We start from the raw sequence: 230686 nt of genomic DNA on the forward strand, positions 1-230686 counted from the left end.
CTGACCAGGTCGGAATGGTCCACCTTCATGCGGGGGCAGATGTGCGGCGTCATGCAGCGCCGGTGCTTGCAGGCGCCGGCTTTGAGCTGCTTGTCGCAGGCGGGCGCGCGGAAGTCCGCGGTGGGGCCGCCCACGTCGTGGATGTAGCCCTTGAAGTCGGGGTCGGCGATCATGTCGCGGGCCTCAGCCAGGATGGATTCGTGGCTGCGGGCCGACACGATGCGCCCCTGGTGGAAGGTGAGCGCGCAGAAGGAGCATTCGCCGAAGCAGCCGCGGTTGCTGGCCAGGGAGAACTTGACCTCGGCCAGGGCGGGCACGCCGCCGGCGTCGTCGTAGGACGGGTGCCATGCGCGGGCGTAGGGCAGGGCGTACACTTCGTCCATCTCGGCGGTGGTCAGCGGCAGCGTGGGCGGGTTCTGCACCGCGAACTGGTGGTTTGGATAGGGCTCCACCAGGCGCCGGCCGCGGATGGGGTCGGCGTTTTCGTACTGCACTTTGAAGCTGCGGGCGTAGTTGAGCTTGTCGGCTTGCAGGTCGTCCCAGCTGGGCAGAAGCTCGTAGTCGTACACTTCGTCCAGCGAGTCGGTGCGGAAGACCGTGCCGTCGATGAACGTGATGTCCCGCACGGACAGGCCCGAGGCCAGCGCGTCGGCGATTTCGACGATGGAGCGTTCGCCCATGCCGTAGGAGATGATGTCGGCGCCGGAGTCCATGAGGATGGACCGCTTCATCTTGTCGGACCAGTAGTCGTAATGGGCCAGGCGGCGCAGGCTGGCCTCGACGCCGCCCAGGATGATGGGCGTGGTCTTGTAGGTCTGGCGGATGAGGTTCGAGTAGACCACCACGGCGTGGTTCGGGCGGTGGCCGAATTCGCCGCCGGGGGTGAAGGCATCGTTGTGGCGCTTCTTTTTGGCGACGGTGTAGTGGTTGACCATGGAGTCCATATTGCCTGATGAAACCATGAATCCGAGGCGCGGTTCGCCGAATACGGAAACGGAGGCTGGGTCGCGCCAATCGGGCTGGGCGATGATGCCCACCTTGTAGCCGGCGTGCTCGAGGACGCGCGTGATGATGGCCATGCCGAAGGAGGGGTGGTCCACGTAGGCGTCGCCGCACACGTACACGAAGTCGACCTGGTCCCAGCCGCGGGCGCGTGCGGCTTCCATGGTCATGGGCAGGAATTCGGACTCGTCGCGGGTGTGGGGAACGGGCTGCGGCTTGGCGGGCTGCTTCGGGCACTGGGCGGCTGCGGCCTGCGGCTTGCGGGCGCGGTTGCCGGAGCCGGCTCGGTTGCGGTTGCGTTGGGAAGCGCGGTTGCCGGAGCGGTCCCTGTCACGCTGGGTGGCGCGGTTCCCGGTGCGGTCCCGGTCGCGCTGGGTGCGGTCGCGGCCTCGGTCGTGGTCGCCGGAGCGGTGGCTTTCGTCCTGCGAATCGCGAAGATCTCCGGAGCGGGGCCGCTGTCCCGAGCGCGAGCTGCGCCTTCCATCCCGCTGGGACGGGTTTGCGTGCTCGTGTTGGCTATGTCGTTTCCCGTTGTGTTTCATGATGAGACTACCATACCCCAAAACCTGCCCGAGGTTGAACCAGAAGCGGCAGTCCCCATGTACTCACCTGCAGCGCGGCGGTGGGAAAGTGGGCCGTTGCCCCATCAAGGAGCCGGCCCCCGTTGTTCCATCGGCTCGGTCCGATCGACGTGCGCGCAACCTTATCGCATCCCGCTCCTCGGTCCGAAATCCTCGTTTTACGCCAAGAAAACCAACTAGTGTATGACTTCGCGAAGCTACGGGTCGCGCGTGTCATATCAGCACGCGTTTGACCTGGGGCTTTGTGTGGTCATATATTTCGAGGAGCAAAGCGGGGCCACACGGTCGTACACTAGTTGATTTTTTTTTGGCGCAGAAGCTGGTTTTGGGTTGGAGGAGTGGGCTGAAAGGGCGGGGAAGCGTCCCTACTGACACATCGAGGGACAAGGAGCGGTTCCCTTTGCCCCAATTACATAAAGAACGATAACGATGTGTCAATCGGAAGCGTCCCTGCTGACACATGTCAATCGGAAGCGTCCCTACTGCCACAGCGGGACAAAGGGAGTGTCCCCCTTGTCCCAAGTTACCACAGGCAGGAGTCGATGAGGTCTTTGCGGCGGAGGGTGTCGATCCACGCTGAGGGGATGCCGTCGAGGCCGTAGAGGATGCCGGCCAGGCCACCCGCCACGCATGCGGTGGTGTCGGTGTCGCTGCCCAGGTTGACGGCCTCCAGCACGCAGTCCTCATACGTGGATGTGTTCAGCAGGCACCACAGCGAAGCCTCCAGCGTGTGCAGCACGTATCCGCTGGACTTGATGTCGGCGCGGCCCAGTTCGGCGATGCGCGGGATGCGATCGAAGGGCTCGCCGAAGACGGCGTTGGCGTCCACGGCCTCGGCGGCAGACATGCCGCGGGCCAGGTCGCGCGCGATATGCACGTACATGATGCATGCCAGCTTGGACTGCTCATGTGCGTGGGTGATGGCGGACACCTTCCCGATCTGCGAATCCGCGGCATCGGCAAACGCCAGCGGCAGGATGCGCATGAGCGACCCGTTGCCGTTGTCTCGCTCGCCGTCCATGCCGCGGCCGCGCCGCAGCGCGTTGGACACGGTGATGCCGCAGTCGAAGACCACGCCGTCGGGGGTGTAGCACGCGTCGTTTCGCCACAGGTTGAAGCGCTGGCGAATGTCCTTCACGTCGATGGCGCCCTGGTTCGCGCGGATGCTGTCGGCGCAGGCGATCATCATGGACGTGTCGTCCGACCAGGTGCCGGGCTCTTGGTCATGGGTTCCGTGGCCGACCATGTCGGTGCAGGTGAACGTGTCGCGCGTCATGAATTCGTACGGCACGCCCAGCGCGTCTCCGATGGCCGCTCCGTATACGCCTGCCTTCAGCTGTTCGTTCATATCGCGTCCTTTCCCCGTGTGCGATTTCGGCCTAATATACCGCATTTTCCGAATGGTTGTCGGGCTTTGCACCTAGTGCCGTATTTTCTACCGTTTGGCAGTTCCGTATTGGCACGGGCAACCAGATAGGCGATTATGGCGCCATCGGTTTTGAGGTACGCAAGGAGGACCTGATGTTCGACTACGACGGCTATGGTTACGGGGATGACGATTTCGAAGGCGGCCGTCCTTCCAAGAAACGTAAGACGTCCATTTACGACGACGACAAATACGGTTTCGACAGCTACGACGACGATGACGACGATTGGGACGAGGACGAAGAGGACGACATCGACGAAGATGACGACGATGACGACGTTTTCGCCTGGGATGACAGCGAGCGCGACTGGAACGAAGACGACGATGACGACGATGACGACGATGACGACTGGGACGAAGACGACGAGGACGAGGAAACGCCCGAGCTAGACGAGTCGTTCGACGATCAGTGGTAAGCGGTTCATCCAACCGATTCTGATATGCATTTGAAACGTGCCGGCAGGGAACATCCCCGTCGGCACGTTTTGGTATACTCGTTCGGTCACACTACGAATGAAACGAGAGCCCATGGAAGACCTTAAAATCGCGCTGCTGATCGACGGCGACAACGTGTCCGCCAACTACATCGGCAGCATCTTAGACGAGCTTACCGAAACCGGCACCACCACCATCAAGCGCATCTACGGCGACTGGACCAGGCCCGAGATGCGTTCCTGGCGCGACCAGCTGCTGGGTCGCTCGGTGCAGCCCGTGCAACAGTTCTCCAACGTGTCCGGCAAAAACGCCACCGACTCGGCGCTGATCATCGACGCCATGGACATCCTGTACGGCCGCGACGTGGACGCCTTCTGCATCGTGTCCAGCGACTCCGACTTCACACGCCTGGCCAGCCGGCTGACCGAATCCGGCAAGGTGGTCATCGGCATGGGGGAGGAGAAGACCCCGGACGCCTTCCGCAACGCCTGCACCAAGTTCGTCAACCTTGAGAACCTGAGCAGCGCCTCCAACGGCGACGACGAGTCGTCGGGGCACGGCACGGCGTCGGCCACGCTCAAGGGCGTGGAGCACGTGATCGCCAAGGTGATCCGCGACAACGAGAACCGCGGCCGCGTGACGCAGCTGAGCGAGGTGGGCAACCGCCTGTCCAAGAAGTACCCCGACTTCGACGTGCGGTCCTTCGGGTACTCGTACCTGTCCCGCATGATCGAGGACATGCCGCGCTTCGTGCTGACCCGCACCGACACCAAGGTGACGGTGTCCATTTCGCAGGACCAGGCCACGCAGGTCACCGAGCAGGTCAAAGCGTTCATCCTGACCACGGTGGGCGAGCACAAGAACAAGCGCATGGGCGTCAGCGAGCTGTCCAACAAGGTGTACGAGGCGTTCCCTGGCTTCAAGCTGAAGGATTCGGGCTACTCGCAGATTTCCAAGCTTGTGGCCAGCATCGACGGCATGTCCGTCGAGTCCGGCCGCAACAACAAGAAGTACGCCGTGGTCCTGACCGACGAATAACCTCGGCTGTGAGTCAGTAGGTGGTCCTGACCGACGAATAGCCTCGGCTGTGAGTCAGTAGGGACGTTTCCTACTGACACATTTTTGAGTCAGTAGGGACACATCTCTCATCACATCGAGCCGACATGCCTGATGCGGCCGCGGTCCGTAGGTGCATTGCTGTGCCAGAAGGGCAGACTTGAGAAAGGTTGCCGTTGCCATTGCGCGGGTGCGGTCGTGGCGAAAGTCAGGCGCCGAGCGTCGGATGCGCCGCCCAATCAATGGGCGCGAATCATCTCGGCGTAATAGACGCCGTGTCGTTCCTCCATCCAGGTGAAGAAAGCCTCGGGCGTCATGGCGGGAATCGACGAGCGCTCGAAATCGGCAAGGTTGCGGGTCACGAGCACATTCGCGCCGATGCTGACGGCGGCCTGATGGACCAGGGAATCTTCGAAGTCGTCCCACTGCGAGTCGAGCGCCAGGTCCACCTCGCGCTGGCCGACCGAAACCACGTTGACGAACTTCCGCAGATGCAGCAGGGCGGCTCGGGCCTGCTCGGCGTAGCGTCGGTTGCCGCGGTTGCTTGTGGCGTAATGCAAATCGGCTATCTGGGAGGAGCTCACCCACAGCTCGTAGTCATTCATCTTCGAGAAGATGAGCAGCCAGCGCGCGGAGTCGAAGTCGTTGCGCTTCAGCATGAAATCCAGAATGACGTTCGTATCCACAAGTATGCGAATCATAGGACGTCCTCCTGGTTGAACAGGTGAATTTCGGTGTTCTGAAGGTTGTGCTTCGCGGCGATGCGCTCTCCGCGGTTCACTTTGGCGTCGCGGCATCGGAGCGCTGCCTGGCACCGGTGCGCTAGGGGTATGTGCACTCGAGGTGCTCGTGGTCGGCAGTGACCACGCTGATGGTCTCGGGAAGCTCCACGTAGGAAAACACAATGCAGACCTGGGGATACGTGATCATTTGGGCGGTGACGTCGCCTACTGCCGGCTCGATCTCCGTCACGGCGACGGTGTAGTCGGCCCCGATGGCCCGGACATCGTCGACCGCTATCTCGTATCCGCTGGAAGGGCACTCGCCCGAGCACACGAAAAGGAACACCTGCCCGCCAGTCTCGTCGATCACGTATTGGAACCCGCGCTCACCTGCTGCGGAAGGGTCGGGAAGCTCGGGGAACTCGGAGGGGTCCACCTTCTGCCAGTCGACGACCTCCACATAGGAGCCGGCGCCGTCAAGTTCGAACTCCTCGTCGTCGCCCGTTTCGTTCGCAGCGAATCTGTCATCGCTTTCGGTCGCAGCAGATTCGGACTCGGGGGAAGGCGCGTCCGCCCTCGTGCACCCAGACAGGGCCGCAGCCGTGCACGCGAACGCCAACAGCGCGGCAATCAGGCAAAACCTCGAGCTCATACGTGCGTGCTGCATGTTGTCCTCCCGTCTTTCGGCTACGGGTATTGTATGGCGGGCGCGCCCCGCAGGCAACGGCGCGCGCGAACCGGTCCGTAAAGGGCCTGAACAGGCGATTGCGCGCCCGATGGCGGACAAACACTATCCAAACGCGTTGCGGCACGCCATAATGGAACCGCACAGGCAACGGCGCGCGTCGGATACGCCGCCGAAGGCATCTGCTGCGGCCCTGTGGCAAACCGAAAGGAGCCCATCATGCTTCACGAAGTCAAGTTCCCGTCTTTCAACAACCGTGACGAAGTGACCGGCTGGATCTATGTGCCGGCCTGCGAGCCCGAAGGCGTGGTGCAGCTGGTGCACGGCTTCGGCGAGCACTCGCGCCGCTACTTCCATATGATCGTGGCGCTTATGGACGCGGGCTTCATCGTCGCGGCCAACGACCATGTGGGCCACGGAGCCACGGCCATCGCCAACGACACCTGGGGCGACTGGGGCGACGCAGGTCCGCACACCATGATGGAGGACGAGAAGCGCTTCAAGGATGTGGTCTGCAAAAAGTATCCTGACCTGCCGTATTTCATGTTCGGGCACTCCATGGGCTCCATGATCGCGCGCGATTTCTCGACCAAGTACGGCGACGAGCTGATGGGCGTCATCTACTGCGGCACCACGGGCGTGTTCGCGAATACCCGCGCCGTGCGCGAGAAAGTGGACGCGGCCGTCGCCGCAGGCAAGGCCCACGAGGCCGACCCGGCGTTCGTCGGCGAGCTGTTCGGCTGGATGTTCAGTCGCTGCGACGAAGGCGTCAAGCTGGGCAACGAGTGGATCTGCCACGACCCCTACGTGCAGAAGGACCACGCCGAAGACCCCTTCGACGCGTTCACACACCCGTGCCACAACATCTCGGTTCGCGACTTTATCGACATGATGCTGTGCATCGAGGGTAAGGAATGGGCCGAGAAGGTGCCGACCGACCTGCCCATCCTGCTGATCGCCGGCGACCAGGATCCCGTGGGCAATTTCGGCGAGGGCGTCTATACCTGCGCGAATTGGCTTATCGACACGGGCCACGACGTCATCACGCAGCTGTATCCGGGCTTCCGCCACGAGATCCACAACTACGACGAGATCAAGTTCGACGTGGAAACCACCCTGGTCGAGTGGCTGACCATGCAGCTGTAGCAACGGCGCGACAGATTTGTAATCGGCGGCGGCTCCATCACGGGGCCGCCGTCTGTTCGCGGGACGAAGGGGACGGAGCCTTTTGTTCCGCCCTGCGTCAAAGGACATCGGGGACGAACGAGGACAAGAGGCTCCGTCCCGTGCCCCGCCGCGTGAGAACGTCAACGAACGGACAAAAGGCTCCGTCCCCGTTGTCCCGTACCAAGAAGGGGCCGACATTGTCGGCCCCCTGCGCATTATCCAGTTCGCAAACTAGCGATACACATAGCCACCCTTGGTCTGGTACTTCGGCGGAATGACCGGTACCTGCAGATAGGAATCGTACTGGCCGCCAGTGTAGACAACGGTTTCGCCCACGTTGTCGGTTTCCCAGCTGAACGGCTCGAACCAACCTTCGCGGATGTAGCGGCCGGCGAAACGCAGACGAAGCTGCTGACCGGCATGCCAAATGCGGGAATGAGGATAGAACTCGACGTCGATCGGAACAATCTCGCCCGGTGCAAGCTTGAGCTCGCGACGATGCGCCATGACCGGCTGGAAATCGCTAGACAGGTCCTCGTCCAGCTCACGATGGGATACGCGGATCTTTCCCCAGGCGCCGGGATGCGGCTCGCCGAGCACGTTCGTGGGAATCCACTCGCCTTCCTCATCCAACTTGAGCACCGTCAGGAAAATGTCGGCGTCGTCGTGATCGGGCGCAGCCACCCAGGCATGCAGCTTCATATAGCCGGTCAACTCGACGTCCTCGGTGAACGTGATGTCGAAACAGGTTTCGCCGGTGTTGCCGTCATAAGAAGCAGAGGCTTCGACCGCAATCGGTTCGTCGTTCAAGCTGCCGTTACTGGCGTCCAGGTACAGCTTCTTGTACTCGGTGCGTTTGATGGGGAACGACGTCTCGGGACGATTGACCTGGAAGTCATAATCATAGGCATCTATAACCTCGATGCGGACCTTCGGAGTCATCTCCCAACCGTTGTGGATGTCCTTCATGTAGCGGTCGTAGAAACGTTTGAGGTCCTCAAGGTTCCACCAGGAATAGGTGTCAGGCCACTCGAAGTCGCGATGCACGCGTAACCACTTCTTGGGAGAGCGAATCTTACGGAAGGCATTCAGAGAACCGCGCAGATGCAGGTGGCTCCAGCCTGCGGTGCAATAGACGGGAACCTTGATTTTCTCGACCTGCGGAATCTTGGACTCCCAATATGCATCGATCAGCGGATGCTCCTTGATCATCTGGACGTAGTCCTCGATGTATCCCGGGCCGCGGGCGTCGCTCATGACGAAGTTGTTGAAGCCAGGAGCCGGAATGCCTCCCTCGCAGATGAACTCACGGTACAGATCGGACGTGCCTTCCCATGCGCCCAGGCAGGTCAGATGCGGCGGCTGCTCGGCGCCGATCCACCACTGGCACATGCACAGACCGGAGTTGCCGAAGATGGTGACGCGGCCGTTGGACCAGGGCTGCTCGGCGACCCATTCGATGGTATCGTAGCCATCGCGGCCGTCCTGCTCGCCCCAGATGACCAGATTGCCCTCTGAGTTGCCAGCGCCGCGGGTGTCGACGTTCAGCACAGCGTAACCCTGATTGCACCAATACTCCGGGTCAGGGCCTTCAAACTTAGTCATCTTGGAAGCCGTTCCAGGAGGTACGCCGAAAATCTGCCAGTTCTTGGGCGAATCGCCGGGACGCTTGCCATAGAAGCACCAGGAGATAATGCACGGCAGGTCGTTAAGCTGATCTTTCGGACGGATGAGGTCGGCATACAGGGTAATGCCATCGCGCATCTTGATGGGAACGTCCTGATCGACCAACAGACCGTCCTCGATGTAACTACGCTGGTTGAGCTCAGGATAGAATCCCAAGCCGTCAAGAGTGAGTTTCATCGGGTCCACGGGCTCGGGGCTAGGACGATAGATGACGTTCACGGTGCCGCCGTTATAGAAGGTCTCGGGAATCTCGATTTTACCGTCATCGCGTTTGATAATCTCAGGCTCCATGTTTGAACATCCTTTCTGTGTTGAAGTGAGCGGTTCGTTCTTGATCAGTCCTCGATTAAATCCACGACATACGCGATCATGTCGGAGATCTTTTTTTGCCGCCTGAAAGGCATGAAGTCCACTTGGTATTCGAACTCATCTTCCAGCGCGTTGATGATGTGAATGAGGTTCACTGATTTCGCGCCAAGATCAGCGATTACCTCTGTGTCATCAGTCAGGGTGTCACGGTCGACGCCTAGGGTTTTCGACGTGGCGTCGTAGATGACCTCGCGGACTTCATCGGCAAGCTTCGCCATGGCTCCTCCTTCCTACGTCGGCGCGGCAGGGCCGCTTCTTGCGTTGTTTGCTAATACCAAAGTACGAGCATCCCAGCTCAAAGGCGAGTTTCAAGATATTTGATACGTCCGAATTCGTGACAGAATCCGAAAACTTGTGACATGCGTTCAACAGGGCTGAAACCTTGTCGCATAGGCGTGACAATATGCTCCATGTGTCACAAGGTCGCATATCGCCGCGTAGATTTTCGCGCGCGAATTTACTAAAATCCGAGGCACATGGCCAACATACCTGTCAGATGGAGCTGAGATGATCAACGCGATTCCTGGCAACGACTTTGACCTGTCTACCATTCGAAAGCTTCTTATCATCCGGGCTGTAGAGCAACTCATGGACGAGGTATCCTTCGACGACCTGACGGTCAAAATGATCTGCGAAAAAGTCGAGATTTCCCGACAGACGTTCTATCGGCATTTTCAAGACAAATACGATATGGCCCCTTGGTATTGGAACCTCATCGCCAACGAATATCTCGCGAAAACCGGATGCGGGCTGAGCTGGTACGAAGGCAACTACTATATGCTCTGCACCTTCAAGGAGCACCAGAACTTCTTCACGTATTTCTATCGTACCGATTCCCATGAATACGGCATTTTCCGTAAGCACAGCTTTCGCCAGAGGTCGAGCTTCCTGAAAGAAACCATCGTGGGCGTGCTGGGGAAAGACGCCCTCACGCCTGACCTCGAGTTTCAAATCGAGTTTTTCGCTGACGCCGAGTCTCGTGAAGTAGAGCGCTGGACCATGCGCGGCATGGACACGCCGCCCGAGCGTATGGCCGAGCTTTTTGAGAAGTGCGTACCTCCTGAGCTGCACGAAGCAATTGAACGCGCCGAGAAAATCGTAATCGCCCAAAACCATTAGCCCGCATGCGGACACTTTCCCAAGCGTGACCCTCGCATGTGACACGTCCTCAATTCTGTCAGTTTCTTGTGAGCGCGTGAGTGCGTATCGTTGTGAAAGAGCCGCAATTCTCACGCGGCTGGCAACAGTACACGTAGCGGAGGTGCCCCATGACTGCATCGTTGATGGACCAGCTTAAAGCTCGCGCATGCGAAAGCCCGAAAACCGTTGTGTTCCCAGAAGGGGAATCGCCTCGCATCATCGAGGCCGCCGCACAGGCTGCCGCAGAGGGTTTCGCGTTCCCCGTTCTGGTTGGAAACCCTCAGGTCATCGGCGATATCGCTGCTCATCGCGGCCTTAGCCTCGACGGCGTAGCAATACGGCCCCTTCCAGACGAGACGGAAGCAGAGGCGCTTGCCGCCGCTTATCTCGAGGCGGGCGGAATGTTGTCGAGAAAGGGCATCCTTCGCCGCATGAAAAGCCCGATGTACTTCGGAGCGTTGCTTGTAGCAAGCGGACAGGGTGACGCCATGGTCGCAGGCCTGGAACACTCAACCGCAGAAGTTGTCTTGGCAAGTTCGACAATCATCGGATTCGCCGAGGGCATTTCGACGCCTTCGAGCATTTGCCTTATGGAATGCCCTGGCTTTGCCGGCCCCGAGGGCGAGCTGCTCATTTTCGCCGATCCCGGCGTTTGCGAGAAACCCGACGTGTCGGCATTGGCCGACATCGCGATCAGCAGCGCCCGCACCGCGAAGGCTCTCTTGAATTGGGAGCCGCGCGTGGCATTCCTGTCGTTCTCGACAAAGGGTAGCGTGGAGTCTGAAATCATCGACTTGCAGCTGAAAGCCCTAGAAGAGGTTCGCAGGCGCGAACCGGATTTGAAGGTCGATGGCGAGCTTCAGTTCGACGCTGCAATCGTACCTGACGTGGCGCGCAAAAAGGTTCCCGAAGGCTCGGATGTCGCAGGCGCCGCAAACGTCCTGGTGTTCCCGGATCTGAATGCGGGCAACATCTGCTACAAGGCAGCCCAGCGCCTGACTGGTGGAAACGCATATGGCCCGTTCCTCCAGGGTTTCGCGAAGACGGTGTCGGACCTTTCGCGCGGGTCGAGCGTGGACGACATTCTCGGCGTGACCGTCATGGCGGTGCTGAACAGCCAGTCATAAACCCGAATCGGAAACCAGAGCACGATGTCCGTTCGTTGACACTGCGCGGACAATATCCTCCGCCCCTATGTCCACCTGTTACTCCAGATGCGTAGACTGTATCTCCTATACCGTCAACGAACGGACAAAAGGCTCCGTCCCCAATGTCCCGCGGGGTTCGGGACGGGTGTCGCACAACTGGATGGTAAACTGAAACCGTGCATGCTTCTTACGGTGCGCAACTGCTTTGCCATGTTCGAAACGGGCTCGGTCCCGCTGCGTCGTAAGGAGGCGGAACGCATGAAGAAACGCATCGCCCTGTTCCTGCTCACAGTCTCGGCCGCGCTGCTGACCTGCATGTTCGGATGCGGTCCCTCGTGGCAGGAGGAGTTAGGCTGGCCCACGTACGGCCAGCTCGAGTCGGTTGCCGTGCAGGAATACGCGAACGGCGAGGCGGTGAGCCGCGAAATCTCCTACGACTTGTCGGATTGGGATTCCTACGAGTCGGATGAATACTTCTACGGCGCGTGGGGCGGCGTGAACCCGGAGTTCGAGCCGGCGGAAGACAATGCTCCCAGCCCCGATTCCACCCAGGCGATACGGTGTCGCATCACGACCGTCGAAGGCTCCGACCTGGAGTTCTACATCTACAACGCGGGATTGGGCGCGTCGTACATCCAAATGGCCGACGGCAGCGTGTGGCGCTGCAGGAGCGAGTACCCCGAGGAGCTCTTCGAGCACGCGTACAGCAGGTACCAGCACGCTTCGTTCGACCAGGCGTTCAAGGCGCAGGTGGAAACCGGGAGTTTCGAGATGCTGCCTGAGTACAACGGAACGGGCAAGGCCGTGGTGATAGAAGACGAGAGGCCGGTTGCAGACGATCCGGACGATCCGTCGATGGTCCGCGTCAAGCCCGAAGATGTCTACTGGGAAGGCTGGGACGGCACCGGCTCGCTGCAGCTGCCGCACTACCAGGGCTACTGGAAGGAAGAGGACTACGGCGCCCTGCGCGCCGAAGATGTGCGTTTTGTGGTGGTGTACGCGACGGTGGACTCCCAGATCGACGGGCATTGGGTGGACGAAGCCGGCAACCACGTGAGCAACTCGTACTCCTACACCTATGAAGGCACGGTGTACGACCTGGCCACGGACGAGACGGCCACGTTCGGCGACCGGGGCGACGCCAGCATATTCGACCAGGTGAGGGAATTCATCGACGAAGCGAACGCCCAGGGCTAGGTCCTTAGACGCGGCATTTTTACGAGCTATGGTGCCGCAACGCAGAGGCGGACGCGCTGGGCTGGCACCGCAAGGTGACGGTTCCCGAACGCTTGACGCAGGGCCGGATGCGCTTGCACAGAGACAGGAGAGGTCATGAAGAAGATAGTACGCACGAGGGTCGCATCGGCCGCGCTGGCCGCGCTGGCCGCATTGATGCTTATGGCGGCCGTCGGCTGCAGTTCGGGTGGGGAGGCGCCGGCCGACGTCGACGAATCGGCGGATGCAACGGCGGAAGCACCCGCGGAGGCAACGGCGGAACAGGCCTTCGGGGGCGCCGAGCCGCTGCCCGTGGCTGCCGACGGGCAGATCGTGAGCGACGACGAGCGGATCTGCTTCTATTACGACCATGAGCTTTACGGGTACTCCGGCGGCGAGTCGGGCGTGTACTGCACGGATCCGGACATGACCGCCGCGACGCTGGTGTTCGAAGACATGGGGTGCTATCCCCTGTGCCTGGACGGGGACGCGCTGTATTGCCGGGGCAGCCGCGGTCTGGTGCGCGTCGACCTTTCCAGCCATGCCATCGAAGCGGTGGACGGTATGGACGGCAGGGTGCGCGCGGTTGCGCCCTTCGCATCGGATGGGGAAGGGTCCGGCACGTTCGTGAACGTGGCAGGCGAAGACGTCATGCAGATAAGCCAGGTGGACGATGCAGGCGCGTGGACGTCGGAGACGGTCGAAGGCGTGGACGAAGAGGTCCTTTACGCCGTCCCGGCAGACGGCGTGGTGTATTTCGTCCAATCCGACGAGGGGTACGGCCTGTGCTCGTACGACCCGCAGGACGGCAGTTTCGTCCGCATCGCCTCGATATACGCTGAAAAGTCCTTCGACGTCGTGGGTCCGGACGTGTATTACGTGGTGGACCGCACGCCCGACGACTCCGACGATCCCGACGCCCGGGTGCTTGAGCTCATGTGCTCCGATGCGGAAGGCAACGAAAGCCCGACCGGTGTGAAGGGCGACATCAGCCACGTGGTGGACGCCTACGGGCAATACGTGCTCTACACCGAATGGCGTGAAGAGGCGAACGCGGACGGCGAGCCGGTCTACTACGGCGAGGCCTGGTGCTACGACACGGAAACGGGCGCGACCTTCAGGATCGACCGCCCCGAGTTCGACGGCATGGACATCACGGTGCAGGGCGCCGCGTCCGGCTACCTGTATTTCGTGGGGACCACCTACGACGAGATCACGGGGGATGCAGAGGTGCGCGCGTACTTCTGCAGGCTTGACGGCTCGGGCGAGGTCATAAGCGCCGAGGACCTGACGGCGGCCGCCGAGGAGACGGACGAGGCGACCGCGTGGAGGGAAGCGGAAGACCAGGCTATGGAGGAGGCTTCCGAGAAGGCGTATCAGGAAAGCCTCGAGAACGAACCGTACGGTCCGGGCACGAGCAAACTGTATCTGGAGGCTGACGACGAAAAGTCCGCCTGCTACCGTCTGGTGCGCATGGACGGCACCGTCGAGTTCCAGGTGCTGCTAGCCCCTGGCGAGGAAACCGTCCAGGAGTTCCCCTGCGGCCGCTACACGCTCAAGATCGCCGAGGGCGAGACCTGGATCTCCGACGAGGAGGCGTTCGGCCCTGACGGCGAGTACGACACCACCAACCTGTTCACCTTTGAGGCAGGCGAAGCCTACGGGTTGGGTACAGGCACCCAAGGAAACGTCTACAACGACGACCAGAGCGGGTTCCTAGGTTAACCGACCGGCGGGACGATGGGGACGGAGCCTTTTGTCCGTTCGTTGACGCTTGGCGGGACGATGGGCTGGGACTTTGGGGACACTGATAATTGACTTGGCCGGGTTGGCGTGCGCCACCCGGCTGGGCGATAATGGCGCCGGGCCCGCCCCAGTGACCCCATCGGGGACCGTCCGCGCGAGCGTGACCTCGCTCCGATCAGTCCTGGAGGGCCCGGCGCCGGAGGCCATTCCCATGACCTCATAGGAGCTTGGCGTTCCCGCCTTCGCACCCAAGACAAGCGAAGTGTACCACACGCCCCGTCAGTGTCCCGTCTGGGACGGCCCTCCGTCGCCGACAGCAAGGAGAAGACGACGAAGGAGGGGCTGTGGACTACACGGCAGGGGCGCCGGCGTTCGCCGGCGTCGACACCCACAAGGAAACGAACATGCTGGCCCTCAAGGACGGGCTCGGCCGCACGGTCGGAATCTGGGAGTTCCCGGCGGACCCCGCCGGCTACGACGCCCTCGCGGACGCGATCGGCGACGCCTCGGTGCCGGTCGGCGTCGAGGGCGCCAGGTCCTACGGCGCGGGCCTCGCGCAGAGGCTCGCCGAGCTCGGCAGGCCGGGGCCTACCTGGCGAACGGGTCCTCGTACTCCTTGACGCTCAGCCTGTCAAGCGCCTGGTCGGCGGCCTCCTGGTCCCGTATGTACTTCGCGATCGTCTCCTCGTTCAGCCCGACGGTCGACACGTAGTAGCCCTCCGACCAGAACTTCCTGTTGCCGAACTTGTACTTGAGGTTCGCGTGCCGCTCGAACATCACGAGCGAGCTCTTCCCCTTCAGGTACCCCATAAAGCTCGAAACGCTCATCTTGGGCGGGATGCTGACCAGCATGTGCACGTGGTCGGGCATCAGGTGCCCCTCGATGATCTCGACGCCCTTGTAGGAGCACAGCGTGCGCAGTATCTCCCCGACGTCCTTCCGGTATTGGTTGTAGGTGATTCTTCGCCTATACTTGGGCGTGAACACGATGTGGTACTTGCACATCCACTTCGTGTGCGACAGGCTGTTGTGCTGGTGCGCCATGCCTCGCTTTTCTCCCGATTCCGATAACGACCTGGACAGCCGTCATTGTACGGGAGGGGCGGGGCGTGCGCGCAGCGCCAAGGGTCCTCCACCCGCATAGCGGGTGGTTTTCCGGCTCTCGCGCTTCGCGCAGAGGCCAGGGTTGTGGACCCCTTAACGAGGCAGGCCCTGGCCGCGTGCGCAGCCAGGGCCCTTTGGGGAAGTGGGAAACGTGTACGGTTTATTCAGGCAGAATGTAGTACACCGACGGGTTCGTGCCGTTCTCGGGCAGGTACTGCTGCGCACCGTTTTCCGCAATCAGCTTCGACACATCGCTGTTCGGGTCGGAGATGTCGCCGAAGTAGCGGACGCGCGCCGGGCACGCCTGCACGCAGAACGGGAGCTTGCCCTCGTCCACGCGGCCCGAGCACAGATTGCATTTGCCCATGACCATGAGGTCTTCGTTCAATGCCGGCGCGCCGTACGGACAGGTGTTGGCGCACGTGCTGCATCCGATGCAGATGTTCTGGTCCACGGAAACAACGCCGGTCTCCTCGTCTTTGTGCATGGCGCCCGTGGGGCAGTTCAGCACGCACGCCGGGCTCTCGCAGTGGTTGCACAGCAGCGGGCGGAAATGCATGGCCACCTTGCCGTCAACCTCGGCGGCCATGTACAGAGGCCCGCCGTAATAGTTCTCCACATGTGCCCACAGGCCCTCGCCCGGCACTTCGTTCGAGGTTTTGCAGCTGATAACGCAGGTCTGGCACCCGGTGCAGCTGCGAAGGTCGATGACCATGCCGTATTGTGTAGCGCTCATCGCAATACCCCCTATGCCTTCTCGACTTCAGCGCGAACGTCGTAGAACGCGGCGTTCGTCATGCTGAGGACTTCTTCGACAGCGTTCTTCTCGTAGTGCGTCAGGAACTGGTAGTGGCCTTCCGCAAAGTCCTTGGGCTCCCAGCCCTGAGGAATGGCAACCGTGCCCTTGACGATGCCGGGCGTCACGAACGCCTTCAGCGTGCACGATCCGCGGTCGTTGAACAGACGCACCATGTCGTCATGCGCGATGCCGCGGGCCCCCGCGTCCTCGGGGTTCATGTACAGATGCGGCTCGGACTCCAGAAGGTTCAGCAGCTCGGACCCGGAATGCTGGGTGTGAACCTGACGGCGGTCGTGGTACTGGATGAAGTTCAGCGGGTATTTGTCCGCGTACTTGTTCTCGGGATTGTCGTCGCCGCGCAGGTACGTGGGAACCTTGGCGCCGTAGGGAACCAGAACCTCGGTGTAGAACTCAAGGCGGCCGGTGGGCGTGGCGAAGACCTTGTCGCCCAAGGGATACGTCGCCTTGCCGAAGACGCCGTCCTTGCGGGCCACCACACCGGCTTCGATCATGTCGTCGACGGTGTAGCCCTCAAGGGCAGGCGAACCGCTGTCGATCTGCAGGCGCACCCATTCCTCGTCCGTCTTGTCCCAAGCGTCCTCGCAGCCGACGCGCTTGGAAAGCATCGTCATGATCTCGGTGTCGGACATGGCCTCGCCGATGCGGTCGATGACGGGCTTGTTGACGCGCAGGTAGGCGCCCTGGGTCGAAAGGTCCCAGGTTTCCAGCCAGGTGGCAACGGGAAGGACCACATCGGAGTACTGAGCCGTCCAGGTCATGAAGGGGTCGGCCGTCACAATGAAGTCGATGGCCGGGAAGACCTCGTCGATAACCTTGTGGGCGTCGGGGCTCTGGTTGATGTAGTTGGACGTAGCAATGTACAGGAAGTCAATCGGAACCGGGTTGTGGGTAATGGCCGCGTCGTACATCTCGGAGCTCTTAAAAACGCGTGCGGCCTTGAAGCCCTCGGGGTCCACGCTGTAAGGCGAAAGGATGGCACCCACATAGGCTCCGAAGGACTCGCCGTCGCCGACGGTGAACCATTCCGCATCGTTGGTCAGCGCGGCGCCGGCACCCGTGAAGTCCACGGTCGTGCCGTCGATCGGGTTACCGCCGTTGTTGCGCGACGCGCCGCCGCCCGCCCGCCCGGTGTAGCCGCACAGTCCGGCCAGGGTCGCGGCCGCACGGCAGATCTCGTAGCCGTAGTAGTAGCGGGAAGAGCCGGTGCAGGTCTGGATGGCGGCAGGCTTCGCGTTCGCGTACTCGATGGCAAGCGACTCGATGCGCTCGGCGGGAACGCCGGTGATCTCGGAGGCGCGCTCGGGGGTCCAGTTCTGAACCTCGGCGACCAGGTCGTCCATCGTGGGATGGCAGGCAACGCCGTCCACAACGAAGCTGCCGGTCAGCGCAAGCGTGCTCTCGGGGCCGGAGGTGTTGTCGTCCTCGCCGAAGGAAGGCTCGGCAACCACCGCGGCGTTCTTGGCGGTATCCCAGGCCAGATAGGCGCCGTCGGCGTTGTGGATGTAGCTTCCGTCTTCGTCGGACACCAGCAGCGGTGCGCACGAATAGTTCGCAAGCCAGGTCTTGTCGTGCAGGTCGTTGGCGATGATGACGTTCATCATGGCAAGGATCATCGCGGTGTCGGTGCCGGGGTTGATCGGAATCCACTCGTCGGCGATGGAAGCCGTGGAGCTGACGCGAGGATCGACCACGATGAACTTGGCGCCGGCTTCCTTCGCACGTGCGGCGAAACGGATGGACGGGGCAATGTTGTCGGCCATGTTGCAGCCGAAGAACAGCATCATGTTGGAGTTCATGTAGTCAAGGGCGTCGTGACCGGGGTCGGGGTTGCCCGTGACCATGGTGTAGCCGATTGAGGTGGCGTGGTCGCCCATGATGCCCTCCATCGACCAGGTGGTCGTGCCCAGGCAGTGCGCCATGCGGGCGGGCGCGAACCAGCTCAGGGTGTTCATGTTGCCGGTGAAAATATAGAAGCTGGCAGCCTTGGGGTCCTTCGCAAGGACAGCGTTCAGCTTGTCGCCGACCAGGTCGAGGGCCTCGTCCCAAGAAATGCGCTCCCATTCGCCGGCGCCGCGCTCGGTGCCCTCCTTGCGCTTCATGGGGTACATGACGCGCGCGTTTTCGTCGGTTGCGTGACGCGACCAGGACATGCAGCGCTGGCACGCATGGTTGCGTGCAGGGTCCTCGGGCAGCTCGCCGGGCTCGATGTACACAATCTGGCCGTCGCGCTTGTAACCCTGGATGGTGCAGTAGCAGCAGTTGTAGCCACTGGTGACGACGAACTTTTCTAGCTCTTCCTTCTGGGCGGCGGCCACGGAATCCTTAGGCCCCGTCCCGTCACCGGGCTCGACCTCTTCGCCCTCGGACTCGTTAGGCTTTTCGTCGGAAGCGCAGCCGGCCAGCGCTGCCGACAGCGCGGTTACGCCCGCAGCCGCAGCAAACGTGCGGCGGCTCATCGTGGGTGCGTCGTCCGTCGCGGCCGCGTTCTCAGACATTTTGAGACGTTCGTCCATGCTCGACATGGTTCCCCCTTCTCTCTCCTCGTTCATCTTGCGCATCGCCTACGCTGTGTGCCCTGTTGCACGCAGTCAATCCCCCGACCATGCGCCGGGCGCATCGCGCCCCATGCACCCCATAGTAAAGAGAAGGTTTTAGGATTTGATTAAGGAACGCATTTCTTTTTATTACCAATTATTAACGACGGCCCGGCTTCAGACAGACGCCCCGCGCGCCCCAGCCCCGCTATACGATGCGATATCCAACGCCCCACTCGGTAATGATGTGCACAGGCCTGGACGGGTCGGCCTCGATCTTCTCGCGCAGCTTGCGAATGAAGACGGCCACCACGCCCGAGCTGCCAACGTACCCGTACCCCCATACGGAGTCCAGAATCTGCTGCCGCGTGAAAACGACGTTCGGACGGCGCGCCATCAGCAGCAATATGTCGTACTCTTTCGTCGTCAGGTCCAAACGCCGGTTGCCCACGGTAACCTGTCGCGTGTCCACGTCGATCGACAGATCCCCCAGCGTGATGACGGACCCGCCGCCGCCCGCCTGCGGCTCGGCCTCCGCTTCCTGGGGCGACCTGTTCCGAAGGCAGGAATTGGCGCGCATCACCAGCTCGGCCGGCTCGAACGGCTTTGTGATGTAGTCGTCGGCCCCCAGCTTGAAGCCCAGGCCTTTGTCCACCAGGTCGTCCTTCGCAGACAGAATGATAATGGGAAGGGAGATGTCTTTATCCCTGATGGCGGAACAAACCTCGAAGCCGTTGTAGCCTTCCATCATCACATCGAGAATGACCAGGTCAAGATGCTGGCGGTTGAACACCTCCAAGGCTTCGACGCCGTTTTTCGCCTGCACGACGTCGTGACCCTCCCTTTTCATGTAGATGGCTACCGCATCGCGGATGCTCGCATCGTCGTCAACGACAAGTATGGTCTTCGGCATTCGAACCCCCTGCCGATTCGTCCTGGCTTTCCAACTGCTGCCTCTGCGCCCCCGTTATTCGAAACCGAAATCCGGTTCTTCGAACGGGATGCAGACCGTGAATTCACTTCCCTGGCCGAGCGCGCTTTCCAGCAGTATACTCCCGCCATGCAGCTCCGCATATTCTTTTGCCAACGCCAAGCCCAAGCCGCTCCCGCTGACCGGCTTGGACACCGAGCTTCCCGCCTGTTTGAACTTCTCGAACACGACCTGCTTATCGGCTTCCGATATCCCAATGCCGTTGTCGGACACCACAAAGCGCATTTCGCCAGCCTCTTCGTCCAGGCTTGCGCTTACCGAAACCTCTCCGCCGAAGCCGGTGTATTTGATGGCGTTCGATCCTAGGTTCTCCAGAATGTGAAGGAGCTTGTTCGCATCGGCCATGAACAGCGGCGTGTTTCCGTAGGACACTTGCAGGTCGATGCTCTTGTCCTGCGCCAACGGCGTCAAGGTCTTTTCCACCTCGACCATGATGTCGGCGGCGTCCACAACGGTCTTTTCGAGCTTCACAGCACCCGCTTCCATTCTCGCGGATTCCAAAATGCTGTCCACCAGCTTCGAGAGCGACTGCGCGTTTGTCCGAATTGCCTTGACGGCGTTCCTCCTGGCTTCGTCATCCAAGTCGCCCTCCTCCTCGAGCATGTCGATGTAGGCCCGAATGACAGTGGTCGGGGTACGCAGCTCGTGGCTCATCATCGTGAAGAAATGCGACTTGTACAGGTCGTTTTCCGTCAGGCGCCGATTCATTTCCTCCAGCTTGGCGGCCTGTTCCGCAAGGGTCTCGTTCGCATCGGCCAGCTGCTCGGTGCGCGTTGCCACCATCTCTTCCAGATGCTTGTGCAGCGCGTCGAGCTCTGAAGCCATGTTGTTGAACTGCCCGCTTAAGACGTTGATTTCGCCGCAAGCGTTGATGGCTTCGACATCGATGTGGGTGCTCATGTCGCCCGAACCCAGCTTTTGCACCGCCCCTTCAACCTTGCGCAAAGGATGGATTACGTATCTCCTGGTCACGAGGGTAATAGTAAGGAAACACGCCGCAAGGACGCCGGTCGACAGCAGCACGCGATGGATAATTTGCGCTTTCAAATCCTCCTTATGGCTGTCCACGGGAATGGAGATGCTGGCAATGCCCACCAGGTCGCCTTTCTGCATGCCTTCCTTCGGGTAGCCGGTCACGTCGATTTCCCCCGCAGGGTCGCCATGGCAGCCGACGCATTCCGAGCCCATGACCAGCGGAACGGCGTAGCGATAGTATTCGGCGTCGCTGAGCAGGAAGTTTGTTTGACAGTACTCCTTAGCGCGGCTGTTGGAGCGGAAATAGTCGATTGCGTCGGATTCGAAGTCGTCGGCCAGATTGGCCTTGTTGCGGGGATGGTCGGACGCGTATCGTATGACGTAATCGGTGCGATTGGTGAACAGTGCGCCGATCGAGGTGCCTGCAATGGAGCAGTGCAGGCCTTTGAAGGTAAACGACCCGTCGCCGTCGGTGTTGATCCTGTCTTGGTTGACGGAAACGAAATCCCATGCGGCCTGCATTTCCTGGGAAAGGATGTATGCCTGCTCATGAAGGATTTCTTCGCTCTGCTTGCTCTGGAGCCACACTTCCGCCGCGGCGCTGACCACAAGAAGCAGCGTGATCACAATGAACGTGGGCAGTGCGATAAGAATCTCGAGCCTGGACTTCATGCGCCACCTCGACTTTGCAATTGGTTCATCCTCCTCAGATGGCATAGATTATTCCACTCTTTCAAAGCCGTCGCAAGAAACCGATGAAACAGCGAGCCGGACCCCCTGTGCTGCACATACACCTCCGAAAACAAAAATCCGACCAGAAGGGACTGCCCTTCTGGTCGGATTTGTTGGAGCGGCCGCTACTTGCTCTTGGCCTCGGTGCCGCGCATCGGCGGGAGCTTGGAGTACTGCCAGGCGTTGTGGATGCACAGCGCGGTCATGGCGGCGCCCATCACGTAGTACGCCGGGTAGTGCGTGAACTGGGTGAAGCCCAGGTACCAAGACAGGCCGGGGACCCACATCAGGCTGATCTGTATGATCAGGATGACGTACAGCCTCATGGTGGCGCCGTCGCGGGTGCCTTCCTCGACGCCGCGGGCGCGGAACTCGCGCCAGCACCACAGCGGGAACACGTAGTTGGTCAGCGGCCAGATGACCCACACGGCAGCGTTGGTGATGCCGCCGATCATGTCCATGGTGTACATGTTCAGGCACGCGGAAGCCACGATCATGCCGTACGCCCACATGCGGGCCTGCTTCTCGGTCACGTCGCCCTTGGCCAGGTTACGGAAATGACGGTTGCGCTCCTCCTGGTTCACGATGACGGCGTGGATACACTTGGTCTCCATGAACACCCAGATGGGAAGGCCGATGCCGAACACCACGAAGATCCAGAAGAAGTGGTAGGTGAACGCCAGATACCAGCTGGTGATGGTGCCGATGGTGTCGATGGTAATCATCCAGCAATGCAGCAGCAGCGGGTACGGGTCGGTGCCCTGCTTCTTAATGATGCTCATAGCCTCGGTGTACATCAGGTAGCCAAACGTCATGCAGGGCATCCATGCGATGATGTTGGGAATGCACTCGACGTTGAACTGCATCGCATTGATGATCTGCGTGGGCATGTCGGCCACGTACTGCATGTGCGGCATCAGGTTGGTTCCGCTGATATCCATAGTGGGCTCCTTTCCTGCGATTTCCTTGCTCGATTTCCAACCACGTGCACACTATAGGTACCTGGCGCAATTGCAGGTAGATTCGGGAGTACTAGTACTTGTGTAATGTCGGATTAGTACTTTTGGGAATGCGGGCGATTTGCGAGGCAGTTTGCAGGAAGGCACGTACATGGCCGAACCGATGCTGAATTCGGGCGAGGATGTCGCCCGGTTTTTGGAGGAGCACGAGCGGGAAATCGTCGTGGCGTTGCGCGAGGGGTTTCGGGCGGAATACCCGGAATCGGAGTCGAACGTCATGGACGACGACACCATGGACCGCTGGTCGGCCGTCGAAATCGCCGAGTTTTGCAGCGTGCTGCGCGGAGCCGAGCCCAAAGCGCGCCGGCACAACGTGTACGAGGGCGACACGGGGCAGAACGTGGACGAGCTTATTCAACCCATCACCACGTTCGTCGAAGGCAGGCTGTTCATCGCGCGGACGATCGCGCGCGTCATCTGGCAGAACTTCAACGCGCCCGTGCAGCCGGGAAATCACGCATTGGACTTGCTCGACGCCGCGATGCTGCGCATCTACGACAAGCTGGACGTGAACACCCGCGTGGAGCTGACCAGCCGCGTCATGCGCGACCAGCTGGCCTAACCCCGCACGGTGGACCAAAAGGGTCTGTCCCCTTTGGTCCACCGTGCGTTGACCTGCCGTTTTACAGAATCATAATTCATAGGGGGACTGTCCCCTTTGAATGCGTTACCCCAACCAGGCTCCGTTGGAGGCGAAGCGGTAGGTCTTGCCGCCGATCGTCTGCGTGCCTGTGGCCATCTTGCCGTTGCTGAAGAAGTAGTACCACGTGCCCGAGATCTTCGCCCAGCCGGTGACCATGGCGCCCGAGCTGTTCAGGTAGTACCACGAGCCGCCGCTCTTCAGCCAGCCCTTCTGCATGGCGCCCGACGAGTCGAAATAGTAATACTTGCCGGAAATCTTCGCCCAGCCGGTGACCATAGCACCGCTGTCCGTGAACCAATACCACTTCCCGCCGATGGCCTGCCAGCCAGTCTGCATGACGCCCGAGCCGTTGAAGTAGTACCACGTGCCCGAAATCTTCTGCCAGCCTTTCACCATGCCGCCGCCCATGGCGGTGTAGTACCACTTGCCGCCGTCTTTCACCCAACCGATCTTCATAGCGCCGTTCGACTCGAAGTAATACCAGGTACCGTCGATCTTCTTCCAGCCGGTGACCATGAACGCATCGTCGCCGAAGTAGTACGTCTTGTTCTTGTCGGTGAAGAAGCTGCTGGTTATATACGCGCCGCCGCCCATGTAGAACCGCCATTTCGTGCCGACCTTGATCCAGCCCCAATTCTCGTAAGGAATCTCGTACACATACACGGAATCGCTTCCGTAGCCGGTGATTTCCTGCGAGTAGCCGTCCACCAGGTAATCCTTCTCGTTGACGCTGTTGCTGGTCCACACCGCGTTCGCCTTGATGGTCACCTTCGGCGTGTTCGAGAACATGAACGGCACGGTCGTATGCTGGTCGTGCAGGCCGTGCGTCACGCCGCCATCGTTTCTGTAACACTCGATGCTGACCGCCTTGTCGCTGGAGATCATCAGGCCTTTGTCATTGCCGTACGTCTGGATGCCGTAGCAGCCCGCGGCCGTTTCCGCCGAAACAAAAATGTCGAGCGACGCATGGTCCTTTACCTCGATGTTGGAATTCGCGCTCGAAATGCCGGTAACGTATGGGCTTGAGCTGCTGATGCTCGACACGTTCACGTAGACAACCGCATTGCCGGAAATGCAGATGCCGCGATTGACGAATATACCGTCGACCGCTCCGACAGACGTACTGCCTTCTTCCCTGGTAACGGTCAGCGTTCCCCCGCCGGCGCTGGTGATGATCAGGTCGCTTCCACTGCCCGATATGTCGATGCCTGCGTCATTGCCGGCGTTTATGCAGGTGACGACGTTGTCGCCCTTCAGGTCGATGGTCAGCGTTTCCGCCTCGAAGCTCTCCGGGTGCTGCACGTAGATGCCGCCGCCGTTGTAGTTGTTCAACGTGAGCACGCCCGTGCTCGGGTTGTACGACGCGCCTGCGGGATGCCCTTCGGAGTAGCGCATGCCGTCCAAGAAAATCCGATCCGGATCGGGATAGTGGCTGTCAGCGAATGCCGGCTGGGGCAACGCGACCAGCAAGCACCCCATGCAAAACGCAAGCAGAACCGATGTCAGAAAAGCCCGATGTATAGCTGTCTTCATAGAGGCTCCCTCCGTCGACGCTCCAGTTACCTGCATTATGGCATACAGAAAGCGTCCGCGCATGGTCGATATGGACCATTTTGCGGCTTTCGACGAGTCGCGAGCCTTTTGTGCGGATTCCGCCCGGCTGCGGGTTCCTGTGCAAGTTTCACCTGGTCATGAGCCTTCGCGCAAATCGTACCCGACCACGATTCTCTGACGCGAGTTTTGCCTAGTCGCGAGCGCCCGTGCGAGCCCCAACCGAGCGCGGGCCCCGCGCGCCTTTTTCTGGCCATGAGCCCCTTACGTGGATTCTGACGATAGTGAGCCTTTCTCGCATGGTTTTGCCTGACTGTGAGCCCTTATCGCATGGATTAGACGGATTGTGAGCCGCATTCAAAGCCAGCCGCTCCTTCTGAATAACGTTACTTCATCAATTCTTATCGTCATTCATCTAGCTCGCCAACCCAGCGGACTCACAATCAGGAAAAACGCTGCAAAAAGGACTCATAATCGCATGAAATGCTGCACGAAAGACTCAATATCCACCGAAACCGTGCGACCGTCCCCACGTTGACCGGGGGGGTGGCGGAAACGCGCGCGTCTCCTCCCCGCGGCGCCCGCGCGCCCCCATCCCGAATGCCCCCCTCAAAATCATGGCCACCCGCCTAGCGGGTGGTTTTCTGGCTCTCGCGCTTCGCGCAGAGGCCAGGGTTGTGGACCCTTATAGAAAGCCCCGCACATGTGCGGGGCAAACTGTCCAAGGGCAGCACACGGGACGCGTTTTCTGGCACCTCCAAGGCTCCGTCCCCGTTGTCCCCCGTTGTCCCGCAGAGGAATGGTAGAATTGCCGCAAGCAAATATCGGTCGCTCAAAGGGGGAATCATGAGCAAAACCCTGTTGATCAACGGCAGCCCGCGCGAGCATGGCTGCACCGCCATCGCGCTTGAGGAAGTGGCCGGTGCCCTTGCCGCCGACGGCGTCGAAACCGAAACCCTGTGGCTGGGCACCAAACCCATGCAGGACTGCATCGCCTGCGGAAAGTGCTCCGAAACCGGCACGTGCGTCTTCAAGGACATCGTTTCCGAAACGGCCGCCCGCTTCGACGAGTTCGACGGCCTGGTGGTGGGCTCGCCCGTGTACTACAGCGGCCCCACCGGCAGGCTCCAGTCGTTCATGGACCGGTTCTTCTACAGCACGCCGGCAAGCAAGCTCGAGGGCAAGCTGGCGGCCTGCGTGGTGTCGTGCCGCCGCGGCGGCGCAACGGCGTCGTTCGAGCGCCTGAACCAGTTCTTCCTGATCTCGAACATGATGGTGGTGGGCAGCCAGTATTGGAACCTGATCCACGGTCCTCGGGCCGACCAGGTGGAACAGGATCTCGAAGGCCTGCAGACCATGCGCACGCTGGGTCACAACATGGCGTGGATGCTGAAGATGCAGGAGGCCGGCAAGGCCGCAGGCATCCAGGCGCCCGAGCGCGAGGCCAAGCTGTTCACGAACTTCAACCGGTAGCGAAGGCGGGGTCGGGCGTTACGGCGTCCGGCCCCGAACACAAGGAGCGGACATGGCATTTCAGACCGAAGGCTACATCGACTTCGCGGGCTTTAAGACGTACTACCGGATCTTCGGCGAGCAGAAAAGCAACGGCAAGCTTCCGCTGGTCATGCTGCACGGCGGGCCGGGCTTCTGCCACAACTATCTGCTGACCTACGCGTACATGGCCGACCGCTACGACCGCCAGATCATCTTCTACGACCAGCTGGGCTGCGGCAGGTCCGCCATCCCGCACCAGGAGGACGACTTCTACTCCACGGATCTGTGGCTGGAGGAATTCTACGTGGTGCGCGAGGCGCTGGGGCTGGACGAATGCCACACCTTCGGCAGCTCCTGGGGCGGCATGCTGGAAATGCTCATCGCCACCCATGACGACGAAGGCATACACTCCATGGTCATCAACTCGTCGCCGGTACGCATCCAAACCTGGCTCGACGAGGCGAAACGCCTGATCAACTACCTGCCCGAGCACATGCAGCGCGCCATCCAGACGGCCGAGGCCACGGGCGACTACGACACGCCCGAGGCCCAGGAGGCCATCGCCGAGTACTACAAGCGCCACGTGGTGGGAACCTATCCGCCGTTTCCGGAGTTCCACGCGCAAAGCGAAGCGGGCATGGGGGAGTGCTACCTGGTCATGCAGGGTCCCAGCGAGTTCGTGTGCCCGGGCAAGCTCCGCGACTGGGACATGCGCGAGGCGTGCAGGCGCATCAAGGTGCCGTGCCTGGCCATGTCGGGAACGGACGACGAAGGCACGCCGCTCACCATCAAAGAGGGCGTGGACTGCATCCCCGGCTGCGAATGGGTGCTCATCCCCAACGCGGTGCACGAGGCGCACCTGCTGCATCCCGACCTGTGTATGCGCACGGTGGAGGAGTTCATCAGCCGCCACGAGTAAGGAGGGAAGACACCGCCGCCGTCGCGCGCAACCGAAAGCAAAGAACCCCGGCGATACATGTCGTCGGGGTTCTTTCGTAAGGATGGGTCGCGCGACTCAAAGCGTCTGGACCCGGAGCACGTGACGCATCCCGCACCCTTGTGCACTGCGCGTTCACGCGCTTGCGAAGCATTCATGGAGGGTTTGTGGAAGGCCTACAATGCCTGTAACGTTTCACGGCCTCGCGCGTTATTGGGGCGAAGGAGGAACTGACAAGCGTGGACTTCGAAGGCATATATAGGCGGTACTTCAAGGACGTGTACCACTTCACCTGCGGTTTGGCGGGCGATGCGGACGTGGCCGAAGAAGTGACGCAGGAAACGTTCGCGAAGGCGCTGCGAACCATCGATTCGTTCGACGGCTCGAAGGACATCCGGGCATGGCTGTTCACCATCGCGCGCAACACGTTCTACTCGTATTGCCGCAAAAACGGCCTGATGACGGGCACAGAGCCTCCCGACATGCCCGACACGCGCGCCCCCGACGTGGTCATAAGCCTGACAAACTCCGACGACGCGCTGCACATCCATCGATTCCTCCATCAAATGCGCGAGCCGTACAAGGAAGTGTTCAACCTGCGGGTGTTCGGCGAGCTGTCGTTCGAACAGATTGCCCGAATCTTCGGCAAAAGCCCAGGTTGGGCACGTGTGACGTATTATCGCGCGAAGCAGATGATTGTCGAGTACCTTGAATCAGGAGGTCAGCAATGAGCAAGAAGAAGAGCGAGGCGCCCGACGCGGCGGAGCGTGTGCAGGAATCGGCGGAACGGGCTGCCGAGCAGGGCGAGGCCGCCATGGAAGAAACCGACGATGGTCGGGCCGCTGCGGTGGATGAAGACCCTGTTGAAGACGACGCTGCGGGCCTTACCGATGAGGCCGAGGGCCAGGTCGGCGAACGTGCGCAGGGCGTGGGGCCAGACGGCGCAGATGTACACCAGGCAGCCGAGGTTTCGAAGCAGGCTCTAGACGGATTCGATGGCGGCGTCGGCGTGCCGGCCGAACCGCCGAAGCCGGGTTCCGCCGAAGCGGCTGACAGCGTCTGCGGGGTGGCTGCGGCGGAAGCGTCTGCAACGGGCCAGGTGGTGACCTGCGGCGTCATCCGCGACCTGCTGCCGCTGTACGTGGACGATGTGGTGGGAGCCGAAACGCGGGCCATGGTAGATGCGCACCTGCAATCCTGTGCTGGCTGCCAGGGCTATCTGGACGGCATGAACAGCGTGGTCCAGATTCCTGTGGCGCCGAAGCAGGGTTTGGAGGACGCGAAGGTATTGCGCGGGCTGAAGCGGTTCATCCGCAACAAACGCCTGCTTACAGGCTTAGGGACGGCCGTGGCGGTGCTCGTGGCATGCTGCTTGGCCGTGGGGCTCATGAACTCGTACGAGTGGGACGTTCCCTACAGCGAGGACATCAACGTGTACCAGAACGGGGATGGTTACGTTAATCTGCAGTATACAGGTGCCGGTCATGTGATGTTTGACAGCTACTGGGACGAAACCGGCGTCATGAACGTCTCGTGCCGGCAGTCGTTCTGGGACCGCTATGTGGAGCCGATTTACGATAACGGCATGGACGAGTTTGCGCTGTCCGATTCGTCCGACATTATCGAGGTCCGCTACTACGACACGCCGGAAGGGATGTATGACGCGGACGCGGCATGCGAAGTGGTTTGGGAAGCGGACGAACAGGCCAAACGCGAATTCTACGAGCGCCAGCGCAACAATGAGCAGGCTTCGGAGGACCTGGAAGAGCTGTATCGTCAGCAGCAGGAGATCGTGGAGCAGATTTGGGTTCTTGAGGCCGAGCAGGAAGGCTATACCCGCTAGATCGGCTAGCGACCAACCCGAACAACAAAGCCGCCGGAACCGTTTGTCCGGCGGCTTTTCCATGGTTGCGCAAGGCGACTTTTCTGCAATCCGCCTCGAAACAAAACGAAAACGCAGTATGATTTGTATAACTAGTTATACCGCAAAGGAGGATGCCATGGAGATGCCTGAGGGCAAGGGGGCTTGGACGGCGACGGTCGGTGCCAAGGGGCAGATCGTCATTCCCAAAGAGGCGCGCGACATGTTCGGCATCAAGCCTGGTGACACGCTTATCATTCTGGGAGACGTCGAGCGCGGCCTCGCCATTCCGCCCAAGGAGCAGTTCGACGGATGGATCAAAGCGGTGTTCGAAGGGGACAGGCGATGAGGGCGCTCTGGTTCTGCATCCCCGCTCATGGCCACACCAATCCCACCATGGAGGTCGTGCGCGAGCTCACAAGGCGCGGCCACGAGGTTCGCTATTACTCGTTCGAGGAGTTCCGGGCAAAGATCGAAGGTGCGGGCGCCCAGTTCGTCGCCTGCGACTCCTTCCTGCCGCCCATTGACGAGAAAGCCGAGAAGCGACTCCGCAGGGTGTCCACCACCGAGATGAGCGTGCAGTCGTTCCGCACGGTCGCGAACCTCGATCCGGTCGTTTCCGAAGACGTCGCGACCTGGCGTCCCGACGTGGTGGTGACCGACTCGGCGTGCTTCTGGGGCAAGCTGGCAGCGGTCAAGCACGGCCTGCCTTGGGTGTGTTCCACCACGACGTTCGCGTTCAACGAGTACTCATCCAAGTACATGAGCTACAGCGCCTCAGAGATGGCAGACATGGTCTTGGGCCTACCACGCCTGAACCGCGAGATCCGCAGGCTCCGGCCCCTGGGCTACGAGGTGAAAAGCGCGCTCGACATCGTGCGCAACAAGCCCGGGGACAACACCATCGTCTACACCTCGCGGAAGTTCCAGCCATGCTCCGAGACGTTCGACGAGGAGCATTACCGCTTTGTGGGACCGTCGGTGCGCGATGTGGCTCCTAAGGAAAAGAGCGGCAGGCCGCTGGTGTATGCCTCGCTCGGTACGGTGATAAACGACCGTCCGGGCTTCTACCGCACGCTGATAAACGCGCTGCGCGATGCCGATGCGGATCTCATCATCTCGTGCGGCAAGGCGTTTGACCCCGCGCAGCTGGGCGAACTGCCCAGCAATGTGCGCGTCGAGCAGTACGTGGACCAGATGGAGGTGCTCTCGCGGACGAGCCTGTTCGTCACCCATTGCGGCATGAACAGCGCGTCGGAGGGCATGTGGATGGGCGTGCCCGAGCTGCTCTTTCCGCTGACCGGTGAGCAACGCGCCGTGGCGAGACGTGTCACGGAGGTCGGTGCAGGTGCGATGCTCGAGGAACGAATGGCGAAAGACGCCGCGACGCTGCGCGAGGCGATAGTCGGCGCCCTGGAGGACGGGCGGCTGAGAGAGGGCTCCACGCGAATGCGCGATGACTTGCGCTCTTGCGCGGGCCCGGCTGGCGCCGCGGACTTCATCGAGCAGGTGGCACGTCGTCCCGTGGGGGTTTAGGACTATGCGACATGTCATGGAGCGCGGCCGGATCCTCTTGCCTTTGACATTATGATGTTATACAATGCATATGCAATGTAATTACAAAGGAGGTCAGACCATGGCAAAGACCGCAACAATCAACATGCGCGTGAACCCAGAGGTCAAGTCCAGCGCCGAAACGATCTTCGCAAGCCTGGGAATGACCCTCACCGAGGCCATCAACGTCTTCTTGCATAAGTCTGTCATGGAGGGCGGGCTCCCCTTCGACGTGCGTCAGCCCCGTTATAACGCTGAGACGGAAGCTGCCATGCAAGAGGCGCGCGATATCATGAACGGCAAGGCCGAGACGGACACCTTCGATTCTGCAGCAGCCATGTTTGCGGCGCTCGACAAATAGGGGCGCCATGTCCTTGAAGCTCGTTCCCACATCGCAGTTCAAGAAGGATTATAAGAGGGCGAAGAAGCGTGGGTTGGACATGCGCAAGCTCCAGGCTGTGCTTGACAAGCTTTGTGCCGAGGAGCCGCTCGACGAACGCCATCGCGACCATGCGCTATCGGGCAACTACATTGGATTTCGTGAATGCCATGTTAGCCCCGATTGGCTGCTGATATACGCGATTGACAAGGGCCGTCTGATACTTACCGCATCGCGAACAGGGACGCACTCGGATTTGTTCGACGAGTAGACGGCATCCGATACGCGGGAAGCCGATTTGCGTGCAATCGCATGTTAAGTCATGGGTCAAAACGGCGGGGCGTCGTCTGTAAAGGCATCCAAGACAAACGGCAAGGTTTGGAAGTTGCGGCTGCTTTTGGCGCAGCCCGATAATGAGCCAGTGGAAAGCGCGCGAACACGCATCGAAGGGGCGCCTCGCGACCCCCTTTGGCGTCTCGCGCCGTTGTTGGCCACCTGACATGCAAAGAACCCCGGCGAGAAGGGACGCCGGGGTTCTTTCGTAAAACTGGGGTCAGGCCCGAAAGCCTTTAAACCCAGATCATGTTCGCAGCGTCAGCTGGCTTGAAGATGGCCAGGATGCCCTCGATGAAGCCGATGATGGCCGGAACACCCGTCCAGCAGAATACCAGGTACAGGATGCCCATCTTGGTCTTGCCGCAATAGAACTTGTGGACGCCGAAGTCGCCCAGGAAAATAGCCAGGACAATGTAGACGAACTTGTTGGCCATGTGGTCGCGTGCCATGTGAACCCCCCTCGAACGTGTCGCGCGCAATGCGTTTTACACGGTGCATGATACTCCAACGGATGCGCGCACGTGGTCGTGTTTCGGGACAAGCGATGCACTGTCACGCCGCTGTCATCTTGACGGAACCTTGTTGCAATCGTCCTTCATGTTGAGATCTTCCTGAGAAAGGTCCATTTCGCATCCTGAATGATCCTAAAAGCTCTATCCTGGGTCTGTACTACTAGTTCAATTAGGAGCGTTATGAAGACGATTAAAGTTGCAGCTGCGATCATTCAAAACAATGGGAAGATTCTCGCAACGCAGCGGAACTACGGAGACTTTGCAGGCGGTTGGGAATTCCCTGGTGGAAAGCTTGAAGACGGCGAAACGTCTTTGGATGCTTGTAGGCGCGAAATCCTTGAAGAGCTCGAAGTGGAGCTTTGCGATGAGGAATTTCTTACGAAGGTCGAATACGACTATCCGACGTTTCATCTAGACATGGATTGCTACCTCTGTAAAATCGCACGCGGCGAGATCGTCTTGCACGACCATAGCCATTTGGCATGGGTTGGGAAAGACGACATCGATTCTGTGGAATGGCTTCCTGCGGATGCCGGCTTGGTCCCTATGCTTAAGGCAAAGCTTGCCTGATTGTTTTAATTGACGATGTAGTCATATTCGACGCGTCGTACCTGTTCATCCATTTTGAATTCAACGGCGAGGATCGGAAGGTCTTCGCCCTTGTTTCCTTTGATTGTGGTCGGAGCAATCTTTTCAGGTTTGATTGTGCCCATGTAGTAATGGTCTTGCCCTTCGCCATCTTCTTTTTTCACAAATAGATGAATCCTGGTTTTCTCAGGGTCGTACTCCTGAAGCATTTTGCCCTCTTTGGAGTCGAGGCCCACTCTGCTCCTGGTCATCCAATGAAAAACGTCCCTTGTTTCAAAATGGTCGGAGTATTTCGTCGACTCCGAAATGTCATCAGCCTTCTCGTAGGTGACAAAGACCAGCCAGTCGTCGTATTTGAACGTGTATCCGAATATGGTTCCGTGCTCATCGTGTTCCCAGCAGGCGAGGCGGCATGCATCTTTTCGTGAATACCTTTGATACAGCGTGAAAGGCCGATCGTTGAAAGGCTTGTGATAATCTCTCTCGTGGATGCGAAAAGCGGCAAGGATTACGTCGATCGTTTCCTCAACGAAGGCCTCGTTGCTGAGTGCTTTTTCAAGCTCCGGCGATCTGGAAATCACGCTGTTGCTGACGGAGCAAAACGGGGCGTATTTCTTTGTGGCGCTGTCGCCGAAGAAGCTCAAGTCCAGCACTCGCGTCGCCGAAAGGGCCTGCATTTTTGCGGATTCGAATGTGAGTTCGCAATCGGTTCCGGAGGATTTTGAATTATCAGCGATTTTACGTGCGAGCTCGTTAATGGTGATGCTCCTGTTTTGCAAGAGCTCATCAATCAAGATCAGCTCGGCTTCGCGTTTTCCATCTGCGATCTCCCTGCAAAGGAGCTCCATGAGTTTTTCCTCGTCAATCGAGAAAACCTCGTTGTACTCCTTCTCGTATCTAACAAGGAACTGGTGGTATGTGCGAACGGTGTCATTCTCAAAAATGATAGATGGATCGATTGACCCGTGATCTAAGAAGTCTTGCAGCGTAGGGATAGATCCGATCTTTGCGCGCAGCTCCTTATACGCATCTCGAATCATTGATAGCTTGGATAGATTGGTTCGGTTGATGTTGTCGATGATCCGTTCGGTGGAGATTCGGTCGAAAGAGACCGTGGACGATCCGGGTATCTCGCAAGATCCGTTGGATATGAGCTTGCGAAGTTTTTCTTTGCTGCCGCTCCGCTCTCCGAACAGTGCGATCGGGATCAGATAGTTCTTCTGGTAGTTTCCGATGAAATCGATGACCACGACGTACTCTTTGCCTTCAGAAGTGCGAAGCCCACGTCCTAGCTGTTGTACGAAAACGATTGCCGATTGAGTGGGCCTTAGCATGACAACTTGATTGACGGCAGGGATGTCGATGCCTTCATTGAATATGTCCACTGTGAAAATATAGTCCAATGCGTTTTCGTCGTCTTCGTCCTGCTCGAGTCTTTCGATTGCGTCGTCGCGCAAGGCCTCGCTGGTGGAGCCCGAGAGCGCAACGGTTTTATAGCCAAGGTTGTTGAATTTCTGGGAGAGCTCTTCAGCTTCTTCAATGCGCGAGCAAAAGACCAGGCCATGAACGCGTTCGCCGGAGTAACCGTACTTATTGATGGCGTTAAGGACATGTCTCACTCGTTCGTCGCTTACAAGCCTATTGAAACTCGCGTCTTCTTCCAGCAATTCGCCATCAATGCAGACTTCTGCAACTCCGAAATAATGGAAGGGAACCAAGAGGTTGTATTCGAGTGCGTCATTTAGCCGAATCTCATAGGCGATATTGTGGTCAAACAGTTCGTAGATGTCGAAGTCATCCGTTCGTTCCGGCGTTGCTGACATGCCAAGGATGAACTCAGCTTCGAAATAATCCATGAACCGAAGATATGAATTGGCGCCAGCACGGTGAACCTCATCAACGATGATGTAGTCGAATTCATCTTTTGCGAACTTCTCGAGATTCTCCCGCTTTGCGAGTGTTTGCACCGTAGCAAATATGCAACGCGCATCAGTTGTCTTCTCGCTTCCGGAGAACATTCCGAATGAGTACTCCTTGCTGGATAGAACGTTTTGGAAGCTTTCCATCGATTTGCGGGCGATTTTATTCCGGTGAACAACATATAGAACCTTCTTGGGAGAGAAGGCTTTCACGTCGAACGCTGATAGGTAGGTCTTGCCGGTTCCTGTTGCCGAAATCAGCAACGCACGGTTTTTACCCTCGTCGCGGAGTTGGGCAAGGCCGGCAAGCGCTTCTGTCTGCATGACATTTGGTCTGATCATTTTTTCCTGGGGTGTGTAATAGAACGATCTGACCGCTTGCTTCCGATATTTGTCGTAGTGTTCCGCGTATTCTGCCAGCCAATCATCGGTTAGGACTGACGTAGCTTCGTGGTTCCAGAGACGGTTGAACTCAAGCTGGTAATCTTTTGCAAGTTTCCCGTTTTCGGCGCTCGTGACCGAAAGGTTCCACTCCTGATTAGATGTAAGTGCCGTATCGGTAAGGTTAGAGCTGCCGACAATGAGCTTTTTAAGCTCGCCATGTTTGAATAGATAGCCTTTTGCGTGGAAGCTCCCGTTGTAGACGCGAGTTTCGATATTCTCGTAATTCAGCAAACGCCTGAAAGCATCAGGTTCGTTGAATGTTAGATACGTACCTGTTAAGACCCGGCCTCTAACACCGCGTTCTTCCAATTCGTCAAGTACGTTCGCTAATAAGATGAGTCCACTGGTGCGTATGAAAGCGACAGAGATTTCAAACTCGTCGCATGCACTGAGTTCGCTGAGAACGTGGCTCAGCATCTTCTCGCCAGCCTTGTGGTCGTTGATTACCAACGCAAGCTGAAGGTCTTGACGCGAATCGTGCCTATGGTTGAAGAGGGACGTTTCGACCGACTCATGCAAATCGTTTATGATGGCTGCCGTATTGTGCATAGATGCTCCGTTTCAGACTCGTCTTGATTCAGGTTAAAGCTCAAGGGGACATCAAGCAAGATCGTTCTTCATGATTCTCGAAAACGAGTTTGTGCGCCATCGGATTAAAGGAGATTTGCAGACCTATCCAGGCCATCGAACTGGGTTTTTAAACCCCTAAATAGCAGGGTAAAACAGGATGGAGCGCCAACGAACGTTGGGTTATTGTCGCTTACATTCGAAAAGACTGTCCTAAAAATGACTTAGTGTCCATAAAGAAGGACACGCGTGAATTATATAAAGCCTACAATCCATGGCAAGCCGGCAACGTAAGGAATCTAGTGAAACGAGGCAGCTATGGACAACATCCCCAATCCTCAGCCGATTATGCCCCCGAGCGGGCAGACGTATTACGACCCCAATCAAGAATTCAATTACAACACGCCGCCGCAGAAAGAGAAGTTCTATCGCAAGACCTGGTTTGTGGTTCTGCTCATGATTCTGTTTCCTCCTATCGGCATTGTTCTGGCCTGGGTTTTTAAGAAGCCTACAAATCAGGTAGTGCGCATTGTTCTCACGGTATTGGCCGTGCTGATTATGATTGGCGCAGTTGCGGGTGGCGGATCCAGTGAGACAACCGAAAGCAGCACGTCGACTTCGGACCAGCCTGCGGCAACCGAATCGGCTGCCCAGGAGAACAAGGCCGAAGTTGAGGCGCCGGAGCCGGAGCCCGAGCCGGTGGTTGAAGAGCCGACGCTCGAATCAATTACCGCGCTATACCTTGGCGACACCGAAGAAGGTGCTACTGTTACGGCAGAAGACGTCACCGTGACCGGCACGTATTCTGACGGAACGGAAGAAGAGGTGACTGATTTCACGCTGGATGACGAACCTACGCTCGAAGCCGGCCAGGTGGTCACGGTTGTGGTAACCGCAGAAGATTGCACGTACGAGATGAGCGTTGCCTGCACAACACCGCTTAAAGAGGACTATGTGGCTACGTGCGAAAGCGTCGATTACGATTCTCTTGCCCGTAACGAGTCCGATTGGGTTGGGGTGAACGTAACCGTTACCGGTAAGGTCATACAAGTAATGGAGGACTCTTCGGGGAACCTCTACCGCATCGACATAACCGACGAGGGCAACGGATTCTGGGATGATACCGTGCTCGTGGCCATTGACGCCGAGAAGCTAGAAGACCGTATTCTCGAAGACGACGTCGTGACCGTGTATGGCACATCGACGGGCCTCTACACATACGAGACGGTAATGGGATCAACGATGACGGTGCCTTCGATCATGGCGGAATTCATCGATTTCGAATACCACATCGACTAAGCATTGCAACCGAATGGGGCCTGCAAGTGAATTGCGGGCCCCAGTAGGCCAGCCCAGGCCCATGCGTCCCGCGCGCAGTTCCGCACGACGCGAAATGTCCAGTGGACATTTCGCCAAAGCAGGACTGTTTGAGCACGGGGCGCATGGGCCTGGGCGGGACGACGGGACAAGGGGAGAGCTTAACCGGTTGCGTAAGATTTGTTGAGTGTCCCAAGAGTGAGCCACATGACATATTCTGTAAACCTACTATTGCATCAACGCGATAACTCTTACGGAAGGGGCTTAACCATGATTGATTTCAACAACAGCGCATTCTTTAAGATGTCTCGCATCGACCCTAAGAAGATCGTCGGCGACGTGCAGCCGCTGATGGTGCAGAACGAGCAGATCGTCGGCGCCTACAAGGCCATGCGCGACTACGTGGTGTTCACCAACATGCGCGTCATCGCCGTCAACATCCAGGGCGTCACCGGCAAGAAGAAGGACCTCACGTCGCTGCCGTATTCGAAGATCTCGGCGTTCTCCGTTGAGACCTCCGGCACCTTCGACATGGACAGCGAGCTGGAAATGTACTTCAGCGGTCTGGGCAAGGTGAAGTTCGAATTCACGGGTTCGAGCGACATCGTGCAGATCGGTCAGATCATCAGCGCGTACAGCCTGCGATAGGGAAGAGGACGCCGTCCATTCTTATTGCGCAATGCGCGGGCAGGCGCAGGAGCATACTGAACCTGTCGACGCGGGTTCCTGTACCTCCGCCCGCAGAGATAACCTCCACATCATGAGGGAGCGACGTGGCTGTCGCTCCCTCGAGCTTTTTCGGGCGGGGTTTTCGCGCTGCGCAGGTCGCTTCGGTCCGTCGGGAAAGGTGCCGATGCGGGGTTTGCTGGCCGTTGTCAAACCATGATTTGGTATTCGTGCGTCGTGCGTGCGATGGGGGATGGGCGAAGGCGTCGGCCAATACTTAGCTCCGTTTTGCAGCTGCAGAAGGCGGCTACTGGCGCGAGCCCATCTGGCGCGACCACTCCAGCAGGTCGCGGCGAACCTGGCGCACGCGCTTGCTGGGCACAGGCAGCTTGTCACCTGTGGTCAGATACAGAATCTCGCGCTCGAGGCGCCGGACGTAGGCGGGGTTGACCGCGTAGCTGCGATGCACCTTCAGCACCACGTTGTCGAGCTGCTTCACCACGTCGCCGAACGAGCTGCGCAGACGTATGGAGCCCATGCGGCAATGCACGTTGGTGTACTGGTGGTCCGCTTCCACAAACACGATTTCGTCGGGGGTGAGCCAGTGCGTTGTGCCCTGCGCGTCGCTGGCCTGCAGGGGTAGCTGCGAGCGGCGGCGTTCGCCTGCTACGTCGGGGCGAAGGTCCGTTTCCCCAGAGGGGATTGTGCCTGACTGGACGCTTTCCAGATGCAGCGAAGCGTCTTCACGAACGCGCCAGCAGATCGTGTGGAAGGCGTCCGGACCTTCGGTCGTTGCGTCCGGATCGAAAGGGGAGCAGCTCACCTGCACGGTGTCCGCTTCGGTTTTCGTCACGCGGCATGCGAGGGCGTCGATTGCCGCAGGTGCATCGGGATGCAGGACGTGCAGCAGTTCGCGGCTGGCTTGGACGGCCTGCTCGGCTGGGTTCGCCGTTGGTTGCGACGGCTGTTTTGCATGCGTGTGCCAAACGAGCGGCATCCGCTTCCTCCCAATACGTTCCTGCGCCTGACAAATACCCTAATGTTGGTTGACCATTATAGTAAAACGTCAGCCAAGCAAATACCATGTTTCAATGACCAACGAAAAATATAGAGTTAGATATAGATACATGTATACAATTTGACTAAGAACATTTTTGGCACGCATATAACAAATCGTGATTTGACACTTTGAAAATGGTGACGTGAGCCTGAAAAACCGCATCCGCCGATGCCCTGCGAAATAGCCGCGCGCGGGGCTTGGCTCCGCTACTGCAGCGTCTGCGTTTGGGGATGGGATCCATCAATCCGAAAAGGTGTTTTCGATGGCGAAAAGCTGTCCGAAAACCAGTACAGGTAAAGCATAAAACGGGGCGCTTGTGGCAATACTCGCGGATCGAATTGCAACTTGGATTAAATGAGCCGTGCCGCACCCTGGATGCTCGCCGTATTCAGTCTCGAAAGCAGGACGTTCGGTCACAGTTGAACCTAGGTTGAAATCGCTATAGCTATCATTCAAGACTAGGTTTCTAGGCAACTTGGGCATACGTGTGCCTTGCGCACGGCCGAACGTTGGAAGGGGCCGAAAGAAGGTAATGGCCGGACGGGACGGGATCCGTCTGGTGAAGGAAGTCTTGAAGGGGACGTAACCGTAGGAGAGTGGTAGGCTCATGTTGGAAAAGTCATTCGTCCACATAAGTCGAGACACGCGGCAGTTGGCAAGCAAAGCGCTTGCTATCTTGCTGACCATCTCGCTTAGCATGATGACATGGAATGCAGCGTCTATTAGCACGGCGTTCGCAGGTGAGAATGACGAAAGTCTCACCGTGACGGACGACACGTTGCTCGTCGATGGCGACGACACGCAATCCGATGGGGAGGAGGTAACCACCACACCGGAGAGCGAACCTCCAGCTGAGTCTGAGTCCGCGGCAGATCCCGAGTCCGCGGCCGAAGAGCCGGAAGCATCTGAGCCCGAAGCTCCCGCGGTTGACGAAGATGCTGAAGCTGACAGCGAGGCCGCCCAGCCTGAAGCTGCCGCCGACGAAGAGGCCGAGGAAACCGCCGGAACACTTAATGATAGTTATGACGGCGTTGCGGTCACGGTCAGCGATCCCAACGGGACGCTGCCAGCAGACACCGAGCTTGTGCTTGGTCCGAGCAGCGTGACCAAGGAAGACGCGCAAGCTGCTTTCGAGGATGAGATCGTCGACTTCAAGGCAGTCGACATTTCGTTCGTTGATAAGGACGGCAAGCCCGTTAAGCCCGCAGAAAACGTGAAGGTTACGCTGTCCGGTGCAACCGTCGCCAGTGGCCAGACCCTGCACGTGCTGCATGGTACTGAACCCATCAGCGCCACGATCGACGGCGGCAGCGCCACGTTCGAAACCAAAGACTTCTCTCCCTACGCACTTGTTGTGACTTCCCCCGTTAACGATAAGGCAAAGCTGGCCGCCACCCGCGACGCGAAGGCCGGCGAAGATGAAGCGACTGAAGAAGGCGGCGAAGAGGCTGCACCCGAGACTTGGACGGTGACGTTCTACGACAGGAACGCCAACGTGGTTAATGCCATCGAGGTCGTGAAGGGCGAGGCGATCGGCGACCTGCCCGATGTTCCTTACTACGAAGACAACACTGGCGTGTGGTACGTTGGCTCTTATGACAATTACGGCACCCCCACATATGGAGAAGGTCCGATCAGCTCCACTTACATTCCTACTGAGAATACGTCTATTATTCCCAAGTACGAGCTGATTAACTACACTGTCACCTTCTATACGGATGAAACCAAATCCAAAGTCGTAGATACCAGGACGGTCAACGCCGACTCTAATTACGGCGTGAATGACATGCCTACTGTCCCCACAAAGACCGGCTACAGCAGTAAGTGGGTCTACAGCGGTGGCGACTTCGACAACACCGTAGCTGTTTCTGGTGACACCGACGTCTGGGCTGACTACACCCAGAACACCTTCACCGTCACCTATATGGTCGAGAGTGAGCCCTATCAGACCGATACCTATTACTACGGTGACGTCATCACCTCCGAAGACCTTCCTTCGGATCCCGCAATCGAAGGCAAGCAGTTCATTGGCTGGCGCCTCAACGATGCTGAGTTTACCGGCGGCGAGGTCAAGTCCAATTTGACGGTGACTGCTGAGTTTGAGAGTGAATACAAGGTGTCCTTCACTGTTGAAGACACCGGCGAGGTTCTTTCCCAGTACTACCGCAACGACGGCGAAGCTATCGGTACTATGCCGCAGAATCCGTTCGTTGCTGGCAAAGTATTCGAGAAGTGGGTTGATTCGGAGACTGGCGAAGAGGTTACTGCAGCCACCGTCGTCAACGGCGATATGACCGTTGTCGCGCAGTTCCGTACCATTGACATCTATAACATCAAGGCTGAGTACTACTACCTGAACGACCGTGGTGAAGAGGTCATCTTCAACACCGACCTTATTCAGACCGACAAGCTTCCGTATACCATCACGGCTCCGGCATCTACACAGACTGACAGCACCGAGGTTTCAGGTGGCCCGGTTTACTATGCGACCAACCAGGTCGTTGAAGTCGCTGCAGATGACTTTGACGGCGATACCGCCACTGTGCGCATCGAGTATGTCGAGCACACCGCCGAGTACGACTTCGTGTACATGCTCAAGAACCTTGATGGCAACGGCTATACCGAGATTGATAGGACCGAGGACGTCAAGGGCGTTCTTCACTCTACGGTGACCCCGACTGTCAAGAGCTACGATTATGCGGCATTCGAGAGTGCCGAAACCGCGGAGATTACCCAGGCCACTGGCCAGGAAGTGCATGTCTACTACACCCGCAAGAACTTCCCGGTGTCTTACGACTCTACTGGCGGTAGCTACGTTGCTGGCGCGACTGTTCCATATGGCACCGAGTACACCGTCTCTTCGGCTGATCCCACTCGCGACGGCTACACCTTCGAAGGCTGGTACTTGGACGAAGCCTGCACTAAGGCTGCGGGTTCTACGGTAACCGTGAACGGCGAGACCACGCTCTATGCCAACTGGGAGGGCGACGAGGTCGATTACACAATCGTGTACATGTTCGAAAAGTACAACGACACGGGTACCCAGTCCTCTTACGTGTATGACAACTCAAGGACGGGCACCGGAACTGTTGGTACAACGGTTCAGGCGTCTTCTGCTCCGTCTGTTACTCGTACTGGTTGGGAGGTCGACACTACAAAGAATGCCTCTTCCAGCGTGGTCATCGCTGCTGACGGCAGCTCGGTCTTGTACGTGTACTACAAGCTGACCGAGTACACGATGACGTTTGACAGGAACCACCAGAGCAGGGTGAGCGACTACATCATCAGGCCCAATGGCACGACGACCACCAACACCTACAGCTTTAATGTGAAGCTCGGCCAGGACATCTCGAGCCTCTGGCCCTCTGCCGGGAGCAACTATTACTCGTTCATGGGCTGGCAGAAGAACGGCCAGGGCACGAGGTACGTCACCAAGCAGCTCATCATGAACACGGACCTGCTGCCGTCGAGTGGCAAAACGCAGAACTGGAAGGCAAGTTGGGGAAACGCGTATACGTTCACCGTCAACTACTACCTCCAGAACGCGGACGATGACGGCTACACCCGCTCCGAGACGTACAGCCAGACCTACAACGCGGACTCCTACGGCATCACGCCTAAGGTCATCAGCGGCTACACCTTCGACCACGGCAACAACGAAGACTATACATTCACGTACAACCTCTACTACAACCGCAACACGTACACCATCGACTACTACTACGGCTCCACCAGACTCGACACCATCAGCAACGTGAAGTTCGACGCCAACATCAACAAGGCGCCCTACATTTGGACCCCCACGGCAGAGCAGTGCGGCGTGGACTCCGACTACACCTTCGCTGGCTGGTACGCCGACTCTGGTCTCACCACGCCGTACAACTTCTCGACCATGCCCGCGTCCAACCTGGTGCTTTATGCCAAGTGGACTCCGCCCACCTTCGACGTCACGTTTGTTGATGGCGAGGACGCCTCAACGGTCTACAGCACTGTCGAGGACGTTGCAAAGTACAGCATGGTTTCCGCTCCCTCCGAGACTCCGTCCAAGGACGGCTATGTCTTCGACGGTTGGTATACGACCGCAGATGGTAGTGAGCTCTTCCAGTGGACGACGCAAATCACCGAAAACACGACCATCTATGCGCACTGGACGCCAAAGACGCTGTCCTACACCGTCAAGTATGTGGATCAGGCTGGAAACGACGTTGCCTCTCCGAAGACCATCACCAACCCGACCTTTACTGTTGGTCAGGAGATTACTGAGCAGGCGGTTGCCGTTGCAGGTTTCCGCCCGCAGGACAACAGCATGACTCTGAGCCTTTCGGGCAACGACACTGACAACGTCATCACCTTCGTATACATTCCGAAGTCGGAGACGACCAGCTATAAGGTTCGTTACGTCATCGCTGACGGTGAGACTGGCGCCGGTACTGCAGTTGCAGCCGAGAAGAACCTTACGGGTGTCCCGGGTGACACCACGTCTGTCATCGAGCTGGCTGCAGCGGTCGACTATGACGCGCTGTATGAGGCAGTACCCGAGCTGAACGGCGTGGAGTTCTTCCCCGACGCGGTCGAGAAGGAGCTCGTTCTGGCCGCTGACGAGGCTCAGAACGTTCTTACGTTCTACTACTCCAGCTTCAAGAACGTTAAGGTCACCGTCAACTACGTTGACATGAACGGCGACCCGATTCCTGGCATGGATTCGCACACCGAGGTTCTGAAGGTCGGCAAGACCTTCACGCTCGCCCGCACGCCCATTGCTGGCTGGGAGCTCTATGCCGCCGTTGAGGGAAGCGGCACTACTGGCACTGCTGCCGGCAGCAGCTACAAGATCACTGACGAAGTTGCTGCTGGCGACGGCCTGACCTTCACGCTGGTCTACCAGAAGAAGGCCACCATCACCGTGAACAGCCAGAGCAGGACATACAACGGTGAGGTGCTGACGCTTCCTGCAGCCCTGAACGACCAGGTGACCGTCGAGGGTCTGCTCGACAGCGACACGCTGACCGCCCTTGAGTACACGTACACTAACGCCGACGCCGAGAACGGTCGTCGCAACGCCGGCACCGCCACGGTGACGCCGAAGAACGCCACCATCATTGGCAAGGGTGCAACCAACTCGAACTACTACAAGGTTCGCTACATCAGCGGCACCCTCGAGGTGACCAAGATCAACGTTACCGTCCGTATCGAGCCTGACCGCTGGACTGGCGCGAAGTACAACGGCACTGAGTACAAGGCTGGTTTCACTAACAGCAACAAGCGTGTCGAAGACTATATCCTCATAAGCGACGACGGCTATGCGAACGCGCATCGTAATGATATCTGGAACACTATCAAGGGTCTCGAGGGCGTTAACGAGGGCGGCGCTGGCCTCGGCTATTACGGCATCGCCAAGACTGACGCTGGCGACTACACCTACAATATTGGATTCACCGACGCCATGCTGCCTGAGGACAACAACTACAGCGTGAACCTGTTTGTCCGCTCGGGCCGCCTGCAGATCCTGCCTGCCGAGCTGACGGTTACCACGGGTTCTGCTGAGAAGGCCTACGACGGAACTGCGCTAACCAAAGACGAGGCGAGTCTTCGCGGCCTGGTTGCTGCTGACGAGGGCAAGGCTACCGTCGCCGCTACAGGCACCATCACCGATCCTGGTTCTGCGCCCAACAGCTACACCATCACGTGGGGCGATGTTAATCCTAGCAACTACACCATTAAGGAAAACCTCGGTACCCTTACGGTTACGGAGGCAACCCTGAACGTCACTGTTGCCGACAAGACCGTCACCTACAACGGCGAGGAGCAGAATGGCTATGCCCAGACCGATTCCTCGGAGTATACGGTTACCGGTCTTGCAAATGGCCATACTTTGAACATCGAATACACGCCCGCCAAGGGTACGGATGCGGGCACGTATGAGAACGGGTCGTTTGCGGAGACGTTTACCGTCACTGATGCTGATGACAAGGATGTCACTGAGTACTACACGCTCGGCATTCTGACGCCTGGCAAGCTGACGATTGAGAAGCTGCCTGTTGTCGTTACTATCGTGGGCGAGCACGAAACCAGCGTTTACGATGGCATTACGCACGGTGTTTCCGGATTTACTGCCGAGGCCGATAATTCGCTTTCCCTACAGTCAACCAACGTAGGCGTGACCGCGCTTGCGCGAGCTGCGGAAAGTGGCGTCGGCCATGAACAAATGGCGGAGCACCCTTTCCACTTTGGGCCATTTCTCCTCGGCCCGCTTGACCCTGAACAGGTACGCGTACCAGTTCAGATATGACTGCAGGTTCTTGACGTCCATGCCGACGTAGCCGTGCAGGTAGCGCCTGATCCAGGAGCACAGGTTGTTCACCATCGCCATCTTCTCGAGGTACTCCGGGTCCTTCGTGTCGGCCTTGTAGGGCCGGTCGACGCCCTTCACGGCCTTCACCAGCGACTTGTGGGACTTCTCCATGTCGTGGAAGATCTCGGAGCCCTCGGCGATGCTGGCCTGCAGCGCGTCCTTGATGCGCCTGGCCGAGGGCTTGCCGTGGCCGCAGCGCACGGCGACCACGTTCTTGTGGACGTCGATCGCGACCGCTATGCAGACCTTGTCCTTGCTCAGGCCCCTCTTCGGCCTCCAGCCCGGGCCTCCCTTCAGGTCGGAGTCCGTGACGTACATCTCGTCTATCCAGACCTTGTCCCGCAGGACGATGCGGTCCTGGTAGCCGTCTATCGTGCTCATGACCCGGTGGCGCCACTCCCAGGCCGTCTGGTGCGACATCCCGCAGAGCTCCGCCGCAGCGTCGAGCTGCACGTTGTAGCACATGAGGCGGATGAAGAGGACCCATGCGGACAGGGGCTTCTTCGAGGATTCGAATATCGTGCCGGCCAACGACGTGTACTTGCGACCGCAGTCGCGGCATTCCCAGAACCTGCGGCCGGCACCCGTGCGGCCTCGGCCGACGGTCTCGCCGGAACCGCATCTCGGGCACGGGGGCCGGGGCCTCCACTCGTCGGCAGCCTCGTCGTAATCTCCGACGCCGACGGACTCGCGGCACCTTCTCGTCTCGACGGCCTCTTGCAAGAGCGCGAAATCGCCCTCATCGAGGGCGTTGACCCGCTTCGCGAACGGGTTCGTACGGGTGGACATGGCGGTATCCCATCCGCCCAGGCGCCCATCCGATCGGGATCGTCGCCAAACAATGGACCGGATGGGCACCTGGGCTGATCATTGTTTGGCTCCGCCATTATAGCCTTTTGCACAGCACGGCGGCCGACTGCTCGGGAGTGCCTAGCATGCCTACGTTGGTTGACTGTAGGATTCGCTTTATATAGTTGAGGGTGATGGTCGTTATTTCGACACACGGGACACTCAGTCCATGGCAAGCCAAAAGGATGTTGGAACCAACACCATGGGCTTGACTGACGAAAACTTCGTCAACAACAACAATAACTTCAACGTTACCTTTGTAGTCACTGACGGCTATATAACCATCACTCCGGCCCCCGTCACCATCACTACCGGTTCCGCCAGCAAGGCTTACGACGGCACGCCTCTTACCAGTTCTGAGGCGAGCATCGCTGGTCTGGCTAGGAACGAGACGGTGACCCTAACGACGACCGGCTCCCAGACGCCGGTTGGGTATTCCAGCAACACCTATAGCATTACGTGGGACAACGCCAAGGCTACCAACTACATCGTCACCGAGAATCTCGGCACGCTGACCGTGACCAAGAGCGACGTAAAGGTTGTTCTCACGGCCCCGAGCGATTCCAAGACCTACGACGGCACCGCGTTGACCTGCGACGGCACCGGCGAGAAGAAGGTCACGGCCACCGGCCTGCCCGAGGGCTTCACGGTTGAGGCAACCGCGACCGGCTCCCAGATCAATGCCGGCGAATCTGCTAACGTCGTGAACGATGGCTATGTCATCAAGGACGCTCAGGGTGAAGATGTTACCGACAACTTCACCAACGTGGAGAGGGTCGACGGCAAGCTGACCGTCAACAAGGCCCCCGTGACCATCACGACAGGCTCCGACTCCAAGGCCTACGACGGCACCGCCCTGACCAAGGACGAGGCGTCGATCAATGGTCTTGTGAACGACGAGACTGCGACTGTCACCGCTACGGGTACCATCACCGAGGTTGGCAGCACGTCCAACACGTACAGCATCGACTGGGGCACCACGAACAAGGACAATTACACCGTAACCGAAAGCCTTGGTACGCTGACGATTACCGAGAACTCCGATGAAGTGACCTTGACCGCAGCGAGCGACACCAAGGTTTACGACGGTGCCGCTTTGGCTAACGCGACCGTCACCGCCTCCGGTCTGCCCGAGGGCTTCACTTGCGAGGCCACTGCTTCTGGCAGCCAGACTGTTGCTGGCAGCAGCTCCAATGTTGTGAACGACGGTTACGTCATCAAGAACGCAGCGGGCGAGGACAAGACTGCTAACTTCACCAACGTGAAGAAGGTCAACGGTACCCTGACCGTTACCGAGAAGGGTCTCACCATCACGGCCGGCTCTGACACCAAGGTGTACGACGGCACCGCGCTGACCAAGGACAGCTACACCAGCACCGACCTTGCGACCGGCGACAGCATCTCGTCCGTCACCGTGACCGGCTCGCAGACCGTGGTCGGCAGCTCCGACAACGTCCCGAGCGCGGCCAAGATCGTCAACGCGAACGACGAGGACGTGACCGCGTCCTACAACATCACGTACGCCAACGGCACCCTCGAGGTCACCAAGAAGACAGTCACCATCACGGCCGACTCCGACACCAAGGTGTACGACGGCACGGCCCTGACGAAGGACTCTTACACCTATACTGCCCTGGCCTCCGGAGACAGCATCTCGTCCGTCACCGTGACCGGCAGCCAGACCGAGGTGGGCAGCTCCGAAAACGTCCCGAGCGCCGCGAAGATCGTCAACTCTGCGGGCGACGACGTGACCGCCAGCTACGAGGTCACCTACGCAAACGGCACCCTCGAGGTCACCAAGAAGACAGTCACCATCACGGCCGACAGCGACAGCAAGACCTACGACGGCACGGCCCTGACCAAGAACAGCTACACCAACACGGACTTGGCGGTCGGCGACGTCATCGACTCTGTCACCGTCACCGGCTCTCAGACAGTTGTCGGCACGAGCAATAACGTGCCTTCTGCCGCTGTCATCAAGAACGCGGCCGGTGCAGACGTGACCGCATCCTACGAGATTACCTACGTGAACGGCTCGCTCGAGGTTACGGCTAAGACCCTTACGATCACGGCCGTCAGCGACACGAAGGTGTACGACGGCACGGCCCTGACCAAGGACTCCTACACCAACACGGCGCTGGCCGAGGGCGACTCCATCGAGTCCGTCACCGTCACCGGCTCCCAGACCGATGTCGGTACCTCCGACAACGTCCCGAGCGCGGCCAAGATCGTCAACGCGAACGACGAGGACGTGACCGCGTCCTACAACATCACCTACGCCAACGGCACGCTCGAGGTGACGAAGAAGGCCGTCACCATCACGGCCGGCTCCGACACCAAGGTCTACGACGGCACGGCCCTGAACAAGGACAGCTACACCAGCACCGATCTCGCGTCCGGCGACTCCATCGAGTCCGTCACGGTGACCGGCTCTCAGACGGTTGTCGGCACGAACGACAACGTGCCCTCCGCTGCGAAGATCGTCAACGCGGGCGGTAAGGATGTCACTTCCTGCTACGAGATTACCTACGTCAACGGCACCCTCGAGGTCACGAAGAAGGCCGTCACCATCACGGCCGACTCCGACACCAAGGTCTACGACGGCAAGGCTCTGACGAAGAACTCCTACACCAACACGGACCTGGCGGCGGGCGACTCCATCGAGTCCGTCACCGTCATCGGCTCCCAGACGGTCGTCGGCTCGAGCGCAAACGTCCCGAGCGCCGCGAAGATCGTCAACGCCGCGGGCGAGGATGTCACTTCCAGCTACGATATCACCTACGCCAACGGCACGCTGATCGTAACCAAGAATGTCGGCGTCACCATTACGGCTGACTCCGCCACAAAGGTCTACGACGGCACCGAGCTGACCAAGAACTCCTATCAGGTCGCTGGTCTTGCAGAGGGAGACTCGGTCGAGTCCGTCACCATCACCGGCTCGCAGACTGTGGCCGGCTCGAGTGACAACGTCCCGAGCGCCGCGAAGATCGTCAACGCCGCGGGCGAGGACGTCACCGAGTCCTACGAGATCATCTACGCCAACGGCACCCTCGAGGTCACCAAGAAGGCCGTCACCATCACGGCCGACTCCGCAACGAAGGCGTACGACGGCACGGCCCTGACCAAGGACTCCTACACCAACACGGCGCTGGCCGAGGGCGACTCCATCGAGTCCGTCACCGTGACCGGCTCCCAGACGACCGTCGGCAAGTCCGACAACGTCCCGAGCGCCGCGAAGATCGTCAACGCCAATGGCAAGGATGTCACCGCAAACTACACTATCGAGTATGCCAACGGCACCCTCGAGGTCACCAAGAAGGCCGTCACCATCACGGCAGGCAGCGACACGAAGGTCTACGACGGCACGGCCCTGACCAAGGACTCCTACACCAACACGGCGCTGGCCGAGGGCGACTCTATCGAGTCCGTCACCGTCACCGGATCTCAGACCGTCGTCGGCAAGTCCGACAACGTCGCATCCGCTGCAGTCATCAAGAACGCGGCGGGCGAGGACGTCACCGCGTCCTACGAGATCACCTACGCCAACGGCACCCTCGAGGTCACCAAGAAGGCCGTCACCGTTACCATTACCGGTAACACCGACAGCAAGGTCTACAACGGTGCTGAGCAGAGCGTCGAGGGCTACGAGGTTGAGATTTCGGACAAGCTCTACACCGAGAAAGACTTCTCCTTCTCCGGCACTGCTGTTGCCAAGGGCACGAACGTTAACGAGTACCCGATGGGCCTGGCTGAGAGCCAGTTCACCAACAACAACGACAACTTCGATGTCACGTTCGTGGTCACCGATGGCAAGCTGAGCATCACGCCCGTCACCGAAAAGGTCACGGTGACTATCATCGGTCACAATGCGACCAACCCGTATGACGGCACCGAGCACAGCGTGTCTGGCTACGATGTAACCATCGACAACACGCTCTACACCGAGGCTGACTTCTCCAAGCCCGCCCAGGCCGATGTCAAGGCCGCTCGCACCAACGTGGTCGAGGGTGAGGACGCCGACGGCCAGACCGACATGGGTCTGACGAAGAACGACTTCGCCAACACCTCGACGAACTTCACCAACGTCGAGTTCGTCGTGACCGACGGTTACCAGAAGATCACCCCGATCGACGTGACTGTCACCATCGTTGGCCACAACAACTCAACGACCTATGACGGCACGGCGCACACTGTGACTGGTTACGACGTTACCAGCATTTCTAGCGACCTCTACACCGAGGCAGACTTCACCTTCTCCGGACAGGCCACTGCGTCTCGTACCGAAGAGGGCACCACGAACATGGGCCTGACCGCTGAGCAGTTCGCGAACGCCAACACGAACTTCGGCACCGTCACCTTCAACGTGACCGACGGCTACCAGACCATCGTTCCGGTCGACGAGGTTGTCGTGACCATTACCGGCCACAACAACACTGCGGATTACGACGGCGCTGAACACAGCGTCTCCGGCTACGACGTGGAAATCAGCAACCCGCTGTACAAGGAAACCGACTTCACGTTCTCCGGCACCGCAACCGCGGCTCGCACCAACGTGGTCGAAGGCACCGACGCCGACGGCACCACCAATATGGGTCTGGCCGCTGACCAGTTCACGAATACCAACAAGAACTTCTCCAAGGTTACCTTCGTCGTGACCGACGGCTTCCAGACCATCATCCCGATTGATGTTGCCGTGACCATTACGGGCAACAAGGATTCGAAGGTCTACAACGGCTCTGAGCAGCAGGTCGAGGGCTACACGGTATCCATTGAAAACCCGCTCTACAAGGAAACCGACTTCACCTTCACAGGCGAGGCGGTCGCCAAGGGCACCGATGTGAACACCTATCCGATGGGCCTGGCCACTGACCAGTTCAAGAACAACAACACGAACTTCAAGACTGTCACCTTCAACGTGACCGACGGCTCGCTTGAGATCACTAAGCGCCCTGTGACGCTGACCTCCGCGACCGACACCAAGGTTTATGACGGCACCGCGCTCACCAAGAACGCCCAGACTGATGTGACCGTGGGTGGCGACGGCTTCGCCGAAGGCGAGGGCGCCACGTACAACATCACGGGCACCCAGACTGAGGTCGGCACCAGCAAGAATGCCTTCACCTACACGCTGAACGACGGCACGAAGGCCGCCAACTACGACATCACGACTGTCGAGGGCGACCTGACCGTGACCGCGCTCACCGACAAGGTGACCGTGACCATCACCGAGAACTCCGGCTCCGAGAAGTACGACGGCGCCGAGAAGACGGTCACTGGCTACACGGTGTCCATCGACAACAATCTGTACAAGGAAAGCGACTTCACGTTCTCCGGTAACGCCACCGTCAAGGGCACCGATGCCGGCAGCTACCCGATGGAGCTCAAGGCGAGCGACTTCACCAACATCAGCAAGAACTTCTCCAACGTCGAGTTCGTCATCGTCGACGGCACGCTCGAAATCTCGAAGCGCACCGTCACCCTGACTTCCGGCAATGCTGAAAAGGTCTACGATGGCACCCCGCTGACCAATAGCGAGGTCACCGTGGGCGGCGACGGCTTCGCGACAGGCGAGGGCGCGACCTACGACGTGACCGGTTCCAGGACTACAATCGGCTCTAGCAAGAACGCCTTCACCTACACGCTGAGCGGCAACACCAAGGCCGGCAACTATGACATCTCTACGGTTGAAGGCACGCTCACGGTGAAGAAGGTCGAGAACGAGATCGTCATCACCGCCGACTCTAACAGCAAGGTCTACGACGGCACAGCGCTGACCGACAACGGCTACACCTACACCCAGGGCATCCTGGCCGAGGGCGACGTGCTCACGGCCGTGGTCGAGGGCGCCATCACCGATGCGGGCACCGCCGACAACGTGGTGACCAGCTACAAGGTCATGCGCGGCGAGACCGACGTCACCGAGAACTACACCTTCGGCGAGAGCGTGAAGGGCACCCTCACGGTAACCAAGCGTCCCGTGACGCTGACCTCCGCGACCGCTTCCAAGACTTACGACGGCACTCCTCTGACCAACAACGAAGTGACCGTGGGCGGCGAAGGCTTCGCGGACGGCGAGGGCGCAACCTACACCGTGACCGGCACGATTACCGATCCGGGCACCGTGGCGAATTCCTTCACTTACACCCTGAAGGACGGCACGAAGGCCGACAACTACGACATCACGAAGACCGAGGGCACCCTGACGGTGAACAAGGTCTCCAAGGAGATCGTCATCACGGCTGAGTCCGACTCCAAGGTCTACGACGGCAAGCCGCTGACCAACGACGGCATCACCTACACCGAGGGCGTTCTGGCCGACGGCGACGTGCTCACGGCCGTGGTCGAAGGCACCATCACCGATGCGGGCACTGCGGCCAACAAAGTCACGAGCTACAAGGTCATGCGCGGCGAGACCGACGTTACCGCAAACTACACGTTCGGCGAGAGCGTTGACGGCACCCTTGAGGTTACCAAGCGCGACATTACCGTGTCCGTTGAGGACAAGACCGTCGAGTACAACGGCTACGAGCAGCAAGGCGAGACTAAGTACGCCTTCACGAATGTCGTTGACGGCCAGACGGCGACGATTGGCTACACCCCGTCCAAGGGCACGCTGGTCGGCACCTACGACAACGGCGCCTACGCTGACGATCTAAAGGTCGTCGACGCGGACGGCACCGACGTGACTGCGAACTACAACCTGACCACGAAGACCGCTGGCAAGCTGACCATTACCGACCGTACCGACAAGTATGAGATCGAGATCGTGGCCAACTCCAACACCGGCAACACTTACGACGGCACGGAGAAGTCCGCCAAGGGCTTCGAGACCCTGACCTTCACGGTCGACGGCAATACCTACACCGTCGAGGGCCTGACCACCTCCGATCCCGTCAGCACCGACGTCGTCACCGTGGCCAATGCCATCAGCGGCACCGCCGTGGTGAAGGACGCCGCGGGCAACGACGTGACCGACCAGTTCACGGTCAAGACCACCGACGGCAAGCTCGAGATCGCCAAGCGCACCGTGACCATGACCTCTGCTGACGATCAGAAGCAGTACGACGGCACCCCGCTGACCAACGACGAGGTCACCGTCTCCGGTGACGGCTTCGTCTCAGGCGAGGGCGCCACGTACAATGTCACCGGCAGCCAGACAGTGGTCGGCTCCAGCGTCAACGCGTTCGAGTACGCCCTGAACGCGAACACGAAGGCCGGCAACTACGACATCACCAAGGTTGAGGGCACCCTCAAGGTGACCGACCGCACCGACAAGTACCAGATCGAGGTTGTGGCGAACTCCGCCAAGGCCACCTACGACGGCAAGCAGCACACTGCCGCCGGCTTCGAGACGCTCGAGTTCACCGTCAACGGCAACACCTACACCGTCTCCGGCCTGACCACGTCCGACCCGACGCAGGCCAACGCGGGCATCTACAACAACGCCATCTCCGGCACCGCCGTGGTGAAGGACGCCGCGGGCAACGACGTGACCGCCCAGTTCGACGTCACGACCAAGGACGGCACCCTGGAAATCGCCAAGCGCGAGGTTACGTTGACCTCCGAGACCGCGACCCAGGTGTATAACGGCACGGCGCTCGAGCGCCCGAACGTCACCATCGGAGACGAGGTCCTGGCTGCTGAGGCTACCGCCGAGGCCACCGGCACCATCACCGAGGTGGGCGAGGTCACGAACGATATCGTCCTCACCCCGGGCGACGGCTACGTTGCCGACAACTACACCATTACGTATGAGCCTGGTACGTTGACGGTCACTCCGGTTACCGATAAGGTCACCGTGACCATCACCGAGCACTCCGGCGAGTACAAGTACGACGGCACCGAGAAGACCGCGACCGGCTACGACGTCGACATCGACAACGAGCTGTACACCGAGGCCGACTTCGAGTTCAGCGGCGACGCGACCGTCAAGGGAACCGACGCCGATACGTACGACATGGAGCTCACCGCTGACGACTTCGAGAACATCTCGAAGAACTTCAGCAACGTCGAGTTCGTCATCGTCGACGGCACGCTGAAGATCACCCCGCGTACCGTGGTCATGACCTCCGCCGATGCCACCAAGGCGTACGACGGCACGGCCCTGACCAACAACAACGTCACCGTTACGGGCGACGGCTTCGTGGGCAACGAAGGCGCAACCTACAACGTGACCGGCTCGCAGACCACGATCGGTCAGTCCGATAACACCTTCACGTACACCCTGAACGAGGGCACGAAGGCCGGCAACTACACGATTACGACTACGCCTGGCACGCTGACCGTGACCGCGTCCGAGAAGGCTGTTGTGATCGAGTCCTCCACCAAGAGCTGGACCTATGACGGCCAGAACCACACCGACGAGGTCTACACCGTGACCTACGACGGCGCCGCGGTCGAGGCCGACGAGTCCGGCAAGGTGTTCACGCTGCCCACCGGCGACACGCTGACCATCACCGCCACCGCCGAGGGTGTGAAGGACTACAGCGCCGACTACAGCAAGAACAACACGTACACCTACGAACTGACCAACGCCGGCAGCTACAACAGCGTCACGGCCAACGTCGGCACGCTCTCCATCGAGAAGGCCAACGTGACCCTGACCTCCGAGTCCGGAGAGAAGGCCTACGACGGCACGCCGCTGACTAAGCCCGAGGTCGAGGTAATCGGCAACGGCGCCGAGGTCTTCCAGACCGAGGTGAGCGACATCAAGGCCACCGGCTCCGTGACCACGGTTGCCGAGGGCGAGGTCACGAACGCCATCGTCTACACCGAAGGCGAAGCGTTCAAGGCCGACAACTACACCATCACCAAGGACGAGGGCACGCTGAAGATCACCGAGAGCGAAGCAGCGCTGGTGATCGGCTCCTCCGACAAGACCTGGACCTATGACGGCGCCACGCACACCGACGAGGTCTACGCCGTGACCTACGACGGCACCGAGGTCGAGGCCGACGAGTCCGGCAAGGTGTTCACGCTGCCCACCGGCGACAAGGTGACTATCACCGCAACCGCCGAGGGTGTTAAGAGCGTCGCCGACACGGCCGAAGGCAACAACACCTTCACCTACCTGGTTGACAACGCCGACAGCTACGGCGATGTGACCGCTGAACCCGGCACGCTGAGCATCGACAGGCGCTCCGTCACGCTGACGTCCGCGACCGACTCCAAGGTCTACGACGGCACGGCCCTGACCAATGAAGAAATCACCGTCGGCGGCGAAGGCTTCGTCGAGGGCGAAGGTGCCACGTACTACGTCACCGGCACGCAGACGCTGGTCGGCAAGTCCGAGAACGTGTTCGACTACACGTTGAACGACGGCACCAAGGCCGACAACTACACCATCGATACCGTGAACGGCACCCTGACCGTCACTGACGGCACCAACCCCGGCGAGGATCCCGTTGACGACGACCTGGTCGTGACCAAGAGCCACGAGGCTGGCGAGTTCGGCCTGGGCGACACGGTGACGTTCGACATCTCCGCTACCAACATCTACGAGGATGCCCGCACCATTACGCTGACCGAGATCGACGGCGTGACGCTTGCGCAGTCCGTCTTCGAGAACGTGGCTGGCGGCGAGACGGTTGAAACCACCGCGACCTACACCATCACCGAGGCCGACATCCTGAAGGGCACGTTCACGAACACCGTGACGGCTCAGGTGGGCGACATCACCAAGACCGCTACCGACACGGTGACGGCCGAAGAGATCGCCGATCCCGATCCGAGCCTGAACGTCAAGAAGGAGACGACGTCCACGCCCGCCAATGGCGAGACCTACGCTCTGAACGAGACCATTACCTACAAGATTACGGTCACCAATAACGGTAACCTGACGATCACCGATGTGAAGGTTTCCGACGAGCTGACCGAGGACGAATGGACCGTCGAGAGCCTGGCTCCTGGCGCATCCGAGACGTTCGATGCCGAGTACACCGTGACCGAGGCCGACATCCTGGCCGGCTCCGTCAAGAACGAGGCCACGGCCGACGGCACCAACCCGTCCGACGACCCGACCGACCCCGGCGAGCCCGGCACCACCGACGACCCGACCGACGAGCCGGATCCGAGCCTGAGCGTGGTTAAGACGACCACCTCCGAACCCGCCAACGGCGAGTCCTACGCGCTCGGTGAGACCATCTCCTACGAGATCACCGTCACCAACGACGGCAACCTGACCGTCTCCGACATCACCGTCACCGACACGGTGGCGGGCTACGAGGCCGAGGACATCACGTCCAGCCTGGACAAGACCGAGCTTGCGCCCGGCGAGAAGGCAACCGCCACGTTCACGCACGTCGTGACCGAGCAGGACATCCTGGCCGGCTCCGTCAAGAACGAGGCCACGGCCGACGGCACCAACCCGTCCGACGACCCGACCGACCCCGGCGAGCCCGGCACCACCGAGGACCCGACCGAGGATCCCGAGCCCAGCCTGAGCGTCGAGAAGAAGACCACGAGCGAGGCGCCTGAGGGCGGCTACGCTCTGGGCGACACGATCTCCTACGAGATCACCGTCACCAACGACGGCAACCTGACCGTCTCCGACATCACCGTCACCGATACGGTGGCGGGCTACGAGGCCGAGGACATCACCGCCAACCTCGACAAGACCGAGCTCAAGCCCGGCGAGACCGCCAAGGCCACGTTCACGCACGTCGTGACCGAGCAGGACATCCTGGCCGGCTCCGTCAAGAACGAGGCCACGGCCGACGGCACCAACCCGTCCGACGACCCGACCGACCCCGGCGAGCCCGGCACCACCGACGACCCGGTTGAGGACCTGGACACCACGCTGACGGTCAACAAGAAGATCTCCAGCCAGCCTGCCGACGGCAAGGCCTACAAGCTGGGCGAGACCATCGAGTACACGATCGACGTCACCAACGACGGCAACGTGGCCTACGAGAACGTCAACGTCGAGGACGCCGACACCGGCTTCGCCACCACCATCGACAAGCTGGCTGTGGGCGAGACCAAGACCTTCACCACCACCCACGTGGTGGATGAGGCCGACATCCTGGCCGGCTCCTACACCAACACGGTGACGGCCAAGGCCGACCCGATTGACGACCCGAAGGACCCCGAGAACCCGAAGACCCCCGAGGGTGAGGACTCCACGACCACCGGCGACGAGGACGACCCTGACGGCCCGAACCCGCCGATCGAGGACAAGAACCCGAGCCTGAGCTCCGAGAAGTCCTCCACCGGCACCATGACCGGTAAGGACGCCCAGGGCAACGCGGCCTACGCCGAGGGCGACGAGCTGACCTATACGATCACCGTCACCAACGACGGCAACCTGACCGCCTCCGGCATCACGGTCGTCGACGAGAAGCTCGGCTACACCGAGGACAGCCCGTTCGTCTACGAGGGCACCATCGCTCCTGGCGAGACCGTCGACGTCCTGACCCAGAACTACACCGTGACCGCTGAAGACGTGGCCGCCGGCTCCGTGTTCAACGAGGCCACCGTCACCGCCACCACCGAGGGCGGCGACCCCGAACCGGTCAACCCGACCGATGAGCAGCCTGTCGAGGTCATCTTCACGATCATCTACGACCCGAACGGCGGCAACTTCGACGGCAGCACCGACAACGTGATCGTCCATGCCAAGTACGGCGAGGTCATCACCATCATCGAGGCGCCTGTCCGCGAGGGCTACGTGTTCGACTACTGGTTCGGTTCCGAGTACCAGCCCGGCGACGCCTATACCGTGACCGGTGACCACACCTTCACGGCCCAGTGGGTGGCCGAAGAGAAGCCGGCGCCGAAGCCCGAGCCCAAGCCTGAGCCCAAGCCCGAGCCGAAGAAGCTGCCCCAGACCGGCGACAGCGTCCCGGTCGAGCCGCTCGGCCTGCTGGCACTGTCCAGCCTGGCTGTGCTCGTCGCAGCCGGCGCCAAGCGTCGTCGCATGATGGAGGAGTAACGCCATCAGCCTGACGACGAGGGAGGTCAGCCTCCCGTAGGCACCGCCACCGCCCCGCATTTCAACCGATTTGCGGGGCGGTTTTTCGGAGCCGATGCGTGCGGGGGAGTCCCGACCCGGGAGCTTTCCGCACCGGCGAGGGAAGTTCCGCGTTGGGAGCTTTCCGCACCGGCGAGGGGAGTCCTGACCTTGGACGCTTTCCGCACCCGCGGAGGCAGTCCCGACCCGAGCGCTTTCTGCAACCTGGAGCGAATCCCAGCGACGGGCGTTTCAGTACCGCGAACGAATCCCGGCCCAGGGTGCCAGCCGCACCGCGGATTCCGAACGCTCGGCTGTCAAGTTTTTGTCGATTGCGGCCACGCTGCCGCAGAATGACGTATCGTTGACGCAAACTCAAATATGCGTAACGAACGCGAAGGAGTACAACATGAAGAAGATTGCAGTGTTCATGACCGTTGCGGCGCTCGCCTTCACGCTGGCGGGCTGCTCGTCCAACGATGCCGAATCGGCCGACCAGGCCGCAACCGACGCCGAAGCCACCGAAACCGCCGAAGAGCCCACCGAGACCGTCGTCCAGGGCGAAATCGCCTGGAGCGAGGCGGAAGACCAGGCCGCGGCCAGCGAAAGCGCCGGCTTCTCCGGCGATTTCGTCGTGCCCGACCCGCTGCCCATCGGCGACTACGAGTGGTCTGCGCCCAACTTCACGGCCATGGACGGCGTCGCCCAGGCCGACTACGACGGAGGCGGCATTGCGGTTTCCATCCGCAAGGGCGAGGGCGTGGCGCTCGAGGACCTTTCCGCTGACCTGAACGAGTACCAGTTCGACTGGACCCAGGACGTCGACGGCGTCGAGGTGGCCTGCCACGGGTATGAGGAGGGCATCGCCAACTTCCTGGAGTGGGAGACCGAGGACTGCTCCTACAACGTATGGTGCGTGAGCACCGCCGAGGGCAACCTGGGCATGAATGAGGACGAGGTGGCCGCCATGGTGGCCGGCATCGAGTAGCCAGGTCCGCGGTCAGGCATACGAATCCGCAAAACCACGAGGGGCGCCCAGGCGCCCCTCTTTGTATTTGTGTGCGTTGCGATGGTTCCTGCAAATATAAAAACCTCTCGGAGGTAGGAAACGCGCGTTTTTTGCATCGCCACCCTCGTGCGGGCCTTATGTTTCGTGGTTGTAACCACATTAAGACCCCGAATCATGGTCCCGGACGTCCAAGAGTCGGGTGTTGGACCCTTCTTCCAGGTCCAAAGATGCAAAAAACGCGCGTATCCTACCCCCGGGGCCTTTCAAATGCTGAAGCGGCGACATTCCTGCCGCCAGAGAACGCTGTCTGCAGACAGGTTTCCATATAAAGAAGGGGAGCGACGCGCCTGCCGCTCCCTTGCCTGTACAGAGGTTGATTCGTTTGCGCTACGTCCAACGCAGCGTTCCGTCGGGGTGGAACATCAGCGAGGGGTCACCGCCGTAGCTCGGGTTTTTGATCAGCTCGAAGTCGTGGTCGAGGCCGAATACGAAGTCCGCAGCCGTAATGCCGTTCCTGCAGGCCGGCCGCCCGATGGCGGGGTTGTCCGGCCCAACCAGGTCGCCTGCGGTCTTCAGCGATTCGACCTCGGGAATGCCCAAGGGGTCCAGGACCAGCGAAGCCTCCCTTTCGTCAAGACCAAAAATAGTGACGGTTTTCATCCTGTCGGCACGGATCTGCTTCATGGGGTCGGAGGTCACGAACCCGAACTCGCAAAAGCCATCGTTGGCGAAGGTCTCGCCGTAATCCTCCAGCAGCTTGTCGCATTGACGGAAGTTCATGTTGGTGATGAAATACGTTGCCGTGTGCGCAGGCGTGGGCTTTCCGCAGGAATCGTTGATATCGGTATCGTACAGAAGCGGCACCACGATGAAGAAATGAAGCGGGGCGGTTTGGCAGACGAGGTATGCGAATCGGGACATGGCTTCCGTGAGGGATCCTACAGGAATGTTGGCCACAGTCCACCCGTCACTTTCGAACGAGTAACCTTCTTGGATAGTTTCCAGGCCCCGTAGTTCCAGCCCTGACGCATACTCCATAAGACCACACCCCCTTTGTGTGCGCTCGGCCGCATTCAATATAAGTTGCTACATCCGAAAAAGCAATGCTTCCTACCGATTGCCATAAATTCAAGCGAAATTCTGCAGGTGGAACTTGTATTTCGGCAAGCGGTAATGTGAACTATAAGGCACATCCGAATGCCGGATCGCGCGGCCCTGTCTCCCAATGCGATGGGGCGCGAAACGTGCGCTCGCTCGGTCTGTGTGCCGCCTAACACGGCAAGGTGCAGCGCGGGCGCCAGGCGGGTTCGCAAGCCGTGCGCCACCCGCTGCGATGGGTATGGTCCACCGCCGCCAAAAGCCGACGCGATGGGGGTGCGGAACTTGCGCTCGACCGGTCCGAGTGCCGTGCGACTCCCGCTGCAGTGGGGTACAATGCCTTCCGACGAAAGAAAGGTGGATTCATGCTCGCGATAACCGTTGACGCCGCCAAGGCCGCGGATTTCCTGACAGCACGCATCAATATGCTGCAGCTGCCCTTCGACACCGACCTCAAGGGGTATGTGCTGGTGTGCGCGTCGGGTGCCTCGCAGGACGAAGGCACCATTCCCGGCAAGGCGCTCTGCTATGCCGAGCTCACCGGCTGCGACCCGTACGGAGACGGCTTCCTGTGGAAGTTTCGCAGCCTGTATTGGATCGAGCCCTTCGACGCCGCCGACGCTGCCGCGCCTTTCGAAGTGGACGACGACTTGATCCGCATCATCCCCGGGTTCATCGAGCCCATCGACGCATTCAACGAGTTCTACCGCCCTGCGTTTGTAGGCGACGATACCCATTGGCAGCGCCTGCTTGATGTGTTCGCGGTGGAGGACGAAGACGAGGACCCTGGATTCTGGTAGGAGACATCATGACGAAGCTGATCGATTATCTGGCCGAGCCCGAAACCGCTGTGGTGTTCGACATCGACGGCGTGCTGTGCGTGTACGAGTTCGGCGATCTGAGCCATTCCGCCTGTCCCGACGACGACTGGGAATCCTACGTCGTGAACCAAAGGCCCTACGACTCCGCGCTGCCCGTGCCCGTGCTGCAGAGGTTCATCCAGGAGAAGGGACCCGACCGCGTATTTGCCTGCTCGGTGGCCGAAGATTATGAGGCTTCCGGCAAGCTTGCGTTCGTGACCAGGCATTACGGCATTCCCGCCGACCATGTGCGCCTGGTGTCCTCCAAACCCGAGAAGCGGGCGTTTCTGGAAGAGCTCCGCGACGGCCTGGGCCTGCCCGAGCAGCGCGTGGCGCTGGTTGAGGATACGGTCAAGACGCTCGATGCCTTAAGCGACGGCTCCGCATTCACCACGGTGCACGTGACGTCGTTTTTCGCATAGGGTCGCATCCGGCTGGTGGAGCGGGCCCGCATGCTCGAGGGGAGCACCCGGCCGGTGGGCGAGCGCCGCGGGCTCGGGGCCACACGCCCGTCGGGGCAGGCCCGCTCGGCCGAGGGCCGCACTCGGCCTGTGGGGAAGTCACGCGAACTCGGGGCCACGCGCCCGTCGGGGCAGGCCGAACCCGACGCCAACCGATTCCGTATTCCCGTCCGCTTCGCCGCTGGGCGATACGCCCGGCAACGTGGCGTTGGGTTTCTTCACAGGGCCGTCATATTATCGAAAAACGATAAAAACTTATTGCAAAACGAAAAACTTAAGGCTATCATTCCTTCCAACGGACGAACTGTATCGTGTCCGTTCCGCACGAAGGAGCAGGTTATGAACCACATCGAACTGGGAACACAGCTCAAGGCGCTGGACATCATCCTGGGCATTTGCTGCGTCGTCATGGCCTTCGTGGTCATGCCGGTCAAGGGCCAGCAGCTGGCGGCACTCCATCCCGATTTGGCGTACCTGTTCGTCCCGTGCCTCATCGGGGGATGGATCGGCCTGGCGGCGCCACTCGCCATGACCGTCATCGCGTTCCCCATGTTCCGCAACATCGCAAACGGCGACTCCTTCACCGACGAGAACGCGCGCATCCTGAAGAAGATCAGCTATCTGGCAGGGTTCGACGTGCTGCTTCTGCTGGTGGCCATCGTGGTGTTCGTGTTCGTCGGGGCGTTGTACCTGGGTGCGTTCATGGCGCTGGTGACCGGCATCGTCGTTATGGGCTCGGTGGCCATCGTGGCGGCGGCACTTTCGCACCTCACGCTTAAGGCGGCCCAGCTCCAAGCCGAAAACGATCTGACGGTGTAGGTGGCGTATGCGCATCGTCGTGAATCTGGATGTGATGCTTGCCAAGCGCAAGATGTCGTTGACCCAGCTCAGCGACCAGGTTGGCATTACCATCGCAAACCTGTCGAACCTCAAGACCGGCAAGGCCAAGGCAATCCGGTTCTCCACGCTCGCAGCGCTGTGCGAGGTGCTGGACTGCCAGCCCGGCGATCTTTTGGAGTACGTAGAAGAGAAGGACTGATCCCCATGTCAAATCAGAGTTTCAACGGGGTGCCCGACGGGTACCCTCAGCAGAGCGCACCTTCGAATCCCCAGACAGGCGGGGGAGCGCCCGTTCCGCCCGTCGGCTGGAACGCGTCGGCGCCTGCACCCGCGGGTTCGCCCGCACCCGGCTCCGCGCCGCAACCCGCCGCGCCCGCGCCCGCGCCGGCAGCCGCGCCTCAAGCTGCGACAGGTTCCCAATCCGCAACCGCTGCCGCGCCGCAGTACGCGCCCGCGCCTCAGGCCCAGCCTGTGACTCAGCCAGCGCCGCAGTACGCAACCGCACCGGGCTCCGCGCCGCAGCCGCAGCCCCAAGCCGCGTTCGGCGGGGGCCCGAACCCGGCATTGCCGCTCAAGCCCCCGTACGAGTTCACCCAGCACGATACCCTCGTGGCGATACTCGGCCTGGTCCAGGCCATCTTCTGGGTGCAGGTGTTCGACTTCGACGACTTCCCCTGGTACTACTACTGGGGCACGCCGACCACGCCCGGCATCGGCATTGCCGTGCTGACCTGCGCGTCGCTGGTGCTGGCATGCATCGCCCTGGGCAAGAGGGCGCGCTACGACCGATGGTCCCTGTCGCTTATGGGCGCCACCGCAGTCGTGTCCGTCCTGCCTGCGCTTACGGCCAACGGCCAGCTCAGGTTCTTCAGCTGCCTGGTGCTTCTGGGGCTTTACCCCATGGCCATGCTGGCTCTTTCCGGCATGTGGAACGGCGCCTTCCTGCGCATGCATACGCTGCTGACCAGCTGGGGTTTCACCATACGGAGCATGTTCTACCGCGCAACTTGGCCCATGAAGGCCGTCTTCCGCAAGGGCGGCACCGTTGACTCCGCGGGGCAGACCGCCTCGGACAAGCGCCTGTCCGAGGGCGTGCTTGTCGGCGTGCTGATCTCTTGCGGCCTGCTGGTGGTCGTGCTGCCGCTGCTGGCTTCCGCCGACGCTGTGTTCGGCCACATCTTCGGCCGCATTGGCGAGTGGCTTGCGCGCCTCGACATCTGGGACATCGTGGGGCATCTGGTCTACCTCATGCTGGCCGCAGCTCCTCTGGCGGCGCTTCTGTGGAACCTCACCCACGACGACGGCTACTTGGCCGGCCGTCAGTTCGACCCGCCGCTGCCGCGCGGCACTGTGCCTCCCGCCACCGTGCTGACCGTACTCGTCATCATGGACACGGTGTATCTCCTGTTCGCAGGCGTGCAGGTTGTCTACCTGTTCGGCGGCGTGGAATCTCCCGTGCTTGCCGACGGCTACGCGGCCTACGCTCGGCAGGGCTTCTTCCAGCTTATTCTGGTCGTGTGCATCAACGTGGTCATGACCTATGTGGGCATGCGCATCGTGGACAAGGAGCGCGGCCTGGTAACGGCCATGCGCGCCTTCGCGGTTCTGCTTCAGGTGCTCACGCTGGTGGTACTGGTGTCGTCGCTGTGGCGCATGACCATGTACGTGCAGGCCTACGGCTTCTCTATGGAGCGCGCGCTCACCTATGTGGGTATGGCTTGGGTGGCGGTGGTCATCGTGGCCCTGACCGTGCGCCTGTTCTACCGCGAGTTCAAGGTGTTCGCCGTGGCGTTCGTGGCAGGCCTTGCCCTGTGGATCGGCTTCTCGGTGTCGATGCCCGCGACGCAGATCGCGAACTACAACGTGGACCATTACCTGGCGGGCGACATCGCCGATCCGGATGTGGACTACCTCAGCAACCTGTCCTACGAGTCCAAACCCGCCATCGAGCGCCTGTATGCGGCCACGTCCCAAGCGTCGATCGGCTCGGACGCCTACTATATACATCAGCAGTGCGAGTCTGTGCTGGCGGACTCCGGCGAGCCTTTGGAAATCAGTTACAGCTACAGGGACACGCTGTTCCATAAAGAGGGGGAGGGCTACATCGCCTGGCAGTACCAGTGCCTCCCGTACTGGGTAATCGACTAGCTGGCGTTTTGCCTGGTGCAGCGCTTGCACGGCGTATCCGGCGCCTGTTCGGGACGGGGCTCTTGCGGGCCCCGTCCTTTTTGTGACCTGGGGTTTCTCCCGAAAGCGCAGGCCGGCCGATGCTGCGCTTGCTCGAGCGGGCTGAAGCCCGCGCCTCGCAGACGCAGGCGCGGCGTCCGCGTTCGGCCTGGTGCTGAAACCCGCGTTTGCAGACGCACACGTGGCTCCTGCAAGCGGCACGCGGCCGAAGCCTGAGCTCGCAGGCGCGCACGTGGCTCCTGCAAGCGGCACGTTTCCGTCCGTTACCACTTTCCAGACATGGATGAGGTAGGATAAGCGAGTTTTCTATATCCCGCGACCCGAAACGATGCCCCGAAGCGCCGTCCGAGCGCTGAAGCAAGGGGTTGGAGCGCTCAAAACCCGCTTTTTGACGTGCAAACCAGCCCCTCGCGTATAGAAAACTCGCTTATCCTACCTCAAGCGGGTCTCTGAAGTGGTAAAGGCCGTCTGGACCGATGGGTTGCGCCGCGACCGCCGCCTTTCAATGCATTGCAATGAAGGATGTGCGTGCCGATGCACCTCCATGTACGCCCAGCCAGGTAAGACGCCCGTGCCTTCGTGCACGTCCAGCCAGGCATGACGCCCGCGCCTCCGCATACCCCCAACCAGTCATAACGCCCGTGCCTGCGCATCCCCCCTTGTGACTTCGTTGTATTTTGGTGTTTGCAGAATTGCAATCTCGCATAACAAGAAAAACCCGTACAATATGGATTTATGCAAAGCCTGAAAGAACAACGTGCACAAACCCATGACCGCAAGATGCTGATCTATGCGGTCATCGGTTTCGGCTGCATGATCGCCTACAGCCGCATGCTTGGCGAAGGGTTCGAAGGTTACATGCAAATCGGCTCCACCACGCCGCAAGACACGTTCTATCTGCTGCGTTCTTTCGCTCGTCTGTTCACCATCGCGGTCATCGCCATCGGCGGATACCGCAACACCCTGCGCATCAACGGCATCGCCGTCGTCGCAGCGGGCGTGCTCATGACGTTCTCGACGGCCATCTTCACCTTCTCGGGCAACGGCTCGCTGGGCGCCCTTGTGGCCCTGATGGCCGGCGCGTCCAACGGCATTCTGCTGTACGCGTGGATGCTGCTTCTGTCCAGCTACGACATGAAGCGCATCATGGAGGTGACGCTTTCCGGCCTGGTGCTGGCGGGCGCCATCCTCATGGGCGGTCCCTATCTGCCCACGGCGCCGCAGATGGCCGTGGTCATCCTTTCGGCCTTGCTGTCGTCGTTCAGCATGCTGGCGGTGGATCCCGATTTCGAATCGTGCATCCCCGACGGCAGGCTCACCCGCGCCGACCTGCGCCAGATCCCGTGGTTCACCCTCATCATGATCATCGTGTGCGGCTCCATCGGCACGGTGCTGTACGGCATGTCCCTCGAGTTCTTCTGGTCCTTCAGCGACGGCGCCAACTACATCGTGTTCGGCATTTCCATCCTGTTGACCATCGGCGCGTCGTGCCTGATCATGCTGCGCACCAAGCTCTGGGCCGACCGCGTGTGGCTGCCTACGTTCGTGCTGCTCATGTGCTCGCTGTGCAGCTGCTTCCTCGTGGCCGAGAGCGTCATGCCCCTGTGCATGGGCTTCCTTCTGGCCTCCATGTTCTGCTACCACTTCCTGCATTGGATGATTTTCCCGGCCATCTTCCACGAGATCAAAGTGCCGCGCCACATGATCGTCGGCGTTGTGCTGGTGCTCACCAACAGCTTTTTGGTGTCGCACCTGGGCGGCATCACCGCCCGCGCCCTGCCCGAGAGCATCAGCAGTCTGAGCAGCGTGGCGGGCCTTATGGCCGTGGGCATGATCATCCTGTTCGCCGTTTCGTGGGGCTTCATGGGCCGCACCTCCAATCATGGCGAGGCCGAGCGCATCGAGCGCATCGCTGTCGAGTCCTTCGAACAGCTGAAGAGCGAAAACCCCGAGCTCGCGCAGCAGATGGAGGTGGCCGAAGCCGAGCAGACCGCAGCCGTAGCCCAGCCCGAACCCGAGCCTGAACCCGAGCCCGAGCCCGAACCCGCGCCTGCCCCGATGACCATCGAGGAGCGCTTCGAACAGATCGGCAAACAGTACGGCCTGACGGCCCGTGAGAAAGAGATAGCGGCCCTGACCGCGCAGGGCTTCTCGTCCACCTACATCGCCGAGAAGCTCGTGGTGTCCGCCAGCACGGTGCGCTTCCATCAGCAGAACGTCTATCGCAAGCTGGACATCCACTCCCGCACCGAGCTCATCGAAATCGCCAACGCCCAAGAATAACCCGTCCCTCGCGACGTCCATGCGGGAAGTGCTCCGCCGGTGCGAAAAAGACCTCACATCTAATGGGGGAGGCTCCATTTTCTAATCGCGATAACAGCATTAACCAATGTTTAGATATGGTTTTCGGACACAAAACCTGCAAATCCAGAAGCCGAACAAAGGGTTGGGAAGTGTCTCATTTTAGGTTACAAATTGTCATTATGTGAGAAGCACCGCTTTTATATTGTGTGCAAAATGCCAGGTCAGAAGATACCTAGCAACTCTGATAGGTAGGTAATGGCTAGCAATGCGGGAAACTGGCAATACGGGCAGGTGGATTTTCGAATCTGGTTCGCTAGCATGTATTCCAGCAAAAGTCGAATTGCGCCTGAGCGCTTCGAAAATTGTCGAGTTACAAAAAGGGGGTCTTGCGAGCTGCATGCGGCTCGCAAAAGAGAAACGTACCATGACCAAACCAAGTCTCAACATCTCCCAAAAGGAAGCCACCCAGGACTTCGCGCCCTATCCGCTGTTCATCTATCTTGAGGAGCTGGACGTCGTCGTCATCGGCGCCGGTCGTGTCGCCGAACGCAAGATCGAGACGCTGCTGGATTGCGGCGCCACGGTTACCGCCATCGCGCCGAAGGCCACCCAGACCGTCCTGAAGCTGGCCGAAGAAGGCCGCATCTCCTACATCCAGCGCTGCTACAAGCATGGCGATCTGGAAGGCGCCATCCTGGCCGTCGTCGCTACGGACAATACGCCCGTGAACGAAGCCGCCTACGCCGAAGCGGTCGAGCGCCACATGCTCGTCAACGTGGTCGACGTGCCGCACCTGTGCAACTGCATTGTCCCGTCCATCATGCGCCGCGGCAAGCTGCAGGTGGCCGTGTCCACCGCCGGCGCCGCGCCCACGGTGGCCAAAAAGATCCGCCGCAGGCTCGAAGAGCAATACCCCGCGTATTGGGAAGACTACGTGGACCTGCTGGGCGACGTCCGGAACCTGGTGAAGGCCCATGTGCCCGGCCCCGCCAGCATCCGCACGCCGCTCTACGAGGCCGTCAGCGCCGCCGGGCTGGAAGACCGCATCAAGAACGGCGAAACCATCTCCGCCGTTGAGGTGTTCGAAACCATCGTGATGCCTCTGGCCAAGGACCTCGGAATCGAGGTGGCGGCATGAGCATGGTAACCATGGGCATGAGCTACAAGACCGCTCCGATCGAATGCCGCGAGCGCGTAGCCGTCCCCGCCGAGGAAATCATCCAGGCCGACATCGACCTGAACTCCTGCGAAGACATCGACGGCGCCTTGGTGCTTTCCACCTGCAACCGTGTGGAAGTGTACGTGGACGCCAAGACCGACCGCATCGGCTTGAACGTGCTGGAAGAATGGTTCGCCAAACGCAACGGAGAGCCGCTGGACCGTTCGCTCTACTACACAGAGCGCGGCATGGACGCCACCGAGCACCTGTTCCGCGTGGTGTGCTCGCTGGACTCCCAGGTGCTGGGCGAGGCCCAGATCCTGGGCCAGACCAAACGCGCCTTCGAAGCCGCGTCCGAAGCCGGCACCTGCAACGACGTCATGACGGAGCTATTCAAGAGCGCCCTGCGTCTGGGCAAGCGCGCCCGCACCGAGACCGGCATCGGCACCGATTCCGTCTCGCTTTCCACCACCGCCTTCAAGGTGGCCAGCATGGTGTTCCCGAACATCGCCAAGTGCCGCGCGCTCATCGTCGGCGCAGGTGAGATGGCCGCCCTGGCAGCCACGTACTTCGTGGACGCCAAAATGACCGACGTCACCGTGGTGAGCCGCTCCCTTGAGCATGCCCAGGCCTTCGCCGCCGAGCACGGCATCAAGGCGGGCGATTTCGCCGACCTGTACCAGCTGGCCGCCGAAAGCGACATCGTGTTCTCCATGACCGCCGCGCCCGAGCCTGTTATCCGCGCCGCAAAGCTGGAGCAGGCCCGCGAAGCCGCCGGCACCGCTGGCAAGCGCATGATCATGGTGGACGAGGCCGTGCCCCGCGACATAGAAGACGCCTGCAACGACTTGGAAGGCGTTTCCCTGTACAACCTGGAAAGCCTCAAAGGCATCGTGGACGACGGCCTGGCCGAGCGCCTGGCGTCCGTCGCCGACGTGGAGCGCATGGTCGCCGAAGCCGAAGAGGAGTTCCTCCAGTGGATGCAGACCCGCAACGTCCTGCCCACCATCAAGGACATGTACGACAAGGGCAACGCGTTTCTTGACCAGGAATTCTCCCGCGCAGCCAAGGCGCTTGCCAAAGAGCGCGGCCAGCAGCTTTCCGACGAGGAAGAGGCCATCCTGCACGCGTACGGCGAGGCCATCGTGAAGAAGCTGCTGCACGGACCCACCGTCCGCCTGCGCAAAGAGGCCAATTCGGCCGATTCCTACTACTATACCGGCGCCGCCCGCTACCTCTTCGGGTTGGACACGTTCCCGGCCGGCACGCACCACAGGCCTTGCGGGCACCCCTGCAAAGACGGCCTGCCGTGCCCCCACGGCGTACCCGCCGACCATCAGACCCAATGCAGAACAGGGGAGAAAGAGTAATGCCAGAACGATTCGTTATCGGCACCCGCGGAAGCAAGCTTGCTTTGTGGCAGACCGAAACCGTGGGTCGTGCCATCATGCGCGCGTTTCCCGAGATAGAGGTGGAAATCCGCGTGCGCAACACCACCGGCGACATCAACCTTGCCTCGCCCTTGGCCGAAATCGGCGACAAGGGCCTGTTCACCCGCGAGCTGGAAACCGACCTTTTGCTGGGCGAAGTGGACATGTGCGTCCATTCCCTTAAAGACCTGGAGACCGAACAGCCCGAGGGCTGCGTGGTGGCGGGCGTGCTGCCTCGCGCCGACGCCCGCGACGTGCTGGTGTGCGGCCCGCGCATCCAGGCCGCAAGCTTGGCCGAGGTGCCCGAAGGCAGCCGCATCGGCACCGGGTCGCGCCGCCGCGTGGCCCAGCTGAAGGCCAACTTCCCCAACATGGTGCCCGAAGGCATCCGCGGCAACGTTGACACCCGCGTGGCCAAGGCCGAAGGCGACGATTACGAAGGCGCCATCCTGGCGGCCGCCGGCATGAAGCGCATGGGCTACGAGGACCACATCGCGGCGTACCTTCCCATCGAAGACATGATTCCCGCTCCTGGTCAGGGCGCCATCGCTATGGAGGTCCTGAAGAAAAACGAGCGCGCCTATCAAATAGCCCGCGCCCTGAACGACCCCGTGACCAAGGCCTGCACCGATGCCGAACGCTTCGTGCTGTTCTCGCTTGAGGGCGGCTGCTCGGCCCCCATCGGCGCGCACTGCCGTCTTGAGGACGGAAAGTACATCTTCGACGCCTGCGTGCTTTCGCTGGGCGGTACCAAGGCGGCCCGCTGCCACCTGGAGGCCGACGCGGATTCCGCCGACCCCATGGACATGGCCTGGGAAGTTGTGAGCGAACTTATCGGCGAAGGTGCCCGCGCCATCCTGCGCGACATCAAGAACGGCAAGGACACCGGACAATGATGTGCTCGACGAAAATATACCTGGTGGGCGCTGGTCCCGGCGATGCGGGCCTGATCACCGTCAAGGGCGCTCAGCTCATCGGCCGCGCCGATGTGGTGGTGTACGACTACCTGTCCAACGCGGAGCTTCTGGCCTACGCCCGGCCCGACGCCGAGCTCATGTACGTGGGCAAGAAGGGCTTCGCCAAGCACATCGGCCAGGACGGCATCAACCAGCTGCTGGTTGACAAGGCCTTCGAGCTGGACGCTGCCTACCAGGCCCGTCTGGCCGCCGTGGAAGGCGATCTGCGTGCCGAAGGCGACGCACCCAAGACGCCCGTCATCGTGCGGCTCAAAGGCGGAGACCCCTTCGTTTTCGGACGGGGTGGGGAAGAGGCCCTGGCGCTTGAGCAGGCCGGCGTGCCCTTCGAAATAGTCCCTGGCGTGACCAGCGGCGTTGCCGCACCAGCCTATGCCGGCATCCCCGTGACCCACCGCCGCGTGGCGGCGTCGGTCACCTTCATAACCGGCAACGAGGATCCGACCAAGGCCGAATCCGACATCGATTGGAACACCCTGGCAGGGCTCGCCAAAAGCGGCGGCACGCTCTGCTTCTACATGGGCATGCGCAACCTGCCCAACATCTGCGCTCAGCTGACGGAGCGGGGCGTGGCGCCCGAAACGCCCGCGGCCCTGGTCCAGTGGGGAACCATGGCCTGCCAGCGTACGCTGACGGCCACCCTGGACACCGTGGCAGAGCGCGCCCGCGAGGAGGGCTTCGAGGCCCCGGTCATGACGGTGGTGGGGCCCGTGGTGGCCTTGCGCGAGCGCCTGCAGTGGTTCGAGAACGCGCCGCTGTTCGGCCGCCGCATCGTGGTGACCCGCTCCCGCACGCAGGCGGGAACCTTCTCCGTACTGTTGCGCGACCTGGGCGCGGACGTGGTCGAAATCCCGACCATCGAAATCTGCGACCCTTCATCTTTCGACGTCATCGATGCCGCCATCGAGCGCATCGCTGACTACGATTGGCTCGTGTTCACCAGTGTGAACGGGGTCGATCGGTTCTTCAAGCGTCTCGCGGAGCCCTGCGCATCCGCTGTCGGTGGAAGCCCCAAGCAGACCCGTGACACACGGACTCTCGCAGGTTTGCGGGTGGCGGCCATCGGACCTGCAACCGCGGATGCCCTCACACGGCATGGAATCATGCCCGATGCGGTCCCCGGTGAATACCGCGCCGAAGCTGTCTTCGACGCGATGCGAGCTGCCGGCCTGGCCGCGGGGGACAAGATCCTCATCGCACGTGCGAAGGAGGCCCGCGAGACGTTGCCCGAAATGCTTGCGGAGGCAGGTTGCGAAGCCACCGTGGCGCCTGTGTACGAAACCCGCCGTCCCGCCGACGAGCAGACCGCCGAGCTGTGCGGCCGCATCGTCAACGGCGAAGTCGACGCGGTCACGTTCACTTCGTCGTCCACGGCCCGAAACCTTGTGGCCATGTTGGGAGAAGGCGCAGTTGAGACGCTGTCAAAACTGGATTTGTTCTCCATCGGGCCCATCACTACGCAGACGTTGGCCAAGCTGGGCCTGACCAACGTGCACCAGGCCGACACCTACACCATCCCGGGCTTGGTCGCGTGCATCCGCAAAGCCTACGAACGTTAGAACACCACCAGTCAAAGGGGGATTTGATGATCGGAATTTCGAAACTGTACTGCGGCGCCGTCGAGGCGTCCGATGCGCTTCGCTACCGGGGCCATGCCGCCAAGGACATGCCCAGCCACCTGCTCCAGTTCGCCGAGGACAAGAAGCCCGTGGTGGTGTGGAACTGCACCCGCACCTGCAACCTGAAGTGCGTGCACTGCTACGCTGGCTCCGACGCCCAGCGCTACGACGAGCTGACCACCGACGAAGCCAAGACCATGATCGACGACTTGGCCGCGTTCGGCTGCCCCGTGCTGCTGTTCTCCGGCGGCGAGCCCACCATCCGCCCCGACCTGGTGGAGCTCATGGGCTACGCCAAGCAGAAGGGCATGCGCGTGGTCATCTCCACCAACGGCACGCTCATCACGCCCGAAAAGGCCGAAGAGTACGCCAAGGTGGGCCTGTCTTACGTGGGCGTGTCCATCGACGGCGTGCCTGAGACCCACGACAAGTTCCGCGGCGTGCCCGGCTCCTTCGAGCGCTCCATGGAAGGCATCCGCAACTCCCGCAACGCCGGCATCAAGGTGGGCCTGCGCATGACCATCAACAAGCGCAACTGGCGCGAGCTTCCCGAGGTCTTCGAGATCATGAAGAAAGAGAAGATCAACCGCGCCTGCTTCTACCACCTGGTCTACACCGGCCGCGGCAGCGAGATCATGAACGAGGATCTGAACCACGAGGAAACCCGCCAGGCCGTGCGCCTGATCATGGACCTGACCAAGCAGTGGTTCGACGAGGGCGGAAAGCCCGAGATCCTGACCGTGGACAACCACGCCGACGGCGTGTTCGTGTACCACGAGCTGCTGAAAGAAGACCCCGAGCGCGCCGCCGACGTGTACCAGCTCCTGATGATGAACAAGGGCAACTCCACCGGCAACGGCATCGGGTGTGTGAGCTGGGACGGCGAAGTGTACGCCGACCAGTTCTGGCGCCACTTCTCCTTCGGCAACGTGAAGGACCGTCCGTTCTCCGAGATCTGGAGCGACAAGTCCCGCACCGACGAGCGCAGCGAGCTCATGTTCCGCCTGAAGGACAAGCGCCCCTTCGTCAAGGGACGCTGCGCCACGTGCAAGTGGCTCGACATCTGCAACGGCAACTTCCGCGTGCGCGCCGAGGCCGCCACGGGCGATTTGTGGGCGCCCGACCCTGCATGCTACCTGACCGATGAGGAGATCTCCTAATGACCGAGTACGGAAAATTCCCTGCGTACCGTCCGCGCCGCATGCGCGCCAACGCCACGGTGCGCTCCTTCATCCGCGAGACGCAGATTTCCGCCGCGGACTTCATCTACCCGCTGTTCGTCATGCCCGGCGAAGGCAAGCACGAGGAGGTTCCCTCCATGCCCGGCGTGTACCAGGTGTCGCTGGACACGCTGCCCGCCGAGATCGACGAGCTTACCGATTGCGGCGTGCCCGCGGTGCTGCTGTTCGGCCTGCCGTCCCACAAGGACGAGGTGGGAAGCGAAGCCTACGACGAGCACGGCATCGTGCAGGAGGCATGCCGCGTGATCAAGGCCCATGCGCCCGAAATGTACGTGATCACCGACGTGTGCCTGTGCGAGTACACCAGCCACGGCCATTGCGGCAAGCTGGACGAGACGGGGTACGTGATGAACGACCCCACGCTTGAGCTTCTGGCCGCCGAGGCCGTAAGCCATGCTGCCGCCGGAGCCGACATGGTGGCTCCCTCCGACATGATGGACGGGCGCATCGCCGCCATCCGTTCCGCCCTTGACCAGGCCGGATTCGAGAACGTGCCCATCATGTCCTATTCCACCAAGTACGCGAGCGGCTTCTACGGGCCCTTCCGCGACGCCGCCGATTCGGCCCCGGCCTTCGGCGACCGCCGCGCCTACCAGATGGATCCCGCCAACGTTGAGGAAGGCGTGCGCGAAGCCGCCCTGGACATCGCCGAGGGCGCCGACTTCGTCATGGTCAAGCCCGCGTTGCCTTACCTGGACGTGCTGAACCGCGTGAAGCGCGAGTTCAATTTCCCCACGGCGGCCTACAACGTGTCGGGCGAATACGCCATGATCAAGGCCGCGGCTGCCAACGGCTGGATCGACGAGAAGCGCGTCGTGCTGGAGCTTCTGACCTCCATCAAGCGCGCCGGCGCAGACGTAATCATCACCTATCATGCGAAAGAAGCTGCACGTTGGCTTTCTGAGGAATAGCCTATGGAACACGAGAAGAAGCACCCCGGCGGACATCCCGGCGGTATACCGCTGAAGCACCCCGCAGGCATCCCTAAAACCGGGAAGATGCCCGAATGGGTGAAGAAGATGCTGGCCGAAGGTGACAAGAGCTCCATGTCTGGACGCCGCGGCTACCGTCCCGGCGCCGGCCCGGCCGCCCAGGCCTACGAGGAGCGCACGGGCATCAAGGCGCCCAAGATTGTGGCATGGGAAATCACCCGCAGCTGCAACCTGGCCTGCGCCCATTGCCGCGCGGCGGCCCACTGCACCCCGTATCCCGGCGAGCTGTCGCTGGACGAGTGCAAGGCCGTCATGGACGACATCGCCTCGATCACCGACCCGATCCTCATCCTGACGGGCGGCGAGCCCCTCATGCGCAAGGACATCTGGGAGATCATCGACTACGCCCATGAGAAGGGCCTGCACCCGGTCATCGGCACCAACGGCACGCTGATCGACGACGAGACCGCAAAAAAGATCGCCGAACACGGCATCCCGCGCGTGTCGGTGTCCATCGACTTTCCCGACGCTGAGGGCCAGGACGCCTTCCGCGGCGAGAAGGGTGCCTTCGAAGGCACCGTCGAAGGCATCAAGAACCTGCAGAAGCACGGCGTGGGGGTGCAGATCAACACCACCATCACCAAGATGAACAACCTGCTGGTGGACGACATCCACGACCTGGCACAGGAGCTGGGCGCGGTGGCGTTCCACCCGTTCTTGCTGGTGCCCACGGGCCGCGGCGAGGACCTTATCGACGTTGAACTGACGCCCGACGAGTACGAAGAGGTTCTGACCTGGGCCTATAACCGCCACAAGACCTCGCCCATGCATTTCAAGCCAACGGACTCGCCCCAGTACTACCGCATCATGCGCCAGCAGGCGGCCCTGGACGGCATCAAGGTGACCCCCGAGACGCACGGCATGGAGGCCATGACCCGCGGCTGCTTGGGCGGCATCAGCTTCGTCTTCATCAGTCATGTGGGCGACGTGCAGCCCTGCGGCTACTTCGACATGCAGCTGGGCAACGTGAAGGAAACCCCGTTCTCGGAGATCTGGACCAATTCGCCGGTCTTCGATGACCTGCGTCATTACGACCGCCTCAAGGGCAAGTGCGGCGCCTGCGAATACAAGAGCGTGTGCGGCGGATGCCGTGCCCGCGCGCTGTCGCTGTACGGCGACTACCTGGAGGAAGAGCCCTATTGCGCCTACGTGCCCCGGAAGTTCGCCGAGGACCGCGTCATGGATATCATCCAGACCGGGTTCCCGGTGTGCGAAAACCCGTATGCATCCATGGCGGAGCGTCTCGGCTTCCACGAGGAGGACGTGCGCGGGGCCGTGGAGCGCCTGTACAAGAAGGGGACGATCCGCCGCATCGGCGCCAGCTTCGCCGCGGCCAAGCTGGGTTACGTCTCCAGTCTGTGCGCCATGCGCGTGCCCGAGGGCCGCGTGGACGAGGTTGCTGCTGTCGTGAGCGAATATCCCCAGGTCACCCACAATTACCTGAGGAATTCCGAATACAACCTGTGGTTCACGGTCATCGCCCGCGACCTGCAGGTCAAGCGCGACATCCTGGCTGCGATCGAGTCCGCCTGCGGCCTGCCCGTGCTGGACATGCCCGCCAGCAAGACCTACAAGATTCGCGTGGATTTGAAGAAGGGCGCGGGCTCCAGCTACAAGAAGCCCCGCTCGCTTAAGGCCGCTCAGGACGAGGCGGCCCGTCCCTCCGCGGATGTGGCGCCGACCTACGAGCCGGGCCCGGCTTTCGATCCGTGCGACCCCTTCGACGTGGAGCTCGTGCGCTGGTCGCAGGGCGACATCGCCCGAGTCGGCGGCAAGCTGGTTGACGCCCCGTATGCCGAGGGTGCCCGGCAGCTGAGCGAGGCGCTGGGCCGCGAGGTGACGGAAGCGCAGGTCATCAAGCGTTTAGGCGAGTTTGCCGGCAACGGCGAGGCCCGGCGTGTGGGTGCCATCGTGCGCCACCGCAAGATGGGTTTCTCCGTCAACGGCATGACGGTCTGGAACGTTCCCGACGAACAGGCCGACGCCGCTGGCGCGGTGCTTGCCGCAAGCCCGCATGTGTCGCATTGCTATGCTCGTCCGCGGACGGGCGGCTGGAACGCCAATCTGTATGGTATGGTGCATGCGCAAAGCGACGAGGAGATGGCCGCCTTCGCGGCGGAGCTCGCTGCGGCGCTTACGGACGCCGGCGTGGACTTCGAAGGTCCGCAGGTGCTGGTGTCCACCAAGGAGTTCAAAAAGACGTCGATGAAATACTTCGACGAGGCCGAATAGGAGAGTGTCATGACTTTCGACCGCCAGACTTCCACCCGTGATTTCGCGCACGCGCGCACCGTCATCCCCGGCGGGGTGAATTCGCCTGTGCGCGCCTTCGGCAAGGTGGGGTGCGACCCCGTGTTCTACGACCACGCCAAAGGAAGCCGCGTGTGGGACGTCGACGGCAACGAGTACGTCGATTTCATCTGCTCCTGGGGTCCGATGATCTTCGGCCACGGAGACGAGGACGTGCTGGGCGCCGTTCGCGCACAGCTCGATCGCGGCGTGTCCTACGGCGCGCCCTGTGAAGCCGAGATCGCCCTGGCCGACAAGATCTGCGAGATCGTACCCGGGGTTGAGCAGGTGCGCATGGTGTCGTCGGGCACCGAGGCCACCATGACGGCCATCCGTCTGGCCCGCGGCTACACCGGCCGCGACAAGTTCATCAAGTTCGAAGGCAACTACCACGGCCACAGCGACTCGCTTTTGGTGAGCGCCGGCAGTGGCGTGGCCACGCTGGGCATTCCCGATACGCCGGGCGTGACCGCCAAGACCGCCAGCGACACCATCGTGGCGCCCTACAACGACGTTGACGCGGTGCGTGCCCTGTTCGAGGCCGAGCCCGAGACCATCGCGGCCGTCATCGTGGAGCCCGTGGCGGGCAACATGGGCGTGGTAGCGCCCGAGCCGGGTTTTCTCGAGGGCCTGCGCGAACTGTGCACCCAATACGGCGCGCTGCTGATATTCGACGAGGTCATCACGGGATTCCGTGTGGCTTTGGGCGGCGCCCAGGAGAAGTTCGGCATTACCGCAGACATCTGCACCTTCGGCAAGATCATCGGCGGTGGGTTCCCGGTAGGATGCGTCGGCGGGTCGGCCAAGGTGATGGAGGCTTTGGCGCCCACGGGCCCTGTGTATCAGGCGGGCACGCTGTCCGGCAATCCTGTCGCCATGGTTGCGGGGCTGGCCCAGCTTACCAAGCTGCAGACCCCGGGCGTGTATGAGGATCTGGAGGCCAAGGGCTCGCTTTTGGCTCAGCTGCTGCGTGAGGCCGCAGCTGACGCCGGCGTGACCGCCTGCGTGAACCAGTTCGGCAGCGTCGCCACCCTGTTCTTCACCCAAGGACCCGTGCGCAACTGGACCGACGCCGCGAAATGCGACACCGATGCCTTCGCCCGTTACTTCAAGGGCATGCTGGAGGAGGGCTACCTCATTGCTCCGAGCCAGTTCGAGGCCCTGTTCGTGAGTGCGGCCCACACCGAGGACGACATCCGCGCCTTCGCCGCCGCAGCACGTCGCACCCTCATGACCCTGTAACCCGATTGGGGCAAAGGGGACAGCCCCCTTTGCCCCACTGTGTCAGTAGGGACGTTTCCTTTTGACACATTTTTGTGTCAAAAGGGACAGATCAACAAGTGAACCACCTGGGGTTTTGGCAGTCATTCCGTTAAAGACATCCAAGGCATCTGACGCTTCCATCACTGCGGCAGGAGCAGGCCGATGTGCAAAAGATGGCTGTCGACTCTGGCACAATCGCGCGCCATCGGGGCAACCCGCCAGGCCGCCGAGGCATCCATGCTGCCTTCAGCGTCGGGAATGCTGATGCTCTGCGGTTTGCGTTGGCGAATCAGTCGATTTTTGCATCAGGTTTGAAGTTGTGCATTCCCCTCGGCTCCGAAGGCTGTTTGGCAACGGCAAAAGCCCAGGTCGGATTTCTCGACGGAGCCTGTTTTTCAGCAATCCGCGCGAAACTGAATGCACAACTCCAATTCTCGTGCAAAAATCGGGCAAATCTCCAACCGAGAAGTTGTCCGGAGTAACCAGGGCGACGCCCCTGATATAGGAGACGCGTCCAAAACGACCCAATACCAAATCAGAGACCCCGATGAGGTAGGATTGTCGAGTTTTCTATATCGTCCAACCCTCGTAGGGGGGTCTAAAAGGGTATTTCCAAGGCTGATATCTCAGGTTTTGTCCGTCGAGCGGCTTTCCGGGCGGTCAAATAGCGGTCGCCAATATAGAAAACTCGCTTATCCTACCTCAAGGGGGCTCCAGATTTGGTAGCAGCGCATCAAGCCGCTGCAGAACAGGATGGAACGGCTGATCGCGATGCCGCGCACCGAAAGCGGCGATCCCGTTGCCGTGCCCGGCCCCGTTGCCGCCCCCGACCGCGATGCCGCGCACCGAAAGCGGCGATCCCGTTGCCGTGCCCGGCCCCGTTGCCGCTCCCGGCCGTCCGAAGCGGCGGCCCTGTTGGCCCCGTTGCCGTGCCCGGCTTCATTGCCGCGCGCTAACCACCGCATCGGCGGGCAACCGCCCGCACCTGCCGCATCGTTTGGAAATACCGTGGGCGCATGTCGCATATCATGTGGATTTGTACAACGTGCCGAATTCGCACTGCACTCGGCTCGCTCATTCTCGTATACTACTTCGGCCCCCTTCGTCTAGCGGCCAAGGACGCCGGCCTCTCACGTCGGTAACGGAGATTCGAATCCTCCAGGGGGCACCACGAATGTTTCAAATGTGTTTCATTCGCCGATTATGAGTGTGTTTCGGCTTGCGCCTGGCTTATATTATGTAGGCTTATGCGCATTGGAATGAACGATGGCAGCGCATTGGTAAGGAGGCATGCATGAGCGAGATCATGGTGTTTGTCGGGCGGCGGATGCTTGCAAATTGTCTCGACCTTGAACCTGGCCGTGCGTACAAAGTCTCCGCGTTGGATCGCAAGTTCGGCAGGGAGGGCTTCTGGATTGAAGTCACCGACGACATGGAAACGTGCCGTTTGCCGTACAAGTCTGCCGATGAGTTCACCCAGAACTGGCGTCCCTACGAAGGACGCTAAACGTCGCTGTTGCCGCGTTTGGCTGGAACCGTCATGTATTGTCGAATGGGGTTGGAAAGCCCCATTTTTCATTGGTATTCTGTTTTGGACGGAACTCGGGGCCGGGCCCCGAGGTGTAGGGAAGAGAAGAGGAGCTGGTCGGAGGTGCATCGATTCGGTCGGGTGCTTGTCGTCGCGAACCCAGCGGCGCAAAACGGCGTCGGTGCCCGGCGCATTGCCTCGCTCCGTCAGGCCGAAAACGCCCTTCCCGAAACCGTTGAATCCCTGCAGGTGGTTGCCACCGAGCACGCTGGCCACGCCAGGGAGCTGGGCGCCGGCTCTGCCGACTTCGACACGCTCATCGCCCTGGGCGGCGACGGCGTGATCCACGAGGTGCTCAACGGCGTTATGACCTTGCCTGAGCAGGCCAGGCCCGTCTTCGGTATCTTGCCCTGCGGCAACGGAAACGACCTTGCCCGCACACTGCGCATCCCCTTCGACCAGGCCGGCTCGCTTGCCGCGCTCAGTCGCGCCCGCGTCGTACCCTACGACATCGGCAACGTCAACGGGGAGTGGTTCATCGAGACGCTGTCCTTCGGCTTCGACGCGGCCATCGCCATCGGCACCCATACGCGCCGCATGCGCACGGGCCACACGGGCACCCGCCTTTACCTTGAGGAAGGTGCCGAACAGCTGCTGCGCAAGCTGCGCCCCTATACATATACTGCCAGCGTCGACGGGGGAGAGCCTCGGCGCGGCGGCATGCTCATGTTTGCCGTGCAGAACGGGCCCACCTACGGCGGCGGCTGGCGCATATGCCCTGATGCGGATCCCACCGACGGCCGCTTCGACATCTGCCGGGCCGTGCCGCCTCTGGCGAACCTTCATGCGGCGGCGCTGTTCCTGCGTGCCAAAAGCGGGGGACACGTGAACTCGCCCCACGTGCGGATGGAACGCGCAACCGCTCTGGACATCGCCTTCGACGAGGCCCCCGCGGCCCAGGCCGACGGCGAAAAGATCGAGGGCAGCACGTTCCATGTGACCATGCATCCCGGCGCGCTTCGCGTCCTGGCGGGCGAGGGGGTGGCGTTCTAATATGTTCACCTTCGTCTTCATTCTGGCGCTTGCCGTAGCCGTGCTGGCCTCGGCCATCATCGCGCAGGTCGTCCGCGGCGTTTCTATGCCGCTCATCCAGATCGCCATCGGCGCAGCTCTTGCATTGGTGGGTTTGACCAGCATGAACTTCACCGTTAACTCCGAACTGTTCCTGGTGCTGTTCATCGCGCCGCTTTTGTACTTGGAGGCGCAAAACGTCGACAAGGTGGCACTGTGGACCAACCGCGTCACCGTAACGTCGCTGGCCATCGGGTTGGTGCTGGTGGTCGTGCTCATGGTCGGCTTCTCGCTGCATTTCCTGGAACCGTCCATCCCTCTGTCGGCGGCGTTCGCTTTGGGCGCAGCACTTGGCCCCACCGATGCTGTGGCCGTCACGTCGCTGGGCAAGAGCGCCACGCTGCGCAACGACCAGCGCATCCTGCTGTCGGGCGAGTGCCTGATCAACGACGCGTCCGGTGTCGTGTCCTTCCAGTTTGCCACGGCGGCCCTGGTCACGGGCACATTCAGCCTGATTGACGCCACCACTACGTTCTTCGTCAGCTTCTTCGGCGGCATTATCCTGGGCCTGCTGCTGCAGGTGCTGTTCTCCTACGTGAACGCCCGCGTGCGCGACTTCGGCCTGGAAGACACCATGTTCCACGTCATGTACGCGGTAATCACGCCCTTCGCCATCTTCCTGATCGCCGAGGAGCTCGGCGTGTCGGGCATTCTGGCAGTCGTGGCGGCGGGCCTGATCCATTCGTTCCTGGACCGCCGCATGAGTCCCGAAGACGCACGTCAGAAGATTATTTCCAGCAGCGTGTGGCAGGTGCTGTCCTTCTCGCTCAACGGCATCGTCTTCGTGTTGCTGGGCATGCAGCTTCCCAACGCCATGTCCGACACGCTGCTCGAATCCACCCAGATGACCGACGTGCGCCTGGCCGCCACTGCGGTGTTTTTGGCGCTGCTCACGGTGGTCGTTCGCATGTTCTGGTTCGTGGGAATCGACCTGGTGGGCAAGCGCCGCCGCGCGCGCAACCGGGAGGATGCGGAGCAGAGGCTTTCCAAATGGAGGAAGAACCGCCCGCGCCCGCACCGCGCCAAGCGGCCCGTCGGGCCCAGTTCCACGGGCACCATCGAGCTGTCCGGCCGCATCATGAAGGTGAGCTCGCGCCCGTCGGCCGACCCGCAGCAGCCCGCCCCTGAAACGCCGGAGGCAACATGGGCCGACAAGACGCACGCGCTGCAGACGCTCGATGCGGAGCCGACCGGTGCCGCGACCATGCCCATGGCAGCCACGTCCACGCCCGAAGAGCTGGACGACCGTCGTGCGAAGCGCGCCGAGTGGCTCAACATCTTCCGCGAGGCGCTGGCCATGTCGCTCGCCGGCCCCAAGGGCGCCATTTCGTTGTCGATCATGTTCACCATGCCGTACTTTGCGCACGACGTGTATTTCCAGCAGCGCGAACTGCTCATCTTCATCGCATCCATCATCATCGTGATCACGTTGCTGCTGGCCAACTTCGTACTGCCGCTGCTGCTGCCGAAGGCCGAGGTGGAACCCACCATGTCCGACGACGAGGCCAGCGTGGACGTGCTGCGCGCCGTGGTGGAGGACCTCACGGGCATCCAAACCAAGGGCAACCGCCGCGCGGTGCAGGCCGTAATCCACCAGTACAACGACCGCATCGACCGGTTCAAGCAGCAGTCCGACGTGCTTGAAACCGGCGACGACACCGAGCTGCGGCTGAAGGTGTACACCTGGCAGGAAGAATACGTGGTGGCCGCGATGGCCTACGACGGCTTCCCTAAGGTTGCGGGCTACACGCTGCTGCGCCGCATCGGCCGTGCGAGAACCCTGATTAGCCACGACCGCGGCATCCGGAAGCTGGTGCTTGCCATCCGCCAGAACGCATCGTTCGCCGTGCATGCGGTCAAGCGCATCATTCAGGACCGCGAGCCGTTCCAGAACGCGTTCGAGGACGAGCGCCTGGTGCGCGAGCTGCAGATCGAGGCGATGCAGGCTTCCATCGAGAAGCTGCGCGAGCTGCTGTCCGACGACGAGGTTCCATCCGAGCACGCCGCCAGGCTGATTGTCGAGCTGCAGCGCAACGTGCGACGTCTGCGCCGTATCGATCGCGACTCGGTCAGCGTCGCCGACGCCTACCAGGTGGTGGATAAGATTACGGAAATCCGCAAGCAGGGCCTGCGCTTCGAGCTTGAGCACATCCAGTCCATGTATGAGGAAGAGCGCATCACCCGCGCCACCGCCATGCGCATGCGCCAGAACGTCCATCTGATGGAAATCGACCTGGAAGACCGCGTCTAACCCGTAGGACAAAGGGGACAGTTGTCCCATTGTGTCAGTAGGGACGTTTCCTTTTGGCACATTTTTGTGTCAGTAGGGACAGATCCGCGGCGGGACACAGGGCTCCGCCCCCAATGTCCCGCGCTATCGACAACCTCCGGAGGCGCCTGGGGTTGGCGTCTTAGGCGATCCGAAAAATCGTCCGCACCCCGCTCCGCCCCCAATGTCCCGTGGACAGATCCGCGGCGGGACAAAGGGCTGCGTCCCCAATGTCCCGTGGGTCAAAAGTGCCTGTCCCCATTGTCCCAAACGTGAAAATGCGTCGAGCGGACGCACCCATTGCGCCGCATCAGCAGGGCAAATGACTGGCAGGTTACGGATTTCGAACATCTATATGGCGTTTTCTGTGGGCATACTAGGTGTATGCGAACATTTTTGTTATCATGTCACGTTGCGTGAAAGCGCAGATGTTTGTCTTACGTTCGCGGGCGTGGCGGAATTGGCAGACGCGCCAGATTTAGGTTCTGGTGGGGTAACTCGTGAAGGTTCAAGTCCTTTCGCCCGCACCACGTAAGCCAACAAGCATCAAGTAATATAGGTACGATCATCCGCTGGTGTCGGATGAACCCGGCACTGTAAGTGCGAGATTGTAGATGGAGGAACAGTTGAATACTCAGGTTGAGACCCTCGAATCCGGTCAGGAGAAAGCGACCATCACCATCGAGGCCAAGGAAATCAAGAGCCGTATCGCGAAGAAGTACAAGGACTACGGCAACAAGTACGTCTTCCCTGGTTTCCGCAAGGGTCATGTGCCCCGTCCTGTGATTGAGGCCCAGGTCGGCAAGGAGCAGGCGCTCATGGACGTCACCGAGGACATCTACGAGGACGTGCTGCCCATCGCCATGGACGAAGCCGACGTCTATCCCATCGCCCAGGTCAAGCTCGAGGATCAGACCGCTCTGGTCGCCGAGGGCGAGGACTTCGTCTTCTCCGTCATCTACGACGCCAAGCCCGTCGTTGAGCTGAACAGCTACGATCCGGTCGAAATCGAGGCTCCCTTCGAAGAGGCCACCGAGAAGGAAATCGACGAGCAGGTCGAGGTTGCCCGTAACAACTACGCCAAGTTCGAGCCCACCGATGACGAAGACGCCGTCATCGTCGCCGAGGGTGCAGCCAAGCTGAACCTGACCGTGACCGACGCCGAAGGCAACGCCATCGAGGAGCTCGCCGCCAACGATTCCCACTATGAGCTGGGTCTGAACACCTATCCCAAGGCCTTCGACGATGCCCTGGTGGGTAAGAAGAAGGGCGACACCATCACCGTTGAAATCAACGTTGCCGAGGACAAGTGCGGCGTGTCCGACCTGCTTGAGGACAAGACCGAAACCGCAACCTTCACGGCCGAGGTCGTCGCTGTGGAAACCCTGGTGGCTCCTGAAGTCACCGACGAGTGGGTCAGCGAAACCTCCGGCGGCAAGCTCGCCGACGTGGCTGCTCTGCGTCAGCAGTTCTTCGAGCAGATCACCGAGGAGAAGGCCCCGATGGTCGCCACCATCATGGAGAACAACGCGGCCCTGGAGCTCAGCAAGCGCTTCGAAATCGAGCTGCCCGAAGCCATGATCAACGACGCCATGGCCGAGTACCAGCAGCGCCTCATCGGCCAGCAGCTGGCCAACATGGGCATCCCTCAGCAGTACGCCCAGAAGCTCATCGACGAGAATCCGGATCTGGCAAACCAGATGCTGATGCAGTACCTGCAGCAGGCCAACATCTCCCCGGAGCAATTCCCGGAGCACCTGCGCATGCAGGCCATCGACGACGTCAAGGGCAACCTGGCTCTGGACGCCATCGCGCGCCACAAGGGCATCACCGTCACCAACGACGACGTGATGGAAGAGTTCGTCAACTCCGGCGTCGAGGATCCCAAGAAGGCTTTCAAGTCCTGGAAGGACGCCGGCCGTCTGCATGAGATCCGCGAGGGCATCCTGCGCGGCGAGGCCATGAAGGCCGTCCTGGAAGAGGCCGTTGTGACCCGCTTCGACCTGGTCGAGCGCACCGAGGAGAATCGTGCCAAGGCTGCCGCCGAGGCCACTGCCGCCGCAGTGGAAGAGGCCGCCGAGGAAGCTGCCGAAGAGGCCGCAGAAGTCGAGATGACGGAAGAATCCCTGAACAAGCTGAAGGTCGCCGAGCTCAAGGAGATCGCCTCCGGCAAGGGTCTGGCAACCTCCGGTCTGAAGAAGGCCGAGCTCATCGAAGCCATCCTTGACGCCGAGACGCCCATGGGCGCTCATGCCAAGCAGGCTGAGGATGCTGAATAGCACCTGGCGTTTCGCGTAACGCCTATGGCTCAAACGGCTTTCGAACAGGGCTCCACCGAGCAATAATCTTCCATTGGCTCGCATCCGCACAGGGGCGAGCCATGGTTGTATCTAAGGAAAGGATAGTTAGTATGGACTTTAAGACCAATTACACCATCCCGTATGTTATCGAGCAGTCGCCGCGCGGCGAGCGCACGTATGACATCTACAGCCGCTTGCTGAACGACCGCATCATCTTTTTGGGCGATGCCATCGACGACAACGTGGCAAACCTTGTGGTCGCGCAGCTGCTCCACCTGGAGAGCTCCGACCCCGAGAAGGACATTTCGCTGTACATCAACTCTCCGGGAGGAAGCGTGTCCGCAGGCATGGCCATCTACGACGCCATGCAGTTCATCCGCTGCGACGTGTCCACCGTCTGCATCGGCATGGCCGCATCCATGGCTTCGGTTCTGACCGCCGCCGGCACCCCCGGCAAGCGCTTCATCACGCCGAATTCCCAGATCATGATCCATCAGCCCATGGGCGGCGCCGAGTCCCGCACCCAGCAGACCGATTTCGAGATCGCTGCAACCGAGATGCGCAAGACCCGCGAACGCCTCGAAGGCATTCTGGCTGCGCACACCGGCCAGACCATCGAGACCATTCATGCCGACTCCGAGCGCGACCACTGGCTGACCGCCGAGGAGGCCAAGGCATACGGCCTGGTGGACGAAATCATCACCTCCCGTGGAACCAACGCTTCGAAGTAAACGAGGAGAACCGTTCCGATGAAACACGACGACACAACGTCCAACGACACTGTGGCGCGCTGCTCGTTCTGCGGAAAGACCGCCGATCAGGTCCTTGGCCTCATCCAAGGGCCTGACCAGGTGTGCATCTGCAACGAGTGCGTGGAGATGTCCTCGGAGATCCTTATGAGCCGCGGGTATTTCTCCAACAACCGCCAGCCCGTGGGTTACGAGGAGATCGACGACATGTACGACTCCGAAACGCCCACCGCCGAAGAGGTGCTGGACACCCTGCCGCGTCCGCACGAGATCTTCGACCTGCTCAGCGAGCACGTCGTGGGCCAGGACGCCGCCAAGCGCGCGCTGGCCGTGGCCGTGTACAACCACTACAAGCGCATCAGCCTGGGGCAGTCCCATGAGGAAGACGACGTGGAGCTGGCCAAAAGTAACGTGTTGCTGCTGGGCCCGACTGGTTCGGGCAAAACGCTGCTGGCCCAGACGCTGGCCCGCGCGCTGCAGGTTCCCTTCGCCATCGCCGACGCCACCACGCTGACCGAAGCCGGCTACGTGGGCGAGGACGTGGAGAACATCCTGCTCAAGCTGATCACCGCTGCCGATTTCGACATCGAGCGCGCCCAGATCGGCATCGTCTACATCGACGAGATCGACAAGATCGCCCGCAAGGCCGAGAACCTGTCCATCACCCGCGACGTGTCGGGCGAGGGCGTGCAGCAGGCCCTGCTCAAGATTGTGGAAGGCACCGAGGCTGCTGTGCCGCCCCAGGGCGGACGCAAGCACCCGCAGCAGGAGCTCATCCATATCGACACCACGAACATCCTGTTCATCCTGGGCGGCGCGTTCGTGGGCCTGGCCGACATCGTGGGCCAGCGCGTGGGCAAGACGGGCATCGGCTTCACCTCGGAGCTTCCCGAAAGCAAGAAGCACGAAGAGGCCGAGCTGCTCCGCAAGGTGCTGCCCGAGGACCTGAACAAGTTCGGCATGATTCCCGAGTTCGTGGGCCGCATCCCTGTGGTGTGCTCGCTGGATGAGCTGACCGAAGACGACCTGGTCCGCATCCTTACCGAACCGAAGAACGCCCTGGTCAAACAGTACAAGCGCATGTTCGCCTTCGAGGATTCCGAGCTGGTGTTCACCGACGAGGCCCTGCGCGCCATCGCGCACGAGGCGGTGGACCACGGCACCGGCGCCCGAGGCCTGCGTTCCATCTGCGAGCGCGTGCTGCAGGACATCATGTTCGACCTGCCCGAGCAGGAAGGCGCGTCCACGGTCGTCATCAACGCATCCGATATTGAAGGCACGACGAAACCCGCCATCGCCTATGCGGCCGACGCGGTTTCCTCCGAGGAAGAATAGGAGTCGCCAACCATGGAGGAAATGCCTAAGAATTACGATGCTGCCCAGGTCGAGGAGCGCATGCTCCAGAAATGGCTTGACGGCGGCTTCTACGCGCGCAGCAAGGGTTCCGAGGACCGTACGGTGGTCATCCCGCCGCCCAACGTCACCGGCATGCTGCACATGGGCCACGCGCTCGACGACACCATCCAGGACACCTTCATCCGCTACTGCCGCATGCGCGGCTATTCCACCCGTTGGATTCTGGGTACCGACCACGCCGGCATCGCCACGCAGACCAAGGTGGACAAGAAGCTGAAGGCCGAAGGCATCTCGCGTCTGGAAATCGGCCGCGAGAAGTTCCTCGAGGCCTGCCAGGACTGGCGCGTCCAGTACGGCGGCATCATCGTGGAGCAGATCAAGCGCATGGGCTGCTCGGTCGATTTCGACGACGAGAAGTTCACCATGTCGCCCGAATACGCCAAGGCCGTCCGCAAGGTGTTCGTGGACTGGTACCACGACGATCTGATCTACCGCGGCAAACGCATCGTGAACTGGTGCCCCAACTGCACCACGGCCATCTCCGACGACGAGGCCGAGTACCAGGACGAGCACGGCCATCTGTGGCACCTTCGCTACCCGCTGACCGAGCCGGTCGACGGTATCGAGCACATCACTGTGGCCACCACCCGTCCCGAAACCATGCTGGGCGACACCGGCATCGCCGTGAGCCCCGATGATCCGGACAAGGCCAAGTTCATCGGCAAGACCGTCATGCTGCCCATCGTCAACCGCGAGATCCCCATCTTCTCCGATTGGCACGTGGACGCGGGCTTCGGCACGGGCTTCGTGAAGGTAACCCCTGCTCACGACCCGAACGACTTCGCCATGGGCCAGGCCCACGACCTGCCGCAGATCAACGTCTTCGACGAGCATGCGGTGGTTGTGGAAGGCTACGGCGAGTTCACCGGCATGGACCGCGACGAGTGCCGCGTAGCCATTGTGAAGTGGTTCGAGGACCACGGCCTGCTGGATCACGTCGACGACCACGACCATTCCGTCATGCACTGCTACCGCTGCGACTCCACCCTGGAACCCTGGCTGTCCGAGCAGTGGTTCGTCGGTGTTGACAAGCTGAAGGGCCCCGCGCTGGACGTCGTCAACAACGGCCAGGTCAAGTTCCACCCGGACCGCTGGACGCAGACCTACACCACCTGGATGGAGAACCTCAAGGACTGGTGCATCTCGCGCCAGCTGTGGTGGGGCCATCGCATCCCCGTGTTCTACTGCGACGAGTGCGGTTGGGAAGACGCCCTGATGGAGGATGTGGACACCTGCCCGAAGTGCGGCGGCCACGTGCATCAGGACGAAGACGTGCTGGACACCTGGTTCTCCAGCCAGCTGTGGACCTTCGCCACGCAGGGCTGGCCTGATAACCTGGACGAGCTTGAAGGCCACCATCCCACAAAGGTGCTGGTCACCGCCCGCGACATCATCGCACTGTGGGTGGCTCGCATGGTCATGAGCTCGCTGTACTTCACCGGTCAGATTCCCTTCGAGGACGTGTTCATCTACGCAACCATCCTGGCCAAGGACGGCAGTCGCATGTCCAAATCCAAGGGCAACGGCGTGGACCCCATGGACCTCATCAACATGTACGGCGCCGACGCCATGCGCTACAACCTGCTCACGCTGGTCACGGGCAGCCAGGACGTCAAGTTCGACGCCGACATCGACCCGAAGACCCACGAGCTGCTGGGCTCGCCGCGCACCGACGCCGCCCGCGGTTTCGTCACCAAGATCTGGAACGCGAGCCGCTTCGTCATGATGAACCTGGACGGCTACACGCCCGGTGAGCCTGTGGCCGCAACCGCCGCCGACGCGTGGATTTTCTCGCGCCTGGCCAAGCTGACCAAGTCCATTACCGATGGCATCGAGGCCTACGAGTTCGGCGACGTGTCGCGCGAACTGTACGACTTCTTCTGGAACGAGTTCTGCGACTGGTATATCGAAATGACCAAGGACCGCCTGCGTGGCGAAGGGGAGGAGCGCGCCGTTGCCCAGCGCAACCTGGTGTACGTGCTCGATACCGCCCTGCGCCTGCTGCACCCGGTCATGCCGTTCGTCACCGAGGCCATCTGGGAGCATCTGCCCGTGGCCGAGGGCCAGCCGGCCTTGATGGTGGCCCAGTGGCCCGACCCGGTCGATTACGAAAAGTGGGTCGACGACAATTCCGAGGTCGCTGTGGCTATGGCCTGCGGCGTCGTGGGCGCCATCCGCTCCACGCGCGCGCAGTACCGCCTGTCGCCCAAGGCCGACGTGCCTGTTGTCGTGAAGGTGCCCGCAGCGTCCGAGGCCGCGCTTGCCGCTCAGGCAGGGCTCATCACGTCGCTGGCCCGCGTGAGCAACCTGACCGTTGCTGCCAATGCCGAGCGTCCCGCCGAAAGCGCCGCCGTCATCGCCGAGGGTTGCGAGGTCTACTGCGTGCTGTCCGGTCTGGTCGATTTCGCGGCCGAGCGCCAGCGCTTGGAGGCCGAGCAGAAGAAGCTTTCCGGCGAGTACGCCAAGCTGGAAAAGAAGCTTTCCAACGAAGGCTTCGTCCAGAAGGCCAAGCCCGAAGCGGTCGAGAAGGCCAAGGCCCAGTTTGCCGAGGTCGGCGACAAGCTTGCCCTGATTGCCGCCCAGCTTTCCGAACTGGCCTAACGCCTTATTGGCACAGTCCCTTCTTGAAGCCGTCGCCCCGTGCGGCGGCTTTTTTCATGACTTGGGACAAAAGGGACAGTCCCCGTTATCCCACTGTGTCAGTAGGGACGTTTCCTTTTGGCGCATTTTTGTGTCAGTAGGGACAGATCCGCGGCGGGACAAGGGTATGCGTACTGAAAGGACGAAACGGGACAAAGTGCTACGATGCCCCTTTGTCCCATCCGCCAACGCACCCGCCCGCAGCCGCCTGTCTGCATCGCAAACAGGCCGCATCCTCGTCGGCCGTCCCATTGGCGCGGCAGACTTCTCGTGTCCTGTTTATGTGCTGCCGTCTGGCTAAACGAACTCTCTGCGGCGCAATGCGGCGACTTTTGCTACAATGACGAAAGTTGCGCGCCTGCGAGAGGCGCATGTTTGGAAAGGGAAGGTTCATGTCCGAGATTCTCTCCGAGCTTTGGACTCCGGAAGTTCAGATGGCCGTTACCGCGGTTATCGCGTTTCTGGTTGTGCTTTATGTGCTCTCTATCATCTGGGTCGTCCGCGACGCGTATCTGCGCGGCACCGTTTGGTTCATCTGGGCCATCGTCGCCCTTATCCCCATTCTGGGCGTCATCGCGTACACGCTGCTCCGCCCGCCGCTGCTGCAGATCGACCGCGACGAGCAGGAACTCGAAGTCGCGTTGAAACAACGGCAACTCATGCAATACGGCGAGTGCGCGAACTGCGGTTATCCCGTCGAGGCCGACTACGTGCTGTGCCCCAACTGCCACCAGCGCCTGAAGAACATGTGCAGCCGCTGCGGCAAGGCCCTCGATCCTTCCTGGAAAGTGTGCCCCTATTGCGCCACTCAGGTTGGTTCCGGTTCCCGCCGTCAGGCAGCATCCCATTCCGCCCAGCAGCGCTAAGGCCTGCGAACACTGATTTGTCAAAGCCGCCTCCGGGCGGCTTTTCCTGTACCGAACCGCCTCGACCTGCGCCGAAAGGAGAACCGCATGGCCCAGCCCACCTATCCAGCCCACGCCCTGGTGGTCCGCAAGACCAAGCTGGGCGAAACCGACCTCATCGTCACGTTGCTGGCTGACGACGGGCGGCTGCTGCGTGCGGTGGCGAAAGGGGCCCGCAAGCCCACGTCCACCTTTTCATCGCGCATCGAGCTGTTCTCCGTGGTCGATGCCCTGCTGGTGGAGGGCCGCAATCTGGACATCCTGAAGGAAGCGCGCCTGGTCGATGCCAATCTGGGCATTCGCGAAAGCATGGAGCGCGCTGCGGCCGCTTCGCCCATTCTCGAACTGGCGGGAATCATCGCCCAGCCTGAACTGGTCCACCCGAAGCTTTTCAGTTGCACGGTTGCGGGCCTTAAGGCCGCGTGCGACGCCGACCCGGCCCAGACGCTTTCGCTGTCGGCGGCATGCCTGCTGAAGGTTTTCTCCTTCGCGGGGTTCCGTCCCAGCTTCAACGAGTGCGTCAAATGCGGATCGAAAATCGACCTGTCCGGCGGACGCTCCAGCGTGGTGTCCTTCTCGGTGCTTGATGGCGGCTGCGTGTGCGACGACTGTTCGCGGCTTTCCGAGGTGGTTCACCTGCCCGCCGAGACCATCCAATGGGCGAACTACCTGCTCATGTCCACGTTTGCCGATATCGCTCAACATCCTTGCGAACGCCGCGTGGCCTTCGACGTGATGCAGCTTTGCCAATCCTGGAGCCGCGAACACGTGGGCACGCGCCTCAAGTCGCTCGATTTCCTCTTCACCTGCGGCCTGTTCTAGTCCTGCTCCTTCGGCTTGCATCCCCACGACCGTCGAACCCGCTTCGTGCAACGAGATTCTGGTTTTTGGTGCACTTAAGGGGATAATCCGCAGCAAGACAAGGCGAAATGCCCTTTCAAGACCTATCTAGCCGTTTTAAGGCCAAAAGATACGAAACAGAAACACCCAAAGTGTGGCGCAACTGTTGTTGCCAAGGGAGCTCGAAGCTGTTCGAGTTGCAGATTATCCCCTTAAGTGCACACGAAAACGATTTCTCGTTGCATGGCGCTGCTCGGAAGGCCAAGATCCAAGGCCAGCGCCCCTGTGGAACCCGCTTGAGTCGGTTTGGTCACGCCCGATCGGCGCCTCGTGGAACCTGCCGAAGCGGTCCGCGCCCTGCGGAACCCGCCAAAGCGGCATCCGCCATGCGCCGGCCGCGCCCCGCTTCGAACCGGCCGAGGGCGTTCTTTCCGATTGCGGTGGATTCCGCATGGCCAGGCATGCAAACCCGCTGCGCATCCCTATAATTGCCCCATGGAGAAAATTGCTGTCATATGTGTGGGCAACCGTCTGATGCTGGATGACGGCATTGGGCCGGCGGTGTACGACGCCCTGACCGAGGACTATCGGTTCCCGGAAAACGTCGAGCTCATCGATGCGGGCTGCATGAGCATGGACCTGCTGCACGTGGTTCGCGACTTCGACTACATCATCACGGTGGACGCCATCGACGGTCTGGACGCGGATCCGGGCACGGTGTTCCGTTTCGCGCCGGAGGACATCGGCGGGGGAGTCGCCATCATGCAATCCCTGCATGACCTGCGCCTTATCGACCTGTTCAACGCTGCGGCGCTGCTCGGCTACCACGCCGAAGGCATCTGCTACGGCATGAAGGTGCTGAACATGCACCCGCTGGATCTGACCGAAGGCCTTACGCAGCCGGTCTTCGACGCGCTGCCGCTGCTGCGCGATGCGGTGCTGGCGGAGCTTCTGGGTCGCGGTGTGGAAATCCGCAACGCCGACGGGTCCGTCTTCGTGCCGCCCGCAGGCGACCAGCCCGATCCGTGCGAATAGGGGCGTGAACCCATGTCCAAAAAGAAAAAACCCCAAGGATTCGAAATCTCCGACGAGATGGACCGCGAGGAGCGCGAGCTGCTCAAAGACGTGCCGCGGGTCAACATCGCGGCGTTTTTCGCGCCTCCCATCTGGGGTCCCGCCAACGGCCTGTGGGTCAGTATCCTGTTCTACCCGCTGTGGGTCATGGCCGACACCGCGTTCGTGAACGCGTACGTCATGCGCACGCCGCTGGCCGTCACCATCGGCGTGGCGGTGTTCTTCCTGATGGTCGCCATCACCTACGGCTTCGCAACCATCTCGCAGCCGTTCGCGCTGCATCGGGCCCTCAGCCTGGGCGTCAGCAAGGAGACCTATCTGAAGCGGCAGCGCATCTGGGCCGTGGTGGCCGTCATCATCGGTATCGCGGCGCTTGCGGTGGCCACCTATTACAACCTGGCGCTCAACCCGAAAATCGTCGGCTAGGCGCCGCTGCGACACGCGCACAACCAGGGCCTTCGGGCCCTTTTTGTATATGTAGGGAAGGCATCGGTGCCGAGTCGGGAGCTTGCGCCCAGAGTCGCTGAACTCGCTCAGGAAAGCATCGATGCCGAGCCGGGAGACGCGTATGCTAGGTCGCCAGGCCTGCTAGAGGGCGCATCGCGCCGAGGACCTGCGCCAAGGGCCAAGGTCGTCGGGCTCGCAGAGAACGCATCGGATACGCAACGGGCATACGGCGAATCCGCAATATGTTTCGGTTCTGTCCTATGTCGCCACGCACTGCCTTCAAAAATGTTAGAATCGGCTAATAAATTCGAGCGACGGGATACCCCCTAATCCCGGCTTAAGGAGGCTTAAGTATGAAGGCTCAGAACGTGTTCGCCAAAACCGGCTACATATTGGCTGGCGCGGCATTATGCAGCCTTTCCGTCATGCCTGCCTGGGCGGTAAGCGGCGAGCAGACCGCAAACACGACCGCTGAGGGCGACGACACGACGAAGACAATCAAAACCATGGGCGACCAGACGTCCGTCACCAAATCGGAAACGGTGCGGGTCTACACCGACGCCACCGGCGCCGTGACCTCGGTCAAAGTGTCCGACTGGCTGCAGAACCCCCAGAAGCTCTCGCAGCTGTACGACAGTTCGACGTTGGCGGCCATCGAAGGCGACCAGGGCGACGAGGAGCTCAGCGGCTCGGGCGACGCCATGGTGTGGGAAGCGGACGGCGAAGACGTCCGTTACGCGGGCGCAAGCGACGCGGAGCCGCCGGTAAAGGTCAATTTCGCATACCAGCTGGACGGCAAGGATATTTCCCCTGATGAGCTGGCTGGCAAAAGCGGGCATCTGACCATCCGCGCGACGTTCGAGAACACGTCCTGGGTGGAGAAGAAAATCGACGGCAAGACTGCCAAGATCTACACGCCGTTCGTGTGCGTGACCGGCTGCGTCGTGGACAACGACGTGTTCACGAACATCGAGGTGGACAACGGCAAGGTCATCAACAACGGCGCCGATTCCGTGGTGGTCGGTTTCGCCGTGCCGGGCCTGCAGGAAAGCCTGGGCCTGGACGACATGAAGGACGCCGACGGCAAAGCTCTGGACGTGGAGATCCCCGAGGGATTCACCATCGAAGCGGACGTCGAGAACTGCCAGATGCACAGCATGTTGACCCTGGTCAGTCCCGATATGCTGTCGGATTTCGATACGGACGACCTGGACTTCGGCGACATGGGCGGCTCGGGCGACGAGCTGTCCGACGCCATGCGCGAGATCATCAACGGCTCGGGCGAATTGTCCGACGGGCTGGGCCAGCTGGCCGAAGGCGCTTCGCAGCTCGATGACGGCGTGGGCACGCTGGCAGGGTCCGTGTCCGAACTGCCCGCGGGCACGCAGGCCCTGGCGGACGGCACATCGCAGGTGCAAGGCGGGTTGTACCAGCTCAAGACCCAGACGTCGACGCTGCCCACCAGCACCAAGCAGCTGGCCGGCGGTGCAGGCGCCTTGGCGGACGGCCTGACCGACGCCACGGAAGGCTCTTCGTCGCTGGCGGCGGGCGCCCGGCAGCTGCTGGACGGCCTGGTCCAGCTGAAGGGGAGCGCCGCCGACAAGACCGGCCTGGCGTACCTCAGCGTGTCGTTGGGAAGCGACGAGGCCTCCCAAACGCTGATCGGCGTCACCAACACGGTGGCCAAGGGTTTGGCCGACTTGGAGGGAAGCGAATCCGAATCAACAGGCCTGTACGGCTTGAAGAATGGTGTTACTGCAGTTCAGGGTGCTGCGGAGGCATCCAGGGACTATGCCGGATCGGCCGCTTCCGCATTGGGTGACGAAGGTGCCGCGGGTGCGGTTTCCGGCGCGCAGGCCAACGTGGACGCGGCGGCCGAGGGTGTTTCGGCAGCGCAGGACGCCCTTGCCGAGGCGCAGGCGGCGCTGCCTTCCGATGTTGTCGTCGACACGGCATCGGCCCAGGTCGGCATCGATAACGCCATCGCGACGGTGGAAGGTTCCGCCCTGACCGACGAGGAAAAGGCCGCTGTCATATCCGAGCTTACGGCCGCGAGGGATTCGCTGCCCACGTCGGCCTCGGTGGATGCGAGCGCTGCCAGCGGCAAGATCGACGAGGCGTCGGCCCAGCTCACAGATGCGGAAAGCGGTATTTCTGGGGCGCAGGACCAGCTTGCGACGGCTTCGACGGACATCGAGTCCGCCCGTGCCGATGCAGAAGGCGCGGCCCAGTACGCCCAGGGTGCCGTCGACGGCGCAGCCGGGGTTTCGTCTGGTCTTGACGAGGTGATATCCGCAGTTCAAGGGCTTGAAGCCGGGGCCGGTGCCGTGCATGACGGTCTGGTTGCCGCCAAGTCCGGCGTGGACGCGGCCCTTGTCGGGTTGGGTGACGAAGCCACCGCAGGCACGCTCATCAACGGGGCCAGCCAGCTGTCGGGAGGCGCTGGTTCGCTAACGGATGGCCTGCAGACGGCGGCATCGGGCGCCGATGCTCTGGCAAAGGGAACGTCCCAGCTCGCAGGCGCAACGCCCGCGTTGGTGGCAGGCATCCAGGCTCTTTACGACGGCAACGCCCAGATAGACGACGGCATGGCCGGCCTGGCACAGGCGACGCCCCAACTGGTAAGCGGCATCGGCGCCCTGTCGGAAGGCACCTCGGCCCTGTCCGAGAGCATGGCGGCCGCATCCGACGGCTCGGCGGCCCTGACCGACGGCCTGAAGGAGTTCGACAAGGAGGGCATCCAGAAGATCGTCGACCTGCTCAACAACGATGTGACCGGCATGACCGATCGCCTCGACGCGGTGGTCGAAGCCGGCAAAGCCTACACCAACTTCTCCGGCATCGACGAGGATCATTCCGGCTCGGTCAAATTCATCTACCAGACCGACCCCATCGAGATTCCCGAAGAGGAATAGCCCGCGACAACGGGGACATTGGGGAGGCTATTGTCCCGCCCGCGCCAACCACGCGCGGGGCAGGGGCGCGGGACATCGGGGACGGAGGTGATTGTCCCGCCCGCGTCAACGAACGGACAATACCCTCCGTCCCCGTCGTCCCGCCCGTCGTCCCGTCGTCCCGCAAACGTCTCTCCGCGGAAGCTAGCTTGCCATGCGTACTTCCTCCAGGTCAGAGCCGGCACTGGGGTCGTTGAACTTGCCTAAGTCCACGCAGCCTTCCTGCTTGGCCACAACTATGGTGCACACTGCGTCGCCCGTGATGTTCACGGCGGTGCGGCACATGTCCAGAATTCGGTCGATGCCCATGATAAGCGCGATGCCCTCAAGCGGCAGGCCGATGGAATTGAACACCATGGACAGGGTGATCAGGCCGACCGACGGAACGCCTGCGGTGCCGATGGATGCCAGCGTGGCGGTTGCGATGACCGTGACGTACTCGACGGGGCCCAGCGGCACGCCGAACAGCTGCGCCGTAAATATGACGGCCACGCCTTGCATAATGGCGGTGCCGTCCATGTTGATGGTCGCGCCCAGGGGAATGGTGAACGAAGATATGCGGCGGTCGACGCCCATACGCTTCTCCAACGTCTCGATGTTCAGCGGGATGGTGGCGTTGGACGTTGCGGTCGAGAACGCGAACAGCATGACCGCCACGAACTTCTTCATGAATTTGAAGGGACTGACGCGGGCCAGCACGAACAGCAGGATCATGTAGGTCAAAAACAGCTGGCACGCCAGCGCGATAAGCACGCCCAATACGTATTTGACCATGGGCAGAAACGCGCTGAACCCGATGTTGGCGAAGGTGCGTGACAGCAGGCAGAACACGCCGAAGGGTGCGACGTGCATGACCATGGAGGTCATCTGCATCATAATGTCGTTGAACTGCGTGAAGAACTTATGCACGGTTTCGACGCGGCGGCCCAGGATGGCCAGGATGATGCCCACGAACAGCGCGAAGAAGATGACGCACAGCATGTCGCCGTTGGCGGCTGCACCGATGGGGTTCTTCGGGATGATGTTCAGCAGCGTCTCGGCGATGGAGGTTTCGCTGGCGGTTGCCAGAGTGCTCGGGTCGCTGGATGCGATCGAGGACATGTCCACGCCGCGCCCGGGGTTGATGATATTGCCCACGGTCAGGGCGATCGAGATGGCCAGCGCGGTGGTGCACAAGTAGAACAGCAGGGTCTTCACTCCGACGGTGCCCAGCGTTTTCACGTCGCCGATGGCGGCGGCACCGCATACGATGGAGCAGAACACCAGGGGCACGACCAACATCTGCAGCAGGCGGATGAAACCTTGGCCGATAACGTAGAACACGCCGTCTACCAGCAGAGCGTCGCGTACGAACCCGCCGGGCATGAAGTAATGAATCAGCACGCCGCAGACAATGCCCAGGCCCAGCGAAATCAAAATGACGCTTGTCAGGCCAAGCTTCCTTTTCTTGGTTTCGGTCTCTGTCATTGCTCACTCCTAACCTAAGAGTCTGTGGTTGCGCATATATTCTTCCAGGTCGTCTTTCCAAGAAGGCATCTTCGCAAGGCCGGTCAGACGGATCATCATGTTGTCCAGCTCCACGTGGAAAGCCTTGTCGGGATCGTAGGTGCCAACCATGTTGACGGTGGAGGCGCCTGCCAGTTCCAGCGCGCGTTTGATGAACTCGTATCGGCTGCACAGCCCCTCGCAGGACAGATGGAAGGTGCCGTACTCTCCGGTCTCCATGATGGACATCAGCACCTTGCAGAAGGTATCGGAGCTGGTGGGGGAGCCGAACTGGTCGGCCGGTACTTCGATTTCCCTACCGGCTTTGGCATCGGCGATATGCATGCGCAAAAAATCGTCCTTCCGGGCGGTGTAAATCCAGGACGACCTCAGGATGACATGGCGCGGGTTAAGCTCGCGCACGAGCACTTCGCCCGCCTCTTTGGACTTTCCATACGTGAAAGAGGGGTTGGTGCGCTCGAATTCGCTCAACGGCGCTGAGTTCGGCTTGGTGGAGCGGAACACGTCGTCCGTGGAGATCTGAATGATGGTGGCCCCCAGGTAATGGCTGGCCACGGCCAGATTACGCGCGCCCAATGCGTTTACCCGATAGGCTTCGTCGGGGTTGGCCGCGCAGACGTCCTTGTCGGCGATGCCGGCGCAGTTGATGATGAATTCGGGTCGGTATGATTCTGCGAACGTGGTGACCATGTCAAGGTTGGTGACGTTCAGCTCCCTGTCCGTCGTGTGAATTGAGTAAGTGTCATGGTCAAGATGGTATTCGATGGACCGGCCAAGACGTCCCGTTGCACCCGCTATCCAAACCACGCGTTTCGGTCCGAACGTCATAGTTCACTCCTTTCGGTCGATTGCCGCGTACGAGAAAACGCTGAGCGTCGCCTGACGGCTTGTATTAGGCCTATGTAGTGCTTGATAAGAGGCATCCTGCACGCGGGATTGCATACGATGTCATTCATGATACATGCAGATGCCTACATCAAAAGTAACAATGCAGCGACTTTTACCCCTGGCGGGACGTTGTAAATAGGGTAATGAACTGCAGAAACTCTACGCTAACAAACGTTTTGCGAATTGCCCACGCATGACGAAGCCGGCATGCAAGCAGAACGGCATATGCATATTTGGGTCGAGTCTGCGTATACTCAAGATTTTGACTACAATGGTCCAGTCATCGTTTCGGAAGAAGAAAGGTTTCGCCGTGGCAGATTACAATCAGCAGCAATACTATCAGCAGCCCCAGCCCCAGCCGCAGTACTATCAGCAGCCGCAACCCTACTACCAGCAGCCTGTCGAAGTGCCTGTCTCAACGGGCGATTGGATGCTCACCATGTTCCTGACGGCCATTCCTCTGGTAGGCTTTATCCTGCTTCTGGTCTGGGCATTCGGCTCCACCACGCCGTTGTCCAAAAAGAACTGGGCCCGCGCGGGCCTCATCTGGTGGGTCATCGCCATGGTGCTCAGCATCCTCTTGACCGTGGCGCTCGGCATGCTCGGCTACTCGACCTACGAAACCGTCTAATGGGACAATGGGGACCGGCACCTGGTCCCATTGTGTCAGTAGGGACGTTTCCTTCTGACTCATTTTTGCGCCACTGGGGACAGATCTGCGCCGGGACATAGGGGGCTCCGATGCCCCCAATGTCCTGCGCTATCGACAACCGCCGGAGGCGCCTGGGGTTGGCGTCTTAGGCGGTCCAAAAAATCGTCCGCACCCCGCCTTTGTCTCATTTTGGCAGGCGGGAATGCGGGCGCTATCCCTCCGCATCCCGCTCCTTAGCCCGGGACAAAGAGGACAGGCACCTTTGTCCCGTCGGCTCATTCTGCTCGGCGGGCGTGTAACTTTAACGCATCCCGCTCCTCGGTCCGAAAACCTCGTTTTCCGCCAGGAAAATCAAGTAGTGTACGACCTGCTTGAGCGTTAATTTCCAACCCCAAATACTGCAACGGTTTGACCAGGGGTTTTCTGAGAGGCATTCGCGAAGCGGCCGAAGCGCGGTGCCGATGCGGCTCCCAAGTCGTACATTACTTGTTTTTCTTGGTGCGAAAGCCCGTTTTGGGCTTGAGGAGCAGGCCGGAGCGGCGGGGGAGCGCCCCTGCCGGGGCATAGCGGGACAAAGGGCTCCGTCCCCAAAGTCCACCCCCATTCTGCCACCTATAAGCGATTCTGATGCTCCCTTGTGAAAATCTTAACTGCTCTTCTATTGGTGCGTTTCGCAAGGTATAATCAAGCGGTCCTTTAAGACGGTACAGAGAGACCGGCAAGGCAACCGCGACGGCGTCGAACAAACAATACATACGCGGATAAACAGACGCCCGAACATCTCGCCTTGGCCCAGCTTGCCGAGGTATTTTTTTACCCGCGAGCCGGACCTCAGTCAACCTGTACGCACTCATGCGAAAAGAGAGGAGAGTGTGTATGAGCGACGAAAGTCAGGTGAAATCCGTAGTCATGGACGCTGCGGAAATCGATCGCTCGCTGACGCGCATCGCGCATCAAATCCTGGAGGCGAACCACGGCTGCGACAACATCGCGCTCGTCGGCATCGTCACCCGCGGCGATCTGCTGGCGAAGCGCCTGGCCAGCATCATCGAGGGGATCGAGGGCAAGGAGGTGCCGCTGGGAAGCCTGGACATCAGCTTCTACCGCGACGACTACCTGACCATCTTGGCCCCCGAAGTCCATGAAACCCGCATCAGCTTCGACGTGACCGGCAAAGACGTCATCCTGGTCGACGACGTCCTGTACACCGGTCGCACCATCCGTGCGGCGCTGGACGCCCTCATGGACCTGGGTCGTCCGAAAACCATCCAGCTGGCGGTATTGGTGGACCGCGGCCATCGCGAACTGCCCATTCGCGCCGATTTCGTGGGCAAGAACGTCCCTTCCGCACACGACGAGAACGTCCGCATGTTCCTCGAGGAAGTGGACGGCATCACCGCTGTCGAAATTCTGGACATCAAGCCCGGCACCCGCGCCGGATCCGCACCGCTGGGAGGTGAGTAGCGAATGGCCTTCGACCATAAGCACCTTATCGATATCACAGAGTATTCCGATACCGATATCATGACTATCCTGGAGACCGCCAAAGCGTTCTCGTCCGTGAACGAGCGCAAGATCAAGAAGGTCCCCACGCTCAAGGGCATCACCGTCGTGAACATGTTCAACGAGCCCTCGACCCGCACCCGCAGCTCCTTCGAGCTGGCTGAAAAGCGCCTGTCCGCCGACTGTCTGAACTTCGGCGGCTCGTCCACCTCCTCGGTCAAGGGCGAAAGCCTCATCGACACGGTGGAAACCCTGAACGCATACAAGATCGACGCCGTGGTCGTGCGCGACAAGCACGCAGGCGCCCCCTACATCGTCTCGCAGCACACCCCGGCTTCGGTCATCGACGCCGGCGACGGCAAGCACCAGCATCCCACCCAGGCGCTGCTGGACCTCTACACCATCTGGGAGCACAAGCAGGACTTCAAGGGCCTGAAGGTGGCCATCGTCGGCGACGTGGGGCATTCCCGCGTCTGCGGCTCTCTGGTCCCGGCCCTCAAGATCATGGGTGCCGAAGTCACCTTGGTCGCACCGGGCACCCTCATGCCGCCGCGCCCCGAGGTGCTGGGCGCCGACCACGCCACGCCCTATCTGGACGAGGTGCTGCCCGACATGGACGTCGTGTACATGCTGCGCGTCCAGCGCGAACGCCTCGAAGGCGCGCCGTTCCCGAGCCTGACGGAATACCACGAGCTCTTCGGCCTGACCAAGAAGCGCGAGAAGCTCATGAAGCCCGACGCCATCATCTGCCACCCTGGCCCCATCAACCGCGGCGTCGAATTCGACAGCTACATGGCCGACCATCCGCAGCGTTCGGTCATCCTCGAACAGGTCTATGCAGGCATCTGCGTCCGCATGGCCGTCCTGTATCTGCTTTTGGGAGGTGCTGATAATGGCCTTAATTCTTAAAAACGCCCACATCGTCGACCCCGCTGCCCAGCTTGACGGTGTCGCCGACGTCCTTATCGAAGGCGGCATGATCGCCAAGGTTGCCGAAAACATCGAGGCGGAAGGTGCCGAGGTCCGCGACCTGACGGGCAAGTACCTCATTCCCGGCCTGGTTGACCTGCACGTTCACTTCCGCGATCCGGGTCTGGAGTATAAAGAAACCATCGAGACCGGCTCTCGCGCGGCTGCCCACGGCGGATTCACCGACGTGTGCACCATGGCCAACACCGACCCCATCTGCGACACCGGCGCCACGGTTGCCTACCAGATCGCCCGCGGCGAAGAGGCCGGCAAATGCCGCATCCATCCGGCGGGCTCGTGCACGAAGGGCCTGAAGGGCGAGATCATCTCCGAGATGGGCGATATGGTCGCAAACGGTGCCGTGGCCTTTACCGATGACGGCCGCGGTGTCCAGGACGCCGGCATGATGCGCCGCGTCATGGACTACGGCAAGATGTTCGACAAGGTGGTCATGAGCCACTGCCAGGACGAAGGCCTGGTGGGCGACGGCCAGATCAACGAGGGTGCCGTCTCCACGCGCCTCGGCCTTCTGGGCTGGCCCGCCGCCGGCGAGGAAATCCAGATCGGCCGCGACATCGCCATCGCCGAGCTCACAGGCTGTCCGCTGCACATCCAGCACATCACCACGGCCGCAGGTCTTGACATGGTTCGCCGCGCCAAGGCCAAGGGTCTGGAAGTGACCTGCGAAGTCACGCCGCACCACCTGTTCCTGAGCGAAGAGGACCTGGACGTCACCTACGACACCAACCTGAAGGTGAACCCGCCGCTGCGCACCAAGGAAGATTCCGCAGCGCTGCTGGAAGGCATCCTGGACGGCACCGTGGACTGCATCGTGACCGACCACGCACCCCATGCCGCCTGGGAGAAGGCCCGCGAGTTCGAGCTGGCGCCCTTCGGCATGACCGGCCTTGAGACCAGCCTGGCCCTCATCCTGACCAACCTGGTGGACAAGGGCGTCATCGACTACGCCAAGATGGTGGAACTCATGTCCATCCGCCCGCGCGAGATCCTGCGCATCGCGCCTGTGAGCATCGCCGAGGGCAACGTGGCCGACATCACCGTGTTCGACCCCAATGCGGAATGGACCGTGACCGAGGACATCTTCGAGTCCAAGGCCGCCAATTCCGGCTTCTTGGGTGCGCAGCTCAAGGGCCGCGCGACCGACGTCTACCTGGCGGGCGTTCCCACCATGGTCGACGGAGTTGTAACCGACTAATAGGAATTCATCATGTGCATTACTCCGAATTCGGAGCACTTTGAGGAAAGGGCCCGGATCTGCTCCAACGAGCAGGTCGGGCCTGGCCTGTTCAAGATGGTGCTCCATTGCCCGCGCTCCGCGGCGGCCATCAAACCCGGCCAATTCATCCACATGCGCCTCGACGGCTTCGAGGCCCACATCCTGCGCCGTCCCTTCTCCGTGTACAAAGCCGACACGCAGGAAGGCACCATGGACATCATCTACCAGGTGGTGGGCACGGGCTCGCAATGGATGACCGGACTTGAGCCCGGGCACACCGTATCCATCATGGCGGCGCTGGGCAACACCTGGCAGCCCGTGGACGGCAAGTTGCTGCTGGTCTGCGGCGGCGTTGGTGCGGCGCCCCTGTTCATGTTCGCGCAGCAGCTCAAGGCCGAAGGCCGCGACTTCGAGGTCATCCTGGGCGCGCGCACGGCCGACATGCTGGTCACGAAGGCCGACTACACGGCGCTTCTGGGCCGCGAGCCGATCATCGCCACCGACGACGGCACCGAAGGGTTCTCCGGGTTCGCCACCGTGCCCATGCAGCAGCAGCTCGAAACGGGGGAGTACTCCGCGGTGTACTGCTGCGGGCCCGACCCGTTCATGCGCATCGTGTCCGGCATCGTGGCCGACGCGGGCATCGACTGCTGGATCTCCGAGGAGAAGCGCATGGCCTGCGGCATCGGCGCGTGCCTGTCCTGCGTGGTGGAAACCGTGGACGGCAAGAAGCGCTCCTGCGTGGACGGCCCCGTTTTCAACGCGAAGGATGTGGTGTGGGCATGAGTGTGAACATGCAAGTAAACCTGGGCGGGCTGGTCATGGCCAATCCGGTGACGGACGCTTCCGGCACCTTCGCTGCAGGTAGGGAATACGCCGATTTCGCGGATGTGTCCCGGATGGGCGCCATCACCACCAAGGGCGTTTCGCTCAACGGGTGGGAAGGCAACGCCGCGCCCCGCATCGCCGAGACACCCAGCGGCATGCTGAACTCCATCGGATTGCAGAACCCTGGCGTCGCGCACCTGTGCGAGGTGGACCTGCCGTGGATCAAATCCATCGGTGTGCCGGCCATCGTCAACGTGTCCGGCCACAGCCTGGAGGAATACGTCGCTGTGGTCGAGGCTCTGGAGGCTGACGGCCAGGCGGACGCCTACGAGATCAACATCAGCTGCCCCAACGTGGATGCGGGCGGGCTCACCTTCGGCACGCATGTGCCCAGCGTGGAGGCCGTTGTCGGCGCATGCCGAGCAGCCACGAAGCGCCCGATGATCGTCAAGCTGACGCCCAACGTGACCGACATCACCGAGATCGCCCGAGCCGCCGAAGCATCCGGCGCCGACGCGCTTTCCATGATCAACACGCTTCTGGGCATGGCCATCGACGTGCGCACCCGCAAACCCGTGCTGTCCCGCGTGGTGGGCGGCCTTTCCGGCCCCGCGGTCAAGCCCGTCGCCCTGCGCATGGTGTGGCAGTGCCACAACGCGGTTTCCATCCCCATTTTGGGCATGGGTGGTATCATGACGGGTGAAGACGCCATCGAGTTCATGCTGGCCGGCGCCACCGCCATCGCCGTGGGCACTGCGAACTTCGTCAACCCAACGGCCGTCACGGACGTGCTCGACGGCATGATTGCTTATTGCGAACAGAACGGCGTCGAAGATGTCAACGAATTGGTTGGAGGATTGCAATGCTAACCGTGTTCGATTCCGTACCGCGCTCGGACCGCATCATCGTGGCCCTGGACTGCGATCGTGCGGAGGCGCTGTCGCTGGCCAAACAGCTGCAGGGCAAGGCGAAATGGATGAAGGTCGGCATGACCCTGTATTACGCCGAAGGCCCCAACATCGTGGAAATCCTGGGGCTTCTGGGGTACAAGGTGTTTCTGGATCTGAAGTTCCACGACATCCCGCATCAGGTGGCGGGTGCCGCCGAGTCCGCCGTTTTGGCCGGTGCCGACATGATCACCATGCATGCCATCGGCGGCATGCAGATGATGGAAGCCGCCCAGAGGGCGGTGGACGAGTCCGGTTCCGACGCCGCAACGCTGGCCATCACGGTTCTGACCAGTATGGATGAGGAGCAGCTTCATCAGACCGGCGTGAACCGCACCATCCCCGAGCAGGTGCAGGCGCTGGCAACACGTGCATCCGACGCAGGGCTTTCCGGCGTGGTGGCTTCGCCTCAGGAGGCGGGAATGCTGCGAAGGCTTCTGGGACCGGATGCATATATAGTTACGCCCGGCGTGCGTCCCGCAGGCGCCGACCGCGGCGATCAGAGCCGCGTGGCTACGCCGAAGGAGGCCTTCGACGCGGGAGCTTCCCACATCGTCATCGGCCGCCCCATCACTCAGGCCGAAGATCCTGTGGCGGCGTTCGAGGCCATCGCAGCCCAGCTATAGAACGGAGCCAATGGCCGCAATTCGCTGACAATTGCGGCCATATCTGTCCCTTTTGCACCCATAACGCTATTAAAAGCACAGGTCAAGAGCCAATATAGTGCATATTTTTTGAAGCATTGCCCCGAATCGTTTGGGAAGTCGGGCAGCTTGTGCCATAATGGCCTGCGTTGTGTTAGTATCCCTTCGCTGCTAAACCGAGCAGCGTTAAATCTAAAGGAGTGAAAAATGGCAATTCCTCAACTGAGTGCTGAAGACCGCAAGGCCGCCCTCGAGAAGGCAAAGGCTGCCCGCACCAAGCGCGCCGAGATTCGCGAAGAGCTGAAGGCCGGCAAGCTGAGCCTCAAGGAAGTCCTGGACATGAAGGACGATCCCGTCATCGGCCGCATGAAGGTCTCCACCCTCATCGAGACCCTGCCTGGTTACGGCGAGGCCAAGACCGCTAAGATCATGGACGAGCTGAAGATCGCCGAATCCCGTCGCCTGAAGGGCCTCGGTGCTCGCCAGGAAGCTGCTCTCCTCGAGCGTCTTGCCTAGTCTGTTGAGGTAACTCGTGCGCAAAGGGAACCTTTTCATCATTTCCGGACCTTCCGGAGCAGGTAAAGGTACTCTCGTGAATCTGGCCATGCACCGTGTAGGCGATGCATGGCTTTCCGTTTCTGCCACCACGCGCAAACCGCGCAAGGGGGAAGTGGACGGGCAGCACTACTTCTTCGTGTCCAACGATGAATTCGACGCCATGGTCGAACAGGACCGCCTGCTGGAGTGGGCACAGGTCCACGCCAACCGTTACGGCACTCCGCGGGAAACCGTTGAGCAGCACATTGCGGCTGGCAACCAGGTCATTCTGGAAATCGACGTCCAAGGCGCCCTGCAGGTCCGCGAGAAGATGCCTTCCGCAAAGCTGGTGTTCATCGAGCCGCCGTCCATGGACGTGCTGGAAAGCCGCCTGCGCGGCCGCGGAACCGAAGCGGAGGACGTCATCGCCCTGCGGATGAAGAACGCGGAAACCGAGCTTGCGCTCAAAAACGAGTACGATATCAGTTTCATCAACGACGACCTCGACGAATGTGCCGATGCTCTGGTAGCATACATAGAGCAGTCGGCCGAAGAGAAGGACGAGTAACATGACTATCATCGAGCCCAGCATTGACTCCCTGTTGGCGCAGACCGATAACGACAGCTTCCTGCTGTGCGCCATCGCCTCGAAGCGCGCCCACGACATCAACGACATGATGCGCGGCCAGCGCGAACGTGCCATTCAGCTTTCCAGCGCCGTGGAAATCGCCAAGGCAACCGACAAGAAGGCCCTTTCCATGGCCTTCGAGGAAGTTTCCCGCGGCGAGGTTTCCTACGACCCTGCCACCATCGACGCCAAGGTTCACTAAACCGTCGACGGTTGCTGAATAACAGGAATGCAAGGCCCGCCTGAGCGGGCCTTCTCTGTGTCGGGGCCGAAGCAGTGCCTGCGGCACCGACGAGCATAGGAGCATGACATGACCTCTTACCAGCGCATCTGCTTGGTGCATTACCACGAACTCGGCCTGAAGGGCCGCAACCGCAACACCTTCGAGCGCCATTTGATGCGCAATGTGGAGGCGCTGCTCGAACACGAACCTGTGGAGAAGGTGACCCGCATTTCGGGACGCGTTCTGGTGCTGCTTTCCGCCCAGGCCGACCTTCAGGCGGGTCAGCGCGCGGTGAACATCCTGCGCAAGGTGCCGGGCGTCGCCCGCGTCAGCTGCGGCTACCGCTGCGAGCGTGAGATGGACCAGATCAACGACGCAGCCCACAAGGCCTTGTCCGAGGTGGACGGCTTCTATACCTGGAAAGTGGTGGCCAGGCGCAACCACACCGACTTCCCGATCGACTCCATGGAGCTCAACCGCTTGGTGGGGGCGTACCTGTGCGACCGGTTCCCCGAGAAAAAGGTCCAGATGAAGGGCGCCGACGTGGAGGTGCACGTCGAGGTGGTGCAGGGCTATGCGTACGTGTACGCGCTCACCATCCCCGGCATCGGGGGCCTGCCCATCGGCACGGCGGGCAAGGTGGTGTGCCTGCTCAGCTCCGGCATCGACTCGCCGGTTGCTACCTGGCGTATGGCGCGTCGCGGCGCCACCTGCATCGGCGTCCACTTCTCCGGCCGCCCGCAGACCCAGTCCACATCGGAATACCTGGTGGACGATATCGCGCACGTGTTCGAGGAGTTCGGCGGCATCGCGCGCATCTTCACCGTTCCCTTCGGCGACCACCAGCGCAAAATTGCGGCTTTGGTGCCGCCGGCGCTGCGAATCATCATCTACCGCCGGTTCATGATGCGCGTGGCCGAACGCATCGCCCGTGACGAAGGCGCCAAGGCGCTCGTGACGGGGGAGAGTCTGGGTCAGGTGGCCTCGCAGACGCTGGACAACATCAACTGTACGAACGCCGTGGTGAAGATGCCTGTGCTGCGGCCGCTCATCGGCAGCGACAAGCTCGAGATCATCGCCGACGCCAAGAAGATCGGCACCTACGACATTTCCAGCAGCCCGGCACCGGATTGCTGCACGCTGTTCATGCCGCGCAGCCCCGAGACCCATGCGAAGCTGGCGGATGTGGAGGCGGCCGAGGCGGAGCTGCCTGTGGACGAGTGGGTGAGCGAGCTCATGTCCAAGGTCGAGTTGCGGGAATACCGCTGCCCGTCGTCCTACGACAGCAACCATCACGGGCGTGCCGAGGCCAAAGCGGCGGTCGATGATAACGTAACGAAACTGAACTAGCGTTATCGCCCCAGGAAAAATTTATACGCTGTAGAAAATAAATTGGCATTTTCGCTTGTGTATTATCCGTAAGTGAGTATAATAAAGCCGTGCTCGAAACAACTTCCTTCTCGCAGAGCACTGATATCTCGCTTAGGCCGGAACGTCATCTCCCCCCGACGTGTCCGGCCCTTTTTCTGCTCCATCGGGTTGGAGTTTTGAAGAAACTGCGATGGATTGGGCACTTTGAAACTAATTTCGTAATAATGCTTGCGCTATGGGGAAGGTTTGGCTAATATACTTCCTCGCTGGTTCGAAACCAGTGCATGTGGGCGGTTAGCTCAGGGGGAGAGCACTACCTTGACACGGTAGGGGTCACAAGTTCAAATCTTGTATCGCCCACCACTTGCGGACATGGCTCAGCTGGTAGAGCACCACCTTGCCAAGGTGGGGGTCGCGGGTTCGAACCCCGTTGTCCGCTCCATAAATTCACAAGGGTCGCCTTCGGGCGGCCCTTGCTTTTTGTGTCACTAGGGACGTTTCTCTTTGGTGTGCCACTAGGGACGTTTCTCTTTGGCGCATTTTTGTGTCACCGGGGACACATGGACCCCGGGACCGTCCCATCTTCCCCTTTGCCCCATCTTTCTACCGACACGTTTCCTCCGCCTTTCTTCCAGCTGGGACATGTGTCTCATTCTCTTCCGCACGCAGAAGTGTCGGTCGCACGGAGCCTATGCCGAAGCAGGCGCATGATAGACTCAAATCGTAGGCAGGCAGCACTATGAGCGAGTCTAAAAGGAGCGTGGAAGCCATGTTACGCACCTCCGTCATTCCTCCCTGGAAAAACGCCCTAGCTCGTCAGGAGGTGAAGTCTGCGCCCTGGCGCGCAATGCTCGCGATGCTCGCGTGCATGGTGGCGATAGCGTGCGCGGTTTGTTCGGCGCAGCCGCGCGAGGCCTATGCAGCGTGGGAACAGAGGACTGACCCGACTATCAACGAGTACATAAAGTCCGGTCTGAACAGCGACGGCACCGTCGATGCATTCGTGGAGATCGACTTCGACGACGTGGGCTACGCCAACAGCAATTCCGGGCTCGCCGACGCCTACGACCACAGGGCCTTGTATGTGCAGTTCTGCTACCGAAGCGCGGTGAGCTCGCAGGATCCGGAGTATTCCCAAGAGTACGAGGCAGGGTTCTGCCCCTATTACTATATTCCAGAGTCTCTACTGGGCGGGACCTTCTGGATCGAAATAGAGGACTACAGCTACTCGCGCACGTACGTCTCCGAGCCTATAACGGTGAACCCGTCGGGCGATGACGGGGGCAACCTCCGCTGGTCCTTTAGCCCGGCGAGCAGGACGCTCACGATCTCCGGCGTGGGCGACATGACCGAATTCGAGGGCGAGACCCCTTGGATGGGCATGTACCACGACACCGATGCCGTCGTGATCGAGGACGGCGTCACCTCCATCGGCGACTATGCGTTCTACGGCTTCGAGGGCCTCAGGCTGGTCGACGTTCCCAAGTCTGTGACGTCGATTGGGACCAGAGCGTTTTGGCTTTGCGGCCACGACTTGGTGATCCGCGGCTACGCTGGCACCGAAGCGGCCCACTTCGCGCACGATAGCGGACGGCTCTTCGACTGCGTCGACGGCGACCTTGGTGCGATGACAATCGACCTTACCGCAGGCGGCGTTACATATGATTACTCCAGCGCCAAGAAGGCTGCCCCTAACAGTACGTTTTACTCCTTGAGCTGGACCGACTTGAATGGCGACGAGCTTATCGATTGGAGGCCGTCCGACACCGGCGACGATGACGATGGCTACGACCTGGACAAAGACGGCAATGTCGACGTGACGGAGTCGTGGAAGGACGCGCGCTACGTGACGTTCAAGAAGGCTCCCGCCTGCAGCTTAGAGGGTTCGGTGACGTACAAGCTCACGCCCGAGCGCAGGTACCTAGCGGCAAGCCTCAACCCCGAGGGCTACTTCCACAGCGAGCTCACCGTGGTGCTGTCCTACAAGCAGGGCTGGAACAAGGTGGACGGCTCGTGGTACTACATGACCGACGCCAAGGGCACCAAGGCCAAGGGCTGGAAGGCGATAGGCGGGCGCTGGTACTTCTTCGACAAGTCTTCGGGCGCCATGAGGACCGGCTGGCTGAAGGACGGCGGCACCTACTACTACCTGGCCCCTGCGAAAACCTCGGCGGGCGACCCGCAAGGCGCCATGCTGAAGGGATGGCAGAAGGTGGGCGGCAAGTGGTACTACCTCGGCACCGACGGCAAGATGGTGACGGGCTGGAAGACCATCGGCGGCAAGCAGTACTGCTTCAAGCCCTCGGGCGCCATGGCGGCGGGCGAGTGGTACGGCGGCTGGTGGCTGAGTGGCAGCGGCGCCTGGACCTACCCGTACAAGGGCTCGTGGAAGCAGAGCTCGAAGGGGTGGTGGTTCGGCGACACCAGCGGCTGGTACGCGAAGAACCAGACGCTGAAGATCAACGACAAGAACTACACCTTCAACTCCGCAGGTTACATGGTATAGCGACGATGGCTTGGCCGTTGGCTTTGGCCCAAGGCGTTATGTGTCGATGGGAAACTGATTCTTGAATTTTCAGGGGAGGGCTTGCATCGACGCGTTCGGTTCTGTAATATACTTCCTCGCGCTGGCGAGATGGCCAAGTGGTAAGGCAGGGGCCTGCAAAGCCCTCATCACCGGTTCGAATCCGGTTCTCGCCTCCAGCATGCGGACATGGCTCAGCTGGTAGAGCACCACCTTGCCAAGGTGGGGGTCGCGGGTTCGAACCCCGTTGTCCGCTCCATTAACGTTACGTGAGGGCCGCCTTCGGGCGGCCCTCGCTGTTGATGCTGCAAGCCCAAACCCGCTATGCACGAAAAATGACCCCAGCAAAACAAAAAGAGCCGCTCGTAGAGCGGCTCAGAGGGTTTGGGGAGGGTTCTAGTCGGTAATGTGCAGGCCGACGTAGGAGGCGTTCTCGGGCATGCCGGAGATGTCGTAGATCGACGACATGGGACAGGAGCTGATGGTCCAGGTGAACGTGCCGGCGTCGGTGTACAGGGTGCCGGTCTGGTAGTTGTTGCCTACGCTGTCGACGCCTTCTTCATCAACGGTCACGTTCTCGTTGTCGGTCCAGCCCAGGGCATCCTTGGTGGAGCCCACGGCGGATTCCTGGTCCTGCGAATTCAAATCCACGAACCGCAGGCGGATATCGGTGCCTTCTTCGGTAACCGAGCGGGTCAGCTGGTAGTAGCCCGGCAGATAGAACGACGCGGTCACGGCGTCCATGGTGTTGATGCCGGAATCCATGATCTCCTTGGCCTCGGCGGCGTCCGCGTCGGAGGGGAGCTTCACAATCTTCAGGCCTTCTTGCTCGGTCGAGTAGTCGATGTAGGGAATGCCCGCCTCGTCAAGCGACGCTTTGAAGGTTTCGTCGTCCATGGCCGTGAACGCGGCCACATCGGGAAGCTCGAGCGACGCCTCGCGGGTGAGGTTGCCTTGGATTTCTTCCGCCACGTGCTCGCTGTGGTGCAGGATGTAATCGGACGCCTGCAAGAACACCTTGCCGCCCATGAAAAGCGCAACAACCGCAACAATCAAGGCGAAAATCTTCACATAAATGGGAATCTTGAAGTCCTTCAGAAGGGCGGAGCCGTCCATATAGCGAACGGTCTGGCCCTCCTCGGCCGGCGCAAGCGTGTGAAACTGCGTATGATTTGGCATTCCGTCTCCTCTGTGATGAAAGTTAGCCGATTCATTATAACAAAGCGCAACGCACATGATGATGTGGTAGCATCATCAGAACCTTGGGGGAGTAGTTGGCACCTATCCCGGTGTGGCACGTCAACAATCTCGGCGCAAGCCTGGCGTGTCTTAAACGACGAGACCTGCGGTGCATTGGTAGAAGTGCATCTGGTCCCAGTCGTGGCCGATTGCGCGTGGAAAGGAAAGGTGCCTAATGGATTTATCAATCTTCACCACCCCGGAGGCTTGGATCAGCCTCGTGACGCTCATCTTCCTGGAGATTATCTTGGGCGTCGACAACATCGTATTCATCGTCATCACCACCGACCGCCTGCCCGTTAACAAGCAGCACATCGGCCGTAAGCTCGGCCTTGCCGGCGCGTTCATCATGCGCTCGCTGTTTTTGTGCTTCGCGTCGTTTTTGGTGCATCTGGTCGACCCGTTGTTCTCGATCGACCTTGGGTTCTATGCGCACGGGTTCAGCATCCGCGACCTGGTGCTGTTCGCTGGCGGCGTGTACCTCATTTATAAGGGCGTTTCCGAAATGCGCTCGATGTTCACGCTGAACGACCTGGTGCCTGGAGAGGTGGCCGACCCCGACAACCTCACCCGCAAGATCAGCCTGCCGCAGGCCATCGCCACCATCATGGTCATGGATATCGTGTTCTCCATCGATTCGGTCATCACCGCGGTTGGCATGGCGAATCACCTCATCATCATGATTCTTGCGGTCATGTTGGCCATCATCCTCATGATGGTCTTCATCGACACTATCTCGAAATTCATCAACAGCAACCCGGCCATTAAGCTGTTGGCCCTGAGCTTCATCGTCATGATCGGCATCCTGCTGACTCTGGACGGCCTGGGCATCAACTCCGGCATCGAGGTGCTGGACATGCACATGGAGAAGCTGATGGTCTACTTCGCCATGGTGTTCTCGATCTTTACCACCATGCTGGGCATCAGCTACCGCCGCAAGGCCGTGGGCTACCTGAAGGAAGAGCACCCCGAGTTGATGTACGTTCCCGCCGACGACGATTCGGACGAGGACGGCGGCCAGCTTCACATCAAGGACGTGAAGCCGGAGCAGGCTGCGGTTTCGGGAGGAACCCAGTAAAGGCTTTTCGGCTCGGCGTGCAACGCGTCATTCGAAGGCGGCGTCAGGTTTCGGCCTGCGCCGCCTTTTTTTGCAGCGAGGTGGCGAGCTGCGACCTGCGGTTGGAGCGTAGTCGGGGCCCCATCGTGAGTTGGGCCTTAATTGAAGCACGATTGGGGGCTGGTTGTGCCGTAAATCGTGCTCGACCGCCCGTCGTGCAACGAGATTCCGAAATTCTGTGCACTTAACGGGATAATCGGTAAATCAGAGGGTCCGATGAGGCATGTCGGAGGAGTGTATGCTGGTTTGGGGCCAAAGATAAGCCACATAACGATATAAAGTGTGGCGTAATGAGTACGACATTGTTTTCTCGAAGGCGCTGTAGTTACCGATTATCCCCTTAAGTGCACACGAAAATGATTTCTCGTTGCACGAAGCCGCGGAACGACCGTTTGAAACGGGAAATCGCCTGCTGGCTACGAGAACAGGGCGCGGGTGTCGTCGTCGACTACGATGCAGGCGGCTCCGGGCAGGATGCGCGCGGTCACCGGCGAGGTTACGTCCAACGGTTCGCCGTCGTATTCCAAGCTCAGCGGTGGGTCGGTGACCACCTTGATCTGGCGTCCCGAGTAGATTTCCATGGCGTCGGTGCGGCCAGGGTAACTGCCATCGCGGTCGCGCATGGCAGCGAATACGACCGGCAGCAGCTCCACGGCGTATTTCGCCTTGAGGACGACGACATCGAGCTTGCCGTCGCGGGGCTGGTTGTTGTGGGTGAGCGAAAGGTCGAACTGGATTTTCGAGAAGTTGACGAAGATCACGCCGATGCCGTCAGTGTTGATGACCTTGCCGTCGATGTCCAGCTTGATGTCGGCGTGCTGCGGCTCGAGGTTTGCGCCCGCGGCCAGGAAGTATGCCAGCTCGCCGAAGACCTCCTTGCCGGCCTCGGCCATCTGCATGATGGAAGCGTCGTATCCGATGCCCGACATGATGGAGAAGCCGAAGGTGCCTGCCGAGGTCTCGAGCTCGGCCAGGTCGAAGTCCAGCGTCTGCCCGTTTCGGGCCAGTTGCGCCAGGGCATGGGTCTCGGTGGGCTGCTCCAGGTTGAGCGTGAGCAGGTTGGCGGTCCCGGCGGGGAAGGGCAGGACGGGCGTGTCGGTGTTGCGGAGCCGATGGAGCACCGTGGTGACGGTACCGTCGCCGCCGGATGCGACCACCAGGTCGAACGACTCGGCGTCGTCCAACATGTGCTCGATGCGCGTGTGGCCGTCGGTGGTGCGCATGACCACCTCGTCGCCGTCGCGGTTGAACGCCCGCACGAAGTCGTAAATGGTGCCTTCGTTGTGGCCCGAAGAAATATTGTTGATGACGAGGATCCTCATGTCCGCTCCTGCCCTTTTTGCGATACATGTCCATGGTAGGCCTGCAGGCGCCTCGGGTGCAATGAACGAATGCGTAACGAACGGATGCGGCGCGGGGCATGAGGGCGTTGTGGAGCAGCGGGCGATAGTCTGGCGTCGCGACGGGCATGCGGCGACGCAGCAGGCGAGGGATTGGTGAGGCGGCGGGATCAACTGCGGCCAGGACGGCCGTTTGGGATGATGCACGGCGGGCAAGGCGCTTTAGGACGGTTGCGAATTTATAACAAACCGCGATAAGTTAGACTAGCCTTTTGGGTGCAAATATGGCAGGATACAGCTATCAAAAGCCGCCTAAGACAACAACGCTCGAACGGCGGAAGGGGGTTCAAGCGGGCCGTATGGCGTTTCCGCAAGAAATTTGCGAAGTTGATGAAACAGCATGCGTGCTCCGATTAAAACGTGTCGGCGGTCCGACGTGCAACGCGCGGGCAGCGGATGCGAAAACCCCCGACTGGGCGGTGGCGAAACCGCCATCGGCCGCAACGTTGCCTTCTGCACCGGTGCGTCTTGCCGGTGAAGCATAGGAAAGAATGAACGAATTCGTGCCGACCAATCCGAATAGGGGGATTAACAATGGCCAAATACAAGTGCAAGATCTGCGGAAAGATTTTCGAAGTCGCCGACGGCGAAACCCCGGTGTGCCCGCTGTGCGGCGCGACCGGCGACAATCTTGAGCTGATCGAGGATGCCCCGGCTGAAGCCACCAACAAGTATGCCGGCACCCAGACCGAGAAGAACCTGCAGACCGCCTTCGCCGGCGAATCCCAGGCTCGCAACAAGTACACCTACTTCGCATCCGTGGCGCAGGGCGAAGGCTACGAGCAGATCGCTGCCATGTTCCTGAAGACCGCCGACAACGAGCGCGCCCATGCGCAGATGTGGTTCACCGAGCTGGGCGGCATCGGTGACACGGCCGCCAACCTGAAGGCCGCCGCTGACGGCGAGAACTACGAGTGGACCGACATGTACGACGGCTTCGCGAAGACCGCCGAGGAAGAGGGCTTCCCCGAGTTGGCTGCCAAGTTCCGTCTGGTCGCCGCCATCGAGAAGCATCATGAGGAGCGTTACCGCGCACTGCTGAAGAACGTCGAGACCGCCCAGGTGTTCTCGAAGTCCGAGGTCAAGGTGTGGGAATGCCGCAACTGCGGTCACATCGTCGTGGGCACCAAGGCCCCCGAGGTGTGCGCGGCCTGCGGATACTCCAAGAGCTTCTTCGAGGTCCATGCCGAGAACTACTAAGGCGAGCGGCACACAGTGCTGAACGGAAGGCTCCCTGCGGGGAGCCTTTTTTCGTTGGGGAGCGGGGGCTGCGGGAAGCGTGGGCGGTGTTGGTTGGGTCGCGGGGCGGCGGGGCACCGCGGGTTGAGCCGAGCGGGGGGCCGCAGGTTGGGAAGCTGGGGCTGCTGGAAGCGTGGGCGGTGTTGGTTGGGTCGCGGGGCGGCGGGGCCCCGCGGGTTGAGCCGAGCGGGGGCCGCAGGTTGGGTCGCGGGCGCGGGGCCCGCAGGCGGGATCGGGTGATGGGACGGTGTTGGTTGGAGGTCGCTCGGCGCCAAAAGAAGTGCAGTGGGGTGTTGGAAACGGGGCAGGTGGGCGGCATGGCGTCGCTTCAACATCACACTTTACACACGTCCATATTGGTTATGGGTTTGTGGCGGTCTGTTATTTTCCACGTGATTGTCTGGGATGGATGTGTCGATGGTGACTCCGCGGGTTAACGGGTCTTTCGCAATCCATTCTGGAGTGAAACGGAACGGAAGAAATCGAAGACCCTGACGGAGGAGCCATGGACGTTAGCAAAAGAACGCTCAACATCGTTTCGATACTCATGAGTTTTCTGCTGGTTCTGAATTGCTTCGGAGCAACAGGCATTGCCTTTGCAGAAGACGGCGATGTGGACGCGGTTGGCGCCGCTGAGGAGCAAACTGTGGCGGCCCTTGCCGATGGCGAGGCCGAATCCGCCGAAGAACCCCAGGTAGAAGCATCCGATCCCGCAGTCGGGGAGGATCCTGCCACCGAGCAAGAGCCCTCTGCCCAAACAGAAGGTTTCGAAACCGTCCAGGCTCCGCGGGCACAAGAGGCAACGGACACAGCCGCAGCCGAAGCGGTCGAGCCTCAGCCTGACCAAGAGGTCCAACCCTTGGCCGAGCCTGAAACGGAGGCCGAGGCTACCAGGGCCAACGCGGGTGACGTGCGATCCCAGACGAGCACCGATCTGGAAAACTTCCTGGTCAACGTTACAATCGATGCGCCCACGGATGATAATGGCGCATATATCATCAAGCCTAACAGCACCTACGAAATAGAGATGCGCTTCGCCGAGAACGAGGACCTTCAGTTCGACGACGATGCCGTGCTGACATACGACTTTCCCGCGGGCATGGCTGTTGCCGACGCGGCTGCCACCACCTTCTCCATCGCAGTGACCGACAGCACCGGCACCGCCACCGTTGAAGGGAACACCTTCGAAATCGTCGACGGGCAGCTCCGCGTGCGGTTCAACCAGAGCGACCCGAACTTCGACAAGCTTTCCGCCACGTCGAACGTTAAATTCGACATCAACGTCGCTTCCACCTTCGAGCAGGTGGAAGGGCAGCTTGAATTCGCACCGTCCATCATCAAGGACTTCGTGTTCGACACCACTGCCGACGTCACCATCGACAAGAGCGTCGTGTACGATGCCGACTCGGACACCGCGCGCTACACGCTGCGCATCGCATCCACGGGCACGAATGAGAACGTGGTCATCGAAGACAGGCTGACAGGCACGGCGCTCGTCTTCAACCAGGACGTCTCCGTGGTGTCGAGCGTCGCGGGCGCACTGTCGGTTACCCCGGACTACGGCTCGGTGCCTAACGGGTTCCGCGTCGAAATCCCCAGCATGGTCGACGGCGAGGAGCTGACGCTCACCTATACTGCCGCGGTCGACAACACGAAGATCACCGCCAACGGCACCGTTGCCCAGACGAACAACACGGCCACTGTGGATACCGACCAGATTCCCGACCCCAAGTCCGACAGCGCTGATTTCTCCGGACAGGTCAAGTTCAACCGTATCGACAAGGAGCCGGCCGGGAAACCGGTCCAGATCGGGGAAGGGCTTTACGAGCAGACCTGGACCATCACGGTGAACGGCGATCACAAGATGCCGATGGGTGGAACGTACATTTCGGACTGGATCGTCCAGAACAGCCGCCCGTTCATGCAGTTCACGGGCGACGGCATCAGCGTGGCCGTGACCATGGAGAACGGAACCACCGAAACCAGGAACGTGACCTGGGATGACTTGAGGTTGTACACCAGCGAATACGGCACCTATGGTTGGGGATACCTGACGCCCGCATCCGACGGCAAGGCGTCCTACGTCATCACGTGCAAGACGATCATCAACACCGAGGGCGCGCTGGGCGACCTTACCCTGCGCAACGGCGCCCAGGTTTACAGCGCATACGACGAAGCCAGCGTCACCATGGAAGGCATCGGCGAAGGTACCTTCGACATCGACAAGACCGCCGAAGGAACGACCGCCGAACAGACCGACTGGAAGATCACCGTTACGGTGCCAGGCTCCGGCCTGCCTGACCTGCGGGTGGTCGACGACCTGCCTAGGCTTACCTACGAAGGCCAGGAGTACGTGGACACATACATCGAGGATTCGATGACCGTCGAAGGCCTGCTGGAAGGCGAGTCCTGGTCGCTGTACGTGGGTACGGAAAAGAAGAGCTACACCCTGACCATCTACCAGGACGAAGCGCAGACCCAGCCGGGCGCGCGGCCGACGGCCAACGGCGAACCGCGCGACATCGTGGTGCGCTTCAAGACCGCCGTGAACCAGGATTGGCTGTCGCTTGCCACGGCGGACGGCTACAACAGCAGCACGCTTCGGACCCACACCAACGTGGCGAACGCCAGGTCGGGCTCGTACCGCACGGATAACGCGCAGGCCTCCGTGGTCCCCTTGAAGCCGGACTTCGAGAAGGGCTTCCTCGAGCGCACGGAGTCGCAGGTGGACGGCGTGACCTACCCTGCGTTCACCTATAAGCTGCAGCTGCTGGGCGTCTACGAAGACGGCGCCGCGATCCAGGACAGCTTCGACACCACGTATCTCAAGTACGACGAAGCGTCCGGCATCGTGGTGCGCGGCGGCATGAGCTCCGGCGCGACCAACCTGGTCACGGGCGGATCGGCAACGGCAACGCCGAACGCCGAGGGCATGCAGATCAACGTGGCGTCGTTCCCCAAGCAGGCCAACGGGAATTTCTACCCCTACTATGAGATCGAATACACCTTGATGGTGAAGGATGAAGCCGCGCTTGCCGCGTTGAACGAGGCGGCAGCGTCTGCCCAGGGCGGCGTGTATCTTGACAACACCGCTACCTGGAACGACCTGACCTCGGACGAATCGGTCAACTACACCTATTTCCCCTATGTGGATAAGGAGCTCACGCAAAGGCCTTCTTCCGACAACGGATACGTGGCCGAATTCAAGGTGCTGATCAACCAGTACGCCGAGGATCTGGACCCGACGTCCGAAACGCTGACCATTCTGGACGAGCTGTCGCCCAACCTGCGGTTCCTGCCGGATTCGCTGACCATTACCCCTGCGAACGACTCGATCGGCGTGCAGCACGACAGCGCCACGAACACGTTGACCTTTACGAACGTTCCCGACAACACGGCCTACGAGATTACCTATCAGGCCAGGGTGCTGGGTGCTGGTAACGTGTCGTATTCGAACACGATCAAGTTCGGCAAATACGAGAAGACGGTCGAAGAGACCACGACCGTATCCCATTCGGGCGGCGGCACGGCAAGCAACCCGAGCATCACGCTGGTCAAACGCGATGCTGAAGACCAGACGGCGACCCTTGCAGGCGCCACGTTCGAGCTCTATTACATGCGGGGCGACGTGCGCGTGCCGGTGACGGACAGCAACGGCAACGCGGTCTCGTTCACCACGGATGGCGCGGGCCAGGTCCTGATTGCCGGCAACCAGCAGAGCCTTGGTTGGACGCTGTGGACCGACAGGACGTATTGCCTGGTAGAAACGGCGGCGCCGGCCGGTTACGAAATCAACGCCGAACCGGTGTACTTCGTGCTTACCGAAACCCCGACAAGCCAGATGGATTTCGACATCGTGGGCGACACGCTGAACGTGAACAACGAGCGCATCAAGACCCAGGTCGCGGTCACCAAAGAATGGAAGGGCCCTGCTGTTTCCAGCGCGCGTGTGAACCTGCTGGCCAACGGTGAAATCGTCGACAGCGCAACGCTGGATGACGCCAATGATTGGACCTATGTTTTCGAAGGTCTGGACGCATACGACCGCGACGGCATCGAGATCGCATACACGGTGGAAGAGGAGCCCGGCGACGCATTCCGCCTGATTTCCATCGAAGGTAACGCGACCGAGGGCTTTACTGTGACCAACCTGAACGCGGATACGGTGAACGTGCCCGTGCAGAAGGAATGGGTCGGTCCTGCGGCCGAATCCGTCACCATGAACCTGCTGGCGGACGGGACCATTGCGGATTCCGTGGTGCTGGATGAGGCAGGCGGCTGGAGCCACACGTTCGAAGGCCTTCCCAAATACGACGCTTCCGATGGCCATGAGATTGTGTACACGGTGGAAGAAGACTCCTTGGAGGGCTACTCGTCCGAAATTTCGGGCGATGCGGAAACCGGATTCGTGGTGACGAACACCAACGACGCCGTGACGGAAATTAACGGAACGAAGACCTGGGACGATGCAGACAACCAGGACGGCGTGCGCCCCGACAGCATAACCGTGCGCCTGTTGGCCGACGGTGTTGAGGCGCAGGTTTTAACCGTGACGGCCGATGACGACTGGGCATGGTCGTTCCCGAACCTGCGCGTGTACGACGCCGAAGACGGCCACGAGATCATATATGCCGTTACTGAGGATACGGTGCCGGGGTATTCGACAAGTTATGACGGATTCGATATTGTGAATACCCATGAACCTGGGAAGACGAGCCTTACCGTAACCAAGGCTTGGGACGACAAGTCCGACAAGGATGGCATTCGTCCTGATAGCGTTACCATTCGCCTGTTTGCGGACGGTGCGGACACCGGACAAACCCTTGTGCTGAGCGCCGAAAACGGCTGGACGGGAAGCTTCGAGAACCTGGACGAAATGAAGTCCGGCGCCAAGATCAGCTACACCGTTGAAGAGGAGTCCGTCCCGGGTTACACGGCGTCGATTACCGGCGATGCCGAAACAGGCTTTGTGGTAACCAATTCCCACGACCCGAAGGACGACACGCCTAAGGACAGCGTGACCAAATCCAAGTCCAAGCCCAAGCCTGCGAATCCCGCACCGAAGTCCAAGCCTTCGGTTCCCAAGACCGGAGACGGGACGTTGCCTGTCATCTTGCTGGCTGGCGGGCTGGCGGTTGCGGCTATTGCGGCCCTGATTATCGCTTTGAGGGCCAAGCGCAAGAAGAAGGCGTAATCCGGTTTGCGCCGTGCACGTATCGGAGGTGTACTGTTGGCTCAAGGAAACACGGAGCCTATTCCATATGAAGTGCTCGCGAATGCAATGGCGGAAGTGTACGAAGCCATCTACGACATAGACCCGGAGACGGGCGCGTACGACATGTACTACATGAGCGATTCGTACCGGGGCCTGAACCTTGCCAAAAGCGGCCCGGACTTCTTCAAGGCGCTGCCCGAAGGAGTCAAAAGGGTTGTGGCCCCGGACGACTTCAGCTACGTGGTGTACATGCTCTCGAGAGAGACGCTGTTGCCCAGCGTCGCGGACGGCAAGAAGCACACGTTGGTCTACCGCATCAGGAAGAATGACAGGCTAGTCTATCATCAGCTGCGTGCGGTGCTGGTCGAGACCGACGGACGGCAGCACCTACTTATGGGCGTGCGGGACATCGACGACGTCATGCGCCAGATGCTTCGGCGTGATGAGGAGCTGTATTCGGAACGCCAGAGGTCCGAAAACTACCTCGGCGCCATTCTGGGCACCGCCGCCGCGTACATCGACGCGAACCTGACCAAGGACCTGCTTGCCGCGCATTCGAGCAACAAGGACGCCTACGGGAAAGGGGTTCTGGAGCAGGTGCCCGACATGGAGAAGATCACCTGCTACACCAAGTTCCAGAACTGGGTTTCCGAACACCTGGTGTGCGGGAACGTGGATGCGTACAAGCGGATCAGCAGCCGGGAATACCTTCTGGACTGCTACAACCGCGGGTGCCGCAGGGCGGCGGTCTCGTTCTCCATCGCGGCAGAGGGGAAGGACCCGGTCCCGTGCCGCGCTTTGTACTACCTGTATCGCGAGAAGGCCACCGACGACATCCGCCTGCTGTGCGTGATGTACGACCGGACCGAGCAGCAGCGTACGGAAGAGAAGATGGACGAGATGCGCACGGCCCTGCGAATGAGCCGCATCCGCAACTCGGCAAGCCAGATGAAGCCTCATTTCCTGTACAACGCGCTGGGCTCGATCCAAGAGGTGATGGTGGAAGACCCTTCCCGGGCCGCAAGCCTGCTGGACGATTTCACGGTGCATCTGCGCAGCTGCATACGCGCCATGGACAACGACGAGCCCATTCCCTTCGAAACGGAACTGGAGTACGTCCGCGCGTACACCCACATCGAGGCGATGCGGCTCGGCGATCGGCTGAAGATGAACTACGAGTTGGAAGAAACGGCTTTCTCCATACTGCCGCTGAGCGTGCAACCGCTGGTTGAGAACGCTATCAGGCACGGCGTCTACCGCCGAGGCAAGCAGGGCGGCACCGTCACGCTGCGTACCAGATCGGAAGGTGGGTTCTGGGTGGTAGAGGTGGAGGACGACGGCATCGGATTCGATGTGGACGGGTACGAACGCGCGGTCATGTACGGCGGTTCGGATTCCACCGGCATTAAGAATATACGTTTCAGGTTGGAAAAGATAATGGGTGCTCAGCTTGAAGTTGCAAGCGTTCCTGACAAAGGGACTTTGGCTACGGTGAGAATCCCCAAGGAAGGAGCGGGTTTTGAGAGCTATTTTGGTTGATGACGAGCGGCTTATGTTAAGGCGCTTCATGCGTCTGGCTGAGGGAATCGACGACTTGAAGGTGATCGGCTCGTTCGACGACCCCTTCGACGCGCTGGATTTCGCGGAGGAGAACGACGTCGACGTCGCGTTTCTGGATATCGAGATGCCCGAGATGGACGGAATCGAACTGGCACGCAGGCTGCGCGCCATACGGCACGACATGCTTATCGTGCCGGTGACCGCCTACGAGTCCTACATTCACGAATCCAACCGGATCGGCGCCGATTACTTCATCGTGAAGCCTTATACCGAGCAGGTCCTGAAGACGGCTATGGAGAAGCTGCGCCTGCTCGCGATGAAGCAGGACAAGGACGTGCGCATCCAGATGTTCGGCCGCTTTTTGGTGAAGAAGAACGGCCAGCCTGTTCCGCTTACCGGCAAGGCGAAGGAAATTCTGGCCCTGATCGTGACGCGTCGCGGGAAGGAAATCAGCAACGAGGAGATCTACACCACCATTTGGGAAGGCCGCCCTTGCGACAACGCCTCGATGAGCGTGTACTACAACGCCCTGAAACGGCTCAGGGTGGCGCTTGACCAGGCCGGACTCAGCGGACTTCTGGTGTCCACGCGCCGCGGCCAGACGGTGGACACGTCGCTTTTCGACTGCGACTTCTACGATTGGAAGGACAAGACGGCCGACTCCAGAAGCAAGTTCGAAGGCGAGTTTCTGCCCGAATACACCTGGAGCGAATATCTCATCGGCGAGGTCATGACGTTCTAGCGCGCCATGTAACGCCAGTTGCAAGCCCCTACGCGGAAAACGCCTGCGTAGGGGCTTGTTTTGCATGCGGTGTTGGTTGTGCGTGAACCCTTCTGTCTATCATGGTTGCATTGCGTGTTTCGTCCAGGGCGATACCTGGCAGGCCCGGCGATACATAAGAGACAGGAGAAGCGATATGAGAAAGTATGTATCCGAATGCATCGGCACGTTCGTCCTTGTGTTCTTGGGATGCGGTACAGCCATGCTTGTGGGAACCAGCCCTGACGGAGGGTATCTCCTGACGGCGCTGGCCTTCGGCCTTGCCATCGTGGCGATGGCCTACAGCATCGGCAACGTGTCGGGGTGCCATGTGAACCCGGCCGTGTCGTTGGCGGTGTTCGTCCGCGGCGACATGAGCGGAAAGGACCTGGCGGGCTACATAATCGCGCAGGTCATTGGCGCTTTTCTGGGTGCCTGCCTGCTTTGGCTGCTGTTCTTGATAGGCGGTGTGACCGACATGACCGGCGGTTTGGGCGCAAACGGCCTGGCCGGCGTGGGCGGACGGGCCTCGGTGGGGCTGGCCGTCGAAATCGTACTCACCTTCGTGTTCGTGATGGCGGTGCTGGGCGCTACGTCCAGCAAGTACGACCACAAACCCGTTGCGGGCCTGGTCATCGGTCTTTCGCTCGTGCTGGTGCACATCTTGGGCATCGGGCTCACGGGTACGTCCGTCAACCCCGCCCGAAGCCTTGGACCTGCGGTTATGGCGTTCATCACGGGTAACGCTGAGCCTTTGTCCAGCGTGTGGGTGTTCATCGTGGCGCCTCTGATCGGCGGTTTGTGCGCAGCCCTTCTCTACGATGCGATCGAGGGACGCAAGCACGAGGAGTAGAAACCGAAAAAAACATTCCCATTCTTACGAAACGCGCCGGAGCACTTGACCACTGCTCCGGCGCTGTTTCGTTCGCACATGTTTTCGGTTGTCGGTGCGGGCTAGCCGTGCCAGGCGGCAAGGTGGTCGAAGAGGATGTCCGTAGAGTCCTCGAAAGCCGCGGCCGAACCCTCGGCGGTTCCTCCGAACATGATTTCCCAGCCGGTGCCGAGCCTGTCGACGTCGTCGGTAAACACATGTCCGGCATCGGGGTAGATGTAGGCTTCGAAGCGCTCGCTTTGGGCGGCGAGGTTTTCGGCCGCAACCTCGCTTTGCCACATGGCGTCCGCGGCTCCTGCGAAGAACAGGGCGTTGCCTTCGAAGCTTGAAAGGTCGATGCGTCCGAGTTCGCCGGAGTCTTCCGCCGCGGATTCATAGGTCGCGCGGTACGAAGGCGGATATCCGGTCATCATGTCCCACATGAGCTTCGCCGAGGTGCCGATGCCGATGGTACGCTGCGAGGCGAAGGGCACGGGCTCGCCGCGGTAGGTGAAGCTCGGAAGCTCGTCTCTGCTCGTGTAGTCGAGCCCGAAGTAGGTGTGGTCGGCCGGAGCGAAGTTGACCAGGTTGTCGATGGCGAAGCCGTGTGCTGCAAGTTCAGCACTGAATTCGGCACCCTTCGACGTCCCGATGACGGTGATGGGGGTCGGCTGCTCGACGTTCTTCTGGATATATGCTTCCACCTCGTCGAACTGTTCGAGCGGCACGTTCGCCAGCGTTGGCGCCTGGCCGTCCTGGCCCCAGAAATACAGAGCCAGCACCTCGTAGCCCTGGTCCGCGATCATCTTCGCCTGCCAGTAGTTCGGCGAACCTTCGGATCCTCCGTACACGACCACGGTGCCCGGGTGCGTACGCTCCACAGGGCTGAAACGATAGCCTTTCATATAGTCGCCTTCGATGTATATGACCTGTTCGTTGGTCTCATAACGGGTGCTGCCGTCCATGGACGAGCCCTGCATGATCGTGTAAGTGCTGCTGTTGAACCGATTCAACACAGTAATTGCGATGCCTGCGACGGCGATGACGACTATGACGGTGATGACGATCTTGATGATCATTTTCAAAACCTTTCCTGTCGATTCCATAGGTGTCGGTATTCCTCCTTGGGTGGTCGGGGAGTTCTTTCCGCACGGCATATCGGTGCAGCATGCTAAAGGCGTGCATGGTAGCAGAGCACCACACACGCCTTACTGTTGTCGGGCTGGGTTTGAGCGCAGGTCGAAGCCGTTAGCTTACTTGGTGCTTCGAGAATACCGAAGCCGAAAGGGGGATGCAGACTGCGGCCAGGCTTGAGTCGGCCTCGACGGCGGCCGCGCCGCGTATCCGCTCGCCGGTGGCGATGTCGCGCGTCTGGATCATGGCCAGGTTGAGCACGTTTGCGAACACGAGCATGAGCAGGACCAACACGCATGCAACCATGCCGGGCCTGTTGCCCAGGATCTTTTTCAGCTCGTATCTAATCAGCGTTGCCATTTGGAACCCCCTGATTGCCGTCGGTCCGGAACACATACAGGTACAGGTCCTCGAGCGTGGGGTCCACCGCAACGGCGCCTTCCATCGGGGACGTATCGGTCACAACGCGCACCACCGCATGCCCGTCCGGCGCGTACCGGACGTTCGCTACGGGCATCTGCTCGGTCATCTCTTCGGCCTGCTGCGCATCCACGGTGCATTCCCACACTTTGCCTGCAGCCTGCGCGACCACGTGTTCCGGCGCGCCGTCCATAATGAGCATGCCTTCGTTCATGACGAGAATCCGGTTGGCCGCAAACTCGATGTCGTTTACGATGTGGGTCGACAGAAGCACGATCCGGTCCTGCGCGAAGCCTGCGATCAGGTTGCGGAAGCGCACCCGTTCCTTGGGGTCGAGGCCCGCCGTGGGTTCGTCCAGCACCAGGATGGCAGGGTTTCCAAGCATGGCCTGGGCGATTCCCAACCGCTGCTTCATGCCTCCCGAAAACGTTTTCACCTTGCGGTGCACGTCGTCGCCAAGGCCCACTTCCTCCAGCAGCTTCGCGCCGGCCTCGCGCGCTTCGCGTTTGTCGAACCCCTTGAGCGCGCCCATGTAGCACATGAAGTCCAGCGCGGTGAACGAGGGGTAGTATCCGAAATCCTGGGGAAGGTATCCCAACAGGGAGCGGTACGCGGGTCCCAGCTCGCGGATGTCTTCGCCGTCGTAAAGGACCCGTCCGCCTGTCGGCTGCAGGATGTCGCAGATTATGCGCAGCAAGGTTGTTTTGCCGGCTCCGTTGGCGCCGAGCAGCCCCGTCACGCCGGGGACAAGGGTTGCGGACACGCCGTTGACGGCGGTTTTCCCGCTGTAGGACTTGGTAATTCTATCCAGTATGAGCTTCACGAGTCAGCTCCTTTCACGACGTTGCGGACGTCCTGCGGTGCGGCAGCGTTCCGAAGCCCTCGGCCGTCCGGCGGATCAGGGCGATTGTTTCTGCAACCATCCAGATAAACGACACCGCGAACGCGAACGCCCACACGGCAAGCGCCGCCTGCCCGTAGGCCAAGGGGAACATCTTCGCCATGGCCAGAAGAGCGGTGCAGAACAGGGCCGTCAGGGCCACGCAGGCCGGGGGAGCGTCTTCGGGGCGAAGGCTCCTGAGCAGCACAAGCGATCCCGCGGTGCACAGGAAAAACGGCGGGCAGGTCCAAAGGACCGCGGACAGCAAGCCGATGTTTGTCCACGTGCAGGCTGCGGCAATCAGCAGGGTCAGGCAGAAGACGCTGGCGCAACCCAGTATGAGCAGGCGCGCCATAAGCACGTTGGCCGCATTGTTCTGGCACGATTGTTCAAGCTCGTCAAGTCGGTAGGTCCTGCTTGAGCAGAGCGAAGGCATGCAGGCCAGCACGCAGATGGAAGCCATCATGCCCAGGGCCCAGGGCATGCCCGAGGCGGTGTCGGAGTACCGGCTTGCGACGAACACCAGGACAACCACCGCCGCCAGAGTCAACCACACCCAGGCCGGTATGTAGCGCACTTGGCTGCGAACGAACCACGCGAACCCCCTCTGCCGCCTGGCGTCTTCGCGCGCCCACTTGTCTTCCTCAACCATCATCAGGGCCAGGACGTCCATATGCTCGTATGCGGTTTCGGGCTTCTGGTCGTCGAAGCATTTGCGTATCGATATCTTCATCCGTGCGGTGTTGCTTTCCTCCATCGGTTCTCACCCCTTCAATTCCTCGTGCAACAGCTCGAGCGCTTTCTTGATCTTCCTGCGTGTTGCATAGCGGCTTTCGTCGAACATGCGCGCTATCTCGTTGACCTGCAGTCCGAAGCCGTACCGCATCTCCAGAAGCTCGCGGGGCTCATCGGGCAGCGATTCCAAGGCCTTGCGGACGTCCGCGCAGAACTCGTCTTCGGGATCTGCGGGTTCGAAATCCAGCGGCACCGTTTGCAGCCGGTTTTTACGGCCGGCGTCGATGCAGACGTTTCTGGCTATGGTCATGAGATACGCTATGGGCCTTCCGCGGTCTTGGTAGCTTCGCGTGCGGACGAACCGCAAAAACGTCTCCTGGGCCAGGTCGGCCGCTTCGTAGCCGGCCGGGGCATGGCGGGTGCAGTACGCCAAGATGCTATCGTAGCATTCCTCAACTATGTGCCGCGCTTGCTCGTAATCCAGGTTGCTTTGCTTTCTGAGCGGCAAAGCCATCACCTCCTCTAACCATGACAACGCGAAATGGCCGCCGAATGTGCGGATGGATTTCGTTTTCAGGGGGCTTTCCATCTTGTTTCCATCGTCGGTCGACGTTGGCCCTGCGGTGCCGGTGCATGGATGTCTTCGATTATGTTGGAGTGCAACCGACCCGCGACAAACGCGCACATAGATGCGACATGGGAAAACGCGCTTCTGCGTGGCGCGCAGGGCGTGACGAGTGAGGCCGCGCGACTTGGGAGTCGATGGTTCGACGTTCGTCGTTGCGGCTTCGGGCGTGTTCGGTGTGAGGAGTATTCTCGTCTCAGGCGGCGACGCCACAGCGGGGGAATCGTGCACGTTCTGGACCGCGACGCCACAGCGGTGGGGAGAAGAACAGTCGCGCAGCGGACGCCCGTGCCAGAACGGTGGGAAATTGGGCGGCGGCCCCTTTGCATGCTCTGACTGTGGGCTGTTTGCGACTGTAAGGAGTCAGCCGCGATGGGTATAAGGACAGCTGCGAAGTCGGAAGTCTGGGAAACGTAGTGGCATGTGTTGGGTACTGCAACCGGGACCGCCTAAGGGTGTATTAAACCGTAACGTTCCCAACGCTCCACCAACGCACGGCGTACGTGCGTGCGCAGGGCTCGGCGGATCTGCGGTGCGGATGTTCGGCAGAAGCTTAGGGTGACCAGCGATGATGATTTCTATATATGCACGGTGCGCGCGCCGGCCACGACAAGAAACACAAAACTTGCCGGTCTTTTCCGGCGGGGCTGTTGGGAAGGTGCCGTGGCGGCAAACGAAAGGAGGCCCCCCGAAAGGGCCGTGCCGGCAGACGAAAGGAGGCCCCCCGAAGGGAGCCTCCTGGTTGGTGCATGCAGATCGCGGCCGTTTCGTTCGGCGCGTCGGCTTTGCCGTGCGGGCTGCGTGGTGCCAAGGTCTTGGCGAGCCTGGGTGCTGGGCGTCAGTCCTCGAAGGGGAACCGGTAGTCCAGGTTGCACGTGTCGCGCAGGTACAGCAGCTCCTTCTGGACGGATTCGCCCACGGGGCAGCCTTTGTCTTTACGTTCCTGCCAGGCGTCCCATTCCTTTTCGCCGGCGGTGTAGATTCGCTCGGCGCCGGGGGCTTTCTGCGAGGCGCGCAGCTCTCGGCAGATCCCGCCCGCCGTTTCGCGGAACGTGTCCAGCCCCATGAAGAACTCGGGGTTGATGACGAAGAAGAAATGTCCCAGGCGGTACATCTTGTTGGAGCCGTCGGGGTTCTTGCCGGACAGCTCCTTCATGTAGGGGCCGCCTGCCAGCGCCGCCGACAGGATCTCGACGATCGTTGTGAAGCCGTAGCCCTTGTAGCCGCCGGTGTCTTCGCCCAGCCCGCCCAAAGGCGTTAGCGCGCACTGGCCCTGTCGCATGTCGCGCAGAATCTGCCCGGAGTCGGTCATGGTGCCGCCGTCGGGGGTTACCACCAGGCCTGCGGGCGTGGGCTTGCCGATGCGCTCGTAGTATTCGATCTTGCCGTTCTGCACGGTGCTCGTGGCGCAGTCGAAGTTGAAGGGGAACTCCTCGTCGGTGGGCATGGTGAAGGTGAGCGGGTTGGTGCCCATCATGGGTTCGACGCCCCAGGTGGGAGCCACGGACGGGCGTGCGTTGGTGCCCGTGATGCCGATCATGCCGGCACGCTCGGCCATGCCGGTCCAGTAGCCGGCTATGCCGTAGTGGGTCGAGTTGAACACGGTGCCGCCGGCCATGCCGTAGGTGCGGGCCTTCTCGACGAGCATCTCCATCATGCGGTAGCTTGCCACCATGCCCATGCCGTTGTTGGCGTCCATGACCACCGTGGTGGGCGTCTCCTTCACGATGTCTATCTTGGTGACAGGCAGCAGCGTGCCGTTTTTGATGCGGTCCAGGTAGATGGGCTTGAAGCGGTTGCAGCCGTGGCTCTCGATGCCGCGCCGGTCGCTTTCGATCAGCACGTCGGCGCAGATGGCGGCGTCTTCTTCGGGCACCCCGTAAGCCTTGAACACGTCGATCATGAACGAGTTCAGCATGTCCCAGGGGATGTAGGGGCGGGTTTCCATGGGGCCTCCTTCAGCGGTCGGTTCGGGTCTTTTGGCGGCGCGTGCGCCTTGCAACAAGGCTATTCGGTTTCCAGGCGCACCTTGCAGACGGCCATGGTTTCCAGGTCTTCTTCCGAGACGGTGGGGTATTGCGGGTTTATGTCCTCAAGCGTGGCCAGCAGCGCTTCGCTTACCAGGTAGCGGGCGTACCACTTCTGGTCGGCGGGAATCACGTACCAGGGGCAATGCTTGGTGGACGTGCCGTTGATGGCGTCCTCGAAGGCCTCCATGTACTTCGGCCACAAGGGGCGTTCGTCAAGGTCGGCGGGGGAGAACTTCCAGTTTTTGGCTGGTTCGTCGATGCGTGCGATGAAGCGTTTCTTCTGTTCGTCCATTCCCACGTTCAAAAACACCTTGACCAGGCGATATCCGTTTTCGTAGAGGTGCTTCTCGAAGCCGGCGATGTGCTTGTAGCGCGCCGCGAAGAAGTCCTTTTCGGACATGTCGAGGCAGCGTTTCGGCATGTTGTAGTCGTGCCACAGGCCGTGGGTGCGCACCACCAGCACGTCCTCGTAGTAGCTGCGGTTGAACACGCCGATGTTGCCGCGTTTGGGCAGGTGGGAATAGGCGCGCCACAGGTAGTCGTGGGCCAGTTCCTCCTTGGACGGGGTTTTGAAGCTGTATACTTCGACGCCTTGCGGGTTCATGCCGCTCATGACGTGCTTGATGGTGGAGTCCTTGCCGGCGGCGTCCATGGCCTGGAACATGACCAGCACGCCTTCGCAACCTTGGGCGTACAGGCGGTCCTGCAGCTCGATTATGCGCTGGCGGTTGGCATCGGTGAGCTCCTCGTAGTGTTCGCGTTCGGATTTCGGGATCTTCGCCGAAGTGGGCGCGTCGGCGATATGGAAATGCTTCGAGCCGTCGACGATGCAGTCTTTGAGTTCCATTCGAGTCTCCTTCGTAGTTCTGATAGTGCGAAACCAGTATAACGCTAGGGCTGGGGGAGCGGGACGAGCGTTTGTTGCCATATGGTTGCGCTGAGCTAGCGCGGGGGCGTGCGCGGGCGTGCTATACTTGCGGACGTTTCTGCGAGAGGAGGTGACCATATGGCTAGCAAGAAGCATAAACCGCAGAAAAGCGGTGCGGTGTGGCATCTGTCCGCCGAGGAGGCGACGCTTGCCGGCAAGCCGCGTTACAACGGTTTCGCCTGCGGGCATGGGGCCCACGGCGATGCCAAGTACAACCGCGCGAAGTCGAAACGCGCCTGGCGCAACGAGCTGAACAGGGAGGGGATCCGCAAGGGTCCCCTCTTTTTTGTGTGGGACCAGGCCCTTGTCCCACTGTGTCAGCAGGGACGTTTCCGTTTGACTCAATTTTGTGTCAGCAGGGACAGATCCGCGGTTGCGAGACGGTCCCCTTTGTCCAACCCCTGGAATACGGCCGCGGTCGGATGGGCGGGGAAGCCGTGCAAGAGGGGCAAATTGACATGCCGGAAAGAGGGACAGAAGGCTCCGTCCCCAAAGTCCCGGGGGCGCGTACATATTGGGATTTCGGGAGGTTCGGGCACAACATCTATATGGCAAGCGGCCGTCGTACTACAATAGCGAATCAACCGACCAATAAGGATTTGCATTGTTGATTACCGAACAGACCCAGCTCGACGCATTCGTGGAGCATGCCCGCGCTCACAAGGTGCTGGCCATCGACACGGAATTCATGCGCGAGAAGACATATTGGCCCAAGCTGTGCCTGATTCAACTGGCCACGCCGGAGCGTGCCGTGGCGGTGGATCCGCTGCGCCTGCACGATCTGTCGGCGCTCAACGTCCTGTTCCAGGACGAGAACATCCTCAAGCTGTTCCACGCCTCCCGTCAGGACCTGGAGATCATCAACATCGAAATGGGCTGCCTGCCCGCGCCGATTTTCGACACGCAGATCGCCGCCGCGCTGCTGGGCCACACCACGCAGATCGGCTACGGCCCGCTTGTCATGAACGAGTTGGGGGTCCACCTGAAAAAGGCCGACTCCTACACCGACTGGTCCCGTCGTCCGCTCACGAAATCCCAGCTCCAGTACGCGCTCGATGACGTCATCTATCTGCCGAAGCTCTACGACAGCATGTCGCGCAAGCTCAAGAAGCTCAACCGCATGGACTGGCTGGCCTCGGATTTCCGCGACCTGTCCGACCCGTCCAACTACGAGAAGCCGCCCGAGGAGCGCTTCTTGCACCTCAAGCGCGTCAACCAGCTCAACCAGCAGCAGCTGGCGTGCGCGCGCAACGTGGCCGCATGGCGCGAACGCAAGGCCATGAAACGCAACATCCCGCGCAAGTGGGTGCTCACCGACGAGCAGCTGGTCGAAATCTGCAAGCGCGAGCCGCAAAGCATCGACGAGCTGTTCATGGTGCGCGGCGTGGATCGCATATTGAAGCTGGACGATGCCCGCGAGGTGCTGCGCGAGTGCCAGGCCGCCTACCGCGAGGACCCGGAAACCTGGCCTGAGCTGCCGCGTCCTGCGAAGAGCGAACGCAACGTGGATGCACAGGTTGACCTGATGACCGCGTTGGTGCGCCTGCGCGCCCGCGAGAACAACGTGGCCTTCCAGGTGCTGGTGTCCCACGACGAACTGGTCCACATCGCCCGCGGCCACTACGAGCGCTGCGACGTGCTGAAGGGATGGCGCAAGCGCATGGTTGGCGACGAGCTCTTGAAGCTGGTCAACGGGGAGCTGGCCCTGCGCATCGAAGACGGCAACCTGAAGGTAACGCGCCGTTCACGGTCGTCTTCCCGAAAGCCAAAAGGCCCCGACGCCTAACCCGAAGTCTGGCGCAACAGCCGTATAATAGACAAGATACAAACGCCTCGACCAAGGAGGACCCAAATGGGCTTTTACATGTTCACCATGTTCATCACGCTGGTCATCGGCGGTAGCGCGTCGCTGTATGTGAACCACATGTTGAAGAAATACAGCAACGTGCCCACCACCACCGGACTGACGGGCTCGCAGATGGCGCGCCGCATGACGCTTGACAAGGGAATTCCCCAGGTCGGCATCTTGCCGGGCGGACCCAACGTGGACCATTTCGACCCACGCACGAACTCCGTCACGCTGGGCACCGAGGCCTACAACGTGCCGTCGGTCACGGCCATCGCCACCGCCGTGCACGAGGTGGGCCACGCCTGCCAGTACGCCGAGGGCTACACCTTCATGAAACTGCGCAGCGCCATGGTGCCGGTGGTCAACCTGGCATCCAACGGCTGGATGATCGTCTTCTTCATCGGTCTGGCCATGGGTGCATCGGGCATGGGCACGGCAATGGTCAAGCTGGGCATCATCATGTTCGCAGCCGTGTTGGTGTTCCACCTGGTCACGCTGCCGGTGGAATTCGACGCCTCCCGCCGCGGCCTGGCGTATCTGCAGCAGATCGGCGTGAACCAGACCGAGCTCCAGGGAGCCCACGGCGTGCTGCGCGCCTGCGCCCTGACCTATGTGGCGGCCGCACTTACGGCGCTGCTGCAGCTGCTCTACATGCTGGCCATCTCCCGCGACAACTAACCTATGGCCTATCGCAAAGCGCCGCACACAGGCGCCTCAACTGGCTATTTGCCGAACCTGACCTCTTCGGCCGGCGACTCGCGCGCCGATGAGCCCCAAGCGGCCGACGGCAAACGGCCGCTTACCGTGTCCGAGGCCATGAACCTGGCCAAGGGGGCGCTCGAGCACATCACGGTGACCATCGTGGGCGAAGTGTCCGAAGTCAACGTGAAGCGCGGCTACAAGGCTGCGTACTTCACGGTGAAGGACGCGTCGGCCGCGTTGCCGTGCATGATGTGGTTCAACCGCTATGACAAGACCGACGGTGTGACCATCGGCATGAAGGTCGAAATGACCGGCCGGTTCACGCTGTATCCCAAGCAGGGCCGCATGAACTTCGACGTGTTCACGCTGAAGCAGGCGGGCGAAGGCGACCTGCGCAAAAAGGTGGCCGATTTGGCCCGCAAGCTTCAGAACGAAGGCCTGATGGACCCGGCGCGCAAGGTGCCGGTGCCGGCGTTTCCGGAACGTATCGGCGTGGTCACGTCCCCTCGGGGCGACGCCGTCCACGACGTGCTGCGCACCCTGCGCCGCCGCTTCCCAGTGGCAACCGTGCAGGTGGCGGGCGTGCCGGTGGAGGGCGAGCACGCCGCCGAATATATGATCGAAGGCCTGCGGGCATGCTATCGCGCCAAAGTGGACGTCATTTTGCTGGTGCGCGGCGGCGGGTCCTTCGAGAACCTGATGCCTTTCAACGATGAGGCGTTGTGCCGGGCCATCGTGGCCTGCCCGATTCCCATCGTCACGGGCATCGGACACGAACCCGACACCACCATCGCCGACATGGTGGCCGACGTGCGCCAATCCACGCCCACGGGTGCGGCGCTCTTCGTGTCGCCGAGCCAGGACATGCTGGAGGAAACGTTCGGCACCTATGCGGCGTCGCTGGCTTCGGGCGTGCAGTACGCCATCGACCGCGCTGCCATGAACGTGCGTCGCGCCGAGGACCGGCCGCTGTTCAAGGATCCGCACACCTTGTTCGCCACCGACGAGCTCACGCTGGACATGACCCAGGACCGCCTGGAGCGCCTGTTGGCAGGCGCCACCGTTCCCTTCGCTACGCAGGTCGACACGGCGGCTGCGCGCCTGGCCCGCTCGCTTGAGGCCACCACCGCGCCGCACCGCAACCAGCTGGACGTTGCGGCGGGCCGTCTGACCCGCTCCTTAGCCGGAGCCACCACGCCCTTCGAGCGGGACCTGGAGGTCACGTCCGCCCGTCTGGCCCGGGCGCTTCCCTTGGGAATCTCCCGCGACAAGACGGCCGTGGACACGCTGGAAGCCCGCATGCGCACGGTGGCCGGCGGCATGCTGGACCCCTTCAACCACGAGCTGGCCCTGTCGGCCGGACGCATGCACGACCTGTCGCCGCTCACGGTGTTGTCCCGCGGCTACGCCATGGCGACCGATGGGGAAGGGCACGTGGTCAAGAACGTGGACCAGGTCAAACCCGGCGACCGCATCGAAGTCCGCGTGTCGGACGGTTCGCTCGACTGCACCGTCGACGCGCTGCAACCTGCTGAATAACCCCTGTTCAAGAAAGGTGTTACTATGTCTGATGAAATGACCGCCATCGAAGAGCTCAGCTTCCGCGAGGCCATGTCCGAACTGGATTCCATCGTGGCGAAGCTGGAAAGCAACACGCTGGAGCTGGAGCAGAGCCTGAAGCTGTACGAACGCGGCATCCAGCTGCTGTCGTCGCTCAAGGGCCGCCTGACCGAGGCCCAGCAGAAAGTGGACGTTTTGATGGGGCAACTGGACGTTAGCGCCGACGATGCGACCACTGACACCACTCTTTCGTAACGTTCGCCGCGCATTCCCGTATCATTAACAACGCACATCAACACGCGTTTAGGGAGGCGGAGCACCATGTCCGACTGCATTTTCTGCAAGATTGCCAACGGAGAGATCCCGACCACGGTGGTTTACGAAGACGACCTGGTCATGGCCTTCGAGGACGCCAACCCGCAGATGCCCGTGCACACGCTCATCGTGCCGAAGGCTCATTACGCGAACATGAACGACGACATGCCTGACGAGCTGATGGGGCACCTGTTCAACACCGTGAAGAAAGTTGCCGAGATCAAGGGCGTGGCCGAAAGCGGCTATCGCGTGATCGTCAACACCGGCGAAGACGCCCAGCAGGTCGTGAAGCATCTGCACATCCATGTGCTCGGCGGCGCCAAGATGAACGAAGGATCGCCGGCACTGTAAGGGCGACAGGAGATCAAGCACGTGAACATCCTCGTAATAAACGCGAGCTCTTCATCGTTGAAATACCAGCTCATCGACGCAGACGGGCCGGTTACCCTGGCGAAAGGGCTCTGTGAACGCGTGGGCTGCGACGAGCCCTGCGTCAAGCACGGCGCCGATACGCTCGAGCGCATTTTCGACCAGCGGTTCGACGATCACGAAGAGGCCCTGGGCGCGGTGCTGGCCGAACTGACCGCAGGCGAAAAGCCCGCCGTGGCCAGCCTTGACGAGATCGATGCCATCGGGCACCGCGTGCTGCACGGCGGCGACGTTTTCAGTAAATCGGTGCTGATCGACGACGATGTCATCGCGAAGATCGACGGCCTGTCCGAGCTTGCGCCGCTGCACAATCCGCCGGCTCTGGCCTGCATCGATGCGTGTAAGAAGCTGCTGCCCGGCCTGCCGCAGGTGGCCGTTTTCGACACGGCGTTCTTCCAAACGCTGCCGCCCAGCACACATATGTACCCGCTGCCGTACGAGCTCGCCAAGGAGCACCGCATCCGCAAGTACGGCGCGCACGGCACCTCGCACCGCTACATCGCACAGCGCTGCGCCGCGCTTTTGGGTCAGCACGTCGAGGACCTGAAAATCGTCACGTGCCATTTGGGAAACGGATGCTCCATGGCGGCCGTCGACCACGGCATCGCGGTGGACACGTCCATGGGTTTCACGCCGCTGGACGGCCTGATGATGGGCACGCGCTGCGGCTCAATCGACCCGGCCATCGTGACGTACCTGATCAAGGCGGGGTATTCCGCCGACGAGGTCGAGGACATCATGAACCGCCAGTCGGGTCTGCTTGGCATTTCGGGGATTTCAAACGACGTGCGCGACATTACCGAGGCGGCGTCGAAAGGCGATGCCCGCGCGTCGCTGGCATACGACATGTACGCGCACTCCATCAGGAAATACCTGGGCCAGTACATCGTGGAAATGGCCGGCGTGGATGCCATCGTGCTGACCGCAGGCGTTGGCGAAAACGCCGAGATCATCCGCCGACGCGTGTTCGCGGGCCTGCAGCCGCTGGGCATCATTCTTGACCAGGAGAAGAACCGCACCCACAACAATGGCCATGAGCGCATCATCTCCCGAGACGATTCCCCCGTGAAGATCATCGTCATCCCCGCCGGCGAAGAGTACATGATCGCCGCCGACACCCAAGAGATCGTCTCGGCCCTCTAGGCAGGGTGGTGGACAACGGGGACGGAGCCTTCGTCCCTTCGCTGACGCATACGCCAATCTGGCAGCGAACGGACAGAAGGCTCCGTCCCCATTGTCTGTTCGCTGACGCATGCGTCGACGTGTCGCCGAATGGACAATGGGCTGCGTCCCCTAAGTCCCGAGGGCCACGCGCGCGGTCGGATCCGAAAACACTTTATCAAGCTATAGTGAAGCTGCTCACAGGGCGGCGTTCTTGCATTAGAATGTGCGGAACTGAAAACTCGAGAAAGGTTCTGCCATGCAAGACGAGAACTGCATTTTCTGTAAGATAGCCAAGGGCGAGGTGCCCACGAGCAAGGTCTACGAGGACGATACGTGCATCGTGTTCGACGACAACGACCCGCTGATGCCCGTGCATACGCTGATCATCCCCAAGGACCACTACGCCAACATCGGCGACGGCGTGCCCGAGGAAACGCTGGGCCATGTGTTCGGCCTGGTCGGCAAGATCGCCGAGATGAAGGGCGTGACCGAGGGCGGCTACCGCGTGCTGGTGAACACCGGCGACGATGCCAGCCAGAGCGTGAAGCATCTGCACGTGCACATCCTGGGCGGCGGGCACATGCCGCGTCCCAACGACCAGGACTGGGGCCCCGCTGCCACCAACGCCGCCAAGTACGGCTACTGCTAAGACCATGTGTCAGCAGGGACGCGTCCGTTCGACACGTTATTGCGTCAACGGGGACAAGTCTGCACAGCTCAAATCACGCCAAGGACAGGCCGCAAGCGCTCGGAAATCCGGGCGCTTTCGCTATGGGCGTAATTTGCGAATCGCCGGAATTCGCACAGGGTTCGATAGGCGATGGGGAACGCTCGGCGTTGCGCATCATGAAGCATGCTGCGTCCGATTTCGCCAATGAGGCCGTTGACCATAATTGGATGCGGACAACGAGGCTGCGATTCTGACCGATTCGGCAGAGGATTCTGGCGATGGTGCGATTGCAGGAGCCAATGATGACCAAATCGCCGAACCGAATCAACGTCACTCCGACCTCCCAACTGGAACACCTTGCCATGGTCGGTGCAGGTTCACGCCGTCTTCCCCAGGGAAGGTAAACATGGCGTTCGGTTCAGGCTGCGGCGATTGGGGGATTCCGGAATCTGAGACCGCACGATGCCAACCAGAAGCAAATCCGGTTCTGCAGATGCTACGCAAACCGGCTCAAGGATGAGGCGTGCGCGTCGATCGGACCGCCGGCGGGAACGCATTGCATCCAGGTAGGAACTTCGTATGGCTTCTCCAACAGGATAAGCCGCCGTTTCAAGACGGCCACCCAAAGAGCTGTCGGCAGGAGATTTCAGGCAAATGGCACCACTTCGATTCGAAAGGGTATATGCAAACGGGTCGGCTGTAATCCGGTGGTAAGCGGTGTCGCCTGACCATGTCCGGTGCAATGGCAACTTGCTGGACCCAAGCGGCTCTCAAACGGCATTGCGTGAATTCCAGCAGCGAAACGGCTTCGGTCCGCCCCGTCGATTTGCTGGATCTGGAGATTGGATTTACGCTTATGGCGCCGCAGAGGACCCTTTAAACCGCTGGGAACAGACGATTAAAGGCGTCTATTGTAGACTTGCGGCGTCTGCGGCTGATCGGAACGGTCGTCCCATCCTGAAGAACGAGGTCGCTGTTGGTGATTTCGCGAATGTAGCTCGAGTTGACTATGAAGCTCTTGTGGCACTGGATGAACGTGTCGGGTAGCTTCGCAGAGAACTCCGAAAGCGTGGCGTATGTTTTGATGACCTCGTCCGCAGTATGGATGTTGACGATGCGCAGGTCGCTTTCCATATAAAGGATGTCGCCGGTGTCGATTGCGTACACCGAGGAGCCGTTCTTCACAACCAGCGTTTGCCTGTCTTGCCGTCTCAGATTGCGGAATGCTAGCTCAAGGGCCAATTGCAAGTTGTCGATTTCAATCGGTTCGCTAACGAACCCTGCATGAGGAACAAGGTAGACGCGCGTGTGGTCAGCAGGCTCGTTTCCGACGAAGATGACTTGCGTGCTATCCAACGGGTGCGCGTTGAGAAGCCCGACGACATCGGTTTTGTCGGGAAGCGTTGTCTTCGTGATAAGGATGCTCGGTTGAGGGAAGCCGTTCGCGGTTTCGAGCGCTCGCACGAATTCGTCGGGGGTTTGCGGAACGATTTCCGCGTCGGCAAGAGGGAATTGCTCCAAAAGAGGTTCGAAAAGTTCCGATGTGCGGCGGAAATCGTCTGTCGTGACGACAATGCGATATGTGGTTCTCTCAAGTGTCGACATACTCGTTTTTGATTTACTGCCGTAAGCTTGCGGCTTTCGGCGCACTGCATCCCATCCCTGGTTTTCGTGATTGGGATATTTTAAGGATAGAGGTGGTTTACATCATCATCCAGATATGACGGATAACCTGCCGACAATAACAAAGCGCCTGTTAAGATTGGTGAAAATCACTTTTTGCCAAGGTCTCACAGGTGAAGGAGCCCGCTTGGCAACGGTATGCGGTTTGGCATGATCGCATTGGCCGGATAATCCAAATTGCATCGGACGACAAGCAGGATTTACGCTTCGTATATCCGGTGGTTGCCGCACGAAAAAACGCGGCTTTTGCTGTCTGGGTTGAACCTGCGCGTCGGAGGTCCCTGCGCGCCTGTTTTCGTTCTCTGGTCGGATATGGCTGTCGGCTTAGGCAATGCGAGGGTAGGCGACCGCGTTGGCGCAGAAAAGGGGCGATGGGTTGTGGGGATGTCGACGAAGTGTTGCAGAGCCGGGTTGGGACAATGGGGACTGTCCCTTTTGTCCCAAAGAGAGACCCTCTCGGGATGTTCGAGAGGGTCTCTTTGCTTGGTGGCATATGTGGTTCGTCGGTGTCGGATGTGTCCCTACTGGCGCAGAAATGTGTCAGTAAGAAACGTCCCTACTGGCGCAGAAATGTGTCAGTAGGAAACGTCCCTAGTGACACACTGACGCGTTAGACGCCGGCGCAGTGGGCCTGGACGGAGGTGATGGCAACGGCTCCCACGATGTCGTAAGCCACGCAGCCGCGGGACAAATCGTTCATGGGCATGGCCAAACCCTGGGTGATGGGGCCGAAGGCGTCGGCCTTGGCCAGGCGCTGGGCCATCTTGTAGGCGATGTTGCCGGCATCCAGGTCGGGGAAGATCAGCACGTTGGCGTGGCCTGCGATCTTCGAACCCGGGGCCTTGGATTCTCCCACATGGGGAACGATTGCCGCGTCGCCTTGCAGCTCGCCGTCGATGGCCAGATCGGGGGCCTTCTCCTGGGCCAGGCGTGTGGCTTCGATAACCTTGTCGGCGTCGGCGTCCTTGGCGCTGCCCTTGGTGGAGTGCGAAAGCATGGCCACGCGCGCGGGCTTCTGCACCAGGTCCTCGAAGGAGTGCGCGGCGGCGATGGCGATCTCGCTCAGCTCCTCGGCGGAGGGCTGAATCACAACGCCGCAGTCGCTGAACATGAACAGGCCGTCTTCGCCGTAGGGGCAGTCGGGAACTTCGATCATGAAGAAGGAGCTCACGGTCTTGGTGCCGGGCGCGGTGCGGATGATGCGCAGTGCCGGCTTCAGCACGTCGGCGGTGGAGTGGGCCGCGCCGCTGACCAGGCCGTCAGCGCGGCGGGTCTTGAGCAGCATGGTGCCGAAGTAGTTGACGTCGTCCATGAGTGCCATGGCGTCCTCGGGGGTCATGCCCTTGTTCTTGCGAATCTCGTAGAGCTGCTCGGCCAGCTCGGCACGCAGCTCGGACGTGGTGTTGTCGATAATCGTGGCGCCTTCCAGGTTGCGTCCGCTGGCGACGATGTCGGCCTCGTTGCCGATGATGATCAGGTCGGCAATCTTCTCGGCCAGGATGATCTCGGCGGCCTCGAGCGTGCGGGGGTCGGCGCCCTCGGGAAGCACGATGGTCTTCACGTCGGCTTTGGCGCGCTCGATCATGAAGTCGTTGAACTTTGCCATTAGGAATATCCTTTCGGTACATAAATGTGCATAAATCGTATCTGGTGTTCCGATGATATAGCACTACGGGCGGCACAGCGACAGTTACAATGTCACGTGTTCGAAATTGTCGGCAAGGAGCCTCATGAAGACCATCACATTCGCTATTCCGTGTTACAACTCGGCCGAGTACATGGACAAATGTATCGAATCCATCCTGGCCTGCCGCGACGAGCAGGACGATTTGGAAATCATCATCGTCGACGATGGGTCGTTCAAGGACGACACCCCGGCGAAGGCGGACCAGTGGGCCGCGGATTATCCCACCACGATTCGCGCGATCCATCAGGAAAACGGCGGCCATGGACAGGCGGTCAACACCGGCTTGGCGAACGCCACGGGGCTGTATTTCAAGGTGGTGGACTCCGACGACTGGCTGGACAAAGACGCACTGCAGCAGGTGATAAACTACGCCCGCACGCAGGTCGAAGTCTCCGACCCGACCGACCTGATCATCGCGAACTACGTGTACGAGAAGGTGTACGAGGGCACTTCGACCACCATCCGCTACACCAACGTGTTCCCGCAGGGCCGCGAGTTCGGCTGGGACGACATCAAGCGCTTCAACCCGTCGCAATACCTGCTCATGCACTCGGTCATGTACCGCACGCAGGTGCTGCGCGACTCCGGCATCAAGCTGCCGGCGCACACGTTCTACGTGGACAACATCTTCGTGTACGTGCCGCTGCCGTATGTGGGCACCATCTACTACCTGGACGTGGACATGTACCGCTACTTCATCGGCCGCGAGGACCAAAGCGTCAACGAGTCCATCATGTACAAGCGCCGCGACCAGCAGGTACTGATCACGCGCGTGATGATCGATTCGGTGGACGTGGACGCCGTGGAGTCCAAGAAGCTGCGCAAATACATGCTGAGCTACCTGTCCATGATGATGTGCATCTGCACGGTGTTTTTGCGGATGAAGCGCACGAAGGAGAACACCCGCGAGCTGAATTCGCTGTGGGGCTACCTGCGCGACGCGAGGCCGGACATGTACCTGCCGGTGCGTGCGAACATCCTGAACCTGGGCATGAACCTGCCCACCGAACTGGGACGACGCATTGGCCTTGGCGGCTACCACGTAGCCCAGAAGATCTTCAAGTTCAACTAACCAGATAGAGCCCCGCCCGGGGCTCTTTTCGTAATGTGTCAGTAGGGACGTTTCCTTTCGTCTCATTTTTGCGCCAGCGGGGACACATCTGGCCACGTCTGAGAGGCGTCGATACGCGCGCTAGACCCTTGTCAGCTCGTATGCAGGCGACTCGGCTTGTGCCTGCGGGTCGACGAACCAGCAATCATCGGGCGCAACATCAACAGGGAAAACGTTGTTGAGCAGCTTACGGTTGCGCGCCTGGTGGAACCTGACCAGCACAGGCGTGCGCTCGGCGGAAGCACCGCTCGAACCAGCATCCTGCGCATCGGCCGCCGCGCCTTGTGCACCCAAAGGCCCCAGCAGCTCGATCTTGCCGGCGTCGTGGGACATGATGTAGCGGAAGCTCTTGGCCAGGCCGCTCAGCTGGGCGCGCGCCTGCGCAACAATGTTGCAGCCCGTAAGAATGGGCACCTGGAAGCGGTTCTTGACGCCCACGGTGGGCCGGCACTGGAACACGTAATACGGCACAATGCCGATTCCGACTAGGTCGTCCATCAGGCGTGCAAGCGTCTCGGGGGTGTCGTTCACGCCCTTCAGGAGCACGGTTTGGTTGCGCACAGGAATGCCCAGTTCAAGCAGTATGCGAATAGCGTCGCGCGACTCGGGCGTAATCTCGTTGGGGTGGTTGAACTGCGTCACCACATGCAGCTGCACTATATGGTTGAAGCCGGAAAGCAGGTCGATAAGCCCGGGGTCGTCCGTGATGCGCTGCGGCAGAACCACGGGAATGCGCGTGCCCAGGCGGATGGTTTTAAGATGCGGGATGGGGGCGAGCGCCTCAAGATAGCGGAACAGCGTCTCGTTGCTGTTCATGAGGGCGTCGCCGCCGCTGATCAGGACGTTCGTGATCTCCTCGTGGTCGCGGATGTAGTCGGCCACGGCGTCGATGTTTCGCACCGTCTCGTCGGCGTCGCGCCCTACAAGCCGCCTGCGGAAACAATGCCGACAGTACATGGCGCACTGGTTGGTGGAAAGAACCAGCGCAGTCTCGGCATATTTGTGCTGCAGACCAGGCAAAACGGTGCTCTTGGATTCGCCGCTCGTGTCCGCCAGCCCGGAGAAATCCAGCTCCTCGGCCGCAGGGATGCACATGCGCCTGACGGGGTCGTCCGGGTCGTTAGGGTTCACCAACGACAGGTAGTACGGGTTGACCAGCAAGGGGTAGTTCTCCTGAATGGACTCCAGCATCGTGGAATCCGCGTCCGAAAGCTGCAGGAAGTCGCGCAGCTGCTGAATGTCGCTGCAGGACTCGGCCAAAATGCCCTGCCATCCGTCGTTTTTCCTTACGGTTGCGTTTGCCATGGGAGCCTCCAAGCGTGTTTCGGATCGGACGTGAGTGTGCGGAAGCGCCGCTCGTTCGATCGCGTGTCGTGCGAAGCGTGCGGCGGCGCTGCATGTTGGAAAAGTGGGCTCCTGGAAGTCTGCTGGGTGTTGCGGGTAGAAACCCACTAGACGGGGAGCGTGTTAGAGATTCCATGGTCCCAGGAGCCAAAGGAATCGTATAGGAAGGGGAGCAACGCCCCACAAACGCGACGTGCGCCGAAAAACGTACGAGTTTGCAATCGAATCAACATCGCCGCAGGTGAGCGACGTATACGGAAACGCTGGTCTCTGCGCCTTGGAGGAATTGTGTTGCGAAAACCACGGACGAAGCACGCAAAAGGCGCCCGCAGGGCAAATGTGAACGCGCTACAAATCAGGTTTGTATGCGGTTGGTGTTGCTCTGTTAGGATGCACCCCGTTGGCCTGATGACACCCTTGCAAAAGGCTGACTTAGGCGGGAGGATGCCATATCGGCCAGGAAGGCTCTTGTGCCAGTTTTGAATCGAGAAGCCAACCGTGTCCTCTACGCAGGCCCCGTCCGCGTGTCGCAAAACCGAATGAGATCAGTTGCGAAAGTCCGTATCCATAAGTCCCTACCCACTTTCGTGCCTGGACGGGGCCTGAAAACCGCCACTCGAGATGATGCCGAAGTCGATTCGTGATGACGGCGCTGGCCGCCTGAACCAGCGTCCGGAGTCATGAATACAGTCGTGGTCGACGACGGCATTGCCTGCGGGTCGATGCAGGACAAGGCCGCCTGAAGATTTATCGGAGCCAGGCGGCCTTCTCGTTTTTTATGGTCGAGAATCACAGCAGGGTGGATTCGTGTTCATAAAGGTTCGCGATGTGGTCTACTGAAGAAATCCTCAGGGAAATAGGTGCATGATTCCACGGCGCATCGGTGTGCGGTTTCGCAAGCCTTCGGTGTGCACTGATGCGTGTCCCAAGTCCGGCATCGCTGGGTTTTTCCTTTATAGAATCGACGTCGGTGGCTCAGATGGCACTCCGGGGCCATGGAGAGATAGCGAAGAGTAGTCAAGCACAAAGGGGTGCAGGGGCTAAGGGCGATGGGGCGAGCCCGAAGAGCATTGACCATTCGTGCGGGTGTGCGCCGTCGACTGTGCAGGAAGTCGAGAAGCGGATACGTGTGTCCGGGGCCGGGCGGCCTCTGCTATTCGACGCTCGGCCGCGACGTACGCCCGCTCAGCGGCGACGACGGAGCCTCCGAGCGGGCGTACATGACATGATGCTATCCGTCGCGCTACACGATGACGAGGTCGCAGCCTTGCGCATCGTAATCCGACAAGGAAACCGAGCGTATGGCGGGATCGTCGTAGGTCGAGTAGTAATAGGTGTTGGTGCGGCATGAAACGCCGCCCGTATAGATGGTCAGCTCGAACTCTCCGTTGGTCATGCGGGCGGCGCCGTCGACCATCGAAACGCCGCCGAGCGTGTGGAACAGGCGGCTCACGTTTTCCTCTTCGGTGTCCTTGCGGGGGTAGTGCGCGTTGAGGTAGGCCACGCGCACGAATCGCGACGGCGAATAATAGTCGCCAGGCAGCCCCCGCATCCCGCCGCCCGAGCCGTAAGCGGTCAGCTCGCCTGCGCCCCACGAAAGCGGACCGGGAACACCGGGCGTCACGTTGATGTAGTTGCGGAGGTTCTCAGCATGCCACGCGAATCCGGGTTGGTTTGTCAGCACGTCGAATTCGTCATGGAACACCTGCATGCCGTCGGCGGTGTATTCGACGACTATCGAGCGCTTCGCGTCGCCGATAATCCAATGCAGAAGCGACGAGGGATACTTCTCGTTGATGGGCTCATCGACGATCGCGACATGCGCAAGGGCGGCTTCCACTTCGTCGACCGTCCGGAAGCTCGCGGTCACCCACAAGGGGAACTCATACGCCGCAACGTTGGTCTTGCCGTCTATGGCGTTCGGAGCGTATTGCGCATAGCCCGGAAAGTTCAGGCCCGCGACGGCCAGCCCGGCGTCATTCGCGCAGTCGAAATACAGCGGGACATGTTGCTGGACAATGCCCATGCCGAATACGGCGTGCTTGATTTCGGTTATCGCGTTGAAAGGCGAAACAGGCGTGTAGCCGGTGGGCGTGATGACGACCTGCTCGCCGTAGGAGCAGCTCCAGTCGAGATTGCGTCCGAAATACATGTTGCCGTCATTGTCGACGAATCTAATCCCTGTGCACATGGCGTACCTCACTTTCCCCGTCCGTGTGCAGTTAGCGACGCAGCCATTATCGTGCATCGCTGGAACAGGTGGCCATAAGGGCAACGCAGGTTTTCGATTCGCGGCTGAAAAGGCTGCTTGGTCGTTCCCAATCCCATACGGCACTTTGCGCGAAGCGGGCTTTTGACTTTTGCTTTCCTGTAGGCAGGCAGGGCGTCTCTTGAGCGTGTACAATGGGCACGATGGGAAACGGGGTGGACAAATGGATGACATGCCTGAAAACAATGCGGTTGACAAAGACGGGGGCTTTCTTGTGCGCAAGGTGGCCGGGCGCACGCGTTTCGTCGCAACGGTGCCTGCGGTGGGCCTGCTGATCTCTTCGGTCGTGCTGGCGTTAGAGACGCTCGTCGCGCTGGTCGTCTCGTCGGGCGAATACCTGATGGGCGAAATCAGCCTGCACGACCTGACCATCGATTTCATCGAGGACGCCGACGCGTTCCTGCTCGCCGTTGCGCTGTACATACTGTCGATCGGCCTCGTGAACCTATTCATTAGCGAGAACATCCCTCTTCCCAAATGGCTCGAGTTCAGAGATTTCGACGACCTGAAGGAGCGGTTGACCGGCGTCATCGTTGTGATGATCGGCGTGTTCTTCCTGGGCCACGTGCTGAAAGGGGCTCAGGGCATCGATACGCTATGGATCGGGCTGGGCTGCGCCGCAATCATCATCGCCCTGTCGGTCTTCATGGGGACGGTTTTCAAGCACGGAGATTAGCGAGCAGGGAAGTATCGTAATATACCTGTGACATCGAGGGCCGCGCGCTTCATCTAGCGCGCGGCTTCTTGCGGTGTGTGAGGCACGACAAGGATTATCGCTCATTTTGCTGCTGTGTCTGCGGCGATGTCCAGGTGCACAGCTTTGCGTAATGGGTGAAGAAAGTACCGATACTTATAAATGTGAGCAATAGGACACATTGCGCATGCCGGAGGGCTCTCCAGTGAGCCAGCAGAATGTGTGCCAAGTAGGTTCTATTGCCCGAAAGGCCAAACCTCGTCGTAGCGTCCGCCTGCGCGGCTCATCCGGCTTGGACCCATCGCCTGCGAGCAAAACCTGTAGCCAGTCCAAACAATGAACAACTATCGTCTCAATGCATGCCGCCATACCATCCTTGGCAAGAGCTCGGCAGGCCATCGCTAGCGCAAACACTCAAACCCAAAGCAGATGCACCCCTTCGCTAAAGCACCCGAATGCCCACCTGAAATGCGGTTAGGAGCCATCTGGAAGCCAGTTTTAGTGGTTGGATATACCCATCATGGCGGCAACTGGGTCGTTTCTTGCGGCTACAAGCCCGTTTGCGCTACATTTTCGCTATCCATAAAACAATTAAAGCTAACTCAAACTACAATACGCTCAGCAATTCGATCAACGACGTAGGGCGAATGAAGCGTTGTGGTTTCGCTCTTACGGAATTGTCGAATGGGGAACGTGACTGAGGGTATGCGGTCATGGCAACCATTGCAAAGTTGCCAAACCAAAAAGGACATAGCTTGGTTTCGCAGAATCGTCGCTTCGGCGCGTTCTGGCTGGGTCAAGAGGATGAATACAGCGCCAATAATGCAGACGTCGTAACGTCTGCATATAACGCAATTCACCCTTGACCAAGCCGGAAACTGCAACTCGCACTACAGCCATGCCAATGTAGAAGCGCCGATGTTAAAACCCAGCCCAAAAGCTGCTTTTAACGAATCGGAGTCGAAGCGAAACCATACCATTCAAGGTATATATGCCAGAGAACATAGGTACATATTACCATATTTGAATTCTATGTGTCAATTCACCTTCTAGACAAGTTCCTTGAATAGAGTTGGAGCGCGCTCAAACTAAAATTCTGTCGATCAATTTGTTAGATAAGCGTTCGTTTTACGTGCACCGCTGGGGTCAACGATTCTTGACGGCAAAGTGCTCGCAAAAAGGGCTGAATTCAGCCAGTTAGCCATTCATGTTGGCCAACTAACGGAAGGGACATAGCTTGGTTTCGCAGAATCGTCGCTTCGGCGCGTTCTGGCTGGTCAAGGGGATGAATACAACGCAGGATCGCGCGGCTGCCAGGCGGCCGCGTTAACAACGTTGTACTCCCTTGATAAGCTGGAACGTCTGAGAAACCAACAATCATTATGTGGTACGTAATCCAAGTAGGAACCAATCAAGAAGACCGCGTCATCGGTCTCATTCGGTCGTTCGTCGGTAAGGATGTCCTGAAAGAGGCGTTTGTACCCCAGGTCGAAGTCATGCGCCGTTCTAGGGGGCAATGGCAGAAGCGCAAGGAGCTTCTGCTACCAGGATACGTCTTTGTGATTGCGACAGATCCCGAAAAGCTAAATCAGGCGCTTATCGATGTACCGGCTTTTACGCGCCTCCTGGGTAATGACGTCTCTTTTACGCCATTGCTGGATGATGAGATTAAATTCCTCGAAGCTTTTACGGCCCCAGATCGACGGATTGTTCGCATGAGCAAAGGCGTGATCGAAGGCGATCAGATCATTATCAACGAAGGTCCGCTGAGAGGCCAAACTGGCCTGATTAAGCGCATTGACCGTCACAAGCGTTTGGCGTATCTCGAGATGACGGTCATGGGTCGTAAGAAGATGATCAAAGTCGGTCTCGAGATTGTTTCCAAGAGTTAAAGAGTGACACGCAAGCCTTCGCACAACCAGAAGATGACGAGGGCAGAGTTGTGAGCGCTCCTTTGATGGAGCGCTCGAAAGAAAAGGCTACAGAGGTTTTCCGCATGATTCCATCGATGAATGCTGCTTCTAAACAAGTAGAGTCAATGATAGATTCTGGAACACAAACAACTGGCAGTGATAATGTGATTCGGATTTCCCGTGATGGCATTCTGCAAAATGTCGTCAATGCTGATGGTTTTGGAAATAGAGAAGTCGATTATCGTTCTTGTAATCTTTGCCCTGACGACATGGGCCTTGCCGCGGTTGACGAAACAACTCAGGTCGAAAAGCCCGTAATCAAAAAACCGCTTTACTATCGGTTTATTAAACGGGTTTTCGATATATGCTTTAGCGCTTGCGTAATTGTGGTCGGGTTTCTTCCTGGCCTGATATTGAGTGGATTCATAATGAGGGACACTGGCGGAAGTCCCATTTATTCTTCCGAACGCATTGGTCGTGGGGGCAAACCATTCAAGGTATACAAGTTTCGTTCGATGGTTGCTGATTCGGACAATCTCGAGAAGTATTTTACGCCTGAACAGCTTGAGCTTTGGCATCTCGAGCATAAGGTTGAGGACGATCCCCGGATTACCAAACTTGGCCGGTTTTTGAGGTCGTCGAGCATCGATGAGTTTCCCCAGTTCATTAATGTGTTACTAGGTCAGATTAGTGTTATCGGACCACGTGTGATTACGGCTGAAGAAGTGGGATATTTTGGTAAGGATCGCGATTGCCTTCTTTCGGTCCCGCCGGGAATTACGGGACTTTGGCAGACAAGCGAGCGCAATAAGGCAACTTTTGAAAGCGGAGCTCGTCAGGAGCTCGAGCTCTTCTACGCTCGCAACTGCAGCTTGAAGACTGATGCCGAAATATTTCTAAAGACTTTTAAAACCATGATTGAAGGGACGGGGAAGTAGCATGCCTCATGAAGTCAATCGGAGGGATTTGACGATTGTAGTTGCTACTCACAAGCCCTACTGGATGCCGGATGACCCTTGCTATCTTCCCGTACAGGTAAATGCCGGCTCTATGCAGCCGATAAGAGGATTTCAGCCTGATAATGTAGGGGATAATATTTCAGAAAAGAATCCAAATTACTGCGAACTCACGGCATTGTATTGGGCCTGGAAGAACCTCGAATCGGAATACCTGGGACTTGCCCATTACAGACGTCATTTCGCAGCACGCAGGCTTGGAGATAAGAAATCTCGAGTTGCAAGTGGTGATCAACTTAAAAATGCTTTGTCGCATGTCGATGTGTTGCTGCCGACGCCGCGGAATTACTTTATTGAGACTAACTATAGCCAATATGTCCATGCCCACCACGAAGAAGATCTTGCCTTTACCCGGGAGATCCTGACGGAGTATGAACCGCATCTCGTTGGTTTGTACGACGAAGTAATGAATCGCACGTACGGGCATAGGTTCAACATGTTTGTCATGAAGCGCACAGTGGCAGATGAGTGGTGCGAGTGGCTCTTTAAGGTTTTATTTGAGTTGGAGAATAGGCTGGACATCAGTAACTACAGCGCAAACGATGCTCGAGTGTTCGGCTTCGTGAGTGAGCGGCTACTGGATTATTGGGTCGAATCGCGAGGCATTGCATATGTAGAGATGCCCGTGGTAAACCTTGAGAGCCAGCACTGGTTTAAGAAAGGGGCTAGCTTCTTGGCTAGAAAGGTTGCTGGCAGTCGTGGTTAAGTCAGCTCTACACTTCGAAACAGCACCGAAGCCCACCATAAGCGTCGTCATCCCCTTCTACAACCTTGAGGCGGAAGCGCCTAGATGCTTGGATTCGGTTCTTTCGCAAACGTACGAAGACTATGAAATCATCTGTGTAGATGACGGTTCTGTGGACGGCACCCCGGCCGTCCTTGATGCATATGCATCGGATCACGCTAGGATTCGTGTGATCCATAAAGAAAACGGCGGATTATCCGATGCAAGGAATTGCGGTGTGGCTGCATGCAGGGGAACATATGTCAGCTTTATAGACGGTGATGATGTCGTTTCACCCTGCTATCTCTCTTCTATGGCTCAAGCCATGGAAGATGCGCCAGATAGGTTGATCATCGGGACTTGCTTAGACGTGAATGAGGATTGTGTTGCGGCTGCGCTTGAGAAGATGCCTGGCTCTACAGCTGCTAAAGATTTGTCGCACGAAGATGCATGCAAGGCAATATTAGCAAAGCGATTACCGACGTGTGCGCCGGCTAAGCTGTTCAACCTTCGCTATTACAAAGAGCACCCGTTTCCTCTTGGCGTTCGTTATGAAGAGGTTCGAACGATAGGGAAACTGATGGCCTGCGCCAAAGAAGTGCGTGTGATTGAATCTCCTATCTATGGATACGTCATCCGTGAAGGTTCGATAGTTCATGCGCAAAATGCCACCATTGAGCAAGGCACTGAGTATGTCGAAGCGATACAAACTGCATTAGATGACTTTAGAAGGCTTGGCTACAATTTTGAAAATGACCTCGCATTTTTCGATTCATTGATGCATGTAAGAGTTCATGATTTCACAAAACGCATGGCGAACGAATCGGAAGCACGAACGATAGACGAGATGGCAAGGGCCTCTGTCAAGGCGAGCTATCGGAAGGCGGTCCGTTGTGAACGTGCCAGTAGGGCGCAGAAGGCACGTTTGGCGTTGTTTAGGTATGCACCCATTCTATATGACGTAGCTATGCCAGTTTATAACCGTCTATTCAAAGGCGTGCTTTAGTCTTAATGAATGGATTTCAGAATGAATAAGCTTTCTACGTTTGAAGCATTTAAGCATCTTCATGGCAAAGGTGCCTACAAGGTGGTTGAAGGTGACGATTTGCAAGCACTGCAAATCGTTTTGTTGGATATGATGTTGGATATTGACGCCGCATGCAAAAGAGCATGTATCGACTATATGCTATTCGCCGGAAGCTGTCTGGGGGCATACAGGGATGGTGGGTTCATCCCTTGGGATGACGATCTGGATATTGCAATGGATCGTATGAGCTATGAGCGTTTTTGCAAAGCCTTTAACGATGAGCTCGGTGACGGGTACATTCTACAAACCCCGCTCGATACGAAAGAATACGGATTGACGTTTGCACGCATTCGTAAGCGTGGAACAACTCTCAAATGTCGCGATGACCTACTAACTGATGGCGAATGCGGGGTCTACATAGACCTTTTTATATGGGAGTCGGCGCCTGATAATCCGATTCTTAGAGCGTTGCATGGATTTGGTTCACTAGCGATAGGGTTCTTGTATTCCTGCAGGCGGTTCGCATGGTATGGCGATACGTATCTGAACATGGCCCAAGGCGACGCTCAGCTATCGCGCGTATTCAAGCTGAAGAATGCCATTGGCAAAGTGCTTTCATTTGCAAGCATCGACGCATGGACCCATGCTTGGTATCGTTGGAACGCATTATGCAAAAACGAAAAGTCGCGATTACTGACTATCCCCAATGCACGTAAGAAGTATTTCGGGGAGATTTACGAGCGGTCGGTAATTCTTCCAATGCGCAGACTGGATTTTGAAGGAAAGCTTCTTATGGGGCCGAACTCCATAGAGGATTATCTGGCGCAAGCTTTCGGGGCGGATTACATGACTCCACCGCCTCCGGAGGCTCGTGAAAAGCACATTGTATTTGAATTTGATTTGGGAACCGCTGTCGAAGACGCAATTGCGAAACGAGATATGACATCGGGCTTTCCCGAAGGAGATTAATGATGACAAGGGATTATGACATTGATTTCGTGATACCTTGGGTTGATGGAAGTGACCCTGCTTGGCTTACTGAGAAAGCCAACTATTCCGGTTCTGACATGGGGATTGAGGATAGCATTGCGCGCTATCGCGATTGGGGTCTTCTGCGTTATTGGTTTCGAGGGGTCGAGCAATTCGCACCTTGGGTCCGCAAGATACATTTTGTAACATGGGGGCATTACCCCGAATGGCTTAACTTGGATCATCCGAAGTTGCATCTCGTCAAACACGAGGACTATATTCCCGAAGAGTATCTGCCTACGTTCAGTGCTAATACTATCGAGCTTAATTTTCATCGCATTGAAGGATTAGCTGACCGCTTTGTTTACTTCAATGATGATATGTTTCTGATTCGTCCGACGAAAGCGGAAGACTTCTTTGAAAAGGGTCTACCAAAAATACCGGCAATTGGCACCCCTTTAAAGGTCGGCTATGGAGATTGGTTCTTTATGTCTATCGTGGACAATGCTGTGATAAACCAGCACTTCGATTTTCACGGCGTAGTCAAGAGACACCCTCTTAAGTGGATCAATCCAAAATACGGCTTAAATGTGCTTCGAACGCTTACGGTTCTTCCCTATCCATATTTCTGCGGAATAATGGAGTTCCATCTTGCGAACCCACTTACCAAGAAAGCTTACCTTGAGGTCTGGGAAAAAGAAGAGGCGCTTTTGGATTCAACGTGCCGCAATCGCGTTCGAAGTACGTTCGATGTCAATCAGTATCTGGTAAAGAACTGGCAGCTTGCCAAAGGCGAGTTTATGCCTGGAAACCCAGCATTGGGTAAAGCGTTTCAGTTCAGGGATACCCCAATGATCACCTTGAAGGATATGGCAACATATATTGAGTCTGGGCATGGCAGAATGGTGTGCATTAATGATTCTGCAGTTATCGAAAAGGCAGATCAGGTCATAGTCGGTTGCCAGCGTATTATGAAAAAACTATTACCCAACAAATCAGCATTTGAATTATAGGTGAAAGTGTGCCTGCTCTTTTAGCCATTATTGCAATATTAATGCCTGCCATTGCGTTGTTTTTGCAGGTGGCAACTTATTCACGTAACTGCAATCCTGTATTTCTAGGCGTTGTGGTTGGTATTGCAATGTCGGGTATTGCGTTTGGGCTGTATAGCACGTCCATCTATAGCGATTTGACAACTTATACTAATCAAGCGATGCAAACAAGCGGTCTAAGTCTCGGGCAGTCCTTTGATTTGTTCTCCAGAACGCACATAAATGATACCCCATTGGCAATCGTGTGGTTTTGGTTGATTGGTCAATCTGGAAATGCTCAACTCTATCCTGCGAGCATAGCCTTTGTGGAGTATTCGATCATCGGATACATCTTCACTGATTACTCAACAACCCGTGGGTACAGTAGGCGTCAGTACGCGCTTCTTCTTGTCTTGTTGATTGTCTCTTTGCCACTCTATAATTCCGTTGCCTCTGTTAGGAGCACTCCAGCGATGGCGATCGGATTACTTGGCCTTTACCTCGTTTTTGTTAAAGAGGTTAAAAACCCCTTGGTTTTCAGTCTTTTCATTGTGTCCATCCTTATTCATTCGGTAGGTTTCATTTTCATTCCGCTTGTCTTCTTATGTCAAATTGGGAAAAACAGGCCTATGATTGCGGTTCTATTGGCAATCGCGCTATTGCCGGTGGTCTTCTTTAGCGCTTATACGCTTGAGCCTATTTTTTCTTATTTTGGCTTCTCCGTTGTGAACAAGGTTCAGGCATATGTGGGTGGCAGCGAAAGCGAATATGCCCTCCATGTTCTTAGCAGCGATTATCTTCAGGTCAAGAAATGGACTTCAATTGCGTGGGCTAGCGTCGCATTGGTTTTGCAGTGTCATATTGCTGCGAGGTTTTGTAAGAACGACGAACGGTTTGAGCATCTTGTAATAATTGGAATAATGCTTTGTGCCAACGTTGTCAGCTTTGGAATACTGATCACCGTTCCTTCGTATGCGCGATTTCTATATACGGCTGTTCCCATTTCGATTCTTGTTGTCACTGGCGCAATCCTAAATACGTCTATTACTAACGATTTCGAACGAGGCGGTTTCTGGGGTTTAGTCACTGTTCTCTTCTTTGTGCTCTCCCTTGCGGTCATTGTGGTTGCTTTGTACGACGTGCCCAGACGCATTGCTATTGGATTGCTTATGAATCATGTGCTGTTGGGTTTCTTTGGAACGATTCTGTTGTGAGGGGTTGCTTATGCTATTTGAATTGAAGCGCTGTTCGTACTTGAGAATAAAAAAGATTGTTAATCGTTATTCTGTCCTCAAGAAAATGAATACTATACGGCGAAGGATTCGTGGTTCAAAAGGGCGCAAGGCCGTAGAGCAGAATGGATTGAAGACGGCCTCCGCAGTAGTATCGATTATGGAAAATTCAGGATTCGAACCCGTTCTTTCGTTCGGAACTTTATTAGGTGCTGTTCGCGAACATGATTTAATTCATGGGGACAACGACATTGATCTTGGTATTATCGTTGATTATAACGACGACGAAACGTGGCGCAAGGTTCGTAGCGTACTGGAAGAAGGCGGTTATCAACTGCTCAGGCAGTATTCGTATTCCGGTAGTATCACCGAGCAAGCGTATGGCGCGGATGGCTTCTCGTTTGATGTTTGGGGGTTTTTGCGCGAACCCGATGGTAGGCATTTGCGGTCTTTCTACCATTGTCGTATAGACGAAGGTGTGTACCATTCTGATAGAGACAGGTCAATCAAGTACATTGACATGCCAGTTTTTGAAAATCGGAGGTACACAAAGGTTGGTGAGTACCAACTCCCTGTGCCGATTAATGCAGAACAAATGGTTGCAGCTGTGTATGGTGATGACTGGCAAACGCCCAATCCGAATTTCGTAGCGGGTACGGGGTTTACGCTTGTAGAGGGCGTTGTCGAAACGTACCAAGAATTTATGTCTGGTCATTAAAATTGGCATAGCATTTTTCGCGTAAATGGCTTCAAGATGGATATTCAACGTAAATCTCTAGCAAACAATACGCTCATGCTTTTCCTGTTGACAGGGTCGAATTATGTGTTCGGCCTTATCACGGTCCCATATCTCACGCGTGTTCTCGGTGCCGATTTGTATGGACAAATTGGGTTCGGCAGCGCATTTTACACGATAGCCCTGCTGTTCCTCGATTTTGGATTTCTATTGTCGGGCACGTTAGAAATAGCGAAATGTGGAGACGATCGCGATTCGATAGAACGCGTTTATTCTGCTGTATTGTCTGCGAAAGTGATGGTGGCTATTCCCGTAACTATCGTAGCAAGCGTAATTATATTGTTTGTCGACCGTTTCAACACCGATCCCGTTTTTTATTTCTGGTGGTATTTCTACGCGGTCTCGAATTCAATGGTTCCAGATTTTCTGTACCGTGGACTTGAGAACATGTCTTCTGTAACCATTCGAAACGTCATTGTTAAAGCGGTGTTCGCTGCATGCATATTTCTGTTCGTGCAATCGCATAGCCAGTATATGCTTGTCCCTGTGTTTCATTTTGTGGGAGCCGCCGTCGCGCTCATTATCATGTATGTGCATGTGCGCAATCATTTAGGTCTCCATGTGCGTAAAGTACCCTTTCGGGACGTATGGGATCAAGTTAAAAAATCCTCGCTGTATTTCCTGTCTAGGATTGCCGGGACGGTATTCTCAAGCATGAACACTATGGTGCTTGGCTTCATTGCCCCGACAGGTCCGACGCTTGGATACTACACAGCTACTAATACCGCTATTCATGCTGGACAGCAGGCCATAACGCCTGTGACAGGTAGCCTATTCCCGAACATCGTACGCACGAAGAACTATAAGATGGTTTTAAAGGTAGCGTTTTGGGGTGAGGTTATTCTGATTTCTGGCTGTGTTGCAGTCGCGATCATTGCTGAGCCTCTTTGTATATTTGTATTCGGCCCAGAGTATGCCGGGATGACTTCTATGCTTCGAATAATGTTGCCTATGATTCCGATTACGTTGCTTACGTATCTATTTGGTTGGGCAGGTCTCGGCTCCATGGGTAAAGACGTCGTAACTAACGTCTCCGTTATCGTGGGCGCCGTTTTTCACGCATCTGTTTTGGCGGTCTTGTTCTTGTTTGGCTATTTGGACGTTTATACGATGTGCATTGCCACAGTTGCTACGCAGATGCTAATTCTGGCCATTCGCGCATTTGCGTTCGTAAAGGGGCTTCTTGACTTGAAGCGCCGTAGCTCGTCTGCTGGGGTGGAATCCTTATGGTAGAGATGACGCTGGATGAGATCCATGAAGCTGAGCTAGGGATGTTGGAGTGCCTGGATGCGTTCTGTGAGCAGCACGATATTTCATATTACCTTGCTTACGGAACGCTGCTTGGTGCAATAAGACATGGGGGATTTATCCCGTGGGATGACGATGCTGATGTATGGTTACTTCGAAAGGATTACGATCGTTTCCTAAGTTTATTCGAAGAGGATGAGACATACAGATTAATTCGTCCTTTCCAGCCTGAATATGGCTTCGGATGGGCGAAGATTCTTGACAAGAGGACAGCCTATAGGCACGAAAGCGTCGTTAGGCCTGATGATTATGGACTTACAATAGATTTGTTTCCCCTCGACTGTGATGGGGGAGAAGCATTCTTCCAAAGAATGCAGAAGTTATCGAGATTGAGGAAGATTAAGTGGTATAAGCATAAGGCTGGCAGCGTTCAGGGGCCAAAACGGATACTAAAGAAAGTCTTAGCTAGGTTTGTACCCGAACGTCTTATTGATGAACGAGGCTTTCAAGCCGCGCTTGATAGCGGGCAGAAAAATGGCCGGGTCTTAAACTGTTTCTCGCGTTACACCTATAAGCAGGAGAGTGCGGATGCGAGCCATTTTGTGCCTGGTTTAAAACTGGCTTTTGAAGGCGAGCATCATTTCTCTGTGCCACGAGATCCCGAAAGGGTTTTAGAGCGAATCTATGGAAAAGACTGGAGGGTTCCTGTCGTCGATTCGCATCCGACAAAGGTTTTTTGGCGAGATGGGTTTCCGTCGAAGTGACCATCGCCACTAATATCAAACTCCGCCGTCTTGAGCTTGGTCTTACGCAGGACCAGCTTGCGCGCGCAATAGGTTACAGATCGCGTTCGGCGGTTGCGAAGATCGAATCTGACGCGACCGACTTGCCGGTATCGAAGCTTCTTTTGTTGGCTCAGGCACTTGATACAACGCCCGAACGCCTATTGGAGGGTGCGGGCGAGTTTTCGTATTCCGATGCTGGTAGCGAGAGCCGTGCGACTCGAGTGGACCATGGTCAGCCGCGAGTCGCGGCGGTAATCCTGGCTGGGGGACGTTCTTCAAGAAACATGCGAAACGTTCCGAACCAGTTCATCAGCATTCTTGGTAGGCCCGTAGTGGACTATTGCATGGAGGCCTACCAATCTCATCCAATGGTGGATGAGATTTACGTTGTATGCCTTGAGGGCTTTGAGGACATTATGAATGCTTACGCCAGAAGGCGTAAAGTTACTAAGCTCGTCAAGATTCTGCCCGCAGGTAAGACAGGGGTGCTCTCTGCACGCAAGGGTTATCAGGCGCTTTGCGACAAAGGGTACAGGCCTAGCGACATAGTTGTGTTCCAGGAATCAACGCGCCCATTCGTAACCGAAGAAATGATTACGGGACTCATACAGGCAACGAGAGAAAAAGGCAGCGTCATAACGGGTGAAGTCAGATCGGATAACGTTCAATTCTTTCAGGATGACAATGGCGGGCTGAAGTATCTCGATCGCAATAAGATCATAGACCTTCAGTCTCCGGATGCGCACAAGATTTCAGTAGTTAGAGATGTATTCAAGCGTGCAGACAATGAAGGTCATGAGCTGGTTGAGAGCAACATTGGCATGCTTATGTACAATCTCGGATTCACTCTTAATTTCAGAGAAGGCGCTCGCAACAACATAAAAATCCTCAGGGAAGAGGACGTTGCTGTTGCTACGGCTCTATTAAAGCAGCAAGGTTAAGCGGAGCGGCCTCCTTTCGAGGCTGTTTCCTGACAGTGACGCATTGTTTCTCTGCTTGCCGCACAGTATGTCGCTCCAACTGGATTCGCCGGCCATTCGCCAATGATGAATATTCAAGCAAATACAAAGAAATAGACTCGCCATGTTTGCAGGCAGCTACTGGAGGTTATGATCATGATTGTGGCTATGGTGCTTGCTGGCGGCACGGGAAACCGTGTTGGCGCTGGTATGCCGAAGCAGTTCATTAAGGTTCTTGGCAAGCCGGTGCTTGCGTATACCCTCGAAGAGTTCCAGAAGAACGAAAACATAGATGCAATAGAGCTGGTGTGTCATGCCGAATGGATTGATGAAGCAAAGTCCATTATCGAGCAATATGGCATCACCAAGGCGAAATGGATATGCCGAGGCGGCGATACCTATCAGGGTTCGACAGCAAATGGCGTGCTCAATCTGAAGGATGTGCTTGCGGATGACGACATCCTTGTGAGCGCATTCGGCGCAGCTCCTATGGTTGCCCAAGAGGATATTGATGACTCCATCCGTGTTTGCAAGCTGCACGGCAACGGTATTTCTTCAACTGACATCGATTTGTGCACATGCGAAAAGGCTGATGAAGAGTCTTCGACGGTAAGCGTTGTGAGAGAAACGCTTAAGGGCTTCGCGAATCCCTGGACCTTCCGCTACGGGGAATTGAGGGATGCCTATGAGCACGCGATTGCAACTGGAATGCTTGACGAACTCGAGCCCCATACGACATCGCTGTACTTCGCACTCGGCAAGCGTATCTGGTTCTCAAAGTTCACCTCGCCGCAGGTGAAGATCACTCGAAAATCCGACATCGACTTTTTCGAAGGCTGGCTCCTGCTGCAAGAGCGCAGGAAGAACCAAGCTTCCGAAGGATGATGCGGACAGAACGCAGGCAGAAACTTGAGCCATAGCCGGCTTTAATCATACCGATTAAAAAGTGGGTAAGGAGACTGGGGATGATTACGTATAAGGAATTCGAAGTCGTAAAGGCGCTGCTCGACGGTACCGTCAAAGACGCAGAGCAGATTTACAAGCAGACGCGACACTATGTGTTTAAGGACGCTGACGAGGTGTCCGAGCTGATGCGCGGGCTTGAAGCCAAGGGTTATCTCGCCGATGGCAAGCTGACTGAATCCGGAATGGCCGAAATCGAGCCCTGCAAGGTTCGCAATGCGGTCATCCTTGCTGCTGGCGGTGCGGACATTACTGCAAAGTCTGTTTACAACATGCCCAAGGGTCTGTTCATGAAAGACGGCGAGACGCTTATCGAACGTCAGATCCGCCAGTTGAAGGAAGTCGGCGTCGACGACATTACGGTCGTGATTGCTTACAAGCAAGAGCTGTACTTCTTCCTGCAGGACAAATGGGGTGTGACACTTGAAATCAACCCTGATTTGAAGAAGAACAACATCCATTCGCTGTACACGGTTCGCGACCGTTTGGGCGGAACCTACATCTGCAACTGCGACAATTACTTCGAAGAGAATCCATTCTCTTCCTACGAATACAATTCCTTCCACGCAACGGTGTTCAAGGAGGATGCTACCGATGAGCTGGTCGTTCGTACGAACGAAAGCGGTCGAATCCTGAAGGTCGAAAGCTGTGCGAAAAGTGGTGAATGCATCTACGGGCATGCTTATATGGACCCCGCGTTTGCAGCTCGCTTCGTCCGCTTTATGGAAGAAGAGGAGCCTGACTTCCGCATCTCCCATTTGTTCTGGGAGGAATTCGTTTCGCGTCATGTGGACGACTTGGACATGTACGCGCACGAATACCCGGCCGACATGGTGCTCGAATTCGACCACATCCAGGAGATCCAGAACATTGAAGGCCTGTTCCTTGGCAACGTGAGCGGTCGCATCAACTCGAAGATATGCGAAGTGCTGGATTGCACCGAGGATGAGATCGCTGATATCGTGGTACTTGAAAAGGGTCTTTCGAACATCTTGTTCACGTTCGTAGTTCGCGGCGAGCGCTACATTTTCCGCTATCCTGGAGACTCCACAGCATTCTTCATCTACCGTAAGAACGAATGCCTTGCTCAGAAGCTGGGTGCGGCTGCCCATGCGGATGATACATATGTCTACATTGACGAGACCGGCCTTAAGATCTCCAAGTTCCGCGAGAACTGCATCGACCTGCACGGCGTGTACTATGAAGACGTCGAATTGATGAAGCGCGTGGCGAAGAAGATCCGTGCGTTCCACGATGAGGGTTGTGGCCTGGAGAATTGGGAAGAGTACAACTACGACCCGATTTATCAGACGGAGCGCCTGTTCAAAGAGGCATCCAAGATGAAAGGCGACCTGTTCAAGGTATTTGAGAAGGAATGGGCGATGATGCACCTTCTCCAGAAGTACGCGGATATGGACGGCGTCGAGCATACGATGTGCCACAACGACATCAACATCGACAACGTGTTGTTGACCGAGGACACCCTCGACATCATCGACTGGGAGTTCGCGGGATACAACGACCCGGGCTATGATTTCGGACGCGTGATTGCTGGCCTCGATTACGAGGTTGACGAGCCGAAGATTGATGACATTCTTGAAGCCTACTTCGGACGTCCCGCAACAGAGGGCGAACATCTCCACTGGATGGCCTACTCGGCAATACACAACTGGTATTACGTTGGTTGGGCCTTGTACAAGGAATCTATCGGAGAGTCGAGCCGCGACTGGATGCTTTTCTTCTTCAAGCAAACCAAGAAGCTGGCTGAATGGTGTCTGCCGCGCTACGAGGCGAAATATGGAAAGATTGACTAAGTTATGCGTGTGTATGTAATTAGGCACGGCGAAACCGAAGGCAACGCCGCAGGTATCTTTCAGGGCCGTGTGGACGGTCAATTGCTTGAGAGCGGCTATAAGCTTGCAAGGGTCACGGGTGAGGCGTTGCAGAGTGTGAAATTCGACGCCGTGTTCTCGAGCCCTCTTTCGCGGGCACGCAACACGGCGCAAGAAGTGCTGATAGGAAGCGGAAATACGGATGTCCCGATTACGTTCGACGACCGCTTGCTAGAGATTGACATGGGCGTTTACGAAGGCAAGAAGTTCCGTCCTGGGGAGCGGGAAGCCGATCCCGAAATGTGTCGACTGTTCTTCGAGGATGCATTTGCGTTTCCCGGGTTTCCGAAGGGCGAGGACGCCAGGGGTGTTTGCGCACGCACTCAAGAATTCCTGACCGACCTTGCGAAGCATGACTATGATACGGTGCTGGTTTCGACTCATGGATTTGCTTTGAGGGCCATGCTGAACAGCCTCTACGATAATCCTGACGACTTCTGGCAAGGTCACGTTCCTTACAACTGCTCGGTGAGCATCCTCGAGGGTGACGGCGACGGGCTCAAGCTGGTCGAAGGAGACGTCGTCTACTACGACAAGAGCCTTTGCGTGGATAGATACGCTTCGTATTGATAGAAAGCTTTGTTTTGCGGCATCGAATGGGTTCCATCGGTGCCGCCAACTGTTGAAAGGGGCCTCATGAAACTCAAGCGAGTTTTTGCGATGCTTGCGGTCGCTTTACTCGCGGCGTCTCTGTACGCTTGCGACGACACCGAGTCCGAAGAGATGACCGAAACCGTTGTACCTACGTATGACGTGGCTCTCCATGTGGATTGCGAAGAGAACATCATCTTCAGCAGGTACGACGTCGATGTGTATCTCGATGACGAGAAGCTGGGCACGATTCCTCACGGGGACGTTGCAGATTATTCCCTTGAGGCTGATGAAGGCGAGCACAGGATAAAGTTTGCATCTGTCGATGACAGCACTACCACCGGGTCGGTCGTTATTGATGTTGCTGAAGATTGCTCTCTGTCCTATGAAATCCAATGCAAGCACAGCGAAATCAAGGTGGAAGAGGTTGCCGAGACCGAACCCGAGAGCGAGGCTGAAACTGCATCGGCTGCGGCTGGGCATTCTAAGGAGACCAAAGAGGCTGAGTCGACAAAGACAGAAGAGCCTGAAGAGGAGCCCGAGGCTTCGACCGAGAAAGAGGAACCAGCGGAGGAGAAGGCCCCTGTTGAGGAAGAGCCGGAAGCCGTTGAAGAGGAGCCAGTTGAAGAGCCGGCGCCGGCTGAAGAATCGGCTCCCGAAGAGGACGCTGTGCTCACGGTTGATAATTGCCCTGAGCTTGCAGCCATTCTTGCGACCCACAACGAAGGCGATCCTGCGATTGCTGAGTTCGCCGAGGAGCATAAAGGCGATACCATCGAATTCGATGGATGCATAACGTACTGGACGAATCATGGCAGCTACAAAACCCGATTCGATTTCATGTTGGGAGCAGGGGAGTATGACCCCGATCGACAGCAAGGCCCTCTCTTCAAATTCGACAACGTCAATAGGTTCGACCTTAATCTTCCCGATGATGTAGACGGGCTTTCCATCGGGGACAGCGTCAGGGTTACAGCGGTTGTCGGATCGTACAGCCCCGACACGTTCATTCTTTTGCTCGATCCCGTTTCCGTTACACTAAGGTAGGCTGAATCATACTTGAGATTTCAAGGGGGCTGTTAGTTATGAAAAGGTTTGCGGCATCTGAATGGCAACCGTATAGCTGTATATATCGCTTACGTTGAGATTGACCTTGTCGCTCGTTGTGCTTGATTTGTAGCCATGTATCGCTTGAATGTTGATTTGTTTCTACGGTCGATTAGTAATTGGGTTGAGTTTCTAGGAGATAACGGGGGGAAAGATGAACATCAGGAAGCTAATTGTTGTTGCGATAGTGGTATTGTTTGGACTGTCTTTAGTTGGCTGTGCTTCGTCTGAAGGCGTTTCGTCGGGCGCATCGGGGAACGTCCAGGAGCCACCATCTTTAAAGTCGTCTGATAACTCGGCAGCGGATTCTGAGATAGACATAGCTAATGCAATTGAGTTTGAATCGGAAGGCGAGCGTGTCGATGACTCCAAATTGGACACGGTGGATACCTTCAATGGTGTCACAGTGCCTCTGTGCAGCAAGTGGGAGCATTCTACTTATGATTCTGAATTAGATATACAGCCTCACGAAATGACGTACAGAATAATTCCCGAGTCTGAATCGTCCATCGATGGTTCAGGCACGCTAATCACCGAAACGTATGCTCGCGGCGAAACGAAAGATACCGCCACTTTCGCTCTCTATACTAGTGAGTTTATAGATTATGGTGACACTTTTTATGATGAGGGTGAATGGCGTATTGATGACTGCACGTATCGTGTTATGTCCGCGTATAATCCTATCATGAATTCCTATTCATCATATCTGATTGGCTATGCGGATAATGGCCTTGGGTTTGCAACAAGGTTTTATCTACACGGCAGGTACGTTGGCTCTGCCAATATCGGACTTCGTAATGAAATGTTTAAACAAATAAGGTTCGATAGTTCGCAAGTGGATGAAGGGCTGTGCAGCTTGCCATCGAAGGCAGATACCGAGTTCGATTCGGATTTCGACATGACAACGGCAGAGAGCAACGATGACTTCATTGAAGCCCTTCAAAGCCTGGGGCAGTTTGAGCCGACTAATGCATCGGGCTCGGGCGATGATGTGGTCGATGTGCCTTGCGTACCTTCTCCCTGTATTATGAGCATAAGGCATGATGGATCCAGTAACTTTGTTGTGGAGAGCTATACAGATTCCGGCGAGAGCGTCGACTTGCTTGTGAACACGATTGGCCCATACGAAGGTACCGTGACTTCATATATGAACTTTGAAGAGACGAACATGCTGGAAATACATGCTGATGGAAATTGGGATATTTGTTTTGCGCCACTTACGGATATGGAGAAGGCAGAAAACGGATCAGTATTCCACGGAGATGATGTTGTCTATATCGATGAAGCGTCTATTTCTAAGGTGCATTTTAGTCACTCTGGAGAAAGTAATTTCTCTGTTTGGGCTATTGGAATGGACGACTTCGATCTTCTCGTGAACGAAATTGGCCCCTATGAAGGCACAGTGGTCTGGAATGAAAGCGGGTCGTTTTTTATTGTTCATGCGGATGGCGATTGGTCGATAAGCTGGTAGATTATCTTATCTCCACCTGTCTGGAAGCGTGCGGGTTGAATCAAGGCTCGCGCGCTTCTCAATAGTTGATACCTGCGTTGCTGAGCATGGATTTTTTTAGTCCTCAGTCCGATTCCATGGTTGCAATATATTAGCTGCCTAGTTGGAGGTCTGTTGAGGTTTTCGAATGGCTGTTGCCGACTGGGTTGGTTTTGGTGACGGTTCCATATCGGACTGGTACGGCGTTCCGCGCTGGGATCGCACGGGCCAATGCGTTGCGGCGCAGCTACGTACGGCATGCATGACCTATAGCAATTCAACATGAATGCAGCACGATAATCGGCGCATAATTCCACGGCGCGTCGGTGTGCCGTTCCATAAACTGTCGGTGCGCACCGATGCGAGCCCTGGTTTTTTCGAAACGAAGCGGACAATGTTCCGCCAAAAACGGACATCCAGACCGAGCGGCGAGTAGCCCGGACGTGAACGGCGCAAATTTGCGATGCTCTTCCAGAGGCGTCGGATCAGAAAGGGGTTCTTCGCGAGAACTCGGACAGATTCATGCTACCTATACCATAGGGAATCGCCTGATTCGCGGGCTTTGCCCTTTATGGCCTGTCTATAATTTCCCGCAAGCACTTGCGCTCGCTTTCATTCATTGCCTCTTTATCCGCTGGCGTATTGGCGTACGCCAGCACATGACCGACGGATCGCAATGGCTGTTTTAGGTTGACTCGATTCTGGCGATTACGTCTTGACTCTGGAATGGCTAATTCAACCTGGCGCCAGCATCCTCGACGGTCCCTGCTCACGGAGCTCCATTATCGGCTTCAGCCTTGTCTTTCTCGCCATGGTGTAAGATCCTTCCGTACAATCGGTTATATGGCGTAAAGATTGTGCGGAGGCTGCACGGCGGTACTCGCCCGTGAAACAGGTGCTACGGATTGCGCGAATTGTCAGTCAGCTCGGGCGGGTGATACGGAAAGCGTGAATCGGGTGTTACTCAGACGTCGCAATACTAACGACATGAGGATCTCACGATGCTTGACTGACCACGTGTCTTCCTTTTTTCTCATGGCCGCGGCGCCCTATGTGCCGTATCCAAGATTCTAGAAAAGTAGACGCCCCTTGCGGGGCGTCTCAGTGGCACGTATCACCGAGTTGCGGAACAGTGTACCAGCCGCTTGTGGAACGGTGAGTCATCCACGGCGTAATAATCATTTTAAAAAGCCTTATTGCATAATTATAGTTGTGTAGCTCGGAGCCGATTGCAAGTAGTAAAGTCTCTTTAGAATCATGTAAGTGCAGATTACGGTTGCTGAATACGTCTCCGCTATTCTTTTTGAGTTCTGATAGCAGCGGTCATTTTAATGTTGAGGCTGTTGGGGGAGTGCATTGTAAAGTAAACAAACAAGAACTCATTGCAACCCTGAATAGTTCCGGTGATGTCGCGAAGCTCGCTAACTAGATTTGCTAAGACGCTCGCAACATTCTTCATGTGTGTGAAGGAATCCTTAGTCTCTTTGAAAGGAGCGATTGTGAAAAACTCACTGATTGGTTATTTATGGCTGTAACGGCACCCGTTACGGGCGCTGGCGCCCGTTTCGAGCCGTCGACATCCTTAAAATGCGCGGTACGTCCCCGGCTCTCCGTCGTTTAATGCCTCCGGATAGGCGATGTGGAGGACTACGGTCACGTCGTCGTATGCGGTGGCAAACGAGCCGTAACCATGGTAGTCGTGCGACATGATCACCGTAAGCTCGAACAGCGATCCGTAAGGCGATGCGTCGATTTCCTCGTCTGCGATATGATGCGTACAGTACGCATAGCCGATAGCAATTCCACGAGGCGTCGATAGGCGTTTCATGCTTCGCCGATGTACGGAGCCCGGTTTCCAGGTGAGTAGTAACCTCCCGCGGTGCCGCCAATCACCTGGCCTAGTACCGTAAGTCAGCAAAAGAACGGTACCGCGGGTAATCCGATTCTGGTACCGCTACCCGGCGTGTGAGGGAATCGCCCGAATCGCGGGCTATGTCTTTTGTGGCTTGTCTATAATCTTTGGCTGGACATTGCGATCGCCGTCATTCGTGGACCTACTTTTTCGCTGGCGTATTGGCATATACCAGCTCGAGACCGACTGGGTCGCAACGGCTGTATTGGATGAATCGATTCCAGGATTGTAGTTTCGCTTATGGGTGGCTAATTAAAACTGGCGCCACTAAGGCTGGCTAGACCTTTATTGCTTTTGATTTCGGTTCTGTAACCATTTCTTCTCGAATTGTTTGATTCTGCGGTCGACTTCTTCTTTTCCCAAATAACTGCAGGCCCATCCAATGTCGTGCGGAGTAATGGCCCTTTTGTCAGGTAGCAGGCCCTCAAAGAGATCGAGAAACAATTGAATTGCGATTGTGGTGACGAAGCTTTGCCCGTTTTTAGATGCCTTAATTGCAAGTGGGAGCATGTTTATGACTGCTGTTATATGTTCGGCAATTGATATTCCTTCGTTGGTGCACTCGAATAAGAACTTAATACTGTCGCCTGATACGCTTACCGTGGAGGATACCTGTTCGCGACCGTAGGTGGATCTCGTCTCGTTCTCCCCAATGTATTTTATAATACGTTGCTTTGTTCTGGCCAAACCTTTCTTCAGGCAGTTGGGGCGGATAGCTACAGCGTCAACCGCATCGCCCATCAATGCAGGATACGAGACGAGTAAAACGTAGTCGACCTTTCCTGCAAGCAGGTTCAACTCGTCGACCATGTCGTCAAATATAAGTAACTCACCAGGAATTGGTCTTCGACAATTCGGGCCTATATGGGCAAGGCAATCAGAAAAGTCCGAATGGAGCTCGACGAGCAGAGAATGCTTTACGGGCTTGCTGTCAGAGCTTGTTAAGTGGGGGTTCTTGTCGTAGTTGCTAAGCTTTGAAGCGTGTTTTGCGAGCCCATTGGAAAAGGACTTAATGTAGCTCTCATATGTGGCTTTATGCCTTGCTTCGATGCATTTCGCTAAACTGTATCCGACTGATTGAAGAATATCATCAGGTATATCTTCTTCGAGCGATTCCGGCTTCCAAGACTGCTGGATCTTATTTGCTCTGTTCTGCTCGATTTTGGCTAAGGAATCTTGGTGTCCTGATTTCACGTTGGTTTCGCTAAAGTGGTCGACCCTGAAATGCTCCATGGCCACTGTTACATGTTTCCCCTTGAATGGCTTATCGCATTCGATTATGAAGTCGGGCGACTCGCTGCAAGTGATTGTGCCCATAATCCTATCGATGTTTCTCCTGGATTCACCTCCACGTTTGCGAGCGAGTTTAAGTGCGGTTTCCAACACGTCCTTTTCGTTATTCTTCTTTTTCTCTTCGGGCTTCATGCGTGATGGTTCCTGCTCTCTGGGTTCTGCAGTTTTAGCTGTAGGGATTTGACTTCTCATTATATTTAAATAAGGCGATTGGCCGAGGTAAAATCTTTTCACCAGTGCATACCATGATGGCCAGTTCGCGAATTGGGTGGTCCCGAAACAGCGAAACGAGTGATTCAGAACCAGTGAAATGCGCTCTTGAGTATTGTGCCGTTTGAGTAGCACCCGTTTCGCGCTTTCCGTATCACTCCCCAAGATGACCGCCTGCACATCGATTCATTTTGCGGCAGGTCGACAGATGACGTCGGGTGCGCAGTGCATGTGCCGATACGTTTGCTATCCGTCCAACGGGCGGACATCATTTTACATATAGTTTTCCTAAAGGGATGCACTCCTATGTACACTAGCATATAAAACGCAGAACTATTCATGAGAGGAATAAACGCATGTCAATAGCGATAAGTTTGGCTTTAGTGGTGGTATTTCTGGCGATGAACGCATTCTTCGTGATTGCGGAATTCTCGCTTGTCCGCATTCACCGGTCTCAGGTGGACATGGCGCTTGAGCGCGGCGCTCGAGGTGCGAAGAACGCCAAGGTGGTTCAGGAGAACATAAACGGGTATCTGTCGGCCTGTTAGCTTGGTGTTACGCTGGCAAGTTTGGCGTTGGGTTGGCTGGGTGAACCGGCGTTTTCGGCAGTCTTCCGTCCTTTGCTTGCGTCGCCGGGAATCGAAGGAGTCACGGTATCGGCCATCTCCGTTGCGGCGGGCTACCTCGTCATGACCTCGCTGCACGTGGTGGTGGGCGAGCTTATCCCGAAGTCTTTCGCCATCTTCTCAACGGAACGATACGCTCTGTCGACGGTAACCTTGCTCGTGTGGTTCTACCGACTCACGTATCCCATCATGTTCGTGTTCAACACGTTGACAAACGCCGTCGTGAAGCTGGCGGGGCACGACCCGAATTCCGATTATGAGGCTTATACCGGGGAAGAGGTTCAGATCCTGATCGACGAAAGCACCGAGCGGGGTTAATCGATCCTGACCAAAATGAATTCGTGGACAACATCTTCGATTTGGGCAGCAGGGATGCTGCATCCATCATGACACCGCGGACCAGCATCGTATGCCTCGACTTGGAGGACACCATCGAAGAAAGCCTGATGCAGGTTTCGAAACACAAATTCACCCGCTATCCGGTATGCCGCGGCGACAAAGACAGCATCGTTGGATTCGTGCATGTGAAGGACCTCTACCTGCTGCCTCGCGACACCGAGCTCAACGAACTGCCCATTCGTCCTGTGGTTGCGGCTCCTGAGACGATGCCTGCCGCCAAGCTTCTTCAGTTGCTGCAGACGGAGCGCTCGAAGATGGCGGTCGTTATCGACGAGCACGGCGGTATGGCTGGCGTGGTCACGATGGCCGACATCATGGAGCAGGTGGTCGGCCCCATTGACGACGAGTGCTTCCACGATGACAGCGAGGAAATCAAGCGGTTGGCCGATGGCACCTATCTGATTGACGGCGGCGTTCCCGTCAACGAGCTGATTGACATCATCGGGTTCGAACCCGTGGCGTTGGAGGACAGCGACACGGTGGGCGGTCTGTTCTTTGAGGTCTTCGGCCGCATTCCCGAAGAGGGGATACAGCCACCATTGAAGGTACCGTTACGGTGTCCGGTGCACAGACTGAGGTCACATTCGCCATCGTCGACATGGACCGATTCTGTATCGACAAGGTGTCGATGAGCATGGTGCACAAGACCAGGGTCGACGAAGGCGAGAATTAAATCGCCCCGTACCGGCAGCGGGCATGAGCGAAACCGACCTGCATGCCTGGAACAACGATGCTGCAAGACGGAAAGCCAAGCGGATGATCCGCAAACCGCGAAAGGAGCTTTGCTTCATTGATTGAGAATGCAGCTATCTTGAAGAAGCGTTCAGAAAGCGACAAGGGTTAAACACCCTGGCGTTGGCCTTTGCGAACTACGCCTGCATCCAGAGTCTGGGCTGCTATGCATCGGACGTTTTCTAAAGTCCGATGTCATATTTGCAGCATGGTATGTGATAACATATATGTAGTCGACGGTGCCCGCCGGTTTTCTGGGCCAAGCCGGGTTGCCTGTTGGCTAAGGATTAACGGTCGGCTTAATGCCGGCCGTTTTTATGTCTCTTTCGCCGCATGACAATTCGCTCCGCGCCGTCGAGCACGAAACCCACGATGCACAGCACCGCGGCCACGCCGTTGAGCATGTCCAATAAGGTCATTCATAGTTCACCTCCCTTCGTTTGGGAAGGCAAACCCGGCATGAGCGAACACCGCCGAGCTGACGATTATATCCGAACTCGGAGTTGTGGGGGCTTTGATTAGATTATTTCCTGAATTGTTTTTCAATAAATGTGACAAATATGGGACATCAAAGGATAAGGTTTGATCTTAGTATTATTTCGAAAAGATGTTGCATGAAGGGAATGGGTATGGGGAACTTAAACACGCAAATTGGCAGCGAAGATGGCGTGCAGTCTGGGGTTAAGGCTCAGGTTGTGGGGCAAAACGAACATGATGAGAAATGTCGGGAGGTGCCCAAATCGGATGTCGATTCTCTATCTGAGTATGTGAGATGGATGGAACATTCTGTTGGGGAATTGTCTCGAAGCGACAGGCTTCCGAATCCCGTATTGTTGTTCAGGGGGCATTCCAAGGATTCTTACGAACTGATTCCGTCAATTGCACGTGGTGGCACACCCGAGGGATATGACAGCCTGTTATCCTACGAAGCTGACTTGATTTATGCCTCCAGGCGGAGTTTGCCCAATCTGTTTAAAAGTACGCTTGGTCCAATCGACCTGCTTGCGCTTCTCCAACATTTCGGGGTTCCAACGCGCCTGCTCGATGTGACAGAGAATCCGCTGGCTGCTCTATTCTTTGCCTGTAAAGACAACCAAGATGCTGATGGTGAGATCGTCATCTTTAAAACCAACGACACATACGAACGGAATAGTCCGATATATGAAGCAATCGCCGATTCCTACAATCTACTAGATTGTCAACAAACGCCATTGTCTACTTTTTACGACAGGATGATTGGACTGGATTACTTCCGGTATCAGCGACCCAGGCTTGAAGATAAGCTTTTTGATGACGCTTGAAAAGAAGGCTGGATTCACGAGTGTTGTGAAAAGCTAATTCATGTGCGCGGTGCTGTTGAGTCGCAGAGGCAAAGTGCTCAGTCGGGGCGTTATATTCTGTTTCCGAATGTCGTCGGCGATTCATGGTGGGGTGAAGGTGAAATCCCAGTGTTCGAGAACAGAATTAAACCGATTTGCAAGGACGACGGCAAACTCGTTTTTGCGAGGCTTCGAGTGCCGGCAGAATCGAAGAAAAACATGCTATGCAGCTTGAAAATAATGGGTATCACGGAAGCCACGCTGTTTCCAGATAGTTTGGATAAGGTTTGCGGTGGCATAGTGGATAGAGTTGTTGGCGAGTCGAATGCTGTTCGGAGAATGCGCGGTTGGAAATATCACTAAGAGTCTGATGCTTTGTGGGTCGAGTAGAGAGAACTTTACGCCGTGTTTCGAAAAGCACGTCGGTGCTATTCCGATTGCTGGATGCGGTCGCCTTTTAGTCTCTCCAGAAATGGCGTTTCAGGCTTTCGCGGTCGGGCTGGCCGGTCTTTTTCAGGATGTTGTGGACATGTGCTTTGATGGTGCCCAGCGCCAGCGTGAGCTCGTTGGCGATGTTCTGGTTGTCTTTGCCCAAAAGCAACAGCCGTAGCACTTCCGCCTCGCGGTTGGAAAGGCCGTGCTGGCTCGCATACAGCGGCAGAAGGTCGTCGATATGCCTCTGAACGGAATCTTCCTCGCGCGAAGGTGGCCTTTCGAAGCGTAGCGCCAACGTTTTGCTCGAGGACAGAACGGCGAAAGCGCCCAGGAAGACGATGAGTACGTTGTCGAAGAAGTTGCGTTCGCTCAAATACAGAGAAAACTCTTCGGTGAAAAGACTCGGGCTTATAACCAGGATGTTCATCGTGTCTTCCAGAAGAATAAGGATGCTGATCACACAGAATGCGACATACCATTTCTTGTAGCGCAGCAAGTGGATGCGCGCCTGCTTTTCCTCCGTGCGCCAGTACCGCACGCCAGCGAACCCAGCAATCCATAGCAAATAAACTTGATGCAGCGAATAGAACGTCCATTGCTTCCAAGGGCCGTCGCTCATTGCAACCACGCACAACATGCGGGCGCCGAAGAACACGATGGTGGGTACAGCCAGGACGCCAGGGCGCTTTTCGTCAAGCTCGCTGCAGATGATGAGCCAAAGGCACGTGAGGAATCCGGCGCTGAACACCGTGTGCAGCAATGGGTGCGTGATGCTGTAGAAATAGTTCCAATTGAACGCGATGTTCTGCGATAGGTGCTCGGCTTCGAAGATGATGGCGAGCTTGAACATGTAGAGCAAAAACATGGCTGCGCCGATCATAAGGGTCGAACGACGCGTGACAAGAAACGCGGAGGCGCAGACCGATGCCGCCATCATGCACGCCGTAAGTATAAGAAGGGTGTAGCAATAAAATGCCAAGCTCAAAACGCCCACCTCGCAATCGATACGCTATTGGTCGTTGAAGTGGATCTCTTGCGACAAAGTATAAATAAAAGCTCGTGTGCTAAACCCACGAAAATGCCTCCTAGTTTACGCGCTCAATATAATGCCAGGTCATAGCCTGGTTTAACTTGGTTTATGCAACCTGTCTAGCAAAATAATCCTGCTTCTTTCTTTTCAACTACATCCACGCCGTGGCATGGTGCGCAGTGAAGCGGGGCAGTCGTACCGAACCCCTACCAACAATGCTGTCGGTGCGATGAAGCCCTCTTCCTCATCGGGTCAACGGCGGGGCGAAAGGCGCTCCCCAGAGTTACGAAAGGAAGTAACCAGTATGGCTTGCAAGGACTTCATCGACACTAACGACTTCACCAAAGAGGAGATTCTCGACATCATCGAGCTCGCCTTGGCCATGAAGAAGATGATCAAGGAAGGCGGGGAGTATCCGCAGCTCATGAAGAACAAGACGTTGGGCATGATCTTCCAGCAGGTGTCCACCCGTACGCGCATCTCGTTCGAGGCCGCCATGACCGACCTGGGCGGCCATGCGCAGTTCTTCGGCCCTGGCTCCATCCAGCTGGGTAAGGGCGGTCATGAGTCGCTCGAGGACTCCGCCCGCGTTATCGGCACCCTGTGCGACATCGTTATGGCCCGCGTGAACCGTCACGCCGACGTGCAGAGCCTGGCCCAGTATTCCCCTGCTCCGGTCATCAACGGCATGAGCGAGTACAACCATCCCACGCAGGAGGTCGGCGACCTACTGACCATGGTTGAAAACCTGCCTGAAGGCAAGAGCATCGAGGACTGCAAGGTCGCCTTCATCGGCGACGCTACCCAGGTGTGCGTGTCGCTGATGTTCATCTGCTCCATCATGGGCATGGATTTCGTGCACTTCGGGCCTAAGGGCCATCAGGTCACCGACGGCGGCCTGCAGGTGGATACCGACATCGACGTGGTTGCCATCGCTCAGGAGAACTGCAAGGTCAGCGGCGGTTCCGTCACCGTGTCCGACGATATCGAGTCCATCAAAGGCGCCGACTTCGTGTACACCGACGTGTGGTACGGCCTGTACGACGCTGAGGTCGAAGGTGGTTCCTATATGGACATCTTCTATCCCAAGTACCAGGTGAACATGGACCTCATGAACGCGGCCGGCCCCAACAGCAAGTTCATGCACTGCCTGCCCTGCACCCGCGGCGAGGAAGTCACGGACGAGGTGGCGGACTCCGAACGCAGCCTGTGCTGGGTCGAGGCGGACAACCGCAAGCACTCCATCCGCGCCATCCTAGTGTACCTGTTCAAGCAGGCCGAGGCCAAGAAGCAGTACAACCCCGACGTCGTGGCTGACTGCCAGGCCCGCATCGACGCTGTCCTGGGCAAGCTCGCCTAGCACCGAACCGTCCGACTGGATCGCCAGAAAGGGCCGACGTCGTTGCCAGATGATGCCGAGGCCCTTTCCCATAACCAACGAGAACCCTAAGAGCCGAAACGCCGGTTCCTTCTGCACGCGACGAAGCGGTCGCAGGGGCGCCGAAACGGATGTAAAGGAGCGGAATTGTGGAAGAAGCAGTGAAGGAGGAGCGCGAGACGAAGTTCGTGCATGCGCTCATCAGCGTCGTTGCCATGGTGGCGTTCATGTTCGGCGGCATCATCGCGTTCGACGCCGAACCTCAGATTCCGCTGATCATGGGCTCGCTGGTGGCAGGTATCGTGGCCCTGCGCATCGGCTACAGCTGGGACGAGATTCTGGAGGGGATGATCGACGGCATCACGCAGTCGCTGGAGGCCATCCTCATCCTGCTGCTGATCGGCGTTTTGGTGGGCGTGTGGATTGCGGCGGGCACGGTGCCCTCTATGATCTACTACGGCCTCATGATCATCAACGCGAAGTTCTTCCTGCCGGCGTCCATGCTCATCTGCACCATTGTGGCGTTCGCCATCGGTTCGTGGGGGACTGTCGGAACCATCGGCATCGCGCTGATGGGCATCGGCATCGCCCTGGGGCTGCCGGCTCCCATGGTTGCGGGCTCCGTCATTTCGGGCTCGTATTTGGGCGAGATCATTTCTCCGCTGTCGGATGCAACGAACCTGACGGCTGCAGTGGTTGGCCGCAATGTGTTCGATGTGGTGAAGCGCATGATGGTGCTGGCGCTGGCTAGCTTCGTAATCGCTGAGGTCATGTACCTCGTTGTTGGCTTCATTATGGGCGGAACGGGCGGTTCCGCGGAAGGTGCGGACCAGCTTATGGACGGAATTTCCAATGCCTTTAAAGTCTCGCCCATTACGCTGATCCCAATGGTGGTCATGGTCGCGTGCATACTGCTGAAGGTGCCCGCTATCCCCGCCATGCTTGCAGGGGCGTTGACCGGCGTGGTCATCGGCATTCCGCTGCAAGGCGTTTCGGTGGGCAGCCTTATCGACATTGCCCAGAACGGCTACGTCTTGAACACTGGCACCGAGCTTCTTGACACACTGCTTTCAGCGGGCGGCCTGGCGTCGATGATGAACACCATTTCCATCATCATCGTGGCAATGGCTTTCGGCGGCCTTATGAAGAGCACGGGTCAAATGGAAGCGATTATCCGTCCCATTGTTTCGAAAATCCATTCGTTCGGCCCTCTCAACGGCGTGTCCGAGGCCTTCACGGTGGCAAGCAACCTCATTCTGCCCGATCAGTATCTGGGAATTTCCGTACCGGGCCAGATGTTCTCCGACGAGTACGACAAGCGCGGCTACGACCGCACGCTGCTTTCGAACTCGCTTCTGGGCGGTGGCGCAGTTTCGAGCCCGCTCATCCCTTGGAACACATGCGGCATCTACTGCGCTGGGCTCCTGGGCGTTTCGGCCATTGCGTATGCGCCGTTCTCGTTCATGAACCTTGCGGTTATAGGTGTGACGTTGGTTTGGGGTTTCCTGGTATCGGGCAAGGTTAAGCGTGAATCGCAAGCGGCGCAGGCTGCCGAGGCCGGCTTTCAGGACAAGTAAAGAACCGGGCCGCATCTGCTGCAGCCCGTACACATGTCATTTCCGCTTCATCATGTGGGGCGGCAAGAGAAAACAAGGAGGAGCACATGGAACTTGGCGCTTTGTCGGTGTTGCCTGTACTCATCGCCATTATCGGCTCCCTTATTACGCGACGTCCATTCGAATGTCTGCTGATGGGTTCGCTCATCGGGTGCATCATCATGTACGGCGGCGGCTTTCTGCCCGAGTGGACGAACATGCTGCAGACCACCATTGCCGACAACGTTTGGATCATTGCAGTGTGCGGCCTGTTCGGAAGCTTGATTGCGCTGCTCACGGCCGCGCGCGGGACCGAAGGCTTCTCGGCGTGGGCAACGAAGTTCTGCAAGACCCGCCGCACCACCCGCGTTGTCACGTTCATCCTGGGCGTGGTCATCTTCGTGGACGACTATCTGAACATGCTCACGGTTGGCAACTGCATGCGTCCCGTGAACGACAAGCTGAAGATGCCGCGCGAATCGCTGGCGTTCATCACCGGCGCAACCGGCACCCCAGTGTGCATGCTTCTGCCGTTCTCCACGTGGGCAGCGTTCTACATCGCCCTGTTCCAACAGCAGGCCGAGGTGCAGGCCATGAACTTTAGCAGCAGCATCGACCTGTTCATGCACTTCATTCCCTATAACTTCTTCTCCATCACCATGGTTCTCATCACCTTCCTGTTCGCGCTGGGAATCATCCCTCCCATCGGGCCCATGAAGAAGGCCTACAAGCGCGTCGAGGACGGCGGAACGCCGTGGTGCGAGAAGTCGGCGGAAATCAACCAGGAGGACGCCGAGGCTTTGGGCATCGCCGCAAGGCCGACCATGGCCGAGTCCGTGGAGAAAGCCGAGGCTGAGTTGGAAGCTGCAGCTCAGGCGCCTGCGGACAGCCACGGGGAGGGCAAGCTCATCGACTTCGCGATTCCCATGCTGGCGCTGATCGTCGTTACGTTCGTGCAGGACATTCTGGTCGGTGTCGTGGTGGCTTTGGCCGTGTGCCTGGTGCAGTACCTCATCCGCAAGAAGATGACTATCGCCGAGTGGACCGAGAAACTCTACGAAGGCTTCGCGGACATGATCCCCACGCTCATCTGTCTTATGGCGGCGTTCATGGTGGCTGGCACGTCGGGCGCTATGGGCCTCACGCAGTGGGTCATCGACGTTGCCGCCGGGTTCCCGCTGCCTGCGCTGTTCCCAGCCATCGTCTTCGTTGCGGTGGGCTTCATCACCTTCGCAACCGGGTCGTTCTGGGGCACGTCCACCATCGTCACGCCGATTCTTCTGCCGCTGGCTGCGGCCATGAGCGCACCGATGATGCTGACCATGGGCGCCATCTTGTGCGGATGCACCATGGGCACGCAGGTATGCTTCTTCTCCGACGGCAACATGCTCATCGCCACTTCGGTAAAGAACGACCTCATGGAAAACTACTTTGCCACCTTGCCGTACCTGGGCATGGCCATCGGGCTTACGCTGGTGTGTCTTATCATAGGCGGCTTCGTGATGGCGTAACGCTTGCTGCCATATGATGCAGCTGGCTGTTGGGTAAGTGATGCCGGCCGCATCGCTTGGCAATACGCGTATTGCACGCGTCCTATTCGATATCAAACGTACTATCACGCAAACAATCATGCCGGTTTTTGCCGGTGTCAAACAGGACTTTACCGAATGCAGGCAAAGTCAAGAGGAGGCAGCAATGTCAGTTCGCATTAATTCCGACAAACGCGTGGTCATTGCGCTGGGCGGTAACGCATTGGGCGACACACCCGAGGAACAGATTCAGCGTGTGCGTGAGGTGGGCCCGAAGCTGTTGGATCTGATCGGCCAGGGCAACGAGATTATCATCACGCATGGCAACGGGCCGCAGGTGGGCATGATTCAGAAAGCGTTCACCTATGCGCACCAAGTAAACGACGGCATTCCCATGATGGACCTGCCCGAGTGTGGAGCCATGAGCCAGGGCTACATCGGATACCATCTGCAACAGGCTATCGGTGTGGCGCTGCATAAAGCGTATAAGCGCTGGCACGTGGCAAGCGTCATCACCCAGACCGAGGTGGATTCCGAGGATCCGGCATTTCGGAATCCTACCAAGCCCATCGGTGCGTTTTTGACTAAGGATCAGGCCGAAGAGGAAATGGCCAAGCATCCCGACCAGAAGTTCGTTGAGGATTCGGGACGTGGCTGGCGCCGCGTGGTCGCGAGCCCCATACCGCGCAAGATTGTGGAAGCACCCAGTATTCTAAACCTGCTGAATGACGAGTTCATCGTGGTTTGCTCGGGCGGCGGTGGCGTCCCGGTGGTGCGCGACTTCAGCGATAAGGGCGCGTACAAGGGTGTGGCAGCTGTTATCGACAAGGATCTGGGCGGTGAGCTCCTGGCGGAGGACTGCCTGGCCGACGTGCTCATTCTGCTGACGGCAGTCGACCACGTGGCTCTCAACTTCGGAAAGCCTGACCAGATTGACCTGGAGGACCTGTCAGTCGAGGACGCCGAACGCTATATTGCGGAAGGCCAGTTTGGCAAGGGCAGCATGGAACCCAAAGTGATGGCGGGCGTGAAGTTCGCGAAGAGCCGATCGGGCCGCGTGTGCATCATCGGCAGCTTGGACAAGGCCGCCGACGCCATAGCTGGCAAAAGCGGTACCCGCATCCACGCATAGCGGCGGCAGCAAAAAAACCGGAGCCAAAGGGCACGTCTTCCTTTGGCCCCGGTTTGGTTGTGCGGCGGGACAAAAAGGCGGCCTCGATGGCCGAAGCGTTGAAGGCGTCGCGCGCCGATTGTGAAGCCGGTCGCTACTACACCCTTCGCGAGGATCTGAAGGCGGCTATCGTGAAGAAGCCATCAGAAAGCGACAAGGATTGAGCGCCCTAGCGTTGGCCTTTTCGAATGGTGCTAGCATTACGAGTCGTAACGCCGTGTTTTGACACGGTGGGGGTTACGGTGATATCCAGGCTTGATAACGCGCATTCTCCATGGCAAGTGCTAACATGCAGCAAGTCGACGGTGCCCGCCGGTTTTCGAGTCCAAGTCGTGGTTGCCTGTTGGCCAAGGTTTAACGGTCGACTTTATGCCGGCTGTTTCTATGTCTCTTTCGCCGCATGACAATTCGCTCCGCGCCATCGAGCACGAAACCCACGATGCACAGCACCGTCGCCACGCCGTTGAGCATGTCCAATTAGGGCATCCGATGCATTTCTTCCGTTTGCCTTGTTGGTAAAAAATGCTTAGTCGAATCGACGCTCGGGCGATGCTCATGGCGATAACGGCACTTCAGCCAAGATATTTTCCATAACCCACAACTTTAGAGGATTCGCACTGGTTCGCGGCATCGCTGCGTCCAGGCAAGGCCATTCACGTTCTGAAAGGCGGTATTGGCATGATGGAGGAAACTATGTTTGGCATTCAGGTTCCTGACGATTTCAGCTCCACGCCGGTCGAGATCATTCTCAAGGATCCGGCCGTTGGAAGGCCCGTTTCCACGTCTTACAGGAGCCGGGCGCGAAAGCTGCTTGACAGCGTCCCCGAAGAGCTTTGCATCAGCAAGACCTTTGAGTGTGGCGGTTGGGAGACCGTGGTGAAGGCGCACCGCATAAACCTTCCAGCAATTCTTTCCTTCATTTCCGAAAGGGAATACGACGGCAAATACGACGCGCGCGGCAACGACGACGATGTCATAGAGATCATTGGGTACTGGGATTAGGCCTGCGACCGTGAAAGGATGGGCATGATGCGGTGGTCCGAAGATGGCTGGCCCCTGGAATCCGACGGTTTTCCGGACGGGGAGCACTATCGGATACTGATTCTGGACAAAGAGCACGTTGACTTTCTGGCGATGCTCACACCCCTGAGCTTTGACGAGATCCTGCAGCTGCCCAAGCCCCAGCAGGAGGGGTTCTATCTGGAGGAACTGATGCGGGTACTAGTGGACGGCACCTACGAGGAGCAGGTCCTGGCAAACGACTTCATGGATATGGTGGTCACGTGGGAGCCGGGGGAGACGGTATCGCTCGTGTACTAGGGGCGACTGCGGGATGCTTTGGTGGCGCCTATGGTTCATTCATGGGCGGAGGTGGGTTGGCCGAGGCGGTTCTACCACTGTGCGAACCCCGATGAGGTAGGATAGGCGCCTTTTCTATATCGCCGACGTTGTTCGGACGGGTAAACGGGGCCGGATCGGCCTTGGGCCGAGGCCTGAACCTGGAAAACGGCCGTGCCGGAGCCCCCAAAGCCTCCGGCTGATGCAAAAAAGGTGCGTATCCTACCTCATCCATACTTCTGAAGTGGTAGAGGGCGGCGTTTCGTCTTCCGACTTGGTTGTGAATGTCAAAATGGCAATTGGGGTGAAAAGCCGATTGATTGGAAGAATTGAAAACTAAGCCGAAAATTGCAGCAATATAGCAAAAAATGGTTTACTATGATGATTGTCGAAGGAGGTATGCAATGCTAATCAGCTTTGAGGTCGAGAATTACCGTTCCATAAAATACCCAGTAGTTCTGCAAATGACCGCGGTGAACTATTACAAGGAGTCATCCGAACAGCTCATCGATGCAGAGTTGCCTGGATTGTCCGGCCTCCGCTTCCTTCGGTCGGCAGCTATTTTCGGGCCGAACGCATCGGGAAAGACCGCAATATGGCGGGCTCTTGCCACGATGAAAGACATCGTGCTCAACTCCGCTTCGTATATGGCTAGCACTGCGTTCAACCATGCCCCGTTTAGGTTGGATCCCGAAATGCTTGACGAGCCCACACGCTTTACTGTGGTGTTCACATCCGGCATGGATTCAATACGATATGAGTACAGCTTTGCATACACGGAAAATGCCATTATAGAAGAGGAGCTTTGTGCGTATCCCAAGGGGCACAGGCAAACATGGTTCAGGCGTGCAATGGAAGACGGTGCTACGAATATCAAGGGGTCTGGCTATCTTAAGGTGCCCGCGGCCGTGAAACCTTTCCTCAACGACAACATGCTGCTGCTTTCTCTTCTTGCAAACTTCCCGAATGCGGAAAGCTATAAGCGCGTTGCTCCCGTTGTCGACTGGTTCATCAACGGTTTGGATATGTATTCGCGGGCCCCCGAGAGTCTAAACGACTTCCCATTCTCTGGTGAGATTGTTAGCGGAGAACGCGGCACAGAGGGCATGCGCCGGTTCATTCAAAACATGATGCGCCAGGCTGATGTCGGAATATATCGCGCCGAGGTTGAAAGGCGCCCCATGCCAGAGGAAATGCGTGCGATTCTGGAGCATATCTCTCCCGTGCAAGGCGGGATTGACGACGTCGTGAAGACGGTTGTCTTCCAACACGAGAACGCAGGAAAAAAGATGAAACTCGAAATGGAGGATGAATCCGACGGAACGAAGCAGCTTTTCGGACTCAGCGGCCATATCGCACAGGCATTGGAGAGCGGATCGACCTTGTTCGTCGATGAAGTTGACGCATCTCTTCATCCTGTCCTCGTGACTGAGGTGATTAGGACGTTCTTGCACCCCGAAAGCAACCCGAATGGGGCTCAGCTCATATTCACCGCGCATAACCCGTGTCTGTTAGAGAATGGATTGTTGAGGCGCGATCAAATCTGGTTTACGGAGAAGGATAAGGAGGGGGCCACCGCACTATACCCGCTATCAGACTTCAGTCCCCGTAAGGAAGAGACCGTGATTGCCGGGTATCTGAATGGCAGATACTCCGCTATCCCCGTTATTCCTGAATGCTTCGGCAGATGCGATGGTTTCGATATGGAGTGATTTGCGTGGGTAAGCGGGATTTGAGGAGAAAGCCAGGCAACCGTCCTCCGAAGGACAGGATCTATATCCTTACAGAAGGAGAAGCCACAGAGATTGAATACCTTAAGGGAATATGCGCCAGGTTGGGTCTCCCTAAGGAACTGGTCATAATTAAAAAGGCCTGTAACACCGACCCCAAAGGCATCGTTGATGAGCTTGTGTCAGCAAAGAAGCAAAATGCACGATTGGCTAAACGAGGCAACGATGCCTTGATTGACCAGTGGTGGGCTGTTTTTGATACCGAAGGCCGTCCGCATGATTTGTCTGCTGTTGTGCAGAAGGCCAAGGACAACAGGGTTTACCTTGCAATAAGCGATCCCAGTTTCGAATTCTGGTTGCGGTTGCATTTCGGATACACTACTGCGTCGTACGATTCTGTTGGCAAGCTTATAAAGGAGTTGAGGGATAGCGGTTATCTGCCCAAATATAGCGAAGACAACAAGCATCCCGACATGGATATCCTCTATCCGCTCTTGCCTCAGGCGATGAAGAATGCACGGCTGCTACGCGCCAAGCATACTCAGCTGGGCAATGACCAGCCTCGAACAGACTGCGATTTGCTGATTGACGCAATCGCGCAACAGAGCAGGGTCTCCCAACTGCAGTTTGATCCAGTTGTGCTCGTTCCCGAGCAGCTTTCGATGCACATTTGCTATTAAGCCCGCCGACTGATGAGGTGTGGGTTTGGGTTGGCCGATGCGTCAACGCGCGAGCTTTCGAGCAGTGAATCATCGGACTGTGCCGAACAACCACAGCCTTGATTACCACTGTGCGAACCCCGATGAGGTAGGATAGGCGCCTTTTCTATATCGACGACGGTGTTCGGACGGGTAAACGGGGCCGGATCGGCCTTGGGCCGAGGCCTGAACCTGGAAAACGGCCGTGCCGGAACGTCCAAAGCCTCCGGCTGATGCAAAAAAGGTGCGTATCCTACCTCATCCATGCTTCCGAAGTGGTAGAGGGCGGCGTTTCAGCTTCGCGCTGCATTGCTTACACCGCGAGGGTCCAGGTGTTCGGCAGGTTAAGCACGCTTTTAAGAATCGCCCCCCCTTGCATGAACAATGCGCGTGGGTCGCACGTTGGTGTACTTGGTGTTTAATTCGAACATTGGTGTATTCGTCTTGGTTGGTTGTGCAGGGCCTCATGCCGAATGCAAACGGATTACGTACGAATATGGACATCTATGAGCAAACTCGCTATTCGCAAGATCATTGTTGGCGGCGGCCTTGCTGTCATGCTGGTCGCAGCATTCACCATCTACTGCAACGAACGCTTTTCAAATCCCGTTTGGAACTCGGTCAACGTTGACGGGGCGAGTATTTGGACGGGGCAATCATGGGGCAGCTTTCTGGAATCCATGGATGACGCGCAATTGGAATCCAGCCCGATCTCTTACGGGTATGTTCCTCGTAAAGACGACGCCTTGACCGGCGTGAACGTTGCGCAAAGCGTTTTCGACAGGAACCCGAAGGTATCGTCCATATATTACGACGTGGAGGAAAACGTAACGGATTGCGTGATTAAGCTGGCGGGAGTCCGCACCGATACAGGCACATACGACGACGTCGCTCAGGTTGCGGGGCCGGAAACCATCAAGACACCCGGGAGCATTGGCACGACATACATTTGGATAGAAAAGGACAACGCGTTGGTGCTCTTCACGGATGAAGACGGAGGCATCCGTGGCTTCGACCTGTATTACGACCGGAAGGGTTTCGAGGGCCGTTTCGTCGGCTAGGGTGTCTGGGCAGCCGAACGCCGGACTGGCCAAACGCCAGGTCTGCCTCAACGTATGTTGGTAATGGGTGCGTGTTTTGTATAAAAGCGCCAACCATGCTCAGATAGCGCATACAACACAAGGAGGAGATTCATGAAGAACGAAATCTCAAGGCGAAGCTTCCTGACCGGGGCGACGGTTGCCGGAATCGCCGCAGCGGGCGCGGGTCTTACTGGCTGCTCGAACCAACCTCAAACCGTTGCCGACCCTGATGTGGCGGCAGGGTTTGCGAACTACGAATGGGAGACGCCCCCCGAGCCCATTACCGACATAGCCGAATTCGTCGACACGGACATCCTGGTAGTCGGCGCCGGGCTTTCGGGCTGCGCGTGTGCATGCGCCGCTGCCGAAAACGGCGGCAGGGTGACGGTTGTCGAGAAGACCTCCAGCTGGAACGGCCGCGGCGGCGGATTCGGCGCCATCAAGTCGCGCTACATGGACGAGCAGAACATCGTCGTCGACAAAGTGAACGCCAAGCAGCACTGGATCGCCCAGTGCGCAAGCCGCGCCAACGAGAAGCTGATCAGCAAGTTCTTCAACGACTCCGAAGAAGCCAGCAACTGGCTGTTGGACAAGGCCGAAAAGCGCGGATGCTTCGTCATGGTGGGCGCCTTCTACAGCCAGGACGACGTGTACGCCGAACAGCCCGGCTACCACATGGTCATGGTGCCCGAGGGCGGCGAGCTCACGTCGACGGGCTTTGCCGGTGCCGAGCTGCTGTACCTGGACGCGGTCGAAGCCGGGGCCGAGTTCGTGTTCGATTCTCCCGCCGTGCAGCTAGTGAAGGACGGCAACCGCGTGACGGGCTGCATTTGCGAAACGGCCGAAGGGTACGTGCAGTACAACGCCTCGAGGGGCGTGGTGCTGTGCACGGGCGACATCGGCGGCGACCTGGAGATGTGCAAGGCGTACGCGCCGATCTGCGTCGAGTACGGCCAGCCGCGCAGCCAGTACACCCCCGTGGGCGTGAACACCGGCGACGGCCACAAGATGGGCATGTGGGTCGGCGCGCAGCTTCAGGACCTTCCGCTGCCTACGATGATGCACCCCCAGGCGTTCTGCTGGTTCCACGGGCCGTTCCTGTTCGTGAACGACAACGGCGAGCGCTTCATGTGCGAAGACACCTGGGTGCAGGGCAAGTCGCTGGCCATCAACCGCCAGCCTAACGGCGAAGCGTGGTCGGTGTTCGACGCGAACTGGCAGACCGACCTGGTGAACGGCCTGCCGTACGGCGGCGGCATGTTCTGGGACAGCTTCCGCGCGTACGGATCGCCGCTCGAGGAGGCGCCGGCGTACTTCGAGACGCAGATTCCGCTCTACATCGAGCAGGGCATCGCGTATCAGGCCGACACCATCGACGAGCTGGCCGAGCAGATCGGCTGCGACGCGTCCACGTTGAACGCGACCGTGGACCGCTACAACAGCATGTGCGACGCGGGCGAAGACACCGATTTCTACAAGAAGCCCGTGTTCCTGACGCCCGTGAAGGAAGGGCCGTTCTACGCGCTGAAAGTGGGTCCCGCGCTGCTCACCGTGACGGGCGGTCTGCGCGTCAACGAGCAGTTCGAGTGCCTGGACCTCGATGGGTATCCGATCGGCGGGCTGTATGCGTTGGGCAACGTCATGGGCGACGTGACCGCGGTCGACTACCCGATCAACGTGGCCGGCAACAGCCACGGACGCTGCATCACCTTCGGCTATGACCTGGGAAGGGACCTGGCCGGCGCTTAACGGTCGGCGCTCGCGTTGCCTTGCGAGGGTAAAATACGGCTAGTGGTCGGGCCTGATAAGATGGACGGGATGCACCTTGCCGTTGAATCGGGCCTTGCCATCATATAAAATGATATTCAATCATATAAGAGATTGGATATGAAATGTCATACGAAAAGCCCCAGGTGATTTATTCGTCCACGGCCCTGGCCAGCAAGCAGCGCGAGGTTAAAGACGCAGCCCGCGAAGGCATCGTCCATATTACGGAAAACGGAAATGGCGCGTTCGTGTTTTGTTCGGAGGAGGTGTTCGCCTCCGAGCTCGAACGCGTTCGCGAGGCGGCGCGTTATGAGGCAGAACTTGGGTATACGCTTCGCCGGGCGGCTAAGGACGTTGCTGCAGGGCACTACGAGACGGACTTCGATGAATTCCGCCGTTCGGTAACGGAGGAAAGGGCGAACCGTGGCTAGCCTGAGAATTACCGATGGCTTCAAAGAGGATCTCCTGATGGTCGAGTCGGATCGGGTTTTTGAGGAGATCCTCCATGTCGTCGAAATGCTTCAAACGGTGCCGACTTTGGGGTCGCGCGATTTGCCTGCCTCTATCAGGCATTCCTTCGGCAACTGCGCGCGTAAGATTCCGGTGGGTCCCTTCGACCTTGTGACTATTTACGATGAGTCTGCCGAAATCGTCACCGTTGCCGGCCTCATCCACCAGCGCGCGGCTTGGTGATTTCCGTTCGGTCCGACATTTCCGAGTGCGGGGTTGCTGTGAGACCGCAAGGCGTATAATGGTCGCATTCTATAAAGATTGGAGATAGTTATGCGAGCAATCGTGACCCAAAGGGAAAGCATCGGGGCGCATGGCGAGCCTGCCGACAGTCTGGAGCGCAAATACGTAGACTTCTTACATGACGCGGGGTACGAGGTGTATCCGATATCGTCGTTTTCGACCGATGTGGCGGCGTTCGTCGACGTTGTGAAGCCGGACCTTATCGTGCTGACGGGCGGCGGCATCGTCCAGAAGGGCGTCTACCGCTACAACGTGTCCGGCTGGTACCAGGACGAACGCGACCGGATGGAAGACGCCCTGCTCGAAATCGCGTTCAAGCGAGGGATTCCCGTGCTGGGCATCTGCCGCGGCATGCACAAGCTGAACGCATATTTCGGGGGCAGCATCAGCTCGTCCGACGGATTGAAGAAGAGCCGCAAGGCGGGCAAGAAGCATCCCGTGGAAATCGCCGACGGCATCCGTTTCAAGGTGAACCACTTCCACAAGGACTCGATTCTGCCTGAGGATCTGGGGCAGGGGGTTCAGGCCATGGCCGTCGACCCCGCCAACGGCACCATCGAGGCGTTCTGCCACGAGGAGCAGAAGGTTTTCGGCGTGCAGTGGCACCCCGAGCGCATGGTGGAAGGCAAACCCGCCCGTGAATGGGTGCTGGAGCAGCTGGCTCATTTCGGGAAGGTTGCGAACTAGCGATCCGTCGCACCGCCGCTATCAAGTTGAGCTGCATTTGCAGCATTGTTGGCCACATATTGTACATGTCGAGCCATATATTATATAATCTGGCCATAAGTAGATGAAAGGAGCCAGATTATGCCATACGAAACGATGGAGTACGTAGGGTTTGCCGAGGCGAAGAATCGTTTGAGCGCGCTTACTACGAGCGCGAACGAGACGGGGCTTCCATTTGTGATTACGAAAAACAACAAGCCTTGGGTCGAAGTTCGCCCCCTTGCGTCGCAGCAGCGTCAATCGGGCGCGGTGACCATCGCTCCGGTTCGCCGCGAAGTTGCAGTCCCCGATCTTGACGATGTGTTTGCGGGTTACGAGGGCGGTTTCGTAGCGCATGAGGATGGATTCGCCGGCGCAGTCGGGTCGGAGGCGATGTAGCATGGCGTGGCATTGTGGGGATGTTGTTTGGGCCGACCTCGATCCCTCCGCGGGTCATGAACAGGCGAAAAGGCGTCCACTCATCGTGGTAAGCAACGATAAATTCAATTTCCGATGCAACCTGACAATGACCATCCCTATTACATCAACGGACTCTGGATATCCGCTGCACATCGATGTAGGAATAGTACCTGGCGAACCAGGTGGAAAGATGGTCCGTGGATATGCTGAGGCTGAGCAACTCAAATCTCTCGACCTGGACGCACGCAATGCCGTCAAGGTCGGCACGATTGACGATGCAGGTATGGATAAAGTATTGGGTTTGGTTCTCAGTTGTCTGGTATCGCCAGACATGATGATTGTATCGGGGTACTGACGAACGAGAGAAACATTGTTCAAGCGAGCACCTGTGCATCCGGTGCTCGCGCTTTCAATCAGGTTTAGCCGCATCTGCAAACGCAAGAAAGGCCCGCGCAATTGCGGGCCTTTCTGCGGAGGGGGTAGGGTATGGGGTCGGTTCCGCCTTACGCGATGTCGCCGGCTGCGTGGCGCACGGCGTAGCGGCCGAAGGTGACCTGACGTCCCAGGCAGTTTCCGACCAGATAGACCGGGTAGTTGCCTGCGTAGTAGCTGCCCGAAGCGGTGCCAACCATGTACAGGCCCTCGATGGGCTGACGGTTGGCGTCGAGCGCCTGGCAGTGCCTGTTGATGCGGACGCCGTCGATGGTGGTCAGCAGCGCGCCGCCGTACCATGCGCCGTAGAACGGGGCCTCGCGAATGGCGGAAAGGCGATAGGCTTCCTTGCCGAACTGCGTGTCTTCCTGGGCGTCGTACATGGCGTTGTAGTCGTCGATGGTAGCCAGGAACTGGGTCTTAGCGTCGCCTTCGAAACCAAGCATGTCGGCAAGCTCGTCCAGCGTGTCGGCCTTGCAGATCAGGCCTTCGTCAATCCTGTCGGCGTAGGCTTCGTCCACAGTGGTGTCCTTCAACGTGATCTTCCAGGTCGTGGCGGAACATCCCTGGGTCTTGAAGCGCTGTACGTCTTCGGGCGCGTTCACGTCGAAGACCTGGCACCACACGCCGCCCGGATGGCTTGCAGCCGCATGGCAGATGGCGTCGTAGTTGGCGCTCTCGTTGCAGATGCGCTCGCCCAGACGGTCCACCTTCAGGAACGGCTGGCTGCCCAGGTTGAACTGGCCGCCCGTGGGCCACAGGCCGGCGGCTTCGTCGGTGTAGCCGGCGTCGACGCCAGGCATGACGATGCCGCGGTCGAAGATCATGGCCGCCGCCTCGGTGTCCATGTCGGCACCCGCCCACAGCGCCGCCTTAATGCCGGAGCCGTCGTTGTTCTGGTTGTAGTTCAGGCTGGTCACGCACTTGGGAACGATGGGGTTGCGGGACTTCAGCATGTCGGGGTTGGCTGCATAGCCGCCCGTGGCGATAATCACGTTCGGGGTGTTGTACTGCACCAGGCCGTCGGGGCCTTCGGCGATCGCACCGGTCACCTTGCCGTCTTCATGCAGCAGGCGAACCAGCTTGGTGTTGTAGGTCACTTCGGTGCCCTTGCTCGCCATGAACTCGGAGAGCACTTCGACATGCTCGATCCAGCCGTCGCGGCCTTCGACCCCGGCCTTCTGGATGTGATGGCATTCGGGCGGCATGAAGTACGTGGTGCCGCCGGCGTTGTCGTTCTCCTCGTCCACAACCACTTCGATGTCGGTGCCTAAGAACTCCGTGTACAGGTCGGCCAGCCATTCGACGGTGGCGCCGGAGTTTTCGACCCAGGTGCGCGCAACGCTCTGGTCGTTCTTGAAGCTTGCGTAGCGGGTCCACTCGTTCAGCCAGCGCTTCTCGTCAAAATCCAGGTCAAGTTCCTGCTGGTAGCGGCTGTGGATGGCACCGATATCGTAGTGGCTGGCGGCCACTTCGGCGCCTTTTTCGATAATGGCGAAGTTGAGTCCAAGATCGGCGGCCGTAGCACCCGCCACAGCGCCGCTCATGCCGCAGCCGCAGATGAGCAGGTCAACATCAACGGTGCTGGCCACTTCGCCCACTTCGGGCTCTTCGCCCAGCCAGTCGGTTGCGGTAGTGCTGGAAGCCTGAGTGGCGGAGGCTTCGCCTTCAGCCGCAGACTCGCCTTCGCCAGCAACCGTCGGCTGCCCGCAGCCGGCCAGGCCGAACGCAGCCAGGGCGCTTACGCCGGCGGCTCCGGTGAGGAAGTTGCGGCGCGAGATGCCGCCCGTGATGGTTTCGGAATGCTTAGACATGTTCCCTCCTTGTTCGGATGTCTTTCTTGCATTTTTGGTCGTCCAAGCGGGAGTGCAGGGTACCCGCTTGGACGACTTCGATTCTGCCCGCTCAAGATGGCAACGTCATCGCCCTGCCGGGGGCATTTCTGCAGACGCGAGGGCACTACGCGTAACCCCAATGGGGTCTTTCGGCCGAATCGAACTCTGAAAACCTGTAACCCCGATGGGGTGATTTCTACAAAAGGCCAGATGGGCGTTATGGAGGCGTGCAATCGGAATTGGTATTATGGGGTCATATCAATGCAGCGCCTATGGAGGGAAATGGAACGCTTCAAGACATCGGAGGGCCTGACGCCGCTGGCTTCCGGCTACTTGTGGATGTGTGCGGCCGTGTTCGCCGTGCTTCGGATTTCCGGCAGCGCTGTCAACATCGTGTTCTACGCCTCGGTCGCGCAGGATTTCGGAGCGGCCCGCGAAATTGCCACGCTGCTCGGCGCCGCCATGTATCTTGTTTACGCCCTCATCGCGCGTCGAAGGCCCCGAGCGTTGAACGCCCTGGTCATTACAGTATTCACCGTGGCATTGTTTCTCGCGTTCGGCGTGCTTATCGTTGTCGCTGTTCGCTTCGACTTGCTGATAGCGTTCGTTGCTGCGCTGTTTTTGCGGACCATGGCATCAGCGTCGCTTGTGGTTATATTCGCCTTCTGCCTTTTGCGACTTGAAAGCTTTGCCCAGGTGGCGGCCGTAATTGCCTTCGGATACCTTGCAAACTACCTGCTCACTCCGCTGGTGTATGCGGTGCCTTCGCCTGTGCTGACGGCTGTGTGGATTGCGGCTGCAGGTATTGCGTGCGCTGCGTTTTGCGGGCACTTCGCGCAAGACGGCATCGGCCGCGTAAGTTCGGCGCAACCCGTCGACGACCTGGAGCTGGCCGATCCCTGGGCGTTTTTGAAACCCACCCACGCCCTGTTCGTGTGCGTCTTTCTGTTCCACACGGCCACGGGGTTCGCCATCACCTTCAACGAGGTGGGGAACGCTCCTGTCCAGATAGGGGCAGAGGGATTCGCCATCGTTCTGGTGGCGCTTTACCTGGTGTTCGTCAAAGGCGACCGCCAGGAGGACACGCTGTTTTCCTTTGCGGCGCTGCTTGTGTCGGCAGGTCTTTTGGTGGCGCCCCTGGCCATTGCCACAGGTCAGACCACGGCCACGCCGAACACCCTCATCCGGTTCGGCGGCGATTGCTTCACGGTGCTATTGTGGTTGGTCATTGCCGGCGTGGGGCGGCGGAACCTGTTCGGGATGCTGCCGGTTCTGGGGTTCGCCCTTGCGTGCGGCAGCGTAGGCACGACCGTCGGAGCGGTTTCGGGGCATGCCGCCAATGCTTTCGTCCTGGGCGACCCGGTCGATGCCATGGCGGTTTGCCTGTCGCTGGCCTTTGGTTTTTTCGCCTTCCTTTGGGTTGGTTTTCGTTCCTTCAGCTTCAGCGACACGATCAACGGCGTGCGCGAGTTGTCGCAGGTTGCTGCAAACGCCCAGGTCGAGCAGGTTCTTGAAAGTGACGAGCCTCAGGCTGACGTCATTGCGCAGCGATGTGCAGCCTTGGCCGAGGAGCACGGCCTGACGCCGCGCGAGACGGAGATTTTCGAGATGCTCGCCCGCGGGCGCAACGGACGTTTCATCATGGACCACTTCGTCATCAGCCGAAACACCGCGAAAAGCCATATCAAGCACGTCTATTCAAAACTGGATGTCCACAGCCAGCAAGACCTCATCGACCTGGTGCAATAAGGCAGCCTGGCGCGCATGCGTGCTACACCCTGCATCGAAGATAAATCGCGGACTCTAGCACCTGAAATCAGAAGCCTCGCCCGGTGAATTCGCGACTTTCTGCACGTTGCCAAGACCGGTTCAGGAAGCTCCAAGGCGCAAGGTTTCGGCGGCATCACCGGCAGATCCACTGAACGCTCGTTGTACGCAACCGTGCATCGGACTAAAACCTATAGATACACGCGTATCTGGAAAGATTCGCTTGATATAATGCGGCCATCCTATACATAGTTTTGAACGGGGTATGCCATGTCGCAATTCAACGAAGTCACCCAGGACCTTATCCAGCAGATCGAATCCATCGTCGGCGAGGACTACTGCTACGTTGGCGAGCGCATCAATTCGGATTTCGCACGCGACGAAATGCCAATCTACGGCGCCCACATGCCCGATGTGGTGTGCGAGCCGGCCAACACCGAAGAAGTTTCGGTCGTCATGCGCGCCTGTTACGAAGCCAACGTGCCGGTGACGGTGCGCGGTGCGGGAACGGGCCTGGTCAGCGGCAGTGTCGCAGTCGAAGGCGGCGTCATGCTGTGCACCATGCGTATGGACAAGATCCTCGAGTACGACATGAACAACCTGTTCGTGCGCGTGCAGCCGGGCGTTCGCCTGTGCGACCTGGCCGCCGACGCGCTGGAGCACGACCTTATGTATCCGCCCGATCCGGGTGAGAAGACCGCTTCCGTCGGCGGAAACGTGAGCACCAATGCGGGCGGCATGCGCGCCGTTAAGTACGGAACCACCCGCGACTACGTGTTGGCCATGACCGTTGTCCTGGCTGATGGCGAAATCCTGCAGATCGGCCGCCCCGTCACCAAGACGAGCACCGGTTACAGCCTGTTGCACCTGATGATCGGGTCGGAAGGCACCTTGGGAGTCATCACCGAGCTCACGCTGCGCCTCATTCCCAACCCGAAGGAGAACGCAAGCTTCCTGCTGCCGTTCGTGGACATCCACGCGGCCATGGCGTCGGTGCCGAAGATCAAACTGTCAGGTCTGGATCCGCAGTCCATCGAGTTCATGGAACGCGATATTGTGGATTCTTCGGCCGCGCATACCGACAACTACATCATCCCCACGGAAGTCCAAGGTCAAGAGGCGGGTGCCTACATCTTGGTCACGTTCGACGGCAACGACATCGACGAGATTTTCCAGCGCGCCGAAACCCTGGCGGAACTGGCCGACGAGGCCGGAGCCTTCGACACGTTGGTACTGGAAGGCTCCGAGAAGCGCGCTGTGTGGGAGCTGCGCGGGGCGTTTCTGACCGCCATCGAGGCCGAAGAGAAGCTCATCGACGAGATGGACGTGGTGGTGCCGGTGGACTCGATCACCGAGTTCTTGGAATTCGTCCATAGCGAAGGGGAGAAGGTGGGCCTGCGCATCCGCTCCTTCGGGCATGCAGGCGACGGCAACCTGCATATCTACTGCTGCTCGCAAACGCTTGACGAAGAGGAGTTCCTCATTCGCAACAAGAAGGTCATGGATGCGTCTTATGCGAAGTGTGCCGAGCTCAATGGCCAGGTGTCGGGCGAGCACGGCATCGGCGCCGCCAAGGCGACCTATCTGGCGCAATCGGTGGGCGACACGCAGATGCGCCTCATGGCGGGCATCAAGGCCGCGTTCGACCCCAAGGGTATCCTGAACCCTGGCAAGGTGGTGTAACACCTCGTCGCGTCAGTACTATATAGATACAGCCCGTCGGTTTGCGTCGGCGGGCTTGCTTGTTGGGTAGGGCCCGTCGGTTTGCGCCGACGGGCTTTCTTGTTCCGAACGAAAAACGCGCACCCCTTCGGGTGCGCGCCTTGACAATGCGGTTCTGCCAGTGTGGTTGCCTGGCGGGTTAGTTGGCAGCGGCGACCTTGGAGTCGACATGCATGCCCATGCCGGCGGTGTGGGAAGCAACCGGGCTGGACAGGTAGATGACGGCGGTGGCCACTTCTTCGGGCTTCGCATAGCGCTTGTCCATGGCGTACTGGCCGGCCAGCATGGCCTGGGCCTCTTCGTGGGTCATGCTGTCGCCGAAGAAGTCCTTCTCGATGCGCAGCATCATCGGGGTGTCCACCGGGCCGGGGCAGACGTAGTTCACATGGATGCCCAGGGGGCCGAGTTCCATGGCGACGCACTTGGTCAGGCCGGCGACGGCGTACTTGGAGCTGACGTAGGCGCTGTTGCCTGCGGTGGGCTCGAAGGCGGCGGCGGAAGCCACGACCACCATGGAGCCGGAGCCGTTCTCAATCAGCGTGGGGGCGGCGTACTTCATGGTCAGCATCACGGCGTAGACGTTCAGGGCGTAGGTCTTCTCGAAGATCTCGAGGGTCATATCCTGAACGGGCAGAGCCTGGCCTTCGTAACCGGCATTGGGGACCACGATGTTGATGGTGCCGAAGTGGGCCTTAGCAGCCTCGACCAGGTTCTTGATGTCCTCTTCGCTGTTCAGGTCGGCGACGAAACCCTTCACGCGGTCTTCGCCCACGCCCAGCTCGGCGCACAGAGCGTCGGCCTTTTCCTGGCGGGTGGACGAGAAAGCAACCTTGGCGCCCTCGGCCAGATAGCCGCGGACGATGGCGGAACCGATGCCGCCCGTGCCGCCGGTAACCAGAACCACTTTGTCAGTCAGTTGAAGATCCATTGGAGTACTCCTCTCCGTTCGGTACGACATTCACCTTTATATAGGTGCATTTGATAATTTAATAACCGCTGATTAGGATTTGCTTATCGAAAGGGGCGAACGTGCTTGAATCGGGCGAATTCGGTCATGTATAAAGAACGAAAGAACAACGTCGAGTAAGTCAATCTGGACATAGAATTTTCAAGATTTTGTGGTGGAATGCATATTGGAGCCACAAAATATGACCGTTTGTAGGGTTATTTCGCCCTAATATGAAAAAACTTGGAGCGAACTTAAATTCTGGTCACACATTTGTTGAAGTTGGACTAAACTACAGGGACAGTTTAATGCACGGAGTATTGCGCAAGAAGGGAACTGTAATGAAGAAGATCGCAATCATGATGTGCAGCCTCGCTCTGGCTGCCGCATTGCCCATGAGCGCTGCGTTTGCAGTCGACACTCAAGCTGAGGGAACTGAAAGCCCGACCCAGGAAGACGTCAAGGGTAACGTCGCCATCGATGCTGGTCCTGACATGACTCTGGCCGTTGGCGAGTCCAAGGCACAGGCTGCCACCGTCACCCAGGACGGCAAGGACGTGACCGCTGATTACACGATCACCTACACCTCTGCCAACGAGGCCATCGCTACCGTCGCCGCTGACGGCACCGTGACCGCCGTTGCTGCTGGCAACACCACCATCACCGCAACCGCTGAGGCCGCTGGCGTTGCCACCCAGGCTGAAGAGGGCGCTCTGTCCGACTCCTACACGGTCACCGTCACCGAAGACAAGGCTGCTGACAACAAGGCTGCTGACAAGGACAAGGCCAAGGATAAGGGTACCGCTCCTGCCAAGGCTGACGACAAGAAGTCTCCTAAGACCGGTTCCGAAATCCCGGCTGCCGCTCTTGGCACCATCGCTTGCCTGGCCGTTGCCGGCGCTTCCGCCAGCGTTCTTCGCAAGAAGCTTCAGTAAATCTCTGAGCTAATGGCTCTACGATGGGCTGGCACTCTGTGCGCCAGCCCATTTTTTATGCTGCAAACACCATCTGCCTCATCTAGGTCGACACGCATTTCGAAAAGCAGGAACTACCATGCGCCACGCAGCTGAACAGACAACCGAAAAGCGACTGAGCCCCGCATTGATTGCGGTTATCGTCGTGCTTGTGCTTGCTTTGGCAGGCGCGGTTGGCGGCATCGCATATCTGGCGAAGGCGGGGGAGCAGACTGCAGAGCTCGAGCAGCGCGCCGAACAGACCGAGATTCCCGAAACCCCGGAAGTCCCAGACAGCACGGTGGAAGATACGCCTGATGAAACCCTGATTATCGATAACCCGGTGGACTTCGACGCTTTGCGTGAAGAAGCGCCTAACACCATGGGCTGGCTGTATGTGCCGAACACCAATATCAATCAGGCAGTCATGCAGCATCCCGAAGACAATTCGTTCTACTTGACGCACAACGAGGCGGGGGAGGCTTTCGACCCCGGTGCGGCATTCATCGAGCTGTACAATTCGCCCGAGTTCACCGATTCGGTCACCGTGGTGTACGGCCACAATTGGGAACCTGCCGAGCAGCAGTTCTACACGCTGCACAGGTTCCAAGAGGATGAATTCTTCGACGATAACGAACTGTTCTACATATATGCGCCGGGGCACATCTACACGTACAAGATTGTGAGTGCTTTTACCACTGACAACAGCCACATTCTGGCCACGTACGACTTCACCAACCCGGACCACTTCGCTTCGTTCGAGGACTGGATTGCAGCCCCCGAATCCATCGACGTGCACACGCGCGAGGTGGAGATGGATGAAAACTCGCGTATTGTGGTGCTTTCCACCTGTAACACCGGCGCCATCGAACAGTACAGCAGGTATCTCGTGTGTGGGGTGATGATCGATGACACCTCAACAAAATAGGTTTGACCTTCCCGAAATCGATTCGGGTTCCGAAGAGCAATTCGTGGTCGATCCGTCGCGGTTTGCCCCGAAATCCCCCGAACGCAACCCTCAATCTGGGTCGGGGCATTCGGGCGGTGCTACGCGAGGCGTCACGGTGACCAAAGCCGACGAGGACGGCATGGTGGTCATCCGCACCCGCAAGCGCAAACGCAAGGGACGTCGCTCCAAGAAGCGCGGCATGGCTAGAAAGACGAAGATTGCCCTGATTATCATCGGGGTTTTGGCGTTGCTGCTGGCTATTGCCGTAGGAACGCTTGTGTACATGCTGAATTCGGGCGAATCCAAGATGCACGGCGAGTTCACGGGCATCGTGCATGCGCCTGAAACCGTTGTGACCCAAAACGACGGCAAGACCATCGAATACAACGGCCACACGTACGAATACAACGAGAATGTTGTATCGGTCCTGGTCATGGGCTTAAGTGACGAATCCATGTACGACGGGAATCCGGATGCGCACTGCGCCGACGCAGTCATCCTGGTTGCTATGGATACGGAAACCAACGAGATGAAGCTCATCGTGGTTCCCCGTAACTCCGTGGCGGAAGTGGACATGTACGAAGGGTCCAAGCTGGTGGAAACGCGCCCGTTGCCTCTGACGCTTGCTTATCCGACAGTGGTGGGTGGCACCGAGGACGAGGCGGCCGCAAACGTCGCGCGTTCGGTTTCGCGTCTGATGTACAACATGCCCATCAACTACTATCTGGGCATCGAGCAGGACGCGTTCGTCGGGTCGGTCGACGCGCTGGGCGGCGTGACCGTCACGGCGCTGCAGACCATCCCCGGCACCAACTATGTCGAAGGTGAGGAATGCCTGCTCATCGGTGAAGACGCACTCAAGTATGTGAAATGGCGCGACACGTCTGTGGCCGAATCTGCCCTGGACCGCCAGGAGCGCCAGATGCAGTTCGTGAAGGCGTTCGCGTCAAAGGCCCGCAATTCGAGCGTGACCGAGCTGGTTGGCCTGTACAACGACCTGTCGGCTGACATGGTCACCAACCTGGGCGCCAGCGAAGTCGCCTATATGGCCAGCTGCCTCATTTCCGGCGAGAATGCGAGCTTGGACATGGTTTCCCTTACGGGCACCACCGAAAAGACCGATGAACTGGGCAAACCTTTGGAATTCTATTACTTGGACGAAGACAGCGTGACCGAGGCGGTTCTGGCCGCGTTCTACACGCAGATCGATTAGAGGAGAGGAGAGCCGTCAGATGACGCTTTTGGAGTTGCTTCATCTGCTCCGCGAACGTTTGGCGCTGGTGGTTGCGCTTCCCGTGATATTCGGGCTGATCGCGGCCATCGTGTGCTGGGGCTTCATGCCCAACCAGTACACCGCCGAGGTGAGCATCTACGCGCTGGCCCATCTGGAATCCAGCTCGCAGAACGGCGATTACGTGACGTCCAGCGACCTGAGCGCTTCTCAGATGCTGGCCAACGACTTTGCCGAGCTCGCCAAAAACGAGCAGGTACAGTCGCAGACCGCTGACGTTTTGGGTCTCGAGAACCTGAACGATTACGAGATTCAAATCACGTCGTCCACCACGACGCGTGTTATCAAGGTGGCCGTGACCAGCGAAGACCCGGACTCCGCGGCCTTGGTTGCCAACGAGCTGGTGGCGCAGCTGTCCGACGCAGCCATCCGCGTCATGGAGGTCGAGGCCGTCAACGTGGTGTCCGACGCGAAGGCACCCACGTCGCCGTCCGGCCCCAACCGCCTGATGTACGCCATGGTGGCGGTTCTGGCGGGTCTGTTCCTGGCCATCGCGCTGGTGGTTCTGGAAGACATGCTGAACACCACCGTCCGTTCCGACCAGGAGGTTCAGGAGCTTCTGGGTCTGCCTGTCATCGGACGATATCCGCTTGAGAAGGGAGGTCGCCGATAATGGCCGGTCGTAAGAAGAAGGTCAAGAACCTCCGCCCGACGCTCGACATCGCTCAGAGCACGGGCATCCGCAACGCGGCGTCTACGCTGTTGGCGAACATCGACTTCTCCAGCGTCGACAAGCCCATCCAGTCCATCTGCATCACGTCCGCCACGCCCAACGAGGGCAAGACGACCACGGCGCTTTCGCTGGCCGCAGCCATCGGCCAGTCGGGACGAACGTGCCTGCTTATCGAGGGCGACATGCGCCGCCGTTCGCTTCGCGCAGCACTCAACGTGCATCCCACCGCAGGCCTGCATGCGGTGCTGACGGGCGCGTCCACCATCGACAACGCCGTGGTGGGCACGTCGCTCATGAACGTGTACTTCCTGGATGCCGAGCCGGGCATTCCCAATCCCGAGGCCATCATCTCGTCGAAGCACTTCAAGGCCATGCTCGAGCAGCTGTGCCGCACGTTCAACTTCGTCATCTTCGATACGCCGCCCGTTGCCGCATTCGCCGACGCCGTGGTGCTCAGCCGCCTGGTCGACGGCACCATTCTGGTGCTGCGCGAAGGTCAGACTAAGCGTCAAGACGCCTTGCTGGCCACCGAGCAGATGCAATCCGTCGGCGCCAACCTGCTGGGCATCGTGCTCAACGGCGTGAAGGCCGGCAGCGGCGGCGGCTACGATTACTACTACGGCTACTATTACGAAGAGAAGACCGTGCCCGAGGGAAGCCCCGAGGCTGTAGAGGCTCTGAAGACCGCCGCGAAATACACCAGCGGATCCGCTAAGAAAAAGCCGGCTTCGAAGTCGCCCATAAGCGCCGTGAAGATCGGCCGCCACGGGAAGGAATAATCGAAAAACGCATCGGTGCTGACCTTCGGGTCAGCGCCTGCTTTTGAGAGGTTAACCATGCGAGACGAACATTGCCATATCATCTGGGGCGTCGACGACGGGTCCGACAGCTTCGACATGACGCGCGAAATGGTGAAGGCGGCCTTGTCCGCCGGCATCGACGAGATCGTGTGCACGCCGCACATGCGCTGGAGCGACTTCGATAAGCGCGTGGTGCAGGAACGCTTCGCAAGGCTGTCCAGCGCGGTGCCTAGCATCAAGTGGACGCTGGGTTACGAGGTGTATTACAAGCGGCTGCTCGAGATCGGCATCGAGCATGCGCCCGAGTTCACCATCGGCGACACGAACATGATCCTGCTGGAATTCAACAGCGGCGCCGTGGTGTCGGACGACTGGCAGCGCGTGTTCTACAAGCTGCAGAGCACCTACGGGCTGGACATCACACTGGCGCATCCCGAGCGGTACGCGACGGTGCTGGAGAACTTCGACATCGTGTACCAGTTCGCCGACATGGGCATACGCATGCAGGTGAGCGCGGGAGATTTGTACCGCGGCATGTTCGACAAGGGCGCCAAGTGCGCGAAACGCCTGATAAAGGAAGGTTTGTGCGATGCCATCGTGAGCGACGCGCATTGCCCGGAGCACTACGAGGACTTTGCGCGCGCCGTTAAGAAATGGGGCTAGCGAGGCTGCGGTCGATATGTGATTCAGCTTTGTAAGAGAGGGTCGGGGCCGATGCGCCTCGGCCTTTTTGCTGTTGTCTGCCTGACGCCGAACGCGAAACGGGGGTGTTGTGCCGCGTGCCGGGTGCTGCTATGCTTCAAACGCGTGAGCGGGCCCCGACTCGAAGGTCAGGGCCCGCCCATGAGAAGGAAGGACCTGCGCTTGGCATGCGACCGACCATGGTGGTGGGAAGGTCGGCAGGTTGGAAAGCCAAGCGCCGGTTCGCTCGGTAAGTGCGGGCCTTATGGCTCGCATTCGCATTTTCGGGGGCCTGTTTCTGGCTGGGCCTTCGATTGGACACCCGTTCTGCGGTCATGGCTGTTCAGCTAACCATTTAAGCCATGGCTTAATAAAATACTAAGCCAATCGGGCGAGCAGTCAACTCCGATACACAAATCAACCGAATCCATATATATGCTCGGGACATCGGGGGACAACGGGGGGACATCGGGGACGGAGGTGTTTGTCCCTTCGCTAACGAATCTGGAATAGCGTCAATGCATTTGCCCAGCGTATTCGCCAATTTCAACAATCGGCTGACAAGCCGAGCCATCGGTCTTGCAGACACCCATGGGCAGTGCTAGCATTCGCGTTCCTCAATCTGGGATTCGAGAATCGAGGTGCTTATGGTTCGCGAACGAAGAAGAGTGAGCGATTCCGACATCTATCATGTGGTGGCTCGCGGCGTCGGCCGTTGCATCATTTTCGAAGACGACGCCGATCGCAAGAAATACCTGGGAATACTTGATACAACCCGCGAGAAGCATCAGCTTGCGCTGCTCGCCTGGTGTCTTATGGACAATCATGTCCACTTGCTCATAAAAGGCGATCTGACCGCCCTGTCAGACGGTATGCGAGCGCTCGATTCGGAATATGCGCAGTATTTCAACCTTCGACATGGGCGCGTCGGGCACCTGTTCCAGGGCCGTTTCAAAAGCGAAACGGTTGATACCGACCAATATTTTCTTACGGTGCTCCGCTACATCCATCAAAACCCGGTGAAGGCTGGCATGACTTCGACTTGCGATTATACGTGGAGCAGTTATCAGGAATACATCGGCGAGCCTATGCGGACGGATACAGGCATGGCGCTTTCGATGCTTGACGGCGTCGATGGTTTCGTCGAATTCCATCGGCAAGATGACCCTGGTGCCGGGTGTATCGACGTGAATACCGGAAGATGCCGTTACGAGGGCGAAGCGGCGATCGTGGTCGCGAAGGAGGTTCTTGCGCCCGTGCGAATCGAAGAGGTGGCCGGTATGCCGCGGGAAGAAAGGAACGAGGCGCTCAAAACCCTGAAGGCAGCGCGGCTGTCTCTACGTCAAATAGAACGGTTGACGGGGGTTTCGAAAACCACCGTTGCGAAAGCTTAGTCGGCGCGCCGAGCGTCAACGAACGGACAGAAGGCTCCGTCCCCTAAGTCCCGCGAGCGTCAACGAAGGGACAGAAGGCTCCGTCCCCTAAGTCCCGCGTCCCCTAAGTCCCGAGGGCTAGAACAGGATGTTCAGGGCGATGGCGGCTACGAGCAAGATCACGGCCAGCACGAGGGCGGCGATGTCGACGGGAGAGAAGGGGTACTCCTTGAAACCGCTCTGGCGGGTGCGCAGGTTGAATCCGCGGACCTCGGCGGCAATGGCGGCGCTGTTTGTCTTGCGAACGGAGCTGACCAGCAGCGGCACGCACAGCGGAATCATCAGACGCACTTTGTGCAGCAGGCCGCCTTTGTCGAATTCGATGCCGCGGGCGGTCTGAGCCTCCATGATGCCGCTCATGTCATTCATGAACACCGGTATGAAATGCACGGTGGAAGTGAACGTGAATGCGTATTTATAGGGCACGCCCAGTACTTTCACCACGGCGTTGGACAAATCCGAGATCTTTGTCACGTAGAACGTCAGGAACAGCGGGATGGCGGCGGCCTCCAGTCGCACGATGGTCACGAGTGCGGCCATCAGGCTGCCGGTGCCGATGAATCCCCACGGCAGCTCGACCAGCGACGTGCCCTTCGGTGTGGTTAGGATAAGAATCACGGCCAGGATGAGCGAGAAAGCGAGCACCGCCTTCATCAATCCGAACGTCTGCCTCGTCATGCCGCAGCTGGCTGCCATGGCAAGCGCCAACACCAGCATGCACAGCAAAAACGGCAGGTTGGAGGTGGAAAAGCAGGCGATGTCGAACATCACGGCCACGCCGAGTTTCGCGATGGGGTTCATAGTGTGCAGCAGGCTGTCGCCCGGCACGTACTCGAGGAATTTATTCACGGTTCGCGCCTCCTTGCGCGGCGTTCAGAACGGCGCTTTCCATTGAGCGCAGGTCGTTGGCCTGGGCGATGGGCGTGGCGGCCAGTTCGGGATGCATGATCGACAGCCCCATGGAAATGTCCACAATCTGCGGTGGGATGAGCGACGCCTTCGCAAGGGTTTCTCGGTTGCGCAGTATGGCGAACGTCTCGCCCTGGTCGACAACCTTGCCGGCGCTCATGACGATGACGCTTTTCGCGAAGTCGCCCACGACCTCCATGTCGTGGCACACCATGACGATGGTGGTGCCGCGCTCATGCAACCCGCGGATGATGTCCATCACCTTGATGCACTCGCGGAAGTCCAGGCCGGTAGTCGGTTCGTCGAGCACCACCACGTGCGGCTCCATCACGATGACCGAGGCTAGCGCCAGAAGCTGGCGGGTGCCTCGGTTCAGCATGAAGGGGTCGTCGTCGGGGTTGAAGGCGAACTGCTCGATCACGCGGTCGACACGCTGTTCGGCCTGGGCCATGTCGGCCCCCGTGGCCTTGAACCCGAACAGCAGCTCCTCGCGCACGGTGTTGCAGCAGATCTGGTTGTCGGGGTTTTGGAACAGGAAACCCACGCGGCGCGCAAGTTCGGATGTGCGCAGCTCCGTGGTGGGCACGCCGTCGATCAAAACCGTCCCCGATTCGGGTTTGAGCAGGCCGTTCATCAGGCGCATGGTGGTGGATTTGCCGGCGCCGTTTGTGCCGACGAACGCCACGAAATCGCCGTCTTGGATGGTGAAGCTCACGTCGCGCAGAATCTGAATCTGCTCGTCGTAGGAGGCGCTCACGTGCTGGAACTCGATCATGCGATCACCTTCCCGATGGCCAAGCTGGCCTCTTCCACGTTGCGGCACACGGGGCCCTGGTACACGCCGCGCGCTGCCAGGCGGTTCATAAGGGTGGTGGAACGCGGGCAGTTCACGCCGATTTCCAGCAGCTCGTCGCTGTGCTCGAGCACCTTGGCGGGCGCGTCGGCGAACCGAATTCTGCCGTCGTCCACAATGACCAGCATGTCGGCGAACTGCGACAGCAACGCGATCTTCTGCTCGACGACCACGACGGTGGTGCCGTGCTCGCGGGCGTAGCGGGAAAGCAGCTCGAACACGCTGAGCGAGCTTGCAGGGTCGAGCTCTGCGGTGGGCTCGTCCAGCACCAGCACCTTCGGCTTCATGGCCAGCACCGACGCAATGGCCACCTTCTGCTTCTGGCCGCCGGACAAGCTCGCGATGGTGCGTTCCCGCAGGTCGGCGATGCCCATGTCCTCGAGGGCTTCCGTCAGGCGCCCCTCGATTTCGTCGCGGGGCACGCCGAAGTTCTCGATGCCGTACAGAACCTCGTCCTCAACGATGGGCGAGATGATCTGGCTGTCGATATCCTGGCAGACGCTTCCCACCAGCTGCGAGAGGTCGGTCAGGCCAGTGTCGCAGGTGTCCAGGCCGTCCACCGTGACCGAACCGTAGAAATCGCCGGGGTAGCAGTGCGGGATGATGCCGTTCATGGCGTAGGTCAGGGTGGATTTGCCTGAGCCTGCAGCGCCGGTGATGCCTACGAAGGCTCCGTCCGGGATGGACAGGTTGATGTCTTGCACCACCGGCCGCGCGCCTTCGCGGTATCGAAACGAGAACTCGTTGAACTCTATCACGGGATTCCTCCGGTTCGGATTGATGGGTTTTCCAGGTGTTTACTTCTTCAGGACCTTGCGCATAGGCGGCACGAGCACCTGGACCAGGATGGCGTTGAACGTTGCGGTGCCCAGCACGATGGCGGCGTAGGTCGCTGCGGCCACTGCCACGTCGCCGCCCTGGGACACGACGTTGATGTAGATGGCCATGGCTGCGAAAGAGCCGCCGGATACCACGGTGGAGACGAAGGTGTTGACCAGCGGGTTGATGTCGAGTTTGCCGCCGATATTCATGCCCACGTTGATGAGCAGGCCGCAGACCGTGGCGCCCAGCAGCTCGGACACCAGGTTGAGCAGCGGGGTGGCGTTCAGCATGGGCAGCTGGCAGAGGATACCTGCCAGAAGGCCGATGATGGCAGCTTGGCCCACCTTCGGTTTGGTCAGGATGATGGCCAGGCAGTACATGGCGATAATGAAGTTGGGCTTCATGCCCATGGAGGACAGAAGCGAGCCGACGGTCAGTTTGAGGACGGCGCCTGCCGCCAGCAGTACGGCGATGAGGATCAGGTCCTGGGTGCCGAGGCCGTTCTTGCTCTCAGCGATGGTGGTTGCGCGAAGTTCTGCCATTTTCGTTTCCTTTCTTGGTCCTGAGGACCGGTTCTGACCTGTTGCCAGGCCTCCTGCTTGCAGCCTTTTCCGGTGCGACGGTGGGGAAGAACCGAGCCCTCAGATTTCAACCAGCGGCCGAAAGAAAAGGGACCTGTCCTTCTGCATCGAAGGACAGGTCCCATACGAAACCTGCGGTGCCACCTTCGTTGATACCCGAGAGGATACCCACTCTTGATGTTCAATCAAACATCTTGTCTCTAACGCGGACTCACGGATCGGATGGGGTTGCCGAAGCAACCGTTCCCCTTTCCCTCAACGGCCCATTATTCAGATCGGTGTCCTGCGGGAATCTCAGCTGCGCCCACTCTCTGTGAGGTCCTTGACCTGTTTTACTTCCGTTTCATCGGTTTAGGCTATTCAATTGCTATCGCACTATAGTCTGACAGAGTAGGGGTGTCAAGTATAAATATTGACAAAAATTCGAAACAGTCGAACGAATGGCTTCTGCTACGTTGCGGGGTTGTGGGGCGCCGTTGCGCAATCCGATGCGGGCGACGGTTTCAGAATATGGACATCGCGAGCAAGAGCAAGCGGCGCGGCGGCCAACGGATGATGCGTCCACTAACGATAGAAACCCACTACGGATGCGTCGTCCGACCCCGTGATCGGAGAGTTGCGGCGGTGCCGGGCAGGTTTAGCCCTCGGCTCCACCGGCCCGATTCCTCCATACGGGCCTTAAGGCCATGACGGCTGTAAGGCTCTTTTTTCGTTTGCAATAAAAACCCCAGTTCAGACTGCTATAGCTGAAATCTTTCGCGCCAAGGCTCGTTATTCCGCGCAGCCGCGTGCAACGAGAATCGCAAATCGCGTGCACTTAAGGGGATAATCTGCAAACCCAAGTCGAATTGACGGCATCAAAGCTTCTCCAGGAATATAAATGTGCCACAAAAACAGCGTATGTGTTGCATAACGCCATTTCAGATTGCTGCCTTATGGCTTAGTTGGATTCAAATTCGGCAGATTATCCCCTTAAGTGCACACGAAACCGGATTCTCGTTGCACGATCGGGTATGCGAGGCTCAAATGGGCGTCTTAGGAGCAGATTCACGAAGGTTTGTGGCGAGGGCCCTTCTTCGTGGCTGGTCCTCTGGAAGCGCACGCTATCTAGCCTACCTTCTGGCGGTTTCGGTCATCCATCTTCGCGGCTGGTTATCTGACGCATAGGTAACGAAAGTCGGTTTTGATTGTGATGCAAAGGACTCGGTTTCATATCGCTTGTAATATGGACGTTTGTTACGCGCCATTTCGCCCCTATAGAAAGCAGACGCTTTGAAGATTCTGAAATTTCTCAAGGGATGGGGGAGATACGTCCTGGTGATTGCGGTATTGCTTCTGGTACAAGCCACCGCCGACCTCGCCCTTCCCAAATACACCGCCGACTTGGTTGACGTCGGCATCCAGCAGTCGGGCATTGAAAGCTCCGCCCCCGATGAGATGCGAAACGTCACGTACGACGCCGTCATGAAGCTGGCGGGCGACGATGCCGAAACCATCGAGGCAAGCTACAACGCGACCGATGATTTGACCTATGTCATAAACGATTACGGCAAGGCGCACCGCGCCGAGTTGGAAGCTGTCGTCGCCAGGCCGCTTATGCTCGCGTCCATCGCAGGTCAAGCGGGCATCGACCCCACAGCCTTCGAAGACGAGCAGGCAATCCGGCAGATGCTGGAAAACGCACCCGTCGACAACAAGGCGCAGACCGAAGCCATCACGGCGCTGGTCGATGGTTCTATGGACCCGGCGCTGGTCCAGCAATACGCCGCATACGCCGTAAAGGCCGAGTACGACGCCATCGGAAAAGACACGACTGCCATCCAGATGGGATACCTGTTCAGGATCGGCGGCATCATGCTTGCCATCGCGGCCATTATGATGGCGGCCTCGGTGGCGGTGGGCTACGTCGCATCGCGAACCGCGGCTGGAGTCGGCCGCGACCTGCGCCGACGCCTGTTCACCAACGTGGTGTCCTTTTCCGATAAGGAAGTGCAATCGTTCTCGGTGGCATCGCTCATCACCCGCGGCACCAATGACATCCAGCAGATTCAAAACGTCATTGCCATGGGCCTTCGCATGGTTCTGTATGCACCCATCCTGGCCATCGGCGGCATCGTCATGATCACCCGCACGAACACCTCCATGAGCTGGATCATCGTGCTGGGTCTGGCGCTGGTGGCGGTCGTCGTCGGAACCCTGTTCGCCATCGTCATGCCGAAGTTCCGCATCGTGCAGAAGCAGGTCGACCGAGTGAACCAGGTGGCCCGCGAAATGCTGAACGGCATCTCGGTGGTGCGGGCCTTCAACCGCCAGGCGTTCGAGCGCCAAACCTTTGAAACCGCCAACTCAAACCTCAAGGCCACGCAGCTGTTCACCAACAGGGCCATGGTTCTCATGATGCCGTTCATCTCGCTCATCATGAACGGTATGTCTGTCCTCATCGTGTGGATGGGCGCCTCGAAAATCGACACGGGCGTCATCCAGACGGGCGACCTGATCGCGTTCATCACCTACGCCATGGTCATCATGATGTCCTTCATGATCATCGGCATGATGTCCATCATCATCCCGCGCGCCGAAATCAGTGCCCAGCGTATCGACGAGGTGCTGACCTGCGAAACCTCCATCCGCGATCCCGAGGAGTTCCACCTGCACCCTGCGGCTGCGCAACCGGGCGGCGTGCGCGTGACCTTCGAGGACGTGAGCTTCGCGTTCGCCGAGGATTCGGAACCTGCATTGAGCCACATCAGCTTCGAGGCGGCGCCCGGCACCACCACGGCCGTCATCGGGTCCACGGGCTCCGGCAAATCCACGCTGCTCAAGCTCATCGAGCGTTTCTACGACGTGACCGACGGACGTATCCTGGTCGACGGGGTCGATGTGCGCGAAATCCCGCTTCGCGACCTGCGCAGCCAGTTCGGCTATGTGCCGCAGCAGTCGTTTTTGTTCAGCGGCTCGGTAGCCGAAAACGTGGCATACGGCGAAGGTGCCGTTGATATGGACGTGGTTCGCGCCGCGACCGATGTGGCCCAGGCGACGGAGTTCGTGGAGAAGCTTCCGGAGGGCTTTAACACCGAAGTGTCTCAGGGAGGCACAAACGTCTCCGGTGGCCAGCGCCAACGCCTGTCCATCGCCCGAGCGCTTGCAAGCAAGCCACGCGGCTACCTGTTCGACGACAGCTTCTCGGCGCTGGACTTCAAGACCGACGCCGCGCTGCGCCGTGCGCTCGACTCCCAGATGGGGGAGGCCACGGTCATCGTCGTGGCGCAGCGCATCGCCACGGTCATGAACGCCGACAACATCCTGGTGCTGGACAACGGCGAAATCGTCGGTTCCGGCACACACGCCGAGCTGTTGGAAAGATGCCCGACCTACCTGGAAATAGCGCAGTCGCAGCTCTCGGAATCTGAACTGAAGGGAGGTGGTCGCTAATGGCGCAAACCAACAGCCATCCCAGACCCCATGGGCCCGCGGGCCGCATGATGCCCGGCGAGAAGGCCAAGGACTTCAAGGGCACCGTGGCGAAGCTTCTCAAGTTCATGGCCCAGTTCAAATGGCAAATCGGCCTGGTCATGCTGTTTGCCGTCGCATCGACCGCCTTCAATGTGGTAGGTCCGAAGGTGCTCTCCACGGCCACGACCGAAATCTTCGAAGGCCTGACGGCGAAAATCGCAGGCACGGGCGGCATCGACTTCGCAGCGGTCCGCAACATCCTGCTGATCACGTTCACCATCTACATTCTGTCGTCGCTGTGCAGCTTCGCGCAGGGCTGGATCATGTCCTATGTGTCGCAGCAGACGGCCTATCTGCTGCGCAAGCGGATCACAGAGAAGTTCGACCGCATGCCCGTGGGCTACTACGAGAAGCACGCCACCGGCGACATCCTGTCGCGCATCACCAATGACGTCGATACGCTGGGCATGAGTCTCAACCAGGGCATCACGCAGGTCATTACCAGCACGGTGACCATCGTGGGCGTCGTGGCCATGATGCTTTCCATCAACGTGCGCATGACGCTGATCGCCCTGCTCATCGTGCCGGTCACGCTCGTCATCGTGAGCGTCATCGTCAAGCGCAGCCAGCCGCATTTCTACGCGCAGCAGGAGAATCTGGGCAAGATCAACACCCAGGTGGAGGAAACGTTTTCGGGGCATACCGTGGTGAAGGCGTTCGGACAGGAAGACCGGGCCATCGAAAGCTTCATGCGCGACAACGACGCGCTGTACGAATCCGCATGGAAGTCGCAGTTCCTAAGCGGCCTCATGATGCCCATCATGAACTTCGTGGGCAACCTTGCCTATGCCGCGGTGGCAATCGTCGGGGCATACTTCGCCATCGTCGGGGCCATCACGGTGGGCGACATCCAGGCATTCATCCAGTATGTGAAGAACTTCACGCAGCCCATCACGCAGCTGGCACAGGTGTCCAACGTGCTCCAGCAGATGGCGGCGGCAGGCGAGCGCATCTTCGAGTTCTTGGAAGCGCCTGAGGAAGACGTCGATGGCGAGTTTGCGGACCTCGGCGACATGGAGTGCTCCGTCGAATTCGACCACGTGGCCTTCGGCTACGACCCGGACAAGCTTGTCATCAAGGACTTCACGGCCAAAGTGGAACCGGGCCAGACTGTGGCGCTTGTCGGGCCGACGGGTGCCGGCAAAACCACGATGGTGAAGCTGCTCATGCGCTTCTACGACACCAACCACGGTGCCATCCGTATCGGCGGGCACGACATCTCGAAACTGCCGCGCGCCCAGGTCAGAAGCATGTTCGGCATGGTTCTGCAGGATACGTGGCTGTATGGCGGCACCATCCGCGAGAACATCCGCTTCGGACGGCTGGACGCCACCGACGAAGAAGTCGAGCAGGCTGCCAAGGCGGCGTTGGCGCACCACTTCATCTGCACGCTGCCGGACGGGTACGACACGGTCATAAACGAAGATGCAAGCAACATCAGCGCTGGTCAGCGACAGCTGCTCACCATTGCGCGAGCCTTCTGCGCGAACCGCGACATGCTCATTCTGGACGAGGCCACAAGCTCGGTTGACACCCGAACCGAGGCCCGCATCCAAAAGGCCATGGACAACCTCATGCGCAACCGCACGAGCTTCGTCATCGCACACCGCCTGTCGACCATTCGCAATGCCGACCTTATTCTGGTCATGCGCGAAGGCGATATCGTCGAGCAGGGCACGCATGACGAGCTGATCGCAGCGGGCGGCTTCTACGCCGACCTCTACGACTCACAGTTCGAGGATTAGCCGCATTTGGGACAAGGGGGACAGTCCCCATTGTCCCATTCCGGCTCTGCTGCGGCCCAGGCTTGCGCAACCGGGATCCAATCGGGTTGCGGTGTGTGAAACCTGGTTATATCGATTACATCAAACCTTATGGACTGTGGTATCTTATACAGCGTCCTCACCACGACGGGATGAAAAGAAAGGATCCATGCAGCATGACGCAGGAACCCCTGCATAAAATCGCCGCCTTCGACTTCGACGGAACGCTCATCCAAGGGAACTCCCCGGTTCTACTTGTGCGTTACCTGCAGAAACGCGGCATGCTGGGCAAGCGCGTCATCGGCAAGATCCTCGCGTGGGCGGCGGCCTACAAGCTGCGCCTGCCGCAGAACGAGGCTTGGGTCCGCGGTCTGGTGTTCACGGCGTTCGAAGGTCGTCCCCAGGTGGAGGTCGACGCGTTCCTGCGCGATTTCTACGACGATGTCATCCTGGCTCAGAAGCGCTTCCGTCCGGCGGCCGACGCGGCCATCAAGCTGCTCAAGAGTCGCGGCGTCGAGGTGCTCGTGGTGTCGGCAACCTTCGATCCCATCGTCCAACGCGCACACGAGCTGCACGACTTCGACAAGGTCATCTGCACCAAGATGAAAGTGGACCACAACGGCAACTACACCATCTGGGTGGACGGCCCCTGCATCGAAGGGTACGAAAAAGTCAAAGCCATCAGAAAGTACGGCGACAAGACCTACGGCAAGGGCAACTGGGAGCTGGTCGCGGCATTCGGCGACCACCATTCCGACCGCCCCATGCTGTCCATGGCGAAGGAGCCCTACGCCATCAGCCCCGACAACCCGCTGCGTCGCGAAGCGGCCCGCAGGGGTTGGACCATTCTGGATTGGGATATCGACGTCGAGAAGTAGTTCGTTCCGCGTTGTTTACCAAGCCTTTCTCGAACGTTTACGGTTTGTTAATCGCAAACCGTCACTATCTGTTAATGTTTAGGTGTACCATTTTGACAGGTGATTACGAAACGGAGGTGGGCACACATGTTCGATACGACCAATGAAGACTCCCATAGCGCCCACGAATTCAACCACGCGAACGAAGCCCACAAGGCGCAGGACAGCGGCGACATCCGGCTGGCCGTGCACCTGTATCTGGCGGCGTTCGAAGAGGCCTCGGCCGATGGCGGCGAACCCGACCAGAGCGACATCGACAACCTCCGCACTGCGTTGGAGCTGGCCTTCGACCAGAAGGAACGCTCCTTGGCCGAACACATCTACGACCGGCTCGAGCCGTACATGACCGATGAGGAGCTGGGCACCTACGAGGTGCGCCTGCAGAACCTGGCCTTGGACAAGCTGTCCGAGTACGGTATATCCCGCACCGAGCTTGAGAACGTGGCCGACATGATCTCCGACGAGATCGGTGCTTCGGTCAAGCTCAGGTCCGTCACGCCCATCGCGCATATCGAGGCGGAGGCCGAAGTCATCGACGACGATGAGCCGGAAGATGACGAAGAAACCCCGCAGCTAGAGGACGTTGTTCCCTCCATCGAGGACTTCATGAAGAACCCGCAGCAGGCCATGGAGCGCATTGCCGGCGCCATCATGGGAGCCGCCCAAGGCGACGACCAGCAAGCCGCCAAGGCTCCTGAAAAAAATGCGCGCAAGAACAACGTGTTCGATTTCAGCAGCTTGGTGGGGTTTGACGCGGCCATCGAGGCAGCCCACGGCGTCGGGCTCTGCGTGGGCAACGACCCGGCTTACACCGAACTCATCAAAGAACTGAAGGCCAAGCACGGCGTCGACGGTCTGAGCGGTGCGGGAAGCTTCATCGTGCGCACCTCTTCGCGCGACGACGCCAGCCACTTCATGGATGCCGTTGTGGGCGAACTGGGCTATCCGGCCATGCGCGTGTCCATGGTAGACGCGGGCGCCGGCGTGCCGGTGCTTCAGGTGAACGTGTCCTCCGACCGTCATCCGCGATTCAGCCAGGGCCGATTCCAGTTCGACACCCCCAGCACCTTGGTGCTTGACGACGTCGACCTGTGGGCTCCGCAGCTGCTCGAAATGTGCCTTGCCAGCGAAGTTGAGGACCAGCAGGTAGCAGCCTCCATCCGTCAGGCGCGCGAAAGCATCTGCATGCTGAAGGGCGCCGTCGAGAACCCGGGCATCACCGTGGTGGCGTCTGTGGGAAGCGACATGCCTGACAGCCAGGCACTCAACGAGCTGCTCTATCCCATGCGGATCGTGGACATCTACATGCCCACCGACCAGGAGCGCCGCGACATCTGGGACCAGCTGGCCGACCGTCATCCGTCCATGCGCTGCCTCAACAGGCAGAAGCTTACCGAGCTGTCGCGCAACCTGTCCCGCTGCGAGCTGCAGCTGGTGGCCCGCGACTCGCTCGAGGACGCCTATCGGGCGGGCCTCAGGGCGCATCGCTACGTGCCCGTCACCCCGGACATCGTGTTCGAACGTCTGGCAAGCATGCAGCCCCTCGATTCCGAGGAGTTCAGCAGCCTGAAGGAGGCCGTGGTTCAGGAGTTCCGCGCGGGAATCGAAGACCTGGAGAAGGAACTGTCCCTGCTGGAGCCCGGCGAGGGGACGGACGCGCCTTCCGCCCAGTAGGCGGGTTCGCGCTTCAATACTGAAACGCCCGACGTCGCGTGCCAGTGGTGCGCGACGTCTTGTTCGTAAGGCGGCCCTGGGTTTGCGCGCCGCGCACATGGCGCTCGCAAAAACCGGCAGTCCGCAAGCCGCAAGACCGAGAGGGGATTGGCGTGGCGCCGACACCCACCACATCTGAACTGCACGCATTCGTCCAGCTCGTCCGCGAGGAGGGAAAGCGCCTGTATCGCGATTTGCCATGGCGCGATACCCGTGATCCTTACGCCATATGGATTTCGGAAGTTATGCTGCAGCAGACCCAGGTGCCCCGGGTGCTCACGCGTTGGGAGCGCTTCATGACGCGATTCCCTACGGTCGACGCGCTTTCCGCCGCCGCATCCGCCGACGTGCTTGAGGAATGGCAAGGCATGGGCTACAATCGCCGCGCGCTGGCTCTCAAGCGGGCCGCCGACATATGCTCAGCCGATTTCGCAGGCGCCCTGCCGAAAACCCATGACGAGCTTATCGGTCTGCCTGGCATCGGGCCCTCCACGGCTGCAGGCATCCTGGCCTTCGCCTACGACGAGCCTTCTATATATATTGAAACGAACGTGCGCGCGGTGTTCATCCATCATTTCTTTCCAGAAAGCGACAGCGTATCTGACAAGGAGATCCGCCCGCTGGTGGAGGCGTGCTGCCCAGATTCGGACGTGCGCGGCTGGTACTACGCGCTTCTGGACTACGGCGCATGGCTCAAAAAGGAGTTTGTCAATCCGACACGCGCGGCCAAGGCATACACGCGCCAAAGCGCCTTCGAAGGCTCCCGCCGTCAGAAACGTGCCTGGTTGGTGCGGCAGGTCATGGCGACCGACGGCGTTTCGTCGGAAACGCTGCTGATCCAGCTGAATTCCCATGAACTGGAAGAGGGAAGAGACAGTGTAGATGCGGACGTGTTCGCTTCCATCATGGCCGATCTGCAGCGGGAAGGATTCGTGCGTTTGGACGGCGATTCGTGGCGCATCGCGTAATCTTCGGCACACCTGAAGCATCCCTTATAAGTTACCCCCGGCAACTCCGTAATTTTCGATATTTCTACCGTCATTTGGACCATCATGTTGTGGAAACTGTTGTAGGGCGGTCTCTAGATATGGTGCTATACTGATTTCGTGTAAACATCACATTCAGATGGTTGCAATATGACCGACAACAGGGGGTAGCTATGGATCTCAAAGGTTCTAAAACCGAGAAAAACCTGATGTATGCATTCGCAGGTGAGGCGCAGGCCCACACTAAGTATCAGTATTACGCATCCCAGGCCAAGAAGGACGGATATGTCCAGATCCAGAACATCTTCCTGGAAACGGCCAAGAACGAGAAAGAGCACGCCAAGCTGTGGTTCAAAGCACTTCACGGGGGCGTCGTCCCCAGCACCCTTGAGAATCTGGAGGACGCCGCCAACGGTGAACATGAGGAATGGACCGACATGTACGCCGAGTTCGCAGCCACTGCCCGCGAAGAAGGGTTCGAGGATCTGGCCGAGCTGTTCGACGGCGTTGCCGGTGTTGAGAAGGAACACGAGGAGCGTTACCGCAAGCTGATCGAGCGCATCAACAACGGTGAAGTGTTCAAGCGTGGCGAAGTGTACGCGTGGAAGTGCAACAACTGCGGGCACATCCACATCGGCACCGAGCCGCCGGAAGTGTGCCCCGTATGCAACCATCCCCAGGCGCACTTCGAGATTCGTTCCGAGAATTATTAATACCTGGGACGGTGGTAACACTCTTGCGGAGTTCAAGTGCATAAATATGCACATCCCCGAAAGTTTTTTGCCAACCGCGTTAATTTTTTACACTATGGGTATTATGTCCAATTGATTTTAGCCGTCTAATGGGTGGGCGGTTGAATGTGCGGAAGCAATTCCGCAAAGGGGGATTCGTGAATGGTCCGAAAGCGCTTTTGTGGGGAGTGCCGAAGGGGTGTCCAACGTATCTCGAAAAATAGTGATATTGGTGAGTCGGAAGGCTCACCGCCAGTGTGTCTAGGAGGTGTACACATGGACAATCAGGCAACCGCTTCTCGTGCTGAGAACATCCTGTCGGCTCGCGGCGTTTCTCGTCGTAGCTTCATGAAGATGTGCGGCACAGTCGCGGTCATGGCCGGACTTGGTCAAGCTGCTGCTCCGCGCGTTGCAGAGGCTCTTGAACAGTCGGTCATCGGCGCCACCGAGGGCAACCTTTTCCCGGTCATCTGGATTGAAGGTGCGTCCTGCACAGGCTGCACGGAGTCGTTCGCACAATCCGCCGACCCCGATCCTGCATCCGTCGTGCTCGAGCTCATCTCTTGCAACTACTGCGAGACCTTGAGCGCTGCGGCAGGTCACAGCATGGAACTTGCCAAAGAGCAGACCATTCAGGCCGGTAATTACATCCTCGTGTACGAGGGTGCCATTACCCGCGCATTCGACGGCTGGTCGCTGCGCGTCGCCGAAGAAACCGGCATTGAGATCCTGAAGCATGCGGCCGAGAACGCCGCAGCCGTCGTGGCTGCCGGCTCTTGCGCCGTCAACGGTGGCTGGCTTGCCGCCGACCCCAATCCTGCCGACGCCTGCGGCGTGCAGGAAATCTTGACCGAGGCGGGCATCGCGACTCCCGTCATCAACATTCCGGGCTGCCCTGTGAACCCGGAAAACCTTGTGGCAACCCTCGTTTCCGTCATCCTGCTGGGCCAGGTTCCCGAGCTTGATGGCGAAGGCAAGCCCAAGGCCATGTTCAACCAGACCATCCACGACAACTGCGAGCGTCGCGGCCACTTCGAGAACGGCGAATTCGTCTACGAGTTCGGTTCCGAGGAAGAGGCTTTGGGCTACTGTCTGTATCCGCTCGGCTGCCGTGGTCCCCAGACCTATGCCAACTGCTCCGTCGTTCGTTGGAACGCCGGCGTCAGCTGGTGCGTCGCATCCGGTGCTCCCTGCATCGGCTGCTGCGAGGCCAACCCGAACAATCCGTCCCAGAACTGGGTCCAGGTCAACACGCCGTTCTACAAGCGTCATCGCACGCTGCGCATCGGCAACTTCATCTTCCAGCCGACCACCGTCGCTGCGGGCCTCACGGCCATCGTCGCCGGCGCTCTGGTCATCCACGGCTTCGGCATGAAGGCCGCCGGCCGCGCTCCTCACGGCGCCGACTTCGAGGACATCCGCGTTTGGGACGCCAAGCATCTGGATCAGTCTGTCGGCCAGTATGATGAAGCTGTCATCGCGGCCGCCAAGGAAGCTCAGAAGGGAGGCAAGAACTAATGACTCGTTCCGTTATCGACCCGATCACTCGAATCGAAGGTCACCTTCGCGCCGAGATGGAAGTCACCAATGGCGTTGTCACCGACGCTTGGGTGTCTGGCGGATCCTTCCGCGGCATGGAGCTCGTTGTTCGCAATCGCCGTCCTGAAGATGCTGCCCAGATCGTCCAGCGCATTTGCGGTGTTTGCCCCGTTTCTCACGCGCACGCGTCTACCATCGCTGCCGAGAGGGCTTACGGCATCACCATTCCGAACAATGCCCGCATCATCCGTAACATGCTGGAGGGCGCTCAGTTCCTGCACAGCCACATCCTGTGGTTCTACAACCTGGCCGGTCTCGACTACGTCAACCCGATCAACGCCCTGAAGGCCAAGATCGGCGACACGTATGACCTGGCCGAGCAGCTGGGTACCGAAGGTGCCGATTTCGCCGGTCTGCAGGACCGCCTGAAGGCGTTCGCAGACAACGGCCAGCTGTCCATCTTCTCCGGCAACTGGTTCGACACCGGCGAGTACAACCTGACTCCCGAAGCCGACCTTATCCTGACCGCCCATTACCTGGAGGCCCTCGAGATGCAGGCTGCTGCATCCCGCATCTCCGGCATCCTCGGCGGCAAGATGCCCCACGTCATGACGCTGGTTCCCGGCGGCACCATGTTCGTGCCCACGGCTGAGAACCTGGATGACCTCAAGGGCCTCATCGATAAGATCTACAACTGGGTGTATGCAACCCTGCTGCCCGACACGCTTGCTGTCGCGCAGTTCTATCCCGAGGCCGCCACGTTCGGCCAGGGCGTCGGCCGCTACGGCGCCTGGGGCGTGTTCGAGGCTCCTTCCTTCGAGTACAACGAGCGCTACCTGCCCGCTGGCATCCTCGAGGCCGACGGCACCCTCAACGACATCGACGAGTCCAAGATCACCGAATACGTCGGTCACTCCTGGTACGAGGGCGACAAGGACCTGCCGCCGTTCGAGCAGGGCGTTCACCCCGCGTACACGGAATACAACGTCGAAGACCGTTACACCTGGAACAAGTGCCCGCGTTACGACGGCAAGCCGCTGGAAGCCGGCGGTCTGTCCCGTCTGCTGGTCGCCTACAAGCGCGGCGTCCCGTTCGTCGTCGAGTACGTCGACCAGGTCATCACGGCGTTGGGTGGCAAGAAGGGCGATTACTCCATCCTGCAGAACACCCTGGGCCGTACCGCTGCCCGTCAGATCGAGACCATGTACATCGCTCAGCTCATGAAGGATTGGCTGAACGAGCTGGTCGAGGGCCTCAAGGGCGGCGACTCCACGTTCTTCGTGGATCACGACGCCAAGCAGGGCGAAGGCACGGGCTTCTGGGAAGCTCCGCGCGGCGCTCTGTATCACTCCGAGAAAGTCAAGAAGGGCCTGGTCGACGATTACCAGATCATCATTCCGACGACCTGGAACATCGCTCCTCTGGATCCCGACGGAAACCACGGCCCGATGGAGCAGGCGCTCATCGGCGTGCCTGTGGCCGACGTCGAGAAGCCTATCAACGCTCTTCGTACGGTTCACAGCTTCGACCCCTGCACCGCTTGCGCAGTTCACGTGGTCGAGCCTGCGACCGGCAAGTCCTTCCAGACCGTTACCAGCCCTTGGGGGGTGAAGTAAGATGGCGCATCTCGCACACTATAAGGAAGCGCATCCGCTGCCGTTCCGTATCACCCACTGGATCAACCTGGTCGCGATGATCGTGCTGATCTTCTCTGGTTGCATCATCCACTTCCCGTTCATTCCGGGCATCATGGGTGTGTGCCGTGGTCTGCACATCTTCTTCGGCTTCGTGCTGTTCATCAACTGCCTGGTCCGCGTCATCCTGGCGTTCGTGGTCGAGTCCGCGCCTACCGCCGGCACCCGTAAGACCGTCAGGACTACAAGACCTGGCTGCCGCAGGCCGACAATAAGCACCAGGGTCCCGAGTGGATCAAGTACTACCTGTTCATGCGTAAGACCCATCCGCTGTCGGCAAAGCTCGGCGTGCCTCAGAAGATTTCCTACCTGCTGATCCCCATCCTGATCATCGCCATGTTCATCACGGGTATCTGCATCTGGACTCCGACGGCCTCCTTTGGCTTCTGCCAGGCCCTGCTCAACGGCATCGGCGGCCCCATGAACATGCGTATCCTGCATTACTTCTTGATGTTCGGCTTCCTGATCTTCATGTGCATCCACATCTATCTGGCCAACATCGAGGGTCTCGCTCCTTCGAAGCTCATGTTCTTCGGTAAGGAGCATGGCGGTCTGACCTACGACCCCGACCGCCACGTCATCGACGGCGAGGACGCCCTGGAAGCATAGGCTTTCACGTCCCGCATCTTGATGCATCGGAAGGCACCCCTCGGGGTGCCTTCCTTGTTTCGTGCCCCTGAGGGACAACGGGGGACAACGGGGACGTAGCCCTTTGTCCCGTTTTCATTTTCCTACAGTCAACCAACGTAGGCATGCTAGGCACTCCCGAGCAGTCGGCCGCCGTGCTGTGCAAAAGGCTATAATGGCGGAGCCAAACAATGATCAGCCCAGGTGCCCATCCGGTCCATTGTTTGGCGACGATCCCGATCGGATGGGCGCCTGGGCGGATGGGATACCGCCATGTCCACCCGTACGAACCCGTTCGCGAAGCGGGTCAACGCCCTCGATGAGGGCGATTTCGCGCTCTTGCAAGAGGCCGTCGAGACGAGAAGGTGCCGCGAGTCCGTCGGCGTCGGAGATTACGACGAGGCTGCCGACGAGTGGAGGCCCCGGCCCCCGTGCCCGAGATGCGGTTCCGGCGAGACCGTCGGCCGAGGCCGCACGGGTGCCGGCCGCAGGTTCTGGGAATGCCGCGACTGCGGTCGCAAGTACACGTCGTTGGCCGGCACGATATTCGAATCCTCGAAGAAGCCCCTGTCCGCATGGGTCCTCTTCATCCGCCTCATGTGCTACAACGTGCAGCTCGACGCTGCGGCGGAGCTCTGCGGGATGTCGCACCAGACGGCCTGGGAGTGGCGCCACCGGGTCATGAGCACGATAGACGGCTACCAGGACCGCATCGTCCTGCGGGACAAGGTCTGGATAGACGAGATGTACGTCACGGACTCCGACCTGAAGGGAGGCCCGGGCTGGAGGCCGAAGAGGGGCCTGAGCAAGGACAAGGTCTGCATAGCGGTCGCGATCGACGTCCACAAGAACGTGGTCGCCGTGCGCTGCGGCCACGGCAAGCCCTCGGCCAGGCGCATCAAGGACGCGCTGCAGGCCAGCATCGCCGAGGGCTCCGAGATCTTCCACGACATGGAGAAGTCCCACAAGTCGCTGGTGAAGGCCGTGAAGGGCGTCGACCGGCCCTACAAGGCCGACACGAAGGACCCGGAGTACCTCGAGAAGATGGCGATGGTGAACAACCTGTGCTCCTGGATCAGGCGCTACCTGCACGGCTACGTCGGCATGGACGTCAAGAACCTGCAGTCATATCTGAACTGGTACGCGTACCTGTTCAGGGTCAAGCGGGCCGAGGAGAAATGGCCCAAAGTGGAAAGGGTGCTCCGCCATTTGTTCATGGCCGACGCCACTTTCCGCAGCTCGCGCAAGCGCGGTCACGCCTACGTTGGTTGACTGTAGGGTTTCATTTAAGCGGCGGCTGGGGCAAGGGGTATACCCCGTGCTCCAAAATGAGTCAATCGGAAACGTCCCTACTGACACAGATCAGAACGAAAAAGAAAAAAGCCGCCCCGAAGGGCGGCCGATGCGATTCGAAATCGAGCTAGCAGATCTTGCAGACCCAGCCTTCGGGGCCTTCGATGTCGCCAGACTGAATCTGGGTGAGCGTGCCACGGAGCTTGGCCATGACGGGACCGGAGGATTCGGCGCCGTCGACGAAGGTGACGTCCACACCCTCGGCCTTGATGTGGCCGACGGGGGAGATGACCGCAGCGGTGCCGCACAGGCCGCACTCGACGAAATCGCCGTTGGTGATCTCCTCGAACTTGACCGGGCGTTCGACGACGTTCATTCCCAGGATGTCCCTGGCTACCACGACCAGCGAGCGACGGGTGATGGAGGGCAGGATGGAATCGGTGTGGGACTGCGGAACGACCAGGGTGCCGTCCTTGGCCACCAGCAGCACGTTGGCGCCGCCGGTCTCCTCGACATAGGTGCGGGTCTGGGAGTCCAGATACAGGTTCTCGGCATAGCCGTTCTTGTGGGCCTGCTCATAGGGGTACAGGCTCATGGCGTAGTTCAGGCCAGCCTTGATGTTGCCGGTGCCATGGGGAGCGGCGCGGTCGTAATCGGCCACGGTGATGGTGATGGCGGTGTCGCCGCCCTTGAAGTAGGGGCCCACGGGGGTGACCAGGATGCGGAACTGGTACTCGTCAGCAGGCTTCACGCCGATGACCTCGCCGGTGGCGAACATCAGCGGACGCACGTACAGGGCTGCGCCGGAGCCGAAGGGCGGGACCCATGCGGCGTTGGCTTCGACGACCATCTTGACGGCCTCGACGAACTTGTCCTCAGGGAACGGAGGCATGACCAGGCGGCGTGCGGAATCGGCCATGCGGGCAGCGTTCAGGTCGGGGCGGAAGCACACGATGTCGCCGTTGGCGGTGGTGTAGGCCTTCAGGCCCTCGAAGCACTCCTGGCAGTAATGCAGAATGCCTGCGCATTCGCTCAGCTGCACGGTGTGGTCGGTGGTCAGGCCGCCTTCCTCCCATGCGCCGTTCTTGTAGTTGCACACGTAGCTGTAATCGGTCTTCATGTAGCCGAAGCCGAGGTTGCCCCAGTCAAGGTCTTTCTTCTCCACGGTTGTCTCCGTTCTCGATGCGTACAGAATTGCATGTGCATTACTTTAGACCTTTGCTCCAGCAGAGTGGAGCATAAATTGGCCGAATGCGAAAATCTTGGATGAATCTCCCCACGTTTCGACGGGGCGTGACGTTGTATATAATGGACGCATGACAAACGACACGCAAATCACACTCACCGTCCCGGACCATGTAGACATGGCGTCTATCGTGGGTCCGCAGGATTCGGTGCTTCACACCATCCAAAAGGCCTACTCGGCCCGCATCACGGTGCGCGGCAACACGGTCACCATCAAAGGCGACACGTTGGAGGTCCAAAGCCTTGCAACGCTGTTCGGCGACCTCATCAAAGTTTCGGGGTCGGGCGACGTGCCTACCGTGGACTACGTCCAGCATGCCATTGACCTGCTGCGTATGGGTGAGTTCAGCCCTACTGCGCTTAGGGAAGACATCCTGCTGACGTACCGCGGACGGGCCATACGTCCCAAGACGGCGGGCCAGAAACGCTACGTGGACGCAATACGCGACAACACCGTCACCTTCGCCATCGGACCTGCCGGCACGGGCAAGACCTACCTGGCCATGGCCATGGCGGTTGCGGCCCTCAAGCGTAAGGAAGTGAACCGCGTCATCCTAACGCGACCTATCGTTGAGGCCGGCGAGAACCTGGGCTTTCTGCCAGGCACCCTGACGGAGAAGGTGGACCCCTACATCCGTCCGCTTTACGACGCGCTGTTCGACATGACCGATGCGGGGGCGGCGGCCGATTTGCTGGAGACCGGCGTCATCGAGATCGCGCCTCTTGCCTTCATGCGCGGACGCACCTTCAACGACAGTTTCATCATCCTGGACGAGGCCCAAAACACCTCGCCAGAGCAGATGAAGATGTTTTTGACCCGGCTGGGGTTCAATTCGAAGATGGTCGTCACCGGCGACGTTACCCAGGTTGACATGCCCGGGGGACGATCGGGCCTGAGGCATGCCCGCGCGGTGCTCGAGCATGTCGACGACATCGCTTTCTGCGACCTTTCCGGCAAGGACGTGGTGCGCCATTCGCTGGTCGCACGCATCGTCGACGCCTATGAGCACGCCGAAACGACGCGCTCCAAGAAGCATACAGAAGGGGAGTAACCCATGGCACATACGTTTAAGAGCGGCTTCGTCACGTTGGTGGGACGCCCGAACGCAGGCAAGTCAACGCTGATCAACGCTGTGGTGGGCCATAAGGTGGCCATCACGTCGAACACGGCCCAGACCACCCGGCACCGTTTCAGCGCGATTGTGACGCGCGATGACATGCAGATCATCATGGTTGACACGCCGGGCTTGCACAAACCTCACGATGCGCTGGGCCAGGAGCTCAACACCTCTGCCATCAAGGCCATGGAGGACGTGGATGTCGTGGCCATGCTGATCGACTGCTCCAAACCCATCGGCCGCGGCGACGAATGGGTTGCTGCCCAGGTGAACGAGGTGCATGCGCCCCATAAGATTCTCATTCTGACCAAGGCCGACCTGGTCGAGCCCAAGGTGATCGAAGAGCAGATGAAGGCCGCCAAGAGGCTGGCTCGCTGGGATGAGATCGTTGTTCTGTCGGCCAAGACCGGCAAGAACGTATCCGGCTTCGAAGAAGCCGTGGCCACCTGGCTTCCCGAAGGCCCCAAGTGGTTCCCGGACGACATGGACACCGACCAGCCGCTGGAAGTCATCGTGGCCGAGTTCATCCGTGAGAAGATCCTGCGCAGCTTCCGCGACGAAGTGCCCCACAGCATCGGCGTGGTCACCGAGGACATGCAATACGAGCGTAAGAAGGACTTGTATAAGATCTACGCGACCATCTACGTGGAGCGTGACAGCCAGAAGGGCATCATCATCGGCAAGGGCGGCCAGGCCATCAAACAGATCGGCATCGAGGCCCGCAAGGACCTGGAGCAGCTTCTGGGCTGCGGCGTGTACCTGGACCTCAACGTGAAGATCAAGAAGAACTGGCGACGCGACCTGAACCAGATCCGCCGATTCGGATACGGCGAAGGAATCTAGCGAATCATACTGTCGCGAAGCGGCAAGTACCACTATTATTGTGAGGGCACATTTGCGGAAAGGAGGACGCGTGGCCAAATACTACTGCTCATGGTGCGGTGCCGAGCTGGAGCCGGGCGCGCATTACTGTAACGAATGCGGCGCACGGGCGCCTGAGATCATCACCGTGGACGGATCCCGGGATGCCATCGACCGCATGCGCGGCATCGACATCGTCGGCGGCGAATCCATTCCCGCGTCCGACACCCAGCGTATGGACAAAGGCGCCATCTCGGACCGTGTGGTCGTGTCCGGCGGTCGGGCCACGCGTTATTCCAGCGAATCCGGCATTCCCAAGAGCAAGAAACACATCGTCATCGGCGTGGCTGCCGCGGCATGTCTGGTCGCCGCCCTCGTTGGCTTCTACTTCATCTGGGCCGACAAGAACGTCGACCTGCCTGCCTCCGGCAACAGCCTGGACGGTACGGAAACCACCCAGGTCGAAGCCATCACGCCCACCGAGAACATTGCCGACGCCCCTGCCGCCCCGTCTGACAGTGAAGTGTACACCCAGCTCGTGAGCTATTACGAGAATCTGGGCATCTACAAGAACCGACTGTTCACGTGCCTGGACGAGTTCAACAACGGATTCGTGGACCCCTCGCAGGCCGTTCGAGAAGGCTATTACGCGAACGCGTTGTCGCTGTTGGAGGACTTGCAGAACGACCTGGACAACCTGAACGCCATGGAGCTTGCGGACGATTCGGTGTATGTGGAGGACCTGGAGAACCAGAAGCTTCTCTACGAGTACATGATCGGCCGCATACAGCCCTTGGTCGATGCGTGGGCCCTCAGCGTGAGCTACGACGACCCCACAACCCACAGCGAAGAGATCCTTGCCGAGCTGAGCAAAGATTACGTCAACGGCGAAAACCCCAACATCGCGCTGTACGACAACCTGTACTGGCAGGCAAAACCGAAGCAGAAGTAGCGTCTTCCTATTCCGGACACAGCGAGCCCTGCCTAGCGGGGCTCGTTTCGTTGCGGACCCGGTGACGGTTTGCGTGTCGGCTGCGTGAAGGCGTCGAACGGCTGCTATACTTTATGAACAACTATCGCAAAGGCCGAACGGCCGATGGGAGGAAATCCATGCCCAAGAAAATAGCCGTCATCGACGGAAACTCGCTCATGTACCGCGCCTACCACGCGGTTCCGCCGACCATGAACGCGCCTGACGGCACGCCTACCAACGCGGTGTTCGGATTCATCGCCATGTTCCTGAAGCTCTACGAGATGGCCAAGCCCGACGCGGTCATCTGCGCGTTCGACGCCGGCAAGCCCGAGTTCCGCATGAAGGCCCTTGAAACATACAAGGCGCAGCGTCCGCCGATGGATGACGAGCTGCGCGTGCAGTTCCCGGTCATCGAAAGCCTGCTTGAGGCCATGAGCGTGCCGGTGGTCCGCCTGAAGGGTTGGGAAGGCGACGACATCCTTGGCACCATCGCCGCCCGCGACGAGGAGCTGGGGTATGAAACGCTGTTGATCACCGGCGACAAAGACGCGTATCAGCTGGTGACCGACCTGACGCGCGTCGTCACCACCAAGAAGGGCATTACCGACGTGGCCATCTACGGCCCCGCCGAGGTGGAGGAGCGCTACGGCGTGACTCCCGAGCAGTTCCCCGATTTTCTGGGGCTGAAGGGCGACTCCGCCGACAACATCCCCGGCGTGCCGGGCATCGGCGACAAGACCGCGGCCAAGCTGCTGCAGAACTACGGCACCATGGACGGCATCTACGAGAATCTGGACAAGCTCAAGGGCAAGCAGCTCGAGAACCTGACCAACAACCGCGACGTGGCGTTCATCAGCCGCGAGGTGGCTACCATCGTGCGTGACGTGGACCTGGAGGTCGACCTGGAAGCGGCGGCGTTTCCGGCATTCGACGCGCAGGCCGTAACCGATGCGTTCCACGCGGTGCGGTTCAATTCCCACCTGCAGAAGATGCTGGGGCTGGCGGGGCAGGAGGCGCCGGTAACCGCTGCCGCCGCAATCGAGTTGCCGAAAGCGGACGTGCTTACGGGAGCCGAAGCCGCCGAAGGGCTGGCTGCGGCCATCGACGCCGGCCAGATGATCGCGCTCGAATTCGTCGTGCCCGACCAGGCCAGCCTGTTCGACGACTTCAAAACGATGTTCGCCGGCACGGCCGAAGCCGTGTTCAAGTTTACCGACGAGGAAGTGGCGCCTGCCTTCGGCAGGGTGGTCCGCGAAGCGCGGTTCTGCGCGTTGGACGTGAAGAAGACCCTGCAGGAAGGCTATCCGGCCGACACCGCGAAGGATGCCGAACTGACCGCGGACGACGTTCGCCATGCGGACTACTTCGACATCGGCCTTGCCGCCTACCTTCTGAATTCCAACACCGACGTCTTTGCCTACGATGCGCTGGCTGACACATACCTTGCATCGTCCTTGCCCGAGACCAAGGACGACGACGCGGCGGCGGCCGTCCACGTTCTGGTTGCGCCCCGCTTGGTGAATGCGCTGCGCGAAGCTCTCGACAAAGACGGCTCTGCGGACGTGTATTACAAGATCGACCTGCCGTTGGTTTCCACGTTGACGCTTATGGAACGTGTGGGCGCGCAGCTTGACGTGGACGCCCTGGCCGCTATGGGGTCTGCCACCCGCGGTGAGATAGACTCGCTGCGCGCGCATATCCACGAGCTGGCAGGGGAGGAATTCAACGTGGATTCCCCCAAGCAGCTGGGCGTCATCCTGTTCGACAAGCTGGGACTCCCCCACGGCAAGAAGACGCGCACGGGGTATTCCACCAATGCCGCCACGCTCAAGAAGCTGCAGTCCATCCACCCCATAGCCGACGAGGTGCTGCGCTACCGCGAGCTGGCCAAGATGTCTTCTACCTATATTGATGCGTTGCCGCGCATGCGCGCCGACGACGGGCGCGTGCACACGCATTTCAACCAGACGGTGACCACCACCGGCCGGTTGAGCTCCAGCGACCCGAACCTGCAGAACATTCCCGTCCGCACCGATTTCGGGCGCCGCATCCGCGAGTGCTTCGTGCCGCTGCACGAAGGAGACGTGTTCGTGTCGGCGGACTATTCCCAAATCGAGCTCAGGCTGCTGGCGCACCTGTCCGGCGACGAGCATCTGGTGGACGCGTTCTGCTCCGGCGCCGATTTCCATGCTGCCACGGCGGCTCGCGTGTTCGACGTTCCGGTGGACGAGGTCACGCCGCAGCTGCGCAGCCGCGCAAAGGCCGTTAACTTCGGCATCGTCTACGGACAGCAGGCGTTTGGTCTGGCCCAGAGCCTGGACATCGGGTTCAAAGAGGCCCAGGACATGATCGACCGCTACTTCGAGGCGTATCCCGGCGTCCGCTCCTATCTGGACAAGACCGTGGAAGACGCCAAGCAGACGGGGTACGCCGTCACCATGTTCGGACGAAAGCGCCACATCCCCGAGCTGAAGATGCGCAACGCCGTGCAGCGAGGGTTCGGTGAACGCACGGCCATGAACCACCCCATGCAAGGCTCGGCGGCCGACATCATCAAGCTGGCCATGAACGAGGTCCAACGCCGCCTGATCGAGGACGGCTTCGAATCGCAGCTCATGCTGCAGGTGCACGACGAACTGGACCTGAGCGTGCCTGCCGATGAGCTGGAACGCCTGAGCGACATGGTGCGAGAGGTCATGTCGACCATCGTCGAGCTCAAAGTGCCGCTGCTGGTGGATGTGTCGTCCGGTCCCAACTGGGCAGCCGCGCACTAGAGATACGGATGTACCGAGGACCCGCTTCGTGCGGGTCCATTTTGCTGACGCCAGACGCAAAACGCCCGTAAAGGAAGCTCTTGGCAGGTGCCACCGAAGGAAAGCGTGGCGCCCGAACACCGTACAGTATTTTGGCCCGTTCAACTACCGATTGTATGCAAGTTGCGAAGGTGCACTTCATCAGGTGCATTCGACATGCATTGGTGGTATGATACGTCGGCGCTTTAACCATAAGTTTCCCCATGGGTAAGGCACGGCATAAAAAAGGATGGGCTCTGAGGTCCCAACAGTGTGTGCAAATTGCGAACACTGCAAGGTTTTCGGGGTCTTGTCTGGTGATATGTATTGACGCAAACCCACGGCGCCGATAAAATATCGCCTTGCGTTTTTAGACATTCAAGGAGATTTAGACATGTACGCTATCGTAAAAACCGGTGGAAAACAGTACAAGGTTGCTCCCGGCGACATCCTTTCCGTCGAGAAGCTGGACGTTGCCACGGGCGAACAGGTCGAGCTTGAGGCCATCTGCGTCGTCAACGACGGCAAGGTCGAGCTCGAAGATGCCGCAGCAACCAAGGTTGTCGCGACTGTTCTTGAGCAGTTCAAGGGCGAGAAGCAGCTCGTCTTCAAGTTCAAGAAGCGCAAGAATTATAAGAAGCTGCAGGGTCATCGTCAGAAGTTGTCCCGCATCAAGATCGACAGCATCGGCGGCGTTGCTGCCGACGCTCAGTAACTCGAAGGGCAGGTAGTTTACAATGGCACATAAAAAGGGTCTTGGCTCTTCGCGCAACGGCCGCGATTCTCACGCACAGCGACTCGGCGTCAAGCGTTACGGTGGCGAGTACGTCATCCCCGGCAACATCATCGTTCGCCAGCGCGGCACCCACTTCCATCCCGGCGAGAACGTCGGTCGTGGCAAGGACGACACCCTGTTCGCTCTGACCGAAGGTGTTGTTGAGTTCACCACCAGCACCCGCCGCACCAAGAAGACGCGTCACATCGTTAACGTCCGTCCGGTGGAAGCGGTCGAAGCCGAAAACTAACCTCATACATTTGGGGATCGGAGGGGAGAGCTCGCATATGCGGGCTCTTTGCTTATAATGGCGTCAATTCGCTTGATAGCGGCGGCGCATCCCGGAACGGAGAACTATGTTTACTGACAAGGTGCACATCTATTTGAAAGGCGGCGATGGCGGCGCGGGCTGCATGAGCTTCCGTCGAGAAGCCCACGTGCCCAAGGGCGGTCCCGACGGCGGCGACGGCGGTCATGGCGGCAACGTCATCCTGAAGGCCGACGGTTCGGTGTCGTCCCTTATCGAATACCGCTACAAGCACCATTTCAAGGCCGAGCGCGGCACCCATGGCAAGGGCAGCCGCATGCACGGCGCCCGCGGAGAGGACCTGGTGCTCAAGGTTCCCATCGGCACGGTTGTGCGTGAATACAACGAAGAGACCAAAGAAACCGGCGAGCTGATCGCAGACCTGACCCATGAGGGCGAACAGGTCGTCGTAGCCGAAGGCGGCATGGGCGGCCGCGGCAACATTCACTTCGTCACCTCCACCCGCCGTGCGCCTACCTTCGCCGAGCTGGGCGAACCCGCAAAGGAGATGTGGGTGGAGCTGGAGATGAAGCTCATGGCCGACGCTGCCTTGGTGGGCATGCCGTCGGTTGGCAAGAGCTCCATCATCGCGCGTATCAGCGCTGCACGTCCCAAGATCGCCGACTATCCCTTCACCACGCTGGTGCCCAATCTGGGCGTCGTGCGCGGCGACGAGTACGACTTCGTCGTTGCTGACGTACCGGGCCTGATCGAAGGCGCCCACGAGGGCAAGGGCTTGGGGCATGAATTCTTGCGCCACATCGAGCGTACGGCCATCATCGTGCACGTGATAGACATGACCGGCAGCTATGAGGGCCGCGACCCGGTGGAGGATTACCACATCATCAACCGCGAGCTGGAACTGTACGCCAAGGAGCTGGCGGATAGGCCCCGCATCGTCGTGGCCAACAAGTGCGACATGCCCGGCATCGAGGGCAAACTCCGCGAACTGGAAGCCGCCGTTCGAGAGGACGCCATCAAGGCTGCCGGCGGCAACGAGTATGCCGACAGCGTGGCCGAGGCAAAGGTGTACCGCGTAAGCGCGCTTACGGGCATGGGCATCGACTCCATGGTGGACGCCCTTGGCAGCAAGGTGCACGAGTTGCGTGAAGCCGCAAAGGAGGCCGCCGCATCCGACGTGCAATACGACCAGGTGTGGGAGCACGCACGTTCTGCCCGCGACAAACGCATCAATGTGCGCAAGCTTTCCGAGGGCGTCTTCCGCGTGGAAGGCGTGCAGATCGAGCGCATGGTTGTGCAGACCGACTGGGAAAACGAAGAGGCTATGGCGTTTCTGCAACACCGATTCGACCGTCTTGGCTTGGAGAAGCTCCTGCTCAAGGCAGGGGCTGTGGACGGCGACGAGATCCGCATCGTAGGCCGCGCCTTCAATTTCGAGACATCCGAACATGAGGATATGTTTGAGGAGCTGGATATCTAATGGAGGAAGCGAAGCAGAAGGTCGCCGTCATCAAGATCGGTTCGTCCACGCTGACGACCGCAGACGGTCAAGCCGACCAGATGTTCCTGGCGGACCTTGCGCATCAGGTCTGGCGTATGCGCAACAAGGGATGGGGCGTGGTCATCGTAAGCTCCGGCGCCATTCCGTGCGGGCTTCGCACCATGGGCCTGCCCATCAAGCGACCGAAAGACATGCCGACGGTCCAGGCTGCGGCAAGCGTCGGCACCCGCGTACTGCTGGCCGCGTATGACCAAGCGTTTTCGCCCTACAGCATCCTCACATCGCTGGTCCTGCTCACGCGCCGCGACACGGCAGACCGCAACGCCTACCTGCACGCCCGCGATACCTTCCTGAGGCTTATCGAGCTGGGCGTGGTGCCCATCGTCAACGAGAACGACACGGTGTCCGTCGAACAGATCAAGTTCGGCGACAACGATACGCTGGCGGCACTGGTCGCCTGCCTGATCGGCGCCGACCGTGTGGTCATCATGTCCGACATCGACGGCCTGTACACGGCTAATCCTCAGACCAACCCCGATGCCGAAATCATCCGCGTAGTGGACCGCATCACCCCCGAAATCATGCAGGGTGCCTCTGGCGCCGGCAGCAGCGTGGGATCGGGCGGTATGGTGACCAAGCTCACTTCGGCACGCGTGCTGGGTGCAGCGGGCATCTCGCTGGTCATCTGCCACGGCCGCGCCGAGGAGGTCATCGTACGCAGCCTTGAGGACGAGCCTCGGATCGGCACCCTGTTTTCGGCCCACGAGCCCCGTCACGAAATCACGCCGCGCAAGCTGTGGATTGCCCTGGGCAACTCCACCAAGGCCCGCATAACGGTGGACAGGGGCGCCGCTGCAGCCCTGCTTGGGCACGGCAAATCGCTGCTGGCGGCCGGGATCAAGCACGTGGACAACGACTTCGACGAGGGCGACGTGCTGGATGTGATCGACATGGACGGCTTCGTTATCGCCCGCGGTCTGGCCAAGTGCTCGTCCGAGGGTCTGAACAAGGATTCGGGCGTGGTCATCCACCGCGACGAGCTGATGGTGTTCGAGTAACGGGAGGCCCCTGTGGCTGCGATTTGCGAACGTTTCGACACGCTGGGGTTGGAAGATCCCTCACGCACCTACCGTCTGGGCATCATGGGCGGCACCTTCGACCCCATCCATATGGGGCACCTGTCCTGCGCCGAGGAGGTGGCCGATGCCTTCCATCTGGACGGTGTGGTCTTCATGCCGGCCGGCGACCCGTGGATGAAACACAACCGCCGCGTGTCAGGAGCCGAGGACCGTTTCGCTATGACCCGTTTGGCCGTGGCCGACAATCCGAAGTTCTGCGTGAGCCGCATCGAGATCGACCGGGCGGGGGAGACCTACACGGTGGACACGCTGCGCATCATGCGCAGCCATTATCCCGACAACGTGGAGCTGTACTTCATTTCCGGAGCGGACGCCATCGCCAACATCGCGTCGTGGCGCGGCGCCGCCGAACTGGGCGCTCTGGCCCATTTCGTGGGAGTGACGCGGCCCGGCTACAGCATGGACCGAGCCCGCGAGGAGTACCTCCGCTCGCAGGAGGACCTGTTCGACCTTCATCAACTTGAAATCACGGCCCTGGCCATATCCTCGACGGATCTGCGCACCAAGGTGCGCAACGGTCAGTCCATCCGCTACCTCACGCCGCAGCCGGTGGTGGAATACATACAAGAGCACGGATTGTATCCGTTGGAAGATTAGGAGCATCCGATGGTCGACGTGAACCGATTCGACGAAATGCGCGAGCGTCTGAAGGCCCGCGTGAAACCGACCCGTTACACGCATTCTCTGGGCGTTTCTCAGACTGCAGAGCAGCTTGCCCGCATCTACGGCGTGGACGAGTCGGAAGCAGCCGTTGCGGGGCTTCTGCACGACTGGGACAAGGCCTTGTCCAAAAAGGAAGTCCGCGAGAAGGCGAAGCGCCTGTGCCCCGAGGTTCCCAAAGAGGTGCGGAAAAACGCCGTGGGCGTGCTGCATTCCTTTACGGCGGGAGCCAGCCTGCGCGACGAGTTCCCGGAGCTCTCCGATGCGGTGCTGCAGGCAATCTACCGCCACACCTGCGGAGATCCCGATATGACCGATCTGGATATGGTCATCTACGTGGCCGACATGATCGAGCCGGGCCGTGACTTCGAAGGCGTCGAGGACCTGCGTGCAGCCGTGGGCGAAGTGGACCTGGACGAGCTGTATTACCTGACGTACCAGCAGTCCCTCCTGTACCTGGTACGCTCTGGCAAGACGGTGTTTCCAGGGTCGCTTGGCACGTGGAATGCGTTGGTGCTGAGGCGCGAAGCGTCGCTGGCCGAACGCGTCCAAGACGCGACCGCTTCTGCTGAGGTTGCGGAAAACACCTTGTAAGATGTAAATTCCCGTTCGCATTGGGTAAGATATCCCCTTGCGAAACGAACCTTGCCATGCGTCTGTGCGCATGTGATACAGAGAAAGGAGCCCGCTTTGGCTCAGGACAAAGGACTCACGTCCCTCGAAAAGGTCATGATCGCGGCCAACGCCGCCGACGACAAGAAGGCTACCGACATCGTCATTCAGGACGTCCGCGACCTCATCGGGGTTACGGACTACTTCGTTATCATCACGGCGCAGAACAACCGCCAGATCAGCGCGGTCATCAACGCCATCGAAGACGACGAGATCAAGCTGGCAGGCGTCAAGCCCCTTCATGTGGAGGGCGCCCGCGAGGGCTTCTGGTCGCTTATGGACTTCGGCGATTTCGTTGTGCACGTCTTCCAACCGGAAGGCCGCGACTATTACCGTCTGGACGAGGTGTGGAACGACGCACCCACGGTTCCCTTCGAGCCAAAACCCAATCCCAACGCCCAGTAGCGCATCGGAAAAACATACCGAAACATGAAAACGCCCGCTCGAAAGCGGGCGTTTGTCGTTTATGGGGTGTTCGGTCTAGTAGTAGATGTCGTAGGCCATGGACGCTTCGTCTTTAAGGGCATCAGGATCGGCGAACTCCCAGGTGTCGCCGTTCTTCTGGTAAGACACATAGGCGGTGTAGCCGTCGGTGGTCACCGTCTTGTCGACCTTTTTGAACTCCTCGAACCCCTTCGTGAATGCCTCTCCATAGGTCTGGGCAGATGCATCGTAGCCTACTTCGTTCATGAACGCAGAGGTGAAGGTATCAAGAAGGTACAGGTTGTAGCAGTGTATTCTCGGATATGCCGTTGCTGTTCCGTCTGTGTATCCGTAGAAGCAGCTGGAATCCAACTCCACGGTGGTGCCGCTGATCAGAAACTCGTACACCTCGTCCACATCAACGCCCATTTCCGTCAGGGTGTAGCCGTGCTGGTCCTGGTACCTACTGTTCAGGGCTTCCTTGAAATGCGCCTCGAAGTCCTCGTCGGGGTGAGTGAAGTACTCGCAGGTCGGGTCATACATGGCCGCGAAGGCCTCGTCGGCCGCATCGTCTGAGAAATCGACGCTGTCCGACCAGGCAACCTCTTCCACCTCGCTGTAATCGTCGAGGGACGACCCGATGATCGCAGCCGTCACGCCTAAGAGCATGAGCGCCGAAATGATCAGGCTCACGATGCCGCAGACCTTGCCTGCGGTGGCCTTGCCGTCGCGGCCGTAGTTGTTCACGTGGCGCCTGGCCAGTGCGATTGCTGCGATGCCCAGCATCACGCTGGGTATGACGGTGCTGCTCGTCACAAGGGCCAGCACGCCGCACACCAAGGCCGCAGAGGCGGACGGGGCCACGAAGTCATCCGCATTCAGAAGAGCCCCGCCGTCATGCTGGTCGAAGTCCTCCGTGGGCTGGTAATACACCTGAGACGAGTAAGGCTCCTGGGCCTTGGCCGGCTTGTAGGTTTCATACGGGCTTGCAGGTGCGGGAGGAGCGGGCTCCGGCGGGCGGACGGGCTCGGTGGCTGCAATGGGAGTTTGGTCCGCATCCGTGAAAACCGTATGCTTCTTACGACCGTCCTCGGCGGACGAAAAGTTTCGAGAATCGTATTCCTCGTTGCTCATGGAATGCCCTCTCTTCGTGGCTCTTGTGCGATTTCAGTATATCGCAGCGGTTCGAAGCTTTTGAGCATGTGTGTTCGGAATCTATTGGATTCGGTATAGTATGGAGATTGACATATGCCAAACACGCATATATATTACGCATCCGAGAATGTTACAAACATTATATAAATAAGCTTCGTATAACAACTTGAGGTGCGGGAATGGCTAATACTGGTGGGGATTATCTCCAAGCATCTGAAG

Annotated in this window: 183 protein-coding genes, 6 tRNA genes and 3 pseudogenes (1 of these 192 only partly in view); 148 read left to right on the plus strand and 44 right to left on the minus strand. The window is 59.1% G+C overall.

What is annotated here, in order from left to right; translation table 11 throughout:
• Together SHEL_RS05450 and SHEL_RS05455 are read right to left on the minus strand one after the other, a co-directional pair.
• On the minus strand, positions 1-1544 hold the 5' portion of the coding sequence (locus SHEL_RS05450) for a YgiQ family radical SAM protein (RefSeq protein ID WP_012798250.1). It extends 613 nt beyond the left edge of the window; only the first 1544 of its 2157 coding nucleotides appear in the window; the start codon lies at positions 1542-1544; its stop codon lies beyond the left edge, outside the window.
• Between the two features lie 562 nt (positions 1545-2106).
• A complete protein-coding gene (locus SHEL_RS05455) occupies positions 2107-2931 on the minus strand; it encodes an ADP-ribosylglycohydrolase family protein (RefSeq protein WP_012798251.1) in 825 nt (274 codons plus the stop codon).
• A gap of 173 nt (positions 2932-3104) precedes the next feature.
• On the opposite strand from SHEL_RS05455, the gene SHEL_RS15370 reads away from it, so the two are divergent.
• Both SHEL_RS15370 and SHEL_RS05465 read left to right on the plus strand, forming a co-directional pair.
• Positions 3105-3425 carry a hypothetical protein gene (locus SHEL_RS15370; RefSeq protein WP_012798252.1) on the plus strand — a complete coding sequence of 107 codons (321 nt, stop codon included), beginning with the start codon at positions 3105-3107 and terminating at the stop codon, positions 3423-3425.
• A gap of 112 nt (positions 3426-3537) precedes the next feature.
• Positions 3538-4482, plus strand: coding sequence for an NYN domain-containing protein (locus SHEL_RS05465; RefSeq protein ID WP_012798253.1), 945 nt, complete (start codon positions 3538-3540; stop codon positions 4480-4482).
• Positions 4483-4739: 257 nt separating this feature from the next.
• Here the strand turns inward: SHEL_RS05465 and SHEL_RS05470 are convergent, their stop codons facing one another.
• Together SHEL_RS05470 and SHEL_RS05475 are read right to left on the minus strand one after the other, a co-directional pair.
• Entirely contained in the window at positions 4740-5201 is a 462-nt protein-coding gene (locus tag SHEL_RS05470; protein ID WP_012798254.1) for a PIN domain-containing protein, read from the minus strand.
• 121 nt (positions 5202-5322) lie between these two features.
• Entirely contained in the window at positions 5323-5874 is a 552-nt protein-coding gene (locus SHEL_RS05475) for a protease complex subunit PrcB family protein (protein ID WP_169304505.1), read from the minus strand.
• 252 nt (positions 5875-6126) lie between these two features.
• Here SHEL_RS05475 and SHEL_RS05480 point away from each other — a divergent pair, with 252 nt between their 5' ends.
• Positions 6127-7053, plus strand: a complete 927-nt coding sequence (locus SHEL_RS05480) for an alpha/beta fold hydrolase (protein ID WP_012798256.1) — start codon at positions 6127-6129, stop codon at positions 7051-7053.
• Positions 7054-7305: 252 nt separating this feature from the next.
• Here SHEL_RS05480 and SHEL_RS05485 read toward each other — a convergent pair whose 3' ends face one another.
• The gene (locus tag SHEL_RS05485; protein WP_012798257.1) at positions 7306-9051 is read right to left on the minus strand and encodes a CocE/NonD family hydrolase; all 1746 of its coding nucleotides are present in this window, start codon (positions 9049-9051) and stop codon (positions 7306-7308) included.
• Positions 9052-9095: 44 nt separating this feature from the next.
• Positions 9096-9347 (minus strand): acyl carrier protein, encoded by a 252-nt coding sequence (locus SHEL_RS05490; protein ID WP_012798258.1) that lies wholly within the window; start codon positions 9345-9347, stop codon positions 9096-9098.
• 289 nt (positions 9348-9636) lie between these two features.
• Between SHEL_RS05490 and SHEL_RS14255 the strand changes: the two genes are divergently transcribed.
• From SHEL_RS14255 to SHEL_RS05515, 5 genes and pseudogenes are all read left to right on the plus strand, one after another.
• On the plus strand, positions 9637-10248 hold the full coding sequence (locus SHEL_RS14255) for a TetR/AcrR family transcriptional regulator (RefSeq protein ID WP_012798259.1): 612 nt from the start codon (positions 9637-9639) through the stop codon (positions 10246-10248).
• Between the two features lie 149 nt (positions 10249-10397).
• Positions 10398-11396 (plus strand): phosphate acyltransferase, encoded by a 999-nt coding sequence (locus SHEL_RS05500; RefSeq protein WP_012798260.1) that lies wholly within the window; start codon positions 10398-10400, stop codon positions 11394-11396.
• A 279-nt stretch (positions 11397-11675) separates the two neighbouring features.
• The gene (locus SHEL_RS05505; RefSeq protein ID WP_126513755.1) at positions 11676-12614 is read left to right on the plus strand and encodes a hypothetical protein; all 939 of its coding nucleotides are present in this window, start codon (positions 11676-11678) and stop codon (positions 12612-12614) included.
• 135 nt (positions 12615-12749) lie between these two features.
• A complete protein-coding gene (locus tag SHEL_RS05510; protein WP_012798262.1) occupies positions 12750-14357 on the plus strand; it encodes a hypothetical protein in 1608 nt (535 codons plus the stop codon).
• A 365-nt stretch (positions 14358-14722) separates the two neighbouring features.
• Positions 14723-14956: pseudogene (locus SHEL_RS05515) on the plus strand (IS110 family transposase); the annotation flags it as partial.
• A 10-nt stretch (positions 14957-14966) separates the two neighbouring features.
• On the opposite strand, the gene tnpA reads toward SHEL_RS05515, so the two are convergent.
• The 6 genes from tnpA to SHEL_RS05545 all read right to left on the minus strand — a co-directional run bounded on the left by tnpA (position 14967) and on the right by SHEL_RS05545 (position 22475).
• Complete coding sequence (gene tnpA, locus SHEL_RS05520; protein WP_012798264.1) at positions 14967-15422, minus strand: IS200/IS605 family transposase; 456 nt, start codon at positions 15420-15422, stop codon at positions 14967-14969.
• Between the two features lie 220 nt (positions 15423-15642).
• Positions 15643-16218 carry a 4Fe-4S dicluster domain-containing protein gene (locus tag SHEL_RS05525; RefSeq protein ID WP_012798265.1) on the minus strand — a complete coding sequence of 192 codons (576 nt, stop codon included), beginning with the start codon at positions 16216-16218 and terminating at the stop codon, positions 15643-15645.
• A gap of 11 nt (positions 16219-16229) precedes the next feature.
• Complete coding sequence (locus SHEL_RS05530; protein WP_012798266.1) at positions 16230-18824, minus strand: molybdopterin-dependent oxidoreductase; 2595 nt, start codon at positions 18822-18824, stop codon at positions 16230-16232.
• Between the two features lie 220 nt (positions 18825-19044).
• The gene (locus SHEL_RS05535) at positions 19045-19749 is read right to left on the minus strand and encodes a response regulator transcription factor (RefSeq protein WP_012798267.1); all 705 of its coding nucleotides are present in this window, start codon (positions 19747-19749) and stop codon (positions 19045-19047) included.
• Between the two features lie 54 nt (positions 19750-19803).
• Positions 19804-21474 (minus strand): ATP-binding protein, encoded by a 1671-nt coding sequence (locus SHEL_RS05540; RefSeq protein ID WP_012798268.1) that lies wholly within the window; start codon positions 21472-21474, stop codon positions 19804-19806.
• 185 nt (positions 21475-21659) lie between these two features.
• Positions 21660-22475, minus strand: coding sequence for a hypothetical protein (locus SHEL_RS05545; protein ID WP_012798269.1), 816 nt, complete (start codon positions 22473-22475; stop codon positions 21660-21662).
• A 169-nt stretch (positions 22476-22644) separates the two neighbouring features.
• Here SHEL_RS05545 and SHEL_RS05550 point away from each other — a divergent pair, with 169 nt between their 5' ends.
• The gene (locus SHEL_RS05550) at positions 22645-23115 is read left to right on the plus strand and encodes a hypothetical protein (protein WP_012798270.1); all 471 of its coding nucleotides are present in this window, start codon (positions 22645-22647) and stop codon (positions 23113-23115) included.
• A gap of 105 nt (positions 23116-23220) precedes the next feature.
• Here SHEL_RS05550 and SHEL_RS14260 read toward each other — a convergent pair whose 3' ends face one another.
• Positions 23221-24729: an N-acetylmuramoyl-L-alanine amidase family protein gene (locus SHEL_RS14260; RefSeq protein WP_012798271.1), complete on the minus strand. Its 1509-nt coding sequence runs from the start codon at positions 24727-24729 to the stop codon at positions 23221-23223.
• A gap of 864 nt (positions 24730-25593) precedes the next feature.
• On the opposite strand from SHEL_RS14260, the gene SHEL_RS05560 reads away from it, so the two are divergent.
• From SHEL_RS05560 to SHEL_RS05595, 8 genes are all read left to right on the plus strand, one after another.
• Positions 25594-26220 (plus strand): flavodoxin family protein, encoded by a 627-nt coding sequence (locus tag SHEL_RS05560; protein WP_012798272.1) that lies wholly within the window; start codon positions 25594-25596, stop codon positions 26218-26220.
• 52 nt (positions 26221-26272) lie between these two features.
• A complete protein-coding gene (locus tag SHEL_RS05565) occupies positions 26273-27160 on the plus strand; it encodes a proline iminopeptidase-family hydrolase (RefSeq protein WP_012798273.1) in 888 nt (295 codons plus the stop codon).
• A gap of 257 nt (positions 27161-27417) precedes the next feature.
• Complete coding sequence (locus SHEL_RS05570; protein ID WP_012798274.1) at positions 27418-27909, plus strand: RNA polymerase sigma factor; 492 nt, start codon at positions 27418-27420, stop codon at positions 27907-27909.
• Entirely contained in the window at positions 27906-29021 is a 1116-nt protein-coding gene (locus tag SHEL_RS05575; RefSeq protein ID WP_012798275.1) for a zf-HC2 domain-containing protein, read from the plus strand. Before SHEL_RS05570 ends, SHEL_RS05575 begins: the two co-directional genes overlap by 4 nt.
• A 157-nt stretch (positions 29022-29178) precedes the next feature.
• Complete coding sequence (locus SHEL_RS05580) at positions 29179-29388, plus strand: AbrB/MazE/SpoVT family DNA-binding domain-containing protein (protein ID WP_012798276.1); 210 nt, start codon at positions 29179-29181, stop codon at positions 29386-29388.
• Positions 29385-30575, plus strand: a complete 1191-nt coding sequence (locus SHEL_RS05585; RefSeq protein ID WP_012798277.1) for a macrolide family glycosyltransferase — start codon at positions 29385-29387, stop codon at positions 30573-30575. The genes SHEL_RS05580 and SHEL_RS05585 overlap by 4 nt, the downstream gene beginning before the upstream one ends.
• A gap of 100 nt (positions 30576-30675) precedes the next feature.
• A complete protein-coding gene (locus SHEL_RS05590; protein WP_012798278.1) occupies positions 30676-30954 on the plus strand; it encodes a type II toxin-antitoxin system RelB/DinJ family antitoxin in 279 nt (92 codons plus the stop codon).
• Between the two features lie 7 nt (positions 30955-30961).
• A complete protein-coding gene (locus tag SHEL_RS05595) occupies positions 30962-31243 on the plus strand; it encodes a type II toxin-antitoxin system YafQ family toxin (RefSeq protein WP_012798279.1) in 282 nt (93 codons plus the stop codon).
• Positions 31244-31541: 298 nt separating this feature from the next.
• Here SHEL_RS05595 and SHEL_RS05600 read toward each other — a convergent pair whose 3' ends face one another.
• A complete protein-coding gene (locus SHEL_RS05600) occupies positions 31542-31757 on the minus strand; it encodes a TM2 domain-containing protein (RefSeq protein WP_012798280.1) in 216 nt (71 codons plus the stop codon).
• Positions 31758-32000: 243 nt separating this feature from the next.
• Here SHEL_RS05600 and SHEL_RS05605 point away from each other — a divergent pair, with 243 nt between their 5' ends.
• Positions 32001-32390, plus strand: a complete 390-nt coding sequence (locus SHEL_RS05605; protein ID WP_012798281.1) for a (deoxy)nucleoside triphosphate pyrophosphohydrolase — start codon at positions 32001-32003, stop codon at positions 32388-32390.
• 5 nt (positions 32391-32395) lie between these two features.
• Here the strand turns inward: SHEL_RS05605 and SHEL_RS05610 are convergent, their stop codons facing one another.
• Positions 32396-35320, minus strand: coding sequence for a DEAD/DEAH box helicase (locus tag SHEL_RS05610; protein ID WP_012798282.1), 2925 nt, complete (start codon positions 35318-35320; stop codon positions 32396-32398).
• Between the two features lie 336 nt (positions 35321-35656).
• Between SHEL_RS05610 and SHEL_RS14265 the strand changes: the two genes are divergently transcribed.
• Complete coding sequence (locus SHEL_RS14265; RefSeq protein WP_012798283.1) at positions 35657-36637, plus strand: hypothetical protein; 981 nt, start codon at positions 35657-35659, stop codon at positions 36635-36637.
• A 288-nt stretch (positions 36638-36925) separates the two neighbouring features.
• The gene (locus tag SHEL_RS05620) at positions 36926-37303 is read left to right on the plus strand and encodes a PH domain-containing protein (RefSeq protein ID WP_012798284.1); all 378 of its coding nucleotides are present in this window, start codon (positions 36926-36928) and stop codon (positions 37301-37303) included.
• A 325-nt stretch (positions 37304-37628) separates the two neighbouring features.
• On the opposite strand, the gene SHEL_RS05625 is transcribed toward SHEL_RS05620, so the two are convergent.
• Positions 37629-38318: a LytTR family DNA-binding domain-containing protein gene (locus SHEL_RS05625; RefSeq protein ID WP_012798285.1), complete on the minus strand. Its 690-nt coding sequence runs from the start codon at positions 38316-38318 to the stop codon at positions 37629-37631.
• A gap of 1987 nt (positions 38319-40305) precedes the next feature.
• On the opposite strand from SHEL_RS05625, the pseudogene SHEL_RS15585 reads away from it, so the two are divergent.
• A pseudogene (locus SHEL_RS15585) lies at positions 40306-43173 on the plus strand (InlB B-repeat-containing protein); the annotation flags it as partial.
• A gap of 1350 nt (positions 43174-44523) precedes the next feature.
• Here SHEL_RS15585 and SHEL_RS15590 read toward each other — a convergent pair.
• Positions 44524-45522, minus strand: a complete 999-nt coding sequence (locus SHEL_RS15590; RefSeq protein ID WP_012797493.1) for an IS1595 family transposase — start codon at positions 45520-45522, stop codon at positions 44524-44526.
• Between the two features lie 229 nt (positions 45523-45751).
• On the opposite strand from SHEL_RS15590, the gene SHEL_RS05640 reads away from it, so the two are divergent.
• Positions 45752-57514: a DUF7507 domain-containing protein gene (locus SHEL_RS05640; protein ID WP_012798287.1), complete on the plus strand. Its 11763-nt coding sequence runs from the start codon at positions 45752-45754 to the stop codon at positions 57512-57514.
• Positions 57515-57941: 427 nt separating this feature from the next.
• Positions 57942-58520 (plus strand): hypothetical protein, encoded by a 579-nt coding sequence (locus tag SHEL_RS05645; protein WP_012798288.1) that lies wholly within the window; start codon positions 57942-57944, stop codon positions 58518-58520.
• A 408-nt stretch (positions 58521-58928) separates the two neighbouring features.
• Here SHEL_RS05645 and SHEL_RS05650 read toward each other — a convergent pair whose 3' ends face one another.
• On the minus strand, positions 58929-59579 hold the full coding sequence (locus tag SHEL_RS05650; RefSeq protein ID WP_041422500.1) for a hypothetical protein: 651 nt from the start codon (positions 59577-59579) through the stop codon (positions 58929-58931).
• 425 nt (positions 59580-60004) lie between these two features.
• Here SHEL_RS05650 and SHEL_RS05655 point away from each other — a divergent pair, with 425 nt between their 5' ends.
• The 28 genes from SHEL_RS05655 (at position 60005) to SHEL_RS05790 (ending at position 95472) form a co-directional block, all read left to right on the plus strand.
• On the plus strand, positions 60005-60439 hold the full coding sequence (locus SHEL_RS05655; protein WP_012798290.1) for a hypothetical protein: 435 nt from the start codon (positions 60005-60007) through the stop codon (positions 60437-60439).
• Between the two features lie 8 nt (positions 60440-60447).
• Positions 60448-60921 carry a hypothetical protein gene (locus tag SHEL_RS05660; protein WP_012798291.1) on the plus strand — a complete coding sequence of 158 codons (474 nt, stop codon included), beginning with the start codon at positions 60448-60450 and terminating at the stop codon, positions 60919-60921.
• 378 nt (positions 60922-61299) lie between these two features.
• Entirely contained in the window at positions 61300-61779 is a 480-nt protein-coding gene (locus SHEL_RS15250) for a DUF2975 domain-containing protein (RefSeq protein ID WP_012798292.1), read from the plus strand.
• Positions 61780-61786: 7 nt separating this feature from the next.
• Positions 61787-61999 (plus strand): helix-turn-helix domain-containing protein, encoded by a 213-nt coding sequence (locus SHEL_RS05670; protein WP_012798293.1) that lies wholly within the window; start codon positions 61787-61789, stop codon positions 61997-61999.
• Between the two features lie 5 nt (positions 62000-62004).
• Positions 62005-63948, plus strand: coding sequence for a DUF4153 domain-containing protein (locus SHEL_RS05675; protein ID WP_083762246.1), 1944 nt, complete (start codon positions 62005-62007; stop codon positions 63946-63948).
• Between the two features lie 774 nt (positions 63949-64722).
• Positions 64723-66270 carry a response regulator transcription factor gene (locus SHEL_RS05680; RefSeq protein ID WP_012798295.1) on the plus strand — a complete coding sequence of 516 codons (1548 nt, stop codon included), beginning with the start codon at positions 64723-64725 and terminating at the stop codon, positions 66268-66270.
• 445 nt (positions 66271-66715) lie between these two features.
• Positions 66716-67429 (plus strand): precorrin-2 dehydrogenase/sirohydrochlorin ferrochelatase family protein, encoded by a 714-nt coding sequence (locus tag SHEL_RS05685; protein WP_169304507.1) that lies wholly within the window; start codon positions 66716-66718, stop codon positions 67427-67429.
• The gene (gene hemA, locus SHEL_RS05690; protein WP_012798297.1) at positions 67426-68820 is read left to right on the plus strand and encodes a glutamyl-tRNA reductase; all 1395 of its coding nucleotides are present in this window, start codon (positions 67426-67428) and stop codon (positions 68818-68820) included. Before SHEL_RS05685 ends, hemA begins: the two co-directional genes overlap by 4 nt.
• On the plus strand, positions 68820-69776 hold the full coding sequence (gene hemC, locus SHEL_RS05695) for a hydroxymethylbilane synthase (protein ID WP_012798298.1): 957 nt from the start codon (positions 68820-68822) through the stop codon (positions 69774-69776). Before hemA ends, hemC begins: the two co-directional genes overlap by 1 nt.
• Positions 69773-71413 carry a uroporphyrinogen-III C-methyltransferase gene (gene cobA, locus SHEL_RS05700; RefSeq protein ID WP_012798299.1) on the plus strand — a complete coding sequence of 547 codons (1641 nt, stop codon included), beginning with the start codon at positions 69773-69775 and terminating at the stop codon, positions 71411-71413. The genes hemC and cobA overlap by 4 nt, the downstream gene beginning before the upstream one ends.
• Positions 71414-71439: 26 nt before the next feature.
• Complete coding sequence (gene ahbC, locus SHEL_RS05705; protein ID WP_012798300.1) at positions 71440-72633, plus strand: 12,18-didecarboxysiroheme deacetylase; 1194 nt, start codon at positions 71440-71442, stop codon at positions 72631-72633.
• Positions 72633-73625 carry a porphobilinogen synthase gene (hemB, locus tag SHEL_RS05710; RefSeq protein ID WP_012798301.1) on the plus strand — a complete coding sequence of 331 codons (993 nt, stop codon included), beginning with the start codon at positions 72633-72635 and terminating at the stop codon, positions 73623-73625. Before ahbC ends, hemB begins: the two co-directional genes overlap by 1 nt.
• Before the next feature lie 3 nt (positions 73626-73628).
• On the plus strand, positions 73629-75938 hold the full coding sequence (ahbD, locus tag SHEL_RS14835; protein ID WP_012798302.1) for a heme b synthase: 2310 nt from the start codon (positions 73629-73631) through the stop codon (positions 75936-75938).
• Positions 75939-75947: 9 nt separating this feature from the next.
• Positions 75948-77237 (plus strand): glutamate-1-semialdehyde 2,1-aminomutase, encoded by a 1290-nt coding sequence (gene hemL, locus SHEL_RS05720; protein ID WP_012798303.1) that lies wholly within the window; start codon positions 75948-75950, stop codon positions 77235-77237.
• A gap of 1116 nt (positions 77238-78353) precedes the next feature.
• Positions 78354-78429, plus strand: a tRNA-Glu gene (locus SHEL_RS05725).
• 123 nt (positions 78430-78552) lie between these two features.
• Entirely contained in the window at positions 78553-78765 is a 213-nt protein-coding gene (locus SHEL_RS05730; RefSeq protein ID WP_012798304.1) for a hypothetical protein, read from the plus strand.
• A 144-nt stretch (positions 78766-78909) separates the two neighbouring features.
• Positions 78910-79839, plus strand: coding sequence for a diacylglycerol/lipid kinase family protein (locus SHEL_RS05735; protein ID WP_012798305.1), 930 nt, complete (start codon positions 78910-78912; stop codon positions 79837-79839).
• A 1-nt stretch (position 79840) separates the two neighbouring features.
• A complete protein-coding gene (locus SHEL_RS15445; protein WP_012798306.1) occupies positions 79841-82168 on the plus strand; it encodes a cation:proton antiporter in 2328 nt (775 codons plus the stop codon).
• Positions 82169-82631: 463 nt separating this feature from the next.
• Positions 82632-82716: transfer RNA gene (locus SHEL_RS05745), tRNA-Leu, on the plus strand.
• A 96-nt stretch (positions 82717-82812) separates the two neighbouring features.
• Positions 82813-84465, plus strand: a complete 1653-nt coding sequence (gene tig, locus SHEL_RS05750) for a trigger factor (RefSeq protein ID WP_050749535.1) — start codon at positions 82813-82815, stop codon at positions 84463-84465.
• A 131-nt stretch (positions 84466-84596) separates the two neighbouring features.
• Positions 84597-85217: an ATP-dependent Clp protease proteolytic subunit gene (locus SHEL_RS05755; RefSeq protein ID WP_012798308.1), complete on the plus strand. Its 621-nt coding sequence runs from the start codon at positions 84597-84599 to the stop codon at positions 85215-85217.
• Between the two features lie 18 nt (positions 85218-85235).
• A complete protein-coding gene (gene clpX / locus SHEL_RS05760) occupies positions 85236-86570 on the plus strand; it encodes an ATP-dependent Clp protease ATP-binding subunit ClpX (protein WP_012798309.1) in 1335 nt (444 codons plus the stop codon).
• Positions 86571-86582: 12 nt separating this feature from the next.
• Positions 86583-89252 (plus strand): valine--tRNA ligase, encoded by a 2670-nt coding sequence (locus SHEL_RS05765; protein ID WP_012798310.1) that lies wholly within the window; start codon positions 86583-86585, stop codon positions 89250-89252.
• Positions 89253-89683: 431 nt separating this feature from the next.
• A complete protein-coding gene (locus SHEL_RS05770; protein ID WP_012798311.1) occupies positions 89684-90157 on the plus strand; it encodes a zinc ribbon domain-containing protein in 474 nt (157 codons plus the stop codon).
• Positions 90158-90244: 87 nt separating this feature from the next.
• Positions 90245-91018, plus strand: a complete 774-nt coding sequence (recO, locus tag SHEL_RS05775; RefSeq protein WP_012798312.1) for a DNA repair protein RecO — start codon at positions 90245-90247, stop codon at positions 91016-91018.
• A 513-nt stretch (positions 91019-91531) separates the two neighbouring features.
• The gene (locus SHEL_RS05780; RefSeq protein ID WP_012798313.1) at positions 91532-92071 is read left to right on the plus strand and encodes a hydrogenase maturation protease; all 540 of its coding nucleotides are present in this window, start codon (positions 91532-91534) and stop codon (positions 92069-92071) included.
• Between the two features lie 12 nt (positions 92072-92083).
• Positions 92084-92536, plus strand: coding sequence for a hypothetical protein (locus SHEL_RS05785; protein ID WP_012798314.1), 453 nt, complete (start codon positions 92084-92086; stop codon positions 92534-92536).
• Positions 92537-92910: 374 nt separating this feature from the next.
• The gene (locus tag SHEL_RS05790; protein WP_012798315.1) at positions 92911-95472 is read left to right on the plus strand and encodes an autotransporter outer membrane beta-barrel domain-containing protein; all 2562 of its coding nucleotides are present in this window, start codon (positions 92911-92913) and stop codon (positions 95470-95472) included.
• Between the two features lie 183 nt (positions 95473-95655).
• Here SHEL_RS05790 and SHEL_RS05795 read toward each other — a convergent pair whose 3' ends face one another.
• Together SHEL_RS05795 and SHEL_RS05800 are read right to left on the minus strand one after the other, a co-directional pair.
• A complete protein-coding gene (locus SHEL_RS05795) occupies positions 95656-96978 on the minus strand; it encodes a dicarboxylate/amino acid:cation symporter (RefSeq protein WP_012798316.1) in 1323 nt (440 codons plus the stop codon).
• Positions 96979-96987: 9 nt separating this feature from the next.
• Positions 96988-97845 (minus strand): SDR family oxidoreductase, encoded by an 858-nt coding sequence (locus SHEL_RS05800; RefSeq protein WP_012798317.1) that lies wholly within the window; start codon positions 97843-97845, stop codon positions 96988-96990.
• 370 nt (positions 97846-98215) lie between these two features.
• On the opposite strand from SHEL_RS05800, the gene SHEL_RS15450 reads away from it, so the two are divergent.
• The 16 genes from SHEL_RS15450 (at position 98216) to SHEL_RS05880 (ending at position 110227) form a co-directional block, all read left to right on the plus strand.
• Positions 98216-98536 carry a hypothetical protein gene (locus SHEL_RS15450; RefSeq protein WP_012798318.1) on the plus strand — a complete coding sequence of 107 codons (321 nt, stop codon included), beginning with the start codon at positions 98216-98218 and terminating at the stop codon, positions 98534-98536.
• An 897-nt stretch (positions 98537-99433) separates the two neighbouring features.
• The gene (pyrR, locus tag SHEL_RS05810) at positions 99434-100021 is read left to right on the plus strand and encodes a bifunctional pyr operon transcriptional regulator/uracil phosphoribosyltransferase PyrR (RefSeq protein WP_012798319.1); all 588 of its coding nucleotides are present in this window, start codon (positions 99434-99436) and stop codon (positions 100019-100021) included.
• 3 nt (positions 100022-100024) lie between these two features.
• On the plus strand, positions 100025-100969 hold the full coding sequence (locus SHEL_RS05815; RefSeq protein WP_012798320.1) for an aspartate carbamoyltransferase catalytic subunit: 945 nt from the start codon (positions 100025-100027) through the stop codon (positions 100967-100969).
• Complete coding sequence (locus SHEL_RS05820) at positions 100953-102245, plus strand: dihydroorotase (RefSeq protein WP_012798321.1); 1293 nt, start codon at positions 100953-100955, stop codon at positions 102243-102245. The genes SHEL_RS05815 and SHEL_RS05820 overlap by 17 nt, the downstream gene beginning before the upstream one ends.
• A 12-nt stretch (positions 102246-102257) precedes the next feature.
• Entirely contained in the window at positions 102258-103052 is a 795-nt protein-coding gene (locus SHEL_RS05825) for a dihydroorotate dehydrogenase electron transfer subunit (protein WP_012798322.1), read from the plus strand.
• Positions 103049-103963: a dihydroorotate dehydrogenase gene (locus SHEL_RS05830; RefSeq protein ID WP_126513758.1), complete on the plus strand. Its 915-nt coding sequence runs from the start codon at positions 103049-103051 to the stop codon at positions 103961-103963. Before SHEL_RS05825 ends, SHEL_RS05830 begins: the two co-directional genes overlap by 4 nt.
• Positions 103957-104667: an orotidine-5'-phosphate decarboxylase gene (gene pyrF, locus SHEL_RS05835; RefSeq protein ID WP_012798324.1), complete on the plus strand. Its 711-nt coding sequence runs from the start codon at positions 103957-103959 to the stop codon at positions 104665-104667. The genes SHEL_RS05830 and pyrF overlap by 7 nt, the downstream gene beginning before the upstream one ends.
• A 225-nt stretch (positions 104668-104892) precedes the next feature.
• Positions 104893-105201 carry an integration host factor, actinobacterial type gene (mihF, locus tag SHEL_RS05840; RefSeq protein ID WP_012798325.1) on the plus strand — a complete coding sequence of 103 codons (309 nt, stop codon included), beginning with the start codon at positions 104893-104895 and terminating at the stop codon, positions 105199-105201.
• A 16-nt stretch (positions 105202-105217) separates the two neighbouring features.
• Positions 105218-105790, plus strand: coding sequence for a guanylate kinase (gene gmk, locus SHEL_RS05845; RefSeq protein WP_012798326.1), 573 nt, complete (start codon positions 105218-105220; stop codon positions 105788-105790).
• 1 nt (position 105791) lies between these two features.
• Complete coding sequence (locus tag SHEL_RS05850) at positions 105792-106052, plus strand: DNA-directed RNA polymerase subunit omega (protein WP_012798327.1); 261 nt, start codon at positions 105792-105794, stop codon at positions 106050-106052.
• A gap of 108 nt (positions 106053-106160) precedes the next feature.
• The gene (thiI, locus tag SHEL_RS05855) at positions 106161-107423 is read left to right on the plus strand and encodes a tRNA uracil 4-sulfurtransferase ThiI (RefSeq protein WP_012798328.1); all 1263 of its coding nucleotides are present in this window, start codon (positions 106161-106163) and stop codon (positions 107421-107423) included.
• Between the two features lie 309 nt (positions 107424-107732).
• Positions 107733-107807, plus strand: a tRNA-Val gene (locus SHEL_RS05860).
• A gap of 3 nt (positions 107808-107810) precedes the next feature.
• A tRNA-Gly gene (locus SHEL_RS05865) sits at positions 107811-107886 on the plus strand.
• A 327-nt stretch (positions 107887-108213) separates the two neighbouring features.
• A complete protein-coding gene (locus tag SHEL_RS05870) occupies positions 108214-109950 on the plus strand; it encodes an N-acetylmuramoyl-L-alanine amidase family protein (protein ID WP_012798329.1) in 1737 nt (578 codons plus the stop codon).
• 123 nt (positions 109951-110073) lie between these two features.
• Positions 110074-110147: transfer RNA gene (locus SHEL_RS05875), tRNA-Cys, on the plus strand.
• Between the two features lie 4 nt (positions 110148-110151).
• Positions 110152-110227 (plus strand) — tRNA-Gly (locus tag SHEL_RS05880).
• Between the two features lie 137 nt (positions 110228-110364).
• Here the strand turns inward: SHEL_RS05880 and SHEL_RS05885 are convergent.
• The gene (locus SHEL_RS05885; RefSeq protein WP_012798330.1) at positions 110365-111147 is read right to left on the minus strand and encodes a hypothetical protein; all 783 of its coding nucleotides are present in this window, start codon (positions 111145-111147) and stop codon (positions 110365-110367) included.
• 235 nt (positions 111148-111382) lie between these two features.
• Between SHEL_RS05885 and SHEL_RS05890 the strand changes: the two genes are divergently transcribed.
• Complete coding sequence (locus SHEL_RS05890) at positions 111383-112285, plus strand: TerC family protein (protein ID WP_012798331.1); 903 nt, start codon at positions 111383-111385, stop codon at positions 112283-112285.
• 455 nt (positions 112286-112740) lie between these two features.
• Here the strand turns inward: SHEL_RS05890 and SHEL_RS05895 are convergent, their stop codons facing one another.
• Positions 112741-113646 carry a diacylglycerol/lipid kinase family protein gene (locus SHEL_RS05895; protein ID WP_012798332.1) on the minus strand — a complete coding sequence of 302 codons (906 nt, stop codon included), beginning with the start codon at positions 113644-113646 and terminating at the stop codon, positions 112741-112743.
• A gap of 612 nt (positions 113647-114258) precedes the next feature.
• Here SHEL_RS05895 and rbr (SHEL_RS05900) point away from each other — a divergent pair.
• The 5 genes from rbr (SHEL_RS05900) to SHEL_RS05925 all read left to right on the plus strand — a co-directional run bounded on the left by rbr (SHEL_RS05900) (position 114259) and on the right by SHEL_RS05925 (position 123351).
• Positions 114259-114924, plus strand: coding sequence for a rubrerythrin (gene rbr, locus SHEL_RS05900; RefSeq protein WP_012798333.1), 666 nt, complete (start codon positions 114259-114261; stop codon positions 114922-114924).
• A gap of 544 nt (positions 114925-115468) precedes the next feature.
• Complete coding sequence (locus SHEL_RS14285) at positions 115469-120157, plus strand: Cna B-type domain-containing protein (RefSeq protein WP_012798335.1); 4689 nt, start codon at positions 115469-115471, stop codon at positions 120155-120157.
• 36 nt (positions 120158-120193) lie between these two features.
• The gene (locus SHEL_RS05915) at positions 120194-121717 is read left to right on the plus strand and encodes a sensor histidine kinase (RefSeq protein ID WP_144298189.1); all 1524 of its coding nucleotides are present in this window, start codon (positions 120194-120196) and stop codon (positions 121715-121717) included.
• Positions 121698-122480: a response regulator gene (locus SHEL_RS05920; RefSeq protein WP_083762250.1), complete on the plus strand. Its 783-nt coding sequence runs from the start codon at positions 121698-121700 to the stop codon at positions 122478-122480. The genes SHEL_RS05915 and SHEL_RS05920 overlap by 20 nt, the downstream gene beginning before the upstream one ends.
• A gap of 175 nt (positions 122481-122655) precedes the next feature.
• Entirely contained in the window at positions 122656-123351 is a 696-nt protein-coding gene (locus tag SHEL_RS05925; protein WP_012798338.1) for an MIP/aquaporin family protein, read from the plus strand.
• A 101-nt stretch (positions 123352-123452) separates the two neighbouring features.
• Here SHEL_RS05925 and SHEL_RS05930 read toward each other — a convergent pair whose 3' ends face one another.
• The 7 genes from SHEL_RS05930 to SHEL_RS05960 form a co-directional block, all read right to left on the minus strand.
• Positions 123453-124448, minus strand: a complete 996-nt coding sequence (locus SHEL_RS05930) for an acyl-CoA thioester hydrolase/BAAT C-terminal domain-containing protein (protein ID WP_012798339.1) — start codon at positions 124446-124448, stop codon at positions 123453-123455.
• A gap of 169 nt (positions 124449-124617) precedes the next feature.
• Complete coding sequence (locus SHEL_RS05935; RefSeq protein WP_012798340.1) at positions 124618-124863, minus strand: hypothetical protein; 246 nt, start codon at positions 124861-124863, stop codon at positions 124618-124620.
• On the minus strand, positions 124847-125746 hold the full coding sequence (locus tag SHEL_RS05940) for an ABC transporter ATP-binding protein (RefSeq protein WP_012798341.1): 900 nt from the start codon (positions 125744-125746) through the stop codon (positions 124847-124849). The genes SHEL_RS05935 and SHEL_RS05940 overlap by 17 nt, the downstream gene beginning before the upstream one ends.
• Positions 125747-125759: 13 nt before the next feature.
• Positions 125760-126560: a hypothetical protein gene (locus SHEL_RS05945; protein ID WP_012798342.1), complete on the minus strand. Its 801-nt coding sequence runs from the start codon at positions 126558-126560 to the stop codon at positions 125760-125762.
• A 6-nt stretch (positions 126561-126566) separates the two neighbouring features.
• Positions 126567-127127: an RNA polymerase sigma factor gene (locus SHEL_RS05950; RefSeq protein WP_012798343.1), complete on the minus strand. Its 561-nt coding sequence runs from the start codon at positions 127125-127127 to the stop codon at positions 126567-126569.
• 874 nt (positions 127128-128001) lie between these two features.
• The gene (locus SHEL_RS05955; RefSeq protein ID WP_012798344.1) at positions 128002-129111 is read right to left on the minus strand and encodes an Ldh family oxidoreductase; all 1110 of its coding nucleotides are present in this window, start codon (positions 129109-129111) and stop codon (positions 128002-128004) included.
• Between the two features lie 59 nt (positions 129112-129170).
• Entirely contained in the window at positions 129171-130040 is an 870-nt protein-coding gene (locus tag SHEL_RS05960) for a polyphosphate kinase 2 family protein (RefSeq protein WP_012798345.1), read from the minus strand.
• 685 nt (positions 130041-130725) lie between these two features.
• Between SHEL_RS05960 and rnd the strand changes: the two genes are divergently transcribed.
• The 8 genes from rnd (at position 130726) to SHEL_RS15835 (ending at position 137513) form a co-directional block, all read left to right on the plus strand.
• A complete protein-coding gene (gene rnd, locus SHEL_RS05970; protein WP_050749538.1) occupies positions 130726-131907 on the plus strand; it encodes a ribonuclease D in 1182 nt (393 codons plus the stop codon).
• 66 nt (positions 131908-131973) lie between these two features.
• Entirely contained in the window at positions 131974-132648 is a 675-nt protein-coding gene (locus SHEL_RS05975) for a zinc metallopeptidase (RefSeq protein ID WP_012798348.1), read from the plus strand.
• Positions 132649-132651: 3 nt separating this feature from the next.
• Complete coding sequence (gene xseA / locus SHEL_RS05980; RefSeq protein WP_012798349.1) at positions 132652-134211, plus strand: exodeoxyribonuclease VII large subunit; 1560 nt, start codon at positions 132652-132654, stop codon at positions 134209-134211.
• Positions 134212-134235: 24 nt separating this feature from the next.
• Positions 134236-134487, plus strand: coding sequence for an exodeoxyribonuclease VII small subunit (gene xseB / locus SHEL_RS05985; RefSeq protein WP_012798350.1), 252 nt, complete (start codon positions 134236-134238; stop codon positions 134485-134487).
• A gap of 66 nt (positions 134488-134553) precedes the next feature.
• The gene (locus SHEL_RS05990; protein ID WP_012798351.1) at positions 134554-134898 is read left to right on the plus strand and encodes a histidine triad nucleotide-binding protein; all 345 of its coding nucleotides are present in this window, start codon (positions 134554-134556) and stop codon (positions 134896-134898) included.
• A gap of 21 nt (positions 134899-134919) precedes the next feature.
• Positions 134920-136119, plus strand: coding sequence for an acetate/propionate family kinase (locus SHEL_RS05995; protein ID WP_012798352.1), 1200 nt, complete (start codon positions 134920-134922; stop codon positions 136117-136119).
• 277 nt (positions 136120-136396) lie between these two features.
• Positions 136397-136789 carry a histidine triad nucleotide-binding protein gene (locus SHEL_RS06000; protein WP_012798353.1) on the plus strand — a complete coding sequence of 131 codons (393 nt, stop codon included), beginning with the start codon at positions 136397-136399 and terminating at the stop codon, positions 136787-136789.
• 544 nt (positions 136790-137333) lie between these two features.
• Entirely contained in the window at positions 137334-137513 is a 180-nt protein-coding gene (locus SHEL_RS15835) for a hypothetical protein (RefSeq protein WP_420542163.1), read from the plus strand.
• A gap of 173 nt (positions 137514-137686) precedes the next feature.
• Here the strand turns inward: SHEL_RS15835 and SHEL_RS06005 are convergent, their stop codons facing one another.
• Both SHEL_RS06005 and pta read right to left on the minus strand, forming a co-directional pair.
• Entirely contained in the window at positions 137687-138460 is a 774-nt protein-coding gene (locus SHEL_RS06005) for a LytR/AlgR family response regulator transcription factor (protein ID WP_126513759.1), read from the minus strand.
• 643 nt (positions 138461-139103) lie between these two features.
• Entirely contained in the window at positions 139104-140099 is a 996-nt protein-coding gene (pta, locus tag SHEL_RS06010; RefSeq protein WP_012798355.1) for a phosphate acetyltransferase, read from the minus strand.
• A gap of 124 nt (positions 140100-140223) precedes the next feature.
• On the opposite strand from pta, the gene SHEL_RS06015 reads away from it, so the two are divergent.
• Positions 140224-141252 carry a glycosyltransferase family 2 protein gene (locus SHEL_RS06015; protein ID WP_012798356.1) on the plus strand — a complete coding sequence of 343 codons (1029 nt, stop codon included), beginning with the start codon at positions 140224-140226 and terminating at the stop codon, positions 141250-141252.
• Between the two features lie 120 nt (positions 141253-141372).
• On the opposite strand, the gene SHEL_RS06020 is transcribed toward SHEL_RS06015, so the two are convergent.
• Positions 141373-142596 carry a KamA family radical SAM protein gene (locus SHEL_RS06020; protein WP_012798357.1) on the minus strand — a complete coding sequence of 408 codons (1224 nt, stop codon included), beginning with the start codon at positions 142594-142596 and terminating at the stop codon, positions 141373-141375.
• Between the two features lie 1282 nt (positions 142597-143878).
• Positions 143879-144826 (minus strand): choloylglycine hydrolase, encoded by a 948-nt coding sequence (gene bsh / locus SHEL_RS06025; protein ID WP_012798358.1) that lies wholly within the window; start codon positions 144824-144826, stop codon positions 143879-143881.
• Between the two features lie 241 nt (positions 144827-145067).
• Between bsh and SHEL_RS06030 the strand changes: the two genes are divergently transcribed.
• From SHEL_RS06030 to SHEL_RS14305, 17 genes are all read left to right on the plus strand, one after another.
• Positions 145068-145580: a YqhA family protein gene (locus tag SHEL_RS06030; RefSeq protein WP_012798359.1), complete on the plus strand. Its 513-nt coding sequence runs from the start codon at positions 145068-145070 to the stop codon at positions 145578-145580.
• Between the two features lie 1400 nt (positions 145581-146980).
• Positions 146981-147490: an antiterminator LoaP gene (loaP, locus tag SHEL_RS06035; protein WP_012798360.1), complete on the plus strand. Its 510-nt coding sequence runs from the start codon at positions 146981-146983 to the stop codon at positions 147488-147490.
• Positions 147491-147540: 50 nt separating this feature from the next.
• A complete protein-coding gene (locus SHEL_RS06040; RefSeq protein ID WP_126513760.1) occupies positions 147541-148449 on the plus strand; it encodes a sugar transferase in 909 nt (302 codons plus the stop codon).
• 1 nt (position 148450) lies between these two features.
• Positions 148451-149233: a DUF4422 domain-containing protein gene (locus tag SHEL_RS06045; RefSeq protein ID WP_012798362.1), complete on the plus strand. Its 783-nt coding sequence runs from the start codon at positions 148451-148453 to the stop codon at positions 149231-149233.
• Entirely contained in the window at positions 149226-150257 is a 1032-nt protein-coding gene (locus tag SHEL_RS14290; RefSeq protein ID WP_012798363.1) for a glycosyltransferase family 2 protein, read from the plus strand. Before SHEL_RS06045 ends, SHEL_RS14290 begins: the two co-directional genes overlap by 8 nt.
• Positions 150258-150278: 21 nt before the next feature.
• Positions 150279-151247, plus strand: a complete 969-nt coding sequence (locus tag SHEL_RS06055; protein ID WP_012798364.1) for a LicD family protein — start codon at positions 150279-150281, stop codon at positions 151245-151247.
• The gene (locus SHEL_RS06060) at positions 151247-152260 is read left to right on the plus strand and encodes a stealth family protein (protein ID WP_012798365.1); all 1014 of its coding nucleotides are present in this window, start codon (positions 151247-151249) and stop codon (positions 152258-152260) included. The genes SHEL_RS06055 and SHEL_RS06060 overlap by 1 nt, the downstream gene beginning before the upstream one ends.
• An 8-nt stretch (positions 152261-152268) precedes the next feature.
• Positions 152269-153492: an EpsG family protein gene (locus tag SHEL_RS14850; protein WP_126513761.1), complete on the plus strand. Its 1224-nt coding sequence runs from the start codon at positions 152269-152271 to the stop codon at positions 153490-153492.
• 10 nt (positions 153493-153502) lie between these two features.
• Complete coding sequence (locus SHEL_RS06070; RefSeq protein ID WP_012798367.1) at positions 153503-154228, plus strand: LICD family protein; 726 nt, start codon at positions 153503-153505, stop codon at positions 154226-154228.
• Positions 154229-154264: 36 nt separating this feature from the next.
• Positions 154265-155539, plus strand: coding sequence for an oligosaccharide flippase family protein (locus SHEL_RS06075; protein WP_012798368.1), 1275 nt, complete (start codon positions 154265-154267; stop codon positions 155537-155539).
• Positions 155533-156318 (plus strand): LicD family protein, encoded by a 786-nt coding sequence (locus SHEL_RS14295; RefSeq protein ID WP_012798369.1) that lies wholly within the window; start codon positions 155533-155535, stop codon positions 156316-156318. Before SHEL_RS06075 ends, SHEL_RS14295 begins: the two co-directional genes overlap by 7 nt.
• Positions 156315-157280, plus strand: a complete 966-nt coding sequence (locus tag SHEL_RS06085; RefSeq protein WP_012798370.1) for an XRE family transcriptional regulator — start codon at positions 156315-156317, stop codon at positions 157278-157280. The genes SHEL_RS14295 and SHEL_RS06085 overlap by 4 nt, the downstream gene beginning before the upstream one ends.
• A gap of 174 nt (positions 157281-157454) precedes the next feature.
• Positions 157455-158183 carry an IspD/TarI family cytidylyltransferase gene (locus SHEL_RS06090; protein ID WP_012798371.1) on the plus strand — a complete coding sequence of 243 codons (729 nt, stop codon included), beginning with the start codon at positions 157455-157457 and terminating at the stop codon, positions 158181-158183.
• A gap of 80 nt (positions 158184-158263) precedes the next feature.
• Positions 158264-160075 (plus strand): CTP--phosphocholine cytidylyltransferase, encoded by a 1812-nt coding sequence (locus SHEL_RS06095; protein ID WP_012798372.1) that lies wholly within the window; start codon positions 158264-158266, stop codon positions 160073-160075.
• A gap of 3 nt (positions 160076-160078) precedes the next feature.
• Entirely contained in the window at positions 160079-160723 is a 645-nt protein-coding gene (locus SHEL_RS06100; RefSeq protein WP_012798373.1) for a histidine phosphatase family protein, read from the plus strand.
• 66 nt (positions 160724-160789) lie between these two features.
• Positions 160790-161791, plus strand: coding sequence for a DUF4839 domain-containing protein (locus SHEL_RS14300; RefSeq protein WP_012798374.1), 1002 nt, complete (start codon positions 160790-160792; stop codon positions 161789-161791).
• Between the two features lie 214 nt (positions 161792-162005).
• A complete protein-coding gene (locus SHEL_RS14305) occupies positions 162006-163322 on the plus strand; it encodes a hypothetical protein (RefSeq protein ID WP_012798375.1) in 1317 nt (438 codons plus the stop codon).
• A gap of 1600 nt (positions 163323-164922) precedes the next feature.
• Here the strand turns inward: SHEL_RS14305 and SHEL_RS06115 are convergent.
• Positions 164923-165168, minus strand: coding sequence for a hypothetical protein (locus tag SHEL_RS06115; protein WP_012798377.1), 246 nt, complete (start codon positions 165166-165168; stop codon positions 164923-164925).
• A gap of 369 nt (positions 165169-165537) precedes the next feature.
• Positions 165538-166677, minus strand: a complete 1140-nt coding sequence (locus SHEL_RS06120) for a hypothetical protein (RefSeq protein WP_012798378.1) — start codon at positions 166675-166677, stop codon at positions 165538-165540.
• A gap of 479 nt (positions 166678-167156) precedes the next feature.
• On the opposite strand from SHEL_RS06120, the pseudogene SHEL_RS15595 reads away from it, so the two are divergent.
• The 3 genes and pseudogenes from SHEL_RS15595 (at position 167157) to SHEL_RS06135 (ending at position 169813) form a co-directional block, all read left to right on the plus strand.
• Positions 167157-167699, plus strand: a pseudogene (locus tag SHEL_RS15595) (CNNM domain-containing protein).
• A 23-nt stretch (positions 167700-167722) separates the two neighbouring features.
• A complete protein-coding gene (locus SHEL_RS15600; protein ID WP_232001637.1) occupies positions 167723-168412 on the plus strand; it encodes a hemolysin family protein in 690 nt (229 codons plus the stop codon).
• A gap of 714 nt (positions 168413-169126) precedes the next feature.
• The gene (locus tag SHEL_RS06135; RefSeq protein WP_012798380.1) at positions 169127-169813 is read left to right on the plus strand and encodes an FRG domain-containing protein; all 687 of its coding nucleotides are present in this window, start codon (positions 169127-169129) and stop codon (positions 169811-169813) included.
• Positions 169814-170288: 475 nt separating this feature from the next.
• On the opposite strand, the gene SHEL_RS06145 is transcribed toward SHEL_RS06135, so the two are convergent.
• Positions 170289-171251, minus strand: a complete 963-nt coding sequence (locus SHEL_RS06145; protein WP_012798382.1) for a helix-turn-helix transcriptional regulator — start codon at positions 171249-171251, stop codon at positions 170289-170291.
• Between the two features lie 349 nt (positions 171252-171600).
• Between SHEL_RS06145 and ptcA the strand changes: the two genes are divergently transcribed.
• The 15 genes from ptcA (at position 171601) to SHEL_RS06220 (ending at position 185817) form a co-directional block, all read left to right on the plus strand.
• Positions 171601-172656: a putrescine carbamoyltransferase gene (gene ptcA, locus SHEL_RS06150; protein ID WP_012798383.1), complete on the plus strand. Its 1056-nt coding sequence runs from the start codon at positions 171601-171603 to the stop codon at positions 172654-172656.
• Positions 172657-172823: 167 nt separating this feature from the next.
• Entirely contained in the window at positions 172824-174251 is a 1428-nt protein-coding gene (gene nhaC / locus SHEL_RS06155) for a Na+/H+ antiporter NhaC (RefSeq protein WP_012798384.1), read from the plus strand.
• An 86-nt stretch (positions 174252-174337) separates the two neighbouring features.
• Positions 174338-175780 (plus strand): Na+/H+ antiporter NhaC family protein, encoded by a 1443-nt coding sequence (locus tag SHEL_RS06160; RefSeq protein WP_012798385.1) that lies wholly within the window; start codon positions 174338-174340, stop codon positions 175778-175780.
• A 184-nt stretch (positions 175781-175964) separates the two neighbouring features.
• Positions 175965-176930, plus strand: a complete 966-nt coding sequence (arcC, locus tag SHEL_RS06165) for a carbamate kinase (RefSeq protein ID WP_012798386.1) — start codon at positions 175965-175967, stop codon at positions 176928-176930.
• A 732-nt stretch (positions 176931-177662) separates the two neighbouring features.
• Positions 177663-177971: a hypothetical protein gene (locus tag SHEL_RS06170; RefSeq protein ID WP_126513763.1), complete on the plus strand. Its 309-nt coding sequence runs from the start codon at positions 177663-177665 to the stop codon at positions 177969-177971.
• A gap of 24 nt (positions 177972-177995) precedes the next feature.
• Complete coding sequence (locus SHEL_RS06175; protein ID WP_012798389.1) at positions 177996-178289, plus strand: hypothetical protein; 294 nt, start codon at positions 177996-177998, stop codon at positions 178287-178289.
• Positions 178290-178711: 422 nt separating this feature from the next.
• Entirely contained in the window at positions 178712-180019 is a 1308-nt protein-coding gene (locus SHEL_RS06180; RefSeq protein WP_012798390.1) for an AAA family ATPase, read from the plus strand.
• A gap of 5 nt (positions 180020-180024) precedes the next feature.
• Complete coding sequence (locus SHEL_RS06185) at positions 180025-180717, plus strand: RloB family protein (RefSeq protein WP_169304508.1); 693 nt, start codon at positions 180025-180027, stop codon at positions 180715-180717.
• Between the two features lie 524 nt (positions 180718-181241).
• Positions 181242-181796 carry a hypothetical protein gene (locus tag SHEL_RS06190; RefSeq protein WP_012798392.1) on the plus strand — a complete coding sequence of 185 codons (555 nt, stop codon included), beginning with the start codon at positions 181242-181244 and terminating at the stop codon, positions 181794-181796.
• 132 nt (positions 181797-181928) lie between these two features.
• On the plus strand, positions 181929-183566 hold the full coding sequence (locus tag SHEL_RS06195; RefSeq protein ID WP_012798393.1) for an FAD-dependent oxidoreductase: 1638 nt from the start codon (positions 181929-181931) through the stop codon (positions 183564-183566).
• Between the two features lie 143 nt (positions 183567-183709).
• On the plus strand, positions 183710-184015 hold the full coding sequence (locus SHEL_RS06200; RefSeq protein ID WP_012798394.1) for a hypothetical protein: 306 nt from the start codon (positions 183710-183712) through the stop codon (positions 184013-184015).
• On the plus strand, positions 184008-184277 hold the full coding sequence (locus SHEL_RS06205) for a hypothetical protein (protein WP_012798395.1): 270 nt from the start codon (positions 184008-184010) through the stop codon (positions 184275-184277). Before SHEL_RS06200 ends, SHEL_RS06205 begins: the two co-directional genes overlap by 8 nt.
• A 90-nt stretch (positions 184278-184367) precedes the next feature.
• Positions 184368-185024: a gamma-glutamyl-gamma-aminobutyrate hydrolase family protein gene (locus SHEL_RS06210; protein WP_012798396.1), complete on the plus strand. Its 657-nt coding sequence runs from the start codon at positions 184368-184370 to the stop codon at positions 185022-185024.
• A gap of 120 nt (positions 185025-185144) precedes the next feature.
• A complete protein-coding gene (locus tag SHEL_RS06215) occupies positions 185145-185441 on the plus strand; it encodes a type II toxin-antitoxin system Phd/YefM family antitoxin (RefSeq protein WP_012798397.1) in 297 nt (98 codons plus the stop codon).
• A gap of 1 nt (position 185442) precedes the next feature.
• A complete protein-coding gene (locus tag SHEL_RS06220) occupies positions 185443-185817 on the plus strand; it encodes a type II toxin-antitoxin system PemK/MazF family toxin (protein ID WP_012798398.1) in 375 nt (124 codons plus the stop codon).
• A gap of 148 nt (positions 185818-185965) precedes the next feature.
• Here SHEL_RS06220 and SHEL_RS06225 read toward each other — a convergent pair whose 3' ends face one another.
• Complete coding sequence (locus SHEL_RS06225; RefSeq protein WP_012798399.1) at positions 185966-187708, minus strand: FAD-dependent oxidoreductase; 1743 nt, start codon at positions 187706-187708, stop codon at positions 185966-185968.
• Positions 187709-188011: 303 nt separating this feature from the next.
• Between SHEL_RS06225 and SHEL_RS06230 the strand changes: the two genes are divergently transcribed.
• Positions 188012-189478, plus strand: a complete 1467-nt coding sequence (locus SHEL_RS06230) for a response regulator transcription factor (RefSeq protein WP_012798400.1) — start codon at positions 188012-188014, stop codon at positions 189476-189478.
• A 288-nt stretch (positions 189479-189766) separates the two neighbouring features.
• On the plus strand, positions 189767-191179 hold the full coding sequence (locus tag SHEL_RS06235) for an FAD-binding oxidoreductase (RefSeq protein WP_012798401.1): 1413 nt from the start codon (positions 189767-189769) through the stop codon (positions 191177-191179).
• 178 nt (positions 191180-191357) lie between these two features.
• Here SHEL_RS06235 and SHEL_RS06240 read toward each other — a convergent pair whose 3' ends face one another.
• On the minus strand, positions 191358-192146 hold the full coding sequence (locus SHEL_RS06240; RefSeq protein WP_012798402.1) for an SDR family NAD(P)-dependent oxidoreductase: 789 nt from the start codon (positions 192144-192146) through the stop codon (positions 191358-191360).
• 359 nt (positions 192147-192505) lie between these two features.
• Here SHEL_RS06240 and SHEL_RS14315 point away from each other — a divergent pair, with 359 nt between their 5' ends.
• From SHEL_RS14315 to SHEL_RS06275, 7 genes are all read left to right on the plus strand, one after another.
• Positions 192506-193099, plus strand: coding sequence for an Ig-like domain-containing protein (locus SHEL_RS14315; RefSeq protein ID WP_012798403.1), 594 nt, complete (start codon positions 192506-192508; stop codon positions 193097-193099).
• Positions 193100-193217: 118 nt separating this feature from the next.
• The gene (locus tag SHEL_RS06250) at positions 193218-194045 is read left to right on the plus strand and encodes a class B sortase (protein ID WP_012798404.1); all 828 of its coding nucleotides are present in this window, start codon (positions 193218-193220) and stop codon (positions 194043-194045) included.
• Positions 194026-195279, plus strand: a complete 1254-nt coding sequence (locus SHEL_RS06255) for an LCP family protein (RefSeq protein WP_083762259.1) — start codon at positions 194026-194028, stop codon at positions 195277-195279. Before SHEL_RS06250 ends, SHEL_RS06255 begins: the two co-directional genes overlap by 20 nt.
• Before the next feature lie 19 nt (positions 195280-195298).
• The gene (locus SHEL_RS06260) at positions 195299-195970 is read left to right on the plus strand and encodes a YveK family protein (RefSeq protein WP_012798406.1); all 672 of its coding nucleotides are present in this window, start codon (positions 195299-195301) and stop codon (positions 195968-195970) included.
• A complete protein-coding gene (locus SHEL_RS06265) occupies positions 195970-196809 on the plus strand; it encodes a CpsD/CapB family tyrosine-protein kinase (protein ID WP_012798407.1) in 840 nt (279 codons plus the stop codon). The genes SHEL_RS06260 and SHEL_RS06265 overlap by 1 nt, the downstream gene beginning before the upstream one ends.
• Positions 196810-196866: 57 nt before the next feature.
• A complete protein-coding gene (locus tag SHEL_RS06270) occupies positions 196867-197493 on the plus strand; it encodes a CpsB/CapC family capsule biosynthesis tyrosine phosphatase (protein ID WP_012798408.1) in 627 nt (208 codons plus the stop codon).
• Between the two features lie 686 nt (positions 197494-198179).
• Entirely contained in the window at positions 198180-198905 is a 726-nt protein-coding gene (locus SHEL_RS06275; protein ID WP_012798409.1) for a transposase, read from the plus strand.
• A gap of 117 nt (positions 198906-199022) precedes the next feature.
• Here the strand turns inward: SHEL_RS06275 and SHEL_RS06280 are convergent, their stop codons facing one another.
• From SHEL_RS06280 to SHEL_RS06295, 4 genes are read right to left on the minus strand one after another with little or no spacing between them, the layout of a single operon-like run.
• Positions 199023-199793 carry an energy-coupling factor transporter transmembrane component T family protein gene (locus SHEL_RS06280; protein ID WP_012798410.1) on the minus strand — a complete coding sequence of 257 codons (771 nt, stop codon included), beginning with the start codon at positions 199791-199793 and terminating at the stop codon, positions 199023-199025.
• Positions 199786-200628 (minus strand): energy-coupling factor ABC transporter ATP-binding protein, encoded by an 843-nt coding sequence (locus SHEL_RS06285; protein ID WP_012798411.1) that lies wholly within the window; start codon positions 200626-200628, stop codon positions 199786-199788. The genes SHEL_RS06280 and SHEL_RS06285 overlap by 8 nt, the downstream gene beginning before the upstream one ends.
• Positions 200625-201464 (minus strand): energy-coupling factor ABC transporter ATP-binding protein, encoded by an 840-nt coding sequence (locus tag SHEL_RS06290; protein WP_012798412.1) that lies wholly within the window; start codon positions 201462-201464, stop codon positions 200625-200627. Before SHEL_RS06290 ends, SHEL_RS06285 begins: the two co-directional genes overlap by 4 nt.
• A gap of 39 nt (positions 201465-201503) precedes the next feature.
• A complete protein-coding gene (locus tag SHEL_RS06295; RefSeq protein ID WP_012798413.1) occupies positions 201504-202070 on the minus strand; it encodes a tryptophan transporter in 567 nt (188 codons plus the stop codon).
• A 1311-nt stretch (positions 202071-203381) separates the two neighbouring features.
• On the opposite strand from SHEL_RS06295, the gene SHEL_RS06300 reads away from it, so the two are divergent.
• The 11 genes from SHEL_RS06300 to SHEL_RS06345 all read left to right on the plus strand — a co-directional run bounded on the left by SHEL_RS06300 (position 203382) and on the right by SHEL_RS06345 (position 216864).
• The gene (locus SHEL_RS06300) at positions 203382-205541 is read left to right on the plus strand and encodes an ABC transporter ATP-binding protein (RefSeq protein ID WP_012798414.1); all 2160 of its coding nucleotides are present in this window, start codon (positions 203382-203384) and stop codon (positions 205539-205541) included.
• Positions 205541-207367, plus strand: a complete 1827-nt coding sequence (locus tag SHEL_RS06305; protein ID WP_012798415.1) for an ABC transporter ATP-binding protein — start codon at positions 205541-205543, stop codon at positions 207365-207367. Before SHEL_RS06300 ends, SHEL_RS06305 begins: the two co-directional genes overlap by 1 nt.
• Before the next feature lie 194 nt (positions 207368-207561).
• Entirely contained in the window at positions 207562-208263 is a 702-nt protein-coding gene (locus SHEL_RS06310; RefSeq protein WP_012798416.1) for an HAD family hydrolase, read from the plus strand.
• A 126-nt stretch (positions 208264-208389) separates the two neighbouring features.
• Positions 208390-209976, plus strand: a complete 1587-nt coding sequence (locus SHEL_RS06315; protein WP_012798417.1) for a hypothetical protein — start codon at positions 208390-208392, stop codon at positions 209974-209976.
• A 152-nt stretch (positions 209977-210128) separates the two neighbouring features.
• Positions 210129-210983 (plus strand): HhH-GPD family protein, encoded by an 855-nt coding sequence (locus SHEL_RS06320; RefSeq protein WP_012798418.1) that lies wholly within the window; start codon positions 210129-210131, stop codon positions 210981-210983.
• Between the two features lie 191 nt (positions 210984-211174).
• On the plus strand, positions 211175-211714 hold the full coding sequence (rbr, locus tag SHEL_RS06325; protein WP_012798419.1) for a rubrerythrin: 540 nt from the start codon (positions 211175-211177) through the stop codon (positions 211712-211714).
• Between the two features lie 294 nt (positions 211715-212008).
• Entirely contained in the window at positions 212009-213250 is a 1242-nt protein-coding gene (locus tag SHEL_RS06330) for a hydrogenase small subunit (protein WP_012798420.1), read from the plus strand.
• Positions 213250-214887: a nickel-dependent hydrogenase large subunit gene (locus SHEL_RS06335; RefSeq protein ID WP_012798421.1), complete on the plus strand. Its 1638-nt coding sequence runs from the start codon at positions 213250-213252 to the stop codon at positions 214885-214887. Before SHEL_RS06330 ends, SHEL_RS06335 begins: the two co-directional genes overlap by 1 nt.
• A gap of 76 nt (positions 214888-214963) precedes the next feature.
• Positions 214964-215281 (plus strand): cytochrome b/b6 domain-containing protein, encoded by a 318-nt coding sequence (locus SHEL_RS15605; protein ID WP_254303255.1) that lies wholly within the window; start codon positions 214964-214966, stop codon positions 215279-215281.
• Complete coding sequence (locus SHEL_RS15610; protein ID WP_254303253.1) at positions 215218-215574, plus strand: cytochrome b/b6 domain-containing protein; 357 nt, start codon at positions 215218-215220, stop codon at positions 215572-215574. Before SHEL_RS15605 ends, SHEL_RS15610 begins: the two co-directional genes overlap by 64 nt.
• 291 nt (positions 215575-215865) lie before the next feature.
• Positions 215866-216864, plus strand: coding sequence for an IS1595 family transposase (locus SHEL_RS06345; RefSeq protein ID WP_012797493.1), 999 nt, complete (start codon positions 215866-215868; stop codon positions 216862-216864).
• Between the two features lie 148 nt (positions 216865-217012).
• Here SHEL_RS06345 and SHEL_RS06350 read toward each other — a convergent pair whose 3' ends face one another.
• A complete protein-coding gene (locus SHEL_RS06350; RefSeq protein ID WP_331852459.1) occupies positions 217013-218080 on the minus strand; it encodes a branched-chain amino acid aminotransferase in 1068 nt (355 codons plus the stop codon).
• A 121-nt stretch (positions 218081-218201) separates the two neighbouring features.
• Between SHEL_RS06350 and SHEL_RS06355 the strand changes: the two genes are divergently transcribed.
• The 11 genes from SHEL_RS06355 to rsfS all read left to right on the plus strand — a co-directional run bounded on the left by SHEL_RS06355 (position 218202) and on the right by rsfS (position 229294).
• Positions 218202-219182, plus strand: coding sequence for a PhoH family protein (locus tag SHEL_RS06355; protein WP_012798425.1), 981 nt, complete (start codon positions 218202-218204; stop codon positions 219180-219182).
• A gap of 3 nt (positions 219183-219185) precedes the next feature.
• On the plus strand, positions 219186-220091 hold the full coding sequence (gene era, locus SHEL_RS06360) for a GTPase Era (protein WP_012798426.1): 906 nt from the start codon (positions 219186-219188) through the stop codon (positions 220089-220091).
• A 70-nt stretch (positions 220092-220161) separates the two neighbouring features.
• The gene (locus SHEL_RS06365; RefSeq protein ID WP_012798427.1) at positions 220162-221061 is read left to right on the plus strand and encodes a zinc ribbon domain-containing protein; all 900 of its coding nucleotides are present in this window, start codon (positions 220162-220164) and stop codon (positions 221059-221061) included.
• 158 nt (positions 221062-221219) lie between these two features.
• Positions 221220-223856 carry a DNA polymerase I gene (polA, locus tag SHEL_RS06370; protein WP_012798428.1) on the plus strand — a complete coding sequence of 879 codons (2637 nt, stop codon included), beginning with the start codon at positions 221220-221222 and terminating at the stop codon, positions 223854-223856.
• 412 nt (positions 223857-224268) lie between these two features.
• The gene (gene rplU / locus SHEL_RS06375; RefSeq protein ID WP_012798429.1) at positions 224269-224589 is read left to right on the plus strand and encodes a 50S ribosomal protein L21; all 321 of its coding nucleotides are present in this window, start codon (positions 224269-224271) and stop codon (positions 224587-224589) included.
• A gap of 22 nt (positions 224590-224611) precedes the next feature.
• Entirely contained in the window at positions 224612-224899 is a 288-nt protein-coding gene (rpmA, locus tag SHEL_RS06380; protein ID WP_012798430.1) for a 50S ribosomal protein L27, read from the plus strand.
• Between the two features lie 106 nt (positions 224900-225005).
• Positions 225006-226397 carry a GTPase ObgE gene (gene obgE / locus SHEL_RS06385; RefSeq protein ID WP_012798431.1) on the plus strand — a complete coding sequence of 464 codons (1392 nt, stop codon included), beginning with the start codon at positions 225006-225008 and terminating at the stop codon, positions 226395-226397.
• Positions 226397-227476, plus strand: a complete 1080-nt coding sequence (gene proB, locus SHEL_RS06390; RefSeq protein WP_012798432.1) for a glutamate 5-kinase — start codon at positions 226397-226399, stop codon at positions 227474-227476. Before obgE ends, proB begins: the two co-directional genes overlap by 1 nt.
• A 12-nt stretch (positions 227477-227488) precedes the next feature.
• Complete coding sequence (gene nadD / locus SHEL_RS06395) at positions 227489-228154, plus strand: nicotinate-nucleotide adenylyltransferase (RefSeq protein WP_012798433.1); 666 nt, start codon at positions 227489-227491, stop codon at positions 228152-228154.
• Between the two features lie 9 nt (positions 228155-228163).
• Complete coding sequence (gene yqeK, locus SHEL_RS06400; RefSeq protein WP_012798434.1) at positions 228164-228811, plus strand: bis(5'-nucleosyl)-tetraphosphatase (symmetrical) YqeK; 648 nt, start codon at positions 228164-228166, stop codon at positions 228809-228811.
• Positions 228812-228907: 96 nt separating this feature from the next.
• Positions 228908-229294: a ribosome silencing factor gene (gene rsfS, locus SHEL_RS06405; protein ID WP_012798435.1), complete on the plus strand. Its 387-nt coding sequence runs from the start codon at positions 228908-228910 to the stop codon at positions 229292-229294.
• Between the two features lie 75 nt (positions 229295-229369).
• Here the strand turns inward: rsfS and SHEL_RS14320 are convergent, their stop codons facing one another.
• Positions 229370-230446, minus strand: coding sequence for a DUF4190 domain-containing protein (locus SHEL_RS14320; protein WP_012798436.1), 1077 nt, complete (start codon positions 230444-230446; stop codon positions 229370-229372).
• Positions 230447-230686: the final 240 nt, after the last annotated feature.

This window comes from Slackia heliotrinireducens DSM 20476, assembly GCF_000023885.1.
GTDB classification, from domain to species: domain Bacteria; phylum Actinomycetota; class Coriobacteriia; order Coriobacteriales; family Eggerthellaceae; genus Slackia; species Slackia heliotrinireducens.

Bases quoted from the DNA above. Each gene is read 5' to 3' on its own strand.
- SHEL_RS05455 (WP_012798251.1), bottom strand. From the start codon at position 2,931: ATGAACGAACAGCTGAAGGCAGGCGTATACGGAGCGGCCATCGGAGAC.
- SHEL_RS15370 (WP_012798252.1), top strand. From the start codon at position 3,105: ATGTTCGACTACGACGGCTATGGTTACGGGGATGACGATTTCGAAGGC.
- SHEL_RS05465 (WP_012798253.1), top strand. From the start codon at position 3,538: ATGGAAGACCTTAAAATCGCGCTGCTGATCGACGGCGACAACGTGTCC.
- SHEL_RS05470 (WP_012798254.1), bottom strand. From the start codon at position 5,201: ATGATTCGCATACTTGTGGATACGAACGTCATTCTGGATTTCATGCTG.
- SHEL_RS05475 (WP_169304505.1), bottom strand. From the start codon at position 5,874: ATGAGCTCGAGGTTTTGCCTGATTGCCGCGCTGTTGGCGTTCGCGTGC.
- SHEL_RS05480 (WP_012798256.1), top strand. From the start codon at position 6,127: ATGCTTCACGAAGTCAAGTTCCCGTCTTTCAACAACCGTGACGAAGTG.
- SHEL_RS05485 (WP_012798257.1), bottom strand. From the start codon at position 9,051: ATGGAGCCTGAGATTATCAAACGCGATGACGGTAAAATCGAGATTCCC.
- SHEL_RS05490 (WP_012798258.1), bottom strand. From the start codon at position 9,347: ATGGCGAAGCTTGCCGATGAAGTCCGCGAGGTCATCTACGACGCCACG.
- SHEL_RS14255 (WP_012798259.1), top strand. From the start codon at position 9,637: ATGATCAACGCGATTCCTGGCAACGACTTTGACCTGTCTACCATTCGA.
- SHEL_RS05500 (WP_012798260.1), top strand. From the start codon at position 10,398: ATGACTGCATCGTTGATGGACCAGCTTAAAGCTCGCGCATGCGAAAGC.
- SHEL_RS05505 (WP_126513755.1), top strand. From the start codon at position 11,676: ATGAAGAAACGCATCGCCCTGTTCCTGCTCACAGTCTCGGCCGCGCTG.
- SHEL_RS05510 (WP_012798262.1), top strand. From the start codon at position 12,750: ATGAAGAAGATAGTACGCACGAGGGTCGCATCGGCCGCGCTGGCCGCG.
- tnpA (WP_012798264.1), bottom strand. From the start codon at position 15,422: ATGGCGCACCAGCACAACAGCCTGTCGCACACGAAGTGGATGTGCAAG.
- SHEL_RS05525 (WP_012798265.1), bottom strand. From the start codon at position 16,218: ATGAGCGCTACACAATACGGCATGGTCATCGACCTTCGCAGCTGCACC.
- SHEL_RS05530 (WP_012798266.1), bottom strand. From the start codon at position 18,824: ATGTCGAGCATGGACGAACGTCTCAAAATGTCTGAGAACGCGGCCGCG.
- SHEL_RS05535 (WP_012798267.1), bottom strand. From the start codon at position 19,749: ATGCCGAAGACCATACTTGTCGTTGACGACGATGCGAGCATCCGCGAT.
- SHEL_RS05540 (WP_012798268.1), bottom strand. From the start codon at position 21,474: ATGAAGTCCAGGCTCGAGATTCTTATCGCACTGCCCACGTTCATTGTG.
- SHEL_RS05545 (WP_012798269.1), bottom strand. From the start codon at position 22,475: ATGGATATCAGCGGAACCAACCTGATGCCGCACATGCAGTACGTGGCC.
- SHEL_RS05550 (WP_012798270.1), top strand. From the start codon at position 22,645: ATGGCCGAACCGATGCTGAATTCGGGCGAGGATGTCGCCCGGTTTTTG.
- SHEL_RS14260 (WP_012798271.1), bottom strand. From the start codon at position 24,729: ATGAAGACAGCTATACATCGGGCTTTTCTGACATCGGTTCTGCTTGCG.
- SHEL_RS05560 (WP_012798272.1), top strand. From the start codon at position 25,594: ATGAGCAAAACCCTGTTGATCAACGGCAGCCCGCGCGAGCATGGCTGC.
- SHEL_RS05565 (WP_012798273.1), top strand. From the start codon at position 26,273: ATGGCATTTCAGACCGAAGGCTACATCGACTTCGCGGGCTTTAAGACG.
- SHEL_RS05575 (WP_012798275.1), top strand. From the start codon at position 27,906: ATGAGCAAGAAGAAGAGCGAGGCGCCCGACGCGGCGGAGCGTGTGCAG.
- SHEL_RS05580 (WP_012798276.1), top strand. From the start codon at position 29,179: ATGGAGATGCCTGAGGGCAAGGGGGCTTGGACGGCGACGGTCGGTGCC.
- SHEL_RS05585 (WP_012798277.1), top strand. From the start codon at position 29,385: ATGAGGGCGCTCTGGTTCTGCATCCCCGCTCATGGCCACACCAATCCC.
- SHEL_RS05590 (WP_012798278.1), top strand. From the start codon at position 30,676: ATGGCAAAGACCGCAACAATCAACATGCGCGTGAACCCAGAGGTCAAG.
- SHEL_RS05595 (WP_012798279.1), top strand. From the start codon at position 30,962: ATGTCCTTGAAGCTCGTTCCCACATCGCAGTTCAAGAAGGATTATAAG.
- SHEL_RS05600 (WP_012798280.1), bottom strand. From the start codon at position 31,757: ATGGCACGCGACCACATGGCCAACAAGTTCGTCTACATTGTCCTGGCT.
- SHEL_RS05605 (WP_012798281.1), top strand. From the start codon at position 32,001: ATGAAGACGATTAAAGTTGCAGCTGCGATCATTCAAAACAATGGGAAG.
- SHEL_RS05610 (WP_012798282.1), bottom strand. From the start codon at position 35,320: ATGCACAATACGGCAGCCATCATAAACGATTTGCATGAGTCGGTCGAA.
- SHEL_RS14265 (WP_012798283.1), top strand. From the start codon at position 35,657: ATGGACAACATCCCCAATCCTCAGCCGATTATGCCCCCGAGCGGGCAG.
- SHEL_RS05620 (WP_012798284.1), top strand. From the start codon at position 36,926: ATGATTGATTTCAACAACAGCGCATTCTTTAAGATGTCTCGCATCGAC.
- SHEL_RS05625 (WP_012798285.1), bottom strand. From the start codon at position 38,318: ATGCCGCTCGTTTGGCACACGCATGCAAAACAGCCGTCGCAACCAACG.
- SHEL_RS15590 (WP_012797493.1), bottom strand. From the start codon at position 45,522: ATGTCCACCCGTACGAACCCGTTCGCGAAGCGGGTCAACGCCCTCGAT.
- SHEL_RS05640 (WP_012798287.1), top strand. From the start codon at position 45,752: ATGGCAAGCCAAAAGGATGTTGGAACCAACACCATGGGCTTGACTGAC.
- SHEL_RS05645 (WP_012798288.1), top strand. From the start codon at position 57,942: ATGAAGAAGATTGCAGTGTTCATGACCGTTGCGGCGCTCGCCTTCACG.
- SHEL_RS05650 (WP_041422500.1), bottom strand. From the start codon at position 59,579: ATGGAGTATGCGTCAGGGCTGGAACTACGGGGCCTGGAAACTATCCAA.
- SHEL_RS05655 (WP_012798290.1), top strand. From the start codon at position 60,005: ATGCTCGCGATAACCGTTGACGCCGCCAAGGCCGCGGATTTCCTGACA.
- SHEL_RS05660 (WP_012798291.1), top strand. From the start codon at position 60,448: ATGACGAAGCTGATCGATTATCTGGCCGAGCCCGAAACCGCTGTGGTG.
- SHEL_RS15250 (WP_012798292.1), top strand. From the start codon at position 61,300: ATGAACCACATCGAACTGGGAACACAGCTCAAGGCGCTGGACATCATC.
- SHEL_RS05670 (WP_012798293.1), top strand. From the start codon at position 61,787: ATGCGCATCGTCGTGAATCTGGATGTGATGCTTGCCAAGCGCAAGATG.
- SHEL_RS05675 (WP_083762246.1), top strand. From the start codon at position 62,005: ATGTCAAATCAGAGTTTCAACGGGGTGCCCGACGGGTACCCTCAGCAG.
- SHEL_RS05680 (WP_012798295.1), top strand. From the start codon at position 64,723: ATGCAAAGCCTGAAAGAACAACGTGCACAAACCCATGACCGCAAGATG.
- SHEL_RS05685 (WP_169304507.1), top strand. From the start codon at position 66,716: ATGACCAAACCAAGTCTCAACATCTCCCAAAAGGAAGCCACCCAGGAC.
- hemA (WP_012798297.1), top strand. From the start codon at position 67,426: ATGAGCATGGTAACCATGGGCATGAGCTACAAGACCGCTCCGATCGAA.
- hemC (WP_012798298.1), top strand. From the start codon at position 68,820: ATGCCAGAACGATTCGTTATCGGCACCCGCGGAAGCAAGCTTGCTTTG.
- cobA (WP_012798299.1), top strand. From the start codon at position 69,773: ATGATGTGCTCGACGAAAATATACCTGGTGGGCGCTGGTCCCGGCGAT.
- ahbC (WP_012798300.1), top strand. From the start codon at position 71,440: ATGATCGGAATTTCGAAACTGTACTGCGGCGCCGTCGAGGCGTCCGAT.
- hemB (WP_012798301.1), top strand. From the start codon at position 72,633: ATGACCGAGTACGGAAAATTCCCTGCGTACCGTCCGCGCCGCATGCGC.
- ahbD (WP_012798302.1), top strand. From the start codon at position 73,629: ATGGAACACGAGAAGAAGCACCCCGGCGGACATCCCGGCGGTATACCG.
- hemL (WP_012798303.1), top strand. From the start codon at position 75,948: ATGACTTTCGACCGCCAGACTTCCACCCGTGATTTCGCGCACGCGCGC.
- SHEL_RS05730 (WP_012798304.1), top strand. From the start codon at position 78,553: ATGAGCGAGATCATGGTGTTTGTCGGGCGGCGGATGCTTGCAAATTGT.
- SHEL_RS15445 (WP_012798306.1), top strand. From the start codon at position 79,841: ATGTTCACCTTCGTCTTCATTCTGGCGCTTGCCGTAGCCGTGCTGGCC.
- SHEL_RS05755 (WP_012798308.1), top strand. From the start codon at position 84,597: ATGGACTTTAAGACCAATTACACCATCCCGTATGTTATCGAGCAGTCG.
- clpX (WP_012798309.1), top strand. From the start codon at position 85,236: ATGAAACACGACGACACAACGTCCAACGACACTGTGGCGCGCTGCTCG.
- SHEL_RS05765 (WP_012798310.1), top strand. From the start codon at position 86,583: ATGGAGGAAATGCCTAAGAATTACGATGCTGCCCAGGTCGAGGAGCGC.
- SHEL_RS05770 (WP_012798311.1), top strand. From the start codon at position 89,684: ATGTCCGAGATTCTCTCCGAGCTTTGGACTCCGGAAGTTCAGATGGCC.
- recO (WP_012798312.1), top strand. From the start codon at position 90,245: ATGGCCCAGCCCACCTATCCAGCCCACGCCCTGGTGGTCCGCAAGACC.
- SHEL_RS05780 (WP_012798313.1), top strand. From the start codon at position 91,532: ATGGAGAAAATTGCTGTCATATGTGTGGGCAACCGTCTGATGCTGGAT.
- SHEL_RS05785 (WP_012798314.1), top strand. From the start codon at position 92,084: ATGTCCAAAAAGAAAAAACCCCAAGGATTCGAAATCTCCGACGAGATG.
- SHEL_RS05790 (WP_012798315.1), top strand. From the start codon at position 92,911: ATGAAGGCTCAGAACGTGTTCGCCAAAACCGGCTACATATTGGCTGGC.
- SHEL_RS05795 (WP_012798316.1), bottom strand. From the start codon at position 96,978: ATGACAGAGACCGAAACCAAGAAAAGGAAGCTTGGCCTGACAAGCGTC.
- SHEL_RS05800 (WP_012798317.1), bottom strand. From the start codon at position 97,845: ATGACGTTCGGACCGAAACGCGTGGTTTGGATAGCGGGTGCAACGGGA.
- pyrR (WP_012798319.1), top strand. From the start codon at position 99,434: ATGAGCGACGAAAGTCAGGTGAAATCCGTAGTCATGGACGCTGCGGAA.
- SHEL_RS05815 (WP_012798320.1), top strand. From the start codon at position 100,025: ATGGCCTTCGACCATAAGCACCTTATCGATATCACAGAGTATTCCGAT.
- SHEL_RS05820 (WP_012798321.1), top strand. From the start codon at position 100,953: ATGGCCTTAATTCTTAAAAACGCCCACATCGTCGACCCCGCTGCCCAG.
- SHEL_RS05825 (WP_012798322.1), top strand. From the start codon at position 102,258: ATGTGCATTACTCCGAATTCGGAGCACTTTGAGGAAAGGGCCCGGATC.
- SHEL_RS05830 (WP_126513758.1), top strand. From the start codon at position 103,049: ATGAGTGTGAACATGCAAGTAAACCTGGGCGGGCTGGTCATGGCCAAT.
- pyrF (WP_012798324.1), top strand. From the start codon at position 103,957: ATGCTAACCGTGTTCGATTCCGTACCGCGCTCGGACCGCATCATCGTG.
- mihF (WP_012798325.1), top strand. From the start codon at position 104,893: ATGGCAATTCCTCAACTGAGTGCTGAAGACCGCAAGGCCGCCCTCGAG.
- SHEL_RS05850 (WP_012798327.1), top strand. From the start codon at position 105,792: ATGACTATCATCGAGCCCAGCATTGACTCCCTGTTGGCGCAGACCGAT.
- thiI (WP_012798328.1), top strand. From the start codon at position 106,161: ATGACCTCTTACCAGCGCATCTGCTTGGTGCATTACCACGAACTCGGC.
- SHEL_RS05870 (WP_012798329.1), top strand. From the start codon at position 108,214: ATGTTACGCACCTCCGTCATTCCTCCCTGGAAAAACGCCCTAGCTCGT.
- SHEL_RS05885 (WP_012798330.1), bottom strand. From the start codon at position 111,147: ATGCCAAATCATACGCAGTTTCACACGCTTGCGCCGGCCGAGGAGGGC.
- SHEL_RS05890 (WP_012798331.1), top strand. From the start codon at position 111,383: ATGGATTTATCAATCTTCACCACCCCGGAGGCTTGGATCAGCCTCGTG.
- SHEL_RS05895 (WP_012798332.1), bottom strand. From the start codon at position 113,646: ATGAGGATCCTCGTCATCAACAATATTTCTTCGGGCCACAACGAAGGC.
- rbr (WP_012798333.1), top strand. From the start codon at position 114,259: ATGGCCAAATACAAGTGCAAGATCTGCGGAAAGATTTTCGAAGTCGCC.
- SHEL_RS14285 (WP_012798335.1), top strand. From the start codon at position 115,469: ATGGACGTTAGCAAAAGAACGCTCAACATCGTTTCGATACTCATGAGT.
- SHEL_RS05925 (WP_012798338.1), top strand. From the start codon at position 122,656: ATGAGAAAGTATGTATCCGAATGCATCGGCACGTTCGTCCTTGTGTTC.
- SHEL_RS05930 (WP_012798339.1), bottom strand. From the start codon at position 124,448: ATGATCATCAAGATCGTCATCACCGTCATAGTCGTCATCGCCGTCGCA.
- SHEL_RS05935 (WP_012798340.1), bottom strand. From the start codon at position 124,863: ATGGCAACGCTGATTAGATACGAGCTGAAAAAGATCCTGGGCAACAGG.
- SHEL_RS05945 (WP_012798342.1), bottom strand. From the start codon at position 126,560: ATGGAGGAAAGCAACACCGCACGGATGAAGATATCGATACGCAAATGC.
- SHEL_RS05950 (WP_012798343.1), bottom strand. From the start codon at position 127,127: ATGGAAAGCCCCCTGAAAACGAAATCCATCCGCACATTCGGCGGCCAT.
- SHEL_RS05955 (WP_012798344.1), bottom strand. From the start codon at position 129,111: ATGGAAACCCGCCCCTACATCCCCTGGGACATGCTGAACTCGTTCATG.
- SHEL_RS05960 (WP_012798345.1), bottom strand. From the start codon at position 130,040: ATGGAACTCAAAGACTGCATCGTCGACGGCTCGAAGCATTTCCATATC.
- SHEL_RS05975 (WP_012798348.1), top strand. From the start codon at position 131,974: ATGGGCTTTTACATGTTCACCATGTTCATCACGCTGGTCATCGGCGGT.
- xseA (WP_012798349.1), top strand. From the start codon at position 132,652: ATGGCCTATCGCAAAGCGCCGCACACAGGCGCCTCAACTGGCTATTTG.
- xseB (WP_012798350.1), top strand. From the start codon at position 134,236: ATGTCTGATGAAATGACCGCCATCGAAGAGCTCAGCTTCCGCGAGGCC.
- SHEL_RS05990 (WP_012798351.1), top strand. From the start codon at position 134,554: ATGTCCGACTGCATTTTCTGCAAGATTGCCAACGGAGAGATCCCGACC.
- SHEL_RS06000 (WP_012798353.1), top strand. From the start codon at position 136,397: ATGCAAGACGAGAACTGCATTTTCTGTAAGATAGCCAAGGGCGAGGTG.
- pta (WP_012798355.1), bottom strand. From the start codon at position 140,099: ATGGCAAAGTTCAACGACTTCATGATCGAGCGCGCCAAAGCCGACGTG.
- SHEL_RS06015 (WP_012798356.1), top strand. From the start codon at position 140,224: ATGAAGACCATCACATTCGCTATTCCGTGTTACAACTCGGCCGAGTAC.
- SHEL_RS06020 (WP_012798357.1), bottom strand. From the start codon at position 142,596: ATGGCAAACGCAACCGTAAGGAAAAACGACGGATGGCAGGGCATTTTG.
- bsh (WP_012798358.1), bottom strand. From the start codon at position 144,826: ATGTGCACAGGGATTAGATTCGTCGACAATGACGGCAACATGTATTTC.
- SHEL_RS06030 (WP_012798359.1), top strand. From the start codon at position 145,068: ATGGATGACATGCCTGAAAACAATGCGGTTGACAAAGACGGGGGCTTT.
- loaP (WP_012798360.1), top strand. From the start codon at position 146,981: ATGTGGTACGTAATCCAAGTAGGAACCAATCAAGAAGACCGCGTCATC.
- SHEL_RS06045 (WP_012798362.1), top strand. From the start codon at position 148,451: ATGCCTCATGAAGTCAATCGGAGGGATTTGACGATTGTAGTTGCTACT.
- SHEL_RS06055 (WP_012798364.1), top strand. From the start codon at position 150,279: ATGAATAAGCTTTCTACGTTTGAAGCATTTAAGCATCTTCATGGCAAA.
- SHEL_RS06060 (WP_012798365.1), top strand. From the start codon at position 151,247: ATGATGACAAGGGATTATGACATTGATTTCGTGATACCTTGGGTTGAT.
- SHEL_RS06070 (WP_012798367.1), top strand. From the start codon at position 153,503: ATGCTATTTGAATTGAAGCGCTGTTCGTACTTGAGAATAAAAAAGATT.
- SHEL_RS06075 (WP_012798368.1), top strand. From the start codon at position 154,265: ATGGATATTCAACGTAAATCTCTAGCAAACAATACGCTCATGCTTTTC.
- SHEL_RS14295 (WP_012798369.1), top strand. From the start codon at position 155,533: ATGGTAGAGATGACGCTGGATGAGATCCATGAAGCTGAGCTAGGGATG.
- SHEL_RS06090 (WP_012798371.1), top strand. From the start codon at position 157,455: ATGATTGTGGCTATGGTGCTTGCTGGCGGCACGGGAAACCGTGTTGGC.
- SHEL_RS06095 (WP_012798372.1), top strand. From the start codon at position 158,264: ATGATTACGTATAAGGAATTCGAAGTCGTAAAGGCGCTGCTCGACGGT.
- SHEL_RS06100 (WP_012798373.1), top strand. From the start codon at position 160,079: ATGCGTGTGTATGTAATTAGGCACGGCGAAACCGAAGGCAACGCCGCA.
- SHEL_RS14300 (WP_012798374.1), top strand. From the start codon at position 160,790: ATGAAACTCAAGCGAGTTTTTGCGATGCTTGCGGTCGCTTTACTCGCG.
- SHEL_RS14305 (WP_012798375.1), top strand. From the start codon at position 162,006: ATGAACATCAGGAAGCTAATTGTTGTTGCGATAGTGGTATTGTTTGGA.
- SHEL_RS06115 (WP_012798377.1), bottom strand. From the start codon at position 165,168: ATGAAACGCCTATCGACGCCTCGTGGAATTGCTATCGGCTATGCGTAC.
- SHEL_RS06120 (WP_012798378.1), bottom strand. From the start codon at position 166,677: ATGAAGCCCGAAGAGAAAAAGAAGAATAACGAAAAGGACGTGTTGGAA.
- SHEL_RS06135 (WP_012798380.1), top strand. From the start codon at position 169,127: ATGAAGGGAATGGGTATGGGGAACTTAAACACGCAAATTGGCAGCGAA.
- ptcA (WP_012798383.1), top strand. From the start codon at position 171,601: ATGGCTTGCAAGGACTTCATCGACACTAACGACTTCACCAAAGAGGAG.
- SHEL_RS06160 (WP_012798385.1), top strand. From the start codon at position 174,338: ATGGAACTTGGCGCTTTGTCGGTGTTGCCTGTACTCATCGCCATTATC.
- arcC (WP_012798386.1), top strand. From the start codon at position 175,965: ATGTCAGTTCGCATTAATTCCGACAAACGCGTGGTCATTGCGCTGGGC.
- SHEL_RS06170 (WP_126513763.1), top strand. From the start codon at position 177,663: ATGTTTGGCATTCAGGTTCCTGACGATTTCAGCTCCACGCCGGTCGAG.
- SHEL_RS06175 (WP_012798389.1), top strand. From the start codon at position 177,996: ATGATGCGGTGGTCCGAAGATGGCTGGCCCCTGGAATCCGACGGTTTT.
- SHEL_RS06180 (WP_012798390.1), top strand. From the start codon at position 178,712: ATGCTAATCAGCTTTGAGGTCGAGAATTACCGTTCCATAAAATACCCA.
- SHEL_RS06190 (WP_012798392.1), top strand. From the start codon at position 181,242: ATGAGCAAACTCGCTATTCGCAAGATCATTGTTGGCGGCGGCCTTGCT.
- SHEL_RS06195 (WP_012798393.1), top strand. From the start codon at position 181,929: ATGAAGAACGAAATCTCAAGGCGAAGCTTCCTGACCGGGGCGACGGTT.
- SHEL_RS06200 (WP_012798394.1), top strand. From the start codon at position 183,710: ATGTCATACGAAAAGCCCCAGGTGATTTATTCGTCCACGGCCCTGGCC.
- SHEL_RS06210 (WP_012798396.1), top strand. From the start codon at position 184,368: ATGCGAGCAATCGTGACCCAAAGGGAAAGCATCGGGGCGCATGGCGAG.
- SHEL_RS06215 (WP_012798397.1), top strand. From the start codon at position 185,145: ATGCCATACGAAACGATGGAGTACGTAGGGTTTGCCGAGGCGAAGAAT.
- SHEL_RS06220 (WP_012798398.1), top strand. From the start codon at position 185,443: ATGGCGTGGCATTGTGGGGATGTTGTTTGGGCCGACCTCGATCCCTCC.
- SHEL_RS06225 (WP_012798399.1), bottom strand. From the start codon at position 187,708: ATGTCTAAGCATTCCGAAACCATCACGGGCGGCATCTCGCGCCGCAAC.
- SHEL_RS06230 (WP_012798400.1), top strand. From the start codon at position 188,012: ATGGAACGCTTCAAGACATCGGAGGGCCTGACGCCGCTGGCTTCCGGC.
- SHEL_RS06235 (WP_012798401.1), top strand. From the start codon at position 189,767: ATGTCGCAATTCAACGAAGTCACCCAGGACCTTATCCAGCAGATCGAA.
- SHEL_RS06240 (WP_012798402.1), bottom strand. From the start codon at position 192,146: ATGGATCTTCAACTGACTGACAAAGTGGTTCTGGTTACCGGCGGCACG.
- SHEL_RS14315 (WP_012798403.1), top strand. From the start codon at position 192,506: ATGAAGAAGATCGCAATCATGATGTGCAGCCTCGCTCTGGCTGCCGCA.
- SHEL_RS06250 (WP_012798404.1), top strand. From the start codon at position 193,218: ATGCGCCACGCAGCTGAACAGACAACCGAAAAGCGACTGAGCCCCGCA.
- SHEL_RS06255 (WP_083762259.1), top strand. From the start codon at position 194,026: ATGACACCTCAACAAAATAGGTTTGACCTTCCCGAAATCGATTCGGGT.
- SHEL_RS06260 (WP_012798406.1), top strand. From the start codon at position 195,299: ATGACGCTTTTGGAGTTGCTTCATCTGCTCCGCGAACGTTTGGCGCTG.
- SHEL_RS06265 (WP_012798407.1), top strand. From the start codon at position 195,970: ATGGCCGGTCGTAAGAAGAAGGTCAAGAACCTCCGCCCGACGCTCGAC.
- SHEL_RS06270 (WP_012798408.1), top strand. From the start codon at position 196,867: ATGCGAGACGAACATTGCCATATCATCTGGGGCGTCGACGACGGGTCC.
- SHEL_RS06285 (WP_012798411.1), bottom strand. From the start codon at position 200,628: ATGATCGAGTTCCAGCACGTGAGCGCCTCCTACGACGAGCAGATTCAG.
- SHEL_RS06295 (WP_012798413.1), bottom strand. From the start codon at position 202,070: ATGGCAGAACTTCGCGCAACCACCATCGCTGAGAGCAAGAACGGCCTC.
- SHEL_RS06305 (WP_012798415.1), top strand. From the start codon at position 205,541: ATGGCGCAAACCAACAGCCATCCCAGACCCCATGGGCCCGCGGGCCGC.
- SHEL_RS06310 (WP_012798416.1), top strand. From the start codon at position 207,562: ATGACGCAGGAACCCCTGCATAAAATCGCCGCCTTCGACTTCGACGGA.
- SHEL_RS06315 (WP_012798417.1), top strand. From the start codon at position 208,390: ATGTTCGATACGACCAATGAAGACTCCCATAGCGCCCACGAATTCAAC.
- rbr (WP_012798419.1), top strand. From the start codon at position 211,175: ATGGATCTCAAAGGTTCTAAAACCGAGAAAAACCTGATGTATGCATTC.
- SHEL_RS06330 (WP_012798420.1), top strand. From the start codon at position 212,009: ATGGACAATCAGGCAACCGCTTCTCGTGCTGAGAACATCCTGTCGGCT.
- SHEL_RS06335 (WP_012798421.1), top strand. From the start codon at position 213,250: ATGACTCGTTCCGTTATCGACCCGATCACTCGAATCGAAGGTCACCTT.
- SHEL_RS15605 (WP_254303255.1), top strand. From the start codon at position 214,964: ATGATCGTGCTGATCTTCTCTGGTTGCATCATCCACTTCCCGTTCATT.
- SHEL_RS15610 (WP_254303253.1), top strand. From the start codon at position 215,218: ATGCGTAAGACCCATCCGCTGTCGGCAAAGCTCGGCGTGCCTCAGAAG.
- SHEL_RS06345 (WP_012797493.1), top strand. From the start codon at position 215,866: ATGTCCACCCGTACGAACCCGTTCGCGAAGCGGGTCAACGCCCTCGAT.
- SHEL_RS06355 (WP_012798425.1), top strand. From the start codon at position 218,202: ATGACAAACGACACGCAAATCACACTCACCGTCCCGGACCATGTAGAC.
- era (WP_012798426.1), top strand. From the start codon at position 219,186: ATGGCACATACGTTTAAGAGCGGCTTCGTCACGTTGGTGGGACGCCCG.
- polA (WP_012798428.1), top strand. From the start codon at position 221,220: ATGCCCAAGAAAATAGCCGTCATCGACGGAAACTCGCTCATGTACCGC.
- rplU (WP_012798429.1), top strand. From the start codon at position 224,269: ATGTACGCTATCGTAAAAACCGGTGGAAAACAGTACAAGGTTGCTCCC.
- rpmA (WP_012798430.1), top strand. From the start codon at position 224,612: ATGGCACATAAAAAGGGTCTTGGCTCTTCGCGCAACGGCCGCGATTCT.
- obgE (WP_012798431.1), top strand. From the start codon at position 225,006: ATGTTTACTGACAAGGTGCACATCTATTTGAAAGGCGGCGATGGCGGC.
- proB (WP_012798432.1), top strand. From the start codon at position 226,397: ATGGAGGAAGCGAAGCAGAAGGTCGCCGTCATCAAGATCGGTTCGTCC.
- yqeK (WP_012798434.1), top strand. From the start codon at position 228,164: ATGGTCGACGTGAACCGATTCGACGAAATGCGCGAGCGTCTGAAGGCC.
- SHEL_RS14320 (WP_012798436.1), bottom strand. From the start codon at position 230,446: ATGAGCAACGAGGAATACGATTCTCGAAACTTTTCGTCCGCCGAGGAC.